This is a genomic window from Lysobacter sp. Root916, from assembly GCF_001429785.1.
Taxonomy (GTDB): Bacteria; Pseudomonadota; Gammaproteobacteria; order Xanthomonadales; family Xanthomonadaceae; genus Lysobacter.
The window spans coordinates 1,257,426-1,488,111 of the sequence record NZ_LMJF01000001.1 but is presented as its reverse complement, the minus strand read 5'-3'; the positions used below and the strand labels follow the sequence as shown (position 1 = coordinate 1,488,111).

The 230,686-nt window shown below is 68.2% G+C and carries 186 protein-coding genes, 3 tRNA genes, 1 other RNA gene and 2 pseudogenes; 131 read left to right on the top strand and 61 right to left on the bottom strand.

Annotated features, from left to right (window positions below):
* Window positions 1–3 precede the first annotated feature (3 nt).
* The 11 genes from nuoL (at window position 4) to pnp (ending at window position 15,250) form a co-directional block, all read left to right on the top strand.
* On the top strand, window positions 4–2,151 hold the full coding sequence (gene nuoL / locus ASE35_RS06700; RefSeq protein ID WP_057163281.1) for an NADH-quinone oxidoreductase subunit L: 2,148 nt from the start codon (window positions 4–6) through the stop codon (window positions 2,149–2,151).
* Window positions 2,152–2,217: 66 nt separating this feature from the next.
* Window positions 2,218–3,741, top strand: a complete 1,524-nt coding sequence (locus tag ASE35_RS06695; protein WP_056175399.1) for an NADH-quinone oxidoreductase subunit M — start codon at window positions 2,218–2,220, stop codon at window positions 3,739–3,741.
* Between the two features lie 3 nt (window positions 3,742–3,744).
* Window positions 3,745–5,190 (top strand): NADH-quinone oxidoreductase subunit NuoN, encoded by a 1,446-nt coding sequence (nuoN, locus tag ASE35_RS06690; RefSeq protein WP_056175397.1) that lies wholly within the window; start codon window positions 3,745–3,747, stop codon window positions 5,188–5,190.
* Window positions 5,191–5,335: 145 nt separating this feature from the next.
* Window positions 5,336–5,412 (top strand) — tRNA-Met (locus tag ASE35_RS06685).
* 247 nt (window positions 5,413–5,659) lie between these two features.
* Window positions 5,660–6,232, top strand: a complete 573-nt coding sequence (locus ASE35_RS06680) for a ribosome maturation factor RimP (protein WP_057159862.1) — start codon at window positions 5,660–5,662, stop codon at window positions 6,230–6,232.
* A gap of 73 nt (window positions 6,233–6,305) precedes the next feature.
* Complete coding sequence (gene nusA / locus ASE35_RS06675) at window positions 6,306–7,793, top strand: transcription termination factor NusA (protein WP_056175393.1); 1,488 nt, start codon at window positions 6,306–6,308, stop codon at window positions 7,791–7,793.
* A 220-nt stretch (window positions 7,794–8,013) separates the two neighbouring features.
* Window positions 8,014–10,632, top strand: coding sequence for a translation initiation factor IF-2 (infB, locus tag ASE35_RS06670; protein ID WP_056175389.1), 2,619 nt, complete (start codon window positions 8,014–8,016; stop codon window positions 10,630–10,632).
* Between the two features lie 5 nt (window positions 10,633–10,637).
* Window positions 10,638–11,009: a 30S ribosome-binding factor RbfA gene (gene rbfA / locus ASE35_RS06665; RefSeq protein ID WP_056175386.1), complete on the top strand. Its 372-nt coding sequence runs from the start codon at window positions 10,638–10,640 to the stop codon at window positions 11,007–11,009.
* A 222-nt stretch (window positions 11,010–11,231) separates the two neighbouring features.
* Complete coding sequence (gene truB / locus ASE35_RS06660) at window positions 11,232–12,209, top strand: tRNA pseudouridine(55) synthase TruB (RefSeq protein WP_082611143.1); 978 nt, start codon at window positions 11,232–11,234, stop codon at window positions 12,207–12,209.
* Between the two features lie 393 nt (window positions 12,210–12,602).
* Entirely contained in the window at window positions 12,603–12,863 is a 261-nt protein-coding gene (gene rpsO / locus ASE35_RS06655; protein ID WP_055899718.1) for a 30S ribosomal protein S15, read from the top strand.
* 278 nt (window positions 12,864–13,141) lie between these two features.
* The gene (pnp, locus tag ASE35_RS06650; RefSeq protein ID WP_056175384.1) at window positions 13,142–15,250 is read left to right on the top strand and encodes a polyribonucleotide nucleotidyltransferase; all 2,109 of its coding nucleotides are present in this window, start codon (window positions 13,142–13,144) and stop codon (window positions 15,248–15,250) included.
* A 79-nt stretch (window positions 15,251–15,329) separates the two neighbouring features.
* On the opposite strand, the gene ASE35_RS06645 is transcribed toward pnp, so the two are convergent.
* Window positions 15,330–15,986, bottom strand: coding sequence for an SH3 domain-containing protein (locus tag ASE35_RS06645; protein WP_057163280.1), 657 nt, complete (start codon window positions 15,984–15,986; stop codon window positions 15,330–15,332).
* A 308-nt stretch (window positions 15,987–16,294) separates the two neighbouring features.
* On the opposite strand from ASE35_RS06645, the gene ASE35_RS21605 reads away from it, so the two are divergent.
* Both ASE35_RS21605 and ASE35_RS06635 read left to right on the top strand, forming a co-directional pair.
* Window positions 16,295–17,365 (top strand): DUF5671 domain-containing protein, encoded by a 1,071-nt coding sequence (locus ASE35_RS21605; RefSeq protein ID WP_200956993.1) that lies wholly within the window; start codon window positions 16,295–16,297, stop codon window positions 17,363–17,365.
* 180 nt (window positions 17,366–17,545) lie between these two features.
* Entirely contained in the window at window positions 17,546–19,615 is a 2,070-nt protein-coding gene (locus ASE35_RS06635; RefSeq protein WP_162259025.1) for a TonB-dependent receptor, read from the top strand.
* A 9-nt stretch (window positions 19,616–19,624) separates the two neighbouring features.
* Here ASE35_RS06635 and ASE35_RS06630 read toward each other — a convergent pair whose 3' ends face one another.
* Entirely contained in the window at window positions 19,625–20,851 is a 1,227-nt protein-coding gene (locus ASE35_RS06630) for a hypothetical protein (protein WP_057163278.1), read from the bottom strand.
* Between the two features lie 52 nt (window positions 20,852–20,903).
* The gene (locus tag ASE35_RS06625) at window positions 20,904–22,301 is read right to left on the bottom strand and encodes a GntP family permease (RefSeq protein ID WP_056175372.1); all 1,398 of its coding nucleotides are present in this window, start codon (window positions 22,299–22,301) and stop codon (window positions 20,904–20,906) included.
* Window positions 22,302–22,521: 220 nt separating this feature from the next.
* On the opposite strand from ASE35_RS06625, the gene ASE35_RS06620 reads away from it, so the two are divergent.
* From ASE35_RS06620 to ASE35_RS06610, 3 genes are all read left to right on the top strand, one after another.
* Window positions 22,522–24,723 (top strand): TonB-dependent receptor, encoded by a 2,202-nt coding sequence (locus ASE35_RS06620; RefSeq protein ID WP_056175369.1) that lies wholly within the window; start codon window positions 22,522–22,524, stop codon window positions 24,721–24,723.
* A 366-nt stretch (window positions 24,724–25,089) separates the two neighbouring features.
* Window positions 25,090–28,449: a PAS-domain containing protein gene (locus tag ASE35_RS06615; protein ID WP_057163277.1), complete on the top strand. Its 3,360-nt coding sequence runs from the start codon at window positions 25,090–25,092 to the stop codon at window positions 28,447–28,449.
* Between the two features lie 167 nt (window positions 28,450–28,616).
* Window positions 28,617–28,916: a hypothetical protein gene (locus ASE35_RS06610; RefSeq protein ID WP_057163276.1), complete on the top strand. Its 300-nt coding sequence runs from the start codon at window positions 28,617–28,619 to the stop codon at window positions 28,914–28,916.
* Window positions 28,917–29,177: 261 nt separating this feature from the next.
* Here the strand turns inward: ASE35_RS06610 and ASE35_RS06605 are convergent, their stop codons facing one another.
* A complete protein-coding gene (locus ASE35_RS06605) occupies window positions 29,178–29,843 on the bottom strand; it encodes a response regulator transcription factor (RefSeq protein ID WP_056175361.1) in 666 nt (221 codons plus the stop codon).
* A gap of 91 nt (window positions 29,844–29,934) precedes the next feature.
* Here ASE35_RS06605 and ASE35_RS06600 point away from each other — a divergent pair, with 91 nt between their 5' ends.
* The 8 genes from ASE35_RS06600 to ASE35_RS06565 all read left to right on the top strand — a co-directional run bounded on the left by ASE35_RS06600 (window position 29,935) and on the right by ASE35_RS06565 (window position 37,134).
* The gene (locus ASE35_RS06600; protein WP_082611141.1) at window positions 29,935–31,776 is read left to right on the top strand and encodes a 3-hydroxybutyrate oligomer hydrolase family protein; all 1,842 of its coding nucleotides are present in this window, start codon (window positions 29,935–29,937) and stop codon (window positions 31,774–31,776) included.
* 284 nt (window positions 31,777–32,060) lie between these two features.
* Window positions 32,061–32,675, top strand: coding sequence for a CDP-alcohol phosphatidyltransferase family protein (locus tag ASE35_RS06595; protein WP_056175358.1), 615 nt, complete (start codon window positions 32,061–32,063; stop codon window positions 32,673–32,675).
* A gap of 127 nt (window positions 32,676–32,802) precedes the next feature.
* On the top strand, window positions 32,803–33,972 hold the full coding sequence (gene phaE, locus ASE35_RS06590) for a class III poly(R)-hydroxyalkanoic acid synthase subunit PhaE (protein WP_082611140.1): 1,170 nt from the start codon (window positions 32,803–32,805) through the stop codon (window positions 33,970–33,972).
* A gap of 1 nt (window position 33,973) precedes the next feature.
* Window positions 33,974–35,044 carry a class III poly(R)-hydroxyalkanoic acid synthase subunit PhaC gene (locus ASE35_RS06585; protein WP_057163275.1) on the top strand — a complete coding sequence of 357 codons (1,071 nt, stop codon included), beginning with the start codon at window positions 33,974–33,976 and terminating at the stop codon, window positions 35,042–35,044.
* A 288-nt stretch (window positions 35,045–35,332) separates the two neighbouring features.
* Window positions 35,333–36,052, top strand: coding sequence for an SGNH/GDSL hydrolase family protein (locus tag ASE35_RS06580; protein ID WP_057159494.1), 720 nt, complete (start codon window positions 35,333–35,335; stop codon window positions 36,050–36,052).
* A gap of 7 nt (window positions 36,053–36,059) precedes the next feature.
* Window positions 36,060–36,449 (top strand): DUF5329 domain-containing protein, encoded by a 390-nt coding sequence (locus ASE35_RS06575; RefSeq protein WP_057163274.1) that lies wholly within the window; start codon window positions 36,060–36,062, stop codon window positions 36,447–36,449.
* A 38-nt stretch (window positions 36,450–36,487) separates the two neighbouring features.
* Complete coding sequence (locus ASE35_RS06570) at window positions 36,488–36,694, top strand: PspC domain-containing protein (RefSeq protein ID WP_057163273.1); 207 nt, start codon at window positions 36,488–36,490, stop codon at window positions 36,692–36,694.
* On the top strand, window positions 36,661–37,134 hold the full coding sequence (locus ASE35_RS06565; protein ID WP_056175342.1) for a hypothetical protein: 474 nt from the start codon (window positions 36,661–36,663) through the stop codon (window positions 37,132–37,134). Before ASE35_RS06570 ends, ASE35_RS06565 begins: the two co-directional genes overlap by 34 nt.
* 309 nt (window positions 37,135–37,443) lie before the next feature.
* On the opposite strand, the gene ASE35_RS06560 is transcribed toward ASE35_RS06565, so the two are convergent.
* The 5 genes from ASE35_RS06560 to ASE35_RS06540 all read right to left on the bottom strand — a co-directional run bounded on the left by ASE35_RS06560 (window position 37,444) and on the right by ASE35_RS06540 (window position 43,534).
* Window positions 37,444–38,235: an NRDE family protein gene (locus ASE35_RS06560; protein WP_057163272.1), complete on the bottom strand. Its 792-nt coding sequence runs from the start codon at window positions 38,233–38,235 to the stop codon at window positions 37,444–37,446.
* A 45-nt stretch (window positions 38,236–38,280) separates the two neighbouring features.
* Entirely contained in the window at window positions 38,281–39,744 is a 1,464-nt protein-coding gene (locus ASE35_RS06555; protein WP_056175333.1) for a DUF1501 domain-containing protein, read from the bottom strand.
* Window positions 39,745–39,754: 10 nt separating this feature from the next.
* Window positions 39,755–41,572, bottom strand: a complete 1,818-nt coding sequence (locus ASE35_RS06550; RefSeq protein WP_057163271.1) for a DUF1800 domain-containing protein — start codon at window positions 41,570–41,572, stop codon at window positions 39,755–39,757.
* 105 nt (window positions 41,573–41,677) lie between these two features.
* Window positions 41,678–42,442: a class I SAM-dependent methyltransferase gene (locus ASE35_RS06545; protein ID WP_057163270.1), complete on the bottom strand. Its 765-nt coding sequence runs from the start codon at window positions 42,440–42,442 to the stop codon at window positions 41,678–41,680.
* A 252-nt stretch (window positions 42,443–42,694) separates the two neighbouring features.
* Entirely contained in the window at window positions 42,695–43,534 is an 840-nt protein-coding gene (locus ASE35_RS06540; RefSeq protein WP_056175323.1) for a LysR family transcriptional regulator, read from the bottom strand.
* A gap of 106 nt (window positions 43,535–43,640) precedes the next feature.
* On the opposite strand from ASE35_RS06540, the gene ASE35_RS06535 reads away from it, so the two are divergent.
* The 3 genes from ASE35_RS06535 (at window position 43,641) to ASE35_RS21890 (ending at window position 44,748) form a co-directional block, all read left to right on the top strand.
* A complete protein-coding gene (locus ASE35_RS06535) occupies window positions 43,641–44,135 on the top strand; it encodes a lipocalin-like domain-containing protein (protein ID WP_057163269.1) in 495 nt (164 codons plus the stop codon).
* A 66-nt stretch (window positions 44,136–44,201) separates the two neighbouring features.
* Entirely contained in the window at window positions 44,202–44,552 is a 351-nt protein-coding gene (locus ASE35_RS06530; protein ID WP_057163268.1) for a 5-carboxymethyl-2-hydroxymuconate Delta-isomerase, read from the top strand.
* Between the two features lie 37 nt (window positions 44,553–44,589).
* Window positions 44,590–44,748: a hypothetical protein gene (locus ASE35_RS21890; protein WP_235570004.1), complete on the top strand. Its 159-nt coding sequence runs from the start codon at window positions 44,590–44,592 to the stop codon at window positions 44,746–44,748.
* A 65-nt stretch (window positions 44,749–44,813) separates the two neighbouring features.
* Here the strand turns inward: ASE35_RS21890 and ASE35_RS06525 are convergent.
* From ASE35_RS06525 to ASE35_RS06460, 14 genes are all read right to left on the bottom strand, one after another.
* Window positions 44,814–44,900, bottom strand: a tRNA-Leu gene (locus tag ASE35_RS06525).
* Window positions 44,901–44,962: 62 nt separating this feature from the next.
* On the bottom strand, window positions 44,963–45,415 hold the full coding sequence (locus tag ASE35_RS06520; RefSeq protein ID WP_056175310.1) for a DUF2214 family protein: 453 nt from the start codon (window positions 45,413–45,415) through the stop codon (window positions 44,963–44,965).
* Between the two features lie 232 nt (window positions 45,416–45,647).
* Window positions 45,648–46,259 carry a cysteine dioxygenase family protein gene (locus ASE35_RS06515; protein WP_056175306.1) on the bottom strand — a complete coding sequence of 204 codons (612 nt, stop codon included), beginning with the start codon at window positions 46,257–46,259 and terminating at the stop codon, window positions 45,648–45,650.
* Between the two features lie 64 nt (window positions 46,260–46,323).
* Window positions 46,324–47,457 (bottom strand): homoserine O-acetyltransferase, encoded by a 1,134-nt coding sequence (locus ASE35_RS06510; protein WP_057163267.1) that lies wholly within the window; start codon window positions 47,455–47,457, stop codon window positions 46,324–46,326.
* Window positions 47,458–47,748: 291 nt separating this feature from the next.
* On the bottom strand, window positions 47,749–48,750 hold the full coding sequence (locus tag ASE35_RS06505; RefSeq protein ID WP_235570003.1) for a tetratricopeptide repeat protein: 1,002 nt from the start codon (window positions 48,748–48,750) through the stop codon (window positions 47,749–47,751).
* Window positions 48,750–49,235: a cytochrome c-type biogenesis protein gene (locus ASE35_RS06500; protein ID WP_057163265.1), complete on the bottom strand. Its 486-nt coding sequence runs from the start codon at window positions 49,233–49,235 to the stop codon at window positions 48,750–48,752. Before ASE35_RS06500 ends, ASE35_RS06505 begins: the two co-directional genes overlap by 1 nt.
* Window positions 49,236–49,405: 170 nt before the next feature.
* A complete protein-coding gene (locus tag ASE35_RS06495) occupies window positions 49,406–49,951 on the bottom strand; it encodes a DsbE family thiol:disulfide interchange protein (RefSeq protein ID WP_056175291.1) in 546 nt (181 codons plus the stop codon).
* Window positions 49,948–51,993, bottom strand: a complete 2,046-nt coding sequence (locus ASE35_RS06490; RefSeq protein ID WP_082576303.1) for a heme lyase CcmF/NrfE family subunit — start codon at window positions 51,991–51,993, stop codon at window positions 49,948–49,950. The genes ASE35_RS06495 and ASE35_RS06490 overlap by 4 nt, the downstream gene beginning before the upstream one ends.
* Window positions 51,994–52,128: 135 nt before the next feature.
* Entirely contained in the window at window positions 52,129–52,596 is a 468-nt protein-coding gene (gene ccmE, locus ASE35_RS06485) for a cytochrome c maturation protein CcmE (RefSeq protein WP_056175289.1), read from the bottom strand.
* The gene (gene ccmD, locus ASE35_RS06480) at window positions 52,593–52,766 is read right to left on the bottom strand and encodes a heme exporter protein CcmD (RefSeq protein ID WP_056175286.1); all 174 of its coding nucleotides are present in this window, start codon (window positions 52,764–52,766) and stop codon (window positions 52,593–52,595) included. The genes ccmE and ccmD overlap by 4 nt, the downstream gene beginning before the upstream one ends.
* A complete protein-coding gene (ccmC, locus tag ASE35_RS06475; RefSeq protein WP_057163264.1) occupies window positions 52,763–53,530 on the bottom strand; it encodes a heme ABC transporter permease CcmC in 768 nt (255 codons plus the stop codon). Before ccmC ends, ccmD begins: the two co-directional genes overlap by 4 nt.
* 118 nt (window positions 53,531–53,648) lie before the next feature.
* On the bottom strand, window positions 53,649–54,374 hold the full coding sequence (gene ccmB, locus ASE35_RS06470) for a heme exporter protein CcmB (protein ID WP_056175280.1): 726 nt from the start codon (window positions 54,372–54,374) through the stop codon (window positions 53,649–53,651).
* A complete protein-coding gene (gene ccmA / locus ASE35_RS06465) occupies window positions 54,371–55,015 on the bottom strand; it encodes a heme ABC exporter ATP-binding protein CcmA (protein ID WP_056175277.1) in 645 nt (214 codons plus the stop codon). Before ccmA ends, ccmB begins: the two co-directional genes overlap by 4 nt.
* A gap of 82 nt (window positions 55,016–55,097) precedes the next feature.
* The gene (locus tag ASE35_RS06460) at window positions 55,098–55,571 is read right to left on the bottom strand and encodes a DUF3293 domain-containing protein (protein ID WP_057163263.1); all 474 of its coding nucleotides are present in this window, start codon (window positions 55,569–55,571) and stop codon (window positions 55,098–55,100) included.
* Window positions 55,572–55,777: 206 nt separating this feature from the next.
* Between ASE35_RS06460 and ASE35_RS06455 the strand changes: the two genes are divergently transcribed.
* From ASE35_RS06455 to ASE35_RS06340, 24 genes are all read left to right on the top strand, one after another.
* The gene (locus ASE35_RS06455; RefSeq protein ID WP_057159478.1) at window positions 55,778–56,926 is read left to right on the top strand and encodes a pyridoxal phosphate-dependent aminotransferase; all 1,149 of its coding nucleotides are present in this window, start codon (window positions 55,778–55,780) and stop codon (window positions 56,924–56,926) included.
* Window positions 56,927–57,313: 387 nt separating this feature from the next.
* Window positions 57,314–57,805 carry a hypothetical protein gene (locus ASE35_RS06450; RefSeq protein ID WP_056176666.1) on the top strand — a complete coding sequence of 164 codons (492 nt, stop codon included), beginning with the start codon at window positions 57,314–57,316 and terminating at the stop codon, window positions 57,803–57,805.
* A 95-nt stretch (window positions 57,806–57,900) separates the two neighbouring features.
* Window positions 57,901–58,875, top strand: a complete 975-nt coding sequence (locus ASE35_RS06445; RefSeq protein WP_056175266.1) for a type IV secretion system protein — start codon at window positions 57,901–57,903, stop codon at window positions 58,873–58,875.
* The gene (locus ASE35_RS06440; RefSeq protein ID WP_056175263.1) at window positions 58,872–59,651 is read left to right on the top strand and encodes a TrbG/VirB9 family P-type conjugative transfer protein; all 780 of its coding nucleotides are present in this window, start codon (window positions 58,872–58,874) and stop codon (window positions 59,649–59,651) included. Before ASE35_RS06445 ends, ASE35_RS06440 begins: the two co-directional genes overlap by 4 nt.
* Window positions 59,648–60,910, top strand: coding sequence for a TrbI/VirB10 family protein (locus ASE35_RS06435; protein WP_056175260.1), 1,263 nt, complete (start codon window positions 59,648–59,650; stop codon window positions 60,908–60,910). The genes ASE35_RS06440 and ASE35_RS06435 overlap by 4 nt, the downstream gene beginning before the upstream one ends.
* 23 nt (window positions 60,911–60,933) lie before the next feature.
* On the top strand, window positions 60,934–61,971 hold the full coding sequence (gene virB11, locus ASE35_RS06430) for a P-type DNA transfer ATPase VirB11 (RefSeq protein ID WP_056175255.1): 1,038 nt from the start codon (window positions 60,934–60,936) through the stop codon (window positions 61,969–61,971).
* A 176-nt stretch (window positions 61,972–62,147) separates the two neighbouring features.
* Entirely contained in the window at window positions 62,148–62,984 is an 837-nt protein-coding gene (locus ASE35_RS22260; RefSeq protein ID WP_082576302.1) for a lytic transglycosylase domain-containing protein, read from the top strand.
* Between the two features lie 73 nt (window positions 62,985–63,057).
* Entirely contained in the window at window positions 63,058–63,429 is a 372-nt protein-coding gene (locus ASE35_RS06420) for a TrbC/VirB2 family protein (protein ID WP_056175246.1), read from the top strand.
* Entirely contained in the window at window positions 63,422–63,730 is a 309-nt protein-coding gene (locus ASE35_RS06415) for a VirB3 family type IV secretion system protein (RefSeq protein WP_082576301.1), read from the top strand. The genes ASE35_RS06420 and ASE35_RS06415 overlap by 8 nt, the downstream gene beginning before the upstream one ends.
* 141 nt (window positions 63,731–63,871) lie before the next feature.
* On the top strand, window positions 63,872–66,331 hold the full coding sequence (locus tag ASE35_RS06410; protein ID WP_056175239.1) for a VirB4 family type IV secretion/conjugal transfer ATPase: 2,460 nt from the start codon (window positions 63,872–63,874) through the stop codon (window positions 66,329–66,331).
* Window positions 66,332–66,406: 75 nt separating this feature from the next.
* On the top strand, window positions 66,407–67,204 hold the full coding sequence (locus ASE35_RS06405; protein ID WP_056175236.1) for a hypothetical protein: 798 nt from the start codon (window positions 66,407–66,409) through the stop codon (window positions 67,202–67,204).
* 143 nt (window positions 67,205–67,347) lie between these two features.
* Window positions 67,348–68,571 (top strand): type IV secretion system protein, encoded by a 1,224-nt coding sequence (locus ASE35_RS06400; protein ID WP_082576300.1) that lies wholly within the window; start codon window positions 67,348–67,350, stop codon window positions 68,569–68,571.
* A 39-nt stretch (window positions 68,572–68,610) separates the two neighbouring features.
* Complete coding sequence (locus tag ASE35_RS06395) at window positions 68,611–69,102, top strand: DUF4189 domain-containing protein (protein WP_162250617.1); 492 nt, start codon at window positions 68,611–68,613, stop codon at window positions 69,100–69,102.
* 307 nt (window positions 69,103–69,409) lie between these two features.
* Window positions 69,410–70,024 (top strand): hypothetical protein, encoded by a 615-nt coding sequence (locus ASE35_RS06390; RefSeq protein WP_157489296.1) that lies wholly within the window; start codon window positions 69,410–69,412, stop codon window positions 70,022–70,024.
* Between the two features lie 99 nt (window positions 70,025–70,123).
* Window positions 70,124–71,350: a peptidoglycan-binding protein gene (locus ASE35_RS06385; protein WP_057163262.1), complete on the top strand. Its 1,227-nt coding sequence runs from the start codon at window positions 70,124–70,126 to the stop codon at window positions 71,348–71,350.
* 245 nt (window positions 71,351–71,595) lie between these two features.
* Window positions 71,596–72,132 (top strand): hypothetical protein, encoded by a 537-nt coding sequence (locus ASE35_RS06380; protein WP_235567152.1) that lies wholly within the window; start codon window positions 71,596–71,598, stop codon window positions 72,130–72,132.
* Between the two features lie 88 nt (window positions 72,133–72,220).
* Window positions 72,221–73,504, top strand: coding sequence for an XVIPCD domain-containing protein (locus tag ASE35_RS06375; protein WP_082611139.1), 1,284 nt, complete (start codon window positions 72,221–72,223; stop codon window positions 73,502–73,504).
* Between the two features lie 154 nt (window positions 73,505–73,658).
* On the top strand, window positions 73,659–74,327 hold the full coding sequence (locus tag ASE35_RS06370) for a hypothetical protein (protein ID WP_157489295.1): 669 nt from the start codon (window positions 73,659–73,661) through the stop codon (window positions 74,325–74,327).
* Between the two features lie 55 nt (window positions 74,328–74,382).
* Complete coding sequence (locus ASE35_RS06365) at window positions 74,383–75,711, top strand: XVIPCD domain-containing protein (RefSeq protein WP_057163260.1); 1,329 nt, start codon at window positions 74,383–74,385, stop codon at window positions 75,709–75,711.
* Between the two features lie 224 nt (window positions 75,712–75,935).
* The gene (locus ASE35_RS06360; RefSeq protein ID WP_057163259.1) at window positions 75,936–76,433 is read left to right on the top strand and encodes an XVIPCD domain-containing protein; all 498 of its coding nucleotides are present in this window, start codon (window positions 75,936–75,938) and stop codon (window positions 76,431–76,433) included.
* A 55-nt stretch (window positions 76,434–76,488) separates the two neighbouring features.
* Window positions 76,489–76,785 carry a hypothetical protein gene (locus tag ASE35_RS06355; protein ID WP_056175208.1) on the top strand — a complete coding sequence of 99 codons (297 nt, stop codon included), beginning with the start codon at window positions 76,489–76,491 and terminating at the stop codon, window positions 76,783–76,785.
* Between the two features lie 53 nt (window positions 76,786–76,838).
* Window positions 76,839–78,503 (top strand): type IV secretory system conjugative DNA transfer family protein, encoded by a 1,665-nt coding sequence (locus tag ASE35_RS06350; protein WP_157489333.1) that lies wholly within the window; start codon window positions 76,839–76,841, stop codon window positions 78,501–78,503.
* Between the two features lie 117 nt (window positions 78,504–78,620).
* A complete protein-coding gene (locus ASE35_RS06345; protein WP_056175204.1) occupies window positions 78,621–79,418 on the top strand; it encodes an amidohydrolase in 798 nt (265 codons plus the stop codon).
* 600 nt (window positions 79,419–80,018) lie between these two features.
* Window positions 80,019–81,239: a lipase family protein gene (locus ASE35_RS06340; RefSeq protein ID WP_057163257.1), complete on the top strand. Its 1,221-nt coding sequence runs from the start codon at window positions 80,019–80,021 to the stop codon at window positions 81,237–81,239.
* A gap of 478 nt (window positions 81,240–81,717) precedes the next feature.
* Here ASE35_RS06340 and ASE35_RS06335 read toward each other — a convergent pair whose 3' ends face one another.
* The 6 genes from ASE35_RS06335 to ASE35_RS06310 form a co-directional block, all read right to left on the bottom strand.
* Complete coding sequence (locus ASE35_RS06335) at window positions 81,718–82,869, bottom strand: NAD(P)/FAD-dependent oxidoreductase (protein ID WP_057163256.1); 1,152 nt, start codon at window positions 82,867–82,869, stop codon at window positions 81,718–81,720.
* A 101-nt stretch (window positions 82,870–82,970) separates the two neighbouring features.
* Window positions 82,971–83,642 (bottom strand): SMI1/KNR4 family protein, encoded by a 672-nt coding sequence (locus ASE35_RS06330; RefSeq protein WP_057163255.1) that lies wholly within the window; start codon window positions 83,640–83,642, stop codon window positions 82,971–82,973.
* Between the two features lie 130 nt (window positions 83,643–83,772).
* A complete protein-coding gene (locus tag ASE35_RS06325; protein ID WP_057163254.1) occupies window positions 83,773–85,473 on the bottom strand; it encodes a pseudouridine synthase in 1,701 nt (566 codons plus the stop codon).
* Complete coding sequence (gene scpB / locus ASE35_RS06320; protein ID WP_056175191.1) at window positions 85,470–86,441, bottom strand: SMC-Scp complex subunit ScpB; 972 nt, start codon at window positions 86,439–86,441, stop codon at window positions 85,470–85,472. Before scpB ends, ASE35_RS06325 begins: the two co-directional genes overlap by 4 nt.
* A gap of 92 nt (window positions 86,442–86,533) precedes the next feature.
* Window positions 86,534–87,547 carry a ScpA family protein gene (locus ASE35_RS06315; RefSeq protein WP_082576297.1) on the bottom strand — a complete coding sequence of 338 codons (1,014 nt, stop codon included), beginning with the start codon at window positions 87,545–87,547 and terminating at the stop codon, window positions 86,534–86,536.
* 569 nt (window positions 87,548–88,116) lie between these two features.
* Entirely contained in the window at window positions 88,117–89,367 is a 1,251-nt protein-coding gene (locus ASE35_RS06310) for a zinc-dependent metalloprotease (protein ID WP_057163253.1), read from the bottom strand.
* Between the two features lie 180 nt (window positions 89,368–89,547).
* Here ASE35_RS06310 and ASE35_RS06305 point away from each other — a divergent pair, with 180 nt between their 5' ends.
* From ASE35_RS06305 to ASE35_RS06265, 9 genes are all read left to right on the top strand, one after another.
* Entirely contained in the window at window positions 89,548–89,847 is a 300-nt protein-coding gene (locus ASE35_RS06305) for a YciI family protein (protein WP_056175184.1), read from the top strand.
* Window positions 89,848–89,858: 11 nt separating this feature from the next.
* A complete protein-coding gene (locus ASE35_RS06300; RefSeq protein WP_057159858.1) occupies window positions 89,859–90,134 on the top strand; it encodes a BolA family protein in 276 nt (91 codons plus the stop codon).
* A gap of 163 nt (window positions 90,135–90,297) precedes the next feature.
* Window positions 90,298–91,326, top strand: coding sequence for a LacI family DNA-binding transcriptional regulator (locus ASE35_RS06295; RefSeq protein WP_057163252.1), 1,029 nt, complete (start codon window positions 90,298–90,300; stop codon window positions 91,324–91,326).
* A gap of 71 nt (window positions 91,327–91,397) precedes the next feature.
* The gene (locus ASE35_RS06290) at window positions 91,398–94,421 is read left to right on the top strand and encodes a TonB-dependent receptor (RefSeq protein WP_057163251.1); all 3,024 of its coding nucleotides are present in this window, start codon (window positions 91,398–91,400) and stop codon (window positions 94,419–94,421) included.
* Window positions 94,422–94,532: 111 nt separating this feature from the next.
* Window positions 94,533–96,173, top strand: a complete 1,641-nt coding sequence (locus tag ASE35_RS06285; RefSeq protein ID WP_057163250.1) for a glucoamylase family protein — start codon at window positions 94,533–94,535, stop codon at window positions 96,171–96,173.
* A gap of 10 nt (window positions 96,174–96,183) precedes the next feature.
* Window positions 96,184–97,530, top strand: coding sequence for a sugar ABC transporter substrate-binding protein (locus ASE35_RS06280; RefSeq protein WP_082611137.1), 1,347 nt, complete (start codon window positions 96,184–96,186; stop codon window positions 97,528–97,530).
* Window positions 97,527–98,405 carry a sugar ABC transporter permease gene (locus tag ASE35_RS06275; RefSeq protein ID WP_056175162.1) on the top strand — a complete coding sequence of 293 codons (879 nt, stop codon included), beginning with the start codon at window positions 97,527–97,529 and terminating at the stop codon, window positions 98,403–98,405. Before ASE35_RS06280 ends, ASE35_RS06275 begins: the two co-directional genes overlap by 4 nt.
* Window positions 98,405–99,226, top strand: a complete 822-nt coding sequence (locus tag ASE35_RS06270) for a carbohydrate ABC transporter permease (protein WP_057163248.1) — start codon at window positions 98,405–98,407, stop codon at window positions 99,224–99,226. The genes ASE35_RS06275 and ASE35_RS06270 overlap by 1 nt, the downstream gene beginning before the upstream one ends.
* A 154-nt stretch (window positions 99,227–99,380) precedes the next feature.
* Window positions 99,381–102,563 carry a discoidin domain-containing protein gene (locus ASE35_RS06265; RefSeq protein ID WP_157489332.1) on the top strand — a complete coding sequence of 1,061 codons (3,183 nt, stop codon included), beginning with the start codon at window positions 99,381–99,383 and terminating at the stop codon, window positions 102,561–102,563.
* A 280-nt stretch (window positions 102,564–102,843) separates the two neighbouring features.
* Here the strand turns inward: ASE35_RS06265 and ASE35_RS06260 are convergent, their stop codons facing one another.
* Complete coding sequence (locus ASE35_RS06260; RefSeq protein WP_057159463.1) at window positions 102,844–103,422, bottom strand: NAD(P)H-dependent oxidoreductase; 579 nt, start codon at window positions 103,420–103,422, stop codon at window positions 102,844–102,846.
* 117 nt (window positions 103,423–103,539) lie between these two features.
* Between ASE35_RS06260 and ASE35_RS06255 the strand changes: the two are divergent.
* Together ASE35_RS06255 and ASE35_RS06250 are read left to right on the top strand one after the other, a co-directional pair.
* Window positions 103,540–104,418: pseudogene (locus tag ASE35_RS06255) on the top strand (LysR family transcriptional regulator); the annotation flags it as partial.
* Window positions 104,419–104,584: 166 nt separating this feature from the next.
* Window positions 104,585–104,674, top strand: a tRNA-Ser gene (locus ASE35_RS06250).
* Between the two features lie 48 nt (window positions 104,675–104,722).
* On the opposite strand, the gene ASE35_RS06245 is transcribed toward ASE35_RS06250, so the two are convergent.
* From ASE35_RS06245 to ASE35_RS06225, 5 genes are all read right to left on the bottom strand, one after another.
* Window positions 104,723–105,538, bottom strand: a complete 816-nt coding sequence (locus ASE35_RS06245; protein ID WP_057163247.1) for an aminotransferase class IV family protein — start codon at window positions 105,536–105,538, stop codon at window positions 104,723–104,725.
* A gap of 225 nt (window positions 105,539–105,763) precedes the next feature.
* Window positions 105,764–106,006 (bottom strand): hypothetical protein, encoded by a 243-nt coding sequence (locus ASE35_RS06240; protein WP_056175144.1) that lies wholly within the window; start codon window positions 106,004–106,006, stop codon window positions 105,764–105,766.
* Window positions 106,007–106,197: 191 nt separating this feature from the next.
* Window positions 106,198–107,565, bottom strand: coding sequence for a phospholipase D-like domain-containing protein (locus ASE35_RS06235; protein WP_057163246.1), 1,368 nt, complete (start codon window positions 107,563–107,565; stop codon window positions 106,198–106,200).
* Window positions 107,566–107,651: 86 nt separating this feature from the next.
* The gene (locus ASE35_RS06230; RefSeq protein WP_057163245.1) at window positions 107,652–108,455 is read right to left on the bottom strand and encodes an isocitrate lyase/phosphoenolpyruvate mutase family protein; all 804 of its coding nucleotides are present in this window, start codon (window positions 108,453–108,455) and stop codon (window positions 107,652–107,654) included.
* 220 nt (window positions 108,456–108,675) lie between these two features.
* Window positions 108,676–109,584: a M20/M25/M40 family metallo-hydrolase gene (locus ASE35_RS06225; RefSeq protein ID WP_057163244.1), complete on the bottom strand. Its 909-nt coding sequence runs from the start codon at window positions 109,582–109,584 to the stop codon at window positions 108,676–108,678.
* A gap of 142 nt (window positions 109,585–109,726) precedes the next feature.
* Here ASE35_RS06225 and ASE35_RS06220 point away from each other — a divergent pair, with 142 nt between their 5' ends.
* On the top strand, window positions 109,727–110,374 hold the full coding sequence (locus tag ASE35_RS06220) for a response regulator (protein ID WP_056175131.1): 648 nt from the start codon (window positions 109,727–109,729) through the stop codon (window positions 110,372–110,374).
* A gap of 508 nt (window positions 110,375–110,882) precedes the next feature.
* Here the strand turns inward: ASE35_RS06220 and ASE35_RS06215 are convergent.
* Complete coding sequence (locus tag ASE35_RS06215) at window positions 110,883–114,194, bottom strand: Rne/Rng family ribonuclease (RefSeq protein ID WP_057163243.1); 3,312 nt, start codon at window positions 114,192–114,194, stop codon at window positions 110,883–110,885.
* A gap of 518 nt (window positions 114,195–114,712) precedes the next feature.
* Here ASE35_RS06215 and ASE35_RS06210 point away from each other — a divergent pair.
* A complete protein-coding gene (locus tag ASE35_RS06210; RefSeq protein ID WP_056175124.1) occupies window positions 114,713–115,672 on the top strand; it encodes an RluA family pseudouridine synthase in 960 nt (319 codons plus the stop codon).
* A 9-nt stretch (window positions 115,673–115,681) separates the two neighbouring features.
* On the opposite strand, the gene ASE35_RS06205 is transcribed toward ASE35_RS06210, so the two are convergent.
* The 5 genes from ASE35_RS06205 to ASE35_RS06185 form a co-directional block, all read right to left on the bottom strand.
* Window positions 115,682–115,993, bottom strand: a complete 312-nt coding sequence (locus tag ASE35_RS06205) for a hypothetical protein (RefSeq protein ID WP_235570001.1) — start codon at window positions 115,991–115,993, stop codon at window positions 115,682–115,684.
* On the bottom strand, window positions 115,990–116,769 hold the full coding sequence (locus tag ASE35_RS06200; RefSeq protein WP_057163241.1) for an energy transducer TonB: 780 nt from the start codon (window positions 116,767–116,769) through the stop codon (window positions 115,990–115,992). Before ASE35_RS06200 ends, ASE35_RS06205 begins: the two co-directional genes overlap by 4 nt.
* Before the next feature lie 166 nt (window positions 116,770–116,935).
* The gene (locus ASE35_RS06195; protein WP_082611134.1) at window positions 116,936–117,670 is read right to left on the bottom strand and encodes an energy transducer TonB; all 735 of its coding nucleotides are present in this window, start codon (window positions 117,668–117,670) and stop codon (window positions 116,936–116,938) included.
* 106 nt (window positions 117,671–117,776) lie between these two features.
* Window positions 117,777–118,208: an energy transducer TonB gene (locus ASE35_RS06190; protein WP_057163443.1), complete on the bottom strand. Its 432-nt coding sequence runs from the start codon at window positions 118,206–118,208 to the stop codon at window positions 117,777–117,779.
* Window positions 118,209–118,216: 8 nt separating this feature from the next.
* Window positions 118,217–118,558 (bottom strand): 4a-hydroxytetrahydrobiopterin dehydratase, encoded by a 342-nt coding sequence (locus tag ASE35_RS06185; protein ID WP_056175111.1) that lies wholly within the window; start codon window positions 118,556–118,558, stop codon window positions 118,217–118,219.
* Window positions 118,559–118,687: 129 nt separating this feature from the next.
* Here ASE35_RS06185 and ASE35_RS06180 point away from each other — a divergent pair, with 129 nt between their 5' ends.
* A complete protein-coding gene (locus ASE35_RS06180) occupies window positions 118,688–119,284 on the top strand; it encodes an NfuA family Fe-S biogenesis protein (RefSeq protein ID WP_056175108.1) in 597 nt (198 codons plus the stop codon).
* Between the two features lie 19 nt (window positions 119,285–119,303).
* The gene (locus ASE35_RS06175; RefSeq protein ID WP_057163239.1) at window positions 119,304–120,998 is read left to right on the top strand and encodes a hypothetical protein; all 1,695 of its coding nucleotides are present in this window, start codon (window positions 119,304–119,306) and stop codon (window positions 120,996–120,998) included.
* A 127-nt stretch (window positions 120,999–121,125) separates the two neighbouring features.
* Here the strand turns inward: ASE35_RS06175 and ASE35_RS06170 are convergent, their stop codons facing one another.
* The gene (locus tag ASE35_RS06170; RefSeq protein WP_056175104.1) at window positions 121,126–121,560 is read right to left on the bottom strand and encodes a c-type cytochrome; all 435 of its coding nucleotides are present in this window, start codon (window positions 121,558–121,560) and stop codon (window positions 121,126–121,128) included.
* Between the two features lie 11 nt (window positions 121,561–121,571).
* Complete coding sequence (locus ASE35_RS06165; protein ID WP_056176647.1) at window positions 121,572–121,976, bottom strand: cytochrome c; 405 nt, start codon at window positions 121,974–121,976, stop codon at window positions 121,572–121,574.
* A gap of 320 nt (window positions 121,977–122,296) precedes the next feature.
* On the opposite strand from ASE35_RS06165, the gene ASE35_RS06160 reads away from it, so the two are divergent.
* The 14 genes and pseudogenes from ASE35_RS06160 (at window position 122,297) to ASE35_RS06080 (ending at window position 147,138) form a co-directional block, all read left to right on the top strand.
* Complete coding sequence (locus ASE35_RS06160; protein WP_057163238.1) at window positions 122,297–123,424, top strand: efflux RND transporter periplasmic adaptor subunit; 1,128 nt, start codon at window positions 122,297–122,299, stop codon at window positions 123,422–123,424.
* 15 nt (window positions 123,425–123,439) lie between these two features.
* Entirely contained in the window at window positions 123,440–126,943 is a 3,504-nt protein-coding gene (locus tag ASE35_RS06155) for an efflux RND transporter permease subunit (RefSeq protein WP_057163237.1), read from the top strand.
* Between the two features lie 10 nt (window positions 126,944–126,953).
* Window positions 126,954–130,064 carry an efflux RND transporter permease subunit gene (locus tag ASE35_RS06150; protein WP_056175095.1) on the top strand — a complete coding sequence of 1,037 codons (3,111 nt, stop codon included), beginning with the start codon at window positions 126,954–126,956 and terminating at the stop codon, window positions 130,062–130,064.
* Window positions 130,065–130,411: 347 nt separating this feature from the next.
* Window positions 130,412–130,840 carry a 30S ribosomal protein S6 gene (gene rpsF / locus ASE35_RS06145; protein WP_056175092.1) on the top strand — a complete coding sequence of 143 codons (429 nt, stop codon included), beginning with the start codon at window positions 130,412–130,414 and terminating at the stop codon, window positions 130,838–130,840.
* Window positions 130,841–130,852: 12 nt separating this feature from the next.
* Window positions 130,853–131,083, top strand: coding sequence for a 30S ribosomal protein S18 (gene rpsR / locus ASE35_RS06140; protein WP_055899483.1), 231 nt, complete (start codon window positions 130,853–130,855; stop codon window positions 131,081–131,083).
* Window positions 131,084–131,249: 166 nt separating this feature from the next.
* Entirely contained in the window at window positions 131,250–131,702 is a 453-nt protein-coding gene (gene rplI / locus ASE35_RS06135) for a 50S ribosomal protein L9 (RefSeq protein WP_056175089.1), read from the top strand.
* 331 nt (window positions 131,703–132,033) lie between these two features.
* Complete coding sequence (gene dnaB / locus ASE35_RS06130) at window positions 132,034–134,934, top strand: replicative DNA helicase (protein WP_082611133.1); 2,901 nt, start codon at window positions 132,034–132,036, stop codon at window positions 134,932–134,934.
* Window positions 134,935–135,306: 372 nt separating this feature from the next.
* Window positions 135,307–135,597: a glycine zipper 2TM domain-containing protein gene (locus ASE35_RS06125; protein WP_235567180.1), complete on the top strand. Its 291-nt coding sequence runs from the start codon at window positions 135,307–135,309 to the stop codon at window positions 135,595–135,597.
* Between the two features lie 143 nt (window positions 135,598–135,740).
* On the top strand, window positions 135,741–136,076 hold the full coding sequence (locus ASE35_RS06120; RefSeq protein WP_056175083.1) for an antibiotic biosynthesis monooxygenase: 336 nt from the start codon (window positions 135,741–135,743) through the stop codon (window positions 136,074–136,076).
* Window positions 136,077–136,139: 63 nt separating this feature from the next.
* Window positions 136,140–137,105: pseudogene (locus tag ASE35_RS22175) on the top strand (M23 family metallopeptidase); the annotation flags it as partial.
* An 818-nt stretch (window positions 137,106–137,923) separates the two neighbouring features.
* Window positions 137,924–139,000, top strand: a complete 1,077-nt coding sequence (gene alr / locus ASE35_RS06110; RefSeq protein ID WP_056175079.1) for an alanine racemase — start codon at window positions 137,924–137,926, stop codon at window positions 138,998–139,000.
* A gap of 4,079 nt (window positions 139,001–143,079) precedes the next feature.
* On the top strand, window positions 143,080–144,513 hold the full coding sequence (locus tag ASE35_RS06090; protein ID WP_057163233.1) for a deoxyribodipyrimidine photo-lyase: 1,434 nt from the start codon (window positions 143,080–143,082) through the stop codon (window positions 144,511–144,513).
* A 130-nt stretch (window positions 144,514–144,643) separates the two neighbouring features.
* Complete coding sequence (locus ASE35_RS06085) at window positions 144,644–146,101, top strand: wax ester/triacylglycerol synthase family O-acyltransferase (protein WP_056175067.1); 1,458 nt, start codon at window positions 144,644–144,646, stop codon at window positions 146,099–146,101.
* A 317-nt stretch (window positions 146,102–146,418) separates the two neighbouring features.
* The gene (locus ASE35_RS06080; protein WP_057163232.1) at window positions 146,419–147,138 is read left to right on the top strand and encodes an OmpA family protein; all 720 of its coding nucleotides are present in this window, start codon (window positions 146,419–146,421) and stop codon (window positions 147,136–147,138) included.
* 310 nt (window positions 147,139–147,448) lie between these two features.
* Here ASE35_RS06080 and ASE35_RS06075 read toward each other — a convergent pair whose 3' ends face one another.
* Window positions 147,449–148,660 carry an FAD-binding oxidoreductase gene (locus tag ASE35_RS06075; protein ID WP_057163231.1) on the bottom strand — a complete coding sequence of 404 codons (1,212 nt, stop codon included), beginning with the start codon at window positions 148,658–148,660 and terminating at the stop codon, window positions 147,449–147,451.
* Between the two features lie 246 nt (window positions 148,661–148,906).
* On the opposite strand from ASE35_RS06075, the gene ASE35_RS06070 reads away from it, so the two are divergent.
* Window positions 148,907–149,089: a hypothetical protein gene (locus ASE35_RS06070; RefSeq protein WP_056175058.1), complete on the top strand. Its 183-nt coding sequence runs from the start codon at window positions 148,907–148,909 to the stop codon at window positions 149,087–149,089.
* A gap of 139 nt (window positions 149,090–149,228) precedes the next feature.
* Window positions 149,229–149,579, top strand: coding sequence for a BON domain-containing protein (locus tag ASE35_RS06065; protein WP_057159444.1), 351 nt, complete (start codon window positions 149,229–149,231; stop codon window positions 149,577–149,579).
* Window positions 149,580–149,656: 77 nt separating this feature from the next.
* Here the strand turns inward: ASE35_RS06065 and ASE35_RS06060 are convergent, their stop codons facing one another.
* A complete protein-coding gene (locus ASE35_RS06060) occupies window positions 149,657–149,836 on the bottom strand; it encodes a hypothetical protein (protein WP_056175049.1) in 180 nt (59 codons plus the stop codon).
* 207 nt (window positions 149,837–150,043) lie between these two features.
* Between ASE35_RS06060 and ASE35_RS06055 the strand changes: the two genes are divergently transcribed.
* Window positions 150,044–150,466 (top strand): CBS domain-containing protein, encoded by a 423-nt coding sequence (locus ASE35_RS06055; RefSeq protein ID WP_082611131.1) that lies wholly within the window; start codon window positions 150,044–150,046, stop codon window positions 150,464–150,466.
* A gap of 204 nt (window positions 150,467–150,670) precedes the next feature.
* The gene (locus tag ASE35_RS06050; RefSeq protein ID WP_057163230.1) at window positions 150,671–155,083 is read left to right on the top strand and encodes a DEAD/DEAH box helicase; all 4,413 of its coding nucleotides are present in this window, start codon (window positions 150,671–150,673) and stop codon (window positions 155,081–155,083) included.
* 128 nt (window positions 155,084–155,211) lie between these two features.
* Here ASE35_RS06050 and ASE35_RS06045 read toward each other — a convergent pair whose 3' ends face one another.
* Window positions 155,212–156,261 (bottom strand): nitronate monooxygenase, encoded by a 1,050-nt coding sequence (locus ASE35_RS06045; protein ID WP_057163229.1) that lies wholly within the window; start codon window positions 156,259–156,261, stop codon window positions 155,212–155,214.
* An 84-nt stretch (window positions 156,262–156,345) separates the two neighbouring features.
* On the bottom strand, window positions 156,346–156,819 hold the full coding sequence (locus ASE35_RS06040) for a hypothetical protein (protein ID WP_057163228.1): 474 nt from the start codon (window positions 156,817–156,819) through the stop codon (window positions 156,346–156,348).
* 283 nt (window positions 156,820–157,102) lie between these two features.
* Between ASE35_RS06040 and ssrA the strand changes: the two genes are divergently transcribed.
* Window positions 157,103–157,456, top strand: a transfer-messenger RNA (tmRNA) gene (ssrA, locus tag ASE35_RS20635).
* A gap of 106 nt (window positions 157,457–157,562) precedes the next feature.
* On the opposite strand, the gene ASE35_RS06035 is transcribed toward ssrA, so the two are convergent.
* Complete coding sequence (locus ASE35_RS06035) at window positions 157,563–159,653, bottom strand: catalase (protein ID WP_057163227.1); 2,091 nt, start codon at window positions 159,651–159,653, stop codon at window positions 157,563–157,565.
* Between the two features lie 306 nt (window positions 159,654–159,959).
* On the opposite strand from ASE35_RS06035, the gene ASE35_RS06030 reads away from it, so the two are divergent.
* Both ASE35_RS06030 and ASE35_RS06025 read left to right on the top strand, forming a co-directional pair.
* Entirely contained in the window at window positions 159,960–160,445 is a 486-nt protein-coding gene (locus tag ASE35_RS06030) for a pyridoxamine 5'-phosphate oxidase family protein (protein ID WP_057163226.1), read from the top strand.
* Window positions 160,446–160,579: 134 nt separating this feature from the next.
* The gene (locus ASE35_RS06025) at window positions 160,580–161,488 is read left to right on the top strand and encodes an NAD(P)/FAD-dependent oxidoreductase (RefSeq protein WP_057163225.1); all 909 of its coding nucleotides are present in this window, start codon (window positions 160,580–160,582) and stop codon (window positions 161,486–161,488) included.
* Between the two features lie 63 nt (window positions 161,489–161,551).
* Here ASE35_RS06025 and ASE35_RS06020 read toward each other — a convergent pair whose 3' ends face one another.
* Window positions 161,552–161,920, bottom strand: coding sequence for a hypothetical protein (locus ASE35_RS06020; RefSeq protein WP_157499646.1), 369 nt, complete (start codon window positions 161,918–161,920; stop codon window positions 161,552–161,554).
* Window positions 161,921–162,135: 215 nt separating this feature from the next.
* Here ASE35_RS06020 and ASE35_RS06015 point away from each other — a divergent pair, with 215 nt between their 5' ends.
* The 5 genes from ASE35_RS06015 to ASE35_RS05995 all read left to right on the top strand — a co-directional run bounded on the left by ASE35_RS06015 (window position 162,136) and on the right by ASE35_RS05995 (window position 165,477).
* Window positions 162,136–162,753, top strand: coding sequence for a ferritin-like domain-containing protein (locus tag ASE35_RS06015; RefSeq protein ID WP_057159435.1), 618 nt, complete (start codon window positions 162,136–162,138; stop codon window positions 162,751–162,753).
* Between the two features lie 150 nt (window positions 162,754–162,903).
* Window positions 162,904–164,046 carry an ATP-binding protein gene (locus ASE35_RS06010; protein WP_057163223.1) on the top strand — a complete coding sequence of 381 codons (1,143 nt, stop codon included), beginning with the start codon at window positions 162,904–162,906 and terminating at the stop codon, window positions 164,044–164,046.
* Window positions 164,047–164,049: 3 nt separating this feature from the next.
* The gene (locus ASE35_RS06005; protein WP_057163222.1) at window positions 164,050–164,412 is read left to right on the top strand and encodes a response regulator; all 363 of its coding nucleotides are present in this window, start codon (window positions 164,050–164,052) and stop codon (window positions 164,410–164,412) included.
* A gap of 89 nt (window positions 164,413–164,501) precedes the next feature.
* Window positions 164,502–164,819, top strand: a complete 318-nt coding sequence (locus tag ASE35_RS06000) for a hypothetical protein (RefSeq protein ID WP_057163221.1) — start codon at window positions 164,502–164,504, stop codon at window positions 164,817–164,819.
* A gap of 196 nt (window positions 164,820–165,015) precedes the next feature.
* The gene (locus ASE35_RS05995; RefSeq protein WP_057159432.1) at window positions 165,016–165,477 is read left to right on the top strand and encodes a hypothetical protein; all 462 of its coding nucleotides are present in this window, start codon (window positions 165,016–165,018) and stop codon (window positions 165,475–165,477) included.
* Between the two features lie 131 nt (window positions 165,478–165,608).
* Here the strand turns inward: ASE35_RS05995 and ASE35_RS05990 are convergent, their stop codons facing one another.
* Both ASE35_RS05990 and ASE35_RS05985 read right to left on the bottom strand, forming a co-directional pair.
* The gene (locus ASE35_RS05990) at window positions 165,609–165,872 is read right to left on the bottom strand and encodes a hypothetical protein (RefSeq protein ID WP_235570000.1); all 264 of its coding nucleotides are present in this window, start codon (window positions 165,870–165,872) and stop codon (window positions 165,609–165,611) included.
* The gene (locus tag ASE35_RS05985) at window positions 165,851–174,409 is read right to left on the bottom strand and encodes a glycoside hydrolase family 94 protein (protein ID WP_057163439.1); all 8,559 of its coding nucleotides are present in this window, start codon (window positions 174,407–174,409) and stop codon (window positions 165,851–165,853) included. Before ASE35_RS05985 ends, ASE35_RS05990 begins: the two co-directional genes overlap by 22 nt.
* A 367-nt stretch (window positions 174,410–174,776) precedes the next feature.
* On the opposite strand from ASE35_RS05985, the gene ASE35_RS05980 reads away from it, so the two are divergent.
* From ASE35_RS05980 to ASE35_RS05965, 4 genes are all read left to right on the top strand, one after another.
* Window positions 174,777–175,913, top strand: coding sequence for a HAMP domain-containing sensor histidine kinase (locus ASE35_RS05980; RefSeq protein ID WP_200956992.1), 1,137 nt, complete (start codon window positions 174,777–174,779; stop codon window positions 175,911–175,913).
* A 146-nt stretch (window positions 175,914–176,059) separates the two neighbouring features.
* Window positions 176,060–176,371 (top strand): hypothetical protein, encoded by a 312-nt coding sequence (locus ASE35_RS05975; protein ID WP_056175006.1) that lies wholly within the window; start codon window positions 176,060–176,062, stop codon window positions 176,369–176,371.
* A gap of 429 nt (window positions 176,372–176,800) precedes the next feature.
* Window positions 176,801–177,559, top strand: coding sequence for a CPBP family glutamic-type intramembrane protease (locus ASE35_RS05970; RefSeq protein WP_056175003.1), 759 nt, complete (start codon window positions 176,801–176,803; stop codon window positions 177,557–177,559).
* Window positions 177,560–177,759: 200 nt separating this feature from the next.
* The gene (locus tag ASE35_RS05965) at window positions 177,760–178,323 is read left to right on the top strand and encodes a hypothetical protein (protein WP_057163220.1); all 564 of its coding nucleotides are present in this window, start codon (window positions 177,760–177,762) and stop codon (window positions 178,321–178,323) included.
* Between the two features lie 55 nt (window positions 178,324–178,378).
* Here ASE35_RS05965 and ASE35_RS05960 read toward each other — a convergent pair whose 3' ends face one another.
* Both ASE35_RS05960 and ASE35_RS05955 read right to left on the bottom strand, forming a co-directional pair.
* The gene (locus ASE35_RS05960) at window positions 178,379–179,071 is read right to left on the bottom strand and encodes an alpha/beta hydrolase (protein ID WP_057163219.1); all 693 of its coding nucleotides are present in this window, start codon (window positions 179,069–179,071) and stop codon (window positions 178,379–178,381) included.
* A 454-nt stretch (window positions 179,072–179,525) separates the two neighbouring features.
* Window positions 179,526–179,897 carry a helix-turn-helix domain-containing protein gene (locus ASE35_RS05955; protein ID WP_056174996.1) on the bottom strand — a complete coding sequence of 124 codons (372 nt, stop codon included), beginning with the start codon at window positions 179,895–179,897 and terminating at the stop codon, window positions 179,526–179,528.
* Window positions 179,898–179,986: 89 nt separating this feature from the next.
* Between ASE35_RS05955 and ASE35_RS21075 the strand changes: the two genes are divergently transcribed.
* From ASE35_RS21075 to ASE35_RS05940, 4 genes are all read left to right on the top strand, one after another.
* Window positions 179,987–180,349, top strand: a complete 363-nt coding sequence (locus tag ASE35_RS21075; protein ID WP_157489293.1) for a hypothetical protein — start codon at window positions 179,987–179,989, stop codon at window positions 180,347–180,349.
* A complete protein-coding gene (locus ASE35_RS05950; protein ID WP_057159427.1) occupies window positions 180,349–180,807 on the top strand; it encodes a hypothetical protein in 459 nt (152 codons plus the stop codon). Before ASE35_RS21075 ends, ASE35_RS05950 begins: the two co-directional genes overlap by 1 nt.
* Window positions 180,808–180,863: 56 nt before the next feature.
* Window positions 180,864–183,053, top strand: coding sequence for a CHASE domain-containing protein (locus tag ASE35_RS05945; protein ID WP_057163218.1), 2,190 nt, complete (start codon window positions 180,864–180,866; stop codon window positions 183,051–183,053).
* 182 nt (window positions 183,054–183,235) lie between these two features.
* On the top strand, window positions 183,236–183,604 hold the full coding sequence (locus ASE35_RS05940; RefSeq protein ID WP_057163217.1) for a hypothetical protein: 369 nt from the start codon (window positions 183,236–183,238) through the stop codon (window positions 183,602–183,604).
* Between the two features lie 180 nt (window positions 183,605–183,784).
* Here the strand turns inward: ASE35_RS05940 and smpB are convergent, their stop codons facing one another.
* Entirely contained in the window at window positions 183,785–184,297 is a 513-nt protein-coding gene (gene smpB, locus ASE35_RS05935; protein WP_056174987.1) for an SsrA-binding protein SmpB, read from the bottom strand.
* A gap of 42 nt (window positions 184,298–184,339) precedes the next feature.
* On the opposite strand from smpB, the gene ASE35_RS05930 reads away from it, so the two are divergent.
* Both ASE35_RS05930 and ASE35_RS05925 read left to right on the top strand, forming a co-directional pair.
* A complete protein-coding gene (locus ASE35_RS05930) occupies window positions 184,340–184,774 on the top strand; it encodes a type II toxin-antitoxin system RatA family toxin (protein ID WP_056174984.1) in 435 nt (144 codons plus the stop codon).
* Window positions 184,771–185,052, top strand: coding sequence for an RnfH family protein (locus ASE35_RS05925; RefSeq protein ID WP_057159425.1), 282 nt, complete (start codon window positions 184,771–184,773; stop codon window positions 185,050–185,052). The genes ASE35_RS05930 and ASE35_RS05925 overlap by 4 nt, the downstream gene beginning before the upstream one ends.
* Window positions 185,053–185,107: 55 nt before the next feature.
* Here ASE35_RS05925 and ASE35_RS05920 read toward each other — a convergent pair whose 3' ends face one another.
* Window positions 185,108–185,503 (bottom strand): outer membrane protein assembly factor BamE, encoded by a 396-nt coding sequence (locus ASE35_RS05920; RefSeq protein WP_056174978.1) that lies wholly within the window; start codon window positions 185,501–185,503, stop codon window positions 185,108–185,110.
* Window positions 185,504–185,693: 190 nt separating this feature from the next.
* Here ASE35_RS05920 and fur point away from each other — a divergent pair, with 190 nt between their 5' ends.
* Window positions 185,694–186,095 (top strand): ferric iron uptake transcriptional regulator, encoded by a 402-nt coding sequence (gene fur, locus ASE35_RS05915; RefSeq protein ID WP_056174976.1) that lies wholly within the window; start codon window positions 185,694–185,696, stop codon window positions 186,093–186,095.
* 441 nt (window positions 186,096–186,536) lie between these two features.
* On the opposite strand, the gene recN is transcribed toward fur, so the two are convergent.
* Entirely contained in the window at window positions 186,537–188,204 is a 1,668-nt protein-coding gene (gene recN, locus ASE35_RS05910) for a DNA repair protein RecN (protein ID WP_057163216.1), read from the bottom strand.
* Window positions 188,205–188,770: 566 nt separating this feature from the next.
* Between recN and hrcA the strand changes: the two genes are divergently transcribed.
* From hrcA to ASE35_RS05800, 22 genes are all read left to right on the top strand, one after another.
* Window positions 188,771–189,820 (top strand): heat-inducible transcriptional repressor HrcA, encoded by a 1,050-nt coding sequence (gene hrcA / locus ASE35_RS05905; RefSeq protein ID WP_056174969.1) that lies wholly within the window; start codon window positions 188,771–188,773, stop codon window positions 189,818–189,820.
* A gap of 664 nt (window positions 189,821–190,484) precedes the next feature.
* Complete coding sequence (grpE, locus tag ASE35_RS05900) at window positions 190,485–191,000, top strand: nucleotide exchange factor GrpE (protein WP_056174966.1); 516 nt, start codon at window positions 190,485–190,487, stop codon at window positions 190,998–191,000.
* A gap of 140 nt (window positions 191,001–191,140) precedes the next feature.
* Entirely contained in the window at window positions 191,141–193,054 is a 1,914-nt protein-coding gene (gene dnaK / locus ASE35_RS05895) for a molecular chaperone DnaK (RefSeq protein ID WP_056174962.1), read from the top strand.
* A 127-nt stretch (window positions 193,055–193,181) separates the two neighbouring features.
* Window positions 193,182–194,315, top strand: coding sequence for a molecular chaperone DnaJ (gene dnaJ, locus ASE35_RS05890; protein WP_057159423.1), 1,134 nt, complete (start codon window positions 193,182–193,184; stop codon window positions 194,313–194,315).
* A 205-nt stretch (window positions 194,316–194,520) separates the two neighbouring features.
* Window positions 194,521–196,416 carry a DUF3857 and transglutaminase domain-containing protein gene (locus ASE35_RS05885; RefSeq protein WP_057163215.1) on the top strand — a complete coding sequence of 632 codons (1,896 nt, stop codon included), beginning with the start codon at window positions 194,521–194,523 and terminating at the stop codon, window positions 196,414–196,416.
* Between the two features lie 48 nt (window positions 196,417–196,464).
* A complete protein-coding gene (locus ASE35_RS05880; RefSeq protein WP_057163214.1) occupies window positions 196,465–196,797 on the top strand; it encodes a hypothetical protein in 333 nt (110 codons plus the stop codon).
* A gap of 51 nt (window positions 196,798–196,848) precedes the next feature.
* On the top strand, window positions 196,849–197,451 hold the full coding sequence (locus ASE35_RS05875) for a hypothetical protein (RefSeq protein WP_057163213.1): 603 nt from the start codon (window positions 196,849–196,851) through the stop codon (window positions 197,449–197,451).
* A gap of 88 nt (window positions 197,452–197,539) precedes the next feature.
* The gene (locus ASE35_RS05870) at window positions 197,540–198,001 is read left to right on the top strand and encodes a hypothetical protein (protein WP_057163212.1); all 462 of its coding nucleotides are present in this window, start codon (window positions 197,540–197,542) and stop codon (window positions 197,999–198,001) included.
* Between the two features lie 58 nt (window positions 198,002–198,059).
* Window positions 198,060–198,785: a 4-hydroxy-tetrahydrodipicolinate reductase gene (gene dapB / locus ASE35_RS05865; RefSeq protein WP_082576291.1), complete on the top strand. Its 726-nt coding sequence runs from the start codon at window positions 198,060–198,062 to the stop codon at window positions 198,783–198,785.
* 356 nt (window positions 198,786–199,141) lie between these two features.
* Window positions 199,142–200,269, top strand: coding sequence for a glutamine-hydrolyzing carbamoyl-phosphate synthase small subunit (carA, locus tag ASE35_RS05860; RefSeq protein ID WP_057163211.1), 1,128 nt, complete (start codon window positions 199,142–199,144; stop codon window positions 200,267–200,269).
* A complete protein-coding gene (locus ASE35_RS05855) occupies window positions 200,266–200,844 on the top strand; it encodes a hypothetical protein (protein WP_057163210.1) in 579 nt (192 codons plus the stop codon). The genes carA and ASE35_RS05855 overlap by 4 nt, the downstream gene beginning before the upstream one ends.
* Window positions 200,845–200,858: 14 nt before the next feature.
* Window positions 200,859–201,302: a hypothetical protein gene (locus ASE35_RS05850; protein WP_057163437.1), complete on the top strand. Its 444-nt coding sequence runs from the start codon at window positions 200,859–200,861 to the stop codon at window positions 201,300–201,302.
* A gap of 49 nt (window positions 201,303–201,351) precedes the next feature.
* Window positions 201,352–202,002 (top strand): hypothetical protein, encoded by a 651-nt coding sequence (locus tag ASE35_RS05845; RefSeq protein WP_057163209.1) that lies wholly within the window; start codon window positions 201,352–201,354, stop codon window positions 202,000–202,002.
* A gap of 4 nt (window positions 202,003–202,006) precedes the next feature.
* Window positions 202,007–205,255: a carbamoyl-phosphate synthase large subunit gene (carB, locus tag ASE35_RS05840; RefSeq protein ID WP_057159418.1), complete on the top strand. Its 3,249-nt coding sequence runs from the start codon at window positions 202,007–202,009 to the stop codon at window positions 205,253–205,255.
* Between the two features lie 184 nt (window positions 205,256–205,439).
* On the top strand, window positions 205,440–205,916 hold the full coding sequence (greA, locus tag ASE35_RS05835; RefSeq protein ID WP_056174930.1) for a transcription elongation factor GreA: 477 nt from the start codon (window positions 205,440–205,442) through the stop codon (window positions 205,914–205,916).
* A 25-nt stretch (window positions 205,917–205,941) separates the two neighbouring features.
* Window positions 205,942–206,889: a hypothetical protein gene (locus ASE35_RS05830; protein ID WP_056174927.1), complete on the top strand. Its 948-nt coding sequence runs from the start codon at window positions 205,942–205,944 to the stop codon at window positions 206,887–206,889.
* 10 nt (window positions 206,890–206,899) lie between these two features.
* The gene (gene recJ, locus ASE35_RS05825; protein WP_057163208.1) at window positions 206,900–208,615 is read left to right on the top strand and encodes a single-stranded-DNA-specific exonuclease RecJ; all 1,716 of its coding nucleotides are present in this window, start codon (window positions 206,900–206,902) and stop codon (window positions 208,613–208,615) included.
* Between the two features lie 82 nt (window positions 208,616–208,697).
* Window positions 208,698–209,501, top strand: a complete 804-nt coding sequence (locus ASE35_RS05820; protein ID WP_056174921.1) for a TSUP family transporter — start codon at window positions 208,698–208,700, stop codon at window positions 209,499–209,501.
* Between the two features lie 169 nt (window positions 209,502–209,670).
* Window positions 209,671–210,048 (top strand): CopL family metal-binding regulatory protein, encoded by a 378-nt coding sequence (locus tag ASE35_RS05815; RefSeq protein ID WP_056174918.1) that lies wholly within the window; start codon window positions 209,671–209,673, stop codon window positions 210,046–210,048.
* Window positions 210,049–210,163: 115 nt separating this feature from the next.
* Window positions 210,164–212,899 carry a TonB-dependent receptor gene (locus ASE35_RS05810; protein WP_057163207.1) on the top strand — a complete coding sequence of 912 codons (2,736 nt, stop codon included), beginning with the start codon at window positions 210,164–210,166 and terminating at the stop codon, window positions 212,897–212,899.
* A gap of 77 nt (window positions 212,900–212,976) precedes the next feature.
* A complete protein-coding gene (locus ASE35_RS05805) occupies window positions 212,977–213,669 on the top strand; it encodes a PepSY domain-containing protein (protein WP_057163206.1) in 693 nt (230 codons plus the stop codon).
* On the top strand, window positions 213,666–215,501 hold the full coding sequence (locus ASE35_RS05800; RefSeq protein WP_057163205.1) for a 2Fe-2S iron-sulfur cluster-binding protein: 1,836 nt from the start codon (window positions 213,666–213,668) through the stop codon (window positions 215,499–215,501). The genes ASE35_RS05805 and ASE35_RS05800 overlap by 4 nt, the downstream gene beginning before the upstream one ends.
* 70 nt (window positions 215,502–215,571) lie before the next feature.
* On the opposite strand, the gene ASE35_RS05795 is transcribed toward ASE35_RS05800, so the two are convergent.
* Window positions 215,572–216,957, bottom strand: coding sequence for a trypsin-like peptidase domain-containing protein (locus tag ASE35_RS05795; protein ID WP_057163204.1), 1,386 nt, complete (start codon window positions 216,955–216,957; stop codon window positions 215,572–215,574).
* Between the two features lie 355 nt (window positions 216,958–217,312).
* On the opposite strand from ASE35_RS05795, the gene ASE35_RS05790 reads away from it, so the two are divergent.
* Window positions 217,313–220,240, top strand: a complete 2,928-nt coding sequence (locus ASE35_RS05790; protein WP_235569999.1) for a VIT domain-containing protein — start codon at window positions 217,313–217,315, stop codon at window positions 220,238–220,240.
* Between the two features lie 136 nt (window positions 220,241–220,376).
* Window positions 220,377–221,505 (top strand): peptide chain release factor 2 gene (gene prfB, locus ASE35_RS05785; protein WP_157489291.1). Its coding sequence is split into 2 segments (ribosomal slippage): window positions 220,377–220,451 and window positions 220,453–221,505, totalling 1,128 coding nucleotides; the frame shifts between segments, so codons are not numbered across the junction.
* 65 nt (window positions 221,506–221,570) lie between these two features.
* Here prfB and ASE35_RS22170 read toward each other — a convergent pair.
* On the bottom strand, window positions 221,571–221,705 hold the full coding sequence (locus ASE35_RS22170; RefSeq protein WP_255356342.1) for a hypothetical protein: 135 nt from the start codon (window positions 221,703–221,705) through the stop codon (window positions 221,571–221,573).
* A 211-nt stretch (window positions 221,706–221,916) separates the two neighbouring features.
* Between ASE35_RS22170 and lysS the strand changes: the two genes are divergently transcribed.
* Both lysS and ASE35_RS05775 read left to right on the top strand, forming a co-directional pair.
* Entirely contained in the window at window positions 221,917–223,431 is a 1,515-nt protein-coding gene (lysS, locus tag ASE35_RS05780; protein WP_057163203.1) for a lysine--tRNA ligase, read from the top strand.
* 219 nt (window positions 223,432–223,650) lie between these two features.
* Window positions 223,651–224,709, top strand: coding sequence for a two-component system response regulator (locus ASE35_RS05775; RefSeq protein WP_055901601.1), 1,059 nt, complete (start codon window positions 223,651–223,653; stop codon window positions 224,707–224,709).
* Window positions 224,710–225,212: 503 nt separating this feature from the next.
* Here ASE35_RS05775 and ASE35_RS21875 read toward each other — a convergent pair.
* Window positions 225,213–226,061, bottom strand: a complete 849-nt coding sequence (locus ASE35_RS21875; RefSeq protein WP_057163202.1) for a hypothetical protein — start codon at window positions 226,059–226,061, stop codon at window positions 225,213–225,215.
* 17 nt (window positions 226,062–226,078) lie between these two features.
* Here ASE35_RS21875 and ASE35_RS21470 point away from each other — a divergent pair, with 17 nt between their 5' ends.
* Window positions 226,079–226,879, top strand: coding sequence for a response regulator (locus ASE35_RS21470; RefSeq protein ID WP_057163201.1), 801 nt, complete (start codon window positions 226,079–226,081; stop codon window positions 226,877–226,879).
* Window positions 226,880–226,930: 51 nt separating this feature from the next.
* Here the strand turns inward: ASE35_RS21470 and ASE35_RS05760 are convergent, their stop codons facing one another.
* A complete protein-coding gene (locus ASE35_RS05760) occupies window positions 226,931–227,824 on the bottom strand; it encodes a crotonase/enoyl-CoA hydratase family protein (protein WP_082576287.1) in 894 nt (297 codons plus the stop codon).
* Between the two features lie 287 nt (window positions 227,825–228,111).
* Window positions 228,112–229,785: a long-chain fatty acid--CoA ligase gene (locus ASE35_RS05755; RefSeq protein ID WP_056174901.1), complete on the bottom strand. Its 1,674-nt coding sequence runs from the start codon at window positions 229,783–229,785 to the stop codon at window positions 228,112–228,114.
* Window positions 229,786–229,971: 186 nt separating this feature from the next.
* On the opposite strand from ASE35_RS05755, the gene ASE35_RS05750 reads away from it, so the two are divergent.
* On the top strand, window positions 229,972–230,442 hold the full coding sequence (locus ASE35_RS05750) for a nuclear transport factor 2 family protein (RefSeq protein WP_162259024.1): 471 nt from the start codon (window positions 229,972–229,974) through the stop codon (window positions 230,440–230,442).
* Window positions 230,443–230,686 lie beyond the last annotated feature (244 nt).

Here is a 230,686-nt window from a genome sequence, read left to right as displayed (position 1 = left end):
GGCATGCAACCCGTCGTACTCTCCAAGTCCGTCCTGCTCGCCATCGTGCTCGCGCCGCTGCTGGGCGCGATCGTCGCCGGCCTGTTCCGGCGCCAGGTCGGCCGCGCCGGTGCGCACACCGTCACCATCCTCGGCGTCGCGGTCAGCTGCGCGCTGTCGTGCTACGTGCTGTGGCAGCTGGTCGCGCAGGCCGCGCTGCCGTTCAACGAAAACCTCTACACCTGGTTCCAGGTCGGCGGGATCGAGGCCAACGTCGGCTTCATGATCGACAAGCTGACCGCGATGATGATGGTGGTGGTCACCTTCGTCTCGCTGCTGGTGCACATCTACACCATCGGCTACATGGCCGAGGACCCGGGTTACCAGCGCTTCTTCAGCTACATCTCGCTGTTCACCTTCTCGATGCTCATGCTGGTCATGAGCAACAACTTCCTGCAGCTGTTCTTCGGCTGGGAAGCGGTGGGCCTGGTGTCGTACCTGCTGATCGGCTTCTGGTTCAAGCGCCCGACCGCTGTGTTCGCCAACCTCAAGGCCTTCCTGGTCAACCGCGTCGGCGACTTCGGCTTCCTGCTGGGCATCGCCGGCGTGCTGTGGGCGACCGGTTCGCTGGACTACGGCGTGGTGTTCGCCAAGGCCGGCGAGATCGCCAACCGCACCATCGGCATCTGGGGCGGCAGCCTTGGCCTGTTCGGCCACAGCTGGCAGGTCACCGCCGCGCCGGTGGTCTGGTCGGCCGCGACCGCGATCTGCATCTGCCTGTTCATCGGCGCCATGGGCAAGTCGGCGCAGGTGCCGCTGCACGTGTGGCTGCCGGACTCGATGGAAGGCCCGACCCCGATCTCGGCCCTGATCCACGCCGCGACGATGGTGACCGCGGGCATCTTCATGGTCGCGCGCATGTCGCCGCTGTTCGAGCTGTCGCACACCGCGCTCAACTTCGTGCTGTTCATCGGCGCCACCACCGCGTTCTGGACCGGCCTGATGGGCATCGTCCAGAACGACATCAAGCGCGTGGTCGCGTACTCGACCCTGTCGCAGCTGGGCTACATGACCGTGGCCCTGGGCGTGTCGGCCTACTCGTCGGCGGTGTACCACCTGATGACCCACGCCTTCTTCAAGGCGCTGCTGTTCCTGGCCGCGGGCTCGGTGATCATCGGCATGCACCACGAGCAGGACATGCGCAAGATGGGCGGCCTGCGCAAGTACATGCCGATCACCTACTGGACCAGCCTGCTGGGCACGCTGGCCCTGGTCGGCACGCCGTTCTTCTCGGGCTTCTACTCGAAGGACACCATCATCGAGGCCGCGCACCACGCCGCCAACGGCGCGCATGCGACCTGGGTGTCTCAGTACGCTTACTACGCGGTGCTGGCGGGCGCCTTCGTGACCGCGTTCTACAGCTTCCGTCTGCTCTACATGACCTTCCACGGCAAGGAGCGTTTCCGCGACGCCCACGCCGACCACGGTCACGACGCGCACCACGATGCGCACGCCCATGACGAGCATGCGCACGACGACCACGGTCACCACGGCGCGCACGAGCCGCACGAGTCGCCGTGGGTGGTGACCCTGCCGCTGATCCTGCTGGCGATTCCGTCGGTGCTGATCGGCTACTTCACCGCCGGTCCGATGCTGTTCGGTACCGACTGGACGGGGCATGTGCCGCAGTTGCCGTACTTCCTGGGCGCGATCGACCTGGAGCCCATGCGCGACACCGTGGCGCTGGTGGGTAAGGAGGCCTGGGAGCATGGCCCTGCGGGATTCGCATGGCATGGCTTCTTCGCCCCTGCGTTCTGGTTCGCGTTTACCGGTTTCGCGCTCGCGACTGCGATGTACCTGATCTGGACCGATCTGCCCGCCAAGGCCCGCAAGCTGTTCGCCTGGCCGGTGCGCGTGCTCGAAGACAAGTTCTACTTCGACAAGCTCTGGATCGAAGGCTTCGCCGGCGGCGGTGTGCGCCTGGGCAAGGCCTCGCGCGAGGTCGACAGCCGCGTCATCGACGGCGGCATCGTCGAGGGCAGCGCGCGCGTGGTCGACTTCGTCGCCGGGATCGTGCGCCGCGCGCAATCCGGTTATCTCTATCACTATGCCTTCGCGATGATCCTCGGCCTGATTGCACTGCTGGCCGTGCTGATTCGTTACTGGCGCTAACAGGACAAGGACCGAGACGTGAGCCCCGAGCCCTTGCTGAGCGTGATTTCACTGAGCACGCCCCCCTTGCTGAGCACCTCTTTGCTCTCCGCGATCATCTGGCTGCCCATCCTCGGCGGCCTGGCCACCTTGGCCTTCGGCAACCAGCGCGCCGGTTCCGCGCGCTGGTTCGCGCTGGCCATCGGCCTGGTGACTCTGGTTCTGAGCGTGCTGTTGTTCACCGGCTTCGATCCGACCAACGCCGGCATGCAGTTCATCGAGGACCGGGCCTGGATCCCGGCCTACGACATCCGCTACCACCTCGGCGCGGACGGCATCTCGGTGGCCCTGATCGGCCTGACCACCCTGGTCACCGTGCTGGTGCTGATCAGCGCCTGGGGCTCGGTCGACAAGCGCGTGAGCCAGTACTACGCGGCCTTCCTGGTCCTGGAAGGCCTGATGGTGGGCGTGTTCTCGGCCATGGACGCGATGCTGTTCTACGTGTTCTTCGAGGGCATGCTGATCCCGATGTTCATCATCATCGGCGTCTGGGGCGGCCCGCGCCGCGTCTACGCCGCGGTGAAGTTCTTCCTGTACACGTTCCTCGGCTCGGTGTTCATGCTGATCGGGCTGATCTACCTGTACCTCAAGAGCGGTAGCTGGCAGCTGGCCGACTGGTACCCGCTGTCGCTGACCGCGACCGAGCAGATGTGGTTGTTCTTCGGGTTCCTGATCGCGTTCGCGGTGAAGGTGCCGATGTTCCCGGTCCACACCTGGTTGCCGGACGCGCACGTCGAGGCGCCGACCGCCGGTTCGGTGATCCTGGCCGCGATCATGCTGAAGATCGGCGGCTACGGCTTCCTGCGCTTCACCCTGCCGGTGGTGCCGGACGCGGGGCAGGAGTGGGCCTGGCTGGTGATCGCGCTGAGTCTGATCGCGGTGATCTACGTCGGCCTGGTCGCTCTGGTCCAGGAGGACATGAAGAAGCTGATCGCGTACTCGTCGGTTTCGCACATGGGCTTCGTCACCCTGGGCACCTTCATCTCCTTCGCCCTGGTGCGCGACTACGGCAACGTCGACGCCGCCCGCCTGGGTCTGCAGGGCGCGATGGTGCAGATGATCAGCCACGGCTTCGTGTCGGGCGCGATGTTCACCTGCGTCGGCGTGCTTTACGACCGCATGCACAGCCGCATGATCAAGGACTACGGTGGCGTCGCCAACGTGATGCCCTGGTTCGCGGCGTTCGTGGTGCTGTTCGCGATGGCCAATTCCGGCCTGCCGGGCACCTCCGGTTTCGTCGGCGAGTTCATGGTGATCCTGGCCGCGTTCCAGAAGCACCCGCTGATCGGCTTCGCCGCCGCCACCACCCTCATCATCGGCGCCGCCTACACCCTGTGGCTGGTCAAGCGCACGATCTGGGGCGAGGTCGGCAACGCCCACGTCGCCGAGCTCGAAGACATCAACCCGCGCGAGGCCCTGGTGCTGGGCGTGTTCGCCGCTGGCGTGCTGCTGCTGGGCATCTGGCCCAAGCCGCTCACCGACCTGATGGAACCGGCGATCGCCAACCTGGCGACGCAGATCGCCACCTCCAAGCTGCAGATGGGGCCGTAACACATGAACATGCCTGTACGAGGACTCGCCGACCTGATGCCCTTGCTGCCCGAGCTGGTGGTGATCGTCGGCGCGTTCGCGCTGCTGATGATCGACCTGTTCGTGTCCGAGCGGCATCGCATCGTCAGCCACGCCTTCGCGATCGCGGTGTTGATCGTCGCGACCGCGCTGGTGGCCTTCGGCGTGGGCGGGCAGGGCACGGTGCTCAGTGGCATGTTCGTGCGCGACACCACCGCCGACGTGCTCAAGCTCGCGATCGGCGTGGTCAGCGTGCTGTCGATGCTCTACACCTGGTCCTACCTGCGCGAGCGCGAGCTCTACAAGGGCGAGGTCGCGGTGCTGATGCTGTTCGCCACCGCCGGCATGATGCTGCTGGTCTCGGCCGGCAGCCTGGTGATGGTCTACCTGGGCCTGGAAATGCTGGCGCTGTGCTCGTACGCGCTGGTCGCGATCGACCGCGACAGCCCGTTGGCCTCGGAAGCGGCGATCAAGTACTTCGTGCTGGGCGCGCTGGCCTCGGGCCTGCTGCTGTACGGCCTGTCGCTGATCTACGGCGCCACTGGCTCGCTGGACCTGGGCCAGATCGGCGCCAGCGCCTACGGCAACCCGTCGTCGCTGATGCTGATCACCGGCGTGGTGTTCGTGGTCGCCGGCATCGCCTTCAAGTTCGGCGCCGCGCCGTTCCATATGTGGCTGCCGGACGTCTACCAGGGCGCCCCGACCCCGATCACGCTGTTCATCGGCTCCGCGCCCAAGCTGGCCGCGTTCGGCATGACCTACCGTCTGCTCGAGGTGGGCGCCGGCCCGCTCGACGACCACTGGCGCCTGGCCCTGGCCTGGCTGGCGGTGATGTCGCTGGCGATCGGCAACCTAAGCGCGCTGGTCCAGACCAACCTCAAGCGCCTGCTGGCTTATTCGACGGTGTCGCACGTGGGCTTCCTGTTCCTGGGCATCGCCGGTGGCGGCGAGCAGGGCATGGCGGCGGCGATGTTCTACGCGATCAGCTACTCGCTGATGTCGGCCGCGGCCTTCGGCGCGATCGTGGTGCTGTCCAGCCGCGGCTTCGAAGCCGACCGGATCGACGACTACAAGGGTCTCAACGCGCGCAGCCCGTGGATGGCCGGTCTGGTCCTGTGCGTGATGGCCTCGCTGGCCGGCCTGCCGCCGTTCCTGGGCTTCTGGGCCAAGCTGGCGGTGCTGCGCGCCGCGCTGCAGGGCGGGATGATGTGGCTGGCGATCGTCGGCATCGTGTTCGCGGTGGTCGGCGCTTTCTACTACCTGCGCGTGATCAAGGCGATGTACTTCGACGAGCCCGACGGCGAGCTGCCGCCGCTGCGCGAGGACCGTCCCTTGAACGTGGTCTTCGGCGTCAATGCGCTGGCGCTGTTGGCGTTGGGCCTGGCCTGGAACCCGATCATGGCCTGGTGTCAGAAGGCTTTCGCGGGCTGAAAAATTAATTCGTGTTCGGCGCTTGAAACCCGGCCGAATGCCTATATGTTGTGTGTCGCGGCAAACCCCAATCACTGGATGTTGAAAATAAAAGTGAATGCGGGCTTGCAGGAAGGTTAGCCGGCCGTTATGATGGTCGGCCTGATGCGGGGTGGAGCAGTCTGGCAGCTCGTCGGGCTCATAACCCGAAGGTCGCAGGTTCAAATCCTGCCCCCGCTACCAGCTTCGGTTCGAAGCCGCCGGTTCAACGGCGGTCGCAAGAAGCCTCTTCACCGGGGCTTTCTTTTCGAACCAGGTCGGGCTTTGTGATGGCGCTCTGCTCGCGCCAACACACCGAAATCCAGTTGTACGGACAAGGGGCCCACCGGGCCCCTTGTTGTTTTTCGCGTTCGGATTTCGCAAACAACGTTCAACCAGCGGTCGATCCCGCAAGCGCCGTCGATCGACCGAAGCCGCAGGAGTCATGCGCGTGTCGGATAAAGCAGTCCAAATCGCCGCGATGCTCGCCCCGACGATTCGTTCGCTGGGCGTGGAGCTGCTCGGCGCCGAATACCTGCCGTCGCCCGGCAGCGCGGTGCTGCGCCTGTACATCGACGTGCCCGCCGACGACGCCAGCGGCGCCGACGGCGAGCCGCGTCTGGTCACCATCGAAGACTGCGAAGCGGTCAGCCGCGAAGTGTCGGCGCAGCTCGATGTCGAAGACCCGATCAGCGGCAACTACACCCTCGAAGTGTCGTCGCCGGGCATCGACCGCCCGCTGTTCGCGCTGGACCATTACGCGCGCTTCGCCGGTCAGACCGCCAAGGTCGGCCTGAAGCTGCCGCACGAAGGCCGGCGCAGGCTGCAGGGCGAGATCGTCGGCGTGGAGGGCGCGCAGGTGGTGTTCGCGATCGATGGCGTGCGTTTCAGCGTGCCGTTCTCGAATATCGACAAGGCGCGGCTGGTGCCGGACTGGGCCGCGCTGGGCCTGGCGCCGACCAAGCCGGGCAAGCCCAAGCCGAAAGACGGCAAGAACAAACCGACGAAGCCCAAAGCTTCGTAACGACCGCTATCCAACGAGCATTAACCAACCCTAGAGCCGGCGGCCCGCGAGCCGACCCGTGCGGAGTGACGAGATGAGCAAGGAACTGTTGCTGGTAGTTGACGCAGTCGCCAACGAAAAGGGCGTGCCGCGCGAGGTCATCTTCGAAGCCATCGAGGCTGCGCTGGCGTCCGCCGCCAAGAAGCGCTATCACGACGAGGACGTGCTGGTGCGCGTCTCCATCGATCAGAAGGACGGCAGCTACGAAACGTTCCGCCGCATGGAGGTCGTGGCCGACGACGTGGTGATGGAGTCGCCCGACCGCCAGGTGCGCCTGATGGATGCGGTCGACGAGGTCGAGGGCGTCGAGGTCGGCGACTACATCGAAGAGCAGATCGAGAACCCGGACTTCGGCCGCATCGCCGCCCAGGCCGCCAAGCAGGTCATCGTGCAGCGCGTGCGCGAGGCCGAGCGCGCCCAGGTCGTGGACGCGTGGAAGGATCGCGTTGGCGAGCTGGTCACCGGCATCGTCAAGCGCGTTGAGCGCGGCAACATCTATGTCGACCTAGGCGGCAACGCCGAGGCGATCATTCCGAAGGACAAGGGCATCCCGCGCGACGTGCTGCGCGCCGGCGACCGCGTGCGCGGCTACCTGTTCGACGTGCGCACCGAGCCGCGCGGCCCGCAGCTGTTCATCAGCCGCGCCGCTCCGGAATTCATGATGGAGCTGTTCAAGCTGGAAGTGCCGGAAGTCGGCCAGGGCCTGGTCTCGATCAAGGCCTGCGCGCGCGATCCGGGCGACCGCGCCAAGATCGCCGTGCTCGCGCACGATAACCGCACCGATCCGATCGGCGCCTGCATCGGCATGCGCGGTTCGCGCGTGCAGGCGGTGTCCAACGAGCTCAACGGCGAGCGCGTCGACATCGTGCTGTGGTCGGACAACCCGGCCCAGTTCGTCATCAACGCGATGGCGCCGGCGGAAGTGCAGTCGATCATCGTCGACGAGGAAAAGCATTCGATGGACCTGGCCGTGGCCGAGGACCGTCTCGCCCAGGCGATCGGCAAGGGCGGCCAGAACGTGCGTCTGGCCAGCCGCCTGTCGGGCTGGCAGCTCAACGTCATGACCCAGGACCAGGTCACCGCCAAGTCGGAGGCCGAGCAGAATTCGGCCCGCCAGCTGTTCCAGGACAAGCTGGAGGTCGACGAGGAAATCGCCGGCATCCTGGTCTCGGAAGGCTTCAGCACGGTCGAGGAAATCGCCTACGTGCCGGTCGGCGAGCTGCTGGCGGTCGAAGGCTTCGACGAGGACATCGTCGAGGAACTGCGCGCCCGCGCCCGCGACGCCCTGCTGAACGAGGCCCTGGCCGCCGAGGAAGAGCTCGACGAGCACCAGCCGGCCGAGGATCTGCTGTCGCTGGAAGGCATGGACGACGAGCTCGCCTATGTCCTGGCCGGCCGCGGCGTGGTCACGCGCGACGATCTGGCGGACCTGGCGACCGACGAACTGACCGATATCGAAGGTATGGACGAAGCCCGCGCTGCGGCCCTGATCATGGAAGCGCGCAAGCACTGGTTCGAGTGAGGATTTAGCTTCAGGTCGGAAGAGGTCCCTGGCGGGCGTCTTCCGGCACCCCGGATCGCGGCTAGCGCCCTGATCCGGCTTCGCTGGACCGGGCATGGGCCCGGTCCGCGGGCAGGCCATCCGGGTCTGCGCGGCGCCGAGGTGTTGGGCGCTGGGCGGGGCTAGAATGGCGCCATCACGCGCGGGATGCGTCCCGCGCCACGAAGGAAACGGACACCGAATGTCGCAGCAAACCACCATCCGCAAGCTGGCCGAACTGGTGAACACGCCGGTCGAGAAGTTGCTGGAGCAGCTGGCCGAGGCCGGCATGAGCTTCAGCGGCCCCGACCAGGTCGTGACCAGCATCGAGAAAGTAAAGCTGCTCGGCTTCCTGAAGCGCTCGCACGGCAAGGTCGACAAGCCCGCCGAAGAGAGCGAAGCGGCGAAGAAGATCACGCTCAACCGCAGCCGCAAGCAGGAACTCACCGTCGGTGGCGGCAAGAACCGCACCACCGTCGACGTGGTCGTGCGCAAGAAGGTCACCCTGGTCAAGCCGAACGAGGCCCAGGGCGACCCGACCGACGAGCGCGCCGAGATCCTGCGCAAGCTCGAAGAGTCCAAGCAGCGCAACCTCGCCGAGCAGCAGAAGCTGGCCGAGGTCGACAAGCGTCGCGCCGAAGCCGCCGATGCCGCCCGCCGCGAAGCCGAAGAGGCTGCGCGCGCCAAGGCCGAGGAAGAGCAGAAGGCCAAGCTGGCCGACGTCAGCGCGGTCGTGCCGGCCGAGGACGACGAAGCGCCGGTGCGCAAGCCGCCGACCACCCACGGCCACGGTCATCCGAAGCCGGCGCCCGCGCGTCCGGAACCGGCCCGCGTGGACGACCGCAACAACCCGCGCCACAAGACCCGCGGCTCGCACGCGATGGTCGCCGGCGTCGAGGACGACGATGCCGCCAACCGCTTCGCCGGTCAGCTGCACCTGAGCGCCTCCGACCGCGCCCGCCGCACCAGCAGCACGCGTGGCAAGTCCAAGCCGCGTCGTCAGGCCGAGCAGAGCCGCTCCGGCGGCGGCGCCCACGGCTTCTCCCGTCCGACCGCGCCGATCGTGCGCGAAGTCGCGATCGGCGAGACCATCACGGTCGCCGACCTGGCCCAGAAGCTCGCCCTCAAGGGCGGCGACGTGGTCAAGGCGCTGTTCAAGATGGGCGTCATGGCGACCATCAATCAGGGCATCGATTACGACACCGCCGCACTGGTGACCGAAGAACTCGGCCACACCGTCGTCCGCACCAACGTCAATGCCGCCGAGGACGCGCTGATCGCGCACGCCGAGGAAGTGCAGGGCGACCGCGTCGCGCGTCCGCCGGTGGTCACGATCATGGGTCACGTCGACCATGGCAAGACCTCGCTGCTGGACTACATCCGCCGCACCAAGGTCGCCTCGGGCGAAGCCGGCGGCATCACCCAGCACATCGGCGCGTACCACGTCGAAACCGCTCGCGGCGTGATCAGCTTCCTCGACACGCCCGGCCACTCGGCCTTCACCTCGATGCGCGCGCGCGGCGCCAAGCTGACCGACATCGTGGTGTTGGTGGTGGCCGCCGACGACGGCGTCATGCCGCAGACCAAGGAAGCCGTGCAGCATGCGCGGGCGGCCGGCGTGCCGCTGATTGTGGCGATCAACAAGATCGACAAGTCCGGCGCGGATCCGCTGCGGGTCAAGAACGAACTGCTGACCGAGCAGGTGGTCGCCGAAGAGTTCGGCGGCGACACCCAGATGGTCGAGCTGTCGGCCAAGACCGGCGACGGCGTCGACGATCTGCTCGACGCGATCTCGCTGCAGGCCGAAGTGCTGGAACTGCTCGCGGTGCCGGTCGGTCGCGCCACCGGTACGGTCATCGAATCCTCGCTCGACAAGGGCCGTGGCCCGGTCGCCACCGTGCTGGTCCAACAGGGTCAGCTCAAGAAGGGCGACTACCTGGTCTGCGGCGTGCAGTACGGCCGCGTGCGCGCGCTGTTCGACGAGAACGGCAAGCAGGTCGAGTTCGCCGGTCCGTCGATTCCGGTGCAGGTGCTGGGCTTGTCGGGCGTGCCCGACGCCGGCGACGATTTCGTGGTGGTCGAGGACGAGCGCCTGGCCAAGGACGTCGCCCAGCAGCGCGACACCAAGCGCCGCGAATCGCGCCTGGTCGCCGCCGCCGGCAACCGCATGGAAGACATCATGGCCCAGATGGGCAAGGGCGAGGGCCAGCTGAGCCTCAACCTGGTCATCAAGGCCGACGTGCAGGGTTCGGTCGAGGCGCTGCGCCAGTCGCTGATGGCGCTGTCCAACGATCAGATCCGCATCAACGTGATCAGCTCCGGCGTGGGCGGCATCACCGAGTCCGACGCCAACGCCGCGGCCACCGCCAAGGCCACCGTGATCGGCTTCAACGTCCGTGCCGACGCCTCCGCGCGCCGCATCATCGAGGGCAACGGCGTCGACCTGCGTTACTTCTCGATCATCTACGACGTGATCGACCAGGTGAAGCAGGTGGCTTCGGGCATCCTCGGCGTCGAGATCCGCGAAGAGATCATCGGCATCGCCGAAGTGCGCGACGTGTTTCGCAGCTCCAAGTTCGGCGCGGTCGCCGGCTGCATGGTGGTCGAGGGCGTGGTCAAGCGCTCCAAGCCGATCCGTGTGCTGCGCGATAACGCCGTGGTCTTCGAGGGCGAGCTGGAATCTCTGCGCCGCTTCAAGGAGAACGTCGACGAAGTGCGTAACGGCACCGAGTGCGGCATCGGCGTGAAGGCGTACAACGACGTCAAGCCTGGCGACCAGATCGAGTGCTTCGAGCGTATCGAAGTGCAGCGCACGCTGTAATCGAAATGGCGCAGAAGACGTTCTATCGCAGCGATCGCGTTTCCGCCCAGCTCCGTCGCGAGCTGGGCCGGATCGTCCACGAGGCCGTGCGCGAGCACGCCCTGCCGTCGGTCAGCGTGTCCGATGTCGAGGTCACGCGCGACCTGGCTCACGCCAAGGTGTTCGTGACCGCTCTGCAGGCCGAGCGCTCCAAGGAAGCGGTCAAGGCGCTGAAGCTGCTTTCGCCGCAGCTGCGTTTCCAGCTCGGCAAGGCGATGAAGCTGCGGCATGTGCCGGAGCTGCATTTCCACTACGACGACTCGGTCGATCGCGGCGAACGCATCGACAACCTGCTGCGCGATCTGCCGCCGCAGGAGCCGGAGTCCGGACAGGACTGAGTTCCTCTCGAACGACCTCGCGCCGCGCCCGCTTCCCGTGGGAGCGGCGTGAGCCGCGATCGGTGCTCAATCGGTTACCCACTGGCTATGCGGTCGCGGATTCGCGATCGCGGCTCACGCCGCTCCCACAGCGGGGCGGTAGGCGATCCCTCCCCATTCCGTCGCGCCCCGGTACCCGCCAGCCGGGCTGGTGCCGGCCGCCATCGCTCCTACAATGCCCGCATGAGCAAGAAGCCTCGCACCGTGTTCCGGGCCCTAGACGGGCTGCTGCTGCTCGACAAGCCGCCGGGCCTGAGCTCGAACCAGGCCCTGCAGCAGGTGCGCCATCTGTTCCGCGCCGACAAGGGCGGCCACACCGGCAGCCTGGATCCGCTCGCGACCGGCTTGCTGCCGCTGTGCTTCGGCGAAGCCACCAAGATCGCCGGCCTGCTGCTGGGCGCGCGCAAGGCCTACGAAACCGAAGCCGTGTTGGGCGCGGTCACCGACACCGACGACGCCGACGGCGCGATTCTGCTCGAGCGGCCGGTGCCGGAACTGGACGAGGCCACGATCGAAGCGGCGCTGGCGCCCCTGCGCGGCGAGATCCGCCAGCGCGCGCCGATTTATTCCGCGCTCAAGCAGGGCGGCGAACCGCTGTACGCCAAGGCCCGCCGTGGCGAAGCCATCGAGGCCCCCGAACGCGACGTCAGCGTGCATGCGCTGCGCGTGATCGAGCGCGACGGCGCGCGCCTGCGCCTGCACGTCGAATGCGGTTCCGGCACCTACGTGCGCAGCCTGGTCCGCGACCTCGGCGAAACCCTGGGCTGCGGCGCGCACGTGGCCACGCTGCGCCGGCTCTGGGTCGAACCCTTCGCCCAGCCGCGCATGATCACCCTGGACGAGTTGCGCGCCCTGGCCGAACAGGGCGAGGCCGCGCTGGACGCCTGCCTGCTGCCGATCGAGGCCGGCCTGGCCGGGTTCGAGCGCGTGCAGCTGGACGCACAGGCCCAGCGCCGGATCGGCTATGGCCAGTCGGTGGACTGCGCCGAAGGCGAGCCGGGCTTGGTCGCGGTGTTCGGCGAGGACGGCCGCTGCCTGGGCCTGGGCCAGCGTGACGATCGGCAGCGTCTGCAGCCGCAGCGTTTGTTCCGCTGGGCGGTCTTGAGCGGCAGCCCGGGCGCGGCCGCCGCCACGGAGCCGCCGGCCGATACCGGCGGCTGAACCGGCGATTCGTTTCGTTGGACCGGGCAGGGCGACGCGTGACGGGCCCGCAATGCCTGGACGGAGCAGGTCGCTGGGCCCGGCACTCAGGCGCCAGAGCGCCTCGCTGAAGCTGAATGCGGCAGCGCGGCGCGAGCTGGATTGCCGCCAGGCGGCCGCTGCTGGCCCCGATCGGCGCGCACATGGGGCCCGCGCTCATCGCGGACTCGGTCCCAACTCATTCGCATTCGCCGCCGCGGGCTGGTACAATTCCGCCGCTTTTCAAGCACTTCGCTAGTACTCGCGCTTGAACGGCATCCCTATCCAATAGCAAACGGCGAGCCAGGCGGTGCGTCGGAGCGGCAAGTCCGCGACCGATTCGCTTCTGCAGGCCACGCATCGAAGAGAACATCAATGTCCATCGACACCAGCAAAGTCATCGAAGATAACAAGCGCGGCGCCAACGACACCGGCTCGCCGGAAGTCCAGGTCGCCCTGCTCACCGCTCGCATCGAGCAGCTCACCGGTCACTTCAAGCTGCACAAGCAAGACCACCACAGCCGGCGCGGCCTGCTGCAGATGGTCAACCGCCGCCGCAGCTTGCTCGACTACCTGAAGCGCAAAGACAACGAGCGTTACAAGGCCCTGATCGAAAAGCTCGGTCTGCGCCGCTAACCGATACCGACCGCGGCGCAGCGATGCGCCGCGGTTTCTTTTGCGGGACCGGAATCTTCGGAACCGCGCCCCGCGGCGATGCAGGATGCAGCGCCAGTCGATCGGCCCAGGACCGCTCCGGTCCAGTCCGCTTCGGCCCAGGTCCGGCAGTCCGGACCGCGTGACCGGCCAGGGCGGACGCTCCGGCCAGGGTGCACACCAAACCGCAGGCCGTTACGGCGGCCGACCGGGTGAGGCAAGGGCCTCGACCGGAACGTATCGAACCGAAGGAACCCAACGTGGCAAAAATTACCAAGACCTTCCAGTACGGCAACCATCAGGTGACCCTGGAGACCGGCGAAATCGCCCGTCAGGCCGGCGGCGCCGTCATCGTCAAGATGGAGGACACCGTGCTGCTGGTGACCGCCGTCGCCGCCAAGAGCGCGCGCGAGGGCCAGGACTTCTTCCCGCTCACCGTGGATTACCAGGAGAAGTTCTACGCCGGCGGTCGCATCCCGGGCGGCTTCTTCAAGCGCGAAGGCCGTGCGACCGAGAAGGAGACGCTGATCTCGCGTCTGATCGACCGTCCGATCCGTCCGCTGTTCCCGGAGGACTACCGTAACGAAGTCCAGATCATCGCCACGGTCATGTCGATGAATCCGGAAATCGACGGCGACATCCCGGCCCTGATCGGTGCCTCGGCCGCGCTCGCGCTGGCCGGTACCCCGTTCCAGGGCCCGATCGGCGCCGCCAAGGTCGGTTACAAGAACGGTCAGTACCTGCTCAACCCGACCGCTTCCGAGCTGGCCGAGTCCGAGCTCGAGCTCGTCGTCGCCGGCACCTCCAACGCGGTGCTGATGGTCGAATCCGAAGCCAAGATGCTGTCCGAGGACGTCATGCTGGGCGCGGTGATGTTCGGTCATCGCGAGATGCAGAAGGTCATCAACGTCATCAACGAGCTCGTCGTCGAAGCCGGCACCAAGCCGTCCTCGTGGGAAGCTCCGGTGAAGAACGACGCCCTGATCGGCGCGCTCAAGGAAGCCGTGGGCGACCAGCTCGCTTCCGCGTTCCAGGTCCGCGACAAGCTGCAGCGCCGCGACGCCATCGGCGCGATCAAGAAGGACGTGATGCAGCGTCTGGCCGGCCGCGCCGAAGCCGACGGCTGGAGCAGCTCGGAACTGTCGAAGGAATTCGGCGAGCTCGAGTACCAGACCATGCGCAACTCGGTGCTCAGCACCAAGGTCCGCATCGACGGCCGCGCCCTCGACACCGTGCGTCCGATCGCCTCGCGCGTCGGCGTGCTGCCGCGTACCCACGGCTCCTCGCTGTTCACCCGCGGCGAAACCCAGGCCATCGTGGTCGCCACCCTGGGCACCGCGCGCGACGGTCAGATCATCGACGCCGTCTCCGGTGAGTACAAGGAACACTTCCTGTTCCATTACAACTTCCCGCCTTACTCGGTCGGTGAAGCCGGCCGCATGATGGGCCCGAAGCGCCGCGAAATCGGCCACGGCCGCCTGGCCAAGCGCGGCGTGCTCGCCGTGATGCCGACCATGGAAGAGTTCCCGTACACGATTCGCATCGTGTCGGAAATCACCGAGTCGAACGGCTCGTCCTCGATGGCCTCGGTCTGCGGCAGCTCGCTGGCGCTGATGGATGCCGGCGTGCCGATCAAGGCGCCGGTCGCGGGCATCGCGATGGGCCTGGTCAAGGAAGGCGACAACTTCGTCGTCCTGTCCGACATCCTGGGCGACGAGGATCACCTCGGCGACATGGACTTCAAGGTGGCCGGTACCAGCGAAGGCATCTCGGCCCTGCAGATGGACATCAAGATCCAGGGCATCACCGAAGAGATCATGCAGGTCGCGCTGGGCCAGGCCAAGGCCGGTCGTCTGCACATCCTGGGCGAGATGGCCAACGCCATCACGACCTCGCGTTCGGAGCTGTCCGAGTACGCGCCGCGTCTGCTGACCATGAAGATCCACCCGGACAAGATCCGCGAAGTGATCGGCAAGGGCGGCTCGACCATCCAGGCGATCACCAAGGAAACCGGCACCCAGATCGACATCCAGGACGACGGCACCATCGTCATCGCTTCGGTCAACGCCGCCGCCGCGCAGGCCGCCAAGGCGCGCATCGACCAGATCGTGTCCGACGTCGAGCCGGGCCGCATCTACGAAGGCAAGGTCGCCAAGATCATGGACTTCGGCGCCTTCGTGACGATCCTGCCGGGCAAGGACGGTCTGGTCCACGTGTCGCAGATCTCCAACGAGCGCGTCGAGAAGGTCAGCGACAAGCTCAAGGAAGGCGACGTGGTCAAGGTCAAGGTGCTGGAAGTCGACAAGCAGGGCCGCATCCGCCTGTCGATGAAGGCCGTCGAGGAAGGCGAGGGCGTCGTGGCCGAGTAATCGCCGCGCACCATGCTGGACTAGAGAAAAGCGGGCTACGGCCCGCTTTTCTTTTGCGCGTTCGCTGTGTCGTGTTCGCTCAAGGCCTGGGAGCGTCGCCCGCTGCGTTCGCATCGGCCGCCGCATGATCCTCGCTGTCGTCGCCGAGGCGGCCATCGCAGGTGGTCTCGATCAGGCCGCACAGGCCGCGGAACCAGGCGCGCTGCGGCGACTTGCGGTCGCCGTAAGCGATCTGCGCCCACTCTCCCGAGCAGTCGCTGATGCCGATCGCGTCGTCGAGGCGGATCCAGTCGTCGCTGCGGATCGCCACCGGGCTGGTCGGATCGGGCCGTTCGAAGCCGACCTCGGTCTGTAGGGCGTAACCGACCTTCTTGCCGCTGACCCAGCCGCTGATCGGGGAGGCCCGATGGGCGCCGCTGCCGGGGTCCGGTATCGACACGTCCGCGATGCGCACCCAACCGTCGCGCGCCTCGACGATGGTGAATCCTACCGGGAGATGTCCTTCCAACTCGTCATCGGGCCCGGGTGGCTTCCAGCCCGGCAAGGTCGCGAGAATGGGGGCGTCGATCGAGGGGCCGGAGCGGACATTGAGACCCTTGGGATCGGTGTCCTTGGCATACGCATCGAGCTCGCAAGCCGGCTTGCGAGCCTCGCGCGCGCCGGCATCGGGCGCCGCCGTGGCGCCGCTCGCCAGCGCCAGCAAGACGGCCAGGGGGGCGATATGCGAGAGACTCATGCCGGTCTTCCTCCTCTACCAGGGAATTGCGCGCTAGCGAAACCTTAAACCGTCGAGTCGCTCCCGATTATGGGCCTGCGATTCGTACGGACTCAACGCGGACCGAGTTGGCGCGATTTCGCGCTGTCTTCGTCTCTGGGCAAGGGCGGTGGATGGCCTGCGCCCAGAATCGGGTGGAGGCCGGGGCCAGCGACGCAGCGTAGCGCCGTCCGTGCCCGCCGGTAGCGTAATGCTCGACCCCGACGATGGTCGCCGGGTGCCGCGGCGAAGCTGCTAGATTCGCCTCGTCCATATCGGGAGAGCGGGGCATGGCGGCGGGAACCCAGGAACTGGAGCTGTTCGTACGCGAAGCGCTGATGCGCGGCCAATCCAAGGAAGCGATCGCGCAAGCCCTGGGCCAGGCCGGTTGGACCGCCGAGCAGACGCGCGGCGTGCTCGACGCCTATGCCGACGTGGGCTTCGTGGTGCCGGTGCCGAAGCCGCGCGCCTCGCTGTCCGCGCGCGAGGCCTTCCTCTATCTGGTGCTGTTCGCGACCTTGTATTTCGTCGCCTTCAATCTGGGCAGCCTGCTGTTCGATCTGATCGATCATTGGCTGGCGGACCCCGTGGATCCGGCCCGCCAACTGATGCAGATGCGGGTGGGGCCGGAGCTTCACTGGTCGGTGGCGGCGGTCATCATCGCCTTCCCGGTGTTCGCCTTCGTGAGCGCTTATCTGGCGCGTGAAGTCGTGCGCTATCCGATCAAGCGGCTGTCGCCGGTGCGACGTTGGCTGACGTACCTGACCCTGTTCGTCGCCGCCTCCGTGCTGATCGGCGATATGACCGCGCTGGTCTACAACCTACTCGACGGCGAACTCAGCCTGCGCTTCGTGCTCAAGGTGCTGGTGGTCGCGGCGATCGCGGGCACGGTGTTCGGCTATTACCTGCGCGATCTGCGGCGTGAGGAGACCGAGGGCCCTGGCGGGCGCGCGGTGGGACGCGGGCTGCTGTTCCTGACCGCTACGGTGATGGTCGCGGCGGTGACGACGGCGCTGTGGATCACCGGCGGGCCGGGCACGCAGCGCCTGATCCGTCTGGATCAGCGTCGCGTGCAGGATTTGGACCGGATCAGCACCGCGGTCGCCGGCTACGTCGCCAAACACGAACGTTTGCCGGCGGATATCAAGACCCTGGCCGATCAGCCAGGCGTACGCCTGGATTACGCCGATCCTGTCAGTGGCGCGCCCTATCTCTATGAACCGGGCGCGGGCCATGCCTATCGCTTGTGCGCCAGCTTCGACACGGACACCGCGGTCGACGGCAACGGCAATTGGTACGGACGCGAGTGGCCGCATCCAGAGGGCAAGCACTGCTTCGATCTGAAAGGCGATAAGGAGTAAGGCCGTAGGGGCGCTGACGCGGCCGTGACTTTGTCGACAGGCGCGATCCGGGCGGGATGGCATCATGCCCGCACCCGTTCGGATCGCAATCGCATGCCGCTCCCTGTATCGGCCTTGGCCTCGTCCTTTCCAAATGCGCGACCGCAGCGGAGGCGCCTGGCCATCGCATGCGCCTTGGCCTTGAGCGCGACCTCCGCGGCGGCTCCCGCGCAGCAGGCCGACACCGACGCGCATACGCTGGACACGGTCGAGGTGGTCGCGCCACGGCGTCCTTTAGCGAGCTTCCCAGGTGCGATCACCGCCATCGACGGCGATACCCTGCGTGCGGGCCAGCGTCAGGTGAACCTGTCCGAGGCCTTGGCGCGCGTGCCCGGCATCAGCGTGCTGGATCGCCAGAACTACGCCCAGGACCTGCAGATACAAAGCCGCGGCTTCGGCGCGCGTTCGACCTTCGGCATCCGCGGCATCCGCCTGGTCGTCGACGGCATTCCGGCCTCGGCCGCGGACGGGCAGGGGCAGGCGGCGAACTTTCCGTTGGACGCTTTGGACCGGATCGAAGTGCTGCGCGGCCCCCTGGCCCTGCAGTACGGCAACGCTGCCGGCGGCGCGATCGTGGCCGCGACCGATTTGGAGCGCCTGCGCGGCGCCAGCCTGCAGGCCTGGGGCGGCGATCACGGCAGCGCGCGTGCGAGCGCCGTCGCCGACGCGGTCAGCGACGACAGGCGCTGGCGCGGCCGGGTCGGCGCCAGTTATTTCCAGACCGACGGCGAGCGCGCCCACGCGGCCGCGCAGCGCTCGCAGTTCGATGCCGTGGCCGAGTGGGCGCCGCGCGAGGGCGAACGCGTCCGTCTGGTGCTGAACTCGCTGTCGCAGCCCGACACCCAGGACCCGCTGGGCCTGGACCGCGCCGGCCTACGTGCCGACGCGCATGGCACCGATGCGGTCGCGTCGTTGTTCGATACCCGCAAGCGCATCGAGAACCGTCAGGTCGGGCTGCGTTGGCAGCGCGACTACGCGCCGGGGCGCGAGGTCTGGATCGGCGGCTACCGCATCGAGCGCGACGTGCTGCAGTACCTCGCCCTGCCGGTGGCGGCGCAGGCCGCGCCGGGCAGCGCCGGTGGCGTGATCGATCTAGGCCGCGGGTCGCTGGGCGTGGATGCCGGGCACCGCTGGCGCGGCGCACGCGGCGCGTTCGCGCTTGGGGTCGAGTGGGCGCGCCTGGACGAAGACCGGCGCGGCTACGAGAACTTCGTCGGCGACCGCCTGGGCGTGCGCGGCCGCCTGCGCCGCGACGAGCGCAACCGCATCTCCGACCGCGAGCTGTACGCGATCGGCGACTACGCACCGGCCCAGGACTGGACCGTGTTGGCGGCGCTGCGTCATGCGCGTCTGGCGTTCCGTTCCCGAGACCGCTACTTCGCGCCGGGCAACGGCGACGACAGCGGTGGCGCCGACTATCGGGAAACCTCGGCCGCGCTGGGCGTGGCGCGCGCGTTCGGCCGCGGCGAGGCCTTCGCCAGCGTCGGTCGCGGCTTCGAGACGCCGACCGCGACCGAACTGGCCTATCGCGCCGACGGCAGCGCGGGCTTCAATCGCGAATTGCGCCCGGCGCGCTACGCCAGCGCCGAACTCGGTCTGCGCTGGCGCTACGCCGGCGGCCGCGTCAGCGTGGCCGCGTATCGGGTCGAGGGCGAGCACGAGATCGTGCCCGCCGACAGCCGCGGCGGCCGCGCCAGTTTCGCCAACGCCGGGCGCACCCGTCGCGACGGCCTCGAGCTGGGGCTGGAAGGCGCGTGGGGCGCGCAGTGGCGTTACGCGCTGGCCGCGAACTGGATCGATGCGCGCTTCGAGCAGAGTTACAGCTATCGCGTGCAGGGCGCCACGCGCACGGTCGCCGCCGGCAATCGCGTGCCGGGCGTGCCGCGCGCGGATGGGTACGCAGAGATCGCCTGGCGTTCGCGCGACGGCGTCTTCGATGCCGCCGTGGAAGGCCGTTTCAGCGACTGCATCGCGGTCGACGACCGCAATACCGACAGGGTCGCCGGCAACGCGCGCTACGGACTGCGCCTGGACTGGCGTCCGCGCAACGCGCGCGGTTGGCGCGGCTTCGCGCGCGTGGACAATTTGTTCGATCGCGACTACGTGGGCTCGGTGATCGTCAACGAGGGCAACGCGCGCTACTTCGAGCCCGGTGCGGGCCGCGGATTCACCCTGGGCCTGGCCTGGGACGCGGTGCCGCGCGCCGACTGAGCGCGCCGCTCAGGCCAGCCAGCGCAGCAGCTGAGGGTAGACGCCGGCGTCGCCGAGCAGTTCCAGGTGATGCACGCCGTAGGCGATGCGCTGGCGCGTCTTCGGAATACGCAGATCGAAGGCGCGATCCTCGTGCCAGCCCAGCGCGCTTGCGACCGGCACCAGGCCGTCGCCCTTGGGCAGTTCGTCCCCGTCGCTGGGCTGGGCGGTGGTGCTAGCAGCGATCGCATAACAAAGCGGGCCCTTGGGCAGCGGCGACGGTAGCCGGCCGTCCGCGCGCCCGTCGCCATCGCGGTCGCGCCAATCCTCGTCGCGCACGTTGCCGTGGCGCAGGTCCTGGATGCCGGCGCTGCGCACCTTGCCCAGGCGCGCGAACGGCGCGGTGTAGGGGCTCAGCGCGATCAGCGCGTCGACCCAACTGCCCGCGCGCTCCAATGGCGCGCCCTGGTGCGGCGTGCCCAGGAAGACCAGCCGGTCCAGGCGCGCCAGCCAGGTTTGCCGCTGCTCCTGCGCGGCGACGCAGGCGCTGCGCGCGACCAGCCCGCCCATGCTGTGGCAGAGGATGCTCAGGCGTTCGACCGGCACCGGCCACTGCATCAGCAACTGCTCCATCAGCGCGGCGAACTCGCGCCCGTTGCTGGAGATGCGGCGGCCGCTGTTGTAGTGCAGGTACAGCGGCGTATAGCCCAGGTCATGCGCGAGTGCGGCGCCATGATCGTGGCCGTTGTAGCGCCACTGCAGATCGTTCATGCACAGGCCGTGGACCAGCACCAGCAGCTTGCCGCCGGCCTCCGGCACGGCGTCGGCGAGGGCGTCGCGACGCAGCGTCAGCGCATGGTCGTCGTGGCGCAGGCGCATCTCGATCGCGAGCGGGTTGCCGGTGGCGTCGAGATGATCGCCGAGCACACCGTTGAGCGCGGCGACCACGGCCTCGCGCTGCGGCGGCGGGCGTACCACGTCCAGCAACGGCGCGAGCTTGGCGAAGGCCAGATCGAGTCCGTCGCCGACGAAACGGGTCACTCCGCGCACGCTGCGGTAGACCAGGCCTGCGATGCCGGGCGCCGGGCCCGCCGCGGGCTTGCCGAGCACGCCCGGCAAGGCGCTGATGTTGGCGTGCATGGCCTCGACCAAGTCGGTGACGCCGGTGATCGCGTCGATGGTCAGGCGCTGCATGCCGCGCAGATCGTGGCCGTTACGCGCGCGCCGGCGATCGGGCGCGGAGGTGGTGGGCGGCATGGCGGCCTGCGGTCGGGACGGATGGGGCCAGCCTACAACAGACGCGAGCGCCTCAGACCAGCCCGGTCGAGTAGTACAGGGCGATCACCACGAACACCGCCAGGGTCTTGACCAGGGTGATCGCGAAGATGTCCTTGTAGGCCTGGCGATGGCTGAGTCCGGTCACCGCCAGCAGGGTGATCACCGCGCCGTTGTGGGGCAGGGTATCCATGCCGCCGGAGGCCATGGCCGCGACCCGGTGCAGCACTTCCATCGGGATGCCGGCCGCGTTGGCGTTGGCGATGAAGGTCTCCGACATCGCGGCCAGGGCGATGCTCATGCCGCCCGAGGCCGAGCCGGTGATGCCGGCCAGCGCGGTCACGGTTACGGCTTCGTTGACCAGCGGGTTCGGGATCGAACCCAGCGCATTGGCGACGATCAGGAAGCCCGGCAGCGCCGCGATCACCGCGCCGAAGCCGTACTCCGACGCGGTGTTCATGGCCGCGAGCAGGGCGCCGCCGATCGCCGACTTGGTGCCCTCGGCGAAGCTGGCCATCACCGGCTTCCAGGCGAAGGCGAGCACGCTGAGAATGCCGATCAGCAGGGCGCCTTCGACGGCCCAGATCGCCGCGACCTTGGCCACGTCCTGCACCACCGGTGCGGTGTTGCCGATCACCGCCGGGTCGAAGCTGTGGCTGGCGCCGTAGTAGGCCGGGATCCATGCGGTCAGCAGCTTGTTGGACACGCCCACCAGCAACAGCGGCAGGATCGCCAGCGCCGGATTGGCGAGCTTGCCGCCGACGAAGGGCGCGGGCTCGTTGAGCAGTTGCTCGCCGTAGCCTTCGCCGGCCTTGAGCGCGCTGCGCCGGCGCCAGTTCAAATAGCTCAGGCCCAGGATCAGGATGAACACGCCGCCCAAGGTGCCCAGCCAGGGCGCGGCCCAGGCGTTGGTGCCGAAGAACGAGGCCGGAATGATGTTCTGGATCTGCGGCGTGCCCGGCAGCGCATCCATGGTGAAGGTGAACGCGCCCAGGGCGATGGTGCCGGGGATCAGACGCTTGGGGATGTCGCTCTGGCGGAACAGCTCGGCCGCGAACGGATACACCGCGAACACCACCACGAACAGCGACACGCCGCCGTAGGTCAGCAGCGCGCACACCACCACGATCGACAACATCGCGCGCTCGCGCCCGAGCAGGCGGATGGTCGCGGCCACGATGGCCTTGGAGAAGCCGGACAGCTCGATCAATTTGCCGAAGATCGCGCCTAGCAGGAACACCGGGAAGTACAGCTTCAGGAAGCCGACCATCTTGTCCATGAACAGGCCGGTGAACATCGGCGCGACCAGGGCCGGATCGGTCAGCAGCACCGCGCCCAGCGCCGCCACCGGCGCGAACAGGATCACGCTGTAGCCGCGGTAGGCCACGAACATCAGGAAGCACAACGCGGCCAGCACGATCAGAAAATCCATTGAACAGCCCCAATCCCGTCCGCGGGCGGAGGCCCACGCGTAAGGGCGCAGTGTCCGCATCGCGGCGGCGCAGGGGCATTGTCCGAAGGTACAGCTGCCGCCCGCGGCGGCCGCCTCCTAGTCTGTGCCGCATGACGGGAATGCCCGTCCGCCGCCTGTCGGGTCGTACCGCCGCCGGCGTCACCTTGGGGAGGAGAACATCGTGATCGCACGCACCACCATGAGCCGTCGCAGTCTGAGTCTGGCCATCGCCTGCGCCCTGTTGGCGCCGACGGCCTGGGCCCAGGACGCCGCGCCCGCCGCCGAAGGCGACCAGGCCAAGACCCTGGGCTCGGTCACCGTCACCGCGCGCAAGCGCGAGGAGACGCTGCAGGAGGTGCCGGTCGCGGTCACCGCGTTCACCGCCGATTCGCTGGACCGCCTCAACGTCGAGGACCTCAGCGATCTCGACGCGCAGGTGCCGAACCTGACCATCTACGCCGCGCGCGGTTCCAGCAGCACCATCACCGCCTACATCCGCGGCGTCGGCCAGTCCGATCCGCTGTGGGGCGTGGATCCGGGCGTGGGCATCTACATGGACGACGTCTACATCGCCCGGCCGCAGGGCGCTCTGCTGGATGTGCTCGATGTCGACCGCATCGAAGTGCTGCGCGGTCCGCAGGGCACGCTGTACGGCAAGAACACCATCGGCGGCGCGATCAAGTACATCTCGCGCGGCCTGCCGACCTCGTTCGACGGCTTCGCCTCGGTGACGGTGGGCAACTACAACCAGCTCGACGTCAAGGCCGCGATCGGCGGCCCGATCGGCGGCGACGACGCCCTGCGCGGCCGCATCGCGGTGGCCAGCCTCAACCGCGACGGCTTCGGCAAGAACGTGGTGACCGGCGCCGAAGTCAGCGACAAGGAAATCCTGGCCCTGCGCGGCCAGCTCGGCGCCTACGTCAACGACGACCTCAACATCCAGTTCGCGTTCGACTGGATGGACGACCAGTCCGGCGTGCGCGGCGCCAAGATGCTGGCCGCGAACCGCTTCGCCCCGGGTACGCAGCCGCTGGACAGCCGCTACGACGTGCGCAACGGCATGCCCAACGTCAACGACACCACCATCAAGGGCGCCTCGGCGACGGTCAATTGGAACGCCAACGAGAATTGGGCGTTCAAGTACGTGCTGGCCAAGCGCGAGTCCGACACCGAGACCAACATCGACTTCGACACCCTGCAGAACAAGATCGCCGACGTGAAGGCGTTCTACAGCGATCAGCAGGTCAGCCACGAGCTGCAGGCCAACTACGACGGCGGCGGCCGCGCGCGCGGCGTGATGGGCATCTACGCCTTCGACGGCGAGGCCGGCGGCCAGGTCCTCAACAACTTCTTCAATCTGTCCTTCGGCGACACCCAGGGCGTGGTCTACACCAAGAGCATCGCCGCCTACGCCGACTGGACCTTCGACCTGACCGACCGCCTCAAGCTCGACGTGGGCGTGCGCTACACCGACGAGGACAAGCGTGCCAAGGTGCTCAACCGCGGCTACCGCGATGCGACCTTCACCACGCCCAACGGCCTGGTCGCGGCCAGTTTCGACAAGCGCATCGGCTTCAAGAACACCTCGCCCAAGGTCTCGCTGGACTACCAGCTCACGCCCGACATCCTGCTGTACGGCCTGGCCACGCGCGGCTTCAAGTCCGGCGGCTACAACATCCGCGCCCAGGCCACCGCGGTGCCGCGCTCGGCCGAGCCGTTCGACGACGAGGTCGTCGACAGCTACGAGATCGGCAGCAAGATGTCGTTCCTGGACCAGACCATGTTCCTGAACCTGGCCTACTTCCATAACAAGTACAAGGACATCCAGCTGTCGGTGTTCACCGCCTACGACAGCAATGGCGACGGCAGCAACGATGCCTTCTTCGGCGACTTCACCAACGCCGGTTCGGGCACGGTCGACGGCCTGGAAGTCGAGTACCAGTGGCTGCCGAACCAGAACTGGCTGATCTCCGGCAACCTGGCCTGGCTGGATGCTAAGTACGACGAGTTCCTGTACGCCGGCGTCAATATCGCCAAGGAACAGGAATTCACCAATGCGCCGGAGTTCTCCGGTGCGCTCAACGTCGAATACCGCACCGATCTGTCCAGCGGCGGCAACCTCGCCGCGCGCGTGGGCTACAGCTACCAGAGCGACGTGGTCGCGACCACCGAGATCGTGCGCACCGGTGCGGTGCCGATCACCCAGGACGGCTACGGCCTGATCAACGCCGGCGTGACCTGGAAGAGCGGCGGTCCGTGGACGGTGTCGCTGCAGGGCACCAACCTGGCCGACAAGGAATACCGCACCACCGGTTACAGCTTGAACTCGGCGCTGGGCGTGTTCACCGGCTTCTACGGCGCGCCGCGTCAGTACACGCTGTCGGTGCGCTACGACTTCTGATCGGCGGCGACGGCGGAGCGGATGCGTCCGCGCCGCCGTCGCAGGCCAAGGTGAGGGCTGTGGTTCGCGGTCGGGCGCCCGTCTGGGGAGACCGGGCGCCCGATCGCGGCTCACGCCGCTCCCACAGGAGGCGAGCCTCCGGCTTCGTCCGGCAGTCGCGCTCCGTGTAGCCTTCAGTGGGAACAGCGCACGCCGCGTTCGCCCGGCTTGCTGTGGGAGCGGCGCAAGCCGCGTTCATGCGGCTTTCTGTGGGAGCAGCCTAAGCCGCGATCGTCATCCCAAGCGGGGTGGCATCGCCGTCGTGCCGCGTTCCGGTCCCGGTCGCGGCCTACGTTATCCTCGCCCGATGCCGTCGCGCGCCCGCCCATGCTGAGCCTCACCGCCGTCGCCCTGGCCAGCGTGGCCTGGCTGGCGCTGATGTTCGGCACCGCGCTCTACGCCGAGCGCCGGCCGACGGTGCTGGCGCGACACTGGCGGCATATCTATTCGCTGTCGCTGGCGGTGCACTGCACCTCCTGGACCTTCTACGGCACCGTGACCCAGGCCGCGCGCTACGGCTGGCCGCTGCCGCCGACCTTCCTGGGATCGATCCTGCTGTACGCGCTCGCGGTCGGCTTCATGATGAAGCTGGTGCGGCTGGCGCGCGAAACCAACGCGACCTCGCTGGCCGACCTGATCGCCACGCGCCTGGGCAAGGACGCGTGGCTGGCCGCGACCGTAACCCTGATCGCCGCGCTCGGTCTGATCCCCTACATCGCGCTGCAGCTCAAGGCCGTGGCGATGAGCTTCGCCATGCTGACCACGCGTTCGCCCGACGCGGCGGCGTCGCCGGCCTGGCAGGACAGCGCGCTCTACGTCGCATTGGCGATGGCCTTGTTCGCGATGCTGTTCGGCACCCGCCGCGCCAGCGCCGCCGAACACAACCGCGGCCTGGTGCTGGCGATGGCGTTCGAATCGGTGTTCAAGCTCGCGGCGATGCTGTCGCTGGGCCTGTTCGTCTGGTTCGGCCTGGACGCGCCCACCGCCGCGGCCGCGCCGCCGCCGCCGGCGGATCCGGCCGGCGGGTTCGCGCCGCTGGTGCTGCTGGGCGCGTTGGCGATGTTCATCCTGCCGCACCAGTTCCACGTCGGCGTGGTCGAATGCCGCGACGAGCGCGACGTGCGCACCGCGCGCTGGCAGTTCCCGCTGTACCTGGTGCTGATCGCGCTGCCGGTGCTGCCGCTGGCCAAGGCGGGCCAGGCGCTGCTGGGCGGCAGCGGCGTGCCCTCGGATCTGTACGTGCTCGCGCTGCCCTTGTCGCAGGGGCACGAGGGCCTGGCCTTGTTCGCCTTCCTCGGCGGACTCAGCGCGGCCACCGGCATGGTCGTGGTCAGCACGCTGACCCTGAGCCTGATGATCGGCAACCACTGGTTCGCGCCGGGCCTGCTGCGCGGCCTGTGGTCGCGCAACGACGGCAGCGATCTGCGCGGCCATGTGCTGGCCCTGCGCCGCAGCGGCATCGTGGCGATCATGCTGCTGGCCTGGGCGTATAGCCGCCTGATCGCCGGCAGCGAGGCGCTGGCCGACGTCGGCGCGGTCTCGTTCTCGGCGTTGGCGACGCTGGCGCCGGCCTTGGGCTTCGCGGTCTGGCGCCCGCAGACGCCGCCGCGCGCGGCGGTGATCGGTGTGCTGCTGGGTTTCGCGGCCTGGGCCTGGGTGTTGTTGCTGCCGATGATGCTGGCGGCGCGCGGCGCGAACCCCGGTTGGCTGGACACCGGGCCGTTCGGAATCGCCTGGTTGTCGCCGGACGGCCTGTTCGGGCTCACCGGCTGGAGCCGGCTGGGACGCGCGGTCGGCGCCAGCCTGTTCGTGGGCACGCTGGCTACGGTGATCGCGGCGGCGTGGAGGCGCGAGGCGCCGCGACGCGCGCAGCGCGGCCTGGACGTGCAGACCCTGCGCGACACCGGCCTGCGTTTCCTGCCGCGCGAGCGCGTCGCGCAATTGCTGCAAGGCGTGCCCACGGGCGAGGCGGTGGCCGCGCAGATCGAGGACCGGGTCGAACGCGAACTGGCCGCGGTGCTGGGCTCGGCCTCGGCGCGCGTATTGCTGGACGCCGCGCGCCGCGACACCGGCCGCGACCTGGATACGGTCGCGGCCATCGTCGGCGAGGCCTCGGCCGACCTGCGCTTCAATCAGCGCGTGCTGGAAGCCGCGTTGCAGAACATGAGCCAGGGCATCAGCGTGGTCGATGCGCAACTGCGCCTGGTAGCCTGGAACCGGCGCTACGCCGAGCTGTTCGATTTCCCGCCCGAACTGCTGCAAGTCGGGCGCCCGATCGCCGAGCTGTCGCGCTGGGCCCTGCAGCGCATGCCACCATCGGGACGGCCCTTGCAGGGCCAGTTGGAGCGCGCCCTGGAGCGGCGGCTGGCGTTCATGCGCGCGGGCACGCCGCACCTGTCCGAGCGCGTGCTGCCCGACGGCAGCATCGTCGAGATCCGCGGCAATCCCATGCCGGGCGGCGGCTTCGTCGCCACCTTCACCGACGTCACCGCGTTCCGCCGCGCCGAGGCCGGGCTGATCCAGGCCAACGAAACCCTGGAGCAGCGCGTGATCGAACGCACCGCCGACCTGGAGATCGCCAAGGGCGAGGCCGAGCGCGCCAACGAGGCCAAGAGCCGCTTCCTGGCCGCGATCGGCCACGACCTGATGCAGCCGCTGCATGCCGCGCAACTGTTCGCCGACGCCCTGTCGCAGCAGGTGCAGGGTGCGCAACAGCGCGAGACCGTGGCCCAGATCAGCGGCGCGCTGGATTCCACCGGCGATCTGCTCACCGGCCTGCTCGACATGTCGCGCCTGCAAGCCGGTGGCCTGTTGCCGCAGCCGCGCGAATTTCCGCTGGCCGAGGTGCTGGAACCGCTGGCCTCCGAGTTCGGCGCGATCGCGGCCGCGCGCGGGCTGCGTTTCCGCTTCGTCGCCAGCGACGCCTGGATCCACAGCGACCCGCAGCTGCTGCGGCGCGTGCTGCAGAACTTCCTAGCCAACGCGGTGCGCTACGCCATCCAGGGCAGCGTGCTGCTGGGCGTGCGCCGCGACGGCGCGCACCTGCGCATCGAAGTCCACGACACCGGCCCGGGCATCGCGCTGGAGCATCAGACCGCGATTTTCGAGGAGTTCCGGCGCGGCGAAGACGCGCCCGGCCAGGGCCTAGGGTTGGGCCTGTCGATCGCCGACCGCATCGCCCAGCTGCTGGACGCGCCGCTCAGCTTGCGCAGCCACCTCGGTCGCGGCACGGCGTTCGCGGTACGGGTGGCGCGCGTGCCCGCGCGCGGCGCGCATGCGGGCGCGCACCGCGCACGCGGCGGCCGCACCAGCTTGCGGGTGTTGGCGGTCGACAACGACGCGCAGGCGCTGGCGGCCCTGGCCGATCTGCTGCGGCGCTGGGGCTTCGAGGTCGCGACCGCATCCGATGGCGCGCAGGCGCAGCGCGCGATGAACGACGATCCGGCCTCGCTGTGGCTGTTCGACTACCACCTCGACGACGGCGACACCGGCGTCGCCCTGGCCGAGCGCCTGGGCGCCGCGTTCGGGCCGCGGCCGACCCTGATCCTCAGCGCCGACAGCGGCGAGTCGGTGCGTCGCGCGGTGCACGAGGCCGGCCTGTCGCTGCTGACCAAGCCGCTCAAGCCGCTGGCGCTGAAATCGGTGCTGGATCGCATGCTGGCCGCGCGGGAGTTGGAAATCGGCTAGCCGCGCCAGGCGCGATGATGCGCTGCGCAACGGCGCCAGCGTGAATGCGCGGATTTCCTTGCGTTGCGTCGAGGAATCGCGTGCGGCGCGCGCAGCGGCTTTGCCTGCGGCGCGCCACGGGGTAGGGTGCGAGGGGCAGGGGGTTCGCGTTTCAAAGGAGAGGAACGATGAAGACCACGGCTTCCGTGTTTTCGCTTGCGCTGGCGTTGGGTGTCGGCTTGTTTTCGGCCTTGCCCGCGCAGGCGTCGTGTCAGAGCATCTGTGTGCGCCTGTACAACATCTGCCTGGCCAGCGGCGAATCGCCGGCCGCGTGCGAGGCCGAACGCGCGGCGTGTTTCGCCGACTGCGGATCCGGCGGCGGCGCCAAGGCGCTGAGCTTGCAGACGCATAAGCACAGCTGCGAGACGGCGAAACGGACTCAGTGCGAGTACCGCGCGCCGCAGCGCTTGCGGCTGAGCGCTAGCTGATCCAGGCGCGAGCACAGGCTGTGCACCGGGGGCGACGTCCATCGGCGTCGCTCCCATCGCGGGCACCGCTCCCCTTTATGTGGGAGCGGCGTAAGCCGCGATCGCGAAGCCTCGACGACGACGGAAGATCGCATTCGCCCGCATTGGCGTGGAGCGCGCAGATGCGACGTCGAGCGTGCGTGGTCGCGGCGTCAGGGGGTAGCGCTATCGCGGCTTACGCCGATCCCACAGGCATCGGCGGAAAACGTAGACGATTGACGCTCAATCCGCGATCTGTCGCGCCGGGTCGCTGAGTTCTAGCTCGCGCAGCACCACGCCGGCCTGGGTGCGGTTGCGCACGCCCAGGCGGTCGAATATCGCCGACAGGTGGGCCTTGACCGTGCGTTCCTGCACATCCAGGCGATCGGCGATCTGTTTGTTGAGCAGGCCATCGGCGACGAGAGTCAGCACGCGGAACTGCTGCGGCGACAGGCTGGCCAGGCGCGCGGCCAGGTCGGCGTCGGCGCTGGCGCTGTCGGTGCGCGCGACCGCCGCGCGTAGCGAGGCCGGCAGCCATTGCTCGCAGGCCAGCACGGCGCGGATCGCATCGCGCAATTCGTCCAGGCCCGCGCTCTTGGGCAGATAGCCGGCCGCGCCATGGTCGAGCGCGCGCCGCACCACGCGCGGATCGTCGTTGGCCGACACCACCACCACCGCCACGCCGGGGTATTGGGCGCGGATCGCGGCCAGCCCGGCCAGGCCGTGATTACCCGGCATGTGCAGGTCCAGCAGGACCAGGTCGATGCCGGGCTCGGCGTCCAGCGCGGCCAGCACGCCGTCCAGGGTGTCGGTTTCGCGCACCTGGGTGTCGGCCACCGCATCGGCGGCGGCCTGGCGCAGGGCGGCGCGGAACAGCGGGTGGTCGTCGGCGATCAGCAAAGTGGGCATCGTCGCTAGCCTAGCGCACCCAGGCGCGGACACGGGCGGGCCTGTACGAAAGTACGATGAGGGCAGGGCGGCGGCTTGCTACGCTCGCGGGATGAATCCGCCCACCCTGCGTATCGCCGCGGCCTGCGCCGCGCTCGTCATTCCCTTCGTGCTCGCCGCCTGCGCCAGCGGCGGTACGCGTGTCGCCAAGGAGTCCGCGCCGATGTTCACCGCGCAACGCGTCAGCGAGCACCGCGGCGACGACGACCTGCTCACCGCCGGCCTCGGCTTGGCCGGCCTGCGCGCGCTGACGCCGCCGGCCTTCGCCCGTCCGGAAGCCCCCAGCGTCGCCGAACTGCGCCGTCGCGCGATCTGGGCCAACTGGCGCGGTATCGCCGATCTCGCGCCCGGCGGCGGCTACGGCGAGCTCTACGGCAGCACCGCGACCGTGCCCGGCCGCGAGTTCAGCGCGTTGGCGACCGTGCCCGGCGCGAGCAAGCCGCATCGCGTGCTGGTGCAGGTGCCGGATGCGTTCGACGCCGGCAAGCGCTGCGTGGTGGTGGCGGCGTCCTCGGGCTCGCGCGGCATCTACGGCGCGATCTCGGTCGCCGCGGCCTGGGGCCTGCCCAAGGGCTGCGCGATCGCCTACACCGACAAGGGCACCGGCACCGACTACTTCGATCTGGACGCGGGCGAGGGCGTGCGCGCCGACGGTACGGTCGGCGCGCGCGACGCAGGTCTGGCGTTCCCGGCCGATGCGCCGGTCGGCGCCACCGGCATCGCCTTCAAGCATGCGCATTCCACCGACAATCCCGAGGCCGATTGGGGCCGTCACGTCAAACAAGCCGCGCAGTTCGCGCTGCAGGCGCTGGACGAGGCCCTGCCGCAATCGGCGCCGTTCACTTTCGCCAATACGCGGGTGATCGCGGTCGGCGTCTCCAACGGCGGCGGTGCGGTGCTGCGCGCGGCCGAGCTGGAAGGCGACTGGTTGGATGCGGTGGTCGCCGGCGAACCCAGCGTGCTCGCCGAAGGCGGCCGCGCGCTTTACGACTACACCACCGAGGCCGCGCTGCTGATGCCCTGCGCGCTGCTGGATCCCGCGCTGGGCCCGCTGCCGCAGCCGCCGCTGGCCGCGCAGGTCGCGCCGCTGTGGACCCAGCGCTGCGCCTCGCTCAAGGCCGCCGGTCTGGTCGAGGGCAACGATACCGCCGCGCAGGCGCGCTCGGCGCACGCGCAGCTCAAGGCCCAGGGTTGGACCGACGAGGCCTTGCGCGCGGGCGCGCTGTCGGTGGGCTTCGACCTGTGGCGCGCGGTCGCGGTCGCCTACGCTTCGGCCTACGGGCGCTATCGGGTCGGCGAGCATCCCTGCGGTTATTCCTACGCTGTGCTGAATCCGGATTTCAGCGCGCGTGCCGCCACCGCGGTCGAACGCGCGGCCTGGTGGTCCGACGCCAGCGGCATTCCGCCGGGCGCGGGCGTGGCCATCGTCGACAGCCGCATGCAGTTGCCCGATCCGAGTTTCGCCGGCCTGCAGTGCCTGCGCGGCTTGTGGCAGGGGCAGGGCGCCGACGCCGAGCGCGTGCGCAAGGGCGTGGCCGAAACCCGCGCCGGTCTGCCGCGCGCCGGCCTGCCGGTGCTGGTGATCCACGGCCGCGACGACGGCCTGATCCCGCCGGCGTTCACCAGCGCGCCTTATGTGCGCCAGGCCCAGGCGGCCGGGCGCGAGGTGCGTTACTGGCAGGTGCGCAACGCGCAGCACTTCGACGCCTTCCTTGGCTTGCCCGACTACGGCGCGCGTTATCTGCCGCTGCTGCCTTACGTGTACGAGGCGCTGGACCGTGTGTCCGCGCGCCTGGACGCGGGCACGCCGCTGCCGGCCGACGCGATCATCGACACCACGCCGCGTGGCGCCGGCAAGCCGGTATCGGCAGCTCATCTGGCGATACCGCGCTGACGGACGAGGTCGGGGCGAGGCCGTGCAGGCAGAGGCGATCCGGATCGCGATCGCCCGCGCGCGCCATCACCTCGTCGCTGCAAGCGCCGCTGCAAGCTAGGGCGTTGGATCGTCGCGACGATCGGCGTCCGCGACACGCGCCGGCGGGGACGCGCGCGCGGTAGCGGTGCGCCTTGAACCGATGGCGGCCATCCGTCAAGCGCTTGCCTGCGCAGCTCCGGCTTGGCAGGCTGTGACTTTCCATCACCGATCGCCGCACGCGGCGCCCGGCTCAGGAGCGCCGCATGAAGCGCCATTTTTCGATGCTCCGCGATTTTCATCTCGCGGACTGGTTCACCCTCGCCAACGCCTTCTGCGGCACCGGCGCGATCTTCGCCGCGATGCGCTTCCTGCAGGAGGGCGGCGTGCGCGACCTGATGATCGGCATGGCCTTGATCCCGCTGGCCTTCATCTTCGACGCCCTGGACGGCCGGGTCGCGCGTTGGCGCAAATCCTCGTCCACGCTGGGCCGCGAACTGGATTCGCTGGCCGACGTGATTTCCTTCGGCGTCGCGCCGGCCGCGCTGGCCTACGCCTGCGGCCTGCAGGGCGGCTGGGACTGGGCGGTGCTGAGCTACTTCGTCGGCTGCGGCGTGAGCCGCCTGGCGCGCTACAACGTCACCGCCGAGGCGCTCGCGGGCGACGACGATAAGGTCAAGTATTTCGAAGGCACGCCGATCCCGACCAGCCTGCTGCTGGTGGTGGTGCTGGCGGTTGCGGCCTGGCAGGGCGCGATCGGCCACGACTTGTGGTTCGGCGTGGTCCAGCTGGGGCCGTGGCAGTTCCATCCGCTGGTGCTGATGTTCGCGCTGTCGGGTTCGCTGATGATCAGCAAGACCCTGCGCATCCCCAAGCCCTGAGCGCGCGATTCCGTCGCCCGAGCTCCCACACGCACGGGTACGGAACGGCCCGATCCTGTGCCGCCCGGCACAGGCTGACGCGACGCAACATCGCGTTGTTATGATCGGACCAAACTTGGAGGATGCGATGGCCAATCACGGATTCGGCTCCGGCGGCGGTTTCAAGCCGGGCGGCTTTGGACAGGACGGTTTCGGGCAAGGCGACTTCGACGCCGTCGCGCGCCAGTACTGGAACGCCTGGGGCGAAATGATGCGCGGCGCGCAGGCGCCGGCGGCGACCACCGCGCCGGGCTGGAACGAGGCCGTGCAGTGGTGGTCGCAGTTGGCCCAGGGCGGCCGCAGCGAGGCCAACGAGGCGCTGGAGCGCTTCAATTCGCAGGCGCGCGGCTGGTTCGGGCAGATGCAGCAACTGGCCGCGCAGTTCGCCGGCCGCGACGCCTCGGCCGGCGACGTCGCCCAGGCCTGGAAGCAGGCGCTGGGCGGCAGCGGCGCCAATCCCTTCGCCGACGTGTTCGGCAGCATGCGCGGCCCCGGCCAGAACGATCTCTCGCAGTGGCTCGAACAGGCCGCGCCCTATCTGCAGCAGTGGCAGCGCGACGGCCAGTCCTGGCTGGGGATGCCTGCGTTCGGTTTCGCGCGCGAGCATCAGGAGCGCTTGCAGGCGCTGGCGCTGGCGCATTCGAATTACCAGCAGCAAAGCCAGGCTTACAACGCGCTGATGGCCGAAGCCGGGCAGAACGCGTTCGCGCGTTTCGAGGACAAGCTGGCCGAGCGCAGCGAGCCGGGCCGGCAGTTGCAGTCGGCGCGTGCCTTGTTCGATCTGTGGATCGACGCGGCCGAAGATGCCTACGCCGAGATCGCGCTGTCGCCGCGTTTCCGCGATGCCTACGCGGCCTTGGTCAATTCGCAGATGAAGCTGCGCGGCGCGATCCAGACCGAAGTCGAGCACGCGACCGGCAGCTTCGGTATTCCCACCCGCACCGAGATCGACGCTGCGCACCGCAAGATCGTGCAGTTGGAACGCGAAGTGCGCCGACTGCGCGACGCCATCCAGGCCGCGCCCGCGCGCGCGGTGCCGCGCACGAGCGAGCCGGCGGCCAACGACGCCACGCCGGCTAAGCCCGCGCCTGCGCGGAAGCCGGCCGCCGCGAAACCGGCCAGTGCCAAGAAGGCGGCCGCCAAGAAATCCGCGATCGCGCGCCCGCAACCGCCGACGCGCCCGGTCGCGACCAAGGCCGCCGCCAAGCAGGCCAGCAAGCCGACCAAATTGAGCAAGCCAGGCAAGGGAGCGCGCTGACATGACCGGCCCCATCCAGTTCACTCCCGAATCGCTGGCGCAGGAAGCGATGCGCACCCAGGCCAAGCTACGCGCGGGCCTGGACACGCTGCGCGAACTCGACGACGTCGAATACGGCGCGACCCGCAAGGAAGAAGTCTGGCGCGACGGCAAGGTCGCGCTGTACCGCTACCGCGGCGAGACCGCGCCCACCGCCATGGTGCCGCTGCTGATCGCCTACGCTCTGGTCAATCGGCCTTACATGGTCGATCTGCAGTCGGACAAATCGATCGTGCGCGGCCTGCTGGAACGCGGCGAGGACGTGTACATCCTCGACTGGGGCTATCCGGACCGTTCCGACCGCTACCTCGAGCTCGAGGACTACATCCAGCGCTTCCTCGGCGGCGCGGTGGACTACCTGCGCGGCGCCTACCGCATGGATTCGATCAACCTGCTCGGCATCTGCCAGGGCGGCGCATTCTCGCTGTGTTACGCGGCGCTGAATCCGAATAAGGTCCGCAACTTCATCGCCATGGTCACGCCGGTGGATTTCCACACCAGCGACAACATGCTGTCGAACTGGACCCGCAATCTCGACGTCGATCAGTTCGTCGACACCCTGGGCAATGTGCCGGCCGACTTGATGAACTGGTGCTACCTCACGCTCAAGCCCTGGCGGCTGTTCGTGCAGAAGTACGTGGGGCTGGTCGATATCCTCGACGACAAGAGGGCGCTGGAGGATTTCCTGCGCATGGAGAAGTGGATCTTCGACTCGCCGGACCAGGCCGGCGAAGCCTTCCGCCAATTCATCAAGCAGTTCTACCAGGGCAACGGCTTCGTCAAGGGCGGCATCGACATCGGCGGACGCGCGGTCGACCTGGGCTATCTGGACATGCCGGTGCTGAACATCTACGCCGAGCAGGACCACCTGGTCCCGCCGGACGCCTCGCGGGCGCTGCGCGGGTTGGTCGGCACCACCGACTACACCGAGCTCTCGTTCAAGGGCGGCCACATCGGCATCTACGTCTCCAGCCGCGCCCAGCGCGAAGTGCCCAGCGCGATCCACGATTGGCTGGAGCAGCGCTCGCGCTGACCCACCTTGCCTCCCCCTTTGAAAAAGGGGGATTGAGGGGAATTTGCTTTAGCCCCGCCGCAGCCGCGCCACCGATAGCTCGCCAACCCCACCAGCAACGTTGACGAAGCGGCGCACCGCTTAGGAGCGCCGCACCATCCCAACAGCCGCTGCTCCTCCCCCTTTGAAAAAGGGGGATTGAGGGGGATTTGCTTTTAACCCCCGCCGCAGCCGCGCCCCGCCTACGCGCGCCACATCATCGCCGCGGCACGCTAGGCTAGGCCCTGGTCCGTCGAGAGCCGCCCGCGTATGCGCCGTCTGCTAGTCCCGCTGCTGCTGATCCTGCTCGCCGCCTGCCGCGCTACCGCTCCGGCCGCCGCCGCGAGCGCACCCGCGCCGGCAACGCCCGCACCCGCGACACCTGCCGCGCCCAACGATTGGGCCCGTTTCGAACCCGACATCGCCGCTTTCGAAGCCGAGGACAGCCGCGTGCGCCGCATGCCGGGCGCGGTGGTGTTCGTCGGCAGTTCCTCGTTCCGCCTGTGGACCACGCTGCACGAGGACCTGCCCGGCATCGTCGCGATCAACCGCGGTTACGGCGGTTCGCGCGTGTACGACTCGGTCCACTACGCCGACCGCATCGTGACCCCGTACCAGCCTCGCGCGGTGGTGTTCTACGCCGGCGACAACGACCTGCAGGAAGGGCGCACGCCGCAAGAGGTCGCCCAGGATTTCGCGGCCTTCGTCCAGCGCGTGCGCGCGGCCCAGCCTGGCCTGCCGATCGCCTTCGTCTCGATCAAACCCAGTCCGGTGCGCGCGCATCTGCTGCCGCAGGTGCGCACCGCCAACCTGCTGATCCGCGACTACGCCGCCCGCGACCAAGTCGCCTATCTGGACGTCTACACCCCCATGCTCGATGCCAAGGCCCAGCCGCGCGAGGACTTGTTCGTGGCCGACCGCCTGCACATGAACGAAAAGGGCTATGCGATCTGGGCGAACGTGATCGGTCCCTGGGTGCGTGGGTTGTAATACCCGCATGAACTCACGCCTCGCCGCCTTATTGTTGCCGTTGCTGGCCGTCGCCTCGACCGCTCACGCCGCACCGCCGCCCCAGGCCGAACGCGAGATCGAACAGCTGATCGCGACCCTGGCGCGTTCGGGCTGCCAGTTCCAGCGCAACGGCAGCTGGTACGACGCCGCTCAGGCCCAAGCCCACCTGCGCAAGAAGTACGCCTACCTGCGCAAGCGCGACCTGGTCGCCAGCGCCGAGCAGTTCATCGAGCGCGCCGCCAGCGAAAGCAGCATGAGCGGCCGCGCCTACCAGATCCGCTGCGGCACCGCCGCGGCGACGCTGTCGGCGACCTGGCTGCGCGCGCGCCTGAACGAAATTCGCGCCAAACCGGCCGCCACGCCGCCTTCGCGCTGAGGCGCTAAACTGCGGGCGTCGCCGCCAGGAGCAGCCGCATGAGCCAAGCATCGCGACCCTTCGTCCGTTCGCGTCACGACCGCATGATCGCCGGCGTCGTCGGCGGCATCGCCCGGCGCTTCGGCTGGAACCCGACCCTGCTGCGCGCGATCTACGTGATCGTGTCGATCGCGTCGGTCGCGTTCCCCGGCATCCTGGTCTACCTGATCCTATGGCTGCTGATGCCGGAAGAGGGCAGCGCCTGAGCCCGTTGCTGCGCAGCGCCGGGCGCGCGCTCGGCATCGTCTGGGCGTCGCCGGTGAGCCTGCTCGGCCTGATCGCCGGCGCGGTCGGCATGGCGCGCGGCGCGCACGTGCATCTGCGCCGGCGCGATTTGGCGCTGGTGTTCCACCGCTGGCCCTGGGGGCCGGGCGGCGCGATCACCCTGGGCAATGTGATCCTGCATACCGGCGACAGTCTGGATTCGCCCTGCGCGACCTACGCCCATCGCGCCGGCCATGGCGACGAAGCCGAGATCCAGCTCGCCGACCACGAGCGCGCGCATGTCTACCAGTACATGGTGCTGGGCGCGCTGTTTCTGCCGCTGTACCTGCTGTGCGGCGGAGTCAGCGTGCGCAACCCCTTCGAACGCGCGGCCGACCGCTACGCCCAGACCGGGCGCGGCTGGTGGCCCTGGGGCGCGTAGCACGCGCGCATCACGGAAATTTGACCGCGGCCTAACGGCGCCGCGTTTAGGATCGCGGCGTCGGAGAAAAATCTACGGACGCGAGTCCGATGCAACCGCTCCGACACGGAAGGCCCAGCCACCCGAGGGAAACCTCGAAGCCTGGGCCTTCTCATTTGCGGCTCGACGGCTACGGCGCAGCCTGCTTCTGTGGGATCGGCATCGGCCGCGATAGTGGGATGACGTATCGCGACGAAAGCGTATGCGGTGAAGTACTCGCGGCTCACGCCGCTCCCATAGGAAGCGGGTAGCGAGTGGGGAGGCGATCGTTCAACGGCGCAGCGGCAATACCGTCGCGGTCTCGCCGCCGGGTGCGGCGTCGGGGCCGTAGCGACGTTCGACGAATACGATCGAATCCGCGCCCACCAGGACGATGGTGCTGCAGCGCGTGCCGTAGCGTTCGCCGCGTACGAACGGTGGCGACAGCACGCGTTCCAGTTCCAGGCCGACGCCGGTATCCGGCAGTTCGGCGTCCGGTGCGGGCGTGGTGTCGGCGAGGGCGGCGAACAAGGGCCGCAAGGCCTCCGTGTCGGGGCTGTCGCGTTCGGAGGCGGGCGAGGCCAACCAATTCGACAAGGCGCGCGTGGCGTGGCCGCTCTTGGGCCATTGCGCGTCGAAGGCGCCGTTCGACATGGCGTGCATGCCGGGCGCGATCGGGTGCTCGGCGTACTGCGGATAATTGCTGGCGAAGGCCAGCGATTCGCCGTCCCATAGCACCAGATTGAAACGGCCGTAGTCGGGCGCCTGTTCGCGCACCGTCGCCAGCGTGGCTTGCGCCGATACGCTGCCGCGCACGAAGCCGCGCACCAGGGCGCCGCGCGAACGCGGCGCGGCATCGGCGGCGAGACCGGCGCGCACGTTGGTGACCGCGGCCAGGCGGCCGCGCGTGGACACCATCAGCCAACCGCCGCCCTGGACCAGGTCGCGGCCGCCGTAAACGTCGGGCGCTTCGGGATCGGGGCCGGCCGCGGCGGCGGCGCGCGCGTGCGATTCGTCGCGGTTGGCGATCAGGGCGAGCGGGTAGCGCGGATGGCTACGCCAGGACAGGGCGATCAGGCACATGCGACATGCTACCCCGGACGCGGCAGGGCCGCGCCCGGGTCGCGCTCAGCGATGGCGCACGATGCGCGGATCGTTCAACAGACGCGCGAGATAATCGCGACGGCGGTTCGATTGCGGCAGCGCGTCGGGCGCCTCCTGCCGCGCCAGCGCGGGTTGCGCGGCCATGCTCATGCCGGCGCCCTGCACGGCCAGGTCGCTGCCCTGGACGATGCCCAGGGGCGTGTAGCCGCTGTAACCCGGGAACACCGTGCTGAGCTGATTGTTGCCCATGCGCCGGACCAGGATTTCCGACAGCACGCGTCGGTGGTCGGTGGTCACCGGCACGTCGCCGTAATAGGCCGACAGGGTTTCCGGGTTCAGGCTCGGCCACTGGCCGTAGAAGCGACGGCCGTTGACCGCGCCGCCCAACACCATCACGGGGTTGCCGTAGCCGTGATCGGTGCCGCGGTTAGCGTTCTCGCGCACGCGTCGGCCGAACTCGGATTGCACCACCGTGGTCACGCGCGACAGGTGGCCGCTGGCGGCCAGTTCGTTGTGGAACGCGGCCAGCGCCGCCGACAGTTCGGCGATCTTGTTCTGGTAGTAGTGATAGCCGGTGCCGGCGCTGCCTTGGCCGTCGTGCGTATCCCAGCCGCCGAGGTCGAGGGTGGCGTAGCGCAGGCCGAGGTTGAAGCGGATCGACTGTGCGATCGTCCACAGCTGCTCGGCGAAATTGCCGGTCGGCCAATTCGCCGGCAACGCGGCGTAGCTTTGCTGGGCGATCACGCGCAGCGAACCGTCGGCGCGCTGGCCGCCGTATTCCAAGCCGGTGTTGCCGTTCCACAACGAAGCCAGGGTTTCGTTGACGCCGCGCAGGCCCACGGGCGAATCCGAGCGCGTCTTCTGCCACTGCCAGGCCCCGGCATCGAGCGCGAAATCCGACGGCCGCCCCATGGTCAGCGCGCGCGTGGTGCCGTTGAGATTGGCCGGCTGGCGGTTGTTCACCGCCAGCGCGGGCATGGCCTCGGCGCCGCTGACGCCGGGTTGGCTGTTCATCGCGCGCGCCAGCCAGCCCACGCCGCCGCCTTGGCCGGGCGTGCCCAGGTCGATCGACAACTGGGCGTCGAAATGGCTGCGCGTGACCGAGGTCAGCAAGCCGCAGGCGTGCACGATCGCGAGCTGACCGCTGTTCCAGATATCGCGCAGCCCGGTCGCCGACGGATGCAGGCCGAAGCCGGTGCCCGCGCCGCCGGCCAGGGTCAGGGGCAGGGCGCCGTAGGTGCCGCTGGTGGCGATCTGCAGCGCAGGGCGCGCCTGCTCGTAGAAACCGCGATCGCTGCCGTCGACCGGCACGACCAGGTTGAGACCGTCCATGCCGCCGCGCAGGAACAGGAACACCACGGTGTCGTGCGCGTTCGCGGCGGCTTCGGCGGGGCTGGAGAACAGCAGGGTGGGACCGACCGCGCCGACCGCGGCGGTGGCGGCGCAGGCCTTGAGGAAACCGCGACGGCTGAGGGTGATCGAAGACATGGCGTGCTCCTCAGCGGCTCAGGAATTCGGGCGTCATCAACACCAGCGACACCATGCTGCGCAGGCGTTGCTGGTTGTAGTGGCGCTTGAGGTCGGTGCCGGACCAGGTGTCCGTATCGGTGATGACGTAGCTGGCGGGGTCGCCGTTCTGGGCCATGAACGCGATCAGGGTCTGGCGCCGCGCGGCGTCGGGCAGATAGCCGAGCAGACGCCGGCACCAGTAGTCGACCAGGTTGGGTGCGGTCCAGCTGGCGACCTCGCTGCGGCTGAGCTGCAGCACCGGCAGCAACGGCACACTGGCCTCGCTGGTTTCGGTCAGCCAGTTGAGCATCTTCCAGGTGGTGGCGTAGCTGCCCGCTCCCGACCAGGCCAGGCCGGTGTCGGGATAACCGTTGGGCGCCGGCCAGTCGTAGGGCGCGTGGCCGGTGAAGCCGAAGCGGTACAGGAAGTCCTCGGACTTGCTGTGCGCGGGCCGCAGGGTCCAATCGCTGCCGGCCGCGCGCATCGCCGCGACGATGGCCTCGAACGGGCGCCGGTTCTTCTGGCCCCAGGCACTGCTGAATGCGCTGGAGTTGAGGATGTGGCGCAGCACGTGTTCGATCTGGTTCGGGCTCTGCCAGTGCTGACGAAACACCGCCGCGGCCGATGCGACCAGCGCCGGCGGCGGCGTATCGTTGACGAAGCGGCGCACCAGCTTGGCGCAGACGAAGCGTGCGACGCCGGGATGGCTGGCCAGACGATCCAGCACGTCGCGCCCGTCCTTCATCGCTGGTTGTTCGGGATTGAGCAGCCGGCCGAGCACGAACTTCGGACCCGCATCGTGCCAGGCCTGGCGATAGACGAAGCTGCCGTCGTTTTCGGTCGGGTACTGCCAGTGCGCGTTCTTCAGGCTCCAGCCGGTGAACGCCGAGGCGGTCTCGTAGACGTCGATGTCGGTGTAGCCCGACGGATAGGCGGCGTCCTCCGGATCCGGCGGCACCATGAAGGGATCGGTGAAGCCCAGGTAGCGGCCGGCGCCCAGGGTGTGCAGCTCCAGCAATTCGCGCGCCCAGTTCTCGTTCGGGCCGGAGCGGCTGTTGGACACGTTGTCGAGGTAGAACAACATCGACGGACTGCAGGCCACGTCTTCGAGCATGACCCGGAAATTGCCGAACGCCGACTTGCGCAGCACGTCGCGGTCGTAGTGCACGTACACCGGACCGGACGCGAAATCGTTGGCGGTGACGTTGAAATGGTCGTGCCAGAAGTTGACCATCACCTCGCGCAGCTGCCGCTTCGAATAAGTGGCGCGCACGAAGGCCGCGCGCTGGATTTCCCAGGCCGGGCGCATGCGCACGTCGTAGGCGGGGTCGGGCACGACGTGATCGGCCCACAGCTGGGTCAGCGACTTGCCCAGCGTGGTGTAGCCGGCCGCGTTCAGGCGCGTATCGATCGCGCTGTCGTCGATCGCGGTCCAGTCCAACTGCCAGTCGATGTAGTTCTGCAGGCGCTGGGCGTCGTTGGAGCCCAAGCCGTTGAATTCCGCCAGCGAGCTCGGCGTGACGCCATAGCTCAGGTTGTTGAGCGCGCGGATCGCCAGACTGGGGCGGGCGAGGGTGAGCAACTGCGCCTGCGAATCGCGCGATGTGGTCGGCCCGCCGGCCATCTGCGGCGTGTCCGTATTCCAGTTCGCCTCGACCGGTTGCGCCGCAGCGGTCGCCGCCTCCTGCAGCTCCTGCGCGCGCGCCGAGTTCTCGAAGCGCTGCGGTCGGATCCAACGCCCCTTTCCGTAGCGACGGAACAGGTGCGACTGCGCCAACGCCCGTTCGCGCCTGGCTTTGCGATTCATGACGGATTCCCTGGGACGTCCCCTTTGTCCAGCAGTATCCGGTTTGGAAGTGACGGGGGAACGCGAATGGGGTCACATAAATGATGCCAATCGCGTGCGATCGGCTCAGGCGTCCGGCAGGCTCGGGTAGCGGAACACCAGATGCGGATAGGCCTGTTCCGCGGTCAGGTTCAGCTCGCGGATCAACAGCTCCTGGACGGCGTCGAACGCGCCCAGGCAGGAGCCGTGCAGCGGATCGTCGAACACGATGTGACTGCCCGGGCCCAAGTGAGGTAGGCAGGCGCGGATCACGTATTTGATCGGCTCGTAGATGTCGCAATCGACATGCAACAGGCCAGGCGCCTGGCTTTGCTCGGCGAGCACGCCCGGCAGGGTTTCGTCGAAGCGGCCCTTGACCAGCGACAGATGCGTTTGCAGCTCGTTGTCGCGGATGTAGCTCAGCAGGCCGTCGAACTTGGTGTCGGCGAAATCGCCCTGGCGATGCAAGTCGCGGACCGGATCGGTTTCCGGCATGCCTTCGAAGGTATCGAACGCGAACACCCGCGAGCCGCGTTTCAGCAGTTTCAGCGCGGTGGCCATGAACACCGCCGAGCCGCCCATGTAGCTGCCGAACTCGAAGACATGCGCCTGCGGATCGGGCATGGCGTAGCGCAGGATCAAGTACAGATTGGCCAGCTTGTTAGTGGACACCAAGGTCCCGCGCGCGGTGGCGGCGCGCAAGGCGCGCTGGAAGATCGGGTCGCTACCCAGGTCCTTGTTCGCCAGATCGGAGAACTCCAGCCAGCAGCCACGGGTGTGCCCCGCGCCGATGTCCCGGCCGTTCGACACTTGGATCGGATAGGAGGACGCGTCGTAGATGCTCTTTTCCATGCTATGGGACGCTGCCTGCGAGTCGCGGATCGGGACGGCATCCTATGTGGAAACAACACATCTTTTTTGTGCACAATTTGTGCTACTTGATATTTGCTGACGGAATCGGAAGTTTTTTCGGGCCATGGTCATGGCCGCCCGCCTGCGATGGCGAGGGGTGGGGCCGATCACGCCGATTCAGCAGGGGCCATCCTCCGATCGAGAGCGGCGAATGCTTGCGCTATGGGCGGCTCCTCGATGGATCGAGGCCTTTCACTGGAATGCCAGCGCGAGGATGCGCAAAGCGTCTCGCGTTCGGCGGTCGCTGAGGTTGCTGTAGAGCATCACGTCTTGCGGGCGAATCGGCGGCAGCGACAGCAGCGCGCCGACGTCGATCGTGCCTGGCGGGGCCGCGCGCCGTGCCAGTACCGCCACCGCGAGGCCGGCGACGGCTGCGGCTCCCAGGATCGCGGCGCCCCTGCCTACGAAGACTTCGCGCCATTCGATACCGGCCCGGTCCAGCGCGCGCACCGCCTCGATGCGGACCCGGCAGGATTCGCCTTGCGTCGCCAGCGGCAACGGCTGTCCAGCATGCGGCTCCCAGCCGGCCGCCGCGAACCACGAGAAGGATTCCGCGAACGCCGCCTTGCCCCGCTTGCCGCGATCTTCGGGGCGCAGTACCAGCACGGCGTCGAGTTCCCCCTGGTCCAGGCCCTGCATGAGTTCGTTTGTGCCGGCGATGCGCATTTCCACCAGCAGATGCGGATCGTGATTGCGCATCTGTCGCAGCAGAGACGGGAGTTGGCTGCCGACCAGTTGCTGGTTGATGCCGATCGCCAAGCGCCGCGGCTCGGTCTCGAAGGCGGTGGCCGCGCGGTCGTGCGACGACACCAGTTCGCGCGCCACGCCCAGAAACGCCAGCCCCTCGGCCGACAGGCGTACCTGCCGCGGCGTGCGTTCCAGCAAGCGGCGGCCGAGCTGCTCTTCCAGACGCCGCAGCTTGATGCTGACGGCGGACTGGGTGGTGCCCAGCACCTCGGCGGCGCGGGTGAAACTCTGCAGGTCGGCCGCCAGCAGGAAAGCCCTAACCGCGTCCACGTCCATCGCCTTCATCGGGATAGATTCGTTTTTGAAATGATAGATATATTTTTAGATGTATTTTTCATATCTATCAAGCGGCCTAGGATGGGCCTTCGATCCCGCCTAAGGACTCACCGCGATGAAAACACTGACCGGCGCACTGGTCGCAATGCTGACGGGGCTGGCCGCGCGCGACGCGCAAATGCCAACCGGCGCGTTCCCATTGCAGGGCACCTGGACCCTGGTTGCCGCGGACAAGGTCCTGCCCGATGGCGAGACCGTACGGGACTACGGCGAGAACCCGAAGGGCCGACTCGTCGTCGATGGCAAGGGGCGGTACTCGCTGCAGATCTTCAAGTCCGAACGCCTGCGTTTCGCAAGCGACAGCAAGACCGATGGCGGCGTCGATGAATTCCGGTCCGCGGTCATGGGTAGCAGTACCCACTACGGGACGATGACGATCGAGCCCGGGGCAGGGGTGCTGGTGTTCTCGATCGAGGGTTCGTCCTTTCCCAACTGGGAAGGCACGATCCAGAAGCGCCAGTACCGGTTCGACGGCGCCGAGCTGCGTTACCAAGTGCCGCGCCGCGCGGACGGCAGCATCCCGATTTCCGTGTGGCGCAGGCTCGATTGAAGCCTCCCGCACTTGCGTTCCGGGGCGCTCGCATCTCCGATCCCCGCATCAACCGATGGAGCCAGCATGCCGCACTTCGTAGTCGACTGTTCTCAGGAGCTACTTCGGATTCACGATGAGGAGTCGATCATCGCCCGCCTGCACCGGGCGGTGACTTCATCGGGGCTGTTCGAGGAATCGGACATCAAGATCCGCGTCCATCCCTTCGCGACTTACGCCGTCGGCGGGGGACGTGAGGATTTCATCCACACCTTCGCCTGGATCATGCAGGGGCGCAGCGTCGAGCAGCGCGCTGCCCTGTCGCAGGCCATCGTCAGCGAGCTGGCCCAGCTGTTTCCGCTACTTCCCCGCATCGCCGTGAACGTCGCCGAGTTCGAGCAGGCGACGTATTTCAATCGAGCGATGTTGCGACCTTGACGAGCCGCTCTTTGCGAGTTCGCTCATCGAAGCCGTATTGATCTTCGGCCTGGCTGGCGGATCGCCATGGCATGCGACGGAGTCGCCTCCCCGCGCAGCGGTGATCGGGAGCAGTCACATCGCGGTGGTCGCCAACCGTTGGGGCAACCTGGGCCTGTTCGAAGCGATGACGCGCGAGATTGCGGCGCTGCTGTGATCGAGGGCCTCGCGGCGCCAAGTCAGGCCGCAGACGCGAAAAAGCCCGCTTCGGCGGGCTTTTTCTGGTGCCGGAGGTGGGACTCGAACCCACACGCTTTTAAGGGCGGCGGATTTTGAGTCCGCTGCGTCTACCGATTCCGCCACTCCGGCAGCGGGCGCGCAGTATAGCCGAGGTCGGCGCCCGTGGTCTGCCTGTTCTGGGGCGGTGGCGCTCAGAAGCCGCCGTAGCGGGCCATCGCGGCGGCCAGGACCAGGATCGCGGCGATCAGGATCAGCTCGAAGCGGATCACGCCGCGCTGGCGGGCGACGTCGGCGGGGTCGGGCAGGAAGGCCGGGTTGGCGCTCAGGGCCTTGCGCCAGCGCAGGAAGCGCAGGGTCGGCAGCAGCGAGAGCAGGCCGATCAGGACGTAGGCGCCGAGCTTGGCGTGAAACCAGGGGTTGTGCAGGTAGAACTCGCTGCCCTTGACCCCGTAGAACACGCGCAGCAGGCCCGCGACCAGCAGCAGGCCGGCGGCGGCGCCGTAGCCGGCGTCGATGCGGGCCACGCGATTGAGGGCGGTGGCGTCGAGCGGGCCGCGCAGCAGGGTCGATTCGGCGACCAGCATGGCGATCAGGGCGAACACCAGCAGGTGGTGCAGGGCGGCTAGCAACAGGTCGGTCAGCATGGGGCGCTCGGCTGTTGTGGCGGGAGAGGGGATTGTAGGTGTGGGCCCGCCCTGCGGCACGGGTAGCCGCGCGCGAATCCGCAGGTCGGCCTCGGAACGATCAATGCGTGCGATGAGCTAGCGACGTGGTCCGTGTGGGAACGACGTCGCTGCGATGGGGCCAGCGCGTGGTGTGGGGTTCAATCGCGACTCACGTCGCTCCCACAGGAGGCATGCGCTACGGTGCGGCCGATCAGGCCGCTTCGTCGGTCTTGAGGGTCTTGTCGACGCGTGTAAACCATTCGCCTTCGTGCGGCACGAACATCGAGCAGGCTTCCATCGGCGCCTTGTAGATGTGCAGCGAGACGGCGACGTTGTCGCCGCTGGCGTTGCGGATTGTGTGGTACTCGTGCGGCGGGATCAGGCTGCCGGCGCTGCCGGGGCCGGCGTGCATACCGCCGGCGGCGCGGAAGCGGAAGTTGTCGCCGTTGCGCTCCAGCAGTTCGAACTGGGTGATTTCCAGTTCGCCGTCCCAGACGCCTTCCACGCACCACAGGCCGCAGTGGTCGTGCACCGGCGTGCCCTGGCCCGGGCCCCAGGTCATGGCGACCACGCTGTAACCCAGGCGCGGGCTGCGGTAGATCTCGCGGCGCGCGTAGTGGTCGTCGATGGCGTCGAACACGCAATCGGGCAGTTGCACGTCGCGGTCGCGGATCATCCGGCACAGCGTATTGCGCAGCGCCGAGGTGACCGCATGTTCGTCGCCGGCGTTGACGGCGTCGTCGATGGCCGCGACCAGCTTGTCGTGGCCGGGGAAGTCGAGATCCGGAAGGACCTCGGCCTGATGACATCGGGTTATGTCCATATAACCATTCTAGCGGGTCGCGGGCACGCCGGCACGTGACGGCGCGGCCCCGGACCGGTGGGCGTCACAACTGGGCGAGAAAGCCCGCCACCGCCGGTCCGAAGCGGCCGATATCGACCAGGAAGGCATCGTGGCCCTGCGGCGATTCCAGCGGCAGGAAGCGCGCGTCGGCGCCGCCGGCGCGCAGGCCGTCGGCGATCTCCTCCTGCTGCTGCAGCGGGAACAGGATGTCGGTGCGCACGCCGATCGCCAGGGCCTGCTCGATGCGGATCTTGGCCAGGCCGGCGCGGGTGTCGGCCGGGCCGGCGTCGTCGGCGCCGCGCGCGTAGTCGCCCAGGTCGAACCAGTCCATGGAGCGGCTGAGGTAGAGATAGCAGTTGGGGTCGAAGCGACGCACGAAACGGCGGGCGTGGCCTTCGAGATAGCTTTCGACCTCGAACTCCAGGCCGAAGGGCTCTTCGTCGGCGCGGTCGGAGTCCAGGCGCACGCGGCCGAAGCGGCCGTCCCATTCCAGCGCCGAGCGGTAGGTGATCACGCCCAGCTTGCGCGCCATGCGCATGCCGGCTTCGGGGTAGCTGCGTTCGTCGTAGCGGCCCTGGTACCAGTGCGGATCCAGGCGGATCGCCTCGCGCTGCAGCGAGCGGATCGCGATCGAGAACGGCAGCGCGCGCGCGGCGCCGGAGATGTTGATGTGGCTGCGGGCGATGCCGGGGTGGCGGATCAGCAGCGCCAGCGCGGTCATGCCGCCCATGGAGTTGCCGATCACGCAGGCCAGGCGCTCGATGCCCAAGCCGCGTACCACCACGGCGGCGGCGTCGGCGCCGTCCTCGACCGACAGCTCGGGGAAGTCCAGGCGGTAGGGTTCGCGGGTGGCCGGGTTGATCGAGGCCGGGCCGGTCGAGCCCTTGCAACTGCCCAGCGAGTTCACGCAGATCACGAACCAGCGCTCGCTGTCGATCGGCTTGCCGGGGCCTAGCATGGCCTCCCACCAGCCCGGTTCGGGGTTGTCGGCGTTGGCCGCGGCGTGGGCGTCGGGCGAGAGGCCGGTGACGATCAGCACCGCGTTGTCGCGCGCGGCGTTGGGTTCGCCCCAGGTTTCGTAGGCGACGCGGGCGCCGTCGAGGCGGCCGCCGCGCTTCATCGGGAAGCCGTCGGGCAGGGCGAAATAGCGGGTGCCGGGCGGAATGAATTCGGTCATGCCGGGTTGCTGCCTTCCTGGTTGCGGGCGCGGCGCGCTGCGTGCGGCGCCGGCGCTAGGGGGACCATTTTGCCTGGGTGGGGCGGCGGGGGTAAGGCGCGGGTGGGAATGGGGGCATGCCGTAGCGCGTACCACGCGCTGCGAGGGCGCGAGTCGCTTGGGATGGCGGCGCGATGTTCGCGCCTTTCGCTTGCGCCGGCCCTCACCCCAATCCCTGTCCCGGCCCAAACGGCCCGCGCCGGGCGTTCGCAGGCGCGCCCGCCCGCGCGGGAGAGGGGCTGGCGGCAGGCTTTATGGAACGACCTGGTCGATGGTGATCTCGAGCGTGCTCTTGCTGTCGGTGCGCACGGTCTGCGGCTTGGAGGCGAGGTCGCCGCTCTGGGCGATCGCCTGGCCGGAAGCGGATACGCGCGCGAGTACGGCCACTTGCTGCAACTGCGACAGCTTCAACGTCGGCATCGGGCTGTCGCCGTCGTCCAGCACCACCTCGACCGGGAAATCCTTGGCCCGCAGCTTTTCGACCGCGACGGGCATCGGCGGGCCGTCGGGCTGGCGCGCGAGCACGAACAGGCTGGCGTCGGCGGGCAGCTTCGCGGCCAGCGCGGGCGCCAAAGCGACGCGGATTTTAAGTCCGCCGGCGGAAGCCGCGGCGGGCGGCGCGGGCAGCGGCGGCTGACCGGCGTCCTTGCGGGCGGCGTCGATCTGCTCGCGCAGGCTGGCGGCGGTGCGCGGATCGACCACGGCCAGCAGCGGCTCCCAGGTGCGTGCGGCCTCGGCCGGCTGGTCGGATTGGCGCAGCGAGATGCCGAGGAACCAGCGCGCGCGCTGGTGCATGGGCTGGATATCCAGCGCGCGCCGCAGCGAGGCGACCGCGGCCGGATCGAACTTGCGGCCGTCGGTGGCCAGCGCGCTGATCTCCGCGCTTTCCACCAGCAGATCGGGATCCTCGGGCGCCAGCTTGAGCGCGCGCGCGATCGCCGCGCGCGCCTTGTCCAGGCGCCCGGCCTCGGCGTAGGCGCGCGCGAGCAGGCGCCAGCCGTCGATGCGATTGGGTTCGCGTTCCAACTGCGCTTCGAGCTGGGCGATCGCATCCTGCGCGGTCGCGGGCGGATCGCGGCGGGCCGGGTTGAGCGCGTCGGGGGTGCCGATCAGGGCGTAGGTCAGACCGGTGATCGCGGCCAATCCGACGAACACGCCGGCCGCGGCGACCGGTTTGGCCCGCCACAGCGGTCGCAGCACATAGGCGAGCACCAGCAGGACCAGCGCGGCGCTGGCCAGTACGAACGCGGTCATCACCATTCCTCGTTGTCGTCTTGGTCGTCGGCGCCCGGGCGCTCGGCCGACGCGGCGCGCGCGCGGCCGCGCACGATGACCGCCAGCGCGGCGCCGCCGGCCAGCAGCACCAGGGCCGGGCCGAACCACAGCAGCCAGGTCTTGGATTCGACCTGCGGGCGGTACAGCACGAACTCGCCGTAGCGCGCGACCAGGAACTGCTTGATCGCGCGGTCGTCCTTGCCCTGGCGCATCAGCGCCAGCACTTCGCGGCGCAGGTCGTGGGCGATCTGGGCGTTGGATTCGGCCAGCGACTGGTTCTGGCACATCACGCAACGCAGCTCGGCGGCCAGGGCATGGAAGCGGGCTTCCTCGGCGGCATCGTTGAATTGCAGCGGGACCGGATCGTTGGCGGGCTGGGCGGCGAGCGGGGTGGCGATGGCCAGCGTCAGCGCGGCGCCGACCAGCAGGCTGCGCAAGGCAACAGCAAATCCCCCTCGGCCCATCCGGCCAGCGGGCACCGCCCGCTGGCGTTCAGTCGCGCACGAACCTGCGGTTCGTAAACGCGCGCCTTCGCCCTTTTTCAAAAGGGGAAGACCAGCGGCGGCTGCGAGCCGGGGAGCAGGGCGTCGGCTGTTCCCCCTTTTGAAAAAGGGGGGCAGGGGGGATTTGCTCCTCATCGCGTCTTCTCGACTTCCGTCAGCGCCGGCAGCAGCTCGTCGCGGATGGTGGCTTCGCTCATCGGACCGACGTGCTTCCAACGCACCACGCCCTTGGCGTCGACCAGGAAGGTCTCCGGCGCGCCGTAGATGCCCCAGTCGATCGCGACCTTGCCGTCGTAGTCGGCCAGCACCATCCAATAGGGATTGCCGTACTGCTCCAGCCAACGCATCGCGTCGGCGTGCTCGTCCTTCCAGTTGAAACCGATCACGCGCACGCGCTTGGTTTCGGCGAAGCGGGTCAGCACCGGATGCTCGTCGCGGCAGGCCGGGCACCAGCTGCCCCAGACGTTAAGCAGATAGGGCGAACCGCGCAGCTGCTCGGAACTCATCAATCGCCCGGCCTCGTGCAGCACCGGCAGCGAGAACGCGGGCGCGGGCTTGCCGATCAGCGGCGATGGCAGGGCTTCGCGATTGGGATTGCGGCTCAGCCACACGCCGGCGGCGAGCAGCACGGCGAGCGCGGCGAACACGGCCAGGGGCAACCAGCGACTCTTGTTCATGCTCGGTCGCCTCCCAGGGCGGCATCGTCGCGCGCGCCGTCGGCGAGCGCGCTGCGGTTATGGGCGAGGATCGGGTCTCGCGGCGGCGTCGCGTCGCGCGCGGGTTCGGACTCGACGGCGAGCTTGGGGCGGAAGCGGCGGTCGGCCGCGGCCACGAAGCCGCCCAACATCATCAGCAGCGCGCCGGCCCAGATCCAGCGCACGAAGGGCTTGATATGCACGCGCATGGCCCAGGCGCCGTCGCCCAGCGGTTCGCCGAGAGCGACGTAGAGATCGCGACTCAGGCCGGGATCGATCGCGGCCTCGGTCATGACCTGGCCGCCGCTGGCGTAGGCGCGCTTTTCCGGATGCATCACCTGCAGCAGGCGGTCGTTCTCGAACACGGTCACGGTGCCGCGGTCGGCTTCGAAGTTCGGGCCCTGGCGATGGGCGACGCCGTCGAAACGGAAGGCGTAGCGGCCGACCTCGACGGTCTGGCCTGGCGACAGCGCGAGCTCGCGTTGTTGGCTCAAACCTTCGGTCAGCAGGGCGCCGATCAGGAACACCGCGACGCCGGCGTGGGCCAGGGTCATGCCCAGCATCTCGGCGGTGTAACGGGTGCCGTCGCCGCGCAGGCGCGTCCACACGAAACGCAGCGTACCGGCCGCCACCCAGACCGCGCCGCCGATGCCGGCGGCGACTTTCCACGCGCCCTGCGGGGCCATGAAGTAGGCGCCGATCGCCGCACCGATGGCCAGACCGGCCCAGGGCAGCAGCATCGCGGCCGGGCGCGAGAGCTGCTCGCGCTGCCAGCGGAACAGCGGGCCGAACGGCAGCAGCAACACCAGCGGCGTCATCAGCAGCACGAACATCAGCGCGAAGTAGGGCGGGCCCACCGACAGCTTGCCCAGCTCCAGCGCGTCGGCCAGCAGCGGGTACAGGGTGCCCAGCAGGACCATCGCGCAGGCGGTGGTCAGCAGCAGGTTGTTGGCCAGCAGCAGGGTCTCGCGCGAGCTGGCCTGGAAGGGTTTTCCGGAATCGGGCTGGCCCGGCTCGTCGGAGGGCGCGCGCAGCGCGTAGAGCAGCAGCGAACCGCCGATCACGATGCCGAGAAAGATCAGTACGAACAGGCCGCGCGAAGGATCGGCGGCGAAGGCGTGCACGCTGGTGAGCACGCCGGAGCGGACCAGGAAGGTGCCCAGCAGCGACAGCGAGAAGGTGGCGATCGCCAGCAGCAGGGTCCAGCCGCGGAAGCTGCCGCGCTTCTCGGTCACCGCCTGCGAATGCAGCAGCGCGGCGCCGGCCAGCCAGGGCATGAAGCTGGCGTTCTCGACCGGATCCCAGAACCACCAGCCGCCCCAGCCCAGTTCGTAATACGCCCACCACGAGCCCAGGGCGATGCCGAGGGTGAGGAAGGCCCAGGCGATGTTGGTCCAGGGGCGCGTCCAACGCAGCCAGCGCGCATCGATCTTGCCATCCAGCAATGCCGCGATCGCGAACGCGAACGGCACCGCGAAGCCGACATAACCGATGTAGAGCATCGGCGGATGGATGATCAGGCCCGGGTCCTGCAGCAGCGGATTGAGATCGCGGCCTTCGACCACCGCCGGCAGCAGGCGCGCGAACGGATTGCTGGTGAAGATCAGGAACGACAGGAAGCCGACGCTGACGATGCCCATCACTCCGAGCACGCGCGCGATCACCGGCTGCGGCAGCGCGCGCGAGTAGCGCGCGACCGCGCCGGTCCACAGCGCCAGCACCAGCGCCCATAGCAGCAGCGAACCCTCGTGGGCGCCCCATACCGCCGAGTAGCGATAACCCATCGGCAGCAGCGAATTGCTGTTCTCGGCCACGTAGCGTAGCGAGAAGTCCTGGACCACGAAGGCGTGGGTGAGGATCGCGAACGCGCCGGCGACCAGCGCCAGTTGCGCATACGCGGCCGGGCGCGCGAGCGCCATCCAAGGGCCGATGCCGCGGTGCGCGCCCAGCAACGGCAGCAGCGCCTGCAGAATGGCGATCAGCAGCGCCAGGATCAGGGCGATCTGGCCGAGTTCAGGCAGCATGTCTGGGTTCCGAAAAGCGTGGGCTGGCGTTCAAGCGAGCCAGGCGCTGGAGTGCATGCGCGGCAGCGCCTGCGACGGACTTGCGCGCGGACGACGTGCTGGCGATAGCGCGGCGCGCAGCGATGCCGGTCCGCATCAACGCATCGGCTCCGTGCCGCCCGGCGCGGCGACGTCGTGCTTCTTGTGCGCCATGCCCATCTTGTCGGCGACTTCCTTGGGCATATAGGTTTCGTCGTGCTTGGCCAGGATTTCCTCGGCCACGAAGCGGCCGTCCTGCATGCGTCCGGTCGCGACCACGGCCTGCTTCTCGCGGAACAGGTCGGGCAGGATGCCGGTATAGACCACGGGCATTTCGGCGTCGCCGTCGGTGACGCGGAAATGCGCCTCCAGCGAGCCGGTCGCGCGCTTGAAGGAGTTGGCCGCGACCATGCCGCCGAGGCGGAAGCGGGCATGATCGCCGGCCTCGCCGCGCAGCACTTCGCTGGGCGTGTACAGATAGGCGACGTTGCGCTGCAGCGCCATCGCCACCAGGGTCACGGCGATGGCGGACGCGGCGACCAGCGCCAGTACCCACAACAGACGACGGCGACGGGTCGGATTCATCGGCTCAATTCACTCGTTTGGCTGCGTGCGGTCTGGCTGGCCTGGCGCGCCGCGCGTGCGCGCGCATTGCGCAGCTCGCGGCGGATCTGCAGGCGGGTGGCGACGAAGTCCCAGATCAGCACGAGGGCGAACACCGCGTAGGCGGCGATGACGTAGTTGAGGTAATTCATGCCAGCGGGCCCTCGCCGCGCGATACGCCGGCCAGTTGCGCGACCCAGGCCTTGCCCGATTCGCGGCGCAGGTTGTCGGCGCGCGCGCGCGCCAGCAGGGCGCCGACGAACCACAGCTTGGTGCCCACGATCATCCAGATCAGCGGCGCGATCATGCTCGCGTCCATGCTCGACTCGCCCAGCAGGCGGATGGTCTGGCCCTGGTGCAGCGAGTTCCACCATTCCACCGAATAGCGGATCACCGGCAGCAGGACCACGCCCACGATCGCCAGCAGGCCGGCCGCGCGCGCGGCGGCGCGGCGGTCGTCGATGGCGTTGTACAGGCCGATCACGCCCAGGTAGAGGAACAGCAGGATCAGCTCGCTGGTCAGGCGCGGGTCCCAGTCCCACCAGGTGCCCCACATCGGCTTGCCCCAGATCGAACCGGTGGCCAGGGTGATCAGGGTGAAGCCGGCGCCGATCGGCGCGCAGGCCATGGCCAGGATCTCGCACAGCTTGATCCGCCAGATCAGCGCGATCGCGGCGTAGATGGCCATCAGCGCGAACACCGCCATGCTCATCCAGGCGCTGGGCACGTGGATATAGAGGATGCGGAAGCTGTCGCCCTGTTGGTAATCGGCCGGCACCACGAACAAGGCGCCGTACAGGCCCCAGGCCATGACCAGCAGGCCGGACAGGTAAGCCCACGGCGCCCAACGCGCGGCGAAGCGGTCGAAGGTGGGCGGCGAACCGAGTTGGTGGAACCAGCGGACGAGTGGATTCATGCAGCGTTTCGGTCCGTCCCGGCGACGGGCGTGTTGGGGGCGCGGCGGTTGGACCGCGCGGGCGGTGATCGGTTCGTCGCGGCCGGGTTCGGGGTCCGGACCGGCCGCGGGCGAGCGGTCAGTTCAGGGCGATCCGGATCGCGGCAGCGGCGGCCAGCGGTGCCAGCACCAGCGCCACCACCAAGCCGGCGCCGAGCATCAGCAGCCCGCCGGTGGCGTCCAGCCCCTGGGCCGAGGCGGCCACGCTGCCGGCGCCGAACACCAGCACGGGCACGTACAGCGGCAGCGCCAACAAGGCCACCAGGATACCAGAGCGCCGCATGCCGACCGTCAGCGCGGCGACCACGGCGCCGAGCAGACTCAGCAACGGCGTGCCCAGCGCCAGCGAGGCCAGCAGCACCGGCAGCTGCGCGCGCGGCAGGTGCAGCAGCTCGGCCAGGAACGGCGTGGCGATCAGCAGCGGCAGGGCGGTGGTGGCCCAGTGCATGAAGGTGCGCACCGCGACCAGCCAGCCCAGCGGCACCGGCGCCAGCATCCACTGCTCCAGCGAGCCGTCCTCGGCATCGCCGCGGAACAGGGTGTCCAGGGCGAGCAGGCCGGCCAGCAGCACCGACAACCACAGCACCGCGCCGGCGACCTTGGATAAGGACTGGGCCTCGCCGCCCAGGGCGAGCGCGAACAGCACCACCACCAGCAAGGCGAACAGGGCCGGCTGCAGGGCATCGCCGCGGCGGCGCCAAAGCAGGCGCAGATCGCGCGCGAGCAGGGCGCGCGCGGCGCCGATCAGGCCGGGCAGGGCGGCGCTGCCGGGGCGCTGCGCGCGGACGGTCGGGTTCGGGGTCATGCGGGTTTCTCGAGCATCAGCATGCGCGTGCGCACCGGCGGCGCCGCGTAGGCGCCGTGGGTGGTGACCAGGGCCGCGCCGCCGTCGCGCAGGTGCGCCTGGACCATGCGGTTGACCAGTTCGATACCGTCCAGGTCGAGGTTGGCGTAGGGCTCGTCCAGCAGCCACAGCGGCGCCGGCGACATCCACAGCCGCGCCAGCGACAGGCGCTTCTTCTGTCCGGCCGAGAGCTGGCGCGCCAGCGCGTCCTCGTAGCCGGCCAGGCCGACGATCGCCAAGGCGTTCTCGGGCAGCTGGGCGCGGCGGCGGCCCTGCAGACCGCACAGGAAATTGAGGTTCTCCAGCGCGCTCAGATCGGCCTTCAGCCCGGGCAGATGGCCCAGGTAGGCGATCGCGCGCGCCCGCCGCGCGGCGCGCGCGCGTTCGCCGTCGATGTCGATCTCGCCGCCGTCGGCGCGCAGCAGGCCGGCCAGCACCCGCAACAGCGTGGTCTTGCCGGCGCCGTTGCCGCCCTGCACCAGCAGCGCTTCGCCGGCATCGACGGAGAAATCCAAGGGCCCGAACACGGGTTCGTCGTTGCGCGCGAAACGCAGGCCGCGGGCTTCCAGCAACGCAGGGGCGGGGCGGTCGAGTGGTGTCATCGGTCGGGCGCGGGCGGCGGTGGGCCGCGTAGCCGGCTAGTTTAGCGCCAGTCGCGCGCCGCACCCTTGCCCGGGACGGCGCTTAGGGCACGACCCAGTCGGTATGGGCCTGCGTCGCGACCGCGGCCGGCGTCGCCAGCAGCATGCGCAGGCGCACCGGCTGGCCGCGCCGCCAGGCCAGCACCGCGGCTTGGCCGAAGTCGGCGGCCAGGCGGTCGGCGGCCGACTGTTCGATCCCGCTCAGCAGCCAGCCCGGTTCGCGCCATTGGCCGTCGGGCGCGCTGGCCCAGGCCGCCTGGCGGGCGATGCCGGCCGCGTCCAGGCGCGCGACCAGAGCCGCGTCGGCGGCCTCGTTGGCTGCGTCCGAGCGCGGCTCCGAGGCCGGGTTCCAGGCGCTGACCAGTACGTAGGCCGCGGCCGGCAGGTAGGCCTCCAGGTCCGGCGCGGGCTCGCCGACCCGCAGTGCGATCGCATCGCCGTCGACGACCACGGCATAGCTCGCCGCGGCGTACAGGGCGGCCAGCTCGGCGGCGTCGACGATCTGGATTTCGCGCATGCGGTCAGTCTGGTGCCGCTCGCACCGGCGCGCAAACGCAGGCCGACGGACGGCGGCGCCGTCGCGCTGACGCTGAGAGAAAACCCCTATGCGAGGCGGGCATGGCGCAGCCGCATGAGCCGGTTCCGCATCGTCATGCCGCCTTCCTTATATGTTGCAACGACGATTCCGTACACTCGGCATCCCCCTCGCCACGTTCCGGATCCATGAGCCCCGAGACCAAGCTGCCGAAGGTCGGCACCACCATCTTCACCGTGATGTCGCAGCTCGCAGCCGAGCACGGCGCGGTCAACCTGGGCCAGGGCTTCCCCGACTTCGAGGTGCCCGCGCGCCTGGTCGACGCGCTGACGCGGGCGATGCGCGAGGGCAAGAACCAGTACGCGCCGATGACCGGCATCCCGGCCCTGCGCCAGGCGATCGCGGCCAAGACCGAGCGCTGCTACGGCCACCGCCCCGACGCCGACAGCGAGGTCACCGTGGTCTCCGGCGCCAGCGAGGCGATCTTCGACGCCATCCACGCCGTGGTCCGGCCGGGCGAGGAAGTGATCGTGCTCGACCCTTGCTACGACAGCTACGAGCCTTCGATCGATCTGGCCGGCGGCCGCGCGGTGCACGTGCCGCTGGACCCGCGTACCTTCGCGGTGGATTGGGATCGGGTGCGCGCGGCGGTGACGCCCAAGACCCGCATGCTGATGATCAATTCGCCGCACAACCCGTCCGGCGCCATGTTCACGCCCGACGATATCGCCCACTTGAGCGCGCTGCTGCGCCAGACCGGTATCTATCTGCTGTCGGACGAAGTCTACGAACACATCGTCTTCGACGGCGTGCGCCACGAGTCGGTGCTGCGCTACCCGGAGCTGCGCGAGCGCGCGTTCGTGGTCTCCAGCTTCGGCAAGACCTACCACTGCACGGGTTGGAAGATCGGCTACTGCATCGCCCCGCCGGCGCTGTCGGCCGAATTCCGCAAGGTCCACCAGTACAACAGCTTCTGCAGTTTCGCCCCGGCCCAGTGGGCGTTCGCCGAGATGATCGAGGCCGAGCCGGAGCACTACGAGCAGCTCGGCGCCTTCTACGAGGCCAAGCGCGATCGGTTTCGCGCGCAACTATCCGCGACGCGTCTGCAGGCGCTGCCGGTGGCCGGCGGCTACTTCCAACTGGTCGATTATTCGGCGATCAGCGATCTCGACGACGTCGCGTTCTGTCGTTGGCTGACGATAGAAAAAGGTGTGACCGCGATCCCATTGTCGCCGTTTTACGAGTCCGCACCGGCCAATCAACGCCTGGCTCGGCTCTGTTTCGCCAAGAACGAAACGACCTTGGATGCGGCGATCGAGCGTCTAATTGGCTTGTAACAGACGCCGTGCGGCACAAATGCACACTTAAGTTGCGCCAACCTATTGCTCATCGGTTTAAGTTCGGGCTAACCTTCAGTGACGAGCGTCGCATAGCTCGTTAACAATGTGGCCGTGGTGTAAGGGGGGAGTTCATGGACAGAACGATTTTCTCTAGTCGTTCATCGGATGCGACGTCGTCGCCGTCCGGTGCGACGAGAGCACGCGCGGCCCGCGCCGTCGGGGAGACGGCGCCCGGAACCGCATACCGACCGAGCTGCGTCCGGTCATCTCAATTTCACTGATCTAGACGATGGTGGCGCGAGCGCACCGGCGATGCCGGCCGCGTCCGCCACCTTCAACGATCGGTGCGCGCGTCAATTCAAGACTATTGGGGAAAGCGTGAGTATCTCTACTGCAACCAGTCATCGTGTTTGGGTCGCGGCGTTGTTGGCCGTCGCTTTGGTCGGCTGCGCGTCGCGCCCGGCTCCGGATTTCGGCGGTCGCTGGAAGCCGGTCAACCATTTCGCCGCGGTTCCTGACGAAATCCCCCTGCAAAAGACCTACGTCTACTACCCGTCGCCGATGGACGGCACGCTGAAGACGATGCTCGAGCGCTGGTCGCAGGATTCGCAGATGCCGCTGTCCTACCTGCATCCGTCCGATTTCACCCTGCATCAGGCCGTGGCCCAGATCCACACCACCAGCGTCCAGGACGCGGTCGCCCAGCTGAGCTCGGCGTATTCCGCCCAGGGCGTGTCGGTGACGGTCGAGAACGGCCAGATCGTGGTCCGCGCGGCGACGCCGGCGGCGAGCTCCGCGTCGATGTCGGGCGAAACCGCACCGTCGTCCGAGGCCGCCCAGGCCGAGGCGGCGCACGTGGCCGGGGTCGCGCCGTAAACGCGCGCACGTCGTCGTCGCGCGCGGTCGTGGCCTGTCGGCCCGCGCGCGCGACAGGCGACGCACTTTCCATGCTCGTACTGGATGCAGCCTAGATGTTCGGAAAGAAAGCAGTCACTCCTCAAGTGGAGAACGCGGTCGCCAAGGCCGTGAACTACGAAGTCACCGTCGCCGATATCGCACGCCGCAGCGAAAAGCGCGCGTGGATCGTGGCGTGGGCGGCGATCCTGATGGCCCTGATCCTGGCCGGCGGCTATTTCTACTTCCTGCCGCTGAAGGAAAAGGTGCCTTACCTGGTGATGGCCGACGCCTACACCGGCACGGTCACCATCGCGCGTCTGCGCGACGACTTCGCCAACCCGACCATCGCCGCCAGCGAGGCGCTCAACAAGAGCAACATCTCGCACTTCATCATGGCGCGCGAGTCCTACGACTTCTCGCAGATCGGCGAGCGCGACTGGTCCACGGTGTTCGCGATGGGCACCCCGCAGGTCACCAGCGGCTACAAGCAGCTGTACGACAGCACCAATCGCAACAACCCGATCACGTTGTTCGGCAAGACCAAGACCGTGCGCGTGAAGATCCTCAGCATGCAGCTGCACGGCGCGTCCAATACCGACGACAAGACCAAGACGGCGACCGCGCGCTTCCAGCGCACGCTGTACAACAAGGAAAGCGGCGCTTCGGAGCCGCTGGACAGCAAGATCGCGACGATCGAGTTCCTGTACAAGTCGAACCTGAAGATGGACGAGAACAACCGCGTCCTCAATCCGCTCGGCTTCCAGGTCACCGGCTATCGCGTCGACAACGACTACGCCGCGTCGCCGCCGGTCAATACCGGCAGCGAATTCCCGGTGCCGACCCAGGCAGCTCCGGCCGCGGCGCCCGCCGCCGTGCCCGGCCAGCCGGTCGATCCCAACCTGGTTCCGGCCGCGCCGCAGCCTGGCATGCCGGCACCCGCCGGCGCCGTGCCGCAACCCGGCGCGCCCGCCCCCAACACCGTCAACCCGGCGACGCCGCCGGCCGCACCCGCACCGACCGGTAATGCGAATGGAGTCAGCACCCGATGAATTGCCTGCGTAAACATCGCCTCGCCGCCGCCCTGTTGCTTCTGGCGCTCGCCGGCTCGGCGCTACCCGCCGCGGCCCAAGTGGTCCAGGAATACGAATACGAACCCAGCCGCATCTACCAGGTGCGCACCGGTCTGGGCATCACCACGCAGGTCGAGCTGGACCCGAACGAGGTCATCCTCGATTACAGCACCGGCTTCAGCGCGGGTTGGGACCTGAGCCGTCGCGACAACGTCTTCTATTTGAAGCCGAAGAACGTCGACGTCGACACCAACATGATGATCCGCACCGCGACCCACTCCTACATACTGGAGCTCAAGGTCGTCGCCACCGACTGGCGCGTGCTGGAGCAGGCCAAGCAGGCCGGCGTGCAGTACAAGATCAAGTTCGTGTATCCGAAGGACACCGAGTTCGCCGCCGCCAAGGCCAAGGAAGCCGAGGCCCCGGTGCCGGAGATCAGCACCGCGCTGGACAAGAACCGGCTGTACCACTTCGACTACCAGTATTCGACGCGCAGCGCCAAGAAGAAGGCCTGGCTGATTCCGGTCAACGTCTACGACGACGGCCAGTTCACCTACGTCAAGATGAGTGGCCTGAAGGACCTGCCGACCGGCAACTTCCCGGCGGTGTTCGCGCGCGAACGTGAGAGCGGCGAGGACTTCGTGGTCAACACCACGGTCGAGGACAACACCATCGTCATCCACGGCACCTATCCCTACTTGATCATCCGCCACGGCAAGAACGTCGTCGGTCTGCGCAGGAACAAGCAGAAATGAGCCAACACATGCCGCCCAACCAGGGCCAGCCCGACGAAAACACCGGCGCTCCGCAGGATCAGCAGAGCTACGGCTACACCGGCGCCAATCCGTACTACGGCCAGCAGTCGAACGCCCAGCAGGCGCCCGACCTGGACGCGGGCGCGCCGCTGCTCAAATCCAGCGACGTCCAGAAGCTCAACCGCAAGGCCCTGCTGTTCCTGGCCGGCATCGTGGTGCTGCTGGTGTTCGCGGCGGTGTGGATGTTCACCCGCGCGACCTCCAGCGAAGACGACAAGGCCAAGGTCGAGGAAGAGGTGGTCAACATTCCCGAGCTGCCCAAGGCCGCTTCGGATGTGGCGCCGCCGCTGCCGCCGGAGCAGGTCTCGGATCTGCCGCCGGTGCCGCTGGCCCCGGAAATGCCGCCGCCGCAGCAGAACGACGCGCCGCAGATGGTGGTCGAGGACACCGGTCCGCGCGGTCCGACGCTGATGGAGCGCCGGATGATGAACAGCGCCGACGGTTCCGGCGCGGGCGGCATGACCCCGGGTCAGGCCGCGACCGCCGGCATGACCCCGCCGGACGAGTACGCCAAGCAGATGATGGCGATGGTGCCCAACGCCAACGGCCAGATGCCGCAGCAGGGCCCGCAGCGCGAGGCGGCGGCCGTGGCCAGCGCCAAGCCGATCTACAACCCGGACACCCTGCTGGTGCGCGGTACCTACATCCGCTGCGTGATGGAGACCCGCATCGTCACCGACGTGTCGGGCTTCACCTCCTGCATCGTCACCGAGCCGACCTACTCGATCAACGGCCGCCGCCTCTTGCTGCCCAAGGGCTCCAAGATCTCCGGCCGCTACCAGAACGAGAACATCAACGGCCCGCGCGTGTCGGTGATCTGGGACCGCATCACCACCCCGACCGGCATCGACGTGAACATGGCCAGCCCGGGCGTGGACAACCTCGGCGGCGCCGGCCATCCGGGCGACTACAACGCGCATTGGGGCAGCCGCATCGCCTCGGCGCTGATGATCAGCCTGATCGCCGACGCGTTTAAGTACGCCGCGGCCGAGAACGGTCCGGAAACCAACACGATCGCCCCGGGCGGCGTGGTGGTGCAGAGCCCCTACGAGAGCGTGACCGCGCGTTCGGTCGAGCGTCTGGCCAACCAGGCCCTGGACAAGAGCGTGAACCGTCCGCCGACGGTGACGATCAACCAGGGCACCGTGGTCAACGTTTACGTGGCCAAGGACGTCGACTTCTCGTCCATCATCCGCTGATGATGGACGGGGAGACGGTCTGAATGGGTATGGACGATTCGCCGATCGCGAAGGTGTCGAGCGGGTTCCTGGAGTACCAGTACGAAGTGCTGGGCATCCACGAATACATGAGCTCGCCCGACGTCACCGAAATCTGCATCAACAAGCCGGGCGAGTTGTACCTGGAAACCCGTGAGGGCTGGAAGTTCATCGAGGTGCCGACGCTGACCTTCGAGCGGGCGCGGCAGTTCTGTACGGCGGTGGTCAACGAGAGCAACACGGGGCAGCGCATCACCGATGCCGACCCGGTGGTCTCGTTGACCTTCCCGACCGGGCAGCGCGCGCAGTTCGTGATCCCGCCGGCCTGCGACGCCGGCAAGGTCTCGATCACCATCCGCCTGCCGTCCAAGCACAACAAGACCCTGCAGCAGTACCAGGACGACGGCTTCTTCGCCCAAATCCTGGAAAGCACGCATGTCCTGAGCGAGCACGACCGCGAACTGCTGGAGCTGCGCGCCTCGCGCAACTACTCGGAGTTCTTCAAAAAGGCCGTCCAGTACAAGAAGAACATCGTCGTCGCCGGCGCCACCGGCAGCGGCAAGACCACGTTCATGAAGTCGCTGGTGGGGCATATCCCCGACGTCGAGCGCCTGGTCACCATCGAGGACGCGCGCGAGCTTTTCATCCAGCAGCCGAACGTAGTGCACTTGCTCTATTCGAAAGGTGGACAAAGCACTAGCAACGTCACTGCAAAGAGTTGCATGGAAGCTTGTCTGCGCATGAAGCCGGACCGGATCATCCTGGCGGAGTTGCGCGGCGACGAATCGTTCTACTTCATCCGAAATTGCGCCTCCGGCCACCCCGGGTCGATCACCAGCTGCCACGCCGGCAGCACGACCCAGACCTGGGACCAGTTGGCGCTGATGGTGAAGGCTTCGGCGGAGGGCTCGGGCCTCGAGTTCGCGGTCATCAAGCGGTTGTTGATGATGACCATCGATATCGTGGTCCATATCAAGGCCCACGCCGGGCAGCGTCACATTACGGGCATCGATTTCAACCCGGAACGTGCGCACAGCGAATAAACGCGAGGTCTGTCTCATTATTGGGGGCGCGACCTTGCCGGGGCAGGGTAGGGGAGCGCTTATTGACATCATTCGTCTGTAGATGAATGATAAGTGTGTCGATCAGGCGCATAACAGGCTGTTTATAAGACGGTTTTGTTAGGTCGACGCCAAGGTCGGCACAGGGGGAAATACGGATGTTGCCCGGTATCGAATTGATGAGCTGCCCCAGTCTGGCGGTTCCGCACGAAGTGATGCATCACGTCGTGCGCGTTGAGTCGTCCTACAATCCGTACGCCATCGGCGTCGTCGGCGGCCGCCTCGTGCGCCAGCCGCGCAGCCTGCCCGAAGCGCTGGCCACCGTGCGCATGCTCGAAGGCAAGGGCTACAACTTCTCCTTGGGCCTGGCCCAGGTCAATCGTTACAACCTGGCCAAGTACGGTCTGGATTCTTACGAAAAGGCCTTCGAGGCCTGCCCGAACCTGCAGGCCGGCTCGAAGATCCTGGCCGAGTGCTACGGTCGCTCCAGCGGCGATTGGGGCAAGTCCTTCAGCTGTTACTACTCCGGCAACTTCGTCACCGGCTACCGCCACGGCTACGTGCAGAAGGTCTACGCCTCGATGGGCGCCAAGACCACCGCGTCCGACGGCCAGGCCATCGCCGTGATCAGCAAGCCCTCGCGCCGCTCGGTGCCGGTCAGCCGTATGCCGCTGTTCGCCAACACCCGCCAGAGCGGCGCCACGCGCCTGCCGGCCGCCGGTGCGGCGCCGGCCCAGGTCATCAGCCGCGTCAGCATGGCGGTAGCCGCGCCGCCGGCCATGCCGATGGCGCCCAATCCCGTTCAGATTCCGGTCGCGTCCGCGAATCCGGCCCCGGCCGCGTTCGCTCCGCAGCCCGTCGCTCCCATGCCGGTCGCGGCGATGGGCGCGGTGGTCGCCGCGCAGGCGCCGCAGCCGGTGAAAGTGCAACCCATGGCGGGCGCCCCCGCGGCCGCCACGGAGCAATCCCAGGGGGATCAGGCATTCGTTTTTTAGCGTGCCGCTTGTAGTTTGAACCGAAGCTAGTTTCACCATTCAAATCGTTGTCAATCGAAAGAGGGATCTATCCATGAACTCCAACGCGCACCTCAAGACCATCTTCACGTCCTTCGTCATGGCGGCCCTGTTCGTCGGCATGCTGCTCGTGCCGGACATCGCGTTCGCTCAGAGCGGCGGCGGCGCCGACGCTACGGGCCGCGTGAAGGGCTTCATCAACAACATCAACGGTCTCCTGAACATCGCTTCCGTCGCCGTCGTCACCATGGCTCTGATCTACACCGGCTATCAGATCGCGTTCGCCAACAAGCGCATCATGGACATGCTGCCGATCCTGGTCGGCGCGTTCGTGATCGGTGCGGCCGCTCAGATCGCCAAGATGATCATCCCGGAAGACGTCGGTTCGGGCGTGATGCTGACCATCCTCAGCGCGTCCTATGCATAAGAACGTGTTATTCCGCGGCTGCACGCGGCCGGCGATGTTCCTGGGGGTGCCCTACATCCCCTTCGCCATCGGTGCGGGCGCGGTCATCGTGTTGACGATGTACGTCAACATGTTTTGCATCGCGTTGTTGCCGTTCGTCATCTTCGTGATGCGGCAAATGACACGACGCGACGAAATGATCTTCCGCTTGCTCAGCCTGCGTTGGAAGTTCCGCTTCCGCATGCGCAATCTGCAGCACCACTCGGGCATGTGGGTGTTCACTCAGAACACCTACCGCGGCTCGGGCGACAAGCGGAAGTGAAACGCCCCCGGCGCCATCGCGGTCCGACCGCGATGGCGCACGGGTTTGCAGGTCCCGACGGTCGCGTAGCCGCAAGGCATCGCGCCGGCGGCAGGTGATCGATCCATAGCCCGTCCGACTTCAGAGCAGACCCAGTACGCCATGCTGACTCCCGATACGCCCATCAGCGATTTCATTCCGCTGTCCACGCATGTGTCCCCGACCGTCATCAAGACCACGGGCGGCGATTACATGCTCGTGTGGAGCCTGGGCGGACTGCCCTTCGTCGGTCGCGAGGAATGGGAGATCGAGCACCGCCACAACACGTTCAACCGCATGCTGCAGACGCTGCGCGCGCCCGATTTCACCAACGTCGCGTTCTGGGTCCACGACGTGCGCCGCAAGCGCCGCGTCCAGGGCGGCGCCAAGTTCGACCAGCAGTTCAATCAGGATATGTCCGACGCGTACTTCACCACGCTGTCGGGCGCCAAGCTGATGCAGAACGAGCTGTACATGACGATGATGTACCGGCCGATCGTGTCGGGTAAGCGCTTCGTCGAGAAGTCCACCAGCGCCGCCCAGTTGCAGGACCAGCAGGATCAGGCCGTGGCCAAGATCCTCGAGCTGGCCAGCAACGTCGAGGCCGTGCTGAAGGACTACGCCCCGTACCGCCTGGGCATGTACGAGGCCAAGAACGGCATCGTGTTCTCCGAGGCGCTGGAATTCTTCGGTTATCTGCTCAACCGCATCGACGAGCCGGTGCCGGTGCTGCCGGCGCCGATCCCGAGCTATCTGCCGGTCAGCCGGCTGATGTTCTCGGCCAAGACCGGCGATTTCGTCGTCAACACTCCGACCGGCGTCAACCACTTCGGTGCGATGCTCAACGTCAAGGAGTACACCGACGGCACCTATCCCGGCATCCTCAACGGCATGAAGTATCTGGACTTCGAGTACGTGATCACGCACTCGTTCAGTCCGATGGGCCGCCAGGACGCGCTCAAGGTGCTCGACCGCACCAAGGGCATGATGATTTCGTCCGGCGACAAGGCGGTCAGCCAGATCGTCGAACTCGACATGGCGATGGACCAGCTGGCCTCGGGCAACTTCGTGCTCGGCGAGTACCACTTCACCATCTGCCTGTTCGCCGAAAGCCAGGAGAAGCTGGCCAACAACATCGCGATGGCGCGCGCCGAGCTGTCCAACGCCGGCTTCGTCTCGGCCAAGGAAGACCTGGCCGTGACCGCGTCGTTCTACGCGCAGTTCCCCGGCAACTGGCAGTACCGCACGCGTCTGGCCAACGTCAGCTCGCTGAACTTCCTCGGCCTGTCGCCGCTGCACAACTTCGCGACCGGCAAGAAGGAGAACAACCCCTGGGGCGAGTGCGTCACCACGCTGCAGACCACCAACGGCCAGCCGTACTACTTCAATTTCCACGCCACTCACCCGGCCGAGAATTCGCTGGGCGAGAAGGCGATCGCCAACACCATGGTGATCGGCAAGTCCGGTACCGGTAAGACCGCGCTGATCAACTTCCTGTTGAGCCAGGTGCAGAAGCTCAAGCCGACGCCGACGATCTTCTTCTTCGACAAGGACCGCGGCGCCGAGATCTTCGTGCGCGCCTGCGGCGGCAACTACCTGGCGCTGGAAAACGGCCAGCCGACCGGCTTCAACCCGTTGCAGTGCGAGCGCAACGAGGCCAACACCCAGTTCCTGGCCGACCTGATCAAGGTGCTGTGCGGCAAGACCCAGTACTCGGCGCGCGAGGACGAGGACATCTTCCGCGCGGTCGAGAACATGCTTGACACGCCCAAGCACCTGCGCAGCATGACCAACCTGCAGAAGAGCTTGCCCAACATGGGCGACGACGGTCTGTTCGCGCGCATGCGCAAGTGGACCGCGGGCAATTCGCTGGGCTGGGTGTTCGACAACCCGGTCGACACCATCAATCTCGAGAAGGCCAACATCATCGGTTTCGACTACACCGATGTGATCGACAACCCCGAAGTGCGCGTGCCGGTGATCAATTACCTGCTGCACCGCCTCGAGGAGCTGATCGACGGCCGCCCGCTGATCTACGTGATGGACGAGTTCTGGAAGATCCTGGATGGCTCCGGCGGCCTCAAGGAATTCGCCAAGAACAAGCAGAAGACCATCCGTAAGCAGAACGGCCTGGGCATCTTCGCCACCCAGAGCCCGGAAGACGCGCTGGCCAGCGACATCTCGGCCTCGCTGATCGAGCAGACCGCGACCCTGATCCTGCTGCCGAACCCGAACGCCAGCCGCGAGGACTACATGGAAGGCCTCAAGCTGACCGACTCGGAGTACCAGGTGGTCAAGAGCCTGGACGAGCGTTCGCGCTGCTTCCTGGTCAAGCAAGGCCACGCGGCCACGGTCTGCCAGCTCAACCTGCGCGGCCTGGACGACTCGCTGGCGGTGATCTCTGCCTCCACCGACAACATCGAAATCATGCACAACGTGCTTCAGACCGAAGCCGGTCGCGCCGGAATCACGGTCGACGAACTGCGTCCGGAGCAATGGCTCGCCTCGTTCTACGCCAATCGCAAGGGCTCGGGCAAAGGCAAGGCGACCAGTACCGACCGACCGCAACAGGCCACGGCCTGATCCCCCCACACGGATTCACGCAGCACGCGAACGACAACGACGCACCGCTACCTGCCATCGAAGAGGAACTTCACCATGATCATCAAGCGCAATAACCAGGCCAACGGCCGCAAGTCCAAGAAGCTGGCGCTCGCCAGCATCCTCCTGACCTGCTCGCTGGCCGCCGGCAACGGCAGCGCCATGGGGCCGGTGGTCGAGGTCGGTCCGAACCTGATCCAGAGCATCCTGAATCAGATCAACACCTACTCGCAGCGCTTCGCCGATACCGCGGCTTACGCGAACGACGCCAAGAGCTGGCTCGATCAGCTCAACCACATGAAGCAGCAGCTGATCAACATGCAGAGCCTGCTCAGCTCCGTCTCCATGCCCAACGGCACCACCTGGACCAAGGTCAACGCCAACACCTACCTGGTCGAGGAATCCTGCAACCGCGGCGGCGGCGGCCTCAGCGTCAGCGGCCTGCTGAGCATGATCGGCCTGGATCCGGCCGGCGACTGGGTGGCCAAGCAGAAGGAAATCTGCGTCAACATCCGTCGCGCTCGCAACGAGAAGTACAACTACACGGTCGAGTTCGTCATGAACGTCGCGCCGCAGATGCAGAACATGCTGAAGACGGTCAACACCCGTCGCAACTCCAGCAACACCCAGGGCAACGTGGCGGCGGTGGACAGCTCGTCCAACGAAATCTCCAACGACCTGGCGCTGAAGTTCCAGATCTGGCAGGGCCAGATGCAGACCTACGACGTCTACATCGCCACCATGGAAGAGAACCAGCGCACGCTGGCCTACAAGGCGATGAAGGGTCAGCAGACCATCCTGGGTTCGCTGGTCAAGACCGGCGCGCTGGCGACGGCGCTGAAGGTCGGCAACTGAGTTAGGGGAACGGCTGGAGCGGCCGGGCCCTTAGCGGCCCGCTGCTTCGTCGGCCGGTAGTGAGTCTGCGCCGATGGGTTCGGTGCGGTGGGTGAACAGGGGCAGGCCAGCGGCAATGACCCGACAGGCAGATAGGCGCGCAGATGAGCAGGGGAATCGAAATCGTGGGTGATTGGCTGAAGGGCAGCATCGGCAACTGGCTGGATTGGCTCAATCCGCAGGTACAGTCGGTGGGGGATTTCGTCTTCTTCCGCCTGATCCTGGCCTATCTGCGCGAGGAGATCCAAAAGTTCGGCGTCGGCATGATGACCAACGCCATGACGTGGGTGGGCGCTATCGCCCTCACCGCGATGACGCTGTGGATCCTGGTGCAGGGCTATCGCATCGTGACCGGCATCTCGCGCGAACCGATGATGGCCTTGGTGAGCAATTCGTTGCGCGCCGCCTTCATCATCGGCGTGGCCACCTCGATGGCCGCGTTCGGCACCAACATGCATACGTTCTTCACGGAGGACCTGAACAAGGAAATCCATTGGATCGTCACCGGCAAGGACACCAAGATCGAGGACCAGATCGACAAGAGCCTGGCCTGGATGCAGGTGGCCTTGACCAGTATCGACATGATCGACGTGGTCCGGGACCCGACCCTGGACGACGACAAGAACCGCGCCATGTGGTTCGTCGGCATGGGTACGGGCGGGCCCGCGATCGTCAGCGGCACCATGCTGCTGCTCTACGAGATCGCGATGGCGATGTTCGTCGGCTTCGGGCCGATATTCATATTGTGTTTGCTGTTCGACCAGACAAAACAGCTATTCACTAAATGGCTTTACTACGGCATAGGAACGCTATTCTCGATGGCGGTCCTAAGCGCGATGGTGTCGATAGCCCTGGAGATGGTTACGCGCGTATCGGCAGCCTTCTGGACAACCGCCTTGGCGGGCAGGTTGATGGGCAGCGACTTCAGCGACGGTATGACCAGCCAGGCCATGCAGCAAGGCGGCATGGGCCTGATCCTCACCATCCTGATCGTCAGCGCACCGCCGATGGCCGCGATGTTCTTCCAGGGCCTGCTCGGTACGCCCAGCGCCTACAACAGCATGGGCGGCGCCGGTTCGGCCGCGCCAGGCGCCGGCATGCCCCCGGGCTACGCCGGCAGCGCGGGCTATCGTCCGACCACGCCGACCTACGGCGGCGGTGGCGGCGGCGGTCAGCCGGGTTACGTGCCGGGCGCCCAAGGTGGGCAGGGCGGTGGCGCGCCGAACCCATCGCTGCAACAGGGCGCGGCGACCGGGCGGCCAGGTTCATCTCCCACTCATACCGACACCATTAAACCTACTCCGAACGTCACCCCAGGCACGCGCTAATTCATAGGGAGGTGGTTAAGGATGAAAGCTTGGTGTTGTGTGCTCCTGCTTGGACTCGCGAGTTCCGGCTGGGCGCGCGCGGAGCAGGGTTGTCCCGCCGGCCTGGCCCCCATCGGCCAGGCGCCGGGACCGATCTGCGTACCGCAGCCCGGTTACGGTTTGGGCGCGCCCAGCGCGGGCCAGCCGTCGCAACCGCGCGGCCCGCAATGGCAGTCGCGTTTCGGCGCGATGTCGATCGACTACACCCGTGGCAAGCTCGGCACGGCGTCGAACATGGCCAACACCCGCAAGGCGGAGAAGGCCGCGATCGCGCAATGCCGCGCCAACGGCGGCGACGACAGCAGTTGTAAGAAAAATCTGCTTTCCTGGGGCAACGGCTGTGGCGTGGTCGCCTGGGGCGCCAGCTTCGCGGCCATGCGCAGCGGCGCTTCGGTGGACGCGGCGGCCGGCGAGGCGCTGCAGGTCTGCGGTCAGAACACCGGCGACTGCCAGATCTACTATTCGGGCTGCAGCTACCCGGTGCAGTACTGAGCGGCGCTTGCGATTTGGCGGTATTGAGGCGAGCATAGGCTCAAACCGGTGGCGACGGATTCGCCGCCGGATGCGGTAAAGTAGTCGTAGGCGGCGCGTTGGCGGACTTCGGTCCACACCGCCCGCAGCGCTAGATCAAGGGGCGCGATCGCACAGTCGTGACTAGGATGTCGCGGCGATCCTGCAATCGATGCTCCGAGGAGTTACACCGCCGGCATCCGCCGACGGACAACGTGCCCTCAGGCCGCGCGGCCGAAGGCACCAGGAGACGCCGCGTCGGAGTTTTCGACGTGGCGTAGAGGTTTGCATGAAGCTACAACTCGTTCCCTTTGCGCTGTTGCTATGCATGCTCAGCGCCTGCGATTCGGCGTCACATGCGCCGGCCGCACCCAAGGACGACCCCGTCACCGCAGCCACCGCCGCTGCGCCTGGCGCCTCCGACACGGTCGCTCCGCCTGCTCAAACCCCGCCCGTCACCGACAGCGCCGCACCGGCCGCTACGGTCCTGCCCGATCCTTCGTTGCCCGAATCGGCCTGTACGCCCGATGGGTTCCGCGAGTTCTTCGAGGCTTACGTCGACTCCGCTTCCGTACGCAACGCCTATACCTGGGCGGACGTGCGGATCGGCCGTTACGCCGCGCCCAAGCAAGACGCCCGCAGCGTCGCCAAGGCCGGCTATCGCGACTTCAGGATCGGCGCCGTCGATTACCGGTGGGTGTACCTGGACCCGGCCATCAAGGAGCCGGGCGACTATCCGCGACTCGATATCGATATCAAGCCCAAGGACAAGACCGCTCAGGTCGAGTACGTGAAGGCCGAATTCGATGCCGAAGACAACCTGGTGCGAACGGTCGGCGACCGTGGCGCCTACGTCTTCGAGTTGCGCGACAAGTGCTGGTACCTGACGCAGGACCTGCGCTGATCCAGCGCGGGTTTTCTTCTTTGTTCCGAGAAAATACGGAGGTGTCTCGTGGGCGGTAAGTACACGATCGTTGAGAGCGGCCCGAAGGGTCGTGAAGCTGTGCATTCGTACGAAGATCTCGAAATCCATCATCCCAGCAAGAAGGGCAAGGAGCCGGGGCGCCACTACCAGGTGGTGGGCGGCCACAATCAGGAAGTGCTGTCCTCGAACGGCAAGGTCGCGCATTCCAAAGAAGGGCACGTGTTCGTGTCCAAGGACTTCATCCTGCTCGACGACAAGGGCAGCAAGGAAGGCCTGCGCACGCCGGCTCCGGCCGAGGGTTACATCAAGATCGAGAAGAACAGCGGTCTGGTGAAGATCTACGACAAGCTGCCCGACGGCGAGATGATCGCCCAGGTCCGCCACATGGATCTGCGCGGATCTGGCCTCAAGGACGGCGACCACATCAAGTACGGTCAGCCGATGGGCATCCAGTCCGGCATGGGCGGCGGCAAGCTCGACGCCTATCCGACCCACACCCATATCGACTTCAACGCCAATCATCTCGACAAGCTCAAGCAGTACATCCGCGATATCGACACCGGCGTGATCACCGCCGATCGTTATCCGACCAAGGGCCAGGCCACGCCGACGCCGGTCGCGGCGCCGGTGACCTCGCACGAGCGTCCCGCCGCCGAGCCGGTCAAGCACGCGCCGCCGCGCGCGTCGGCCGACGGCGTGCTGCGTTCGGGCGAGCAGGGCGCCGAGATCCGCGCGTTGCAGGAATCGCTGAACAAGCTGGGCTACCACGACGGCAAGGGCCATGCGCTGAAGCCCGACGCCGACTTCGGCGCCAGCACCAAGCAAGCGCTGCAGGCGTTCCAGCGCGCGCACGGTCTGACCGACGACGGCATCGCCGGTCCCAAGACCCTGGGCGCGTTGAAGAAGGCCGAGCAGACGCCGTTGCTGTCCAATCCCGCGCACCCGGACCACGCCATGTTCAAGCAGGCGGTGGGCGGGCTGGAGAAGCTGGGCCCGCAGGCCGGCTTCAAGAGCCATGCCGAACTCGAGCGCGCCGCGGCCACGCTGACCTTCGAAGCCAAGGTCGGCGGCCTCAACCGCATCGACCACGTCGCGCTGAGCACCAACGGCACCGGCTTGTTCGCAGTGCAGGGCGGGCTGACCGATCCGGGCCATCACCGTGCGCATGTGGACAAGGCTCAGGCCGGCGCGCAACCGCTGGAGCAGTCGACGTTCCAGATGCAGCAGGACGCACAGCAGCGCCAGAAGCTGGAACAGGCGCCCGCGGTCGCGCAGCAGCAGCGCGAAGCGCGGGTCATGGCCTGAGGATGCGAACGCCGATCGACGCGGGGCGTCGGTCGGCGCTCAGCCGGTCGCGGGTCGGGTTACCGCCGCAACCGGCAAAGCCGAATGGAGTGCCGAGCGAGAACATGCGCAAGTCGTTGACCTTGTTAGTGCTGATGACGTCGCTGGCGGCATGCCAGGCGGCGGCGCCCGGCGACGCGGAACCGCAGGCAGCTGCGTCCGCGCCGGCCGCGCAGACGCAGCCAAACCCGCAACAGGAAGTGCCCGTGAACAATCTGTCCGTGACGCCGCAGCAAGACGACCTGAGCCGATTCATTCCCGCCGGCAGCAAGCAGTTGGCGGTGCAACGCGCCGATCTGGACGGCGACGGCCGCGAGGACGCGGTGCTGGTGATCGATCCGCCAGCCCAGCCCGGCGCCAAGTTGGGCGAGGGCGCGCCGCGCACCGTGGTGGTGCTGATCCGCGACGCCGCCGGCAAGCTGCAGGCGGTCAAGCGCAGCGAGCGGCTGGTGCCATGCGCGAAGTGCGGTGGCATCGCCGGCGACCCGTTCGGCTACGTGCGCGCCTACGCGGGTGGGTTCACGGTGCTGATCGAGGGCGGTTCGCGCGAGCGCTGGTCGGACGAGTTCGGCTTCGCCTATTCGGCCGAGCAGCAGGATTGGTTGTTGGAGAAGGCGGTGCGCAGCGTGGTCGACACCGACACCGGCGAAGACAAGCGTTTGGATCTGCAGCGCAAGGATTTCGGCGCGATCCGGCTCGAGGAATTCGACCGGGACAAGCTGCCGTCCGTGGAAGGGACCTGAGTACGCAGCATCGGCGCCAGCACGGACCAGGACGGTTCGCGCAGGGCTTGGGTTTAGGCGATATGGCTAAGTCAACCAGGAGCTACACATGACGACGGATAGGGAAACGCAACTGTTGCAGGCCGCGACGGCATCGGGGATCTCCTCGCGTCGCGAGCTGGCGAATTTCATGGCCCAGGTCGGCCACGAATCGCACGGCCTGACCAAGCTCGAAGAGGGCTTCCGCTACACCAAGGGCATCTCGCAGATCCCGGTGAAATCGGCGATGCGCGAAGGCGCGCAGGCGCTGGAATCGGCGCGCCTGGAGGCCCTGCGCGGGCGTCCGGAAGCGTTGGCCGACCTGATGTACGGCGGCCGCATGGGCAACGACGAGCCCGGCGACGGCTACAAATACCGCGGTCGCGGCTACATGCAGCTGACCGGCAAGGACAACTACCGCTCCGCCGGCGAAGCGCTGGGCCTGGATCTGGTCCACCACCCGGATCTGGCCGCCAAGCCCGAGAACGCGGCCCGCATCGCGACCTGGTACTGGCAGCACAACGTGCCGCAGAACGCGCGCGAAGACGTGACCAAGGCCACCCGCGCGGTCAACGGCGGCACCAACGGCCTGGCCGATCGCGAGTCGCGCAACGAGCGCTGGCTGCAGACCCTGACCCCGGAGCTGATGGAACAGCTCGCCGCCGGCCGCATCGGCCGCGCGGTGGAACCCCCTGCGCCGGCCATGCCCGCGCGCACCGCGCCGAACGCGGCCGCCGACGGCGTGCTGAAGGCGGGCGAGAAGGGGCCGGCGATCGAAACCTTGCAGAAATCCCTGCACGCGCTGGGCTATACCGACGGCAAGGATCGCGCGCTGAATCCCGACGGCCACTTCGGCGCCAGCACCAAGGAAGCGCTGCAGGCGTTCCAGCGCGCCCACGGTCTCAAGGACGACGGCGTCGCCGGTCCCAAGACCCTGGACGCGCTCAAGAAGGCCGAGCAGACCCCGCTGCTGTCCAATCCCGCGCACCCGGACCACGCCATGTTCAAGCAGGCGGTGGGCGGACTGGAGAAGCTGGGCCCGCAGGCCGGCTTCAAAAACCACGCCGAGCTCGAACGCGCGGCGGCCACGCTGACCTTCGAAGCCAAGGTCGGCGGCCTCGAGCGCATCGACCACGTCGCGTTGAGCACCAACGGCACCGGCCTGTTCGCGGTGCAGGGCAACCTCAACGATCCTGGCCATCACCGTGCGCACGTGAACAAGCAGCAGGCCGGCGAGCAGCCCCTGGAACAGTCGACGTTCCAACTGCAGCAGGACACGCAGCAGCGCCAGAAGCTCGAAGCTCAGGCCAATCCGAACCAGACCCAGCCGCCGCCGACGCGCGCGATGGGTTGAGTCGACCCGCCGCCGCGCGTAGGCGCGGCGCAGGTACGGCCGCGTCCGCTAGGGGGCGACGCGGCCGTCGGCCCGATCCGGTGCGTCCCGTAGCAGGGCGCACCGGATCGAGTCGGTCGATTTCGTCACTCCCGAATTCGCTTCAGGAATCCTCATGAAATCTGCAAATCTGTTGTGCGTCGCGCTGCTGACCGTGTTGGCGGGCTGCAACGCGGCGACCGCGCCGGCCGATGCCGGCGCGAGCGCCAGCGAAACCGAAGCTGCGCCGCCGGCGCCGATGGCCGCCGCCGTGCCTGCGGTGCCCGCCGAAGTCGCGCCCGCCACTGCGCCCGGCGCCGCGCCCGCCACCGGCGACGCGCGCTCGCTGTGCGCGGCCGGCGAAGACATCGTGCTGTCGTGCAAGCTGGCCGGCGGTCAATTGGCCTCGCTGTGCGCGTCCAAGGGCGTGAGCGATCAGGCCGGCTACGTCTACTTCGCCCAGGGCGCGGCGGGCCAGCCCGACTACGTCTTTCCGGCCGACAAGGGCGTGCACGCCAAGCGCTTCAAGCGCACCCAGCTGGGTTTCGCCGGCAACACCGGCGGTTACGCCTATTCGTTCGAGGACGGCGGCCGCAAGCGCATCTTCTACGCGATCTCCGGCGAGAACGGCCTGGAAGAGCGTGGCCTGCTGATCGCCAACGGCGATGCGGCCAAGGCCGACAGCGTGGCCGCGTGCGAGCCCGGCAGCGTCGTCGACGATATCGACGACACCTTGTTCAAGTTCACCCGCGGTTGGGACCGCGACGCTGCGATCGATCGTGGCGGACTTCCGGCCAAGCCCTGATCCGCACGGCCGCAGCCACCACCACGAATAGCGATCGCATCAAAGAGGAAATCTTATGTCTACACCGAGCAACCGCGACTACCTGCTGCAACGCGCCTACGAGGCGGGCATCCACGACCCGCGCGAACTGGCCGCCTTCATGGGCCAGATGCAGGTCGAATCCCGATCCTTCGCCAGCATGCACGAGAACCTGGGCTACAGCGCCGAGCGCCTGCATGAGGTGTTCCCCGACCGCAACGGCATGAACACCCTGGCCGAAGCGCGTGAGGTCGTGCGCGGCGGCCGCGAGCAGATCGCCGAGACCATCTACGGCGGCCGCTGGGGCCGCGACAACCTGGGCAACACCGAGCCGGGCGACGGCTGGCGTTTCCACGGCCGCGGCTACGTGCAGCTGACCGGCCGCGACAACTACGAACGCGCCGGGCGCGAACTCGGCCTGGACCTGACCGGCAATCCCGATCTGGGCGCGGACCGCAGCAACGCGGCCAGCATCGCCGTGCATTACTGGCAGAGCCGAGTGGTGCCGCACGGCCATCAGTTCGATGTGCGCGAAGCCACCCACGACATCAACGGCGGCTACAAGCACCTGCCGGAGCGCCGCGCGGCGGTGGCCGAGTGGGAGCGCATGCTGACCCCGGAAGTGATGCAGGGCCTGGCGCGCGGCGAAGTGGTGCTGCCCGCGCAGGGCCGCGGCGGTCGCGATCCCATGGCCGACGGCGTGCTCAAGCTCAACGAGCGCGGCCAGGCCGTCGAGGACATGCAGGAAGCGCTCAAGCGCCTGGGCTATCGCGACGCCCAGGGCAACGAACTCAACCCCGACGGCCATTTCGGCCGCCGCAGCCAGGAAGCGCTGAAAGCGTTCCAGCGCGATCAGGGCCTGACCGACGACGGCATCGCCGGCCGCGATACCTTGAACGCGCTGCGCAACGCGCAAAGCCAGTTGCCGGCGAACGAGCGCGGCCGCGATCAGCCGGCTCAGCCGGTCACCGCCGACCCGGCCCGCAGCAGCGCGCTGTCGGATCCGGGCAATCGCGACAACGCGGTCTACCGCCAGGCGGTCGCCGGGCTGGAGCGCCTGGGCCCGAACGGCGGCTTCAACAGCCGCGAGGACATGGAGCGCGCCGCCGCCACCCTGACCTACGAAGCGCGGGTCAGCGGCCTGAACCGCATCGACCACGTGGTGCCCAACACCACCGGCACCGGCCTGTTCGCGGTCCAGGGCGGCCTCAACGACCCGGCCCACCACCGCGCCTTCGCCGATCGCGGTCAGGCGGTGGGGCAGAGCGTGGAGCAGACCAGCCAGCGCCTGCAGCAGGACGTGCCGCAGCAGCCGGTCCAGGCGTTGCCGCAGCCCCAGCAGGAGCGCCAGCAGGCGCGCGCGTGATCGCAGCGGCCATGCGCCGCCGTCGGCGGCGCGCGGCCATGCACCTACCTGCGGGCGCGCGTTTGGCGCGTCCGCGATCGGACCTCAGCCGTGCAGCCCCCCCGGGACGCGGTTGTGGCGGCCAGTCGGATGCGGGACCGTTCTGCGGTTCCGCATCCGCCTAGCCTTGAAGCACCCTCGCGATTGCGCGAGCATACGGGCCAGGCTGCAGCAGCGGAGGCGCCATGAACGGACTCCCCCAGGGACAGGAACGCAAGGTCGACAGCGACGCGTTGGTGAAGACCTTGGACGACCTGCGACAGGCCGAACAACGCGCGCTGTTGAGCAGTCCCAGCCATCCCAACCACGACCTGTTCAAGCAGGTGCGGGTGTGCCTGGATCGCCAGGACACCGTGACCTCGCGTTCCCCCGAACAGAACGACAACCTCGCGGCCGCACTCGCGGTCGAGGCCCGGCGCAACGAAATGCGCGTCAACCACGTCGTCCTGAGCAAGGACGGCGAGCGCGCATTCGCGGTCGAGGGCGACCTCAACTCGCCGGGGCGCCGGGTCACTTACGTCGAAACCGCACAGGCCGCCGCGCAACCGATCGAGCGCAGCGGCGAGCAGTTGGCGCAGTTGTCGCGCGAGCAGGAACAGCGCGACCGCCGTCAGCAGCAGGAGAAGCAGGCCGAGCCGCAGCGCGAAGCACCGCTGCTGGGGCTGGGGCCGCGTTCCCTGTGAGGGCGGTGCAGACGCGGCCGGTCAGCGGGGTCGCACAGGCATTGGAGGCTAGATTGTGAGCGAATACCAACATCACGTACTGACGCGCGGCCACTATCACATCGTCGCCTTGACCCGCGACCAGGAGTTCGAGAACGACGACATCTACGCTTACGCGGTGATGTCGTCTTCCGGCGTCAAACTGCGTCAGGAGCTCTCGCTCAGCGACGCCAGGAACTGGATAGACGATAGGATAGAGCAGGACCGGGGCAGCCCCAGCAGCCCCGAACCAGCACGCGCACGCGAACGCGATCCGGTAGAAGCGACCCGCACGCGATCCACGTTGACCCGGCCCGGCCGGAAGCGGCGATGATGGCGGGGCGGGTCTTGGGGAACTTCATTAGGGAATAACACGTGAAAGGGAAGCTGATCTTCGCCCTCGGCCTGGGCCTCGTCGCCCTGGTCGCCGGCCTGTACCTGTCGGGCTACTTGACGCTGCTGCTGCTGAAACTGGACACCGGTCTGCTCAAGTGGAACACCTACACGGACTACGTGAGGGTGCTCGACCTGCCGCAATACAAGCCGTATGCGGGCAAGATCAAGGCCTCGGGCTACATCGGCTTCGGCCTGCCGGTGGTGGCTTACCTGGCCATGGCGGTGCTGATCCTCAAGCCCAAGGCGCGCTCCATGCACGGCGACGCGCGCTTCGCCAACGGCATGGACCTGCAGGCCAAGGGCATGTTCAAGGCCTCGCCCAACGGCATCGTGGTCGGCAAGTACAACGGCAAGCTGGTGCGCCTGGGCGGCCAGCAGTTCGTGATCCTGGCCGCGCCGACGCGCTCGGGCAAGGGCGTGGGCATCGTCATCCCGAACCTGCTCGAGTACCAGGAATCGATGGTGGTGCTGGACATCAAGCAGGAGAACTTCGACCTGACCAGCGGCTGGCGCGCCCAGCAGGGGCAGGAGATCTTCCTGTTCAACCCCTTCGCCGAAGACCGCCGCACCCACCGCTGGAATCCGCTGACCTACGTGTCCAGCGACCCGGCGTTCCGGGTCTCGGACCTGATGAGCATCGCGGCGATGCTGTACCCGGACGGCTCCGACGACCAGAAATTCTGGGTCAGCCAGGCCCGCAACGCCTTCATGGCGTTCTCGCTGTATCTGTTCGAGGCCTTCGAGGAAGAGAACAAGATCGGTTTCCCGTTCGCCAGCGCGCCCACCATCGGCGCGATCTATCGGCTGTCCTCGGGCGATGGCAAGAGCGAGCTCAAGCCCTACCTGCAGGGACTGTCGCAGCGTCCGTTCCTGAGCGACAACGCACGCTCGGCGTTCGCCAACATGCTGTCGCAGGCCGACGAGACCTTCGCCTCGATCCTGGGCACGTTCAAGGAACCCTTGAACCCCTGGATCAATCCGGTGCTGGATGCGGCCACCAGCGCCGATGACTTCCTGCTCACCGATCTGCGCAAGAAGCGGATGACCATCTACGTCGGCATCCAGCCCAACAAGCTGGCCGAAAGCCGCCTGATCGTGAACCTGTTCTTCAGCCAGATCATCAACCTCAATACCCGCGAACTGCCGCAGAACAACAAGGCGCTCAAGCACCAGTGCCTGCTGCTGATGGACGAATTCACCTCGATCGGCAAGGTCGACATCATCGCCTCGGCGGTGTCGTACATGGCCGGCTACAACATCCGCCTGCTGCCGATCATCCAGAGCATGTCGCAGCTGGACGCGACCTACGGCAAGGACATCTCGCGCACCATCATCACCAACCACGCGCTGCAGATCATCTACGCGCCGCGCGAGCAGCAGGACGCCAACGACTACTCCGACATGCTGGGCTACACCACGGTGCGCAAGCAAAACGTGACCCGCGGCCGCGAGTTCTCGCGCAGCGAATCCGAGGAGCGCCGCGCGCTGATGCTGCCGCAGGAGCTCAAGGCGATGGGCTTCGACACCGAAGTGTTCCTGTACGAAGGCATCCCGCACCCGGTGAAGTGCGACAAGATCAAGTACTACCAGGACAAGTACTTCACCTCGCGCCTGCTGCCCAAGGTGGAAGTGCCGACCCTGACCATCCGGGTCTGAGCCCCGGCTGAGCCGCCGTCGCCGCGCACCGGCGCGGCGGCTGCACGATCGCAGCCGCGGCGATACGATGTGCCTCATCGGCCGCCCCCGCGGCCCCATGCGACCGAACCTCATCCCATGCAGAACCTGCGCATCTCCCTGGTCCAAGGCGCCACCCGTTGGCACGACCCGGCCGGCAATCGCGACTACTACGGCCACCTGATCTCCGGGTTGCGAGGCAACACCGATCTGGTGCTGCTGCCGGAAACCTTCACCAGCGGTTTCAGCAACGAAGCCATCGGCAACGCCGAGACCATGGACGGCCCGACCGTGGCCTGGGTCCGCGAGCAGGCGGCCAAGCTGGGCGCGGCCGTCACCGGCAGCGTCCAACTGCGCACCGACGAGGGCGTGTTCAACCGCCTGCTGTTCGCCACGCCCGACGGTGAGCTGCAGACCTACGACAAGCGCCACCTGTTCCGCTACGCCAACGAGCACGAGCGCTACGCCGCCGGCCGCGATCGCCTCACGGTGGAGTGGAAGGGCTGGCGGATCTGCCCGCAGGTTTGCTACGACCTGCGTTTCCCGGTGTTCTCGCGCAACCGCTACGACGTCGAACGCCCCGGCGCGCTGGACTACGACCTGCTGCTGTACGTGGCCAACTGGCCCTCGGCGCGCGCCTACCCGTGGAAGACCTTGCTGCGCGCGCGCGCGATCGAAAACTTGTGTTACGTCGCCGGCCTCAACCGCGTCGGCGACGACGGCAACGGCCTGCATTACTCCGGCGACAGCGCGGTGATCGATTTCCTCGGTCACCCGCTCAGCGAGTGCACCGACGAGGAAGTGGTGTCGACCACGACCCTGCTGGCCGACGAACTGGCCGCGCATCGCGCCCGCTTCCCGGCGATGCTGGACGGGGATGCCTTCGCCCTGAAGTGAGGGCAGGGTAGCCGCCTACATCCGCCCCAGAGCAGCCGCGCCGGTCCCCTGTAGGAGCGGCACAAGCCGCGACCCGCAACTCCGAGCACCCGCGCAGGTTCCACTGCCGCCGTAACAGCGTCGGCCACGATTTACGCCGAGATTGGACGGATCACGGTCGCGGCTTACGCCGCTCCTATCCCAAAGCGGCCCGCACGACTCCCTGTGGGAGCGGCGCAAGCCGCGACCCGCAACCTCACGCACCCGCGCAGTTTCCACTGCCGCGGTAACAACATCGGCCACGATTTGCGCCGAGATCGGACGGATCGCGGTCGCGGCTTACGCCGCTCCTGCCCCGAAGCAGCCCGCACGGCTTCCTGTAGGAGCGGCGTAAGCCGCGACCCGCAACCTCACGCACCCGCGCCGGTTTCGCTGCTGCCGCTGCTGAGGCCGCCCGGATTTGGGCCCGGATCGGATAGATCGCGGTCGCGGCTCACGCCGCTCCTACCCCGAAGCGGATGCGCCCGGCCCCGCGTGACCGATGGCACTGTGCGTGCCGGTGGGCTATGCCCAAACGTAGCCCGCCATCCCGCGGCGTTCGTCGGGAGCGGGAATCGCGCCATGCCGCTCAGCAAAATCCTCCTGGGCTTTCTTGCCGCCGCCGCGATCGCGCTGACCGGCTGCGGCGCCGTACGCCCCCCGGACGTGCGTCAGGCCGACGGCCTAGCGCGTGCGCATGCCCGCGGCGAGCTGATCCAATTGGAGGCGTTGGGGCCGTTAGAGCGCGCCCGCCTGCAGCAGATCGCGTCCGAATTCCCGGGCAAGATCGCGGTCGCCGGCGGCGCCTCGCTTTATCGCGTCGTCTATTGGACGCCGTACCGCGGCCGGCTGGTCGCGGCCTCCGGCCTGTACGCCGTGCCCACTGGCGCGGCGGCCGCGAAGGGCACGGTGGTCTATCTGCACGGCACTCAGATCACGCGCGCCGCGTCGCCTTCGCAGCCGCAGCGCGTGGACGGCAACGAAGAAACCGCGGTGTTCGCCGGCAACGGCTACGAGGTAGTCTTGCCGGACTACATCGGCTTGGGCGTATCCACCGAACCGCAGGCCTATCTGATCGCCGCGGCCCAGGTCGACGCCACCCTCGATCTGCTGCGGGCGGTGCGCTCGGCCTCGATAGGTCTGGGCCGCGACGCTGCGCCATCGCTGTACCTGATGGGGTTCTCGCAAGGCGGGCAGAGTGCGGCCGCCGTGCATCGCGCTCTGGAGCGCGAGCCGCTGGCCGGCTATCGCTTGCGCGGTTCGATCGGCATCGCCGGTCCCTACGACCTGCGCGCGCTGGTGGTGAACAAGCTGGCGCCCGCGCACGCCGCGGCGCCCAACAACGCGGGCTATTTCGCCTTCATCGCCAACGCTTATTCGGGCCACTACGGGCATGCCCTGGACGAAACGCTGACGGCCGAGTACGCAGCCGCCGTGCCCGCGCTGTTCGACGGCAGCAAGACCCCGCAGCAGCTCGCGCCGGTGCTGCCCGAGGACGCCCGCCGCTTGTTCCGGCCCGAGTTCCTGCATGCGCTGCAGGCCGATCAGGACAACTGGCTCACGCGCGCGCTGGACGACAACCGCACCGACCACTGGGCGCCGGTCGCGCCGTTCCGGATCTACTACGGCGACGACGACAGCGATGTGTTGCCGCAGTCGGCAAAAACCTTCTATGCGTACGCGAAAGCGCACGGCGGCAACGTGTCGCTACACGCTTTGGGCGCGGTGGATCACTGGAACAGCGCCGCGCTGACCTATGCGCCGGCGCTTGCCTGGTTCGATGCATTGAGCGTTGCGGAGTAGCGCACCGCAGGGGGCGGTGATAGCCGCATCGTCGCGGGCGCTGGAGGGTGCGATGGCGCGGTTCGCATACGCTCACCGCACCCTACGAACATACGCCTTCGCCTTTTCCGAAGGGGGACGGCGAGCTCGTAGGCTGCGGCGATGACCGCACCGTCATGCGAAACGGAGCTCGCGATAAGGATTAATCACTCCGCCCGCCGCAGCTCGTAGGGTGCGGTGATAACCGCACCGTCGCGGGCGCTGGACGGTGCGATGGTGCGGTTCGCATACGCTCACCACACCCTACGTCTATGGTGAGTGTGTCGGATCGCATGCGCACATCACACGGAAAATCTCCCTCATTCCCCTTTTTTCAATGGGGCATGCGAGCTCGTAGGGTGCGGCGATAACCGCACCGTCGCGGGCGCTGGAGGGTGCGATGATGCGGTTCGCATACGCTCACCGCACCCTACGAACGTACGCTCGCGATAAGGATGGATCACTCGGCCCGCCGCAGCACCCGCGCCTGGCTGTCGCCGCGCTTGTGGAAGTAGACCTGCTCGGCGGCCCAGCGCAGCGGCGCGGAGTGCAGCAGCAGATCGAAGGGCCAGTCGAACTGGAAGCGGTCGAAGGCCCAGCGCAGGGCGCGCTTGGTGCGGAAGCGCGGCGCGCTGTCGATCGCGACCTGCTCCGGCGCGGGGCCGCCGCTGCGCACGTGCGCGGCCAAAGCCTGGCCCAGGGTCCAGCCGTGCGCCCAGGCCGAGTGGATGCCGCCGGCGGTCACCGGCGAGACGATGCCGGCGGCGTCGCCGGTCAGCAGCGCGCCGTCGCGCGCCAGCGGGAACACCGGGCCGCTGCAGGGAATCAGCCCGGCCCGGGTTGCGTCGGGCGCGGCGGTGGGCAGGCCGACCAAGGCGCCCACGCGGGCCAGGAATCCGTCGATATCGGGCACGCGCGCGCGCTCGGGATCGTGGCGCAGGGCCAGGCCGGCCTGCACGCCGGTGGGGTTCTGCGCGACCCAGCCGATGTAGCCCGGCGCGTAGCGCTTGCTGACGAAGCAGTGCAGGGCGTCGGGCTCGGGCAGTTGCGCGCCGGCGAATTCGTACTCGATGCCGTACAGGAATTCGTTGACCCGGCCCAAACCGGTGCGCTCGGCCACGCGCGACTTGGCGCCGTCGGCGCCGACCAGGCAGCGTGCGCGGCATCGGATCGGCAGCAACCCCTGCGACATGCCCTCGATGCGCCAGCCGTCGCCGTCGCGCTGGGCCTGGGTGAACGAAGCGCCCAGGCGCAGATCGACGCCGTTGCGGCGCAGTTCGTCGGCCAGCCAGCGCATCAGCCGCGGCGTGTCGGTGGTGAGGAAGTAGTAGCCGGGCGCGTTCAGAGCCAGGCTTTGCAGGCGCGGCGAGTACAGACGCACGCGCTCGACGCGATGCAGGCAGTCGCTGGGCGCGCGGCTCAGCCAGGTTTGTTCCGCGGCTTCCTTGACCACGATGCCGGTGGTATGCAGGCGCTCGCCAGGATCGGTCTTGCGCTCCAGCACGGTCACGCGCAGACCCGCGCGCGCCGCCGCGAGCGCGCAGGCGGCGCCGGCGAAGCTGGCGCCGACCACCAGCACGTCGCAATCGTAGGAAGTGTCGTGTAGGGGCATGGCGGGCGTCCTGATCGAAGGGCGCGGCCACTGTCGCGCCTGGCGATGAAGCCTGGATGGGGCGAATGTGAAGTCCGGGCGCCGGGGCGGCGCCTGCCGCGTCAGCCCTCGCCGCAGCGCCAGCGCGGCAGCACGGGGAAGCGCGTCGGTTCGAACGCCGGCAACACGCTCAAGGTCGCATCGCCCAGCGCCCGCGAGATCATGCCGGTCGCGCCTTCGTCGCCCGGCGGGTCCTGCGGAATCGATTCCGCCAGCGCCAGATTCAGTTCCATGGGCAGATAAGCGGCGGCCATGCGTATGTTGGACAGCACGCACTCGCGCGCCTGAGCGGGCGAGAAATCCTCTAGCAGGTGTTCGAAATCGGCAGCGCTTTCGACCAGCGCGGCGAACAGGAAGTGCTCGAAGATCGCCGACTCGATCGCGCTGTCGTCCCGGTCGTGCCAGATCATTCCGACGCCGACCCCACCGTCGGCGCTGGGCATCAGGCAGTAGGCGTCGCCGGCGCCGGAGATGGCGAAAGGCAGAAACCTGCGACCGTCCTGAAAGCGGGGGTTGAGCCAGCCCTCTACGATCTCATCGGCCTGCGCTGGATCTATCCATTCCAGGTCGTAGGCGCACGACAGCAGTGGCTGCGCCTTCAGGCTGTACTCGAGCCAGTTGGATTTCCAATCTTCCAGGTTGTCGCCGTAGCGCGTTCTGCCATCCGCCTGCAGCCTGATGAAGGACGAGGGCAGGGCGATGCCGGTGCGCGCGGCGAGCATTTCGAAGTGCATGGGTCGAATTGTCGCACCGAGTGCGCTGTTGCCGCGTAGGGGCGGGGCAGGCTGATCTCACCGGAAGGGAAGGCTACACGCAAAAGAAAAGGCGCCGCAGCGCCTTTTCTTCGTTACCGCTCGCCAGCGCTTAACCGCGCGGGCCGCGACCGCCGCCGGGACGGCCGCCGCCGCGCGGGCCGCCGGGACGCGGGCCGTTGGCGTTCGGGCGCGCGCCGCCGGGGCGCGGAGCGCCACCGGGACGACCGCCGGGCTTGCCGCCCGGGCCACCCGGGCCGCCGGCCGGACGCGGGCTGCGCGGACGATCGCCGTAGGGGTTGAAGCCGCCGGGATTGGCGTGGTCGGACGGGAAGCTGGGCGCGTTGCCCGGGTGGCCGTAGGGACGCGAGCGCTGGCCCTGACCCTGGCTTTGTCCCTGACCGCCGCCACCGCCGCCACGACGTTCGCCGTAGGGGCTGTTGCCGCCGCCGCTGCGTTCGCCGCCGTAGCCGCCACCGCCGCCGGGGCCGCGCTCGGAGCGGCCCTGGCCGCCACCGCCGTAACCGCCGCCGCTGCGCGCGCCGCCGCCAGCACCCGCGCCGGCACGACCGCCGCCGCCGCCCGGCTTGCCGCCGTAAGGCTTCTTCGGGCCGCGAGCGTCGGGATTGCGATGACCGCTGGGGCCGGTGTCGACACCGTCGGGCACGTACCAGGTGCGGAATGCGGCCGGATTGCCGTCCGGCAGCGGCTTGGGACCCTTGTCCTTGCGCTGCTTGAACGGCTTCTGCGATTGATTGGCCGCGGCTTCGCCGCTGACCGTGAGACCGCCGTGCTTGCGCGGGCCGCCGCGGCCGCGGCCGCCGCGATCTTCGCGCACGTGATCGAAGCGGCGCAGTTCGCGACCTTCGTCGGCGGTGTTGTGGCCGCCCACGTAGCCCTGCGAACGCTCGCCGCCGGACAGGTGCACGGTGGACTTGGCCGCCTTGCGCTGGCCGATCACCGGCTGCAGGGTCAGTGCCGACGGCGTGCCGTCTTCCAGGCCCAGTTCGCCGCGCAGCGACTCGACCTTGTCGGAAGCGAGCTCCTGCGATTGGCCGCGCAGCAGTTCGCGCGGCAGCGAGACGCTGCCGTAGCGGATGCGCTTGAGGCGGCTGACCTGGCAGCCCTGGGATTCCCAGAGGCGGCGCACTTCGCGGTTGCGGCCTTCCTTCACCACCACCCGGAACCAGTCGTGCGAATCGCTGCCGCCGACGCGCTCGATCTCGTCGAACTTGGCCGGGCCGTCCTCGAGCGAGACGCCGCGGGCGAGGCGGTCGACGATATTGTCGGCGACCTTGTCCTGGCCTTCCGGCGCGCGCACGCGGCACACGTACTCGCGTTCGACCTCGAACGACGGGTGCATCAGCGCGTTGGCGAGCTCACCGTCGGTGGTCAGCAGGAGCAGACCGGTGGTGTTGATGTCGAGGCGGCCGATCGCGATCCAGCGCGCGCCCTTGAGCGCCGGCAGGGATTCGAAGATGGTCGGGCGGCCTTCGGGGTCTTCACGGGTGGTGACTTCGCCTTCGGGCTTGTTGTACATCAGCACGCGGGCCGGCTCGGTCAGCGCGCTGGCGACGAAGCTGCGGCCGTCGAGCTCGATCTTGTCGCCGCCCTTGATGCTCATGCCGATTTGCGCGGTCTCGCCGTTGACCTTGACCAGACCATCGGCGATGCGCTGTTCCAGCGCACGGCGCGAGCCCAGTCCGGCCTGCGCCAGCACTTTGTGCAGACGCTCTTCCAGACGCGGCGCCTCGGTGGAGGCGGCGTCACCGCTGCGCTTCAGGGAAAGCTTGCGGGGTTTTTGTTCGCTCATTTCTGTTGCTCCGGCCGGTCGTCTTCGGACTCGGCCTCTGTGTTCGGAACGGTCGTCGTCTCGACGGCGTGAGGGTCTTGCTCGTGATCGTTCGCGTCTGCCGCGCGCTCGCCCGGCGCGGCATCGGGGTCGTCCATGGGGACGGATTCGGAGTCTTGCTGATCGTCGTCGGCGGGTTCGCCGGCGGCGTCTTCGTTGTCTTGGGTTTCGTCGCCGGCTTCGGGTTCGGCGTCGCCATCGTCGAGATCCACGGCCTCGTTGTCGCTGGCATTCGTTGCGGTGTCGCTGTCGTCGCCGGCGGTCTCGTCATTGCCGGCGTCTTCGCCATCGGCTTCATCGTTGCCGGCCGCGCCGTCCTCATCGCCCGCGTTGCCGATGCCGCCGGCCTCGATCTGGCTGGGCGCGGGCGGACCGTCGAACTGCAGCTGCGGCTCCAGCTCGCCGATGTCCTTGAGCTCCGACAGCGGCGGCAGCTCGTCCAGGCGCTTGAGGCCGAAGTAGTCCAGGAAGGTCTTGGTGGTGCCGAACAGGGCCGGCTTGCCGGGCACGTCGCGGTGGCCGACCACACGGATCCACTCGCGCTCTTCCAGGGCCTTGATGATGTTGCTGTTGACCGCGACGCCGCGGACCTGCTCGATCTCGCCGCGCGTGATCGGCTGGCGGTAGGCGATCAGGGCCAGGGTTTCCAGGGTGGCGCGGGTGTAGCGGGTCTGGCGCTCGGTCCACAGGCGCGCGACCCAGGGGTGCACGTCGGACTGGACCTGGTAGCGGAAGCCAGAGGCCAGCTCCACCAGTTCCACGCCGCGTTCCGCGCAGCCTTCGCGCAGGGTTTCCAGCGCCTGCTCGACGCTGTCGGCGGGGGCCGGCTGGTCTTCCGGGAACAGCGAGTGCAGCTGCGCCAGGGTCAGCGGCTGGTTGGCCGCGAGCAGGGCGGCCTCGACGATGCGGGTGATGAAATGTTGATCCATGGGGCGTGCGTGTTCTTACCGTTAGGTGCCTTGCGGCGGCGCTGCGGCGTTCGATGCGCGGCCAAGGCCGGCGGAAGCGCGCAGGGTCAGGCTCATGCGTTGGGATCGTCGTTGGCGGCGTGGTCGAACTCGCTGCTGAGTTCGATCTCGTCGGGGTCCTTCATCAGCGCCAGCGACTTGACGTAGATCGGCTCCAGCGGGCCTTCCTGGACGATCTCGATCAGTTGCTCCTTGGCCAGCGTCAGCAGGCCCAGGAAGGTCACCACCACGCCGAGCCGGCCTTCCTCGACCGTGAACAGCGACTCGAAGCGGTGGAACACGCCGTCTGCCATGCGCGTGAGCAGCTCGCCCATGCGCTGGCGCACGCTCAGCGCGTCGCGCTTGATCGCGTGCTGGGTGTACAGCTCGGCGCGCTTGAACACGTCGTGCAGGGCCAGCAGCATTTCCTTCAGGTCCACCGGCGGCGGCAGGCGGATCGAGGCGCGGTCGGGCACGAAGGCCTGCACCGGCACCGTGTCACGGTCCTGGCGGGGCAGGGCGTCGATGTCCTCGGCCGCCTTCTTGAAGCGCTCGTACTCCTGCAGGCGGCGCACCAGGTCGGCGCGCGGGTCTTCCTCGATGCCTTCCTCGTTGGGCGCGCGCGGCAGCAGCATGCGCGATTTGATCTCGGCCAGCATCGCGGCCATGACCAGGTAGTCGGCGGCTAGCTCGAAGCGCATCTCGTGCATGGCCTGGATGTACTGCACGTACTGGCGGGTGATGTCCGCCACCGGGATGTCCAGGATGTCCAGGTTCTGGCGCCGGATCAGGTACAGCAACAGGTCCAGCGGGCCTTCGAACGCTTCGAGGATCACTTCCAGCGCGTCCGGCGGGATGTACAGGTCCTGCGGGATCTGCAGCACCGGCTGGCCGTGGATCATCGCCAGCGGCATTTCCTGCTGCTGCGGACGGTGGGCGGCGGTCGTCGCCGCGCCATCGGCCGCCGGGGTGGTGTCGTCGGGCGCGGGCGACGCGGGCTCGGCGCCGGCGGCGGAGGGCTCCGCTGCGGAGGCGTCGGGCGCGCTCTCGTCGGGCTGCGCTTCGTCGGACACGTTTTCGTTGGTCATGCTGGGCCGGCCCCTCCGGGCCGTGGGTACTGCTGATGGCGACGCAACGAGCGCGGTGTTCGCGACTCGGCGGCGCCGGGTGAAGACAGACCTCGGCAACCACATCCGCGCACGACGATCCGGCACCGCGGGCGGTGCCTGTAGCCAACCGGCAACGGGCGCGGTCCGGCCTGGACGAAGGCGAGGCGTAACTCAATAAAGTCGGAGCTGGGCCCGAACGGCTCGGCCCGTGCCGCGCATACCGCGTGGCGACGACGTTCGAGAGGGTTGCGGGCGCGGGCCGGTGGTCTGCAGCGGTGCTGAGTCGTGGCGACGGTGTGGGGAACCTGTCGCGACGGGCCGCTGCGTCCGGCCTCGGGCGTTGAGACTTAGGGTAAGCGCTGACGCGCGCAGTGTCCAGCGCCGGCCGGGGGGCCGGCGCTGGAGGTGCACGCCGGAGTATCCCGGCGTTCAGCGGGGCGTGCTGGAGGGGCCGGACGACTCGCGGGGCCCGGCCCGGGTTTGGATCGCGCGCCTGCGCCGATGAACGGCCACGCCGGCAGGGGCATGGCCGTTCGAGGCGAGGCCGTTCAGGGCCGGAAGGCGGCGACCGTGGCCTTGGTGTTGACCAGCACGCGCTGGTTGTCGCTCTGGGTCGCGGTGCCCATCGGCACACCGCCATAGCTGATGCTGGGGTTGGACCAGTAGTTCAGGCGCGTGCAGCTGGGGCTGCAGTTGTAGGCCATGATCGTGCGCCAGCGGGTCCCCGTGGCCGGCTGATAGCGATAGCCGTGGCCGTAGGCGTAGGGGCTGGTGGACGGATCGGTGGCCGGGTCGTGGCGCGCGCTCTGCAGGTGGCCGATCTCGTGGGCGAAGCTGTAGTAGCCGGTCGCGCAATCCCAGTACACCGACGCGAACGCGGTGGCCGCGGTCGAACCGATGCCCGAGGCCAGCCCGCAGTACGAGCTGTTATTGAGGACGATCACGCCGACGTCGGCCGCGCTGCTGTTGCGGGTGGTGTGGATGTTGTCCATGTAGCCGTCGCTGGTGCCGCGGAAGCGGGCCAGGTCGGTGCTGAAGTTGCCCGACTCGGTGTAGCTGGTGGTGGTGTAGCTGGCCAGCACCAGATTGATGCCGACGTTGCTGTTGACGTAGCCCTGGTTGGACTCGGCCACCGCCAGCTGGATCAGCGACTGCATGTTGCCGCCGTAGGCCGCCACCGCCTGGTTGGTCGCCACCACCATCACCCGGATGGTCGCCGTCGGTCCCGGCGGAATGCCGAGCGCGCCGACGCGGCCGTCGTCCGCGGGCGCGGCCATGCGGATGGTCGGCAGGCGGTTGTAATCGTGCGGATGCTCGGCCGGCAGGCGGCTCTCGTCGACCTCGACGATCGCGTGTTCGCCGCCGGGCAGCGGACGCACCCGATAGAGCTTGCCGTTGCTGCGCAGGGTGCCGGTGACGGTGTCGCCGCTGCGCACCAGGATCGCCGAGTTCAGCGGATCCACGCCCGACAGGGTTTTGGCGCTCACGCGCGGGCCGAAGTTGCCGTACCACACGGTGTCGCCGGTCTCGGTGCGTTCGACCTTGTTGCGGTTGGCGGTGAGCACGCGCCCGTCGAGCTCGATTTCGATCTGCGACCCGTCCACCGCGCTCGCGTCGACCTGGACCAAGCGCACGTTGGCGGTCGAGGCGCTGGACAGCAGACTTTCCAGTGCGACGTCGTTGCCGGCCTTGGCCAGCGTGGCGGTGCTGCTGACCAGCGGCTTGCCGGCGGCAACCGCGGAACCTGCGAGTATCATGCTCACGATCGCGGCCGTGGCCTTCACGGAATTCGACTTCATGTCACTCCTCCTGAGTAGATGGCGGCGCTGCCGCCTGAATGAAGATGTCCCGGTTGTCACGTTCCCCTGTGCGGGACGCAGCGATTAGGACGCGCTCGCCCTGTGTTCATGCAATCGGGATTTCCCCCAATTTGCTGAACCCAGAACCCCGCATCACGCTTGGAGGTTGATCGGAATCACATGTGGTATCTCATCGAAGGGTATGACGGCAGCGACGTGCTGCCGCAACGTCTGGCCGCGCGTCCGGACCACCTCGCGCGCCTGCTCGCGCTGCGCGACGAAGGCCGTCTGATGCTGGCCGGCCCGTGTCCGGCGATCGACGCCGAAGATCCCGGCCCGGCCGGTTTCAGCGGCAGCCTGATCGTGGCCGAGTTCGATTCATTGGAAGACGCGCGCGCCTGGGCCGACGCCGACCCCTACGTCGCCGCCGGCGTCTACACCCGCGTCGACGTGCGCCCGTTCAAGCGGGTGTTGCCGTGAGCGCCGGCCCGCTGCCGCGCGAGCAACGCGTGGACGCGATCCGGGCCGCCCTCGAAGCCGCGCTGTCGCCCGAATCGCTCAGCGTGGTCGACGACAGCCACCGCCACGCCGGTCATGCCGGGGCGCAGGACGGGCGAGGGCACTACAACGTCGAGATCGTCAGCGCGGCCTTCGCTGGCCTCAACCCGATCGCGCGTCACCGGGCGGTGTACGCTGCGTTGGGGGAGATGATGACCACCGATATCCATGCGCTGGCGATCAAGGCGAGGGCGCCTGGGGAGGGCTAGGGCGCCGCATGATGCCGCAGTGCAGCATGTACGGCAGGCCAAGCCTGTTGTTCCTGCAAGGATTTATCGCCGAGGCCGGCTTGGATAACACGAACTTTACACTCGTGTTTGAAAACGTTTACAGTCGGCCCCGCATCCCAACCGCGGAGGGGCGGTTCAGGGCGTGACCAGCGTAACCATCAAAGATGTAGCGAGAGTGGCCCAGGTTTCCGTGGCCACCGTATCGCGTGCGCTCAACGGACACGGCAACGTGGCCGAGGAAGTGCGTCGCCGCGTGCTGGCCGCCGCCAATGAACTGCGTTACACCCCGCACGCCGCCGCGCGCAGCCTCAGCAGCCGCCGCACCCAGACCCTGGGCGTGGTGCTGCCGGACCTGCACGGCGAGTTCTTCTCCGAACTGGTGCGCGGCATCGACCAGGTCGCCCGCGAGCACCGTCTGCACCTGCTGGTCTCCAGCTACCACGGTCACCCGGAGGAGCAGGGCGCCGCGTTGCGCGCCATGCGCGGTCGCGTCGACGGCCTGCTGGTGATGTCGCCGTTCGTGGCCGCGCCCGGCCCGCTGGCCGAGGAACTCGCGCCGACCCTGCCGACGGTGCTGATCAATACCCAACATGCGACCGCGGGCGTGATCTCGCTGGGCGTGGACAACTACGGCGGCGCCGTGGCGATGGTCGAACACCTGGTCGCCTCCGGGCATCGCCGCATCGCCTTCATCGCCGGCCCCAGCGACAACTTCGACGCCCACGAGCGCCTGCGCGGTTACCGCGACGCGCTCAATCGCCTGCTGCCCGATGCCGAGGAATGGGTGCTGCCGGGCGACTTCGATGAGGCCTCGGGCCATCAGGCCGGGCTGGAGATCCTCGGTGCCAAACAGCGCCCGGATGCGGTGTTCGCGGCCAACGACATGATGGCCCTGGGCTGTCTGTTCGTGTTCGCGCAGGGCGGGGTGGACGTGCCGGGCGAGATCGCGCTGGCCGGCTTCGACGACATCCCGCTGGCGCGTTACGTGCACCCGACCTTGACCACCATGCGGGTCAATATCGCCGAACTCGGCGCCCGCGCCGCGCGGCTGCTGCTGACGCAGATCGCCGGCGAAGCCCATGCGGACGAGGGGCGCGAGGCCCTGCGTCCGGAACTGATCGTGCGCGCCTCCAGCGCGTCCGCGGAAAACAAGCGCAGCGGAAGCGCATGACGACCTTTTTTTACGTGTTGATGTAACCGTTTTCAACCAGCTCGAATGCTTCTTGGAGAGAGGGAAAGCATATGAAGCCGTATCACCGCTCGACCCGTCGGCCCACGCCGAGATTGTTAGCCTGCGCCCTGGCCAGCTGCCTGGCGATGGCCGCCCCCGCCGCCTTCGCCCAGTCCACCGCCGCCACCATCCGAGGTCAGGTGACCGTGGATTCGGCGCCGGCGACCGACGCGAAGGTCACCGCCACCAATGTCGCTACCGGTTTGACCCGTAGCGTGCAGTCCACTGCCAACGGCGGTTACGCCGTGGCCGGCCTACCGCCGGGTACCTACCGAATCGATGTAAGCGCGGGCGGGCAGACCAATTCCAAGACCATCACCGTCCAGGTCGGTCAGACAGCCACCGTGAACCTGTCGACCGGAGGCGTGGCCGAGACCGCGCCCGCAGGCGAGGCGACCAACATCGACGCGGTGACCGTGACCGCCGCGCCGGTGTTCGAGACCAAGACCTCGGAAGTGGCGACCTACATCACCCAGCGCCAGATCGAGGCGCTGCCGCAGACGTCGCGTAACTTCCTGGCGTTCGCGGATATCGTGCCGGGCGTGATCTTCGATACGAAGGGCGACGGTTCGACCCAGTTGCGCAGCGGTGCGCAGAGCGCGAACGGCATCAACGTCTTCATCGACGGCGTTGGGCAGAAGGGCTATGTGCTGAAGGGCGGCATCAGCGGACAGGACGCGAGCCGCGGCAACCCGTTCCCGCAGCTGGCGATCGGCGAGTACAAGGTCATCACCTCGAACTACAAGGCCGAGTACGACCAGATCAGCAGCGCCGCAATCACCGCGGTGACCAAGTCGGGTACTAACGAGTTCCATGGCGATTTTTTCTGGGATCGCTATAACACCCCCAGTTGGCGATCGCCCACCCCAGCGGAAGAACGGGCAGGGCGTAAGGCGCCGTCAGGAGAGACTCAGTACGGCGCAGCGTTCGGCGGCCCGATCATCCAAGACCGTTTGTTCTTCTTCGGTACGTACGAGAAGAAGGAGTTCGAGATTCCGCAGACCATCAGCGGCGGCTCCCTGGAAAACGGCTATGGCCTGACTCCCGACTTGGCAGCTCTAACTGGTCCCACCTCGGCCCCGTTCGATGAGGATCTCTGGTTCGGAAAGCTGACCTGGCAGCCGGGCGACGATCACTTGTTCGAGTTTTCGGTCAAGAAGCGCGACGAGAGCGAGATCAAGGGCATCGGTGGCCGCGATACCGAGACCTACGGCAAGACCAACGACAACGAAAGCACCCGTTACGATTTGCGCTACCAGTGGAGCGGCATCAACTGGCTCAACGACGCTCACATCACCTACGAGGATGAAACCTTCAATCCGCGTGCGATCACGCTGTCCCCGGGCTTCCTGGTCCAGAATCGCAACCGCGGTGCGGTTCTCAATGTCGGCGGCGGCCAGGACTACCAGGACAAAGGCCAGAAGGGCTGGGGCTTCCAGGACGATCTGACCTTCAGCGGCATCGAAGGCCACACGATGAAGATGGGCTTCAAATACAAGTCCGTCGAAATCAACTCGTTCGAACAGCAGCCGTATAACCCGCAGTTCTCGATCAATCTGCCGGCCAATATCGATGCCGGCCGCAACTCGCTGGCGACGTTCCAGCCCTATCAGGTGCGCTTCGGCGCGCCGTTGCCCGGCGTCGGCGACCGGAACATCTCCTCGGACAACAAGCAGTACGGCATCTACTTCCAGGACGACTGGGAGGTCAACGAGAAGCTGACGCTGAACTTGGGTCTGCGCTACGACTACGAGACTACGCCGAGCTACGAGAACTACGTGACGCCGGCCAATCTTGTCACCGCGCTGCGCTCCTGGTCGAACATTCACAACGCCAACGTCGATTACAACATCGAGGACTACATCAGCACGGGCAACAATCGCAAGGCGTTCAAGGACGCATGGCAGCCGAGGCTGGGCTTCTCATACGACCTGTTCGCCGACCAGCGGCACGTGATTTTCGGCGGTGCTGGCCGAGCCTACGACCGCAACTTGTTCGATTACATCGCCTTGGAACAGTCCAAGAGCACGTTCCCGTCGTACACGCTTTTGTTCAATACGCCCGGCAACGCCTGCACGGTCAACAACACTACGTGCTTCGCCTGGGATCCCAAGTACTTGAACCCACAGGAGCTCTACGCGTTGGTGGCGGCTAATCCGAACCGCGGTTCGGAAGTGAATCTGATCAACAACGACATCAAGGTGCCTTACTCGGATCAGTTCAGCCTGGGTATGCGCAACACGATCGCCGTGTTCAATCAGGACTGGAATACCTCGGTGTCGGTGGTGCATATCCGCAGTCACGACGGCATCATCTTCTCGCTCGGCAACCGCTACCCCGACGGCACGTTCTACGGACCGGGTCGTACCTTCGGCGGCGCGCCGTTCGGGCAGCCGATTCCGGGCTTCGGCTCGTTGATCAAGGCCGACAACGGCGTCGAAACGCGAATGAACCAGCTGCTGCTGTCGGCAGAGAAGCCGTTCACGGCGGAGTCCCCGTGGGGTGTGACGCTGGCCTACACCTACACCGATTCGGAAGAGAATCGCATCAATGCGGCCAATTCCGACGAACATTACGTGTTCGACTACCCCAATCTGGACGATCATCCCTGGGTCCCGTCGATCGGCATCGCCAAGCATCGCTTCGTCGGCACCGGCATCTATTCGAACTGGGGTCTCACGTTCTCCACCAAGGTGGTCGTGACGAGCGCGGTCGCGAAGGATTCGCTGAACTGCATGGCGGCGACCTTGCCGGGTCAGGATGGATGCGCGAACGGCACGTTCAAGGCCGAGTATTTCGATGATGCCAAGTTCTTCCAGTGGGACATTGCCGTACAGAAGGAATGGGATACGGGAACGGATGTGAAGCTGCGCGTTCGCGGCGACATCCTCAACGTCACCAATCACCGCAACTGGACCGGATTCGAGACCTTCCGCGGCGTCAATGGCGTGGAGAACCCCAACTTCGGCAACCACAACGACGACATCACCATGCCAACCCGTACCTTCAAGCTCTCGCTCGGCTTCAGCTGGTAACCCCCGCCCGCCTGCCGCCCCTTACCGGGCGGCAGGCGGAGCGACGCTACACCCCACACCCCCATTCGCGGCCGCGCTTCGGTCGCCCCCGTCATCACAGGCCCCCGTTTCATGCCGTCAGCCGCTTCCGCCCCGCGCTCCCTGATCACGATGCTGCTGGTGGCATCGCTGACCTTCTTTGCGGGTTGCCAGCGTCAGGAAACCCAGACGTATCCGATCGCGCCCGCGGGCCCCGTCGAGGTCGAGCCGCTCAAGGCGACCAAGATGGAGCTGCCGCCGCTGTTCCGCGACATCGAAAAGCGCACCTTCCAGTTCTTCTGGGACACCACCAACGAGCAGAACGGGCTGACGCCCGACCGGTTTCCCTCGCGGCCGTTCGCCAGCATCGCCTCGGTGGGCTATGCGCTGACCGCGTACCCGATCGGGGTCGAGAACGGCTGGGTCAGCCGCAGCCAGGCGGTGGACCGCACCTTGCTGACGCTGAAGTTCTTCCGCGACTTGCCCTCGGGCCCGCAGAAGACCGGCAAGGGCAGTTACAACGGCTTCTACTACCACTTCCTCGACATGCAGAAGGGCCAGCGTTACGACAGCTGGGTCGAGCTGTCGAGCGTGGACACCGCCCTGCTGATGATGGGCGTGCTGTTCGCGCAGTCCTACTACGACCGCGACGACGCGCGCGAAAAGGAGATCCGCGAGATCGCCGACACGCTGTACCGTCGCGTCGACTGGACCTGGCTGCAGAAGAACAAGCCGCTGGTGTCGATGGGCTGGTTCCCCGAGAGCGGCTTCATCAAGCACGACTGGACCGGCTACAACGAGGCCATGCTGTTGTACGTACTGGCCTTGGGTTCGCCCAGCCACCCGGTCAGTCCGGATGCGTGGACGGTGTGGACGCGCACCTACAACGACGTCTGGGGCGTGTACCAGGGCGAGGAGTTCCTCGCGTTCGGCCCCTTGTTCGGCCACCAGTACAGCCACGTCTGGATCGATTTCCGCGGGATCCAGGACGACTACATGCGCGAGCGCGGCATCGATTACTTCGAGAACAGCCGCCGCGCCGCCTACGCCCAGCGCGCCTACGCCATCGCCAACCCGATGAAGTGGGAGGACTACGGCCCGGAAGTCTGGGGCCTGACCGCCAGCGACGGCCCGCAGCAGACCCTGCAGGAATACCGCGGCGAGCAGCGCCAGTTCCGCCACTACTCGGCGCGCGGCGCCGGCCTGCGCGAGAACTTCGACGACGGCACCATCGCCCCGACCGCGGCGATCGCCTCGCTGCCGTTCGCGCCGGAGATCGTGATCCCCAGCACCGTGGCCATGCACGAGCGCTACGGCGAGTTCCTGTATTCCAGCTACGGCTTCCTGGATTCGTTCAATCCCAGCTTCAAGTACGACATTCCGCTCAAGACCGGGCGGGTGGTGCCCAACCAGGGCTGGGTGGCCAGCGATTACATCGGCATCGATCAGGGTCCGATCCTGGCGATGATCGCCAACTACCGCAACGACTTCGTCTGGAACGTGATGAAGCGCAATCCCTACATCCGCTCCGGCCTGGAACGCGCGGGCTTCAAGGGCGGCTGGCTGGAACCGCCGAAGGTCCAGGCCGACGGCAAGGAAGCGCTGCCCGAGACCACGCCCAAGCCGCAGACCAAGGCCGAGAAGGAGGCCGCAACCGCGCGTGCGCTGGGCGAGGCGGAGTCGCGCGCGGGCCGCGCCAACGAGGCCCAGGCGCCCAAGCAGCAGCCGGACTAAGCTGCGGCGTATGCCTATTTCATTCGCATTCCCCGATCGCCGGCGCGCCTCGCGCGCGCCGCGCGTGCGCAGCGCCTTCGCGGCGCTGTTGGTGCTGCTCGTCTGCGTACTCGCGGCGGCCTGCAGCCGCCAGGACGACCGCCGCAAGGTGGTGCGGTTCTGGGCCATGGGTTACGAAGGCGAGGTCGTGGCCCAGCTGATCCCGGAGTTCGAGCGCCTCAACCCGGGCATCCGGGTCGAGATCCAGCAACTGCCGATCACCTCCGCGCACGAGAAGCTGCTGACCGCGTTCGCCGGCGATTCGCTGCCCGACGTGTGCGCGATCGGCAACACCTGGATCCCGGAGTTCGCGTTGTTGAACGCCTTGCAGCCGCTGGATGCGCGCATTGCGGCGACGCCGTCGCTGGCGGTGCAAGACTATTTCAGCGGTGCCTGGGACAGCGGCGTGATCGGCGGCCAGGCCTATGCGGTGCCGTGGTATGTGGAGACGCGGTTGCCGTTCTACCGTCGCGACATCGCCGAGCGCGCCGGCATCAAGACCCCGCCGCAGACCTGGGACGAGTGGCGCCAGGCGATGGCGGCGATCAAGCGCGACGTCGGGCCGGACCGCTACGCGATCCTGCTGCCGCTCAACGAGCCCGAACCGCTGCTCAACCTGGGCATCCAGTCGCCCGATCCGCTGCTGCGCGAAGACGGGCGCTACGGCAATTTTCGTAGCCCGGGCTTCAAGCGTGCGTTGACGTTCTATCGCGAGATGTTCGACCAACGCTGGGCGCCGCTGCTCAGCAATACCCAGGTCGCCAACGTCTGGAACGAATTCGGCCGCGGCTACTTCAGCTACTACATCAACGGCCCCTGGAACATCGCCGAGTTCCGCAAGCGCCTGCCGGCGGACGTGCAGGGCGATTGGATGACCATGCCGCTGCCGGGCGAGCACGGCCCCGGCGCCTCGATCGCCGGCGGCGCCAGCTTCGTGGTGTTCCGCGGTTCCAAACGCCAGGACGCGGCCTGGAAACTGGTCGAGTACCTGTCGCGCACCGAAACCCAGATCCGCTTCCACGGCCTGACCGGCAACCTGCCGCCGCGTCGCAGCGCCTGGAACGCGCCGGCGCTGACGGCTGACCCGTATGCGCGCGCCTATCGCGACCAGCTCGAACGCGCACGGCCCACGCCGAAGGTGCCGGAGTGGGAGCGCATCGCCATGGAGATCAAGCTGGTCGGCGAGCAACTGGCCAACCGTCGTCTCAGCGTGGACGAGGCCGCGGCCGAGCTCGACCGCCGCACCGACAAGATTCTGGAGAAGCGGCGTTGGATGCTGGATCACCAGGCCGCGGCGCAGGCGGGGGCAGGGCGATGAAGGCCTCCACCGCCGGCTGGGTGTTCGCCGGGCCCGCGCTGACGGTGATCGGCGTGTTCTTCGGCTTGCCGGTGCTGGCCGCGCTGGCGCTCAGCCTGACCGACTTCGACATCTACGCGCTGTCGGACATCGGCAACCTGCGCTTCGTCGGGCTCGACAACTACCTCAACCTGCTGCAGAACCCGTTGTTCTGGCGCGCGCTGGGCAACACGATGTACTTCGTGATCGTCGGCGTGCCGCTGTCGATCGCGGTCTCGCTGGGCGCGGCGCTGCTGCTGCATTCCAAGCTGGGTTACCTCAAGCCGTTCTTTCGCACCGCCTATTTCGCGCCGGTGGTAACCACGGTGGTGGCGGTGGCGGTGATCTGGCGCTATCTGTTCCACACCCGCTACGGCCTGGTGAACTGGGCGCTGTCGGGCCTGGGCATCGATCCGATCGACTGGCTGGGCGATCCGACCTGGGCCATGCCCACCATCATCCTGTTCGCGGTGTGGAAGAACTTCGGCTACAACATGATCATCTTCCTCGCAGGGCTGCAGGCGATCCCGGAAGACCTGTACGAAGCCGCGCGTATCGACGGCGCCTCGCCCTGGCGTCAGTTCCGCCACGTGACCCTGCCGATGCTGGGGCCGGTGCTGGTGCTGGTCGGCATCCTCACGCTTGCCGGCTACTTCCAACTGTTCGCCGAGCCCTACGTGATCACCCAGGGCGGTCCGCTGCAGAGCACGGTCAGCGTGCTGTACCTGATGTACGAAGAAGGCTTCAAGTGGTGGAACCTGGGCAACGCCTCGGCGGTCGCGTTCCTGTTGTTCGTGCTGATGACCGCGGTCACCAGCGGCCTGCTGTGGTTCGCGCGCCGCAAGGGGGTGGAGTGATGAGCCCGCGTCTGGCGCGCGCCATCGTCAACGGCCTGCTGCTGGGCCTGGCGATACTGAGCCTGGCGCCGCTGCTGTGGATGCTGTCGGTGTCGCTGATGCAGCCCGGCGAGGCGGCGAGCTTCCCGCCGCCACTGCTGCCCGCGCATCCGACCCTGGCCAACTACCACGAGCTGTTCGAGCGCATCGGCATGGGGCGCTACCTGTTCAACAGCTTTCTGATCGCGACGATGACCACCCTGGTCGCGCTGCTGCTCAACACCATGGCCGGCTACGCCTTCGCCAAGCTGCGCTTCGCCGGCCGCGATCGCGTGTTCCGCACCTTGCTGGCGGCGCTGGTGATCCCGGCCCAGGTCACGATGATGCCGCTGTTCCTGATGCTCAAGCAGATCGGGCTGATCAACACCTACGTCGGCGCGGTGGTGCCGGGCATGGCCGGCATCTTCGGTATCTTCCTGGTGCGGCAGTACGCGCGTTCGATCCCGGACGAACTGCTGGAAGCGGCGCGCATCGACGGCGCCGGCGAGTTCCGCATCTTCTTCCAGATCGTGCTGCCCGCGCTGAAGCCGATCCTGGTGACCCTGGCGATCTTCAGTTTCCTCGGCGCCTGGAACGATTTCATGTGGCCGCTGATCGTGCTCAGCGACAGCGGCCTGCAGACCCTGCCGGTGGCGCTGGCCTCGCTGTCGCGCGAGCACGTGCAGGACAACGAACTGATGATGGCCGGCTCGGTGGTCACCGTGCTGCCGGTGCTGCTGCTGTTCCTGGTACTGCAGCGCTATTACCTGCAGGGCCTATTAGTGGGCAGCGTCAAGGGCTGAGCGGACGATGGTGATGAGGAGTGGAATGTTGGCGAGTGTGGCGCGGTGGTCTAAGAGCAAATCCCCCTCGGTCCCCCTTTTTCAAAGGAGGAGGACAAGCGCGTCGCCTGCTCCGACACCGGTCCCCCCCTTCGCAAAAGGGGGGCTAGGGGGGATTTGCTTTGCGCTCCTGCTCCTGACCAGTCTCCCAGCCAGCGCCAAACCCCGTACCCTCGATACCTTCGAATCCACCGCCCCCTGGACCGTCGTCACCTCCAACCAGGTCAGCGGCCAGTTGCGCCTCGCCGACGGCGCGCAAGGCAAGGCGATCTGCCTGGACTACGACTTCAACGACGTCTCCGGCTATGTCGGCCTGCAGCGCGCCTTGCCGATGCAGTACCCGGACAACTACGCCTTCTCGTTCCAACTGCGCGGCGACTCGCCGGTCAACGACCTGCAGTTCAAGTTGGTCGACGACAGCGGCGACAACGTGTGGTGGGTCAACCGGCCCAAGTACGCGTTCCCGAAGCAGTGGACGCCGGTGGTCTATAAACAGCGCCACATCAGCCGCGCCTGGGGCCCGGCGCCGGACCCGACCCTGCGACGCAGCGCCAAGCTGGAATTCACTATCTACAACAGCAGCGGCGGCAAGGGCTCGGTGTGCTTCGACCAGCTGACCTTCGAGCCGCTGCCGAAGGACGACGGCGCGCCGTTGACCGGCCGTGTCGTCGCGACTACCGCGGCCCAGGGCAGCCGCGCCGAGTTCGCCGTCGACGGCGATCCCAAGACCGCTTGGCACGCCGGCTTCGCGACCGATCCCGACCCGGCCCTGACCCTCGACCTGGGCCGCAAGCGCGAGTTCGGCGGCGTGGTGCTGCGCTGGGCGGATGACGAATACGCCTCCGATTACCGCCTGCAGCTGTCCGATGACGGCAAGCAATGGCAGCCAGCGATCGGCGTGCAGGGTGGCAACGGCGGCACCGACCATCTTCCGCTGCCCGAAGCCGAAGCGCGCTATCTGCGGCTGCTACCGGAGAACGGCGCGGGGCTCGGTTTTGGATTGGCCGAATTCAGTGTGCAGCCCTTGGCTTTCGCCGCCACACCCAACGACTTCGTCGCTGTGATCGCCAAGGAGGCGCCGCGCGGCCGTTATCCGCGCGGTTTCAGCGGCGAGCAGCCGTACTGGACCATCGTCGGCGTCGATGGCGGTGAAGATCAGGGCCTGATCGGCGAGGATGGCGCGATCGAGGTGGGCAAGGGCGGTTTCAGCATCGAGCCGTTCGTGGTCAGTGGCGATCGGCTAATCACCTGGGCCGATGCGCAAACCTCTCAATCCTTGCAGGACGGCTATCTACCGATTCCGTCGGTGAAATGGGCGCACCCTGAGTTCGCGCTGGATATCACGGCGTTCGCGCAGGGCGTGCGCGAAGACTCGACGCTGTACGCGCGCTACCGGCTCACAAACACCGGCGCTTCACCGCGTCGTTATGTGTTCGTGTTGGCCGCGCGCCCCTTGCAGGTCAATCCGCCCAGCCAGTTCCTCAATACTGTCGGCGGCGTCAGCCCGATTTACAAGATCTCCGCCAGCGAAGGGATTTTCACGGTGGCCGGCCGCGAGCGTGTTCGCGCCAGCAAGTCCGCGGCGGCTTTCGCCAGCGCCTACGATCAGGGCGATGTGGTCGAACGCCTCGCGAACGCGGACTGGTCGAGTTTCTGCAAGCAAGCTTGCGCCGACAACGAGCGGCCGTTCACCCTGGTCGGCAGCAGCGCCGCTGAAGTCAGCGACGCCAGCGGCCTGGCTTCCGGTGCTTTGCTCTACGCCGTCGAGCTGGCTCCGGGCGCCAGCCAGGACTTCAGTTGGGACTCGCGTTTGAGCGGTGCCAATCCCGCCGGGCCGCCGCCACCGCCGCGGTCGCCGCAGCAGGTGCAGGATGATGTGGCCCGGCAATGGCGCGACAAACTCGACCGCGTGCGCATTGCGGTGCCGAAGCAAGGCCAGCCTATCGTCGATACCTTGCGCACGGGCCTGGCCCACATGCTGATCAGCCGCGTCGGCCCGCGTTTGCAGCCGGGCACGCGCTCGTATTCGCGCGCCTGGATCCGCGACGGCGCGATGATAGGCGAGGGCCTGCTGCGCATGGGGCGCGAGGACGTGGCAGAGGAGTTCCTGCGCTGGTACGCGCCGTATCAGTTCGACAACGGCAAGGTGCCGTGCTGCGTGGACGACCGCGGCAGCGACCCGGTGCCGGAGAACGACAGCCACGGCGAGCTGATCTTCACCGTCGCCGAGGTCTACCGTTACCGCCGCGACCGCGCGTTGCTCGACGCGATGTGGCCGCACGTGGTGGGCGCGGTGATGTACATGGACGAGCTGCGCCTGAGCGAGCGCACCGAGGCCAACCGCGCGAAGAATCCGGCCTTCTACGGCATGATGCCGGCCTCGATCAGCCACGAGGGCTATTCGGCCAAGCCGATGCACTCGTACTGGGACAATTTCTGGGCGCTGCGCGGCTATAAGGACGCGGTCGAGATCGCGCAATGGCTGGGTAAGGACGACGAGGCCCGGCGCATCAAAGCCTCGCGCGACCAGTTCCGCGACGATCTCTACGCCTCCATCGCCGCCGCCACCCGCGACCGCGGCATCGATTTCATTCCGGGCGCCGCCGAGCTCGGCGATTTCGACGCCACCTCGACCACGATCGCGCTGGCGCCCGGCGGCGAGCAGGGGCGCCTGCCCGAGGCGCTGCTGCGCAATACCTTCGAGCGCTACTGGAAGGAATTCGTGGATCGCCGCGACGGCCGCCGCGAGTGGAAGGACTACACGCCCTACGAACTGCGCACCATCGGCAGCTTCGTGCGCCTGGGCTGGCGCGAGCGCGCGCACCAGGCTCTGGATTTCTTCTTCAAGGACCAGCAGCCGCGTGGCTGGAACCAATGGGCCGAGGTGGTCTCACGTACGCCGCGCAAGCCGTTCTTCGTCGGCGACTTGCCGCATGCCTGGGTCGAGTCCGACTACGTGCGCTCGGCGCTGGACTTGTTCGCCTATACCCGCGACCTGGACGAGGCGCTGGTGATCGGCGCCGGTCTTCCGGCGGACTGGCTGGACGAGGGCGTGTCGGTGACCGAGCTGCGCACGCCTTATGGCCCGCTGTCCTATCGTTTGCGCAGCCAGCGCAAGCAACTGCAGCTGAGCCTGGAGGCCGGCCTGACGCCGCCCGCCGGCGGCGTGGTGCTGAGCTGGCCTTACCCGCAGGCGCCGGGCGCCACCCGCATCGACGGCCAGCCCGCGCAATGGCGCAACGGCGAGCTGCGGATCGAGCGGGTGCCGGCGAAGGTGACGGTCGAGTTGGCGCAGTAGTCGTAGGCGAGATTGCCGGCGAACTTGCGCCACCGTCCTGTAGGAGCGACGCAAGTCGCGACCCGCGCAGGTCGCCGAAGCTGCGCAATCGCGACTCACGTCGCTCCCACAGAAGGCGGGTCGCGCAGGTGGCCGAAGTTTCGTGGTCGCGACTCACGTCGCTCCTACCCCAAAGCCGCGGCCGCTCCTGGTGCAGCGCCGCCACCAAACAAGAACGCCGGGCCTGCGTGCAGGCCCGGCGCGGTGCCGGCGAGGGGAGGGCGCCGGCTCGGGGAGGGAATCAGGCGGCCAGACGCAGCGGGGTCGGGATCGACGCGTGCGCCTGGGCCAGCGCGTCGCTGCGGTGCTGCGGCGAATAGGCCACGCCCTCGGCGCGTACGAACTCGACCTGGTCGATGCCCAGGAAGGCGAACACCTGGCGCAGGTAGGGCTCCTGGAAGTCGGTGGGCGCGCCGGCGTGGAAGCCGCCGCGACCCGTGGCGACGATCACGCGCTTGCCCTTGGCCAGGCCTTCCGGCCCGTTCTCGGTATAGCGGAAGGTGCGGCCGGCGACGGCGACACGGTCGATCCAGGCCTTCAGGGTCGAGCTCACGCCGAAGTTGTACATGGGCGAGCCGATCACGATCACGTCGGCGTCCAGGAACTGCTGGATCACGCGCTCGCCCTCGTCGGCCTCGGCCGGATCGGCCTTGGCCAGGGTGCGACCGGTAAGATGCGGGATCGGCTCGGCGTCCAGGTCGCGGTACTCGACCTTGAGCGCCGGCAGAGCGTCCTGCCAGCGTGCCACCACGGCCGCGCTAAGCTCGCGGGTCACGGAATTGGCGCCCAGGGCGCTGGAATCGATGTGCAGGAGTTTCATGGCTGGCCTCGGTGGGCGGTTGCGGCGGCGCCGCGTTGAGGCAAACTGTAGTTCGTTGCAAAAATAGGATAAAGCTGGTTTAATATCACTTACTGTTCTGAATTCGGAACTATAGCCATGCACGATCTCAACGACCTCTACTACTTCGCGATGGTCGTAGACCACGCCGGTTTCGCCGCCGCCGAGCGCGCGCTGGGCATACCGAAGTCGCGTCTGAGCCGGCGCATCAGCCAGCTCGAGACCGATCTGGGCGTGCGCCTGCTGCAGCGTTCCACGCGGCGCTTCGCCGTCACCGACGTCGGCAACAGCGTCTATCGCCACGCCCAGTCGATGCTGGCCGAGGCCCAGGCCGCGCGCGAAGTGGTGGACCGCCTCAGCGCCGAGCCGCGCGGCGTGATCCGCGTCAGCGTGCCGGTCGGCCTGGCCCAGCAGCAGTTGCCCAAGCTGTTGCCCGAATTCCTGGCCAAGTACCCGCAGGTGCGCGTGCAACTGCACGTCAGCAACCGCCGCGTCGACATCATCAACGAAGGCATCGACGTCGCCTTGCGCGTGCGTTCCAAGCTCGACGACGACGGCAGCCTGGTGATGCGCAGCTTCGGCCAGATCCAGGAACTGCTGGTCGCCAGCCCGAAGTACCTCACCCGCATGGGCCGCCCCAAGAACCCCGACGAACTGTCCGACCATGTCACCCTCAGCATCAGCGAGGACGACGCTCGCCAGCGCTGGGAGCTGCACGGCCCTGACGGCGAAGTGCGCCGGGTCGAACTCAAGCCGCGTGTGATGGGCTTCGATTTCCCGATGCTGATGGCGCTGGCCGAACAGGGCGTGGGCATCACCCTGCTGCCGGAAACCGTCTGCGCCGAAGCCGTGCGCCGCGGCGAACTGGAAGTGGTGCTGCCGAACTGGCGCCTGCCGCAAGGCATCTTCCACGCCGTGTTCGCCTCCCGCCGCGGCCTGCTTCCGGCGGTGCGCGTGTTCATCGACTTCCTGGCCGAAAAGGCCCCGTCCCTGGTCGAATCCGCGCGTCTGCAGTGCAGCGACATCAAGGGCGCCCCGTGCCCCGACGGCGTCGCCAAGAACGACGCCAAGGCGCGCAGCAAGACCGCGGCGTGAGAGAATCCCGCGGCGTCGCCGGCCACGCCCGGCGCCGCGACCCCGCTACGGAGAGATGGCCGAGTGGTTTAAGGCAGCGGTCTTGAAAACCGCCGAAGGGTTAAACCTTCCGTGGGTTCGAATCCCACTCTCTCCGCCAACATTTGCGGAACATCGCAAACAGCATCGTCTTGTTCGCTGTTCGTCGTTATGGCGTGTGCTGCAGCTCGGCCTTGTGAGCACTCTGTAGCGCCTGCATAAAAATCGGCGCCTGCGGCAACGCGATCGGTCCGATATCGCTCACCGCGACTCCGGGTGTCCACGAGTTCATGACCGCAGCGCCCGCCAGGCCGGACAAATCGGCCAGTCGCATTTCTTGATCGCGCTGCGCCACACCTAGCCGATCCAACTGCCGCCGCACGATCCCCATCGTCGTGCCGATCAGCATGTCCGCGATCGGCCACACCACGGCTTCGCCATCCCAGAACACCAGATTCCAGATCGAGGCTTCGCTGAGGCGGCCGTGGCGGTCCACGAAGGCGGCGTCGTCGAAACCTTGCGCGACGGCTGCGCGCAGGTAGTGGGTTTTGGCGACTTCGCCTACGTGCTTCACGTTGGGGAGCGGGCGTTCGTAGTCGAAGGTGGCCAGGGATAGCGGGCCTGCGGGGCCGGTGGCGGCGGGGCTGGTGCGGATCAGGACTTCGGGTTCGATGTCGGGGCCGGCGACGACGAATTCGCCAGACGGCGAGTAGACCGTGGCGGTCAGCGAGAGGTCGGCCGGGCCGGCTGCGATGGCGCTGCGCAGGTAGGCGCGGATGCGTTCGTCGGGCAGGGCGCGGCCGTACATCTGCATCGAAGCGGTGCGCAGGCGGTCCAGGTGCAGGTCGAGGCCGCGGATTTTGCGGTCGCGGACTTGCATGGCGGTGAAGTGGGCGTGGCCGGCGAAGGCGAGTGGGGCGAGGGTTTCGGCGTTGGCGTCTTGGCCGTTGCGTTGGGTGACGTAGGTGGGCGAGGCAGTGAGCATGGCGGGGCACTCCAAGGATTAGGCGCTGCATTGCCCGTAGAAGAGCAGTGCAGCGGTTCGATGGGTGCGACTATCCGCCGCGGTTTCGATGTGGAGAAACGAATGTTTCTTGTTGGGGCTTCAAGTTTGGTTTGAAGTCTGGGACGCGTCGTAGGTGGGGTTACGTGGTCGCGGCTTATGCCGCACCTACCCCAAAGCGGGGTTGGCGTTGGGACGCGGGTGCGGCTATTTGCGGATATCGAAGCCGGGGTTGTCGTTGATCGAGCCGTCCGGTTCCAGCACGGCGTAGCGGCCGTCGGCGTGGAAGACCACCGGTATCGGTTCTTTGAACAGCGGGCGGCGCACGAAGCGCAGGGTCCAGCGGAAGTGTTCCAGCGTCTCCAAGGCGGACAGCTGTTCGGGCGTCAGGCCGGCGCGCAATTGCGCATCGGTCGGTTCGGCGGTGCGTCGGCGTTCCTTGTCCGGCATGTGGTGCGGCCCCGTGTAATGCCTGGCGTGGCTGACAGTCTGGTGTCTCGGCAGAGAATAAGGCGTGAGCGTGCCGGCGGCGCGGTCTTTCGCGGCATGGAAGCACGGAATCGGCCGCCAGACTTTGAGCGCGCGTAAAAGTTGTGATCTGAATCCCCAATCGGCGTGGCCGATGGTGTCAGCGGACGTGCTTAGAGCTGGAAGGCGATCGCGCGCACCGCGCCTTCCAGCAGGTCGGCGCCCATGCCGGCCGGGCGGGGCTGGTAGGCCTGGGATTCGCCGCGTCGGGCGTCGATCCATTGGGCGAGCCAGTCGATTTCGTGGCGGCCGTAGAACAGCACCGAGGCCTCGTGGTTGAGGAACAGGCTGCGCAGGTCGAGGTTGATCGAGCCGCACATCGCCAGGTCGTCGTCGAACACCACCGCCTTGGCGTGCAGCATGCGCGGGTGCAGCCAGAAGCGCGCGCCGGCCGCGGCCAGGTCGCGCATGGAGCGGCGGCGGGCGAGGTCGGCGAGGCGGTGGTTGGATTGCGCGGGCAGGACCAGGTCGACTTGGATGCCGCGCAGCGCGGCCAGTTTCAATGTCTGTTGCAGGCTGTCGTCGGGCACGAAATAAGGCGTGACCGCGAGCAGGCGGCGGCGCACGCGGTAGCCGCCGGCGACCAGCAGGGCCTGGGCGCTGTCCTCGGGCAACTCGGGGCCGCTGGGCAGGAATTGGGCGGCCGCGACCAGCGGTTGCGCGGGCTGGGGCACGGATGCGGCCAATGCGGGCAGCGGCCGGTGCACGGCCTTGCACCAGTCGCGCTCGAAGCGGTCGGCGGCGTCGGCGGCGACGGCGCCGTCGATGGTGAACGACAGGTCCAGCCAGGCCGGGCGCTCGGGCCGATCGAGGAAGTACTCGATGGCGAGATTGCGGCCGCCGCTCCACAGGCGCTGGCCGTCGGCGATCGCGAGCTTGCGGTGATTGCGCAGATTGCGCGGCGCTCCATCGGGGCGGCCGAGCAGACCACGGAAGAACGCGACCTCGGCGCCGCTGCGGCGCAAAACGCGCAGGGCGGCGCGATCGGTGCGCAGCGAGCCGACGCCGTCCAGCAACAGCCGCACGCGCACGCCGCGTTGCTGGGCCGCGGCCAGCGCCTGCAGTACGCGCGCGCCGACCTGGTCGCTGCCGAGGATGAAGCTGCACACGTCCAAGCGCTGGCGGGCGCCGTCGATCAGCGCCAGCATCGATGCGAGCGCGGCCGTGCCGTCGGCGTCGAACTGCGTGTTCGCGCTGGCCGGCGTGGGCAGGCCCAGCGAGACCAGCAGTTCGGCGGCCCAATGCGTCTGCGCTTGCGTGTGCGCACGCAGGTGCACGCGCTCGCGCGTGAGTTTGCGCCGGCCGAAGGCGAGATACAGCGGCAGCGCGAGGTAGGGCAGCAGGGCCAGCGCGATCACCCAGGCGATCGCGGCCGCGGGCGCGCGGCGTTCCTGCGCGCCGCGCGTGGTCAGGACATAGATCAGCACCGCCAGCGCGGCGGCGGCCAGGTGCGCGAAGGTGCCCGTCAGCCAATGGAACATGCGTCTGCCTCGGCGCTAGCGCCGCGCCGGTGGAGCCGGCGCGTGCGCGTTGCAGGCAATGTACACCGGCGCCGCGCGCCGCCGCGTCAGCGTGCGGCGAACAGCGCGTTGATGTCGGCGTAGGGCATGGCGCCGGCGGACAGCGGCGCGGAGTCGCCGTCGCGGAAGAAGCCGCTGGCGAGCTCGGCGGCGCGCGCGAACAGGGTCTGCGACAGGCCGGAGCCCGCGCTGAGGCGGCGCACGCCCAACTGCGCCAGCTCCGCCGCGGCCGGCAGGCCCGGGCGTGCGAGCACGTTCACCGGCAGGGGCGTGCCAGCGACGACGTCGGCGATATCGCTGCGCTCGACGATGCCGGGCACGAACAGGCCGTCGGCGCCGGCGTCGCGGTACAGCCGCGCGCGCGCCAGGGTGGCGCCGACGCGCTCGCCTTCGGGGGCGAGGCCGCGCAGGTAGATGTCGGTGCGCACGTTGACGAAGAGGTCGACGCCGGCCTGGGCGCAGGCGCGCTTGATCGCGTCGAGCTTGGCGCACAGCGCCTCGGGCGTGCCGTCGCCGTCTTCGAGATTGATGCCGACCGCGCCCAGCGCGCCCAGTCGAGCGATCGTCGCGCCGACTGTGGCCGGATCGTCGGAATAGCCGCCTTCGGCGTCGACCGTCAGCGGCACGCGGATCGCGCGCGCGATGCTTTCCACCGCGGCGTACAGGCGTTCGACCGGCAGCGCGTCGCCGTCGGCGTAACCGTTCGACCAGGCCAGGCCTGCGCTGGTGGTGGCGACGGCTTTCGCGCCCAGGCTTTCGATCAAGCGCGCGCTGCCCGCGTCCCAGGCGTTGGCGAGCAGGAGCAGGCCGTCCTGATGCAGACGGCAGAAGGCGGTGGCGTGGTCGGTCATTCGGTGCTCCGGGGGAGAGGGCTGGATGCGGTGATGCTGACAGCTGGGCGCGATGCCGACTCGCCGGATTCGGACAGCGCCGTGGCGCTGTGCTTGGGGTCGCGTCGGCGGGTATCGATCACGATAGCCTGCGTGTCGCTGGCAACCTGTGCGGCGCTTGCGAATTCGCCGCAAGACGGGCGCGCGCTCGCGGCGGCAGCCGCCGCGAGCGCCGATCGCGTTACGGCGCGGACTGCGCGTCCCAACGGCGCAGCGCGCGTTCCACCGCATCCACGCCGCGCGCGGCCGCGACCGCGTCGACCTGGCTGACGGTGTCGGCGTCGCTGTGGATCACCTGCATCACCTTCGGCACCGGCTTGGGCTTCTTGCCGGCGAACGCTTCCAACGTCAGCGGAATCTCCGCCGCGCCGAGCAGCGAGTACGACACCGCCGGCCAGCCGGCCTTGAGGAAGGCCAGATGATCGGACGGCGGGTATTTGTCGCCAGCGGACAGGCTGATACCGGTTTCGTCGGTGGCGGCGCGCGATGCGGCGACCAGCGGCTGATTGGCATCGGGCGTCATCATCCACAGCGTGTCGCCCCAGCCGAACACGTCGAAATTGACGTACAGCGCGGGCTTGACCTTGCCGTCGGCGACGTAGGCCTTGGCGCCGAGCAGGCCGCGTTCCTCCAGGTCCCAGAACGCGACCGCGACGCGATGGTGCCGCAGCGGTTCGCGCTTGAAGCGTTCGGCCAGGGCCAGCACCGCCGCGCTGCCTGAGGCGTTGTCGGTGGCGCCGCGGCCGACGTCTACCTTGTCCGAATGCGCGCCCAGCAACAGCAGCGGCGCATCGGCCGAGCCGGAGACGTCGGCCAGCAGGTTTTCGCCGCTGTGTTCGCCGGCGCTGAACGGTACGGCGCGCCACTGGATGCCCAGGCCCTGCAGGCGGCGCTGGATCACCGCGCGGCGGTCGCCAGCGGCCTGGCTGTCGGACATCGCGACCACGTCGGCCAGCCAGCCGGCGGCGGCGGGTTGGCTGGTGGCGTCCACGCTCGGCGGCGGTGCGGCCGGTGCAACCGGCGCGGTTTGCGCGCAGGCGGCGATCGCGAGGCTGAGCGCGAGGACGACAAGACGGCTTTTGTGCGGCATTTGGGTTCCTTCGCCTAACGAATTAGCTGGAGTTTGCACAGCGCGGCAATGGATCGAATGTGCCAAAGGTTCGCGACTGCTTGCGTGCCCCGCGGGCGCCGCGTAGCCTCGTTTGCGGCAGGCCGCAGCGGCCGGGGACAGCATGACGATACGCGTTTACCTTGTCGACGATCACGCGCTGGTGCGAACCGGCATGCGCATGATCTTGTCGGCGGAAACCGACATCGAAGTGGTGGGCGACGCCGAAAGCGGCGAGCTCGCCTTGCCGGAAATCCGCAAGCTGCGTCCCGACGTGGTGCTGTGCGATCTGCATCTGCCCGGCTACAGCGGGCTGGAAGTGACCGAGCGCGTGATCAAGGGCGACCACGGCACGCGGGTGATCATCGTGTCGGTGCTGGAGGACGGGCCGATGCCGCAGCGCCTGCTCGCGGCCGGCGCCTCGGGCTACGTCAACAAGGGCGGCGACGCCGCCGAGCTGTTGCGCGCGGTGCGCGACGTCGCGCGCGGCAAGCGTTATCTGGCCGTCGCGATCGCCCAGAACATGGCTTTGGCCAAGGTCGACGGCGGCGCGTCGCCGTTCGACGAATTGTCGCCGCGCGAAATCGAAATCGCGCTGTTGCTGGTGCAGGGGCTGCGTCAGGAAGAGATCGCCAAGCGTCTGAGCCTTAGCGCCAAAACCGTCAACACCCACAAGACGCGCTTGTTCGCGAAGCTGGGCGTGGTCGACACCATCGCGCTGGCGCGCTTGGCCGGGCAGTACGGTTTGGCGGATCCGGCGCACGCGTTGTAAGCGGCGCCGCAGGTTACGCGGCATGCTTCGCCGCTTATGGTTCGACACGCGCGCCGCGTACGCCTCCTGGGGTTTCTTCACCTTGCTTGTCTTCCCCCTTTGCAAAAGGGGGATTGAGGGGGATTTGCTTTTGCCTTGTCACGGGCCCGCCGCTCATGGTTCGACAAGCTCACCACGAACAGCTCGTGGAGCTTCTTCGCCTTGCTTGTCTTCCCCCTTTGCAAAAGGGGGATTGAGGGGATTTGCTTTTGCCTTGGCGCGGGCCCACCGCCCATGGTTCGACGGGCTCACCACGAACGGCTCGTGGGGTTTCTTCGCCTTGCTTGTCTTCCCCCTTTGCAAAAGGGGGATTGAGGGGGATTTGCTTTTGCCTTGTCACGGGCCCACCGCTCATGGCTCGACAAGCTCACCAAGAACGGCTCGTCACGAACGCCTCCGTTCCTAGCCCCCAAATAGAAACGGGCCGCAGCTAGCGGCCCGTTTCCTGTCGCACTACGACCTCACCCGATCAGGCGTGACGGTCGCCTTCCTTGGGCTCGTCGTCCGCATCGGCCTGGCCTTCGACCGCGGCATCGGCAGGTGCCGGCGTCGCCGGACGCGGCGGCTGCGGGACCGGATCGAACAGGCTGGCGGTGTGCGGCATCGACGGCGCGACGGCTTCCGCCTTCGCTTCGACCGCCGGCACCACGGCCGGCGTTTCGACCACGGTCTCTTCGATCGCGACCGGTGCCGGCACGACTTCGGCTTCGACCACCAGCGGGGCGACGACTTCAGGCTCGACCACGACCGCGGTGGGCGTCACGACGGCCGCTTCGTCGGCCTTGGGCGCGACGGGCTGGGCGTACTGCGGCGCGATCACGACCGGCGCTTCGACGGGCTTCGGTGCCTCGTAAGCCTGCGGTGCTTCGTAGGCCTTGGGCGCTTCGGCCTTCGGAGCCTCATAGGCCTTCGGAGCTTCGTACGCCTTCGGTGCCACGTAGGCGCTAGTGGGCGCTTCCGTCTTGGCGGCGGCGACCGGCGCTGCTTCCACCGGAGCGGTGGCGACCGGCGCGATCGCGGCCGCCGCGGCGGCGGCCGGCGTCGGCTCCACGGCCGGGGCGGTCTCGACCGCCTGGACGGGGGCCGCGGCCGCGGGCACGACCTGTTCGGCGGCGTTGTAGCTGCGCGTGGGCTCGTGCGGTTCGAACACCGGCTGGGTGTCGAAGGACGGCGCGGCGGCCACGGCGGCGGCGACCGGTGCCGCGGTCGCGACCGCGCTGGGCGCGGCCGGAGCGGGCGCCGAAGCCGGAGCCGGCTTGGCCGGTGCCGAGGCATCGTCGTCGAAATCGAACTCGGGCTGCGAGCGGTTCGCGGCCGCGACCGGCGTCGCGCCCGGCTCGTCGCCGGCTTCGTCGTCGTCGTCGTTCAAGACATCGTCGTGCAGCTGCGATTCGCCGGCGGCGCCGGCTTCGCCCGCACCGCGACGACGGCGGCGACCGCCGCGACGGCCACGGCGGCGACGGCCGCCGCTTTCGCCGGCGGCGTCATCGGCTGCGGCGCCGTTCTCGTTGCTGGCATTGACGGCGTCTTCGCGCTTGATCGCTTCCTCGGCGGCCACGGCTTCGCCGGTCGCGGCGGCGACGGCGGGCAGGGCAGCGGCGGCGGCGATCGCGGGTGCGTTCAGCGCGTCGGTGTCGGGCTTGGGCTGCGCTGCGGCCGGCTTGGGCTCGCGCGGCGGACGCGGGGCGTTGTTGGCCTGCGCCTGCTGCGGGGCGTTGCCCGTGCGCTGCTCTTCGCCCTGCGGTTGCTGCTGGGGCTTGGGCTGCTTGGGCTGCTGCGCCTGCTGCTTGGGCGGGTTCTGCGGCTGCGCTTGCTTGGCCGGCTGCTCCTGCTTGACGCGCGGCTGCTGCTGGCCGCCCGGGGCCTGCTGCTGGGCCTGCGGCTTGTCGCGGCGCTGCTCGTCGCGGCGACCGCCATCGCGGCCGCCCTTGCCGTTGCGGCCTTCGTTGCGGCCGTCGCGGCGCTGACCGCCGTTGCGGTCGCCGCGTTCGTTACGGCCGCGGCCGTCCTGCGCGCGCGCGGCCGGAGCCGGCGCGGCGGGGGCAGCGGCGGCGCCGCCGCGGAACAGGTTAATGAGGCGTCCGAACAAACCGACCTGCGGCGCCGCGACCACCACCGGCGCCGGCACCGCGAAGGCGGCCACGGCGGCCGGCTCTTCGCGCGGCTCGCGCATCGGCGCGGGCTGGGCGGGCTTGACGTTGGTCACCATCGGCGCATCCGGAATGTTCAGATGGGCCTTGGTCAGGGCGTGGGTCGGCAGCTTGCGCGGGGTGCCGCGCTGGTAGCTGGGCTTGCTGGATTCTTCGCCCAGCTCGTTCTCGCGGATGCGGGTGACCTCGTAGTGCGGGGTCTCCAACTGCTCGTCGGCGACGATCACGATCGGCGAGTCGTGGCGCTGTTCGATCTCGCTGAGCGCGCGGCGCTTTTCGTTGAGCAGGTAGTTGGCGATCTCGGTCGGGGCCTGCACCAGCACCTGGCCGGTGTTCTCCTTCATCGCGTGCTCTTCGGCCACGCGCAGGATCGACAGCGACAGCGACTCGACGCTGCGCATGCGGCCGTGGCCGTCGCAACGCGGGCAGACCAGCTGGCTGGACTCGCCCAGCGACGGGCGCAGGCGCTGGCGGCTCAGCTCGAGCAGGCCGAAGCGCGAGATGCGGCCGATCTGGACGCGCGCGCGGTCCTGCTTGAGGGCATTTTGCAGCTTGTTCTCGACCTCGCGCTGGTGGCGGTTGGACGACATGTCGATGAAGTCGATCACCACCAGGCCGCCGAGGTCGCGCAGGCGCATCTGGCGGGCGACTTCCTCGGCCGCTTCCAGGTTGGTGTTGAACGCGGTTTCCTCGATGTCGCCGCCCTTGGTGGCGCGCGCCGAGTTCACGTCGACCGCGGTCAGGGCCTCGGTCTGGTCGATCACCAGGGCGCCGCCGGAGGGCAGGCGTACGGTGCGCTCGTAGGCGTTCTCGATCTGCGACTCGATCTGGAAGCGGTTGAACAGCGGGGTATCGTCGCTGTACTTCTTCAGCTTGCGCAGGTTGTGCGGCATGACTTGTTCGACGAAGTCGCGCGCCTCGGCGTACATCTCGTCGGTGTCGACCAGGATCTCGCCGATGTCCGGGCGCATGTAGTCGCGCAGGGCGCGGATGATCAGGCGCGATTCCTGGTAGATCAGGAACGGCGAGGGCTTGCTCAGGGCGCCCTCGGCGATCGACTTCCAGACCTGGAGCAGGTAGTCCAGGTCCCATTGCAGCTCTTCGGCATCGCGGCCGACGCCGGCGGTGCGGATGATCACGCCCATGTCGTCGGGGATGGCCAGCTTGTCCATCGCCTCCTTGAGGGCGGCGCGGTCGTCGCCCTCGATGCGGCGCGAGACGCCGCCGGCGGTGGGCGAGTTCGGCATCAGCACCATGTAGCGGCCGGCCAGGGAGATGAACGTGGTCAGGGCGGCGCCCTTGTTGCCGCGCTCTTCCTTATCGACCTGAACCACCACTTCCTGGCCTTCGCGCAGGAGCTCGCGCAGGCCGGCCTTGTTGTGGTCGACGCCGGCCTGGAAATAGTCGCGGGAGATTTCCTTCAGCGGCAGGAAGCCGTGGCGCTCGGCGCCGTATTCCACGAACGCCGCTTCGAGCGAGGGCTCGAGGCGGGTGATGCGACCCTTGTAGATGTTGGACTTCTTCTGTTCCTTGGCCGGTTGTTCGATGTCGATGTCGTACAGGTTCTGGCCGTCGACGATCGCGACGCGCAGTTCTTCCGCCTGCGTCGCATTGATCAGCATGCGCTTCATTGTTGCGTTCCTCGCGCGCTCTACCGCGCGGAACGCCATGGCGTTTCGCTATCTGGGAACCGAAGCCCCGCCGTCGCGGCCTGTACGCTGCAGGGCGGTAAACCGCTCTGCGCCCGGCGCGCGCCGGCGAAACTTCCACTACCAGCGCTTCTACACCACGGCACGCCGCGGGAGCGCTTGTTTCTTTATTGCCTGACTTTCGGACCGGCGACGCGAACGTCGCTCGGGGCGGGGGCCCGGCGGCAGCCTTCGGTTCGAACCGGGGCGCCGCGCGGGTCGTGTTCATCGCGATGGTGTCGCCCCTGCGGGAGAGCCACCGGGCGAGGGCGGGTTCCGCCGGACCGTCGCTGCTAACATGGCTACCCCGTGGGCAGTGGTTAGACGCGGACCGGAATCGCGAGGAGGGGCTTTCGGCCCACATCCTGCGGTCATGCCCATCTGGCGCGACCTGCAGGACAACTCCCAGCGAAATCAAAACCTTATCTCGCGTCGCGAGTGTAACAGATAACGCTTTCCGGATGACCTCTCCAGCCAACACCGCCACGGGCCCCGGGGCCCGCACTATTCGTGTGCCGGACGACCGTGAAGGTCAGCGGCTCGATAACTTCCTGCTCGGCCAGCTCAAAGGCGCGCCGCGTTCATTGATTTATAAGCTGGTCCGTTCGGGCCAGGTCCGGGTCAACGGCGGCCGCGCCAAGGCCGAGCGCAAGCTCGAGGCCGGCGACGAGGTGCGCATTCCGCCGGTCCGTCTCAGCGAGGTCGGAGAAAAAGCGGCCCCGCCCAAGGGCTTCATGGACGCCCTGGACGCCGCGATCGTGTTCGAGGACGCGCGCCTGCTGGCCCTGAACAAGCCCTCCGGGGTGGCCAGCCACGGCGGCAGCGGCATCAGTTTCGGCGCCATCGAGACCCTGCGCGCGCTGCGCCCCGGCCAGACCCTGGAGCTGGTCCACCGCCTGGACCGCGACACCTCGGGGCTGCTGATCGTGGCCAAGAAGCGCTCGGCCCTGACCGAGATGCAGGCCCTGATGCGCGAGGACGGCGGTATCGCAAAACGCTACCTGGCCCTGCTGACCGGGCGCGTGCCCGACGGGGTGATGAGCGTGGATGCACCGCTGCACATCGGCCTGCGCCAGGGCGGCGAGCGCCACGTTCAGGTCCACCGCGACGGCAAGGCCTCGCTCAGCCATTTCAAGGTGCTGGAGCGGCGCGGGGGGCAGTCCTATTGCGAGGTCCGGATCGAGACCGGGCGCACCCACCAGATCCGCGTGCACGCCCAGCACATCGGCCACGCGGTGGCCGGCGACGACAAGTACGGCGACCCGGAGGCCAACAAGCGCCTGCGCGACCAGGCCGGCCTGCGCCGGCTGTTCCTGCACGCCTCGACCCTGGAGTTCGCGCTGGACGGCGGCCGCGAACCTTATCTATTGAACGCGCCGCTGGCGCCGGAGTTGATCGAGGTGCTGGATCGGTTGGCTTGATCCAGCGAGTCATTGGCCCACCAGGGAGTGGTGCGCCTTGGCGGCCAGATAGCAGTCCACGCACACCACCGCGAAGTCGTTGAACGCCCGGAAGGCCTCGGTCATGTCGCCTTCGGCTTCGAACTTGGCTTCGCAGGCATGGCACCAGGCCTGAAGGTCGTTCGGGTCGTCGCTGTTCTCGATGAACCCCGCCCTGGGGAGGTCGCTGCCGCCGAGCAAGTGGCGGCAGATGACGGTGGCGATGCGCTGGCCGTGTTCGCCGCAGTTGAGCATCAAGGGTTCGAGATCGCTGCCCATCGTCGTCTGTCGGTGCTTGCTCAACGCACCTCGATCGCCGTGCTGCTGCGCAGTTCGCCGTCGACGCGGACTTCGAACAGGTAGGCGCCCGCGCTCAGCGGCTGTGGCGTGGCGTAGTCGAGGCTGCTGAATTCGGCGTGCGCCGGGGGTTCCAGGCTGCGGCTTTCTTCGTGCACCACCGGATACAGGTCGGGGTTGTCGCTGGCCTTGGGGTCGGCGCGGCGCAGCGCCAGCCTGAGCTCGAGCTTGGCGGGTACGTACAGGCCGATCTTCGCGCGCAGCGGTTGGCCGACCGGGGGTGGGGTGAGCTGCGCGGCGCCTTGCGCGTCGACCAGGGCCACGCTCACGCGCCGGCAGCTTTCGGACGAGACCTCGGGCAGCACGAAATCGACCGGAATGCGCGCCCGCGACGGCGTGGCCTGGCCGTTGAAGATCTCCGGGGTCCAGCGCGTCTCGCGGGCGGCCGCAAACGCGGCGCGGTCGAGGTTGCGGTTGCGCGAGCTGTGTTCGATCCCGACGTCGAGCACGTCGCCTTCGGCCCCGATCGTCACGACCAAAGTGGTAGTGCCGGAGATGCGCATGCAGGCTTCGGCGTCGGGGTAGCGCACCCGCATCGGGGTCTTCATCTTGGCGTCGCGCTGGCGCAGGCGCGGATCGACCACGCGTGGCGGTGTGTCCCAGCCGCCCTGCGGCGGCGAGGGAGGCGGCGGAAGCGGCGTTTGCGCGTGAACCGCGGCATACGACGACAACAGGATCAGCGCGAACAGGGGTGCGGCGCGGCGTGCAAGGGTACGGATCATGTAAAACGAGGCCTCCCCAGGTCTCGGTGGGATGCGCTGCCGCCGCCATGACGGACGCGGACGCCATCATCGCCGATTCGCGCTCGCTCGCCGTGCAGTCGCCCGATACCTTGCGGCAGGCCGTGCGCGGCTTGCGGCAGCGCCACCGGCGCGCGCACGGAACGCCTCAGCGCACTTCGAATTCGTGGTGCGCGCGCGGCTCGCCGTCGACCAACACGTCCAGCGCGTAGCGCCCCGGGCTGGGCGGCCGCGGCACGCTTGCGTCGAACGAGCTGCGACGCTCGTTGTCCGGTCGCTCCAGCTTGCGGCGCTGTTCGTGGATCGGGGATTCGCTCTGCGACGGCGCGCCGATGCGGCGCAATTGCAACCGTGCTTCCAGTACGGTCGGCACGAACAATTCCACCCGCATCTCGATCGGCTCCGCGGATGCGGGAATAACGTCCTCGCCGTCGTCCCCGAACAGGGTGATCTCGACGCGCCGACAGTACTCGCGCGGCTCATCGTCCGACACGAACTTCACCGCCAGGGGCAGGCTGGCGGCGACCGCTTCGCCGTTCACGATTTCGGCCTGCCAGCGCGTGCGACGCGCGCCCTCGGCCGCCGCGCGGTCTAGTTCGGCGCTGCCCGAGCTGCGTTCGATCTCGACCGCCGACACACTGTCGTCGGCGCCGACGGTGACGACCAGGCCGACGGTGCCCTCTATGCGCAAACAGGCCTGATCGCGCGGATAGCGCGGTTGCACTGCCGAGCGCGCGGCGAGCGGGCGCTGCGGCTTGCTCGGATCGATCGCGACCGATGCCGGCGGGCCAGGTGGCGCGGGCGGGGTTTGCGCGATCGCACTGCCGGCCAACAGGATCAGCGCGAGTGGCCACAGCCTGCGGCGATTCGGACGAACGGACATGGTGGCGCGGCTCCCCGGAGCTCGTGATGCTGCAAATGCGAATAGACGATCCAAGGCAAAGGCCGCGCGCGAACCGCACGGCCTCAGACCCCAGCGCAATCCTCGCTCAGAGCTTGTTCTTCTTTTCCTCGTCGTACACGAAGCACGACTCCGGACGCACCGCCGGCGGGGCGAAGGTCACCGGCACCTGGATCGAGACCGGCGTGGGCTTGCCGGCGCGGGTGGCGGCGCGGAAGGTCCAACCGCGCACCGCCGTGACCGCGGCGTCGTCGAGCTGCTTGGTCTTGCTGGTCTGGACGATGCGGATATCGGTGGGCTTGCCCTCGACCCCGATGACGACCTTGAGCACGGCCGTGCCGCCGATGTCCTCGCAGCCCAGTTCCATCGGGTAGGTGGGGGGCGGCGTGCTCACCGCGAGCGGCTCGGTGGAGCGGATGATGGGTTCCTCGGCCGGCTTCTTGCAGGCCGCGAGCGACGCGCACAGGGCCACGGTCGCGGCCACGATGCGCAGGGAAGGGAGCGAAACGGGGCTGGTCATGGCGGCGGTCAACCGGTGAGGGCGTCGGCTTTGGCGGCGCAGATGAAATCGTTCTCGCTGAGCCCGCCGACGTCGTGAGTGGAATAACGCACCACGCAACGGTCGTAATGCACGCCCAGGTCGGGGTGGTGGTCCTCGCGATGAGCCATGAAGGCCAGCGCGTTCACGAAGGCCATGGTGCGGTAGTAGTCGTCGAAGCGGAAGGTGCGCACCAGCGCGTGACCGTCTTCGGCCAGTTCCCAGCCCGGCACTTCCGGCAGCAGTTCGCGCACGCGCGCCTCGCTGAGGCGGTGTTCGCTGCCGCGGCGGGCCAGGCAATGCGCCTGGGCGAGGGGGATCAGATCGTTCATCGGACTTGCGCTCCTTGCGGGGCTGGGCTGCGGGTCCGTTCGGGCTTGCCTGAATGGAACTCGCAACAGCGGCCGCCGCGGCCGTCGGGGTGTGTCTTCACGTGACACGGACCCCGCTAGAATAGCCCCATGATCAACATTTCCGAATCCGCACAGACCCATTTCCGCAAGCTGATCGAGCGCGAGGCGCTGCCCGGCCTGGGCGTGAAGCTGTCGGCGGTGCACGCCGGCACGCCGCGCGCGGACGTGCGCCTGGAGTTCGCCGAGCCCGGCGACCTGGCCGGCGACGAATGGGCGATCGACTGCGACGGCTTCACCCTGTGGCTGGAAGCGGTCAGCGTGAAGTACCTGGACGGCGCCGAGATCGACTACGAAACCATGGCCACCGGCGGCCAACTGCAGATCCGCGCGCCCAAGATCAAGGGCGAGGCGCCGACCGACTCGGCCTCGCTGGTCGAGCGCGTGCATTGGCTGGTCGAGCACGAGATCAATCCGCAGCTGGCCGAACATCGCGGCCACGTGTCGGTGCAGGAAGTGACCGCCGAGGGCGTGGTGCTGCTGCGCTTCGGCGGCGGTTGCCACGGCTGCGGCATGGCCGACGTCACCCTCAAGCAGGGCATCGAGAAGACCCTGATGAGCAAGGTGCCCGGCGTGACCGCGGTGCGCGACGCCACCGACCACGAGACCGGCGAGGCTCCGTATATCCGCCGCGAATCCGCGGCCTGAGCCCGGCGCGGCGCCGTAGATGTATTCCGCCGCCGCACTCATCGAAGCCCTGCAGCGCAGGCTGCGTCTGAATGTGCGTCGCGATTCGCTCAAGCCCGGCGAGTTTCCGCCCGGCTGGGCGACCTGGTTCGCCGCCATGGGCGAACGCGTCGGCCGGGTGACCGGCGCGCCCGCCGCCGCCATCGTCGATCAACTGCTGGAACGGCCGCTGACCCAGCCGCCGCGCCGGGTCGGCGATCTCAACCGTTGGCAGGCCTTCGCGACGCTGTGGCGCCAGCAATGGCAGCCGCCGGAGCGCGAGACCCGCGGCGTGCACTGGTTCGCGGTCGTGGTCACGCTGTTGTGGCATTTGTTCTTCGGCGGCCTGCTGCTGTGGCTGATGTACCTGCAGTTCCTGGGCACGCCGGCGCCGCCGCCCGAGGGCGAGACCGTGGTCCAGGTCGAGTACATCGGCGTGGGCACGCCGGAGGAACCCGGCGGCGGCCCCGACCAGCCCAGCCAGCAACCGCAGGAATCCGCGGCCCAGGCCGCGCCGGCGCCGGCCGATGCGGCCGCGTCGGCGACCGCCAGCATCGCCTCGCCGGCGCTGCCCACGCCGACCCTGGAAGCGGCCGCGCCCGATATCCCGCAGCGCGACGTGCCCGAGCCGCAGTTGCCGCCGCCGACGGTGGAGCAGCCGGTGGCGGTGAGCGAGCCGGTGCCCAGCCCGCCGGAAACCACCGTATTCACCCTGCCGCCGACCAAGCGCCGCACCGAGACCGCGATCGTCGTGCCGGAGCTGTCGGCGCCGACCCAGCAAGTGCGCCAGGCCGACGTCTCCGAGCCGGTGCAGCCGATCCGGCGCGACCTGCCGCAGCGCGAACTCGCCGCGCCGTCTCTGAGCGCGCGCCTGCCCGAGGTCGCCGCGCGCGAAGTGCCGGCGCCGCTGCAGCGCGCGCCGATACGCGAACTGCCGACTCCGACCGCGGCCGCGCCGCAGCTGCGCGCGGCCACTCCGAACGTACGCACCCGCGATGTTCCGGCGCCGGCCGCTGCCGCCGCGAGCGCGGCCGCGACGGCGCCTGCGTCGTCGTCGGCGTCGTCCAACGCGCCCGCTTCGACGGCGGCGACGCGTTCGGCGCCGACCGCCGCGCCCAGCACCGCCGGCACGCCGAGCCCCAGCGGCACGCGTCCGGCCGCGAGTGCCGGCGGCGCCGGTCCCAAGCCGACGCCGGCGCCGGGCGGCATCGCCACGCCGCGGCGCGGCGACGACTGGGGCCAGTCCACGCGCAACGTCCCCGGCGGCCAGCGCGGCGAGAAGCCGGGCCTGTTCAACAGCGACGGCAGCGTGCGCCTGGGCGAGCAGCCGGGCTCGGCCTCGCCGGGCTTCCCGCCGGGCACGATCACTCAGGAAATCAAGAACATCGACCGCGCCGGCACCTGGCTGCGGCGCAAGCCCAACGATTACGAGCCGACCGCGTTCGACAAGTACTGGCGGCCCAACGAGACCCTGTTGCAGGAATGGGTGCGCAAGGGCTTCAAGGAAGTCGCGATCCCGATCCCGGGCACCACCAAGAGCATCGTCTGCGGCGTCTCGCTGCTGGCCCTGGGCGGCGCCTGCAGCATCAACGACCCCAACCTCAACGAGCAACCCGCGATCGCGCGCCCGCCGCCGGACATTCCGTTCAAGCCCGGCCTGCAGGAGGACAATGGCAGCGTGAAGCCTGGGGGCTAGGGGCTTAGGAGCGAGAAGTGAGTAGTGAGAAGTGAGTAACGAGGAGCGCTGGTCGCTCACTGCGCACTTCTCATTCCCAAAAAAAAGGCCCGCCGAAGCGGGCCTTTTGCTATCGCGTGCGCCTGGATCAATGCACGTTATGCAGATCGTGCAGCTTGCTTTCGCGCGAACCGAAGTAGGCGGCGAGGTCGGCGATCTGCTGGTCGGTCAGGGGCTTGGCCTGGCTCGCCATCGTCGAATTCTCGCGGTCGCCGTCGCGGTACATCTGCAGCGAGTGCGCGATGTAGTCGTGGTACTGGCCGCCGAGCATGGGGTAGGTGGCGTCGATCGGGGCATTGCCTTCGGCGCCGTGGCAGTCCACGCAGGACTGGCCGGTGGCCGCGCTCTTGGTGCTGGCCAACTTCTCGCCGGCGGCGATGTGGCCGGCCGGCAGGCCGGACGAGGAGGAGGTGTGGCCTTCGGCGCGGTCGGCGGAGGAATGCTCGGCCGGGGTGTCGCCCTGCGAGCAGGCGGACACGGCGAGGGCGGCGAACAGGGCGATGGCGAGGTGCTTGGTCGTCATGGGGCGGCTGCTCACTGCTTCGCGGTCGAAAGGAAGGCGGCGATATCGGCGATGTCCTGATCCGAGAAGCTCTGCGCCTGCGCCTGCATCGTCGGATGCTTGCGGGTGCCCTTCTTGTATTCGGTCAACGCGGTGGTCAGGTACACCTCCGACTGGCCGACGATCTTCGGCACGTGATAGTTCGGATAGGCGTTCTTGTAGCCGGTGACGCCGTGGCAGCCCTGGCAGGTGTAGGTGAGCTGGCGACCCGTGTCGGCGTTGCCCTTGATGGCCGGCGCCTTGGCGGCGGGAGCCGGAGCGGCGGTGGCCGCGGCCGGAGCGGCGGGAGTGGCGGCCGGAGCCTTGTCCTCGGCGTTCGCGGCCAATGCGGCGGCGATGGTCAGGGCAAAGCAGGCGGCGATCGTCAGCGGTCGCATCATGTCGTAATCCGCAATCTCGAATGGCTAGCGAAAGAGTTGTAGCTGGCTGTGCACGGTCACGACCGCGCATAAGTCCGCAAGTATAGCCCGCGATGCGGATGCAACGAAGTCGTCCCTCGATGCATCGCATAGACAGGGTGTGCCGATGAGGCGCGCGTCGCCCGTTGTCCTGTTTGCCGGTCGCCGCGCCCTGGGCATGGCGGCAGTCACCATGACCTTCGGCGGATGCGGTTTCGGAGGTGGGTGATATACCTATATACAACACCGGCACAAGCGCCGGTTCCAGCTAGCAAGTTCAGCCATCGGGGTCGTCTGAAATGCGTCAAAACACCACATTCCGTAAGGCCGGGGCCGCCCGTGTCGCTCTCCTGGCGCTGTCCTGCGCCCTGGCCCTGACGGCCTGCAAGGGCGGCGGCGGGGCCGGCGAGGCCCAGGCCAAGGAACAGAAGGCGCCCGACGCCGTCCCGGTCGAAGTCGCCCTGGCCTCGCGCCGGGCGATCGCGGCCAGCTACACCGGCACCGCCCCCCTGGAGGCGCGCGCCGAATCCCAGGTGGTCGCCAAGACCTCGGGCGTGGCCTTGAACGTGATGGCCGAGGAAGGCCAGATCGTGCACGCCGGCCAGACCTTGGTGCGCCTGGACTCGGCGCGTTCGGAACTGCAGGCCGCCCAGACCTCGGCGCAGATGCGCAAGCTGGAGGCCAACTTCGCCCGTTCCAAGCAATTGGCCGAGCAGCGCCTGCTCAGCGCCAACGACAACGACCAGCTGCGCTACGACCTGGAAAACGCGCGCGCCGCCAACCGTCTGGCCAATCTCGAACTGTCCTACGCCAACGTGCAGGCGCCTATCTCGGGCGTGATCGCCTCGCGTTCGATCAAGACCGGCAACTTCGTCCAGATCAACACTCCGATCTTCCGCATCGTCGACACCTCGCGCCTGGAAGCCACGCTCAATGTCCCCGAGCGCGAGCTGGCCACCCTCAAGGCCGGCCTGCCGGTACAACTGGCGGTCGACGCGCTGCCGGGCAAGATCTTCCAGGGCACGGTCGATCGCGTCGCCCCGGTGGTGGACTCGGGCAGCGGCACCTTCCGCGTGGTCTGCACCTTCGCCGGCGGCGACACCCTGCAGCCGGGCATGTTCGGCCGCGTCCGCATCGACTACGACAACCGCGCCGACGCCCTGGTGGTGCCGCGCATCGCATTGCTCGAAGACGAGGGCGATCCGGCGGTGTTCGTGATCCGCAACGCCAAGGCCACGCGCGTACCGATCAAGCTGGGCTACCTGGACGGCGAATGGGCCGAGGTGCGCGCTGGCATCAAGCAGGGCGATCAGGTCGTGGTGGCGGGCAAGACCGCGCTGCGCGACGGCACCCTGGTGCAGTTGATCGGCAAGAACGCGCCCAAGCAGGTCGCGTCCGCCGAGAAATCCGATAAGCCGAAGCAGTAAGGGCGGAGACGCACCGTGACCCCGGCTTCCAAGAACCACGCCCACGAGGGCGGCTCCTTCAATTTGGTCGAATTTTCCACACGCCGCCGGGTCACCGTGGCGATGGTGACCATCACCTTCCTGCTGTTCGGCGTGATCGCGCTGCGCGCCCTCAAGGTCAACCTGCTGCCCGACCTGAGCTATCCGACCCTGACCGTGCGCACCGAGTACACCGGTGCGGCGCCATCGGAAATCGAAACCCTGATCTCCGAGCCGGTCGAAGAGGCCGTGGGCGTGGTCAAGGGCCTGCGCAAGCTCAAGTCGGTCTCGCGTACCGGCCAGAGCGACGTCGTGCTCGAGTTCGCCTGGGGCACCGACATGGACCAGGCCAGCCTGGAGGTGCGCGACAAGATGGAAGTGCTGCAGCTGCCGCTGGAGGCCAAGGCCCCGGTGCTGCTGCGCTTCAATCCCTCGACCGAGCCGATATTGCGCCTCGCCCTGTCGGCCAAGACCGACGGCGATTCGACCCGCCAGCTCACCGCGCTGCGCCGCTACGCCGACGACGACCTCAAGAAGAAGTTGGAACCGGTCGACGGCGTCGCCGCGGTCAAGGTCGGCGGCGGTCTGGAGGACGAGATCCAGGTCGATATCGACCAGCAGAAGCTGGCCCAGCTGAACCTGCCGATCGACACCGTGATCCAGCGCCTGCAGCAGGAGAACATCAATATCTCCGGCGGCCGTCTGGAAGAGGGTTCGCAGCGTTATCTGGTGCGTACCGTCAACCAGTTCGCCAGCGTGCCTGAAATGCGCGAGATGCTGGTCACCACCCAGAGCGGCGGCGGCAACGCGGCCGCCGACGCGGCCGCGCAGATGGCGGCGATCGCGGCCTCCAGCGGCGATGCGGCGGCGATGGCCGCGGCGGCTTCGGTGCAGAGCGCCAACTCCGGTTCCGGCTCCTCCGTGGCCGGCGGCATGCCGGTGCGCCTGAAGGACATCGCCGAGGTCCGTCAGGGCTACAAGGAGCGCGAAGCGATCATCCGCATGGGCGGCAAGGAAGCGGTCGAGCTGGCCATCTATAAGGAAGGCGACGCCAACACCGTCGCCACCGCCGACGCGATCCAGGCCCGCCTGGAGCAGCTCAAGGCGCAGATCCCGCCCGACGTCGAACTGACCACCATCGACGACCAGTCGAAGTTCATTCGCGAGTCGATCTACGAGGTGAAGAAGGACGGCATCATCGGCGCGGCGCTGGCGATCCTGATCATCTTCCTGTTCCTGCGCGACGGCTGGAGCACCTTCGTGGTCGGCCTGTCGCTGCCGGTCTCGATCGTCACCACCTTCTTCTTCATGGACCGCCTGGGGCTGAGCCTCAACGTGATGTCGCTGGGCGGCCTGGCGCTGGCCACCGGCCTGGTGGTGGACGACTCGATCGTGGTGCTGGAAAGCATCGCCAAGGCGCGAGAACGCGGGCTGGGCATCCTCGACGCCGCCGTCACCGGCACCCGCGAAGTCAGCATGGCCGTGGTCGCCTCGACCCTGACCACCATCGCGGTGTTCCTGCCGCTGGTGTTCGTCGAAGGCATCGCCGGCCAGCTGTTCCGCGATCAGGCCCTGACCGTGGCTCTGGCGATCGGCATCTCGCTGATCGTGTCGATGACCCTGATCCCGATGCTGAGCGCGCTCAAGGGCCGCTCGCCGATGGCGTTCCCGGAGGAGGCGCCGCATCCGCGCTGGACGCCCGATTCCAAGTTCCAGAAGCCGCTGGCCGCCACCAGCCACGGCCTGGGCGTGGCCGGCCGCGGCGTGTTCTTCGGCATCGCCTGGTTCTTCGTGCGGCTCTGGCGCGGCATCGTCTCCGTGGTCGGTCCGATCATGCGCAAGGCCAGCGACCTCGCGATGTGGCCGTACAGTCGCGCCGAGGCTGGCTATATGCGCCTGCTGCCCAGCGCGATGCGCCGGCCCTGGCTGGTGCTGGGCGCGGCCGCCGCCGCGTTCGCGCTGACCCTGCTGGCGGTGCCGATGCTGGGCGCCGACCTGATCCCGCAGCTGGCCCAGGACCGTTTCGAAATGACGGTCAAGCTGCCGCCAGGCACGCCGCTGCGCGAGACCGACGCCTTGGTGCGCGAGCTGCAGGGCAAGCATGCCAAGGACCCGGGCATCGCCACCGTGTTCGGCGTCAGCGGCGCCGGTACGCGTCTGGACGCCAACCCGACCGAGAGCGGCGAGAACATCGGCAAGCTCAGCATCGTGATGACCGACGGTGGCAGCAAGCAGATCGAAGCCGCCGAGACCGAACGCCTGCGCCAGACCATGCGTGCCCATCCCAGCGCCCAGGTCAATTTCAGCCGTCCGGCGCTGTTCTCGTTCTCCACGCCCTTGGAAATCGAGTTGCGCGGGCAGGACATGGCGACCATCCAGCGCGCGGGTCAGCGCGTGGCCGCGATGCTGCGCGAGAACCCGCACTACGCCGACGTCAAATCGACGGTGGAGCAGGGCTTCCCCGAGATCCAGATCCGCTTCGATCAGGAACGCGCCGGTGCGCTCGGCCTGACCACGCGCCAGATCGCCGACGTGGTGGTCAAGAAGGTGCGCGGCGACGTCGCCACCCGCTACAGCTTCCGCGATCGCAAGATCGACGTGCTGGTGCGGGCGCGCGAAGCCGACCGCGCCTCGGTCGAAAGCATCCGCCGTCTGATCGTCAATCCGGGCAGCAACCGCCCCGTGACCCTGGACTCGGTCGCCGACGTGATCTCCACCACCGGCCCCAGCGAAATCCATCGCGCCGATCAGGTGCGCGTGGCGATCGTTTCGGCCAACCTGCGCGATATCGACCTCGGCGGCGCCGTGGCCGAGGTGCAGAAGATGGTCGCCGACAATCCGCTGCCGGACGTGCGCATGCACATCGGCGGTCAGGGCGAGGAACTGCAGCAATCGATCAACTCGCTGCTGTTCGCGTTCGGCCTGGCGATCTTCCTGGTCTACCTGGTGATGGCCTCGCAGTTCGAGTCGCTGCTGCATCCGTTCGTGATCCTGTTCACCATTCCGCTGGCCCTGGTCGGCGCGGTGCTGGCGCTGCTGATCAGCAACTCGGCGGTGTCGGTGGTGGTGTTCATCGGCCTGATCCTGCTGGTCGGCCTGGTGGTGAAGAACGCCATCATCCTGATCGACAAGGTCAACCAGCTGCGCGAGCAGGGCGTGGCCAAGCGCGATGCCCTGGTCGAAGGCGCGCGTTCGCGTCTGCGCCCGATCATCATGACCACGCTGTGCACCTTGTTCGGCTTTCTGCCGCTGGCGCTCGCCACGGGGCAGGGCGCCGAAGTGCGTTCGCCGATGGCGATCACGGTGATCGGCGGCCTGCTGGTGTCGACCCTTCTGACCCTGATAGTGATCCCGGTGGTGTACGACCTGCTCGACCGCCGCTCCGACGAGCACTACCGCGAACGCGCGCGCCGCGCCCGTCGCGAGGAGCGCGCCGCGGCCGAGCTGATCGAGGACGATCAAACGCCGCTGGTCGATCCGACCGGTCCGGGCCAGGCTTGAGGAGCGCACGATGAGCATCGCCGAGCTCAGCATCAAGCGTCCCGTCACCACGGTCATGCTGTTCGTGTCGCTGTTCGTGATCGGCCTGATCGCCGCGATCAGGCTGCCCCTGGAAGCGTTCCCGGAGGTCTCGCCGCCCTTCATCTTCGTGCAGATGCCGTACACCGGCTCGACCCCGGAAGAGGTCGAGCGCACGGTGTTGCGTCCGGTCGAGGAATCGCTGTCGACCATGACCGGCATCAAGCGCATGGATGCCAGCGCGCGTTCGGACGGCGCCAACATCTTCATCCAGTTCTCCAACTGGGACCGCGATGTCGCGATCGCCGCGTCGGAGGCGCGCGAGCGCATCGACGCGATCCGCTCCGATCTGCCGGACGACTTGCAGCGCTACTTCGTGCTCAAGTTCTCGACCACCGACCAGCCGGTGCTGCGCGTGCGTCTGGCCGGCGACATCGACCTGACCGGCGCCTACGACCTCATCGATCGCGAGTTCAAACGCCGCATCGAGCGTCTGCCCGGCGTGGCCCGGGTCGAGGTCTCCGGCGCGCCGCCGAACGAGGTCGAGATCGCGATCCAGCCCGATCGCCTGAACGCGCACAACCTCAGCCTCAACGACCTGACCACGCGCCTGCAGGCGGTGAACTTCTCGGTCTCGGCCGGGCAGATCGACGACGGCGGCCAGCGCCTGCGCGTGCAGCCGGTGGGCGAGGTCACCGACCTGCAGCAACTGCGCGACCTGGTGATCGGCGGCAACGGCACGCGCCTGGGCGATATCGCCGACGTGCGCATGAAGCCGGCGCGCATGGACTATGGCCGTCGCCTCGACGGCCGCCCGGCGGTCGGCTTGGACGTCTTCAAGGAGCGCAACGCCAACCTGGTCGAGGTCTCGCGGCTGGCGCTGCAGGAGGTCGAGGACATCCGCAAGGAGCCCTCGCTGCGCGGCGTGCAGATCAAGATCATCGAGAACCAGGGCGAAAACGTCACCACCTCGCTGCTGGACCTGGCCGAGGCCGGCGGCATCGGCCTGGTGCTGTCGATCGCGGTGCTGTTCTTCTTCCTGCGCCACTGGCCGTCGACGCTGATGGTGACCCTGGCCATCCCGATCTGCTTCGTGATGACCCTGGGTTTCATGTACTTCGCCGGCGTCACCCTCAACATTTTGTCGATGATGGGCCTGCTGCTGGCGGTCGGCATGCTGGTGGACAACGCCGTGGTGGTGGTGGAGAGCATCTACCAGGAACGCGAGAAGATGCCCGGGCAGCCGCGCCTGGCCTCGATCCTGGGCACCCGCCACGTCGCCATCGCGCTGACGGCGGGCACCCTGTGCCATTGCATCGTGTTCCTGCCCAACCTGTTCGGCGAGCGCAACTTCCTCAGCATTTACATGGCCCAGATCGCGATCACGATCTCGGTGTCCCTGCTGGCCTCGTGGCTGGTCGCGGTCAGCCTGATCCCGATGATCTCGGCGCGTCTGAAGACCCCGCCCACGGTCAACAACACCACCGGCCTGATTCCGCGTCTGCAGACCCGCTACGCGCGTTTCCTGCGTTGGACCCTGGCCCACCGCGGCTGGAGCGTGCTGGGCATCGTGCTGATCGTCGCGGTCAGCGTGATCCCGATGAAGATGACCAAGTTCGACATGTTCGGCGGCGACGAAGGTGGCGAAGTCAACGTCTTCTACCAATGGAAGGGCAGCTACACCAAGGAACAGATGTCGGAGGAAGTGCTGCGGGTCGAGAAGTTCCTCGACGCCAACCGCAAGCGTTACCACATCACCCAGGTCTACTCCTACTACAGCGAAGTCGGCGGCGCGGGCACCCGCATCACCTTCGACACCAAGGAGGCCAGCGCGACCAAGCCGCTGGTGGACGCGATCAGCAAGGCGCTGCCGAAGTCGGCGCGCGCCGACATCGGTATCGGCGACCAGGGCGGTCCCGGTGGCGGTGGCGGCCAGCCCGGTAAGAACGTGCAGGTGCAACTGGTCGGCGATTCGACCCAGACCCTGGCCGAGGTGGCCAAGGACATCGTGCCGATCCTGGCCAAGCGCAAGGAACTGCGCGACGTGCGTGTCGATGCCGGCGATCAGAACAGCGAGCTGGCGGTGCGGGTGGACCGCGAGCGCGCGGCCTCGTTCGGCTTCAGCGCCCAGGAAGTCTCGCGCTTCGTCGGCCTGGCCCTGCGCGGCGCGCCGCTGCGCGAGTTCCGTCGCGGCGAGACCGAAGTGCCGGTGTGGGTGCGTTTCGCCGGCGCCGAGAACTACGGCGTCGAGGACATCGCCTCGTTCACCGTGCGCGCGCCTGACGGCCGCACCGTGCCGCTGCTGAGCATGGTCGACGTCAGCGTGCGTCCGGCCGCGACCGAGATCCGCCGCGCCAACCGCCAGACCACCCTGACCATCCAGGCCAACCTGGCCGACAAGGCCACCATGCCGGATGCGCGCAAGGCGATGGAGGACACCCTAAAGTCGGTGTCGTTCCCCGCCGGCTACAGCTACTCCTTCGAGGGCGGCGCGTTCGAGGACGAGGACGACGCGATGGGGCAGATGGTGTTCAACCTGGTCCTGGCCCTGATCATGATCTACGTGGTGATGGCGGCGGTGTTCGAATCGCTGCTGTTCCCGGCGGCGATCATGAGCGGCGTGCTGTTCTCGGTGTTCGGCGTGTTCTGGCTGTTCTGGCTCACCGGCACCACCTTCGGCATCATGTCCTTCATCGGCATCCTGGTGCTGATGGGCGTGGTGGTGAACAACGGCATCGTCATGATCGAGCACATCAACAACCTGCGCCGGCGCGGCCTGTCGCGCACCGAGGCCCTGGTCGAGGGCAGCCGCGAACGCCTGCGGCCGATCCTGATGACCATGGGCACGGCGATCCTGGCGATGGTGCCGATCGCGCTGTCGACCAGCGGCAGCAACGACATGCCGGCCTACTACCCGATGGCGCGCGCGATCGCCGGCGGCCTCGCGTTCTCGACCCTGGTCAGCCTGCTGTTCCTGCCGACCATCTACGCCATCCTCGACGACCTGCGTAACGGCAGCGCCCGCGCTGTCCGCCGCGCGCGCGGCAAATCGGGCGACCCGGCGCTGCCGGCCGCGTCAGTCGCGGCCCTGCACGCCGAGTGAGCCCCGCTCCCGGGTCCGCCCCAACGGCGGACCCGGGGCAGGGCGGCGCCTGCCGCCCCCGGGGTAGGAGCGGCGCAAGCCGCGACCGCGCCCCCGCGAGGGCCCGTGCAGGCTGCCCCCAGCCGGATCCGGCCCCAAACCGACGCCCCCGCCCGAATTCGGCCCCAACCGGCGCCTCCCCAACCCCCGATTTGCACCTAAGCCCTTGACCCTGCCATAATTTCCGGCTCCCGCGAGGCCCCGTGCCATCGCAGGACCCTTGCCCTACCGCGCCCGGCGATCCCTCGCCCGGTGGCGGGGGGCTACACCGGCCCGGTTTTCGGGCCGACACCCACAAGGAAACAACGATGCGTCATTACGAAGTCGTGTTCCTGGTCCACCCGGACCAGAGCGAGCAGGTCCCGGCCATGATCGAGCGCTACAAGTCGCTGATCGAAGCCGGCGAAGGCAAGATCCACCGTCTCGAGGATTGGGGCCGCCGTCAGCTGGCCTACCCGATCGAGAACCTGGTCAAGGCCCACTACGTCCTGCTCAACATCGAAGTCACCCAGACCGTGCTCAACGAGCTGGTCGACGGCTTCCGTTTCAACGACGCGGTGCTGCGTCACCTGGTCATGAAGCGCGACGAGGCCGACACCGAACAGTCCCTGATCATGAAGTTCAAGGACGAGAAGGGCGACAAGCCCGAGCGCGGCGAGCGCCGTCGTCGTGACGACGACAGCGACAACGCAGTCGGCACCGCCGACAGCGCCGAAGACAACGCCGAAGCCGCCTAAGGGATCGCACTCATGTCCAAGTTCTTCCGCCGCCGCAAGTTCTGCAAGTTCACCGCCGAAGGCGTGAAAGAGATCGACTACAAGGATCTCAACACCCTGCGTCAGTACCTCACCGAGACCGGCAAGATCGTGCCGAGCCGCGTGACCGGTACCAAGTCGAAGTACCAGCGCCAGCTGTCGACGGCCGTCAAGCGCGCCCGTTTCCTCGCGCTGATCCCGTACACCGACAATCACAACGCGTAAGTAAGGACGTTCGCCCGCTTGCGGGCGAACCCTTTGTCTCCCTCTCCCGCTGGCGGGAGAGGGCAGGGGTGAGGGCCGCGACCGCGCCCGAACCCGCACAAAGCCTTTTCGGACAGCGTCCTCTGCTGCGGACCTACAGGCCCGCTAACGAATACGGAGCACCACCATGCAACTGATCCTTCTGCAGAAAGTCACCAACCTGGGCAACCTCGGCGACAAGGTCAACGTGAAGCCGGGCTACGGCCGCAACTTCCTGGTCCCGCAGGGCAAGGCTGTGCCGGCCACCGCCGCCAACCTGGCCGAGTTCGAAGCCAAGCGCGCCGACTACGAGGCCAAGGCCAAGTCGCTGCTCGACGGCGCCGAAGGCCGCAAGGCCAAGCTCGAGGACGTCTCGGTGACGATCCACGCCAACGCCTCCACCGAAGGCAAGCTGTACGGTTCGGTCACCCCGCGCGATATCGCCGAGGCCCTGACCAAGCACGGCCACCCGGTCGAGAAGTCGGAAGTGATCATGGGCGAAGGCCCGCTGCGTCGCACCGGCGAATACGACATCCTGCTGCACCTGCACGCGGACGTCGAAGTCACCGTCAAGGTCGTGATCGAAGGCGAAGCCGCCTGATCCGATCGTCGCGTAGGCGATGACGACGAAAGGCGCCGCGAGGCGCCTTTCGTTTTTGCGCCGCCGTCGCCGCCCGCCGATGGAAGGTAGGCCGCAGTCTCAGCCCGTGAGACCGCGCCCCGGATGCTGAAGCCTGTGCGCTATCCACGTGATATCCACAGACTTATCCGTGGCCCCGACCTACGGCGGCGACTACGATGCCTCAGCAGCCCGGCCAGCTTCCGTCCGACCGTACCGACCCACGCCTCGCGCCAGTCGGGCGTGACGGCGAGACCCAGGTCGCGGCCACCTCCCTCAGCAAGACCGCACGTCCCAGGGGACCAGCACATCCATGAGCCTACGTCCGGGGTCCCGCGGCGAGAAACGTTACGAAACGCGCGCCGAGCAGCGCATCGATCAGTTGCGCGTGCCGCCGCAGTCGGTCGAGGCCGAACAGGCCGTGCTGGGCGGCCTGATGCTGGCGCCCGACGCCTACGACCGCGTCGCCGACCAACTGGTCGAGGAAGACTTCTACCGCCGCGACCACCAGCTGATCTACCGCGCGATCCGCGAGCTGGCCGAGAAGAACCGTCCCTTCGACGCCGTGACCCTGGGCGAATGGTTCGACTCGATGGGCCTGTCCGAGCAGGTCGCCGGCGGCGCCTATCTGATCGAGCTGGCCAGCACCACGCCCTCGGCGGCCAACATCGCCGCCTACGCCGAGATCGTGCGCGACAAGGCGGTGCTGCGCCAGCTGATCGAGGTCGGTACCGGCATCGTCAACGACGGCTTCCAGCCCGACGGCCGCGACAGCGGCGAGATCCTGGCCAAGGCCGAGCAAGAGGTGTTCGCGATCGCCGAAGCCGGCGCGCGCGGCCGCACCGATTTCACCCCGGTCAACAAGGCGCTGTCGGAAGCCTTCGACGTGCTGCAGACGCGCTACGCCAACGGCGGCAGCGTGACCGGCCTGCCGACCGGCTACACCGAATTCGACGAGATGACCGCGGGCCTGCAGAACACCGACCTGCTGATCATCGCCGCGCGTCCGGCCATGGGTAAGTGCGTCGCCCACGATTCCGAAATCGTGCTCGACGACGGCAGTGTGGTCAGCATCGAGCGCTTGTTCGACGGCCACCGCGGCGCAGCGGTCGCTACCTTGGGCGACGATTTTCGCTTGTCGCGGCAGGTGCCCAGCGACTACGTCGACGATGGCCTCAAACCGGTGTTCGAGGTCACGACTGCGCTGGGTCGACGCATCGAAACCACCTTGAGCCACCCCTATCTGACGGTGGAAGGCTGGAAGCCGCTGCACGAGCTGGCCGAGGGCGACAGCATCGCGGTGCCTCGCAGCCTGCCGGTGTTCGGCAGCGAGCGCTGGCGCGATTGCGAACTCAGGCTGCTTGGGTATCTGATCGGCGACGGTGGGCTCACCGGCGCCACGCCGCGTTTCACCAACTCGAACCCCCGCATCGTCGAGGACTTCACCGCGGCCTCGCGGGAGTTCGGCGGGGTCGTGGTCAGGCAGACCGAAAAACGCGCCGGCTTCGCCCCGAGCATGGCGGTGATCGCCGACGCGGGCGAGGTCGCGGCGCAGCGCCGCGGTTTCTCGGCCGCACTGCAGCACGCGCTCGCCGGTCGTGGTTTGAGCCAGAACGCGGTCGCCAGACAGCTCGGCGTCTCGCCCGCGTCGCTGAGCCATTGGCGGCATGGGCGTACCGTACCTGCCGCGGCGGTTTTCGAGCGGCTGTGCCAAGTGCTCGAGCTGCGTCCCGAGACGCTCGCGCCCGAAGGGATCGCCTCGGCCAGGCGCAACCAGCGTAATCCGCTCGGGCAGTGGCTGTCCGGGTTGGGGCTGCTCGGCCAGGGCTCCGCCGGGAAGTTCATTCCCGAGGCGGTATTCAGACTGGACGCCGAATCCTTGGCGACTTTCGTGAATCGCCTGTTCGCTACCGACGGCTGGGCCACGGTTACCCGCGCGGGGCAGGCCCAAATCGGCTATGCGAGCGTCAGCGAACGCCTGGTTCGGCAGTTGCAGCATGTGTTGCTGCGCTTCGGCGTGATCGCGGCGATTCGTCATCGCTGGGTGCGCTACCGCGACACCCGGCGCTCGAGCTGGCAACTGGATATCACGCATAACGCATCGTTGCGCCTGTTCTGCGAGCGTATCGGCATGTTCGGCAAGGAGCCGGCCATGGCGCGCGTGCTGGCGGCGCTGGACGCGCATCCGCCCAAGGTCAATCGCGATCTGGTGCCGGCGGCGGTGTGGCAGCGGATCGAAGACTGCAAGGGCGAGCTGAGTTGGGCCGAACTGGCGCGGCGTGCCGGCGTGGCGGATTCGAATCCGCATCCAGGCAAGCGCGCGATGAGCCGCGCCCACCTGGCGAAGTTCGCCATGGCGTTGGGCGACCCGACATTGCGCGCGCTGGCGTCGAGCGACGTCTACTGGGACCGGATCGTGTCCATCGTCCCTCTGGGCGAGAAGCAGGTGTACGACCTCACCATTCCCGATACGCATAACTTCATCGCCAACGATGTGTGCGTGCACAACACCACCCTGGCCCTGAACATGGCCGAGTACGCTGCCTTCCGCAGCAAGAAGGCGGTGGCGGTGTTCTCGATGGAAATGTCGGCCAGCCAGCTCGCTTTGCGCCTGATCTCCTCGGTGGGTCGCGTCAACGCCCAGCGCCTGCGCTCGGGCCAGCTCGAGGACGAGGACTGGAGCCGCGTGACCAGCGCGATCCGTCAGCTGCGCGAGGCCAAGATCTTCATCGACGACACCCCGGGCCTGTCGCCGGACGTGCTGCGCGCCAAGTCGCGCCGCCTCAAGCGCGAGCACGACCTGGGCCTGATCGTGATCGACTACCTGCAGCTGATGTCGGTGCCCGGCAACAGCGAGAACCGCGCCACCGAAATCTCCGAGATCTCGCGCTCGCTCAAGCACCTGGCCAAGGAACTCAACCTGCCGGTGATCGCGCTGTCGCAGCTCAACCGCTCGCTGGAACAGCGCGCCGACAAGCGCCCAGTGATGGCCGACCTGCGCGAGTCCGGCGCCATCGAGCAGGACGCCGACGTGATCGTCTTCATCTACCGCGACGATTACTACAACAAGGAAACCTCGCCGGACAAAGGCCTGGCCGAGGTCATCATCGGCAAGCAGCGTTCCGGCCCGACCGGCTCGCTCAAGCTCAAGTTCTTCGGCGAGTACACCCGTTTCGACAACCTCGCGCACGACTCGGTGGGGTCGTTCGAGTAAGCGACCTGGCCGGGGCGCGCAAGGCGGCCCGGTCTTGGACCCAGCGCGGCCGCGTCGGTCGCGGTCCATGAGGGCAGGGCAGGGCGCGGCAAGGTCGTCCGCCCGAGCCCGCCCCGGAGCGAGGCGCTCGGCGCGGACGGCCATGCGCGCCGCCGTTCGTCGTGCTAGCGGCGGATGTGATCGACGTGGCAGCGCGCGCGCCGGCGACGGTTCAGACTGAAAGGACCAGACTGTCGCGCAGGCACGATGCCGCGCTTGACGCGGCCGTGACGACGCGCGGCGCATGTTGGCCGTGGCCCCCACTCCTACCGGTGAATCCGCATGAACGCCAAACTCAAATCCACGATCGCCGTCGCCCTGATGTCCTGCGTCATGGTCACTGGCGCCGCCGGCGCCCAGACCAAGTCCAAGACCAAGGCCAAGCAGCCGCATTGCTACGACGTCGAGGTGCAGCGTCCGAAGGAAGTGAAGGACAAGCACAAGATCACCGGCACCGCCCTGGGCGCGGTCGCGGGCGGCCTGCTCGGCAATCAGGTCGGCGGCGGCAACGGCAAGAAGGTCGCGACCGCGGCCGGCGCCGTCGGCGGTGCCCTGGTCGGACGCAAGATCCAGGAAAATCAGCAGAACAAGACCGAGACCGTGATCGAGCGTCGCTGCGACTGATCGCGCGATCGCTGTCTCGAAGGACGGGCCGGCCTAGCCGGCCCGTTTTTTTTTGCGCCGCCGCGCGCCAGGCATGACAAACGTAACTTGCGCCAGCCGACCCGCTCGAACAGCATCCGCTAGCGGTCCCCTCGAGCGCGTACATGCAGCGACTGATCGAAGTGCGTACCTACCGGCTCAAGCCCGAATCGGGCACCCGGTTCGAACAGGTCATGACCCGGCGCGCGCTGCCGCTGTTGCGCGAACGCGGCATGGACGTGGTCGCGTTCGGGCGCAGCCGGCACGAGCACGAAAGCTGGTACCTGATCCGCGCCTACCGCGACCAGGCCGACCTGGTCGCGCAGCAGGACGCCTTCTACTCCTCCGCGATCTGGCGCGAAGGCCCGCGCGCCGACGTCGTCGGCTGCATCGAGGATTACCTCAATACCTTGCTGTGGTTGTCGGACGCGGCCATCGACGAGTTGCGCACGGCGATTTGAATTCATCGGCCCCGGCGCCTCGCGTCGGGCGACTTCCCCTCGTTGCCAGGACGACCCCTCCGCATGCGCGCCATCGCGTTCGCCGCCTTGCTTTCCTTCGCCGGTTTCCTCCACGCGGCCGATCGCGCCGCGCCCCTGCGCCAGTCCTTCGATCTGCAGGTGCCGGCTGCGCCCGCGCCGGTGCATATGGACGGCGCGTCGGTGCTGGTCTACGAGCTGCATGCGACCAACTTCAGCAACGAGCCGCTGCGCTTGCTGGGCATGGAAGCGCGCGACGCCGGGCGCGGGCAGGCGTTGGCGAGCTACGAAGGCGAAGCGCTGAAGCGCCGCTTCGATCGCATCGCGGCGGTCAAGGACAGCGACGCGCTGACCCTGGCGCCTGGTCAGCGCGGCGTGCTGTACCTGGAACTGACGCTGCCAGCGAACGTGCCGGCGCCGCAGCGGCTCGACCACCGCCTGCGCTACTCGGTGGCCGGCAACGACACGCCGCAGTCGGTCGACGGCGGCGAAGTCGCGGTAGCCGCGGCACCGCGCCTGATCCTGGGCGCGCCGGTGCGCGGCGGCCCCTGGATCGCGATCCATCATCCGGACTGGGCGCGCGGTCACCGCCGCGTGCTGTATACCGTCGACGGCAAGGCGCGTATCCCAGGGCGCCACGCGATCGACTGGGTCAAGCTCGATGCCCAGGGCCGCACCAGCCAGGGCGACAAGGACCTGGTCGCCAACACCTACGGCTACGGCGCCGAGGTGGTGGCGGTGGCCGACGCCACCGTGGTGGCGATGCGCGACGACGTCGCCGAAACCGTGCGCATCTCCGAGCACGGCAAGCAGACCCTGGGCGAGGCCACCGGCAACTACGTCGCCCTGGATCTGGGCGACGGCCGCTACGCGTTCTACGAGCACCTCAAGACCGGCAGCGCGCGCGTGCGAACCGGCCAACGCGTGCGCCGTGGCGAGGTCCTGGCCGCGCTGGGCTTCACCGGCGACTCCACCGGCCCCCATCTGCACTTCCACGTCTCCGACCGCAATTCGCCGCTGGGCGCGGAGGGCGTCGCCTTCGAACTGCGGGGTTTCCGCGTGCTGGGCCGCTATCCGGATCTGTCTCAGCTCGGCAAGACGCCGTGGACGCCGCCGCAGGCGTCCGAACGGCTGACGCGCGAACGCGAGCGGCCAGCGCCGAATACGGTGCTGGAGTTCGAGGACTGAGCACGCGCCTTTAGCTGCTCTCAGTGCGCTTAGGCCCTCTCCCGCTTGCGGAGTGAGGGGCGTCGCTTGCGAGCCACTGGCTCACGCCGCACCGAACGCCCGAGCGCTGTGCGGTCGGGCCGGGATGCGGGTTGGGGTGCGGGCAGACGCAGGCGTGCAACTCCAGCCTCAGTCGCAGCCCTCATCCGCCCTCCGCGCACCTTCCCAACTTTGCACTCTTTCGGTCGCCGCAAGCGCGAGCAGGAACAGCAGGCACTCGCTCATTCCATCGCAACCTTGCTTAGCCCCTCTCCCGCTTGCGGGAGAGGGATTGGGGTGAGGGCCGCCGCAGCCGTGCAACTCCAGTCTCAGTCGCAGCCCTCATCCGCCCTCCGCGCACCTTCCCAACTTTGCACTCTTTCGGTCGTCGCAAGCGCGAGCAGGAACAGCAGGCACTCGCTCATTCCATCGCAACCTTGCTTAGCCCCTCTCCCGCTTGCGGGAGAGGGGTTGGGGTGAGGGCCGCCGCAGCCGTGCAACGCCAACTTCAGCGCCCTCCAAGCACCTTCCCAGCTTTGCACTTCCTTCGGCTGCGGTAAGCGGGAGCAGGGATACCCCAACCCGACAGCCTGCGCACGCCCGCCAGCCGATAAACTAGCGCGATGGCACGTCCGACTTCCGCAAGCATCCACACCGACGCCCTGCGTCACAACCTCGCCCAGGCGCGCGCGCGCGCGCCGCACAGCCGCGTCATGGCGGTGGTCAAGGCCGACGGCTACGGCCACGGCCTGGAGCGCGTCGCCCGTGCCCTGGAAGGCGCCGACGCCTTCGGCGTGGCGGCCTTGTCCGACGCCGACCGCCTGCGCGCGGCCGGCCTGTCGCAACCCATCGTGCTGCTGTCGGGCTTCGACGAAGCCGACGATCTGCCGCAACTGCGCCGTCTCGGCGTGGAAACCGTGGTCCACCACCTCAGCCAGATCGAAATGCTGGAGCAGGCCGCCGACGGCGAGCCGATCCGCTGCTGGCTCAAGGTCGACACCGGCATGCACCGGCTCGGCTTCGCGCCCGAGCAGGTGCGCGAGGCCTACGCGCGCCTGTCCGCCTTGGCGGGCGTGGCCGACGGCATCGTGCTGATGAACCATTTCGCCAGCTCCGACGAATTCGCCAATCCGCAAACGCCCGCGCAGCTGCGCGCGTTCGGCGACGCCACCGCCGGGCTCGGCGGCGCGCGCTCGCTGGCCAATTCCGCCGCCGTGCTGGGCTGGCCCGACGCGCACGCCGACTGGATCCGCCCCGGCGGCGCCCTGTACGGCATCTCGGTGGTGGAGGGCACCACGGGTGCCGACTTCGGCCTGCGCCCGGCCATGACCCTGTCCACGCGCCTGATCGCGGTCAACCGCGTGCGCCGCGGCGAGCGCATCGGCTATGCCGCGACTTGGGAATGCCCGGAAGACATGAACGTCGGCGTGGCCGCGATCGGCTACGGCGACGGCTATCCGCGCGCCGCGCCCTCGGGCACGCCGGTGCTGGTGGGCGGCCAGGCGACCCAGGTGATCGGCCGCGTCTCGATGGACCTGATGACCATCGACCTGCGCGGCATCCCCGACGCCCGCGTCGGCGATCCGGTGACGCTGTGGGGCCCGGAGCTGCCGGTGGAACGCATCGCCGAGGTCTCGGGCACGATCGGTTACGAGCTGACCTGCTCGATCACGCGTCGGGTGCGTTTCGTCGAGACCTGAGCGGTCGCGGTCGCTGGCATGCTGGCCGTGGAATGCCGGTGCGCGCGGCGACGTGAGCCTCTCTGAATCGTGACCCGTGTCACGATTCGTGGGGCGAAACCCCCGTGTCCCGGCGTGCGCTTTATTTTCCTATTTGGATAAGTTTGGCTGATCGGGCGCGTTTCGCGCCCAAGCCAACGGCCGCTCCGTCCGGAAGCGGCCGACTTTCCACTAGGGGGATCGATGAAGCAGAGCAAGTTGATGTACGCGCTGGGTCTGGGCCTGGCCACGATGGTGGCCACCACCGCCGTCGCAGCGCAGGACCAGCCCAACCCGAATCGCGTGTGGGTCAAGTTCAAGGCCGGTACCGCCAGCGCCGCCGCCGGCAAGAGCGCCGGTGCTTCGACCCTGAGCCTGGGCCAGCGTGTCCAGGCCCTGCGCGGCAAGCTGACCGCCGCGCGCGCCGGCGACGCGGTCGTCAACCACCAGTTCGACCGCCTCAACAGCGCGGTGATGACCCTGTCCTCGCCTGAGGCCGTCAAGGCCCTGCGCAGCAATCCCGATGTGGAATCGGTCGAGATCGACCAGCCGCGTTACCTGCAGGCGCAGAGCGTCCCCTACGGCATCGACAAGGTGCAGGCGCGCAATGTGTGGGACGTCAACCAGGACGGCGTGCTCGACGTCGGCGCGCCCACCGGCGCGGGCATCAAGGTCTGCGTGATCGACTCGGGCATCAACAAGACCCATGAGGATTTCGCGGGCGTCGCCATGACCGGTTACCCGACCGGCTGGGACACCGACACTTGCGGCCACGGCACCCACGTTGCCGGCACCATCGCCGCGACCAACAACGGCACCGGCGTGGTCGGCGTGAGCCCGGGCAAGGTCTCGCTGCACATCATCAAGATCTTCGGCACCAACGGCACCAACGGCAGCGGCCATGGCCAGTGCACCTGGACCTATTCGTCGACCCTGGTCGACGCGGCCAACCGCTGCAGCACCGCCGGCGCCAAGATCATCAGCATGAGCATCGGCGGCCCGACCTTCTCGACCTCCGAGCAGACCGCGTTCCAGGCCCTGGCCAACAACGGCGTGCTCAGCATCGCCGCGGCCGGCAACGAAGGCGATTCCAGCCTCAGCTACCCGGCGTCCTACAGCTCGGTGGTGTCGGTGGCGGCGGTGGACTCGGCCAACGTCAAGGCCGATTTCTCGCAGTTCAACAGCGCCGTCGACATCGCCGCGCCGGGCGTGGACGNGCTCGGTGGTGTCGGTGGCGGCGGTGGACTCGGCCAACGTCAAGGCCGATTTCTCGCAGTTCAACAGCGCCGTCGACATCGCCGCGCCGGGCGTGGACGTACTCAGTACCTATCCGCAGAAGAACGACCCGCTGCTGGTTGGCAGCTCCAGCTTCGCCGCGATACCGATCGGCGGTTCCAAGCAGACCAATGCCAGCGCGGGCTGGGTCAACGGCGGCCTGTGCCAGACCACGTCCACCACCTGGCGCAACAAGATCGTGCTGTGCCAGCGCGGCACCAGCACCTTCGTCGACAAGATCACCAAGGTCCAGTCCAGCCGCGCTCTGGGCGTGGTGATCTACAACAACGTCGACGGCGAGCTGCGCATCGGCATGTACGACGCCAACAGCAACGCGCTCACCACCACGCTGCCGGGCGTCGGCATCAGCAAGGCCGACGGCGAAGCCATCCTGGCCGGTCTGGCCGGTCAGACCATGACGGTCGACGCTACGCCGTCGTTGTCCAATACCGCCTACCAGAACATGAACGGTACCTCGATGGCGGCCCCGCACGTGTCGGGCGCGGCCGCGGTGGTGTGGAGCGCCAAGCCGACCGCGACCGCGGCGCAGGTGCGCGATGCGCTGCTGACCACGGCGCAGGACATCGACGCCGCCGGTTACGACAACAACACCGGTTGGGGCCTGGTCCAGACCAAGTCCGCGATCGACGAGTTGCTGTCGCCCTGAGCCCGCCCAGCCCCGGACGGGGCCCGATGCCTCGGGCCCCGTCCCCGGCGCCTGGTTTTATGGCGCAATAAATACGGATTATTGGTGCCAGTTGATGCAGCGGGTATCTCTACAGGCTGTCCAGAACTGAGAAGTCCAGCATAAAACGGCACGCTTTTTCCCTGATGGGTAGGGGGGCAGGCGACTGCCCCCGTTTGGATTAGTCGGTCGATTGAGCGCTTACGGCACGCTCAAGCCACAAGGCCGCTCCGCCCGGAGCGCGACCGACCTTCCATTGGGGGATCGATGAAGCAGAGCAAGTTGATGTACGCGCTGGGCCTGGGCCTGGCCACGATGGTCGCTGCCAGCACCGCTGCGGCGCAGGAACAGCCCAACCCGAACCGCGTCTGGGTCAAGTTCAAGGCCGGCACCGCCAGCGCCGCCGCCGGCAAGAGCGCCGGTGCCTCGACCCTGAGCCTGGGTCAGCGCATCCAGACGCTGCGCGGCAAGCTGACCGCCGCGCGCGGCGGCGATGCCGTGGTCAACTATCAGTTCGACCGCCTCAACAGCGCGGTGATGACCCTGTCCTCGCCGGAGGCCATCAAGGCCCTGCGCAGCAACCCCGACGTGGAGTCGGTCGAGATCGACCAGCCGCGCTACCTGCAGGCGCAGAGCGTGCCCTACGGCATCGATCAGGTGCAGGCCCGCAACGTGTGGGACGCCAACCACGACGGCGTGCTCGACACCGGTGCGGCCACCGGCGCCGGCATCAAGGTCTGCGTGATCGATTCGGGCATCAACAAGACCCACGAAGATTTCGCCGGCATGACCATCACCGGTTATCCGACCGGTTGGGATACCGACACCTGCGGCCACGGCACCCACGTTGCCGGCACCATCGCCGCGGCCAACAACAGCACCGGCGTGGTCGGCGTGAGCCCGGGCAAGGTCTCGCTGCACATCATCAAGATCTTCGGCACCAACGGCACCAACGGCGGCGGCCACGGCCAGTGCAACTGGACCTATTCGTCGACCCTGGTCGACGCGGCCAACCGCTGCAACACCGCCGGCGCCAAGATCATCAGCATGAGCCTGGGCGGCCCGACCAGCTCGACCACCGAGCAGAACGCCTTCCAGACCCTGGCCAACAACGGCGTGCTCAGCATCGCCGCGGCCGGCAACGACGGCGATTCCAGCCTCAGCTACCCGGCGTCCTACAGCTCGGTGGTGTCGGTGGCGGCGGTGGACTCGGCCAACGTCAAGGCCGATTTCTCGCAGTTCAANCGGCGATTCCAGCCTCAGCTACCCGGCGTCCTACAGCTCGGTGGTGTCGGTGGCGGCGGTGGACTCGGCCAACGTCAAGGCCGATTTCTCGCAGTTCAACAGCGCCGTCGACATCGCCGCGCCGGGCGTGGACACGCTCAGCACCTATCCGCTGAAGAACGACCCGCTGCTGGTCGGCAGCTCCAGCTTCGCCGCGATTCCGGTCGCCGGTTCCAAGCAGACCACCGCCAGCGCGGGCTGGGTCAACGGCGGCCTGTGCCAGACCTCGTCCAGCACCTGGCGCAACAAGATCGTGATCTGCCAGCGCGGCACCAACACCTTCGTCGACAAGATCACCAAGGCCAAGTCCGGCCGCGCCCTGGGCGTGGTGATCTACAACAACGTCGCCGGCGAGCTGCGCATCGGCATGTACGACGCCAACGGCAATCCGGTCACCACCACGCTGCCGGCGGTGGGCATCAGCCAGGCCGACGGCCAGACCATCGTGGCCAATCTGGCCGGGCAGACCGCGACCGTCGACGCTACCCCGTCGGTGTCCAACACCGCCTACCAGACCATGAGCGGCACCTCGATGGCCACCCCGCACGTGTCCGGCGCGGCCGCGGTGGTGTGGAGCGCCAAGCCGACCGCGACCGCGGCGCAGGTGCGCGACGCCCTGCTGACCACGGCGCAGGACATCGACGCCGCCGGTTACGACAACAACACCGGTTGGGGCCTGGTCCAGACCCAGTCGGCGATCACCGAACTGCAGTCGCCGTAAGTCTGGCAAGACCCGGACGGGGCCCCACGCGGGCCCCGTCTCTTTGAGGCCGGCGGGGCGGCATACTGGCACTCCCTGGACTGCCCCGGTTCCGCGATGTCCGACGTTGCCGCCGCCACCGCGCTGGTCTGGTTCCGCAACGACCTGCGCCTGGCCGACAACCCGGCCCTGCGGGCGGCGCTGGACGACGGCTACACGCCGATCCCGATCTACATCCATGCGCCCGACGAGCAGGGCGACTGGCGGCCCGGTGCCGCCTCCGACGCCTGGCGTCATCATTCCCTGGCCGCGCTGGACCGCGAACTGCGCGCGCGCGGCTCGCACCTGCGCCGCTTCGTCGGCCCCAGCCTGCCGACCCTGCAATCGCTGCTGCTGGCCACCGACGCCGAGGCGGTGTACTGGAACCGCCGCTACGAACCGGCGATCGAGAAGCGCGATACCCGCATCAAGCAGACCCTGCGCCGTCAGGGCGTGCGCGCGGAGAGCCACAACGGCGCGCTGCTGTTCGAGCCCTGGCAACTGGCGACCAAGCAGGGCGATCCCTATCGCGTGTTCACGCCGTTCTGGCGCACGGCCCTGGCCGCATGGCGCCTGCAGCCGACCTGGGAGCCGCCGGCCCGCCTGCCCAGCAGCGTGCACGGGCCGGAGGGCGTGGCCCTGGAGGCGCTCAAGCTGTTGCCGTCGCGGGACTGGGACAGCGGCTTCTGGGAGCACTGGACGCCCGGCGAAGCCGGCGCGCGCGAGACCCTGGAGACCTTCTTGGAAGGCGCGCTGGAGGGCTATGCCCAACAGCGCGACCGGCCCGATCGCGTCGGCACCTCGCGGTTGTCGCCGCACCTGCATTTCGGCGAGATCGCGCCCTGGCGCGTGGTCGCCGCGCTGGAGACGCAGCGCAACGCCGCGCGCGCCGGCGACATCGACGCGGCGATCCGCGAGTTGGGCTGGCGCGAATTCGCCCATCATCTGCTGCACCACTTCCCGCACACCCCGGAGCGCAATTTCAATCCGCGCTTCGACGACTTCGACTGGGCGCGTCTGGTCCAGCCGCGCCTGCAGGACTGGCAGCACGGCCGCACCGGCGTGCCCATCGTCGATGCCGGCATGCGCGAGCTGTGGCACACCGGCTGGATGCACAACCGCGTACGCATGATCGTAGCCAGCTATCTGACCAAGCACCTGCGTTACCACTGGCGCCACGGCGCGCGCTGGTTCTGGGACACCCTGGTCGACGCCGACCTGGCCAACAACACCCTGGGCTGGCAGTGGGTCGCCGGCACCGGCGCCGACGCCGCGCCGTACTTCCGCGTGTTCAATCCGGTCACCCAGTCCGAAAAGTTCGATCCCGACGGTCGCTACATCGCGCGGTGGGTGCCGGAGCTGGCGGCGCTGCCGTTGCCGCTGCGCCATGCGCCCTGGCGCGAGCCGGCGACCTTGCGCCGCTTCGCGCCGGACTATCCGCCGCAGCCGTTGGTCGATCTGGCGGCAGGCCGCGACGCCGCCTTGGCCGCCTACCGGAAACAGCGCGGGTAGGGGCCTGGGCGCATGCGTCCGGAGTTCATGGCCAGCGGCGGTCTCGCGATCCGATCTCGAATCCGGCCTCAGCCGCGTTGACGCCGCTCGCGGCTGCGTGATTCACTCGGCGCAGACGCTTGGAGGGCGCATGGCCACAGCAGAACCGCGCAAGCGAGCGCGTCGCGAACCGATGTCGCGAGTGGATACGGCCTGGTTGCGCATGGAGCGACCGACCAATCCGATGATGATTACCGGCGTGCTGATGTTCGCCGAACCGATGTCGATCGACGCCCTGCGGCGCGTGGTCAAACAACGCTTCCTGGCCTATACGCGCTTCCGCCAGAAGGCGGTGGACACGCCGGCTGGCGCGTCCTGGCAGACCGACGAGGATTTCGATCTCGACTGGCATGTGCAGCTGACCGCGCTGCCCGGGCGCGGCGGCAAGCGCGGCCTGGAGCGCTTCGTGAGCCAGCTCGCGTCCAGCCCGCTCGATCACAGCCGGCCGCTGTGGCAGTTCCATCTGGTCGAACGCTACGACGGCGGCTCGGCCCTGATCGCGCGCATCCACCACAGCTACGCCGACGGCATCGCCCTGGTCCAGGTGCTGCTGTCGCTGACCGACACCACTCGCGAGCCGGCCAAGGGCAGCGATCTGCCGCACGCCTGGCTCAAGACCGACGGCGTCGAGGTCGCGCGCCGGGTCGGTGCGGTCGACCGCTACATGAAGCTGGGCTCGCGCGCGCTGGAAAAGGGCATGGAGATGTACCGCGACCCGACCCTGGCCGGCATGCTGGCCAAAGAGGGCGGCGAGATCGCGCGCGAACTGCTCAATGCCTTGGCCTTGTCCGACGATCCGCCCTCGCTGCTGCGCGGCAAGCTCGGCGTAAGCAAACGCGTGGCCTGGGCCGAGCCCTTGGATCTGGAAGAGGTGAAGGCGGTCGGTCGCGCCTGCGACTGCACCGTCAACGACGTGCTGATGGCCACCGCCGCCGGCGCCTTGCGCAACTACATGATCGAACGCGGCGACAACGTCGACGGCGTGACCCTGCGCGCGACCGTGCCGGTCAACCTGCGTCCGCTCGAACACGCCAAGAAGCTCGGCAACCATTTCGGCCTGGTGTTCCTGGAGCTGCCGGTTGGCGAGCACAACCCGATCCGCCGGGTCGAGCGCGTGGCCGAATGCATGAATAATCTTAAGAATTCACGGCAAGCTATTGTTGCATTTGGGCTTTTGGCTGCGTTAGGCATGGCGCCGTCGCAGGTGCAAGGGCTGGCACTGGAGCTCTTCAGCCGCAAGGCCACCGCCGTCGCGACCAATGTGCCCGGACCGCAGCAGCCCCTGTATCTGGCGGGCTGCACCCTGCGCGAAATGATGTTCTGGGTACCGCAGACCGGTTCGATCGGCGTCGGCATTTCCATTCTCAGCTACAACGGCCGCGTCCACTTCGGCCTGATCGCCGACGCCAAACTGATCCCCGATCCCGACGCGGTGATCAGCCGCTTCGGCGCCGAGTTCGACAAGCTGCTGTACCTGGCGCTGATGGGTAACTGGGACCACACCCTCGACGCCGCCGGCGCCGACGCGCTGGTCGCCGTCGGCGACTGAGCGCCGCCCGCAGGCGCGGTGCGATCCGAATCGCACCGCGCCGTGCCATCGCCCACGCTCCGGGTAGGAGCGGCGCAAGCCGCGACCACACCACCTCATTCGCCGCCGCCGCTCGCGGTTCCACGCATTCTGTGGGAGCGGCGTGAGCCGCGATCGAACCCCAACCATCGCGCAACAACGCCAAGCGAGCGTTGCCTAGAGCGCACGACGCCCTCACGCACCCCTGCCGACAGCTGAACTGCGGCAAGCCCTCGTCACCCACCCGTGACGCTTGCGTGATTAGCTTTGGCTCCGCCGAATTCAGCCGAGGACGCCCCATGAAAACCCAGATCAAGATTGCGATGGCCGCCGCCGCGATGACCGCTTTGCTCGCCGGCTGCGCCACGGGCGGCGGCGGATACTACGGCGGTCAGCCGCAGGGCCAGTACCCGCAAGGCCAATACCCGCAAGAACGCCAAGGCATGAGCCGCACCCAGAAGGGCGCCCTGATCGGCGCGCTGGCCGGCGTCGCCGCGGGCCTGCTCAGCGGCGACGACGCCACCGAGCGCCGCCAGCGCGCCCTGATCGGCGCTGGCGTCGGCGGCCTGGCCGGCGGCGCGATCGGCAACTACCAGGACCGTCAGGAGCGCGCGCTGCGTGAGCGCATGGCCGGTACCGGCGTCGACGTGGTGCGCCAGGGCGACAACATCACCCTCAACATGCCCAGCAACATCACCTTCGCCTTCAACAGCGCTTCGCTCGAATCGCAGTTCTATCCGGTGCTGGACAACGTCGCCTCGACCCTGCAGGAGTACAACCAGACCATCGTCGAGGTCGCCGGCCACACCGACAGCATCGGCACCGACGCGGTCAATCAGCGCCTGTCCGAGCAGCGTGCGGCTTCGGTCGGCAACTACCTGATGTCGCGCGGCCTGGTCCGCGACCGCTTCATCCTCACCGGCGCCGGCAAGACCCGTCCGATCGCCAGCAACGACACAGAGGAAGGCCGCGCCCAGAACCGCCGCGTCGAGATCACCCTGGTGCCGCTGCGCTCCTGAGGCGTATCGATTCGGAGTTCGGCGTCGCGCGCGTCGAGTCCGGATCCCCAACGTTCCGCCGAACGGGCCGCGCGAGCGGACCGTTCGCATTGCGCCGAGCCCACCGCAGCGGCATGCCGGCGGTAGGAGCGGCGCAAGCCGCGACCGCGCCCCTGCACCCGCGACGAACCCTGCGACGCCCCGGCAAGGCAGTGCGGTCGTTTGGATCAAGCGACCGGGGCGCCCTTGCGCAGCGTGCCCGGTTTCGGCTCGCGGCTTGCGCCGCGGCCACCGCGAGACGCGTATCGCCGCTTTGCGATGCAAGCGCCGCTCATTGGCTGCGCTGAAACGAAAACAGCCGCGCCAGTGGATGCGCCTTGCGTTCGATCAGCGCCCGCAGCAGCCCCGCGCCGATCTGCGCATAGGTGATGCCGTTGCCGCCGTAGGCCATCGCGAAATGCACCCGTGGCCCGTACTGCTCGTGCGGGCCGAAGTAGGGCAGGCCGTCGTCGGTTTCGGCGAAGGTCCCGGCCCAGGCGAAGGCCGGCGTGAGTTCCAGGCCAGGGAAACGCTGCGCCACCGCCCGCACCAGGCGCCGGGCTTTTTTATCCAGGCGCGCGTCGCGCCGCGCCGGGATGTCGACCGCATCGTCCTCGCCGCCGACCATGACGCGGCCGTCGCCGGTGCCGCGCAGATAGAGGTAGGGGCGCGCGGACTCCCAGATCAGGGTGCGCTCCAGGCCGCGGGTCGCATCCGCCGCCATCGGGTCGGTGACGAAGGCGTAGCTGCTGCGGTTGCGCGCCACCCGCTGGCGCAGCCAGCGCTGTCCCGCGTAACCCAGCGCCAGCACCACCTGCGCCGCCCGGATCGTATGCCCTTGCGGGGTGCGCAGCAGCACCGAGCGCGCGCCGGGTTCGAGCGCCGCGATCTCGCTGCGGTCGTGCACGCGCACGCCCTGTCGCGCCAGGCGCATCAACAGCCGATAGGTCAGCCGATACGGATCCACGCGCGCGCCCAAGCGGCTCAGGATCGCGCCCGGCGCATGCAGACCGTAGCGCTCGTGCAGGTCGGCCGCATTGAGCCAGCGCACGTCGAAACCGTGCCGACGCCGCAGCGCCAGTTCGTGCTTGAGCGCATACACATGCCGTTGCTTGCTGGCGCAGTAGACGCTGTCGTTGCGCGCGAAGTCGACGCCGCCCAGGCCGCGCACGCGTTCGCGCAGAGTGTCCACGGCCTCGCCGCAGGCCAGGTAGGCGAGGGCGGCGGCGTCCTCGCCGTAGCGCTGGGCCAAGTCGATCATGTGAGTGTCGATCTCGTACTGCAGCAGCGCCGTGCTCGCCGCGGTGCTGCCCCAGCCGATGTCGCGTTGCTCGATCACGATCACGTCGTGGCCGTGACGGCTCAATTCGTCGGCGATCAGGGCGCCGCTGATGCCACCGCCGATCACCGCGACGTCGCAGCGCGCATCGGCGTCCAGGGCCGGGAACGCATGCATCAGGCCGTTGCGCACGGCCCAGTAGGGATAACCGCTCTTCAGATCCATGCGCGGCGCCTGGGCATGCGAGGGGCTCGTTGGGAAGCGACGGGCACAGCACACTCCATCGGCCGTCGTCGCGGAGTGAGCGCGACGGCACGGCCGTGGCGCTGCGGGGAACGCTCTCCACGCGATTCACTTACATGAGCGCAGGCCATACCTCGACCGCAGGCTAACGAAATACTGCCCTTGCGTTTACTCCCTGCGGCCTAGCCTCGGCCATGCGTCGGAACGGTTCCGACCGGAGATGCATCCATGCCTCGTGGAGACAAATCCACCTATACCGACAAACAAAAGCGCCAGGCCCGCCATATCGAACAGGGCTACCGGCAGGAGGGCTTGCCCGAGAAGACCGCCGAACAGCGCGCCTGGGCCACCGTCAACAAGCTCGACGGCGGCGGCAAAAAATCCGGCTCAGGGCGCGCGCGTCACCATTGAATGCCGCGCCCAGCCCTGCGTGCGCAACCGTTGCGCGCCGCCTCCCCATCGTCACTCGCGCGCAACCGCGCGCCCCAGGCTACGCCGCGCATCGCGACGGCGTGGCCGCTTCGCCGCTACACCCCTTAGGAGTACGCATATGAACCTCATCTCCCATCGCCTCGCTTCCGCGCTCGCCGTGGTCCTGCTGGCCGGCCTGCCTGTCGTCGCCTTCGCCCAGGAACCAACGCCGACGCCGCAGACCGGCGAATCGAATCAGCCGGTCAGCGACACCTGGATCACCACCAAGGTCAAGACCGAACTACTCGCCGCCAAGGATGTGTCCGGCCTAAAGATCGATGTCGACACCGTCAACGGCGTGGTCACGCTGTCGGGCAAGGTGGACAGTCAGGCCCAGGTCGACAAAGCGATGGCCGTAGCCAAGTCCGTGCAGGGCGTACGCAGCGTGGACACCAAGGGCTTGATGGCCGCCAAGCACGGCGGCCACTGACAGAGACGGTCTATGCCGGCACCGATGCCGCAGTAGATCGGGCCGCGACGGCGTCTCCGCCGTCGCGGCCGCAGCGGTCAGGCGCCGGGCGGCGTAGCCGCGTCGTCGCCGCCGACCACTTCGTTCCAGCTCAACTCGACACCCTTGCGATGTCCTTTCTCGGTGAGCTTCAAACCGTGGCCGTCGATCGTGAGGGTGTAGAGCTTGTCGCCGATTTCCAGTTCGCGTCGCAGCGGCTTGTCCAACTTGGTCGTCATGGCGTTCTCCGTTGATGTCGCATCGCGGGGCGTATCGCGTCAAGGACGCATACCGGGCCGAGGATACAACGGCCGGCGCGGCTGCGGCGTGGCGCCGCGCGCGCAATTGCGTGGCCGCTGTTCGCGCCGACTTGCGTTTCACGCCGCGATCACACGACGGTGCCGACGAACAATAGACCTTCCATCCGACACTCCAAGGAGACCGCTATGGCGAACGTGAGCGCTTTCATGACACCCAACCCGGCCGCCTGCGACGTCACCACACCGCTGCGCGAGGTCGCCCGCATGATGGCCGACCACGACTGCGGCGAGATTCCCGTGCTGGACGCACGCGGCGTGCCGCTGGGCGTGGTCACCGATCGCGATATCGCGGTACGCGTGGTCGCGGTCGGCCGCGACGGCAACGCGACCGCCGGCGATGCGATGACGATGCCGGCACTATGCGTCGGAGTGGATGCCGACCTGCGCGACTGCGTGGAGCTGATGGAACGCGCCCGCATCCGACGCGTGCCGGTGGTCGATGCCGACGGGCGCCTGGCCGGCATCGTGTCGCTGGCCGATATCGCCCTGGCCGGCCAGAGCCGGGCCATCGCCGAGGTCGTGCGCGAGGTCTCCGCGCCGCCGCGATGAGCGTCGCAGCGTCGCAGCGGTTGAGACGCGACCGCGGCAGGCTGGCCTTGCGATCGCGAGGTCGCGGGTAGGCTGAACGACGGCCAGCGGCCGGCCCGGCCCGGGGCCGTCGCGGCAGCGCTACCATTCCCTAAGCGCCCGACCGCCCCCATACCGGGTGCGGCCCCCACCGGAACTTCGCCGCAGCGATCGCGCCCGCGCGCCATGCCACTGTCCGCCTTCCATCCCGCCGTCGCCGCCTGGTTCGCGGCGACCTTCCCGGCGCCGACCCAGGCCCAGGTCCTGGCGTGGCCGTCGATCCGTGCCGGGCGGCATACCCTGGTGGCGGCGCCGACCGGCTCGGGCAAGACCCTGACCGCCTTCCTGGCCGCGATCGACGCCCTGGTCCGCCAGGCCGAGGCGCAGGGCGGCCTGCCCGACGAGACCACGGTGGTCTACGTCTCCCCGCTGAAAGCGCTGTCCAACGACATCCATCTGAACCTCGACGCGCCGCTGGCCGGCATCCGCGAACAGCTCGCACGCATGGGCCGTGCCGATCCCGGCATCCGCAGCGCGGTGCGCACCGGCGACACCACCGCCAGCGAGCGCACGCGCATGCGCAAGCAACCGCCGCATCTGCTGGTGACCACGCCCGAATCGCTGTACGTGCTGATGGGCTCGGAATCCGGACGCGCGATGCTCTCGACCGTGCGCACGGTGATCGTCGACGAAATCCACGCCGTCGCCGCGAGCAAGCGCGGCAGCCATCTGGCGCTGACGCTGGAGCGCCTGCAAGCGCTGTGCGAACACCCGATCGCGCGCATCGGCCTGTCGGCGACGCAGAAGCCGATCGAGGAGGTCGCGCGCTTCCTGGTCGGCAAAGCGGCGGTCGATGCCGACGGCCGCCCGGACTGCGAGATCGTCGATATCGGCTACGCAAAGCAGCGCGATCTGGCCCTGGAACTGCCGCCGTCGCCGCTGAGCGCGGTGATGTCGCACGAACAATGGGACCAGGTCTATCTGCGCCTGGCCGAGCTGGTCGCCGAGCATCGCACCACCCTGGTATTCGTCAACACCCGGCGCATGGCCGAACGCGCCGCGCGCCATCTCGGCGAACGCCTGGGCAAGGACGCGGTGGCCGCCCACCACGGCAGCCTGTCGCGCGAGTTGCGCCTGGACGCCGAGCAACGCCTCAAGCGCGGCGAGCTGCGCGTGTTGGTCGCGACCGCATCGCTGGAGCTGGGCATCGACATCGGCGATGTCGACCTGGTCTGCCAGCTCGGCTCGCCGCGCGCGATCGCGGCCTTCCTGCAGCGCGTCGGCCGCGCCGGCCACCACGTCGGCGGCGTACCCAAGGGGCGCTTGTTCCCGCAGTCGCGCGACGATCTGGTCGAGTGCGCGGCGCTGCTGGACTGCGTGCGCCGCGGCGAGCTGGACGCGCTGGAAATCCCGGTCGCGCCGCTGGACGTGCTCGCGCAGCAGATCGTCGCCGAAGTCGCTTCGCGCGAATGGGACGAGGACGCGCTGTACGCGCGCCTGACCCAGGCCTGGCCGTACGCGGGCCTGGCGCGCCCGGACTTCGACGCGGTGGTGCGCATGCTCGCCGAGGGCTTCACCACCCGTCGCGGCGCGCGCGCCGGCTACGTCCACCGCGATGCCGTGCACCGGCGTCTGCGCGCGCGTCGCGGCGGCGCCCTGACCGCGGTCACTTCCGGCGGCACCATCCCCGACACCGGCGATTACGCCGTGGTGCTGGAGCCGCAGGCGACCACGATCGGCAACGTCAATGAAGACTTCGCGATCGAAAGCCTGGCCGGCGACGTGTTCCAGCTCGGCAACGCCAGCTACCGCATCCTGCGCGTCGAGCCGGGGCGGGTGCGGGTGGAGGATGCACAGGGTGCGCCGCCGAACATTCCGTTCTGGCTGGGCGAAGCGCCGGGCCGCACCGACGAACTTTCGCTGGGCGTATCGCGCCTGCGCGGCCTGGTCGACGCCCAACTGGCCGCGTTCGGCGAGCCCGATCCGGCGACCCTGGCGCAGGTGCACGCGCAGGTCGCGGCCGCGATCGCGCGCGAACTCGGCCTGGGCGAGGACGCCGCCGCCCAGCTGGTCGACTATCTGGCGCGCACGCGCTACGCCCTGGGCGCGGTGCCGACCCAGGACACCGTGGTGCTGGAGCGCTTCTTCGACGAATCCGGCGGCACCCAGCTGGTGATCCACACGCCGTACGGCAGCCGCGTCAACCGCGCCTGGGGCCTGGCCCTGCGCAAACGTTTCTGCCGCAAGTTCAATTTCGAGCTGCAGGCGGCCGCGACCGAGGATGCGATCGTGCTGTCGCTGTCGACCAGCCACAGCTTTCCTTTGATCGAAGTCGCGCGCTATCTGCACAGCGCCAGCGCGCTGGACGTATTGATCCAGGCCTTGCTCGACGCGCCCTTGTTCGGCGTGCGCTGGCGTTGGAACGCGACCACCTCGCTGGCCCTGCCGCGCTACGTGGGCGGGCGCAAGGTCGCGCCGCAGCTGCAGCGCATGAAGAGCGAGGACCTGCTGGCCACGGTGTTCCCCGACCAGGTCGCCTGCGCCGAGAACCTGGTCGGCGAACGCGAGGTGCCGGACCATCCCCTGGTCGCGCAGACCCTGCACGACTGTCTGTACGAAGCCATGGACGCGCGGGGCTGGCTGCGCTTGCTGGGCCGGTTGGAGCGTGGCGAAGTGCAGGTGATCGCGCGCGACGTGACCGGCCCGTCGCCGATCGCGGCCGAGGCCATCAATGCGCGGCCCTATGCCTTCCTCGACGATGCGCCGCTGGAAGAGCGCCGCACCCAGGCGGTGATGAGCCGCCGCTACGCCGATCCGGACAGCGCCGACGATCTGGGGCGCCTGGATCCGGAGGCGATCTCCGCCGTGCGCGCCGAGGCCTGGCCGGAGGTACGCAACGCCGACGAGATGCACGAGGCGCTGATCGGACTGGCTTACGTCGAGTCTGAGGAGGCGCGCACGCACGGCTGGCTGGATGCCTTGCGCATTCTGGCCGAGGCCGGGCGCGCGACCCGGCTGCGGCCTGCCGTCGAACTCGGCGACGAGGCGGCGCTGTGGATCGCCACCGAAACCCTGCCGCAGGCGCGCGCGCTGTTTCCGGACGCGAGCTGGGCGCCTGAAGTCGTGGTCCCGCCCGAGTACGCCGCCACCGCCTGGGATGCCGACGGCGTGCTGGCCGAATGGCTGCGCTCGCGCCTGACCGGCTTGGGCCCAGCGACCGTGGCTGTCCTTGCGGGCTCGCTGCGGCAACCGGCGCTGGCGGTGGAGATCGCGCTGGCGCGCCTGGAGGGCGAGGGCTATGTGATGCGCGGCCGCTATACCCGCGAGAGCAGCGAAGGCGGCGCCGAGGAATGGTGCGAGCGCCACCTGCTCGCGCGCATCCACCGTTACACCGTGGGCCGCCTGCGGCGCGAGGTCGAACCGGTCTCGCCGCGCGATTTCGTGCGTTTCCTATTCGACTGGCAACGCGTGTCCGCGGCTACCCGCATGAGCGGCCGCGACGCGGTCGAAGCGGTGTTGAGCCAGTTGCAGGGCTACGAAGCGCCGGCGGCGGTGTGGGAGAGCGAGCTGTTGAACGCGCGCATCGCCGACTACAGCCCCGCCTGGCTGGACGACCTGTGCGGCGCCGGTCGCGTGACCTGGGCGCGCCTGCGCCCGACCCGCGTCGAGGCGGGCAGTGCGACCGCACCCTCGGTGCGACAGACGCCGATCGTGCTGCTGCCGCGGCGCGACCTGGCGGTGTGGTCCACGCTGACCGCCGGCCGCAGCGACGACGCGCCGCTGTCCTCGCGCGCGACCCGTGTGGTCGATTGCCTGCGCGTGCGCGGCGCGTCCTTCTTCGACGAACTCGAACGCGGCGCGCACCTGCTCAAGACCGAGTTGGAAGAGGCCCTGGGCGAACTGGTCGCGCGTGGGCGCGTGACCTGCGACAGCTACGCCGGCTTGCGCGCACTGCTGGTGCCGCCGTCCAAGCGCGACGGCGCGCGCGGCGGACGCAGCCGGCGCACGCCGCTGTTCGGCATCCAGGACGCCGGGCGCTGGTCGCTCACCCCGCGCCCGGCCGAGGACGCGCCCGTACCCGCGATCGATGCCGAGACCGTCGAGCACGCCGCGCGCAGCCTGCTCGATCGCTACGGCGTGGTGTTCTGGCGTTTGATCGAGCGCGAAGCCCACTGGCTGCCGCCCTGGCGCGAGCTGCTGCGCGTGTACCGGCGCTGGGAAGCGCGCGGCGAGATCCGCGGCGGGCGCTTCGTCAGCGGCATGTCCGGCGAGCAGTTCGCGCTGCCCGACGCGATCGGCGCGCTGCGCAAGTTGCGCCAGCGCCCCGACAGCGGCGAACTGGTCTGCGTCTCGGCGATGGACCCGCTCAACCTGGCCGGCACCGTGCTCGCCGGCGAACGCGTCGCGCGCCTGCCGGGCGCGCGCGTGCTGTTCCGCGACGGCGTGCCGATCGCCTGCCTCAGCGCGGGCAAGGTCGAGCTGATCGAAACCGACCTGGCGCCGGCCGACGCCGAACGCGCGCGCCAGGCGCTGGTGCGCCGGCGCGGTACAGCCGTGGAACCCGAAGCCGACCTCTACGCGCGCCTGGCGCCGGTATAGGCGCCAGCGTTCGCGGCGCGCGGTACACGCTGCCACGCAAGAACAGCATGCCGGTCTTCCCCCTTTGAAAAAGGGGGATTGAGGGGGATTTGCTTTTAGCGTCCCCAGCGCCCCCCCGCGCCCCCGTTTCAGTACCGCCCCTCAAACCCCTTCGCCAACTCCCGCGTCAATTCGCCCGCCGGCACCTCGCGACACCCACTGGGATTCTGTCCCGACCACAACGGCGAAAAATCGCCGCTGCCCAGCGCCTCGGCGCGCGCGCGGACAGGCGCCAACGCGCCACCCGCGAGCGGAAACGGCGGCGCCAGCTCGCTGATCGGTCCGCGCTCGCGCATGTAGCGATTGACGATGCCGCGCGCGGGACGTCCGCTGAACAGATTGGTGAGCGCGGTGTGCTCGGCACCCGCGCCCTTCAAGGCGGCGCGATGCACGGCGCTGGTGCTGGCTTCCGGGCAAAGCAGGTAGGCCGTGCCGATCTGTACGCCGGCCGCACCCAGGCGCATCGCCGCCGCCACGCCCTGCGCATCGGCGATGCCGCCGGCGGCGATCACCGGTATCCGCAGCGCGCGCACCAGCTGCGGCAACAGCGCGAACGTGCCCGACTGCCGGCTCAGATCGGCATCCAGAAAATGCCCGCGATGCCCGCCGGCCTCCAGGCCCTGCGCGATCACCGCGTCCACGCCTTGCGCCTGCAGCCAGCGTCCTTCCTCCAGCGTGGTCGCCGAGGACAGCACCTTCGCGCCCCAGACGCGCACCTGCGCGAGTAGCGCGGGCGAGGGCAGGCCGAAGTGGAAACTGACCACGCGCGGCCGGAACTGCGCCAGCAGCTCCGCCGCTTCCGCATCGAAGGGGCGCCGGCCCGCGCCGGGGCCCGCCGTGGCGGGGTCGATCCCGAACTCGCGGTAGTAAGGCGCCAGCGATTCGCGCCAGGCCGCTTCGACGCCGGCATCGGGCGCAGGCGAGGTGTGGCAGAAGAAGTTGACGTTGTAGGGGCGGTCGGTCTGTGCCGCGATCGCCGCGAGCTCCTCGCTCAGGCTTTGCGCGCTCAACATGGCCGCCGGCAACGAGCCCAGGCCGCCGGCCTCGCAGACCGCGACGGCCAGGGCGCTGCCCTGCGAGCCGGCCATGGGGGCCTGGATCAGCGGGAACTCAAGGTCCGAGAACAGGGCAGGGGGCATGGGACTGATCGCTGGCTGCGGCCCGATCGCGGGCACCCCGATTCTAGACGTCGCTGCCTGTGCCGCGCTCGATCGCGCGTCGATTCACCCCGTCGGGTCGCGCGGCTCGGCGGGCGCCTGCGTTTCGGTGTGCTTGTCGATCAGGGCCAGCGCGGCTTCCAGTTCCGCCAGGGTGCGCGCTTGTACTTCGGTGTCCTTGAATTTGATGCGGATGGATTTTCCGGCCGAAGCCTTCATCCATTCGATCAGCAACTCCCGAGCGAACTTGAGAAAGGCGATCGCGCCGCCGGAGGCCGAGAACGCGATGGCCAGCGTTTCGTAGACGTGGTTGCCCATTCCGCCGTCGTAGTGCTTTCGGCTGTCCTGGTGCCGGACCTCGCGACGGTCCACATTGGCGGCATGCTCCGTAGCCAAACCCTGCAGGCGCCCGGCGATTTCCCGACTGCGCGTCTGCTGCGGGAGCGGTGGCTCGTGGGAGACGGTTTCGCTGCCGCTACTGCGGTCGAATCCGTGGCGCTGATAGCGGCTGTCCGAGAGTTCGATGATCAGATCGTCCATGCTGCCTGCCGCGCTCCTGTGTATTGACGGTTCGTGCCCGTGTTCGCTCGCCGCGCGAGCAGGCCGCTCCCCAGGACGGCGTCCTGGCCTTCCTGGCGCCGTCCCTGGATGAAATCTAACCTGGATAAGGACGGCGCGCTCCAGCGACGCGGCCGGTCGGGCGGTCGCAGGCCGCGCCGGCAAGCCCGACCTCGCCCCGCCAGCGGCATGAACGGCGCCCATCGCCGCGCTTGTGAATGCGCCCGCCGCCCCTATACTGACCGGGTCAGCGTTAGCTGTCCCCGGGGGTGCACTGGCTTCGACGGGGGTTGCGAAATCGCCTGGTGCATGCCGAGGGGGTAGCTTTCCTCGTAAATCCAGCTGCAAACTTTTAGTTGCCAACGACGACAACTACGCTCTCGCCGCTTAAGGCGTAAGCCCCGAAACTGCTTGTGTCCGTGCTCGCAGCGTAGGGTCATCATCACGGAATCGCTGGGGTCGGTTGCCTGTCAAACCCCGGTTAACCCAAAACAGGCTGGTTCCCGGATGCGCTTTGCGCGCCGTGCTGTTCGGGGGCGAGATCTAACGGAGCGCTAAGCATGTAGTGCCGGGGATGGAGTGCCTTCGGACGGCGGTTCGATTCCGCCCACCTCCACCAATACCGCCGTCGCAAGACGGAACAAGAAAGGTCGGATCGCCAGCAGGCTTCCGGCCTTTTTTGTGTTTGAAGCCGGCGTCCGGCGCAAGCGTTCCTGATCCGCGAATCACGCCAGCGTACGCAGCTTGGCCTCGCGCGCCCACTGGCGCTTCATGGCCTGAGCGATGAACGAGCGCGTATCGCCCGCGTCGACCACGCCCGCGTCGCGCTCCGCGCCGCCTGCATTCAATAGCGCTTGCGCGCCGGCATCGGCCGCGATCGCCTTGAGGTGGCCGTAAGCGTCGCGCACGAAGTCGACCGCGGCGGCTTCCTTGGCCAGGCGCTTGCCGGCCTTGTCGCTCAACACCAGGGCGACCGCGTCGAATACCGGCGATGGCGTGCCGGCCAACTGGCCGTCGGCGGCTAGGGTCTTGCCGTCGCTCAGCTTGGCGCCGCCGATGCGCGGCGCGACGATCTTGACGCGCGCGCCGGCGGCTTCGACCGCCTTGCACAATGCGCGCACCGTGGCGGCATCGGAGCCGTCGTCGATCAACACGCCGACGCAGCGCCCCTGCAGGGTCGGTTTCATCTTGCCGATGATCTGCAGCGGCGGCGACGCGGGCAGGTCCTGGACCGCGACCGCGGCCGGCGGCGCCGGGGGCAGCGCAGCCAGGCCCAGGCCGTCGGCGACACGGCGCGCCAGCGCGGCGTCGATATGGCGCAAGTGGCCCACGACGGCTTCGCGTACGTGCGCGGTGCCGACCTTGGACAGCTCGAACACCAGCGCCGAAGCCATATGCGCCTGCTCGTAGTCGGTCTGGCTGCGGTAGAACTGGCGCGCCTGGCTATAGTGGTCGGCGAAGCTTTCCGGACGCACGCGGCCCTTGACGCCGTCGTCGCTGGGCACGCCGGCGCTGCGGAAACCGGCTGGCGTCTCGCGCGGCGATTGCGGATCCAGAGAACTGGGTTCGTAGTTCACCCGGCCGCGCGGCACCCGCATCTGCATATGGCCGTCGCGCTGCAGATTCGCAAAGGGACACTTGGGCGCATTGATCGGCAACTGGTGGAAGTTCGGCGAGCCCAGCCGCGACAGCTGCGTATCCAAATAGGAGAACAAACGTCCCTGCAGCAGCGGGTCGTTGGAGAAGTCGATGCCCGGCACCACATGCGAGGGGCAGAAGGCCACCTGCTCGGTCTCGGCGAAGAAGTTGTCCGGCCAGCGATCCAGGACCATGCGGCCGATCACCGTCAGCGGCACCAGTTCCTCGGGGATCAGCTTGGTCGCGTCGAGATGGTCGAACGGAAAGACATCCGCCTGTTCCTGGGTGAACAGCTGCACCGCGAGTTCCCATTCGGGGAAGTCGCCGTTCTGTATCGCCTCGAACAGGTCGCGACGATGGAAGTCCGGATCGGCGCCGGCCAGCTTGCAGGCTTCGTCCCACAGCGTCGATTGCAGGCCCAGCTTGGGCCGCCAATGGAACTTGACGAAGGTCGAGGCGCCCTTGGCGTTGACGAGGCGGAAGCTGTGCACGCCGAAACCTTCGATCATGCGCAACGAGCGCGGGATGGTGCGGTCCGACATCGCCCACATGATCATGTGCATGGCTTCGGGCGTAAGCGATATGAAATCCCAGAACGTGTCGTGGGCGCTTCCGGCCTGCGGAAAACCACGGTCGGGCTCCATCTTCACCGAATGCACCACATCCGGGAACTTCATCGCATCCTGGATGAAGAACACCGGAATGTTGTTGCCCACCAGGTCCCAATTGCCTTGCTGGGTGTAGAACTTGACCGCGAAGCCGCGCACATCGCGTGGGGTATCGATCGAACCGGCACCGCCGGCCACGGTGGAGAAGCGGCAGAACAGCGGCGTGCGTTCGCCCACCTTGGTCAGAATATCCGCCGTGGTGTAGCGGCTGAGCGATTTGCTCAGCTCGAAGTAACCGTGCGCGCCCGAGCCGCGCGCATGCACGATGCGCTCGGGAATGCGTTCATGATCGAAGTGGGTGATCTTCTCTCGCAGAATGAAGTCTTCGAGCAGGCCCGGACCGCGCTCGGTCGCACGCAGCGAGTTCTGGTTGTCCGATATGGGCAGGCCCTGATTGGTCGTCAGTGACGGATGCTTGTCGCCAGCGCTCTGGTGCAGTTCGTCGCCCACTCCACGACTGTCGCGCGTGGTTCCGCCGGTACGGGTCTTAGCGGCTTTCTTGGTGGCCATGGCGCAACTCCTGAGCGGATGAGCGGGCGGCGATCGCTGCCGATGGTTCGATCATGCGGCGCTTGCGGTGAACATCGCGTCGTGCGAGCGAGTGTGCGCATTCATATGCTCGCGCTGCAGCCCGCATCCGGTTTTCGCACAGGTGCTCGATCACCTGAACGGTTCATGCTTCGCCGCGTGCCGACAGTCGCGTGTTCTATTGCGAAAAGACGCTCGCATTAAAAGGGGTTGCATCACGCGCCGCCGACGTATCCGGAATTAGCTTGGCCTCGCCACGCGAAGCTGGCGCCTGAATACGAGTTGGATATGAGCGACACGGTAGATCTGAAAGAAAAGCTGTGGAAAGCCTTGTCTTCCGATCGCACGGTAATGCTGGGTCTGGATGGCGTGGAATCCGGTCATACCCGCCCTATGACCGCGATCGCCGAAGACCACCATGGCCCGATCTGGTTCTTCACCTCGACCGATAATGCGCTGGTGCAGAAATTGAATTCCAGCCATGCCGCCATCGCGGCGTTCTCCTCCAAGGGCCACGATCTGTTCGCCAGCATCAGCGGCAGCTTGCGCCGCGACCAGGATCGAGCCGTGATCGAGCGCCTGTGGAATCCCTTCATCGCGGCCTGGTTCGAGGGCGGCAAGGACGATCCGAAGCTGGCCCTGCTGCGCTTCGATGCCACCGAGGCGGAGGTGTGGCTCAACGAGAACAGCTTGCTCGCCGGGGTGAAGATGCTGCTGGGCATCGATCCCAAGAAGGACTACGAGGACAAGGTCGGTGAGGTGCGTCTGAGTTAGCCATGCTTCGGCAGCGCAGTGTCGAGGCATGCGCCGACCATTGCCCGCCACGTCCGAGCACTGCTGTCGGCGTAGGATCCGGTGCTTGTGGCCGTCGTCATCGGAACATGGCCTGACGCCTGGAGGACCGCCTCATGGACATCATCGACGTCGTAGTGGTGGGCGGCGGTCCGGCGGGCCTGACGGCCGCCACCTACCTGCGTCGTTTTCATCGCAGTTGCGTGGTGTTGGACGGCGGCGACAGTCGGGCCAGGCGCATTCCGGAGAGCCACAATTGTCCGGGCTTCCCCGACGGCGTGTCCGGCCCCGATCTGTTGCGGCGCATGCGCACGCAGGCGCTGGAGGCGGGCGTGCGCATCGAGCCGGTCGTGGTGGATGCGCTGCTGCGGGAGGGCGAGGGCTTTCGCGCCGTCGCCGGCGGGCGCAGTTGGCGCGCCCGCGCGGTGGTGCTGGCCACGGGCGTGCGCGACGTGCTGCCTGACGTGGACTGGGCGGAGCAGGCGATCTCCTGCGGCGCGATTCGACTGTGCGCGATCTGCGACGCGTTCGAAGCCACCGATCTGCGCATCGGCGTGTACGGCCCACGCGAGGCCGTCGCCTCCCATGCGCGCTTTCTGCGGGGCTACACGTCACGCCTGGTGCTGATGCCGATCGATCGGGCGTTCGACGATCGGTTTCCGCCGCCTTATCGGGAGGAGACGGTGCTGGTGCTTCCTCCCGGCGGCGAGCTTATGTTCGACGGAACGTGCTGCCGCTATCGGGCGAGCGACGGATCCGAGACGGTGTTGGACACCGTCTATCCCTTCCTCGGTACCCAGGAGGCGCATCCGTTGGTGGCGTCCGCCGGCGCCTGGCCCGACGAGCCGGGCGAGACCGTGGTCGATGCGAATCAGATGACGCGCGTCGCCGGCCTGTACGCCATAGGCGACATGGTCAGCGGCCTCAACCAGATCTCGGTGGCGGTGGGGCAGGCCGCGATCGCGGCCACCCACTTGCACCAGCAACTGCCGATCGTGCCGCGAACCGCAGAACAGGGCGGGTGAACCAGGACCCTCGCGTAAGCCTATGCCGGTGCTCGCAACGGCGTCCGACCGCCGCCGCGGAGCTCAGCGCCTGGCGAGCCGGGCCCTGTTGGCGGTCACGGTGCGTGCGACCGGTTTGAGTCCGGCGGCCAGAATGCGGTCGCCGGCTAGCGTAAGTCCGGACCAGCGTTGCCACGGACTCGACCACGGCGACCAGAACGACCACGCGCCCGTCGATAGCGGCGCCAGCCAGAGGGCATTGAACATGCCCCACCAGCCTTCCATCGTGGCCGCGCCCTTCTCGGCGATCATCCGGTTCCACTCGCGCAGGTCGCGGCCGGACAGCGGCTGCGTCGCCAGCGAAAGATCCATGAGGCGTTGCGCCGCCACGAAGGGCGATGCCTGGGCGATGGCGGACAGTTGTCGGGACGTGCGGTTGTGCGGGGGCGACATCGCGTGGGCCTTGTTCGCAAGCGGATGCTTATAGGCGAGCGAGTGTGTCACGCGTATGTGCAATCGCAGTGACGAGCGATGACGCGATGGCAGGCCGCGCATTCCAGGTCTGAACCGTTCACGAAACCAGCTTCGCAATTCACGGTGCGCGCATCGCGCCGCTCCTATGGTCGGGCCTGGGTCTGCGTCGTCCGACGCTCTTTAAGGAGACCCCGATGGCCAAGACAGCACAAGATTCCGTCCAAGTCGAAGAACTGCTGTATCAGGCACTCGAGACCGAACTGGGCGGAATTCAGATTTATGGGGCGGCCATTCGGTGCGCGGTGAACGAAGATCTGCGCGCGGAGTGGGGCGAGTACCTGCAACAGACGCGCACGCACCGCAAAGTGCTGATGCAGGTGTTCGAGTCCCTGGGCTTGGACCCGGATGCCGTGACGCCCGGTCGCGAGGTGGTCGCGCATATCGGCAGTTCCCTGGTCAGGGCCATGGAAATGGCGCTGGCCGCTGGCGATGCGACCGCGGCCGAGCGGGTCGCGTGCGAATGCGTGGTGCTGGCCGAAACCAAGGACCATCTGAACTGGGAACTCATCGGCCACGTCGCCAAGCACGGCAAGGGACCCGAAGTGGAGATCCTGCAGGCCGCCTTCGACGCCGTCGAGCAGGATGAGGATCACCACCTTTATCACACGCAGGGTTGGACCCGCGAGCTGTGGATTCAGTCGCTGGGCTTCCCGGCGGTGCTGCCGCCGCCAGAGGAGATCAAGCAAGTCGAGACGGCGATCGGCGCCGCGCGCGCCGAACAGGCGCGCGACCAGATGTTGAAAAAGAACTGATAGCCAGTGTCGCCGAGCCGGACTTTCGGTTCGGTGTCTTTGCCATGCCTTGTCGGCCGGCATCGGTGTCGGTCGGCTTTGCCCGGCGTAACGGGCCGTTAACCGGTGCGAGGTTAGCGTCGCCTGCTGCGCACCGACCGAGTAGGGGTTATGCACGACAAACGTACCCCGGCGATACGCGCATTCGAAGCCGAACAGCAGTTCCAACTGCTGGTTCAGAGCGTGGTCGATTACGCGATCTACATGCTCGATCCCGACGGCTACATCTGCAACTGGAACGAAGGCGGGCGCCGGATCAAGGGCTACGACGATGCCGAGATCATCGGTCAGCACTTCTCACGCTTCTACGAGTTGGTCGATCGCGACGCGGGCGAGCCCGAGTACGGCCTTCGTATGGCGCGCGAGAACGGTCGCTACGAGAAGGAAGGCTGGCGCTTGCGCAAGGACGGCTCGCGCTTCTGGGCCAGCGTGGTGATCGACCCGATCCGGGTGGGCGGCCAACTGATCGGTTACGCCAAGGTCGCCCGCGATATCACCGAACGCCATGAGTCCGCGCTGAGACTGGCTGAGGCGCAGCAAGCGCTGTTGCAGGCCAAGAAGATCGAGGCGATCGGCAAGCTCACCCTGGGCTTGTCCCACGATTTCAACAACCTGCTGGGGGTGATCGTCAACAGCCTGGACCTGATCAGCGCCCATCGCGACGATGAGAAGCGCGTGACCCGCTTGGTCGAGGGCGCATTGCGCGCCGCCGACCGCGGCATGCTGCTCACCCGCCAATTGCTGAGCTTCGCCCGCGGCCAGGCCTTGGCGCCTGAGGTGCGCGACGTCAACGAGTTGGTGCTGGGCATGAAGGACGTGCTGATGCGCTCCTGCGGCTTGGGCGTCGATATCGAACTGTCCTTGGCGCAGGACCTGCCGCCGATCCGGGTCGATCCGACCCAGCTGGAAGCCGCGCTGCTCAACCTGGTGATCAACAGCCGCGACTCGTTCGCCGAGGGCGGCACCATCACCGTCGCCACCGGTCTTGCCGATCGCCGCCCGCCGGAGATCGAATCGACGGCCCGCGACTTCGTCTGTGTGTGCGTGGTCGACGATGGCTCCGGCATGAGCGATGAGGTGGTGCAGCAGGCGGTGCAGCCGTTCTTCACCACCAAGGAAGTAGGGCGCGGCAGCGGCCTGGGGCTGAGCCAGGCGCATGGCTTCGCGGCGCAGTCGGGCGGTTATCTGCATATCACCAGCGAACCGGGGCAGGGTACGCGCGTGACCTTGTATTTCCCGGCCTTGGAGGACTGAGCCGTGTCCTCGTCCTGCATCCTGATAGTGGAAGACGACGATCTGTTGCGCGAGGTCGTGGTCGAGGCCTTACAGGAAACGCACTACACCGTATTGTCGGCGTGCAACGGCCCGCAGGCCCTGGCCATGATCGACGCCCATGCGGAGATCGATGTGATCTTCAGCGACGTCAGCATGCCGGAGGGCGTGTCGGGCATCGACCTGGCCCATACCTTGCGCGCTCTCAAGCCGAACCTGCGTTTCATCCTCGCCTCGGGCTACGCCAAATCGCAATTGCCGCCGATGCCGGAAGGCGTGCTGTTCTTGCCCAAGCCGTACCGGGTGATGCAGTTGCTCGCGCTGCTGGATGCGCAAGAGGCCGGTTGAGCGCCATGCGCCCGACTCGAGACGCACGGGCCGACCGCGGCCGCCAGTAACGCGCGGATACAGGCGGCGATTGCTACGATGTACACACGATGTGCAAGCACACTCCCAAATCCATCGCCAAGCGTCTGGACGAGCTGGCCGAGCGGATGCCGCAATTGGTCGCCGATCACCCGGATGAGGGCGATTTTTGGGCGGCGTACGTCCGTGTTTCCAGCCCCATCGTTCAAGACGCGGGCGTGGTCAGCGAGCAGGCGCTGCTACACGCGCAAAGACGGCTGGAGGAGCTGCTGGCCGAGCACGAAAAGATCGGATCGCTCGCGCCGCCGCCGGCCGTGGGAAGCGAGGTCGTGCCCGATTCGGATTGGTTGAGCCGAATCAGAAAGAGAAAGAAGAAGCGAATCTTCTAGCCGAGCCGAGCGCGCGGCCGCCAATTGCGCCGCCCGCGCATGTCCGCGCCATCCGCCTTGTGCTTAGCCGCCTTCGTTCGCCGGTCGAGTCTTAACCCTTCATATAACCGCGCGCGCAATTCACGCCCTCGTACCCGCGCGAGCCTACTGTGGATTACCGACGCCGATGGGCGTCGGCCCCACAGGAGTAAGCAAGATGAGCGATGTCAAAAAAGACCACAGCGTCGGCGCGGGCACGGGTGCGGTAGCGGGCGCCATCGCAGGTGCCGCGGTCGGTTCCGCCGCCGGTCCCATCGGCAGCGCGGTCGGCGCGGTCGTCGGCGGCGTGGTAGGCGCCAAGGCTGGCGATTCGATCGCCGAAGCGGTCAATCCCACCGAATACACCGCCCACTTCCAGAGCGAGTACCAAAAGTCGCCGTCCTATGTGGCGGGCCGCGAATGGAGCGATTACCAGCCGGCCTATCAGTACGGCTACGACACCTACGGCGAGTACCGCGGGCAAACCTACGATGCGGTCGAAAGCGACCTGCAGCGCAAATGGGACGAAACCCGTCACGCCTCGCGTCTGCCCTGGGACGAGGCCAGGCATGCGGTGCGCGATGGCTGGCATTACATCGAGCGCGCGATGCCGGGCGACGCCGACAAAGACGGCCGCTAAGCGCGCGGCAGCGGAAGCTCAGTGGAGTTGCGGGACCGCCATGCGGTCCCGTTTCTTTTTGCGAGGCCGACACCCTTGAGTCGTGCGCGCAGCGCGCTTGCGAATCGCAGCGGCGAAGGCGCTCGCGCGCGTCAAGGCAGGGGCGTGCTCCGGTCGCCGGCGTCGGCGTGCCTGGCCAAGCCGTGCGCGAGCAGCATCGCGTCCACGCGTCGCACTACGTGCGGCTGATCTTCCGCACCGGCGCGCGCCAGGATCTGCGAGGCCAGCGCGTCGAATTGAGGCCCGAACTGCGCCGGGTGGCGCAGTCTCTCCAGCCAGGGCGGAAGCATGTCGGCCAGATGATCCAGTTCGGCATCCAGCTCCGCGCGCACGCTCATGCCGGTGGGCGCGGCCATTGCAGCTCGACCTCATGCGCGGCGCCGTCGTCGATCAGCGGGAATGCGAGGTCGGCCTGCTCCACACCGTCCAATCGCAGCGACGTCGAGCCGCCGTCGCATTGGCGCACGCGGATCGAGTAGGCGCTGCTGCCGTGGCGGTACTGCAGGCGATACTCCGGCCATTCGGCGGGCAGGCAGGGACGCAGCGACAGCCGGTCGCCCTGGCGGTGCAGGCCCAGCAGGGATTCGGTGAGCAGGCGGTACATCCAGCCGGCCGAACCGGTGTACCAGGTCCAGCCGCCGCGGCCCACGTGCGGCGCCACGCCGTACACGTCCGCGGCCAGCACATACGGCTCCACCTTGTAGCGCTGCACGTCATCGGCGTCGCGTGCGTGGTGGATGGGGTTGATCATGCGCGCCAGTTCCCAGGCCCGCTCGGCATCGCCGCGGTGGGCGAAGGCCATCGCCGCCCATACCGCGGCATGCGTGTACTGACCGCCGTTCTCGCGCACGCCGGGCACGTAGCCGCGGATGTAGCCAGGGTCCTTGACGGTCTTGTCGAACGGAGGGTCCAGCAGCTGGATCAATCCGGCGTCGCGCCGGACCAAGTGGCGATCCAGCGAGGCCATGGCCTGGCGCGCGCGCTCGGGATCGGCCGCGTCCGACAACACCGACCAGCTTTGCGATATCGAGTCGATCGTGCATTCGTCGCTGGCGGTGGACCCCAGCGGCGTGCCGTCGTCGAACCAGGCGCGGCGATACCACTGCCCATCCCAGGCGTTGGCTTCGAGATTCTCGCGCAGGCGTTGCGCCTGTTCGCGGCAATAGCCGGCAAAGCTGTGGTCCGCGCGCGCGTGTGCGACCTCCGTGAAGGCTTCCAGGGTTTCGAACAGGAAGAAGCCCAGCCACACGCTTTCGCCGCGGCCGGCTTCGCCGACCCGGTTCATGCCGTCGTTCCAGTCGCCGGTGCCGATCAGGGGCAGTCCGCGCTCGCCCAGCAGGGCGCAGCCGCGCTGCAGGGCGAGCACGCAATGCTCGTAGAACGACTGCTGCAGGTAGGAGGGCACCGGCAGGTCGTAGTAGGACTCCTCGTCCGGGTTGACCGGACGCCCCTCGATGTAGCGCACCTTCTCGTCCAGCACGCCGGTGTCGCCGGTGACCGTCAGGTAACGGCAGGCCGCCAGCGGCAGCCACAGGTAATCGTCCGAACAGCGCGTGCGTACGCCGCGGCCCTGGGGCGGATGCCACCAGTGCAGCACGTCGCCGTGCGGGAACTGATGGGCCGCGCACAGCAGCAGATGTTCGCGGGTCAGGGCCGGCTTGGCGTGCACGCTGGCCATCACGTCCTGCAACTGATCGCGGAAACCGAAGGCGCCGCCGGACTGGTAGTAGCCGCTGCGCGCCACGTAGCGGCAGGCCAGGGTCTGGTACAGCAGCCAGCCGTTGGCCAGCGCGTCCACGCTGGGGTCGGGAGTCTGCACCTGCACGCTCGACAGCAGCGTGCGCCAGTAGATACGCACGCCGTCCAGCACATCGTGCGCCCAGCCGACGCCACGCACCTTGGCCGCCAGCCTCAAGGCTTCGCCGTGGTCCTTGCCCATGCCCAGGCGGAACACCGTCTCGCTTTGCTCGCCGGCGGCCAGCACGATCGGCACCTGGATCGCGGCGCAGGGGTCCAGGCCCACGCCCAAGCGGCCGGACAGACGCTCGCGCCGCAGTGCCGCCGGCTCGCCCAGGCTGCCGTTGCGGCCGAGGAACTCGGTGCGGTCGGCGGTATAGCTGCAGCCGTTGGCGTCGGTGTCGAAGAAGGCGACGCGGCCGTTGAATTCGGTGTTGTAGGGATTGCGCGCGGTCAGTACGCCGTTTTCGGCGTTGAGTTCGCTGACCACGTGCATCTGCGACTTGCCGCGCAGGTCGCCCAACACCCATTCCACATAGCCGGTGGCGGACAGCCGGCGCGCGCGGCCGGACAGGTTGCGCACCTTCAGCACCGAGTACTTCACTGCGTCCTCGACGCCCACGTACACCCACAGCTCGCTGGCGATGCCGTCCTCGAGGTGTTCGTAAACGCTGTAACCGAAGCCATGGCGGGTGCGGTAGTCGCCGCGCCCGCGGCAAGGCAGCGGCATCGGCGACCACAGCCGCCCGCTGTCTTCGTCGCGCAGGTAGAAGGCCTCGCCGGCGCTGTCGGCGACCGGGTCGTTATGCCATGGCGTCAGGCGGAATTCGTGCGCGTTCTCGAACCAGGTGTAGCCCGGGGCGCTCTCGCTGACCACGGTGCCGAAGTTCGCGTTGGCCATCACATTGCACCATGGCGCCGGCGTCGGCGCGCCTTCGCGCGAAACGATCACGTACTCGCGGCCGTCGGCGGAGAACGCGCCGGTGCCGTTGTCGAACAGGAACTCCTGAGCCACCGCGTCGAACGGCCAGACGTCCTCGGCTTGGTCGTCGTGCCTGGGCGGCAGACCGTTCGATGCGTCCGTATCGGCGACCGCGGCCAGCTCCGCCGCAGCTTCCGGCAGCAGGGCGGGGATCGCCCGTTCCGGAGGCACGTGGCGGCCGATCTGGGCCGCCAGGGTGCCCTTCTGATCGTCGACGATCACGCGCGCCACCGACTGCAGCAGGATGCGATCCTCCTGCGAGATCTGCTGGGCCGGGCGCACGAAGATGCCGCCCGGCCGATCGAGAATGTTGCCTTCGGGGTCGGCCGAGACCATGCCCAGGATCAGGTCCTGCAGCTGCTGGCGGTAGCCGGCCTGGCTTTCGTTCCAGATCACCAGATCGGCGCGCAGGCCTTTGAGGCGCCAGTACGCGTGCGCCTGCACCATCTGCCGCACCAGTTCGATGTTGTCGGCGTCGGCGATGCGCAACAGCACGATGGGCAGGTCGCCGGAGATCGCATGGCCCCACAGGCCGGATTGGCCGCGCTGGTTCTGCAGCAACACCGCCGGATCGGCGCGCAGCAGGGGATGGGCGTACACGATCAGGCCGGCCAGGCGTTCGTACAACTGCGCGTCGGCCTGCGAAGCGTTGATCTGGCGGCGCACCACCTGGCTGTGCGTCCAGGCCAGATCGAACACGCGGTCGGCCAGGCGACGGTCGCGGTACTTGTCGACCAGCCCCATGCAGGCGTCGCGATCCGCGCCCACGCCGGTGACCATGTCGATCATCGCGGTCTGCCCGGGCGCCAGTTCGATCCGGCAGCGGATCGCCACGATCGGGTCCAGCACCGAGCCTTCGGTATCCGACAGCGCCACGTCGATCGACAGCGCGCGCGGCGTGCGCGGGGTGTTGCCGCGGCCGAGGAAGCGCGCGCGGTCGGTCTCGTAGGAAATCGCTCCGATATCGGCGTCGTGCGCGGCGACCAGGTGGAACATCCACGGCGGCACTTCGTCATGCGAGCGCGGGCGTCGCGTGCACAGCAGCGCCTGCTTCTGCCTGAGGATCTCCGACTGCACGAACAGATTGCTGAAGGCCGGATGCAGTTCGTCGGCGATCGCCGGCGCCAGCACGACTTCGGCGTAGGTGGTGATCTCGATGGTGCGCGTTTGCCGGCTGCGATTGCTCAGGCGCAGCCGGCGCAGCTCGATGTCGTCCTCGGCCGAGATCGCGATTTCCAGGTGGCTCTCGTAGCCGCGCTTGCGCCCGCGGAACTCGGCCTTGGCGTCGGAGAAGATCGCCTCGTACTGGTCCACCTGCACCCCGGTCGGCTGCAGCGCGGCCGACCAGAACTCGCCGCTGTCGACGTCGCGCAAGTAACAGAAGCTGCCCCAATGGTCGCGGGTACCGTCCTCGCGCCAGCGCGTGACCGCCATGTCCTGCTGGCGGCTGTAACCGCCGCCGGCGCTGGTCAGCAGGCCGTGATAGCGCCCGTTGGACAGCAACTGCACGGCCGGACGGGTCGTGCCGGGATTACGGAAGATCCGCAGCTGGGTTTCGGTTTCGCCGGCCGCGCCGCGCGAACCCAGGGTTTCGGCCTCGTGCGGATGGAACACGCCGGTATGCGGGATGCGTTCCTGCAACAGCAGCAAGGTGGCCTGGAACTCGGCGTCGGCGACGAAGCGCCGCTGCATGGGCTGGTGGCGCAGCAGATGGTCCAACGAGAGCAGACCCATGCCCTGGTGGTGAGCCATGAACGAGCGCACCACCACGCAGTCCTGGCCGTGCGGCACGCGCGCCGGCGTGTAGTCGATCGCTTCGTACAGGCCGAAGTCGCCGCCGAAGCCTTGCGCGGTCAGCCGCTGCAGGTTCTGGCAGGCGGCTTCCGGCGCCACCATCAGCGCCATCATGCTGGCGTAGGGCGCGATCACCAGGTCCAGGCCCAGACCGCGCTTGAGGCCCAGGCCCGGCACCCCGAACGCGCGGTACTGGTAGTTCATGCGCGCATCGACGGTGTTGTAGCCGGACTCGGACACGCCCCAGGGCACGGCGCGCTGCGCGCCGTGCGCGATCTGCGCATCCACCGCGTGGCGCGAGGTCTGGTCGAGCAGGGTGTCCGGATAGCTGGGCATCACCAGTTGCGGCATCAGGTACTCGAACATCGAGCCGCTCCACGACAGCAGCGTGGCGTCGCCGTTGACCTCGGTCAGCAGGCGTCCCAGCGCGAACCAGCTGTCCTGCGGCAACTGGCCCTGGGCGATCGCCACGAAGCTGCACAGCCGCGCCTCGGAGGCCAACAGATCGTAGTAGCCGGCGTCCAAGCGATGCTCGTCCACGTTGTAGCCGATCGACAGCAGATGGCGCGCGCGGTCGTAGAGGAATTCGTATTCCATCAACGAGAACTGCCCGGCGACGTGCGCGAGGCGTTCGAGTTCGTGGACGCGTGCGCGCGCGCGCTCCTGCGCCGTGGCGTTGGAGGATCGGGCCTGCAATTCGCGCAGGCTGGGGATGGGCTGGCTTTCGTCGTCATCGGTCGGCAGCGGCAGCAGACCGAAATGCCGCAGCTCGGCCAGCGCGGAGCGACAGGCGGCGGCCAGGGCGTGGACCCAGTGATCGGCGATCGGGTCCTCGCTCGCGGGCCACACCGCCAGCACCTGGTCGGCGTGCGCGAGCAGTTCGGTCAGAGCGCGTTCGGCATCGCCCACGGTGACGGGCGCCTGTTCGAGCAATGGATCGAGGGTGGCGCGCAGATCGGCCAGGGCGCGCGTCAGGGCCTCGCCGTCGAGACCGGCCGCGCGTTGGGTTTCCTCCAGCACGCCCAGGGTGTCGGCCAAGCCGGCATAGGTGCTGGGCGCCAGCACCGGTGCCTCGATCAGCGCTAGCAGGCCCTGGCGCAAGGTCAGCAGATGGCCGGCGAGGTTGCCGCTGTCGACCGTGGAGATGTAGCGCGGCGGCAGCGGCTGCAGTGTTTCGGTGTCGTACCAGTTGTAGAAATGGCCGCGGTGGCGCGGCAGCGTCTCCAAGGTGGCGAAGACCCGGCGGGTGCGTTCCAGCACGCCGTCGGTCTGCAGATAGCCGAAGTCGTAGGCCGACAGATTGGCCAGCAGCGACAGGCCGATGTTGGTCGGCGAGGTGCGGCGCGCGACCACCAGGGCGGGGTGCTCCTGCACATTGTCCGGCGGCAACCAGTGGTCCTCGGCGCGCACGTAGGTTTCGAAGAAGCCCCAGGTGCGGCGCGCCAATCGGCCCAGGAACGCCAGCTGCGTGGACGACAGATCGGCATCGCGCTGGGGCGGCGGATGGCCCAGCCAGGCCATCAGCGCGGGCGACAGCAGCCACAAGCCCAACAGGGGCAGGGCCAGCCATAGCGAGGTGGGCCGCACGGCGACCAACAACGCCGCCGCGGCGACGGCGAACAGCGGCGCGGCGAGCATGCCGCGCAACTCCGCGCCCATGCCGCTGCCCAGGCTGCGTTCGACCTCGCTGGACGGATTCCACTGCAGCAGATGGCGACGGCTGATCGTCAGCCGCCACAGCGTGCGCGCGATCGCGCCCAGGCTCAGCAGGGCTTCGTAGGGCAGACAGGCCAGGCCGACCGCGGCGCGCTGCAATTGCAACAGCGTGGACTTGCCCACTCTGAGCAGATGGCTCTCCAGCGGCATATCCACCGGCACGACGAAGGCTTCGCGCACCGCCGGCAGCAGCACCGGCAGCAGCCACAGGCACAGCAGCCATCCGGTCCAGGCCAGCGGATGCGCCGAGTACAGCCAGCCCCACAGCAGCAGGGCGGTGGCGGCGGCCGGCACCAGGCTGCGGCGCAGGTTGTCGAGCAGCTTGCCGCGCGACAGCCACGACAGCGGATTGCGCTCGTAGCCGCCCTGCGCGCGCGGCACCCAGGGCAGCAGCCAGGGCAGCAGTTGCCAATCGCCGCGTATCCAGCGGTAGCGCCGCTTCGCATCGGCGGCGTAGCGCGAGGGGTAGTCCTCGAACAGGCGCACGTCGCTGACCAGTCCGGCGCGCGCGTAGCAGCCTTCCAGCAGATCGTGGCTGAGGATGCGGTTGTCGGGGAAGCGATCGGCCAGCGCCGCTTCGAAGGCGTCGACGTCGTAGATGCCCTTGCCGACGAAGGAGCCTTCGCCGAACAGGTCCTGGTACACGTCCGATACGGTGCGGGTGTAGGGATCGATACCCGGTTCGCTGCCGAACATGCGCGCGTAGCGGGTGCTGCGGCGTCCGCTCTGGCTGGTGCCCACGCTGGGCTGGAGGATGCCGTAGCCGCGCACCACGCGGCCGCGCTGGGCGTCGTAGCGGGCGCGGTTCAAGGGATGCGCGAGGGTGCCGACGAACTCGCGCGCGGCGTCGCGCGGCAGGCGGGTGTCGGTGTCCAGGGTGATCACGTAACGCACCTGGCTCAGCGCCTCGGTGTTGCCGGTCACTCGCAGGAACTCGTCCTGCGCGCCGCCGCGCAGCAGGCGGTTCAGCGCCGCCAGCTTGCCGCGCTTGCGTTCGTAGCCCATCCAGCGGCGTTCGCGCGGATTCCACTGGCGCGCGCGATGGAACAGGAAGAAGCGGTCGCCGTCTTCGGGCGCATAGCGCTCGTTGAGGGTCGCTATCCGCTGCGCGGCCCGCGCCAGCAGCGCATCGTCGGCCGGCAGGCTGGCCTGGTCGGCATCCAGAAAATCGCTGAGCAGGGCGAAATGCAGGTGGCGGTCGCGATTGGCCAAAAAGCGCACTTCCAGGCCCTCGGCCAGGCTGTCCACCGCGTCGGCGCTGCTGAGCATGCATGGCACCACCACCAAGCTGCGGGCCTGCGCCGGTATGCCCTCGGAATAGTCCATGCGCGGCAACGGCCGCGGCGCGACCAGCAGGGTCGCGATCCAGTTGACCAGGGCGATGCCCAGTTCGCTGTAGGCGATCGCCGCCAGCACGGCCAACAGCCACAGCGTCGCCGGGTGCTGCGGCAGTTCGGAGCGGTGCGAGAGCAGGCCCCATGCGAACAGGCCGGTGACGGCGGCGATCGGCGCCAGGTAGGCGCCAAGCGGAATGCGCGCGGGGCGCAGGCGCAAGGGCCGGCGCTCGGGCCCGGACGCGGCCACCGCCGCCCGGGTCAGGGGCACGCCGTCGTCGACCAGGTAGTAGCCGACATGCGCCTGGGTGTCGTCGGGTGCGGTCGCTGCGGCGCGCGAACGCGCCAGGCCCAGTACCAGCTCGGCGACCTCCGGTTCGCTGGCGCCGCTCAGGCGCGCCATCTTCTCGATCACGTGGCGGTAGCCGTCGCGCGTGCTGAAGTCCATCAGGGCGTAGGTGCCCGCGGGGTCTTCGCGCAAGCGATGTTCGACCACGCTCATGTCTTCGACGAACTCGCGCCAATCCATGGTGGCCAGGAAGCGCAGGCTGCCGATGCTGTTGCTGATCGAAACCTGGTCGGCGGCTTGCTGCTGGCTTTCCAAATGCACCAGTTCCTCGATGCTCTGGCCGCCGTCGACGACCCACTGTTCCAGCCAGGTGATCGGCATCGAGAACGCGCCGCCGCGGCCCTGTAACCCGCGCGTGAGCTCGGACACGAAGGCGCCGGTGAGCGGCGGCTGCGAGCGCGCCATGTCGGCGACCATCAGCACCACGTCCTTGGGGTTGTCGGCGGCGGTGCGATTGAGCAGATCGGCCCACTCGCGCGCCAGACGGTGGTCGGCGCCGTCGCGCATGACCCGCACGGCCATGCGGCGCAGGTTGTCGAGCAGCGCCAGGCGCAACATGATCGGGATGGCCCACAGCTCGCCCAGCTTCAGCGGGGCGACCGACTGATAGGCGGCGACGAAGCGGCCGATGGTTTCGGCGTCGATGCGGCCGTCGCCGTGGGCGATGGCTTCCAGCGACAGGTCGTAGACGCGCGGCAGGCCGCTGGAGGGCCCCTGGCTCAGCGAGGGCAATTGTCGGCTATAGCCCTTGGGCAGATGCCGGCGCGCGGTGTGGATCTGTTCTTCCACCAGGTAATAGTTGTCGAGCAACCATTCGCCTGCCGGTGTGATGCGCATTTCGTCCTGCACCATGCGGGTGAGCAGGGTGGAGGCGTCGTCGAGCAGGCCTTCGTTCTCTTCCAGGCGACGCAGCAGCAGTTCCGGACCGGCGCGCGCGTGCAGCCGGTGCGAAGTCGCCAGGGCGCGGCCGTGCAGTTCCATCTGCTCGGCGTTGAACAGTTGCGATCGCAGGGGTTCTTCGGACGTCAGCGTGCGCTGGGTCGCTTCGCGGCGCCAGCGCCATAGGCGCCTGCGCAGGCGCAACCAATGACTGAACATCCTCCATAACTGAGGCATCGGAGACCTAAACAAGGGCGATCAGTCGCCGAGGCCTCGATCCTGGCATCTATCGCGGTACAACAAGGTGAAAATCGATCGGTCGCTTGCCTGCGCGGGCTCGCAACGCACGCGGCATCGCCGCGCTAGCGATCGTGGGTCCATGCATCGTGGATGCAGGTTGCGCCGCCCGTAGGCGCGCTTACGCGATCAACGGTGCGGCGGATGGCCGCATATAGCGTATGGTCCAGGCATGATGCACGAATTCCTCACTGCGAACCGGATCGAGTTGATCGCACGGTGCCGTGAGAAGGTCGCTCAGCGCGGGACGCCGGGTGCGTCCGAGGAAGAGCTCGCATACGGCATCAGCACTTTCCTGGATCAGCTGATCAAGACGCTGGTGGTGGAAAAGACCGCCACGCCGATGCGCAGCCGGGAAGTCTCGGGGCCTTCCGGCGGCGGACAGCCGAACTTGTCGGAGATCGGCGAATCCGCCACCCAGCACGGCCGCGAGCTGCAGCGCCACGGCTTCACCGCCGAGCAGGTGGTGCACGATTACGGCGATCTTTGCCAATCGATTTCGGATTTGGCGATGGAACGCGGTCAGGCCATCGAAGTCGACGAATTCCGCACTCTCAATCGCTGCCTGGACAACGCCATCGCCAATGCGGTCACCGAGTTCGGCTACCAACGCGACTTCGTGATCGCCGACCGCCAGGCCATGCATCTGAACGAGCGCCTCGGATTCCTGGCGCACGAGCTACGCAACCAGCTTTGCACCGCGACGTTAGCCCTTTCCATCATCAAGCAAGGCAACGTGGGCTTGTCGGGCGCGACCGGCGGGGTGCTGGATCGCGCGCTGGTCGGCTTGGGCAATCTGATCGATCGTTCGCTGGCGGAGGTGCGGATGACGGCGGGGTTGCCGATTCAGCACCGTTTGTTCTCGCTGGCCGACTTCATCGCGGAGGTGAAGCAATCGGCCTCGCTGGAAGCGCAGGTCGTCGGCTGTTCCCTGACCGTATCGGATGTCGATCCGCTGCTGGCGGTGGACGTGGATCGCGACCTGTTGCTGTCCGCCGCCGGCAATCTGTTGCAGAATGCGTTCAAGTTCACGCATCCGGGCAGCGAGGTGGTGCTGAACGTCTACGCCTTGTCCGATCGCATCTTCATCGACGTGCAGGACCACTGCGGGGGGCTGGCACCCGGTGCCGCCGAAGATCTGTTTACGCCGTTCACGCAGGGCGCCGCGGATCGCAGCGGCTTGGGACTGGGCTTGTCCATCGCGCGCCGCGGCGTGGCAGCCAATCACGGCACGCTGGGCGTGCGCGACCTGCCGGGCGTCGGATGCGTATTCACGATCAATCTTCCGCGGCATGCCGTGGCGGCGTAGCGCGTGTTTCGAAGGTCGCCACGACCGCCTCAGGGCCAGGTCGTCGGGGAGCCGATGTTCGCGGGCGAAACTCCGGTCGTTGGCAAGCCCGGCAGCTTCGCTGAAGAACGCCAGGCCGCTGCGCGAGTAAGGCCTATAATGCGCGGATGGATTACCAGCTCATCATCAAGCTGTGGCGCAAGTCGCTGACAGACGAGACCTTTTTGACCACGCTGGAAAGCCAGCTGAAGGCGGCCTTGGGCGACACCGTGGAGCTGGAGGGCTACGACGTCAGCCCGAAAGAGATCAATGTGTTCATGACCACGGCCGATCCGCGCCATTCTTTCCGGCGCGCCCGCAGCGTGCTGGAGACACTGGGCGTGGCGCAGGGCGTGTCGGCCGCCTTCCGTCTCGTCGGCGGCGCCAGTTTCACCTCGATCTGGCCGCTGCGCGCGATGCGCAAGTTCACGCTGCCGTAGAACAGGCGCGAGGCCAGGGCGCCGGTGCGCGCTGCGCCAACGCCGAATCCTGACCCCAGTCACGGATCGCGCCCCGAATGAAGCGAGACGGCCTTGGACTTGCGTGGAACACCTCGCTAGGGTCGTAAGCGTTCGCTGTCCGTTTCCGGTTGCGGCTTGCGTTGGACGATGGTCGGGCGTGCGAAAGCCCTGCGGGCGGTTGTCGCTGGTGCAGGCGCGGCCCGGTGCGCCGATGTGCCACCCCAGACGGAGTCCGCCACGAGCTCAGGGAGACGTCCGCATGACCCGCAGTCGGTTCGACCTTAAGCGCGCGAAGGTGGGGGCAGGGCGGTGGTCGCCCGTGGAGCTCGTAGGCAGGCCTACGCGTATCGCCTGGCGCGCCGCGATTCGTTCGCTCGGTTCGGTTCACGCCCATTCGGAAATGCGCTCATGACCGAAGTCACGCCAGACCGCAGCGACTATCCGAACGACGATTTTCCTTACTACAACGCGAGGCCGGTCGCGATTTCGGGCGCGCAGTGGCTGTTCGTGCTGCTCATGGTCGCGATCGGCTTCGCAGTGCTTGCGGCGCCCATCCCGCTGTTCCGCGACGGCTGGGGCCAATTCATTCCCGCGGTCGCGTTCTTCGCGATTCCGCTGCTGGGCCTGGCGATCGTCGCCCCGCATCACTGGACCGCCGTCTTCCGTCGCGTCGGCTGGCGAGCGCTGCTGTGGATGCTCGCCTTCGCCGCGCTCAATCTGCTGGTCAGCCTGGCGGTCGGCCTGCTGGTCATGAAAGGGACCGGTGTCGCCAGTAATCCGGCCTTCGCCATCCTGGCCCAGCAAGGCACAGGCGAACGCGCGTTGTTCTTTCTCAAGACGCTGCCGCAACTGTTGGGCGAAGAAGTGCTGACCGTGCTGCCTTTGCTGGCGCTGACCTGGTACCTGCACAGCAAGCGGGGCTGGTCGCGTTCGCGCGCGCTGCTGGCGGCGTGGCTGGCGACCGCGGCCATGTTCGGCGCGCTGCATCTGCCCACCTACGGCTGGAACCTGCTGCAGTGCCTGGTCGTGATCGGCAGCGCGCGGTTGGTGCTTACGCTGGCCTATCTCAAAACCAAGAACCTGTGGGTGTCGTTCGGCGCGCATGTGATCAACGACTGGTCGCTGTTCGGTATCGGCCTGCTGGGCGCGAGCGCGAGCGCCGTGTGAGCTTGCCGGTGCGGTTCGTGGCGGGCGCCGAAGTATGCGTACCGAGTTTTCACCGGATCGAGGTGGGCAAGATGGCAAAAATACGCGCACCGCCATCGACGCCATCGACGTTCGGGTTTCATTGGCGGGTGCACGGGCATCATCAGCTCCGTGCGTCCGATTGCCGCAACGCGCTTCCCCCAACCCAAGGAGTTCCCAAGATGAAATGGATCCTCGTCTCCACCGCCGCCGCCGCGTCCCTGTTCGCCTGCAATGCCTACGCCGGCCTGCCGCAGCTCAACGGCACCTGCCCGGGCAAGCTGTCGGTGCACGCCGACGAAGGCGGCCCGGTGTACATCAACGGCAAGGAAACCAAGCTCAAGCGCTTCAACGACAACTACTACGAAGCCAAGGACGCCACCAGCGGCGTGACCTTGTCGATCAGCATCAATCCCGACGGCTCGCCCAGCCTGTCCTACACCGGCAAGAACCGCGCTAACGGCGTGTGCCAGCTCGGTGCCGCCGCCGCCGCGCAGCCCGCGGCCGCGCCCAAGACCGGCGCGCGCGAATCGCATCCGGCCGCCGAGAAGGCCTGCCTGGCCGCGGTCGCCAAGACCACCAACGTCCAGGCGAACACCCTGTCGGTGATCAGCGCCGAGTGGAGTCAGGCCGGCACCGGGGTCAAGGTCAAGGTGCCGGGCGCCGACGCGCCGTGGGCCTGCATGGTCGACGACAAGGGCAAGGTCTGGAACGTCAGCTACACCGGTTCGGAAGGCAAGCTCTAAGCCGAAGATCGGTTTGAGACGCCGCGCGATCGGCAAGATCGCGCGGCGTGCGGGCTCAGGCCGTGGCCTGGGCGGCCTCGTCGATCAGCGCGGCGACTTCGGCTGGCTGCGAGGCCAGCGAGGCGTGGCTGGCCGCCAGCTCTATCACCTTGCGCGCGCCCATTCGCGCCGACATGCGCTTTTGGTTCTCGGGCGCGATCATGCGGTCCTGGCTGGAGATCTGATACCAGGACGGCTTGTGTTTCCAGGCCGGCGCGCTCACCGCATCGCCAAAGGTGCTGGCCAGCGGCGCCTTCTGGGTGATGCCCATGACGTAGCCCTCGTCGGGCGTGAGGTCCTGGCAGAAGCTTTCATGGAACTTGTCGGCCTGCACCCACAGGTAGCCGTCGCTGTCGGGCGCCAGATTCGAGGCCGCGATCGGCACGTGCTCCTGGGTGATGCCGCCGGGACTTTCGCCGGCATCCGGCGCGAAGGCGGCGATGTAGACCAGGGCGACCACGTTGGGCAGGTTGCCCGCTTGGCTGATCACCGCGCCGCCGTAGGAATGCCCGACCAGCACCACCGGCCCGTCGACCTGGGCGACCATCTTGCGGGTGCGCTCGGCGTCGTCGGCCAGCGAGGTCAGCGGCAGCTCGACCGCGCCTATCGAGCCATAGCCCTGGCGCTTGAGCTCCAGGATGACCTTGTTCCAATGGGCGGCGCCGCCCCAGAAACCGTGTACCAGCACCACCGTGGGCTTGCCGCTCATGATCGCTCTCCTGACGTTGGGGGCGCCGACGGTGTGCCGGCAGGGCCGGTCGGCGCGGCCTTGGCGGGCGGACATCGGTCGAGCCGTAGGCGGCGGGGAGCGGATCCGTGCGGTGGCCGGTGCGATGGCGGTCGAGCGGTGCGGCCCGCACAGACTCGATCCGGGCGCGTTAAGTCCGGGCGAAATGTGGCGCAGGTGTGGATGCTGAGATAGGCGGGCGACGGACCCTGACGCAGGGGCGGACGCAGGCCACGAGCCGCGTCGCGATCGCGTCGTGTCCGGATACGACGCGCCCGCGATGCCGGTGCCTATCCGCGGCCGCGTGGTCGGTCCCGCGCGCGGAACTGCGCGCCTGATCTCGCCCCATGCGACGCGCACGGCGCAGCCTCGACGCAACGGCCGTCGTGCCGATGGGAGGGAGGTGCGATCCGCGCCGGTCAGGCCCCGCGCTGGCTCAATGGCCGTCCAGCAGCTCGATCAGGGCGCGCCGCTTCTTGCGCGACAGCTTGCGCATCAGGCCCATCAGGCGCAGTTCGTCGGGGTCGCTGTATTTGGTGGTCTGGTCGCGCACCGACAGCGACTTGCCTTCGATGGTGCCGCGGCCGGTGGCCAGCCATTCGAAGCTCACATGCTGCTGCACCGCGATCGAGAGCATGCGCTCCAACTCGGGCAGGGCCAGGCCGATCAGCCATTTGCGCGCGGTCTCGCGGCTGACGCCGTAGTAGGAGGCGAGCGCGCCGGTGCGGGCGCGGCCCTTGGCGAAGCCGGAGAAATCCAGCGCCTGATGCAGGCGGCGGGCGAATTCGTCGTGGGGTGTATTGCTCATGCGGTACCGCCTGTGCGTCCTGCCAGGCTCGATCGGTTGTCCGTCACCGGGTGTCCACTCGTTCTTGCGCGGGAGAGCGCAACTCATTCTTGCGCATCTTGTGGAAACGAATCACACTTTTTGGGTGTTGTATTTCGCTATTTCAAGTTGTATATTGCGGTGGCGTAGACGACGATAGGGATGTCGTGGCCGATACAGCTCGTGCAGTACCAGCCGCCAGCGCGGAAGGCGGAAATTCCCGCGAAAACCCGATCCAGCGTTATGTCGCCTGCTTCGCGACAGTCGGGTTGGCGGCCAAGGCCGCCGGTGTGTCCACAGAAATGCTGCGTCAAATGCGTATTCGTGGCTTCGTTTCTACGCGCAACCGAGCTTTGCGCATGGCCGAGGCTTGCGCCGGGCGGGTCAGCGCGGTCGAGTTGATGGCGCTGCCGCGTCGGGCCGGGCGGGGCTGATGCCGATGGGCCGGCCGGACCCGCGGGTCGAGGCGCCCGGACGCGAATCCGACACCACCGCCCTGGTGGCGGTCGCGGCGGCCGAACCGGCGTCGCCGCTGCGCGCGGACTGGGCCGATGCCTCGTCCGTGGCGGCCGGTCTGGCCGCGGCGCTGGCCTTGCTGATCGCGGCCGCGGCCTGCGCGCTGGCGGTGTCGATGCGGCGCCAACCCAGCTTGCCGGAGCTGGCCGAACGCGAGAGCGATAACGGCGACACGCTGTTGTGGCTGGCGCGCGAGATCGAGCGTCACGTCGCGCAGTCGGAGCAGGCCGGACGCAACGCCGGCGAGCAGCGGCGCTGGGCGCGCCTGTGCCGGCGCATCGCCGGCGAACATCTGGAGTGCGTGAACGCCTTGATGCTGGAGGGCCTGCGCCGCGAGGCGCCGTCGCCGTCCCGGCGCGAGGCGGCCGAACCCTAAGCGGCGGGCGTGCCGCAAACGTGCCTCGGCGCTGGCTCGGCTTGTATGCTCGCGCTATGAGCTCAACCCATTCGGACGATTCCGCCGCGGCACAGCTGTCTGGCCTGGTGCCGCGTCGCAGCTATCTGCTGGCCTTGCTGGTGCTGATCGGCGCGCTGGTGCTGGTGTTCACCACCTGGACCGTGGCGCGCGATCGCGAACTGCGCACCGCCGAATCGGAGTTTCAGGTCCAGACCGAGGTCATCACCGACCTGATGCGGCAGCGCCTGATCTATTACGAATTGGTCGCCGGCGGCGGCGTGTCGCTGTTCGCCTCGGTGGCGCGGCCGACCCCGCAACAGTGGCGCGCCTACGTCGAGGGCATGAACCTGAGCCAGCGCTTCTCGGCGATGCTGGGGCTGGGCTTCGGCGGCTACGTGCGCAGCTCGCGCCTGCCGGACCTGCAAACCGAATGGCGCGAATCCGGCTACGGCCTGCTCGAGGTGCGGCCGCGCGGCGTGCGCCGCGACTACGGCCCGATCCTGTACCTGGAACCCAAGACCGCGGCCAACGTGGCGGCGATCGGCTACGACATGTACTCCGAGCCGACCCGCGCGGCCGCGATGCTGGCGGCGCTGGAATCCGGCCAACCGCAGCTGACCGGGCCGTTGCAACTCATCCAGGACGGAGCCGAGAAGCAGACCGGGCTGGTGCTGTACCTGCCGGTGTACCGCGGCGGCGATCGGCCGCAGAGCCTGGACGCGCGTCGCAGCTCGATGCAGGGCTGGGTCTACGTGCCGTTCCGCATGCAACGTTTCGCCGAGAATTCGATGGGCGGCGCCTTCAAGGACGCGCGCTTCCGCGTCTACGACGTCGAAGGCGCCCGCAGCACCTTGCTGTACGCCAGCCCGCGCGGGCGCGACGAGGTGGAGTCGGCGTTCCGCCACTCGACCACACTGGACGTCTACGGGCGGCGCTGGCGGTTGGAGTTCGAATCCAGCCCGCAGGCGCAGTCGGCGCCGCGCCTGGCCAGTCTGCAGAACATGCTGGCGCTGGGCTTGTTCGCCTCCCTGCTGCTGTACGCGGTAGCGCTGACCCTGGCCCGCACCGAGGCGCGCGCCCGCAAGATCGCCTTGCGCATGACCGAGGACTATCGCCGCAGCGAAACCCGTTTCCGCAGCGCGATGCGCTATTCGGCGATCGGCAAGGCCCTGCTGGACAGCGAAGGCCGCATCGTCGAGGCCAATCCGGCCCTGGTCGCGATCGTCGGCAACAACGAAGCGGCCTTGCTGGGCACGCGTTTCGATGCCCTGTTCGATAACGAGGACCACGAACTGATCGGCAAGGCCACCGGCCGCACCGACACCGACGGCGTGCACCGGGCGACGCGGCGCCTGCATCGCGGGGACGGGCTGGTGCGTCAGGTCCAACTGACCTATTCGCCGGTGCCCGGCAACGTCGGCCAGGACATCACCGGCCTGGTCCAGATCGAGGACGTGACCGAGCGCTTGCGCGCGGAGGCACGCGTGCACGCGCTCAACCGTACCCTGGAGGCGCGCGTGGCCTTGCGCACGCGCGAGCTGAGCGTGGCCAACCAGGAGCTGGAGGCGTTCGCCTACAGCGTCTCGCACGATCTGCGCGCGCCCTTGCGCGCGATCGAGGGCTTCAGCCGCATCCTGATCGAGAAACACGCCGCGCAACTCGACGACTCCGGCCGCGACTACCTCAGCCGGGTGCGCAAGGCGGCCGGGCGCATGGGCGAGCTGATCGACGCCCTGCTGCAGATGTCGCGTCTGGCGCGCAGCGAGCTCAAGTTCGATCGCATCGACCTGAGCAGGATGGCCGGAGAAATCGTCGAGGAGCTGCGCACCGCCGACCCGCAGCGCAGCGTCGAAGTCGAGATCGAACCCGGCCTGACCGTGGTCGGCGATGCGCCGCTGCTGCGTAACCTGCTCGCGAACCTGCTGGGCAACGCCTGGAAGTTCACCCGCGGCCAGGCTCAGGCGCGCATCGCGTTCGGCGCCACCACCAATGCGCAGGGGCTGACGGAGTTCCACGTACGCGACAACGGCGCGGGCTTCGCCCAGGAATACGTGGGCAAGTTGTTCCGGCCGTTCCAGCGCCTGCACACCGACAGCGATTTCCCCGGCCACGGCATCGGCCTGGCCTCGGTCAAGCGCATCGTCGAACGCCACGGCGGCAGCATCCGCGCCGAGGGCGTGGAAGGGAAGGGCGCGACGTTTACGTTTACCTTGCCGGGGGAGTAGTTGTTCGTCGCGGTGCGGCTCGATGGAGTTCAATGCCGCGGCGACGACAGCCATGTGGGCTATCGATAGGGCGAGCTGTGTCCGGTGGCATGGGCAAATTTGTCTTACAGTGTGCTGACATTCATTCCCGTACCGCCGCAGCCGTGTCGACGATCGGCTGGTTCGTGCCTAGGTAACCCGCGATGTCCTATCCCCTGCATTCGATACACGGTTATGTTCATCTATCCCGGATCGGCGTGCTGGTGGAGTTCGGATTAGAAACGGACTTCGCCGAGCGCACGGAAGAGTTCAGGCAGCTTGCCCACGACATCGCGTTGCATATCGCCGCCATGGCGCCTGCGGATATCCCCAACTTGCTGTCGCAGCCGTTCGTCAAATACCCCGAGCGGACGGTGGGAGAATCGATGGAAGAGGTCGCAGGGCGGCTGCGCGAGCGGCTTGCGGTGGTTCGCTTCATCCGCTGGAATACGCAACTCGCCGAGCGCGACGGTGCCGAACCCGAGCCTCCGCGGCCTCCGGCGGTCGCAGCCGGGTTGCGACTGATTCGCTAGATTCCCGGGCGAACGGCGCTCGACTCGTAGGATGGGGTGAGTCGAAGGCGAACCGTAGCCGCGCGTGGGCCCGGCCCATGGCGGGACTTTCAGGCGTCGGTCCTCGCACGCGCGCCCATTCCCCTCTCCCGGCAAGAGGGGCTAGCGAATCCGATCTCCAGGCTGCAACCGGCTACGCCCTCAAGCGTCGCGGTTATGGCGCCGCATCGTGCGCTGCTTTTCGCGCGCCCAATCCTTTTCCTTGCTGGCTTCGCGCTTGTCGTGGCTCTGTTTGCCCTTGGCCAGGGCGATCTCGGCCTTGACCTTGTTGCCCTTCCAGTACAGCGCGGTGAGCACCACGGTGTAGCCGTCGCGTTGGATCCGGCCGATCAGGTTGTCGATCTCGCGCCGGTGCAGGAGCAGCTTGCGGGTGCGCCGTTCCTCGGCCACGACGTGGGTCGAGGCCGAGATCAGCGGATTGATCTGGGAGCCGTACAGGAACATCTCGCCCGCGCGGATGACCGCGTAGGCATCGGTGATGTTGGCGCGCCCGGCGCGGATCGACTTGAGCTCCCAGCCCTGCAGGGCCAGGCCCGCCTCGAAGCGTTCCTCGAGGTGGTAGTCGTGGCGCGAGCGCTTGTTCAGGGCAATGGTGCCGCCGGCGCCGCCCTTTCCTTTATCCTTGCCGGCCTTGTTGTTTGCATTTTTAGCCATCGCGCCATTGTCCTCGATTGCGCGGCCGCTAGCGAATATTCCATGCCGACCATCCGTCGTTCCGCCCTAGTCGAACATTCCGCCGCGCGCATGTACGCGCTGGTCAACGACGTCGCGGCCTATCCGCGGCGCTTCGACTGGTGCGAGAACGCGCAGGTGCTGGAGGCCAGCGACAGCCACATGGTGGCGCGGCTGGACCTGGGACTGGGGGCGCTGCGGACCTGGTTCACCACCCGCAATACCCTGTCGCCGCCCCACCATATCGAGCTCAAGCTGGTCGACGGCCCGTTCCGCCAGCTCGGCGGGCGCTGGGAGTTCCACGCCCTGGACGAGTCGGCCTGCAAGGTCACCCTGACCCTGGAGTTCGAGCCGGCGGTGAAGCTGCTGGGCCCGGCGATGGCGATCGGCTTCCAAAGCCTGGCCGACCGCATGGTCGACGACTTCGTGCGGGTCGCCGATCGCGGGGACGAGGCGTGAAGATCGAGCTGGTCCGCGCCTGGCCGCGGCGGTTCGAGACCTGCGCGCTGGACCTGCCCGAGGGCGCGCGCGTGCGCGACGCGCTGGCCGCGGCGGGCTGGGCGCGGGACGAGGAGGCGGTGGCTTATGCGGTGTACGGGGTGCGCGCGGAGCCCGACGCGGTCCTGCGCGATGGCGACCGGGTCGAGTTGCTGCGGCCCCTGCTGGCCGATCCCAAGGACGCGCGCAGGCGCCGCGCGCAGGCGCGCGGTCCGCTCAAGGGCGGCTCGTCCAAGTAAGGGGCAGGCACCGCTTGGCGGTGCCGGAAACGCTGGAAACCGGAGAAGCGCGGCCTCAGCGGCGGCGCTTCTTGTCCTTTTCCTTGGCCAGGTTGCGGCCGAACTGCTTCGGCGCGGCCTTGGCGATCTGCTCGTCCTGCTCCGGGAAGTAGTCGCCGTCCCAGCGGGCCAGGGCGTCGTTCTCGAAGTACAGGACCAGGTTCTTCTTCTCGGTCCGCGCCAGGCGGCCGGTGCGCTGGGTCGCGGTGTAGTCCCAGCGATCGTGGTGGAACGGGTCTTCGATCGAAGGGCTGCCCAGCAGCAACTGCACCTGCTGCTTGGTCATGCCGGTCTGCAGCTGGTCGACCGCGGTCTTCTCGAGCAGGTTGCCCTGGTAGATCGGCTGCTTATAGAGAATGCCGCAACCGGAGGTGATCAAGGCGATCGAAAGGACGAGCAGGAGCTTGCGCATCGTGTGCTGGGACCTATGTCTGCGACGGGCGGGTAACGCGCCGATGATACACTGAAGGCCGCATCCACAAGGGGTGGACCGGGGCGCGCCGAGACGCGTTCATCCGCCGTTCCGGCCGCGGCCGCCGCGCCGCCGGCGCGCGAACGCCGACCCGGGCCGCCCAGTCAGCACGATAAAGAAGGACGATCAGATGGAATCGCAGGACCTGCGCAACGCCGGACTCAAGGTCACCCATCCGCGCATGCGGATCCTGGAGCTGCTGGAGCAATCCAAGCCGCGCCACATGACCGCCGAAGACATTTACCGGCTGTTGCTGGAAAAGGGCGAGGACATCGGCCTGGCCACGGTCTACCGCGTACTGACCCAGTTCGAATCCGCGGGCCTGGTGCTCAAGCACAACTTCGAGGCCGGGCAGTCGGTGTACGAGCTCGACCGCGGCCATCATCACGACCACATGGTCGACATCGAGACCGGCAAGATCACCGAGTTCGAGAGCGCCGAGATCGAAGAGCTGCAGCGCAAGATCGCGGCCAAGCACGGCTACGAGATCGAAGAGCACTCGCTGGTGCTGTACGTGCGCAAGAAGCGCTGAGGGGCGCGGTGCGGGATCGGTGGAGCGCCGCGCTCGCCGGTGCCGCCAGACTAGAAGGGCCCGCTCATGGCGGGCCTTTGCTTTGGTGCGGGCCGTGTTGCCGCGGCAGGCTTAGGTCCAATACGGGACGCGTCCGCGGCGTCGTTCGCGCGCTGACTCCACTCGGCACGTGAGTGGTCACCCACTATGGAACCGAGAGGTTCTAGGGCGCTTGCGTCGTCGGCGATAGGCCGAGCAAGTCACTGGATCCCCGCCTTCGCGGGGATGACGAATCGAGAGTGGCCACGGCACGCAAAGCTCTTCCGATTCCCGATTCCCGATTCCCGATTCCCGATTCCCGATTCCCGATTCCCGATTCCCGAATCCCGAATCCCGAATCCCGAATCCCGAATCCCGAATCCCGAATCCCGAATCCCGAATCCCGAATCCCGAATCCCGGCCTTAAACCACATCCGCCAGCAGCCGCTTGGCCGCCGCGCGCACTTCCTTGGTCAGCTCGACGCCGCCGAGCATGCGCGCCAGTTCCTCTTCGCGCTGCTTGGCGTCCAGGCGCTGGACCGCGCTCTGGGTGACGCCTTCGCTGGCCGACTTGCTGACCCGGTAGTGGGCGTGGCCCTGGGCCGCGACCTGGGGCAGGTGGGTCACGCACAGAACCTGGCGGCTCGCGCCCAGGGCGCGCAGCTTCTGGCCGACGATCTCGGCCACGGCGCCGCCGATGCCGGAGTCGACCTCGTCGAAGACCATGCTGGGGACCGTGTCCAGGCCCAGCGCGGCGACTTCGATCGCCAGCGAGACGCGCGAGAGCTCGCCGCCGGAGGCGACCTTGCGCAGGGCGCGCGCGGGCTGGCCGGGGTTGGCCGCGACCAGGAACTCGACGCGCTCGCTGCCCTGCGGATCGGGGCGGTCTTCGTCGATGGGCTCCAGAGCGATCTCGAAACGGCCGCCGCCCATGCCGAGTTCGCCGATCAGGCCGGTGGTCGCGGCCGACAGGGCCTGGGCGGCGCTCTTGCGCGAGGCGGTCAGGGCGTCGGCGTTGCCGCGCCAGGCCTTGCGCGCGCCGGCGATCTCGCCGTCCAGGCGCGTCAGGCGTTCGCCGGCGCCGCGCAGGACGTCCAGTTCGGCGCCCATGCCGTCGCGGTGCGCGGCCAGTTGTTCGGGGGCGACGCGGTGCTTGCGCGCGAGCTCGTGCAGACGGCCCAGGCGTTGTTCCAGGGTGTCGAACGCGGACGGGTCCAGGTCGAGGTCGTCGCGCACGCGGCCGAGCAGGGCCAGGGCTTCGTCGACCTGGATCGCGGCGGCGTCGAGCATGGCGTCGACGTCGCTCAGGCGCGCCTCGTGCTCGACCACGCGCTGCAGTTCGGCGCGCACCTGCTGCAGATTGCGCGACAGCGAGGGGCCGTCCTCGCCGCCGAGGCGGGCGAAGGCGTCGTCGCAGGCGGCGATCAGGCCGGCGGCGTGGGCATGGCGCTTGTGATCGGCGTTCAGGCGCGCGATCGCCTCGGGTTCCAGGGTTTCGCGCTCGAGTTCGGCGTGCTGGTGCTCCAGCCAGCCGATGCGTTCGGAGACGTCGCCCTTGGCGATCAGGGCGTCGCGTTCGCGCAGCAGGGCGCTCCAGTCGCGCGCGGCGGTTTCGACCGCGGCGCGCGCGGCATCGTTGCGCGCGTAGGCGTCGAGCAGGGCGAGCTGGCTGGCCTTGGACAGCAGGGCCTGGTGCTCGTGCTGGCCGTGGATCTCGACCAGGCGCGAGGCCAGGTCGGCGAGCTGGCCCAGGGTGGCCGGGCGGCCGTTGATCCAGGCGCGCGAGCCGCCGTCGGCGCGGATCACCCGCCGGACCTGGCAGCTGTCGTCCTCGTCCAGTTCGTTCTCGCGCAGCCAGGCCGCGGCCGGCGCGGCGTCTGCCAGCGAGAAGTCGGCGACCAGTTCGGCGCGGTCGGCGCCGTGGCGGACCACGCCGCTGTCGGCGCGCAGGCCGCTGATCAGGCCCAGGGCATCGACCAGCAGCGACTTGCCGGCGCCGGTTTCGCCGGAGATCACGGTCAAGCCCGGGCCGAACGAGAGTTCGGCCGCGCTGACCACGACGAAATGCTTGAGAGAAAGGTGGGTGAGCATGCGCTGGCGGCGTTGTGGAGCGGCGATTGTGCCGGGTCGGGGGTGACCGGGCTAGCAGGGAATGCCGCCAATCTGTGTCGGATTAGTCTCCAGGGTTGAGATTGGGCGGCGGTGGGCAAGTTTCGAGTGCGGGCGGCGCGATCGCGGGTTACGTCGCTCCGACGGGAGGGCGGAACTCGTTAGGTATCGAGCTTGGGGAGGAGGGCGAGGAACGGGAGTTACGTCGCGGCTCGATGGCGCGGTCGCGAACTTGCGTCGCTCCTACAGGGGGACGTTGTGGGGAGCCCGCTGGCATCGATTTCAGGGTTTGAGCAAGGAGCGGGGGCGCATCATGGCTCGATGACGCGGTCGCGACTTGCGTCACTCCTACCGCAAACCCGACCGACCGACTGGCGGTGCGTGCAGGCACGCTTCCTGTGGGAGCGGCGTGAGCCGCGATTGCGTGGCTGCCAGGCCCCGCAGGCCAGCCAGCCGGGGGCGCTCTCACACGCGCCTCCGGCCGCATGAACGGCGCGCGCGCATCGCCGCGCTTGCGCCCACCGCCCGGCGCGCTTATATCGAAAGCGATGAATCGCCGTTCTTCCGACCTCAGCCTGGACCCGCGCGCGCGCCAGTTGTTGCGCACGCTGATCGGGCGCTACATCCACAGTGGCGAACCGGTGGGCTCGCAGACGCTGGCGCGCCATGCCGGCCTGGACGTGAGCGCGGCGACCATCCGCAACATCCTGTCCGACCTGGAGGACGCCGGCCTGCTCAGCGCGCCGCATACCTCGGCCGGACGCATCCCGACCGCGCAGGGCTATCGTTTGTTCGTGGATTCGCTGCTGCAGGTGCGGCCGCTGCCCGAGGGCGACCTGGCGCGCCTGCGCAACGAGCTGCCGACCGGTTCGGGCACCCAGGCCTTGCTCGGCAGCGCTTCGGAGCTGCTGTCGGCGATGACCCATTTCGTCGGCGTGGTCAGCGTGCCCAAGCGCGAGCAGTTCGCGTTCCGGCGCATCGATTTCGTCCCGCTGGACGCGCAGCGCGTGCTCGCGATCCTGGTGTTCGCCGATCACGACGTGCAGAACCGCATCATCCAGACCAAGCGGCCCTACGACGCCGGCGAGCTGGAACGGGTCGCCAACTACCTCAACAGCCATTTCGCCGGGCGCCCGGTCGCCGACATCCGCGCGACCCTGCTGCACGAGCTGCGCAGCGCGCAGTCGGAAATGGCCGCGTTGCTGGCGCAGTCGGTCGAGCTGGCCGAGCAGGCGCTGGCGCCGGACCGCGACGACGACATGGTGCTGGCCGGGCAGACCCGGCTGATGGGCGTGCAGGAGCTGTCCGACGTGGATCGCCTGCGCGAGCTGTTCGAGGCCTTCGCGCGCAAGCGCGAGATCCTGCAGCTGCTGGAGCGCACCATCCACGCCCCGGGCGTGCGCATCTTCATCGGCGAGGAAACCGGCCTGGCGCCGCTGGAAGGCGTGTCGCTGGTGACCGCGCCGTACACCGCCGGCGGCCAGGTACTGGGTGTATTGGGCGTGATCGGGCCGACCCGGATGGCCTACGACCGGGTGATCCCGGTGGTGCAGGCCGCGGCGGATGCCCTGGGGGATGCGTTCAAGCCCGAGGCTTGAGCGGGGGCGTGCGTCTGGGGATTTGGCCTTCTATCCGCGGGCGCGGGCCTTGGCTTTCTGTGGGAGCGGCGTGAGCCGCGATCGCGAAAGCCGTCGTGCTGCGGGTATTGGCTTCGGGTTTTTCTACCAGCCTCGGCGCGCCACCGCTTCGGCATCGCGGCTCACGCCGCTCCCACAGGAAGCAGGTGAGGCGAGGCGGGGTGGGCGTCGCCATTGGTGGCAATGGCCGCGACTCGCATCGCTGCTGCCCAAGGCCATCGCCGTCGCCGATCAGCCGCTTTGGGGTAGGAGCGGCGTGAGCCGCGATCCCCGAAGCCGAAGTCCGCCGATCACCGAGGTTCCAGCCGAAGCCGGGCCCGCGTCGGTCGCCGACTCCCGCGGTCGCGGCTTGCGCTGCTCCTATAGGGGATGGGCGGGGCGGCATCGTTGCCGGGGAGGCGTGGTCGCGGCTTGCGCCGCTCGCGCTCAATGATGCCGATGGCGGCGCGATAGCCCCTGCGGCTATGCCCATCGTCCCAAAAACGGTATCGAACCGCCCCGGTCGCCGCCGTTGCCGCACGATCGCCGCAGATGCCGGCACTTCTGTGCGGCGCGCACTTGAACGGTCCGGGCTTGGCCCCAATAGCTGCCCCTGTCGCGGATATACCGCCAGGACCAGCCCAGCATGAGCCACCACGATCCGAATACCGAACTCCACCCCGACGCGCAGGACCCGGCTTCCGCCGCCGCGCCGAACGAGGTCGAGACCCTGCGCGCCGAACTGGCCCAGGTCCGCGAGGACGCGCTGCGCGAGCGCGCCGAACTCGACAACCAACGCAAGCGCCTGGCGCGCGACATAGACACGGCGCGCAAGTTCGCCAACGAGCGCCTGCTCGGCGACCTGCTGCCGGTGATCGACAGCCTGGAAGCCGGCCTGGCCGCGGCCGGCGGCGACGCCAGCGCGCTGCGCGAGGGCATGGAACTGACCCTGCGCCAGCTGCTCAAGGTCGCCGGCGACAACGGCCTGATCGCGGTGGACCCCACCGGCCAGCCGTTCAACCCCGAACAGCACCAGGCCATGAGCATGGTTCCGGCCCCGGGCGTCGCCCCCAACCACGTGGTCCAGGTCTACCAGAAGGGCTGGCTGCTGAACGAGCGGCTGCTGCGCCCGGCCCTGGTCGTGGTCGCCCAGGACGCCTGAACCGTCGCCGGCGCGAGCGCGCCGGAGCGCGCGGGCGAGGGCGGGGGCGCTTGAACCGCCCGCGACCGGACCCCAAATAACGCACATCGGCGCCGCAACGGCAGCCGCAACATCTAAAGCATTCGAGAGGGAGCAACACCATGGGCAAGATCATCGGCATCGACCTGGGCACGACCAATTCCTGCGTCGCGATCATGGAAGGCGGCAACGTCAAGGTCATCGAGAACGCGGAAGGCGATCGCACCACGCCGTCCATCGTGGCCTTCACCAAGGACGGCGAAGTCCTGGTCGGCGCTTCGGCCAAGCGCCAGGCCGTCACCAATCCCAAGAACACCTTCTACGCGGTGAAGCGCCTGATCGGCCGCAAGTTCACCGACGCCGAAGTGCAGAAGGACCTGGACCTGGTGCCCTACGGCATCGCCCAGCACGACAACGGCGACGCCTGGGTGGCGACCGCCGACGGCAAGAAGATGGCGCCGCAGCAGATCTCGGCCGAAGTGCTGGCCAAGATGAAGAAGACCGCCGAGGCCTACCTGGGCGAGACCGTCACCGAGGCGGTCATCACCGTGCCGGCCTACTTCAACGACAGCCAGCGTCAGGCCACCAAGGACGCGGGCAAGATCGCCGGCCTGGAGGTCAAGCGCATCATCAACGAGCCGACCGCGGCGGCGTTGGCCTACGGCATGGACAAGAAGGGCGGCGATCGCAAGGTCGCGGTCTACGACCTGGGCGGCGGCACCTTCGACGTGTCGATCATCGAGATCGCCTCGGTCGACGGCGAAATGCAGGTCGAGGTGCTGGCCACCAACGGCGACACCTTCCTGGGCGGCGAAGACTTCGACAAGCGCGTCATCGACTACTTGGTCGAAGAGTTCCAGAAGGATCAGGGCATCGACCTGCGCAAGGATCCGCTGGCCCTGCAGCGTCTGAAGGACGCCGCCGAGCGCGCCAAGATCGAGCTGTCCAGCGCCCAGCAGACCGAAGTCAATCTGCCCTACGTGACCGCCGATGCCTCGGGCCCGAAGCACCTCAACATCAAGCTGACCCGCACCAAGCTGGAGTCGCTGGTCGAGGACCTGGTCAAGAAGACCATCGAACCCTGCCGCATCGCGCTCAACGACGCCGGCCTGCGCGCGGGCGACATCAGCGAAGTGATCCTGGTCGGCGGTCAGACCCGCATGCCCAAGGTCGCGCAGGCCGTGGCCGAGTTCTTCGGCAAGGAACCGCGCAAGGACGTCAACCCGGACGAAGCCGTGGCCGTCGGCGCGGCGATCCAGGGCGGCGTGCTGGCCGGCGAGGTCAAGGACGTGCTGCTGCTGGACGTGACCCCGCTGAGCCTGGGCATCGAAACCCTGGGCGGCGTGTTCACCAAGATCATCGAGAAGAACACCACGGTACCGACCAAGGCCTCGCAGACCTTCTCCACCGCCGAGGACAACCAGTCGGCCGTGACCGTGCACGTGCTGCAGGGCGAGCGCGAGCAGGCCCGCTACAACAAGTCGCTGGCGCGCTTCGACCTGTCCGGCATCGAGCCCTCGCCGCGCGGCATGCCGCAGGTCGAGGTGTCCTTCGACATCGACGCCAACGGCATCCTGCACGTGTCGGCCAAGGACAAGAAGACCGGCAAGGAACAGAAGGTCGAGATCAAGGCCGGTTCGGGCCTGTCCGAGGACGAGATCGCCAAGATGGTCGCGGACGCGGAAGCCAACCGCGAGGAAGACCAGAAGTTCCACGACCTGGTCCAGGCCCGCAACCAGGCCGACGGCCTGATCCACATGGCGCGCAGCACGATCAAGGAGCACGGTGAGAAGCTGCCGGGCGACGCGATCGGCCGCACCGAGGGCGCGATCGCCGAGCTCGAGACCGCGATGAAGGGCGACGACAAGGGCCAGATCGAGGCCAAGTCCAAGGCCCTGGAAGAGGCCGCGCAGGCCCTGTTCGCGGCGGTCCAGGCCCAGCAGCCGGGCGCGGACGCGGGCGGCAACGCCGGCGCCAAGTCCGACGACGTGGTCGACGCCGAGTTCACCGAGGTCAAGGACGATCAGAAGCCGTGATTCGGGATTAGGGATTAGAGATTGGAAGGAGCGGGTTTTCCCGCTCCTTTCGCTATTCTCCCACCGGTTCCGTCCCTGAGTTTTGCGCCGTAACGAATCACGAATCCCGAATCACGAATCCCGGCCCATGAGCAAACGCGACTATTACGAAGTGCTGGGCGTGGCCCGCAACGCCAGCGACGACGACCTGAAGAAGGCCTATCGGCGCTGCGCGATGAAGCACCATCCCGACCGCAACCCCGGCGACAACGCCGCCGAGGCGGCGTTCAAGGAGTGCAAGGAGGCCTACGAGGTGCTGTCCGACGCCAATCGTCGGCGCGCCTACGACCAGCACGGCCACGCCGCCTTCGAGCACGGCATGGGCGGCGGTGGCGGCGGCGGTGGGCCCGGCTACGCCGACATGGGCGATATTTTCGGCGACATCTTCGGCAACATCTTCGGCGGCGGTGGCGGCCAGCGCGGTCCGCGCCGCGGCGCCGATATCGGCTATGTGATGGAGCTGTCGCTGGAAGAGGCGGTCGGCGGCCTGGACAAGCAGATCGAAATCCCGACCCTGGACGAATGCGACACCTGCAACGGCTCGGGTTCGGCCGACGGCAAGCTGGAAACCTGCACCACCTGCAGCGGCCGCGGCCAGGTCCGGTTCCAGCGCGGCATCTTCTCGATGCAGCAAGCCTGCCCGCATTGCGGCGGCCGTGGCCAGACCATCGCCGATCCCTGCAAGGACTGCCACGGCCAGGGCCGGGTGGAACGCACCAAGACCCTGCAGGTCAAGATTCCGGCCGGCGTCGACAACGGCGACCGCATCCGCCTGACCGGCGAGGGCGAGGCCGGCCCGGCCGGTTCGCCGCCGGGCGATCTGTACGTGGAAGTGCGCGTGCGCGAGCACGATATCTTCCAGCGCGACGGCGACGACCTGCACTGCGAGGTGCCGATCCGCATTTCCCAGGCCGCGCTGGGCGATACGATCCGCGTGCCCACGCTGGGCGGCGAGGTCGAGCTGCGGATTCCGTTCGAGACCCAGAGCGGCAAGCTGTTCCGCCTGCGCGACAAGGGCGTGAAGTCGGTGCGCAGCCGCAAGCCGGGCGATCTGTATTGTCGGGTGGTGGTGGAAACCCCGGTCAATCTGACCGTCGAACAGCGCGAGTTGCTGGAAAAGTTCGAAGCGACCTTCATCGGCGAGGGGGCGCGCAAGCATTCGCCGCGTTCCTCGACCTTCCTCGACGGGGTCAAGGGTTTCTGGGACCGGATGACGTCCTGAGCCCGAGGCATAGCCAAATCCGAAGGGGGCTGCGGCCCCCTTTTTCGTGCCCGTTGTGTGCCGCCGCCGGCTTGCGCTGGAACGGTCTTAGCGGCGCTCGCGCGATGTGATAGAACGTCTCGCATCCGGTGTACGGCCGGTTCAGGACGGCGCCCCGCGAGCCTATGCGCGGCGCTCGTCGCCCACGTAGCGACAGGGGGAAGGGATGCGTATCGCAACACTGCGGCTGTGCGCCGCGATCGGCATTGCGCTGGCGGCTACGGCCGCGGCGGCGCAGAACGCCACGCCGGCGACGGCGCCCGCCGCCTCCGAGGATCCGGTGCGCAGCGAACGCGCGCACGTGACCTACACCGTGCAGCCCGACGGCAGCTACGTCGAACAGCACGAGACCGAACTCAAGGTGCTGGACGAACGCGCGGTCGAATACGCCAAGCGCGAGTCGATCAGCTACAGCGCCAGCATTCAGCGGTTCGAGGTGATCGAGGCCTATACGCGCAAGGCCGACGGCCGCCGCATCGAGGTGCCCAAGTCCAACTATCAGGTCGAGACCAACGACGGCCGCGAAGGCGGCGGTGCGGCGTTCTCCGACATCGCCACCACCAGCCTGATCTTCCCCGATGTCGCCGCCGGCGACACCGTGGTGCTGTCCTATCGCCTGATCGGCAAGCAGCCGATGTTCGACCGCCAGTTCTCCGAACTCGACAGCTTCAGCAATCACCGCTACGCGGGCGACGTGCGCATCAAGATCGACGCGCCGGCGGCGATGTGGGCCCAGCACAAGGCCTGGGGCGCGTTGAAGCAGGTACGCGACGAGACCGTCGGCGACCGTCGTATCGTCGAGTGGAGCTATCAGAACCGTGCCCCGGCCAAGAGCAAGCGCACGGACTACTCGGTCTACCAGGTCGAGGATTTCCCGGGCTTCGCCTATTCGACCTTTCGCAGCTACGGCGACATCGCCCGCGTCTACGGCGAGCGCGCGCTGCCCAAGGCGGTGCCCACGGCGCGCGCGCGCAAGCTGGCCGACGAGATCGCGGCCGGCAAGACCGCGCCGCGCGAGGTCGCGCGCGCCCTGTACGAATGGGTGTCGACCAACATCCACTATGGCGGCAACTGCATCGGTCTGGGCGCGGTGGTGCCGCGCGACCAGGACTTCGTGCTCGACAACCGCCTGGGCGACTGCAAGGACCACGCCACCCTGCTGCAGGCGCTGCTGGCGGCCAAGGGCATCGAGGCCAGCCAGGCCCTGGTCAACGCCGGCAACGTCTACCGCCTGCCGGAGATTCCGGTCGCCTCCAGCGTCAACCACGTGATCAATTACCTGCCCGGGCTGGATCTGTACCTGGACGCCACCGCCAAGGGCATCCCGTTCGGCGACCTGCCGCCGAACGTGGCCGGCAAGCCGGTGCTGCGCGTCGACCAGCCCGAATTGAAGGCGCACACGCCGGCCTATCGTTCCGAGCGCAACCGCCAGCGCATGACCACCCATCTGACCGTGAGCGAGGACGGCTCGGTCAAGGGCAAGGTCGCGGTGGAGGTGTCGGGTTTCCCGGCGGTCTCCTTGCGCGGCGCGCTGCGCGAGATGACCCAGGAGCAGGCCCGGGACCTGGTCAAGAACTACTTCCAGTCCAGCGGCCTGGTCGCGCAGGGCAGCTTCCGCCAGGACGATCCCAAGCCCCTGATCGACAGCCAGAACTACGACGCCCAATTCGAGGTCGCGCAGATGCTGCCGGTGCCGGGCGCGATCCCGCTGCGGCCGATGTTCATGAACCCGCAGCCGGTCGCGAGCTTCGTCTCAAGCGCCAACGAAGACCTCAGCGCGGAGGGCGAAACCGCCTGCACCGGCGGGCGCTCCGAGGAGATCTACCGCATCGAGTTTCCGGCCAGCATGAAGGTGATCGCGGTGCCCACCAATCTGTCGATCGAATCCGGCGGCCTGCGCTACCACGCCACCTACAGCCTCAAGGGCAATGTGCTCGAGGCCAGCCGGGTGTTCGAGGACGGCACGCCCGGCCCGCTGTGCACGCCCGAGTACAACCGCGCTTTCCAGGCCTTCGCCAAGAAGGTGCTGCCGAACCTGAAGTCGCAGGTGGTGTACCAGTAGGCGGGCAGGGCATGCGCTGCGCGACACAGCCGATGGCGGAACGGACGCATGCCGACGCCTGTGCATGAGCTGGTGCTGACGCCGGGCCGCCACGCTTGCGGCCTGCAGGCGGGCGCCAGCCGCCTGTTCAACGTGCTGGGCATCGCCCGCCAGCGTCTGATCGAGCGTCATGGGCCGAACCAGTCCTACGATTTCTACTGGGAAGGCCAGCGCGACGGCGTGGTCTGCCGGGTGCGCGGCAGCGAATGGGATCCGCAACTGCCGCAGGCCCGCTTCCACGTCGAACTCAGCCGCGCCGCCGCGGCCGCGGCGATGCTGCAACGTCTGCACGAGTACGCCGCGCAGCAGGGTTGGGGTTCGGCCGAGGTCGCCGACGCATGAGGCGGACCGGCCTGTCCACGCTGCGCGCCGCTCCCGCCGCCGGGAGGCCGCATGCCGCCTAGCTATGCCGCGATCCGGCCCTTGCTGGCGCCCTGGGGCGAGTTGCGCGCGCAGCCGGCATCGGACTGGCAGGGCGAGTTCGCGCTGCCGCCGGCCTTGCTGGACTTCTATCGCGAGGTCGGCCCCTGGGGCGGCGTCCGCCACGCGTCGGTCGGCCCGCTCGGTCTGGATCTGGCCTGCGGCGGCAATCCGGTGTCGATCCCGCCGCTGCAGAACCTATGGGCGCGCCAGGCCGGCTATCGCTGGCATGGGCTCAGCGGCGAGCGCCTGCGCGGCTGGAAGGACGAATGGCTGGTGGTGGCGATGGAGGGCAGCCATCCCTTCATCTACGACCTGATCAGCGGTGCGGTGTCGTTCGACCTGGCCGGCGGCGACTGGAACCCGCGCCCGATCGCCGACGATCTGGCCACCGCGTTCGGCGCGCTGGCGACCGTGGCCAACACCTACGCCGCGCTGGGCGAGTCGGCACTGGACGAGGATTACGAGTTGCGGCCGCAGGCGCGCACGAGCGTGCGCGACGCGCTGGCCGAGTTCCTGGGGCAGGGGCCCGCTCAAGCCGATGCGCTGCTGCATGCGTGGCGCTGGTATGAATGAGCGTGCGCGGTCGTTCGCGCCGTGGGCGTCCAGGCCAGACCCGCGTGTGCGCGTCGCGTGGCGATCGTTACCCCAATCAGGACGCTTTATGAAACGGACACTGGCGCTCATCGCCGCCTACGCGCTCGCTGCGCCCGCGCACGCGGCCTGCCTGGGCGAGACGCCGTTGGCCGCCGCGCAGGCCTGGTTTCGGCATCACTACACGTTCTGGAACGAGCCGCCGGCGGCCCTGGGCGACGCCTTCGCGCCGCCCTTGCTGCGGCTGCTGGAACGCGAGCAGGCCTGCAAAGTCGAGGGCGTGTGCGCGATCGACGCCGATCCCTGGCTGGACGCGCAAGACGGCGAGGCCCGCGACCCGGAGTACTTCGTCGAAGCCGAGGACGTGGTGCGGTTGCGTTACCGCTTCGTGCTCGACGAGCGCATGCCGACGCAGTCGCGCGAGCTGCGCTTGCGCTTCAGCGGCGCGGACCGCTGCTGGCGCGCGGCCGATCTGGTCGGTCCCGACGGCCGTTCCTTGCTGCGCACGCTGACGTCCTATTACGACGAGTAGGGCGGCGCGCCGTCGTCGCCGCTTGTCGAAACTCCGGCCCAGCCGGTAGCCTGCCGGCATGAACGATATCCCCCGACTCCTGATCCACGGCGCCTCCGGGCGCATGGGGCTGGCGCTGCTGCGTCTGGCCGCGGCCCGCGACGATCTCAGCGTGGTGGCCGCGGTCTCGCGCAAATCGCCGGCGCAGCGCGTGGTCGACGGCGTGCCGCAGTTCGCCGCCAGCGAATTGAGCGGCGTGCCCGAGTTCGACGTCGCCATCGATTTCAGCCTGCCGGAGGGTTTCGACCCGGTGCTGGCGCTGTGCGCCGAACGCGGCCGCGCCCTGGTTTCGGGCACCACCGGCCTGTCCTCGGAGCAGAACCGCGCGATCGAGGCCGCCTCGGCGCGCATCGCGATCGTGTGGGCGGCCAATTACAGCCTGGGCGTGGCGGTGCTGACCGAACTGGTGCGGCGCGCCTCGGCCGCCTTGCCGAGTTGGGACTGCGACATCGTCGAGGCCCACCACACCCGCAAGCTGGACGCGCCTTCGGGCACGGCCCTGCACCTGGGCCAGGCGGTCGCGATCGGCAGCGGCCGCGACCCGCACTACGCCAGCCTGCGCGCGGGCGACATCGTCGGCGAGCACACGGTGCAGTTCGCCAGCGCCGGCGAGCGCCTGGAGCTGATCCACCGCGCGACCAACCGCGACATCTTCGCGCGCGGTGCGCTGGAGGCGGCGTTGAAGGTGGCGCGCCAAGGCCCGGGCCGCTACGGCCTGGCCGAGCTGATGTTCCCGAATCTGTGAGCCGCTGAGCGCGCAGCTCAGGCCCCGGCGGGCGCCGCCCGTATCCAGCCTGCGGCCCGATGGGGCGAAGTAGGCTCCGCGTAGCGCCACGGACCGGGCGCCGCGCCGGTTTGCCGATCCGGGCCGCAGCGGCCGCGCCGCCACGGCGAAGGTGAACAGCCGGTTTGCGGGCGCGTGGGCGCCGCTTCGAAGGGGCCTGCGCGGCTGGCGTTCGGCAGCCCGCGTCGGTACAATTCTCGCTCGCCTGAACCCCGCCCGCCGGACCGGTCCCGCACCGCGTCCGTGTTTTGCTGCAAGCCGGTTTTGCCGGTGCGCGCTGGACGGGGTCAGTATCCTCGGCAGCCAAGGCGACCCCCGTGACCCAACCCGCAATCCTCGCTCTCGAAGACGGCACCGTATTCGAGGGCGTTTCCGTAGGCGCGCCCGGCCTCAGCGTCGGCGAAGTCGTCTTCAATACCGCCATTACCGGTTACCAGGAAATCCTCACCGACCCGTCCTACGCGCGCCAACTGGTCACGCTGACCTATCCGCACGTGGGCAACACCGGCTGCACCGACCAGGACGACGAAGCCGGCCAGGTCTGGGCCTCGGGCCTGATCGTGCGCGACGTGCCGCGCCGCCCCAGCAACTGGCGCAGCCAGATCGCGTTGCCGCAGTGGCTGGCCGAGCGCGGCGTGGTCGCGATCGCCGACATCGACACCCGCCAGCTGACCCGCTTGCTGCGCGATCGCGGCGCCCAGAACGGCGCGCTGATGGCGGGCGAGGGCATCGACGCGGCCAAGGCCATCGAGGCCGCGCGCAAGTTCCCGGGCCTGAAGGGCATGGACCTGGCCAAGGAAGTCAGCACGCGCGAGCGTTACGAGTGGCGCGACGGCCAGCTCGATCTGGACGCCAACGCCTTCGTCCAGGCGGAACCGCGTTTCCACGTGGTCGCCTACGACTTCGGCGTCAAGCGCAACATCCTGCGCATGCTGGCCGAGCGCGGCTGCCGGGTGACGGTGGTGCCGGCGCAGACCTCGGCCGCCGAGGTGCTGGCGCTGAATCCGGACGGCGTGTTCCTGTCCAACGGCCCCGGCGATCCGGAGCCCTGCGACTACGCGATCGCCGCGATCCGCGAATTCCTGGCGCGCAAGCTGCCGACCTTCGGCATCTGCCTGGGCCACCAGCTGCTGGGCCTGGCCGCGGGCGCCAAGACGCTGAAGATGAAGTTCGGCCACCACGGCGCCAACCATCCGGTCCAGGACCTGGACAGCGGCCGCGTCATGATCACCTCGCAGAACCACGGCTTCGCTGTCGACGAGGCCACGCTGCCCGCCAACGTGCGAGTGATCCACCGCTCACTGTTCGATGGCAGCAACCAGGGCATCGAGCTCAGCGACGCGCCGGCTTTCAGCTTCCAGGGCCACCCGGAAGCCAGCCCCGGCCCGCACGATGTCGCGCCCTTGTTCGACCGTTTCGTCGCCAGCATGGAGTCGGCACGATGAAGTTCCACGCGTTCGCCGCCGTCCTGGCCGCGGGTCTGGCCTGGTCGGCCCCGGCCGCCGCGGCCGCGCCCACCGATGCCGAAGTCGCCCAGATCCAGCAGTTGCTGGGCTTCGATGTCGCGATCGAGCGCGTGATCGCCGGCAAGATCGACAACGCCGAAGAGTTCAAGGTCTTCAACGACAGCCAACGCGGCTGCATCAAGGGCGAGCTGCTGCCGGAATTCCGCAGCAGCATGGTCGACGCCTTCCGCCAGCTGTTCGGCGACGGCGAGACCATCGCCGCCTGGACCCGTTTCGGCCAGACCAAGGGCGGCGCCAAGTTCGTCGCCGGCATGCGCGAGCAGGTCAAGGGCAACATCGACAACGCCGTCGACGGCGCGCCCAAGGCCGAGGCGGTCGAATTCTTCAAGGGCATGCAGGCCGACGAGCTGATGGAGGTCATGGAGTTCATGCAGAGCCCGGCCGCCAAGGTGCTGGAACGCGAATTCCCCGACACCGACGTCAGCCCGGAACAGCTGCAGAAGCTCAGCGAGCGCGTGTCCAAGCGCTGCGGCATCGAGATGCCCAAGGCCTGATGAGCGCCGCCACGATCCAGGCCGCGACCGCAGCGCGCAAGCCCGCGCGCCGCTGGCGTCGTTGGCTGATCGCCGGCGCCGTGGTCGCGGCCTATCCGGCCTTCGTCCTGATCGTGGTGTATTCGCAGTTCTTCGCCGCCGGCCTGCCGGGCGGCCGTAACGGCCCCGCCGACGCCTACCGGCACACGTTGGCCAGCGCCGTGGTCGCCTACACCACCTCGCCGCGCATCGTGGACTGGGTCACCCGTGTCATGGAGCGCGACGGGCAGGGCAACCGCAGCCGCGCCATGGACGCGCACAACAACCGCATCGGCGCGCGCATCGGCCGCGACGCCGACAGCTGGCAGGCGATGAACCTGAGCGTGCGCGACGCCGTGCGCGCCGGCGCGATCGACGCCACCGGCAACCAGCAGATCACCTGGTTGCCCCCGGGCGACTGGCAGGACCGCTTGTACTGACATGCAACACACCACACCACCCGCGACGCGCACTCAACGGAGACAAGGAATGACCCTGCAAGCTCGCTGCAATGCCGTCGTCGCCGCCACTTTGCTGGCGCTGCTTCCTATCGTCGCCAGCGCCCAGAACGCGCAGGCCCAGGCCGACAAGCTGGCCGACGTGATGATGCAGATGCTGCCGTTCGGCAAGATCCTCGACGATGCCGCCGCCGGCGACCCCGAGTGGCCGCTGCAAGGCAAGGCCGACAAGGTCGAGCCGGCCAAGCTGAGCTGCCTGCGTAACGAGCTGTCCACCGACGGCTATCGCCGCAGTAAGCGCGCCCAGGCCCTGGAGTACGTCAAGGCCAATCCCGGCCGCGCCGACGCCGACCTGGCCCTGCTCAACGGCGGCGCCGCCAGCGTGTTCTCCGATTTCATCAATGCCGGGGTCAATGAAGCCCAGACCGGCAAGAAGGTCGAAACGACCGAAGTGATGAAGAAGATGAAGGCCGATCAGATGCTGTCCTTCATCGATTTCATCACCGAGCCCAAGCACGCGCCGCTGCGCGAGCTGGTCGGCATCGGCGAAGCCTTCGATCCCTCCAAGACGGCGCAGGAGAACAGCGACGCCGGCAAGAGCATCGGCACCCGTCTGGTGCTGAAGCTGATGCTCGGCGCGATGACCACTTGCGACGTACCGCCTTCCACGATCCTCGAGTGACACAATGCCCAAGCGCACCGACATCAAAACCGTCCTGATCATCGGCGCCGGGCCGATCGTGATCGGTCAGGCCTGCGAATTCGACTACTCGGGCGCGCAAGCCTGCAAGGCGCTGCGCGACGAGGGTTATCGCGTGGTGCTGGTGAACAGCAATCCGGCCACCATCATGACCGACCCGAACATGGCCGACGCCGTGTACATCGAGCCGATCAACTGGCAGACGGTCGAGAAGATCATCGCCAAGGAAAAGCCCGACGCGCTGCTGCCGACCATGGGCGGCCAGACCGCGCTGAACTGCGCGCTGGACCTGGCCGACAACGGCGTGCTGGAGAAGTACAACGTCGAGCTGATCGGCGCCAAGCGCGAAGCCATCCGCATGGCCGAGGACCGCGAGCTGTTCCGCGTGGCGATGGCCGAGATCGGCCTGGAATGCCCCAAGGCCGAAGTCGCGCGCAGCTTCGAGCAGGCGGTCGATATCCAGACCCGGGTCGGCTACCCGACCATCATCCGTCCCAGCTTCACCCTGGGCGGCAGCGGCGGCGGCATCGCCTACAACAAGGAAGAGTTCGAGGATATCGCCAAGCGCGGCCTCGAGCTGTCGCCGGTGCACGAGATCCTGGTCGAGGAGTCGGTGCTGGGCTGGAAGGAGTTCGAGATGGAAGTGGTCCGCGACACCGCGGACAACTGCATCATCGTGTGCTCGATCGAGAACTTCGACGCCATGGGCGTGCACACCGGCGACTCGATCACGGTCGCGCCGGCGCAGACCCTGACCGACAAGGAATACCAGCGCCTGCGCGATGCCTCGATCGCGGTGCTGCGCAAGATCGGCGTCGACACCGGCGGCTCCAACGTGCAGTTCGGCATCAACGCCCAGAACGGTCGCGTGGTCGTGATCGAGATGAACCCGCGCGTGTCGCGTTCCTCTGCGCTGGCCTCCAAGGCCACCGGCTTCCCGATCGCCAAGATCGCCGCCAAGCTGGCGATCGGTTACACCCTGGACGAACTGCGCAACGAGATCACCGGCGGCGCCACCCCGGCCTCGTTCGAGCCGACCATCGATTACGTGGTCACCAAGATTCCGCGCTTCGCCTTCGAGAAGTTCCCGCAGGCCGACGCGCGCCTGACCACGCAGATGAAGTCGGTCGGTGAAGTCATGGCGATGGGCCGGACCTTCCAGGAATCGCTGCACAAGGCCCTGCGCGGTCTGGAGACCGGCAAGGTCGGCCTCGACCCGACCGGCCTGGACCTGTCCAGCGACACCGACATGGCCAAGCTGCGCCGCGAGCTGAAGGAGCCGGGCCCGGAGCGCATGTTCCATATCGGCGACGCCTTCCGCGCCGGCATGAGCGTGGAGGACGTGCACGCGCTGTCCTTCGTCGATCCCTGGTTCCTGGACCAGATCGAGGAACTGATCGCCGCCGAACGCAAGCTCGCCGAGGCCGGCCTGGCTTCGCTGGACAAGGCCCGCATGCGCGCGCTCAAGCGCATGGGCTTCTCCGATGCGCGCATCGCTCAGCTCACCGGCACCGACGAGACCGCCGTGCGCACCCTGCGCCGCGCCTTCGGCGTGCGCCCGGTGTACAAGCGCGTGGACTCCTGCGCGGCCGAGTTCGCCACCACCACCGCCTACATGTACTCGACCTACGAGGACGAGTGCGAGGCCCAGCCGACCAACCGTGACAAGATCATCGTGCTCGGCGGCGGCCCCAACCGCATCGGCCAGGGCATCGAGTTCGACTACTGCTGCGTGCATGCCGCGCTCGCCCTGCGCGAGGACGGCTATGAAACCATCATGGTCAACTGCAACCCGGAAACGGTCTCGACCGACTACGACACCTCCGACCGCCTGTACTTCGAGCCGCTGACGCTGGAAGACGTGCTGGAGATCGCCGACCTCGAGAAGCCCAAGGGCGTGATCGTGCAGTACGGCGGCCAGACCCCGCTGAAGCTGGCGCGCGCGCTGGAAGCCAACGGCGTGCCGATCATCGGCACCAGCCCGGACAGCATCGATCTTGCCGAGGACCGCGAGCGCTTCCAGCAGCTGGTCCAGGAGCTGGGCCTGGCGCAGCCGATCAACCGTACCGCGCGCAATCCCGAGGAAGCGCTGTTGCTGGCCGGCCAGATCGGCTATCCGATGGTGGTGCGCCCGAGCTACGTGCTGGGCGGCCGCGCCATGGAAATCGTCTATTCCGACGCCGACCTCACCCGCTACATCCGCGACGCGGTCAAGGTTTCCAACGACTCGCCGGTGCTGCTGGACCGCTTCCTCGACAACGCCGTCGAGGTCGACGTCGACATCATCGCCGACCGCGAAGGCCACGTGCTGATCGGCGGCGTGATGGAGCACATCGAAGAGGCCGGCGTGCACTCCGGCGACTCCTCCTGCTCGTTGCCGCCGTATTCGCTGTCGCCGGCGACCCAGGACGAGCTGCGCAAGCAGGTCGTGGCGCTGGCCAAGTCGCTCAAGGTCGTGGGCCTGATGAACACCCAGTTCGCGATCCAGACCGACGCCGAAGGCCGCGACACCATCTTCCTGATCGAAGTGAACCCGCGCGCCTCGCGCACGGTGCCGTTCGTGTCCAAGGCCACCGGCATGCCGCTGGCCAAGATCGCCGCGCGCTGCATGGTCGGCCAGACCCTGGCTTCGCAGGGCGCGCTGGAAGAGATCGTGCCGGACTACTACTCGGTCAAGGAAGCGATCTTCCCGTTCGCCAAGTTCCAGGGCGTGGACCCGATCCTCGGGCCGGAGATGCGCTCCACCGGCGAGGTCATGGGCGTGGGCAAGAACTTCGGCGCGGCCATGGCGCGCGCCCAGGAAGCCGGCGGCATCAAGGCGCCGCCGGTGGGCAAGGTGTTCGTCTCGGTGCGCGATCCGGACAAGCAGCGCGTGCTGACGGTGGCGCAGGAACTGGTGCGCCGCGGCTATACCCTGGTCGCCACCAGCGGCACCCAGGCCTTCCTCAGCGGCCACGGCGTGGCCTGCGAAGTGGTCAACAAGGTCACCGAGGGCCGCCCGCACGTGGTCGACCTGATCAAGAACGGCGAGATCGTCTACATCATCAACACCACCGAAGGCCGCCAGGCCATCTCGGACTCGTTCTCGATCCGCCGCGAGGCGCTGCAGGCGCGCATCACGTATTCGACCACGGTGTCCGGCGCGCGCGCGCTGGTGAACTCGCTGGACTACCGCGGCCAGGGCCCGGTGTGGTCGCTGCAGGAGCTGCACGCGCAGATCCAGGGCGCGGCCTGAGCCGGCACGGGACGCGGAACCGCTCCGCGTCCCGGCGGCCCGTGCGCCGAGCGCGGGTTTCGCGCCCGATTTCGAGGGATTTTCCCGCCGGCGCCCGATGGGGTGCCAAGCGGCCGCGTTCGCGGCACAATCGAACTTTGCAAACGGAAGCGACCGGCCCCCGGCCGGCACGAGGAACGATGAGATGAGAGCACCGATCACGGTGAAGGGCGCCCAGCGCCTGCGCGCGGAACTGGAAGAGTTGAAGTCGGTCAAGCGACCGGCCGTGATCAACGCGATCGCGGAAGCGCGCGCGCACGGCGACCTCAAGGAGAACGCCGAGTATCACGCCGCGCGCGAGCAGCAGAGCTTCATCGAGGGCCGCATCAAGCAGCTCGAGTCCGAGCTCTCGCATGCTCAGCTGATCGACGTGTCCACCCTCAACGCCGGTTCCAAGATCGTGTTCGGCGCCACCGTCGAGCTGGCCGATGTCGAGACCGACGAAGAACGCACCTACCAGATCGTGGGCGACCTGGAAGCCGACATCAAGCAAGGACTGATCGCGATCTCCTCGCCGGTCGCGCGCGCCCTGATCGGCAAGCACGAGGGCGACAGCGTCGTCATCGAGGCGCCGGGCGGCACCCACGAGTACGAAATCGTCGGCGTCAGCTACGCCGGCTGAGCAGGCCGCGACCGCGAGGCCGCGCATGACTCCGACCACCGCGACCCTGCTGCTGCCCGAGCGCGAGCGCTTCGGCGGCCAGCGCCTGTCCGAGGACCTGGGCCGCCGGCTCGCGCGCGCCGACCGGATCGCGCGCAGCGGCGATCCGCTCGCGCGCGTGCTCGACGTGCTGCCGCGCGGTTGGCCGGTGGCCGCGGCCACCCGCCAGCGCGACGCCCGCGATGCCGCCCACGCGGCCTGGATGCGCGCCGATCCGGCTTATGTGCGACCCGACCTCAACGGCGCGCGCCTGCTCGCCTACGGCCAGGCCCTGGGCCTGGACGAGGCGGAGGCCGCCGACTTCCTGCGCACGCTCAAGCCCTTGTTCGGCGATGCCGGTTTTCCGATCGACGCGCCGCGGCCCTCGCGCTGGTACCTGCGCCTGCCGCAAGGCGCCAAGCTGCCGAGCTTCGCCAGCCCGGAAACCGTGCTCGGCGCCGACTTGTTCGAACACCTGCCGGACGCGGCCGACCAGAGTCCCGAAGGCCGGCGCTGGCGCTCGCTGCTGAGCGAAGCGCAGGTGACGCTGCACAACCACCCACGCAACGCCCAGCGCATCGCCGCCGGCCAGGCGCCGGTGAACTCGCTGTGGTTCTGGGGCGCGGGGCTGCTGCCCGATCACGTGCGCAGCGCCTACGCGCGCATCTGCAGCGACGACGAGGCCCTGACCGCGCTGGGCGCGCTGGCCGGCGTCCAGGCCACGGCGCTGCCGCCGCGTTGGAGCGCGGGCGAGGGCGACCTGGCGGTCGATCTGCGCCGCGCACGCGACCTGCAAGCCTTGGAGCGCGACTGGCTGACGCCGTTGAGCGCCGAACTCGATGCCGGCCGAGTGAGCCGGATCGCGCTGGAATTCGGCGGCAGCGAAGCCTACGAACTCGCGCGCGCGCAGCGCTGGCGCTTCTGGCGCAAGCCGCTGCGTTCGCTGCAAGCATGACCGCGCGCGCATGACCGAACCCGCCCGCCTGCGCCGCCGCCAGATCGCCGACCCCGGCGCCTGGCCCGACAGCGTGTCGCCGCTGCTGCGGCGCGTGTATGCCGCGCGCGGCGCGTTCGCGATCGAACAGGCGCAGCCGCGCCTGGCCCAATTGCTGCCGCCCGACGGACTCGGCGGCCTGGACGCCGCCACCGCCTTGCTCGCCGATGCGATCGCCCAGGATCGCCACATCGTCGTGGTCGGCGACTTCGACTGCGACGGCGCCACCGCCTGCGCGGTCGGCGTGCGCGGACTGCGCATGCTCGGCGCGCGCCGGGTCTCGCATGCGGTGCCCAACCGCATGGTGCACGGCTACGGCCTGTCGCCGGCGCTGGTGGACGAACTGGCCGCGCTGCAACCCGATCTGCTGGTCACCGTCGATCACGGCATCGCCTGCCACGCCGGCATCGCCGCGGCCAAGGCGCGCGGCTGGCAGGTGCTGGTCACCGACCACCATCTGCCCGGCGAACGCCTGCCGCCCGCGGACGCGATCGTCGATCCGAACCTGCCCGGCGATGCATTTCCCAGCAAAGCCCTGGCCGGCGTCGGCGTGATGTTCTACGTGCTGCTGGCGCTACGCCGCGCGCTGCGCGCGCAGGGGCGCTGCGAAGGCAATGGGCCGGACTTGCAGGTATTGCTGGATCTGGTCGCGGTCGGCACCGTCGCCGACCTGGTGCCGCTGGACGCGAACAACCGCGCCCTGGTGGCCGCTGGCTTGCGCCGGCTGCGCGCGGGGCAGGGCGGCGCCGGCCTGCGCGCCCTGATCGAGGTCTCGCAACGCGATGCGCGCCGTCTGACCGCGGCCGACATCGGCTATGCGCTGGCGCCGCGCCTCAACGCCGCCGGTCGTCTGGAAGACATGGCCTTGGGCATCGAATGCCTGCTGACCGAGAACGAGGCGCAGGCGCGCGAGATCGCCCACAGTCTTAACGAGATCAACGCCGAACGACGCGCGGTGCAGCAGCAGATGACCGACGAGGCCGCGGCCGCGTTCGCCAAAGTCGCGCTGGATGCCAAGGCCGTACCGTTCGCGGTCTGTTTGTTCGACGAAGATTGGCATCCGGGCGTGGTCGGCCTGGTCGCGTCCAAGATGAAGGAGCGCCTGCACCGCCCGGTGATCGCGTTCGCGCCGGCCGAACCCGGCAGCGACGCGCTGCGCGGTTCGGCGCGCTCCATCCCCGGCTTCCACATCCGCGACGCGCTGGCTGACGTGGCCGCGCAGCATCCCGAGCTGATCGAACGCTTCGGCGGTCATGCCATGGCCGCGGGGCTGTCGCTGCGCCGCGACGCTCTCGACGCGTTCCGCGCCGCATTCGAACGCTGCGCGGGTGCGTCGCTCACACCGGAACTGCTGCAGGCCGACGTGCTCAGCGACGGCGAGCTCGGCGCGGGCGAGTTCGACCGCGCCAGCGCCGAATCGCTGCGCGACGGCGGGCCGTGGGGGCAGGGCTTTCCGGAACCGCAGTTCGACGGCGAGTTCCCCGTGCTGGGTTGGCGCGTGGTCGGCGAGCGTCATCTCAAGCTGGAACTGGGCCATCAAGGCCGGCGCTTGAACGCGATCGAGTTCGGCGGCTGGCACGGCGATCCGCCGCCGGCGCGCGTGCGCATCGCTTATCGGCTGGAACCGGACGACTACCGTGGCGGCGATGTGATCCAGTTGGTGATAGTGCACCGCGAGCCGGCTTAGCCGACGACGGCCGCGCAACGGCCTTCTTTCCAGTGCGGTCCGTAGCGGAGACAATGCGCTCCCCGATCCAGGTGCGCCGTCGATGGAGTTCTCGCCCGAGGTCATCGCCTTTCTCATGGCCGTGGCCTTCGTCGCGGGCGCCATCGACGCGCTGGCCGGCGGCGGCGGGTTGCTGACGATTCCGGCGCTGATGGCGGTGGGCATCCCGCCGGTGGCGGCCATCGCCACCAACAAACTGCAAAGCGCGATCGGCACCTCTAGCGCGGTGTTCGCGTTCGCGCGCAAGGGCCATATCGATTTCCGGCGTTACGCCTTGCCCGCGCTGGGCGCGTTCGTGGGATCGGCCGGCGGCGCCTGGCTGCTGCAGCGCATGGACCCGTCATTCCTCAGCGGCGTGATTCCCTTGTTGCTGATCGCAATGGCGGCCTACTTCCTGCTCGCGCCGCGCATGAGCGATCAGGACAGCCATCAGCGCATCGGCCCGTACGCGCTGGCGGCGCTGATCGCGCTGATCGGCGTCTACGACGGCTTCTTCGGGCCCGGCACCGGTTCGTTCATGGCGACCGCCCTGGTCGCGCTGGGCGGCCTGGGCGTGGTGCGCGCGACCGCGCAGACCAAGTTCTTCAACCTGGCCAGCAATCTGGCCGCGTTGGCGGTGATGATCGCCGGCGGGCATGTGCTGTGGACGGTCGGACTGGCGATGGCCCTGGCCAGCGTTGCGGGCGGGCAGGTCGGTGCGCACGCGGCGATGCGTTTCGGCGCGCGCGCGGTGCGGCCGGTGTTGGTGGTGATCTGTCTGGCGCTCACGGTGAAACTGTTGTCGGACCCGGGCAATCCCTTGCGTTTGGCGTTGGCGGCGCATTTTTCCGACGCCGGCGGCGGCTGAGCGCCCGCGTCCTTGCCGGTGCGACTGGGCCTCATCGCCTCGCGCCGCATGCGCGCCGGCGAGTCGCCTGTTGCGGCAAATAGTGAATGCGTGCGGTCCGCGTCACGCGGTTGACACACGCTTTTTCCACATGTTATTTGATTGCGGGGTCCTCGTACGCTGCGAACCTATGTTCTCCTACGGCACATTGCTGCGTTGCCTGCTGATCGTGGCGTTCTGCCTCGAAGGCACGCTGTCGCTGTGGAGTTCCAGCGTCATGGCCACCGAGGGCGTCGCCGCCGCGGTGTCCGCCGAAGCCGCCGCGGCAGTGGTGGCGGACGAAGACTGCGAAGAGCAGACTCCGCATCGCGAAGGCGGTTCGCCGCATCGCGATTGCGATTGCGGCACCGGTTCGGGTTGCTGCGCCTGCGCCTTCCCGGTGTTGGCGGTAATCCACAGCGTGCCGTTCGCGGCCCAGCACCGTCTCGCCGACCAACCCGTGGCGTTGGCGCCGGTGTCCGCCGCCCCCGCAGCCGCTACCGGCGTATTCCGACCTCCGATCGCCTGATCCGGTCCGACCACCTGCGTGGTGGTCTCCGTCGCTTCCAGCTTCGCGTGCGCGCATCCGCGCGGGCGTCGCCGTGGGCGTTCGACACCAGATCCAGAACCGTTCGGGGAATTCCATGTACTGCAAGCGCAACCACCTCGCCGCCGCGATAGGCCTGATGCTGTCCGCGGGCCTATGCCAGGCCGTCAACGCTCAAACCGCCGCACCGATCGACCCCACGGACGACAGCCCCGCGCAGGAAGCGACCACCATCGATACGGTCACCGTGACCGGCAGCCATATCAAGCGCGCCCAGATTTCCGGCGTCGGTCCGGTCACGGTGATCGACCGCGAAGCGATCCAGCGCTCCGGCGCGATCTCGGTCGACACCTTGCTGCAACGTTTGCCCGCGGCCGCGGGCTTCGCCGGCAATCAGACCAATGCCTATTGGGCCGATAACGGCTACGGCACCACCCAGGTCAATCTGCGCGGCCTCGGCATCAACCGCACCCTGGTGCTGTTGAACGGCCGCCGTATCGTCAACGGCGGCACCGGCGCCAACAGCTCGGTCGATCTCAACGTGATCCCGATCGCCCTGATCGAGCGCGTCGAGGTGCTCAAGGACGGCGCTTCGGCCATCTACGGCGCCGACGCGGTGGCCGGCGTGGTCAACATCATCACCAAGAAGAAGTTCGACGGCGTCGAAGCCTCGCTGCGCTACGGCCAGACCTTCCAGGGCGATGGCGATGAGACCGCGGTCGATCTGACCTGGGGCATGAGCGGCGAGCGCGGCTCGATCATGGCCGCGGTCAATTACACCGAGGGTGGCTCGGTCAACATGGCCGATCGCGCGCCCTGCGGCCTGGGCGAGTCCAACGGCCAACTGGTCTGCGTGGGCAGCTCGACCACCATCGGCGGCCGCGCCGTGCTAGCCGACGGGCGCCGGGTGAACTTCAACCAGGATCCCAACGGCGACGGAGATTTCTACGAGACCTATTCGCCGGCCAAGCACAACTACAACAGCAACCCGTATCTCAACGCGGTCAACCCGATCAAGCGCCTGAGCTTCAGCAGCTTCGGCAATCTGAACCTCAACGACGACCTGCGCCTGTTCACCGAGCTGATGTACACCAACCGGCGTTCCAACCAGCTCGCCACGCCGGGCGCGATCGGCCAGTACCGGCCGATCAACATCGCCGCCAACCATCCGACCAACCCGACCGGACAGAACCTGCTGCTGCAGCGCCGTCGTTTGCAGGAGGCCGGCGTGCGCGAGTTCTACCAGGAGACCGACACCTTCCGCGTGGTGCTGGGCCTGGACGGCAAGCTCGGCGTGGGCTGGGACTGGTCGGCGGCGCTGAACTGGGGGCGCAACACCGGCATCGACGGCTCCAACAACGTCGCCAACCTGGACCGCGTCGATCAGACCTTGAACACCGCCTTGTGCAGCAACGCGCCGGGCGCGGCGATTCCCTGCGCCGATTATCTGGGCTACGGCGACGTCACCCAGCAGGTGCTGGACTACATCATGTTCACCACCCGCGACAGCGGCGGCAACGAGCAGAAAAGCTTCACCGCCAACATCAGCGGCCAGCTGTTCGAGCTGCCGGCCGGCTGGGTCGGCTTGGCGACCGGCGTGGAAGTGCGCAAGGAGCGCGGCTGGCGCGACCCCGATCCGCTGACCGTGCTGGGCATCGCCAACACCAACCAGCAGCAGCGCATCGCCGGCGAGTACACCGCCAAGGAAGTGTTCGCCGAAGTCGCGGTGCCCTTGCTGCAGGGCAGGGCCCTGGCCGAATCGCTGACTCTCAACGCGGCGGTGCGTTATTCCGACTACGACCTGTTCGGCGCCGACACCAACTACAAGGTCGGCCTGGATTGGCAGGTGGTGCCTTCGCTGAAGTTGCGCGCGACCTATGCCACCGCGTTCCGCATCCCCAACGTGCCCGAGCTGTTCGGCGGCGTGTCCGAAGGCAACCTCACCACCACCGATCCCTGCAGCGGCTGGAGCAGCCAGCCGGCGTCGTCGACGATCCACCAGAACTGCCAGGCCTCGGGCGTGCCGGTGGGCTATACCCAATTGGGCAACACTGTGCTGACCACCGTGGGCGGCAACGCGGACCTCAAACCGGAGGACGCCAAGACGCTGACCGTCGGCGCGGTCTGGACGCCGAGCTTCTTGCCCGACCTGACCCTGACCCTGGACTACTACAACATCAAGATCGATCACGCGATCCAGCGCATCGACGGTTCGACCAAGCTTTCGGTCTGCTACAACACGCCGGGTTTGAGCCACCCGTTCTGCAGCAACGCCAATTTCACCCGCAATCCGCTCACCGGCGAGATCGACTTCCTGTCGGCGCAGCCGGTCAACGCGGCCAGCGAGCGAGTCTCGGGCATCGACCTGGGCCTGCTGTACCAATTCGCGCTGGGCGGCTGGGACGCGACCGTGAATTGGGACCTGTCGTATCTGAAGAACTACGACGTGCGGCCGTTCCTGGGCGCCGACGAGATCCGCTACGCCGGCAAGATCACCGGCGGCCGCGGCAGCTACACGCAGTGGCGTTCGTTCGGCTCGCTGACCCTGGCGCGCGGTCCGTGGTCTGGCTCCTACAGCGTGCAGTACATCGGCTCGGCCGACGACATCAACGCCGAACGCGGCGACATCGGCGATCGCGCGCCCAGCCTGAGTTACCACAACGCCCAGGTGAAGTACGCCTTCAGCGAGTCGCTGGATCTCTCGGTCGGCGTAGACAATCTGTTCGACAAATCGCCGCCGTTCATTCAGAGCTGGACCGACGCCAACACCGACACCATGACCTACGACCTGCTGGGCCGGCGCTGGAACCTCAAAGCCACCTACCGCTGGTGAGACCCGAACGTTCCTGCCGGCCGCGCGCCGGCAGGAACGCGGACTCGCCGACTACATGAACTCCGATAGGTGACGCTATGAAACCTGCATTCTGGGCGCGTCGCGCCCACAAATGGATCGCCCTGGTGGTGGGCGTCCAGGCCCTGCTGTGGATGATCAGCGGCCTCTACATGACCTCGATCTCGATCGACATCATCCATGGCGATCATCTGGCGCATACCCGGGCCCAGCCGCTGTCGGCGGCCAGCGCGTTTTTGAGCCCCGACCAACTGCGCGCGCGCTACCCGCAGCTGAGCGAATTCCGGCTCAAGCGCTTCATGCAGCGCGAGGTCTACGAACTGCGCCAGGGCGAGCGCCTGAGCCTGGTCGATGCGATCAGCGGCGATCCTATCAGCCCCTTGGACGAGGCCACCGCCAGCGCCCTGGCGGTGTCGCTGTATCAGGGTAAGGCGCCGATCGCCTCGGTCGAGCTGTTGCATGAGGCGCCCAGCGAAGTCAAAACCCGACCGGTGCCGATGTGGCGGGTCGCGTTCGCCGACGGCAACGAAACCGCGCTGTATCTCTCGCCGCAAACCGGCGAGTTGCTGGCCAAGCGCCACGACCTGTGGCGCTGGTTCGACTTCCTGTGGATGTTCCACATCATGGATTACCAGGAACGCAGCGACGTCAACAACAACCTGCTGCGGATCGCGTCCGGGCTGGGTCTGGTCTTCGCGCTCAGCGGCGTGTGGCTGCTGCTGTACAGCTTCAGCCGGAGGCGGCCCGCATGACGCCCTGGATGCGCAAGCTGCATAAGTGGGTAGGCCTGATCGTCGCGCTGCAGTTCGTGCTGTGGACCGCGAGCGGGCTGGTGATGAGCGTGCTCGATCACGACACCGTCCAAGGCCATCAGCATCGCGCCCACGCCGAGGCGCAGGCGCGCGCCTGGCCCGCGCGCACGCTGGCGCCGACGCAACTGCTGGCCCAGGCCGGCAAGCCGGTGCAAAGCGTCGATGCGGCCTGGTTGCTGGAACGGCCGGTCTATCGCCTCAGCCATAAGTCCGCAGCCTGGCTGGTGGATGCGCGCGACGGTATGCCGCTGAAGATCGATGCCGCGTTGGCCGCGCGACTGGCCGCGGCGGATTACGTGGGCGAGGGGCGTCCCGGCGCGCCGCAGTGGATGCCGCGCGCGACGCTGGAGGTGCGCGGCCATGCCGGGCCGATCTGGCGGGTGGATTTCGGCGACGCCGACGGCACCAGTGTGTACCTGTCGGCGCAGGACGGCCGCATCCTGGAACGGCGCAACGACAGCTGGCGCCTGTTCGATCTGTTCTGGATGCTGCACATCATGGACTACACCGGTCGCCAGGATTTCAACAATCCACTGGTGATCATGGCCGCGGCCGGCGGTTTGTGGATCGCGTTGTCGGGCGCGTGGCTGCTGGTCGCCAGCTTCCGCCTGGGCGAGTTCGTGCCCGCGCGCTGGCGGCTGCGGCGCGCGCTGACGGTGTTCGATCAAGCCGGCGACAAGCTGCGCTCGCTGGAATCGCACCGCGGCGACACGGTCTATCTGGCGATGGGCCGCAGCGGCCTGCAACTGCCCTCGAACTGCGGCGGCGGCCAAAGCTGCGGTCTGTGCGAGGTGCGCGTGCGCGGCGCCGCGCCGCCGCCCAGCAGCGCCGACCGCGCCCACCTGGCCGAAAGCAAATTGCGCCTGGGGCATCGCCTGGCCTGCAACCTGGCCCTGGATGGCGATTTGCAGATCGAAGTGGCGGGCGGGGCGGCGCTGTGGACGCAGCGCAAGGCCACGGTCGAGTCGGTGCACGCGGTCACGCCGTTCCTGCGCGAGATCGTGCTGCGGCCGCAGTCGCCACCGGGGGCGGAATTCCAGCCCGGCGCCTACCTGCAGCTGCACGTGCCCGACTACACGCTGCGACGCGACGACATCGACTATCCCGAGCACCACCGCGAGGACTGGGCCGCGCTGGATCTGCCGGCCAGTCTGCACAACAAGGAGCCGGTGCGCCGTTCGTACTCGCTGGCCTTGCCGGTGGAGCAGGCCGATGGGTGCCTGACCCTGCTGGCGCGATTCAGCCCCGGCGGCCAGCACAAGAAGCGCACCTTGTTCGGCAAGGGATCGACCTATCTGTATTCGCTCAAGCCCGGCGACGACGTCGACTTCAGCGGCGCCTTCGGCGACTTCGCGTTGCGGCCCGGGGAGCGCGAGAAGATCTTCATCGGCGGCGGCGCGGGCATGGCGCCGCTGCGGGCGATGATTCGCGCACGATTGGATCGGGGCGGGCCCGAGCGCATCCACTACTGGTACGGCGCGCGGCGTTTGCGCGAAGCGCCGTACGTGCAGGAGATGGCCGAGCTCGCGCGGCGCCACGCCAATTTCAGCTGGCACCTGGTGCTGTCGGAGGAAGCCGAGCGGGGCGACGGCCTGGTGCGCGGCCTGGTCCACGAGGCCACCCATACGCACCTGCTGAGCGCGCATCCGGACCTGGACGCGTGCGAGTTCTACCTGTGCGGACCGCCAGCGATGCTGGCTGCGACGCGGCAGCTGTTGCGCAAGTTGGGTGTGGCGGAGGAACGCATCGCGTTCGACGATTTCAAGATCTGAGCGCCGCGACGCGGCGGCGCCGCCTCTCCCGCGCAGTGCGGGAGAGGCGGGCCGTCGGTGCTGGTCGCGATCAGGGGCCGAAGTAGGTCGAGATGCTGGACCACACGCCGCTGAGCTGGGAGTAGCCGTCCGGATCGTTGGGCGCCGAGCAGAACGAGGTGCCGCCGTACAGGCCGCCGCGCAGCTGGTAGTCGCCGGAGGCGGCGATGGTGAACAGCGCCGAGCCCGAGGAGCCGCCCTCGGTGACGCCGGTGTTCCAGGCCACGCGGGTCAGCGGCGACTTGCCGTCCAGCGTGTACGACAGGCTGGTCACCGAACCCAGCGAGTACTTCTTCAGATCGCCGGCCGGATGGTGGATGCCTTCGATCGCGGTGCCGTTGACGGTGATGGCGCTGCTGTTCCAGGCGGCGTAGTAGGCGCCGGTGGGCGGCGCGGTCTTCAGCTCGAGCAGCGACGTGTCGCGGGTGGTGTTGGCGTGACGCAGGTAGGCGCCGCCGGTCAGCGTCACCGCACCCGGGTTGGCGGTGTCGTTATTGCAGGCGGTGGCATCGAAGAACCAATAGGTCTGCAGCGTGTCGGCGACCCTCTGGGTGCTGATGCAGTGGGCCGCGGTCCAGAACAGCTGGCGCTTGGGCGAGTTGTTGTTGTTGAGCAGGGTGCCGGTGCACAGGTAGGACTTGCCTTTGGCGGTGTAGACCATGCGCGCCACCGACTTGCTGGCCGCCAGGAAGCCCGGAGTCGGGTTGACGCGGCAGACGATGTCTTTTTCGCAGGCGCCGCTGGCGCCGACGCCGCTGGCCTTGGACAGATCGCGCGTGTTCGACGCCGGGTCCACGTCCAGGTGCGACAACTGCGGCACGTTCAGGTCGAAGCCGTCCGGGCGCTGGCCCGGCGCGAGCACGATTTCGACGGTCAGCGTGTCGCCGGCCACGGTCGGCGACCAGCCGGCTTCGTCGCCGCTGTAGTTGCGGCCGTTGTCGGTGAAGACGCGGCCGTCGCTGCCGGCGAAGCGCAGGGTCACCGCGGCGGGATCGCCGCCGTTCTTGCGCGTGGGGCGCAGCAGCAGGCCAGCGCGCAGGGCGACGGCTTGGGTCGAGGTCAGGGTGAAGCGGGCGCCGTGGGACCCGTCGGGCAGGGCTTCCCAGTCCAGGCTGGTCAGATCGACGCGGCTGCGGCCGACGTTGCGGGCGTAGCCGATTTCCATCGGCTGGCCGTGCTTGTACTGATCGGCGCGGCGGGTACGCAAGGCCTTCAGGCTGGCCGCATCGGGCAGGCCCAGGTCGACTGCGCGCTGCGATCGGACCTTCAGGCCGGTGGCGAAATCGGCGCCGCCCAAGGCGCTGGCCATGGGCTTGGCGGTGACCGGCGCGGCGCTCATTTCCGCCGCCGAGGCGGTGGCGGTCGTGGCGGAAATAGCGGCCAACAGCGCGTAGCGAAGCATGCCTTTACGTGTCATTGCGTCTGGCTCCCAGTGTGCTGATGAAGTAGTCCGTTGTGCCCTCGCATCGGCGGGGCTGCTGGGATCATGGCGGAGCGCCGGCGGGCGGCAGCGCGCTTGGAGTCTGGGTAAACACTCATTAAATGAGACGTAAGTAACATTTTTAGAAAGGGCCTCCCTGCGCCCGGGGATCCGGCCTCGCCGGGTCGGACGCGCGTCCGGCCCGCGACCGGGCGGCAGGCCTTAAGGTAGGCGAGGGGCTGACAAGAGTGCCGTGCCTGGAGGGATTGAGTGGCGACTCAACCCCGTTCAGCGTGCGCGCGCGTTGGCTACCAGCAGGCGTGATCGACGACCAATCCAGGAGAGACCACCGGTGCGTTCCTATGTCTTGCATGTGTGCCTGCTATTGGGGCTGAGCGGAGCGGTCGCCGCCCAGGTCATCGGTCCGCCGGACCGGGGTTCGGTCACCGCGCCGCCGCTGATGCGCGCGCCCGGCGCCGAGCGGCCGATCGTGCTGGAGACGGCCGCGGTCGAGGTCGAGCTCAACGGCGGGCTGGCCCAGACCACGGTCGAGCTGACGTTCCGCAATCCCAACGCGCGGCCGCTGGAAGGCGAGCTGCAGTTTCCGCTGCACGAAGGCCAGCAGATCAGCGCGTTCGCGCTGGATATCGACGGCCGCATGCGCGCGGCCGTGCCGGTGCCCAAGGCGCAGGGGCAGGCGGTGTTCGAGTCGATCGAACGGCGCGGGGTCGATCCGGCCCTGCTGGAGAAGACCGAGGGCAATCACTTCCGCCTGCGCGTGTATCCGATCCCGGCCCAGGGCACCCGCCGGGTGCGCCTGAGCTATGTCGAGGCCTTGCGCCCGGACCGCGACGGCCGGCGTTTGCGGCTGCCGCTGGATTACGCGCGCGGCGCCGATGCGGTGGACCTGCGGGTGATCGCGCGCGGCGCCTCGGCGCCGCGGGTCGACAGCGGTTTCGGCCGGGTCGATTTCAAGCGCGACGGCCAGGGCGGTTACCGCGCCCGGATCGAACGCGCGCAGCTGGTCGGCGGCGGCTTGGGCCTGCGTTTCGCCCGCGCCGAATCGGCGCAGGTCTACACCCAGAGCGTCGACGGCCAGCACTACTTTCTCGCCGAGGTGCCGGTGGCCGCGAGCGTCGCCCAGCGCCCGTTGCCCCAGCGCGTGGGCCTGGTGTGGGACAGCTCGGCCTCCGGCCGCAAGCGCGATCTGGCCGGCGAGTTGGCGCTGCTGGATCGCTACTTCGCCGCCCTCGGCGACGCCCAGGTGCGCCTGATCCGCCTGCGCGACCGCGCCGAGGACGCGGGCGATTTCCGCGTCCAGGGCGGCGACTGGCGCGCGCTGCGCGACGCGCTCAAGGCCACGGTCTACGACGGCGCCACCGACCCCGGCGGCTGGACGCCGCAGGCCGAGGTCGAGGAATACCTGCTGGTCAGCGACGGCCTGTTCAATTACGGCCAGCGCCGTTTCCCCGAACTGGGCCGCGGCCAGCGTCTGTACGCGATCAATTCCGCCGGCAACGCCGCCGACAGCGCGCGCCTGAGCGCGCTGGCCGAGGGCCACGGCGGCCGTCTGATCGCCTGGCAGACCCCGGGCGCGATCGAGAGCGGCGCGCGCGAACTGTTGGCGGCCGACGCGCGCCTTGCCGACCTGGAAGCGCTGGGCGCGACCGACCTGGTCGCCGAATCCGCCTATCCCCAGGATGGCGTGCTGCGCGTGGCCGGGCGCCTGACCGCGCCGAGCGCGACACTGACATTGGGTTTCGCCGGCCAGTCGCCGCAGCCGTTGACCATCGGCGCCGACGCGCCGGACAGCGCCTACGCGGCGCGCCTGTGGGCGGGTTACCGGGTGCGTGCGCTGGGCGCCGAACCGGAGCTCAATCGCGCCGCCATCGCGCGCCTGAGCCAGCAGTTCGGCCTGGTCACGCCCGAGAGTTCGCTGCTGGTGCTGGAAGCGGTCGCCGACTATCTGCAGTACGACATCCTGCCGCCGGCCGAGCTGCGCGCCGAGTTCGACCGGCTCAAGTCCGCGCAGTTCGCGCAACGCGATGCGGCGCGTCGCTCGCATCTGGACCAGATCGCGGCGCAGTTCGAGGGCACCGTGCAGTGGTGGCAGAAGACCTGGCCCAAGGGTCGGCCGCCGCAGCCCGAACGTACGGTCGCCGCTCCCTCGGCCGAGGCCGACGGCTACGCCTACGCGCCGCCGATGCCGATGGCCGCACCCGCGCCCAGCGCGGTGCGCGAAGTGGCGGCGGCGGACGCGGCGTCGCAGAGCCTGGAGCGGATCGAAGTCACCGGCGCGCGCATCAGCGCCGAGGATCTGGAGCCCGAGGCCGCGCCCAAGGGCGAGGCCGGCGACGGCGGCGAAGGCCGCGGCGCGACCATCGCCCTGCAGGCCTGGAAGCCCGATTCGCCGTACGCCGCGCGCCTGCGCAAGGCCGGGCCGGAGCAGGCCTACGCGATCTACCTGGACGAGCGCGACGGCTATGCCGCCAGCACCGCGTTCTACCTGGACGTGGCCGACGTGCTGCTGGAGAAGAAGCAGCGCGCACTGGCGCTGCGGGTGCTGTCCAACCTGGCCGAACTGGACCTGGAGAACCGCCACATCCTGCGCGTGCTCGGCTATCGCCTGCTGCAGGCCGACGAGCCGACGCTGGCGGTGCCGCTGTTCGAGCGCGTGGTGCGGCTGGCCGAAGAGGAGCCGCAAAGCTTCCGCGACCTCGGCCTGGCCCATGCGGCCGCGCGCGACTATCAGCCGGCCATCGACAGTCTCTACCAGGTGGTGAGCCGAACCTGGGACAGCCGTTTCGACGGCGTGGCCTTGATCGCGCTCAACGAACTCAACGCGATCGTGGCGACCTCGGGCCGACCGTTGGACACCTCGGCGATGGATAAGCGCCTGCTGCGCAATCTGCCGCTGGACCTGCGTGCGGTGCTGAGCTGGGACAGCGACAACTCCGACATGGACCTGTGGGTGACCGACCCCAACGGCGAGCGTTGCTACTACCAGCACACCTTGACCTACCAGGGCGGGCGCATCTCCAACGACTTCACCGGCGGCTACGGCCCCGAGGAATTCATGCTGCGCGACGCTAAGCCCGGCAAGTACAAGGTCGAAGCCAACTTCTATGGCGACCGCCAGCAACTGGTCACCGGCGCCACCACGCTGCAGCTGTGGCTGAGCACTGGCTTCGGCACCGCCCGCCAGCAGGATCAGCGCGTGACCCTGCGCCTGAAGCAGCAGTCGGAAACGGTGTTGGTCGGCGAGTTCGAGGTGAAGTGAGCGCCACGCCCGGCGCCGCCCAGGGCGGCGTCGGGACGGTCCTGGGCCGCTCCCGGCCCTGCGCACCGCAGCCGCAGCCGGCCACGCCGCCGAGCCTGCTAGAATCGCCGGTTCATCCGCATCAAAACCACCGGACATGATCGAACTCAATCCCGTCCGCCAGCGCATCGCCGACCTCACCGGACGGCTGGATTCGCTCAGGGGGTATCTTTGACTACGACAGCAAGGTCGAACGTCTAGAAGAAGTAAACCGCGAACTCGAAAACCCCGACATCTGGAACGACGCCGAGCGCGCCCAGGGCCTGGGCCGCGAGCGCGCCTCGCTGGAAAAGGTCGTGGACGGCATCCGCAACCTCACCGACGGCCTGGTCGGCGCCGGCGAACTGCTGGAACTGGCCGAGATGGAGGACGACGAGTCCACCGCGCAGGCTGTGGTGGCGGACGTCGAGGGCTACGCCAAGGAAGTCGAGAAGCTCGAGTTCCGGCGCATGTTCTCCGGCAAGATGGACGCGTGCAACGCCTTCGTCGACATTCAGGCCGGCGCTGGCGGCACCGAGGCCCAGGACTGGGCCGAAATACTGCTGCGCATGTACCTGCGCTGGTGCGAGTCGCGCGGCTGGAAGACCGAACTGATGGAAGCCAGCGGCGGCGACGTCGCCGGCATCAAGTCGGCCACGCTGCGGGTCGAGGGCGATTTCGCCTACGGCTGGCTCAAGACCGAAACCGGCGTGCACCGGCTGGTGCGCAAGTCGCCGTTCGACTCCGACAACCGCCGCCACACCAGCTTCACCTCGGTGTTCGTGTCGCCGGAAGTCGACGACAACATCGACATCGAGATCAACCCGGCCGACCTGCGCACCGACGTCTACCGCTCCTCGGGTGCCGGCGGCCAGCACGTCAACAAGACCGAGTCGGCGGTGCGCATCACCCACATCCCCAGCGGGATCGTGGTGGCCTGCCAGACCGGCCGCAGCCAGCACCAGAACCGCGACAACGCGATGAAGATGCTCGCCGCCAAGCTGTACGAGCTGGAAATCCAGAAGCGCAACGCCGAACGCGACGCGGTCGAGGCGACCAAGTCCGACATCGGCTGGGGCAGCCAGATCCGCAACTACGTGCTCGACCAGAGCCGGATCAAGGACCTGCGCACCGGCATCGAGCGCAGCGACACCCAGAAGGTGCTCGACGGCGACCTCGACGAGTTCGTCGAGGCCAGTCTGAAATCGGGCCTGGAAGTGGGCTCCAAACGCAGCGACGCGGTCTGAACCCCGCCGGCGACGGGCGCGACCACGGTCGTCGCCCGCCGCCTGGGGACCGCGTTGCCGCCCCTCTAGGGTTGGGCGGCCGTCGCGGCGACCTTGGCCTGATCGCGCTGCGCCAGGTGCTGACCGAACTCGTGGCCGGCGCGGGCGAGGGCGCAGACCACCGCCACCATCGCCAGGCCGATCAGAAATTTCTTGAACATGCTGCATCCACCTCGTGGGCGCGCCGCCGGATAGGGCGCACGACCGAATCTAGACCCGGCCGACCGCGCGCGTATGTGCGCAAGGTCACCCGGTCTTTCGGGAGCCGGCTACCGCCCGGTGGCGAGCAAACCGCCGCCGCTGCCAGTACTCTGCGCTCCTGAGCACCGCCTTACCGACCCCGTCCCACCGCAACCCTCAAACGCGAAGACCATGACCGACCAGACGCCCGAGACCACGCCGCACGACGAGAACCACCTGATCGCCGAGCGTCGCGCCAAACTCACGGCGCTGCGCGGGCAGGGCATCGCCTTCCCGAACGACTTCCGCCGCAGCGACTACGTCGGCGACCTGCAGGCGCAGTACGTCGACGCCGAGCAGTGGGGCGCCGAGGCGCTGGAAGGCCAGCACCACCGCGTCGCCGTGGCCGGCCGCGTGCTGCTCAAGCGCGACATGGGCAAGGCCGGCTTCTGCCAGATCCAGGACGAGTCCGGGCGCCTGCAGCTGTGGCTGAAGAAGGACGTGCTGGGCGAGGCCTACGAGGTGTTCAAGGACCTCGACCTGGGCGACATCGTCTCGGCCGAGGGCGAGCTCACCCGCACCCGCACCGGCGAACTGTCGCTGAAGGCCGAGAGCCTGCGCCTGCTGACCAAGGCGCTGCGTCCGCTGCCGGACAAGTTCCACGGCATGGCCGACGTCGAGCAGCGCTACCGCCAGCGCTACGTCGACCTGATCGTCTCGCCCGACGCGCGCGACGTGTTCGTCAAGCGCTCGCTGATCATCCGCGCGATCCGCGCCTGGCTGGACGCGCGGCGTTTCCTGGAAGTGGAAACGCCGATGATGCATTACATCCCCGGCGGCGCCGCGGCCAAGCCCTTCACCACCCACCACAACGCCCTCGATCTGGAGCTGTACCTGCGCGTGGCGCCGGAGCTCTACCTCAAGCGCCTGGTGGTCGGCGGCCTGGAACGCGTCTACGAGATCAACCGCAATTTCCGCAACGAGGGCGTGTCGACCCGGCACAACCCCGAATTCACCATGCTCGAGCTGTACGAGGCCTACGCCACCTACACCGAGATCATGGACCTGACCGAGGCGGTGATCCGCCACTGCGCGCAGCAGGTGGACGCGGTGGTGTCCGAATGGGACGGCAACTCCATCGACCTGGGCCCGGCGTTCCGGCGCTGGTCGATGATCGACGCGGTGCTGGAGCACAACCCCGAGATCAAGCGCGAGGAACTGCGCGACCTGGCCGTCATGCGCGCCCACTGTGCGCGCCTGAAGCTGCCGGTCAAGGCTTCCTACGGCTGGGGCAAGCTGCTGCTGGAGATTTTCGAGGCCACCGTCGAGCACACCCTGATCCAGCCGACCTTCATCACCGACCACCCGGTCGAGGTCAGCCCGCTGGCGCGCGCCAACGACCTCGACCCGGAGCTCACCGACCGCTTCGAATTGTTCATCGGCGGCAAGGAGCTGGCCAACGGCTTTTCCGAGCTCAACGACCCCGAGGACCAGGCCGCTCGCTTCCGCGCCCAGGTCGACCAGAAGGCCGGTGGCGACGACGAGGCCATGCATTACGACGCCGACTACATCCGCGCGCTGGAGGTCGGCCTGCCACCCACCGGCGGCCTGGGCGTGGGCATCGACCGCCTGGTGATGCTGCTGACCGGTTCGTCGTCGATCCGCGACGTCCTGCTGTTCCCCTACATGCGGCCCGAAGCCGGCTGATCGTCAAGCTGGGCGGGGCGCGGGGGGACGAAGCAGGGCGACGATCGTGAACCCCGCCGCACCGACTCGGCGCAAACTCGGAAGGCCGCCGCGGCGGCCTTCCTGCGTTATCGATGTACGCCGGCAAGCAAAATGAACGGGGCGGCTGCCAACAGCCGCTGGGCGGGGTATCCTCGCCTTGTCGGCCACCACAGGGGGTGGCCCCTCACGGATGCCGGTGTGAACGTCGTTATCGTCGATGACCAAACGTCCGCGCGCACGATGCTGCGCCACATCATCGAGGACATTGCGTCCGAGCTGGCCGTGCACGACTTCGGCGAACCGGAAGCCGCGCTGGCCTGGTGCGAGTCGAGCCAGCCGGATCTGTTGTTGCTGGACTACCGCATGCCTGGCATCGACGGCCTGGAATTCGCGCGCCGCTTCCGCCGCCTGCCGCTGCATCGCGACATCCCGATCATCCTGGTCACCGTGGTCGGCGACGAGCCCGTGCGCCAGGCCGCACTCGAGGCCGGGGTGATCGACTTCCTGGTCAAGCCGGTGCGTCCGCGCGAACTGCGCGCGCGTTGCCGCAACCTGCTGCAGCTGCGCCAGCAGTCCGAGAACGTGAAGCAACGCGCGCTGTCGCTGGAACAGCGCCTGCTGTCGAGCATGCACGAGGTCGAGGAACGCGAACGCGAAACGCTGTCGCGGCTGGCGCGCGCGATCGAGTACCGCGACGCCGGCACCAGCGCCTACCTGGAGCGCATGGCCCACATCGCCGGGCTGATCGCCGAGGCGCTGGGCATGTTCGAAGACGAAGTGCGGGTGATCGAGATGGCCGCGCCGCTGCACGACGTGGGCAAGATCGCGATCCCCGACGCGGTGCTGATGAAGCCGGGCCCGTTGACCGAGGAGGAGACGGCGGTGATGCGCCGCCATCCCAAGATCGGCTACGAACTGCTCAGCGGCAGCCAGAACCGCTTCATCCAGGCCGGCGCGATGATCGCGCTGCGTCACCACGAACGTTACGACGGCAGCGGCTATCCGGACGGTCTGGTCGGCGAGGAGATTCCGCTGGAAGCGCGGATCGTCGCGGTCGCCGACGTGTTCGACGCCCTGATCTCGCCGCGCCCCTACAAGAAGGCCTGGGACGTGGACGCGGCCCTGGGCTATCTGTACGCGCAGCGCGGTCGCCTGTTCGACCCGCGCTGCGTGGACGCCCTGATCCGCAGCCGCGCCCGCCTCGAAGAGATTTGCAGCCGATATTCGACGAGTGTCCCCCGTCCCGGCATGGAGTAGCCGATGGCTTCCGCCCTGCGCTTGTTGAAGGAGCGCCTTTCGAATCGCCCGGACAGCGAGCACGGGCAGGCGTTGGTGCGATTGGTGATCGCCTGCCTGATCGTGGCCTACCTGCTGGGCCTGCAGGCCTTCGAGCACGACAGTCAGGCCACCATGGTCATGCTGTGGGTCATGCTGGGCGAGTCGGTGATCGGCCTGGCCCTGCTGGCCGGGATCGTGGCCTCGCCGGGCGTGTCGCATACCCGGCGCTGGATCGGCATGATCGCCGACTATTCGACCCTGGCGATGCTGATGTCGCTGGACGCGCCCTCGCTGGCGCCGCTGTACGTGATCGTGCTGTGGGTGACCATCGGCAACGGTCTGCGTTACGGCACCACCTATCTGTACACCGCCGCGGGCCTGGCGGCGGTGTCGTTCATGGCGGTGATCCTGGGTAATCCCTATTGGCGCGTGCAGCCTTATCTGGCCGCGGGCCTGTGGCTGGGCCTGGTCGCGATCCCCGCCTACCTGTCCTCGCTGCTGCGCAGCCTGCAGAAGGCCACCGAAGACGCGCGCCGCGCCAACGAGGCCAAGAGCCGTTTCCTGGCCAATATGAGCCACGAGCTGCGCACGCCCTTGAACGGCATCATCGGCATGGCCGAACTCATGCACGGCACCCGTCTGGCGCCGGAGCAGCGCGAGTACGCCGAGGTCATCCACACCTCGGCGCAGTCGCTGCTGTTGCTGGTCAACGACGTGCTCGACATCTCGGCGATCGAGGCCGGCAAGCTGCAGCGTCGCGACGTCGACTTCAACCTGCAGGAAGTGCTCAAGCGTCTGCAGAAGATGCTGCAGCCGCTGGCCTCGGCCAAGGGCCTGACCTTCAAGGTCGACATCGAGGACGACGTGCCGGTGCGCCTCAACGGCGACAGCGCGTTGCTGACCCAGGTGCTGTTGAACCTGATGCACAACGCGGTCAAGTTCACCGAGAAGGGCGGAGTGTCGCTGGTCGCGCGCCTGGCCGGCGACCGCGCCGAGAGCGGCGATTCCGAACGCCGCGTATGGCTGCGTTTCTCGGTCCGCGACACCGGCATCGGCGTGCCCAGCCAGGACGCCGAGCGCATCTTCCAGGCCTTCGAGCAGGTCGACACCGGCCCGACCCGGCGCTTCGGCGGCACCGGTTTGGGCACCACCATCGCGCGCACCCTGACCCAGCTGCTGGGCGGCGAAATCGGGCTGGAAGAGAACCCCGGTGGCGGCAGCCATTTCTGGATCGAGCTGCCGATGCTGCTGGAGGAGACCCAGCCGACCCAGCAGCACGACACCGTCAGCAGCGACGGCGGCAAGGTGATCTCGTTCGAGGATCCCTTCATCTCGTCACAAGACCCGGGTGCGCAATCTGCGCGTGCTGATCGCCGACGATCAGCAGGCCAACCGCACCGTGCTTACGCGCATCCTCGAGCGCGCCGGCCACCGCGTGACCGCGGTCAACGACGGCGAGCAGGCCTTGGACCAGCTCGAGGTCGCGCAGTTCGAACTGGCTGTGCTGGACATGCACATGCCCGGCCTCAGCGGCCTGGACGTGATCCGCCAGCTGCGTTTCATGCAGGCCGGCACCGGCCGCAACACGCCCACCATCATCCTCAGCGCCGACGCCACCCTGCAGGCCTCGGAAGCGGCCAACGAAGCCGGCGCGATGGCCTTTTTGACCAAGCCCATCGTGGTCGGGCGCCTGCTCGAGACCATCGCCGACGTGGTCGATTCGCAGAAGCTGCCGGCGGTGCGCGCGATCAGCGACGTCAGCCGTCCGCTGACCAATCCGGCGGTGCTGGCGGAACTGGCGGAAATGGGCCTGGGCGAGCAGTTCCTGCGCGATTTCGTCGAGCAGTGCCTGAAGGACGCCGGCGGCTGCCAGCAGGAGCTGGCCAAGGTCGGTGCGGCGCGCAACTGGGAGGAGTTTCGCGAGGTCGCGCACGCCTACAAGGGCGTGGCCGAGAACCTGGGCGCGCACTCGATCGCCGAGCGCTGCTCGCAGATCATGCGCGCGAGCGACGAAGCCCTGGCGCGCGAGCAATCCAAGCTGGTTTCGGACCTGGCCTCGCAGCTAACGGCGGTGACCGACGCCAGCCGTCATGAGGTCGCCCGCCTCAGCCGCAACGGGCGCGGCAAGGACGTCCCCGACGTCTCCTAGGCCCTTCGTCCTGCCACGCAAGACGCGTGGCAGGCTCCCCCTGCGAAGTCCTCATGCGAATGCAAGCGCCGGAGCGTTCGATTCCGCGCGGCGCTGCTGAGCGCGCACCAGGCGTTCCATGGTCTTCAGCCCGCGGTCGTTCAGGCGCATCGCCGCATCGACCCATTCGGTGGTGACCGACAGCAGTTCGTCCAGAGTGACCGGGTTGCAGGCCTGGCGGACCGTGTTCATCGCGCGCAGCGCGTTGCCGATGCGCTGGTTGCGCTTGACCATGTCGGCCGCCGCACGCAGGCCTTCGCCGCGCGGCACGACCAGGTCGACCACGCCCATGCGCTGCAGTTCCTCGACCGGGTACACGCGCGCGTCCAGCATCATGCGCTCGGCCTGGACCGGGGTGACGCGGCGGGTGAGGAAGGTGTAGGCGCCCATGCCCGGGAACAGGTCGAACAGCACCTCCGGGAAACCCATGCCAGTGCCTTCCTCGGCGATGATGGTGTGGCAGCACAGCGCGGCCTCGAAGCCGCCGCCGAGCGCGTCGCCCTGGATCACGGCGATGCTGTGCACGCGGTCTTCGTAGAGCTGATAGAGGTTGAACGCGACCTCGATGCAGAGCTTGGCGTACTCGAGCAGGCGGCCGCGGTTGCCGTTGCGGATCAGCTGCGAGAACAGGGCCAGATCGCCGCCGAGGTTGAAGGCCTGGGCGTCGTCGGAGGCGAGCACGAGATGATGGATGCCGGCGCGCGCATCGTCGGACGCGGCAAGCTCGCGACGGATGCATTCCTGGGTGCGCTTCATATCCCACAGCAGGCGCTCGGAGAAGCAGGGGTGGTAGACCTGGGAGGGATTGGCGTGCATGTAGCACCAATCGGCGGTGCCGGCGGCATCGGTGACGCGGCGGAACAGCGAGGAATCTTCGAGGTGCAAACGTGCGGGGACAGCAGACATGGCGAGGCTCCTAGTCGTAGTAGGGAATGGCGGGCGTTAGCCCGGCAAATTCATGCTACACCTGCCGTTCAGACTCGAAGCTCCAGAAATTGGCCGACCCCGCATCCGGAACGGGCGTGTGGCCGATTCAGCATGCCTCAGCGGGCGTGACCCGCTTGGCAAACCGATGCCCGGCACGGGCGATTCTAAGCGCCCAAAACGAAGCGCCCGCAAGGCTCGGGGCCTTACGGGCGCGTTTAAGCGGCTTATCGGACGGACGGTGCCGTTAGCTGCCGGATCGGCGGCGTTCAGGCCGCCGGCGCGTCTCGCAGCTCGCGGCGCAGGATCTTGCCGACGTTGGTCTTGGGCAGCTCGGTACGGAACTCGACGTACTTGGGATGCTTGTAGCCGGTGAGATTTTCGCGCGCGTGCGCCTTGACCTGCTCGGCGGTCAGCGACGGGTCCTTCTTGACGATCACGACCTTGACCGCCTCGCCGGACTTCTCGTCGGGCACGCCGACCGCGGCCACTTCCAGCACGCCGGGCATCATCGCGATCACGTCCTCGACCTCGTTCGGATACACGTTGAAGCCCGACACCAGGATCATGTCCTTCTTGCGGTCGACGATATAGAAATAGCCCTGTTCGTCCATGCGCGCCATGTCGCCGGTGTGCAGCCAACCTTCGTTGTCGATGACGTTGGCGGTTTCCTCCGGACGCTTCCAATAGCCCTTCATGACCTGCGGGCCCTTGATGCACAGCTCGCCGACTTCGCCCATCGGCAGCATGTTGCCGTTCTCGTCCTTGACGCAGGCGTCGGTGGAGGAGATCGGCAGGCCGATGGCGCCGTTGTAGTCGGCCAGGTTCATCGGGTTGATGCAGGCGGCGGGCGAGGTTTCGGTGAGGCCGTAGGCTTCCAGCAGGGTCACGCCGGTGACCTGCTTCCAACGCTCGGCCACGGCGCGCTGCACCGCCATGCCGCCGCCCAGGGTCAGGTGCAGACGCGAGAAATCGACCTCGTCGAAGCCGGGCGTGTTGAGCAGGCCGTTGAACAAGGTGTTGACGCCGGTGATGGCGGTGAACGGCGTTTTCTTCAGTTCTTTGACGAACCCAGGCATGTCGCGCGGGTTGGTGATCATGTGGTTGAGGCCGCCGAACTTCATGAAGACCAGACCGTTCGCCGTCAAAGCGAAGATGTGGTACAGCGGCAGCGCGGTGATGATGATTTCTTCGCCCAGCTTGACGTTGGTGCCGACCCAGGCCGCGGCCTGCTGCATGTTGGCGACCAGGTTGCGGTGGGTGAGCATCGCGCCCTTGGCCACGCCGGTGGTGCCGCCGGTGTATTGCAGGAAGGCGATGTCGTCGGGCGTGATCTCGATGTCGGGCAGCTTGTGCATCTGGCCCAGGGTCAGCGCGTCGCGGAAGCGGGTGGCGCCCGGGATGTTGTAGTCCGGGACCATCTTCTTCACGTGCTTGAGCATGAAGTTGACGATTGCGCCCTTGGGGAAGCCGAGCATGTCGCCCAGGCCGGTGGTGATGACCTTGATCGAGCTGCCGGCCACCACGTTCTGCACGGTGTCGCCGAAGTTGTCGAGCACGAAGATGACGCTGGCGCCGGAGTCGTCGAGCTGGTGCTTGAGCTCGCGCGGCGTGTACATCGGGTTGGTGTTGACCACGGTCAGGCCGGCGCGCAGCACGCCGAAGGTCGCGATCGGGTACTGCAGGCAGTTGGGCATCATGATCGCGACGCGATCGCCCTTCTTGAGCTTGAGCTCGCCCAGCAGGTAAGCCGCGAACTGGGCGCTGAGGCGGTCGATCTCGGCGTAGGTCAGGACCTTGCCGAGGTTGGAGAAGGCCGGGCGGTCGCGATACTTCTCAATCGCGGTTTCCAGCACCGAAACGATGGACGGGAACTCGTCCACGTCGATTTGCGGCGGCACTTCCGCCGGGTACTGGGCAAGCCACGGACGTTCAAAACTCATCGCGATCCCCTCTCTATCGCCGCTGTTTCCGTTCGCTGGCGGCGCAAGCGAATGCGCTGCCGTACGGTCCTCACTGGATTGGAGCATAGGCTCTATTGGCTGGCAAGGAGAGCCAGTGCGGGGGCGCGAAACACCGCCGCGACGTGTCACGATGGCGACCGAAAAAACGAACGGACGGTCAGGTCTATGAGCCCCCCAACGACGAGTTTCGGGACGCCGCGTTGGCGTCGCATCGCCCTCGGCCTGTGCGCATTGGCGCTGCTGGCCTTGCTGGTCGCCTGCGCGCGCACGCCGCCCGAGCAGCGTCTGCGCGAAACCCTGGGCGAGTTGCAGACGGCTTTGGAGCAGCGCGATCTGGAGGCCCTGCACGCCAGCCTGGCCGATGATTTCGTCGGCCCGGACGGCATGGACCGCAACGGCGCCCGCGCATTGGCGATGCTCAGCTTCCGGCGTTACCGCGACGTGGGCGTGGCGCTGGGGCCGGCGCAGATCGAGATCCAGGGCGACCGCGCCACGGTGCGCTTCAGCGCGGCGCTGACGGGCGGCGCGGGGCAGGTGCTGCCGGAGGCCGCGCAGGTCTACGAGGTGCAGACCGGCTGGCGCGAAAGCGACGGCGAATGGCGGATGAGCAGCGCGGAGTGGAAGCCGAAGTTGTAGGGCTGGGAGAGGAGGGCGGATGACCGCTTTCCCCTACTAGGGCCCTACCGCTTTCCCTTCTCCCGCTTGCGGGAGAAGGTGCCCGAAGGGCGGATGAGGGCAACGGATGAGGTTGGAGTTTCGCRCCTRCGGCGGCCCTCACCCCAACCCGCACCCCGGCCCGACCGCACAGCGGCCGGGCGTTCGGTGCAGCGCGAGCCATGGCTCGCAAACGCCGCCCCTCACCCCGCAGGCGGGAGAGGGG

Excerpts from the sequence above, each read along its gene's own strand:
- rpsF (WP_056175092.1), top strand. The coding sequence starts at position 130,412 with ATGCGTCATTACGAAGTCGTGTTCCTGGTCCACCCGGACCAGAGCGAG.
- grpE (WP_056174966.1), top strand. The coding sequence starts at position 190,485 with ATGAGCCACCACGATCCGAATACCGAACTCCACCCCGACGCGCAGGAC.
- ASE35_RS05955 (WP_056174996.1), bottom strand. The coding sequence starts at position 179,897 with ATGAGCAATACACCCCACGACGAATTCGCCCGCCGCCTGCATCAGGCG.
- ASE35_RS06025 (WP_057163225.1), top strand. The coding sequence starts at position 160,580 with ATGGACATCATCGACGTCGTAGTGGTGGGCGGCGGTCCGGCGGGCCTG.
- ASE35_RS06120 (WP_056175083.1), top strand. The coding sequence starts at position 135,741 with ATGCAGCGACTGATCGAAGTGCGTACCTACCGGCTCAAGCCCGAATCG.
- ASE35_RS06375 (WP_082611139.1), top strand. The coding sequence starts at position 72,221 with ATGACGACGGATAGGGAAACGCAACTGTTGCAGGCCGCGACGGCATCG.
- ASE35_RS06015 (WP_057159435.1), top strand. The coding sequence starts at position 162,136 with ATGGCCAAGACAGCACAAGATTCCGTCCAAGTCGAAGAACTGCTGTAT.
- ASE35_RS05845 (WP_057163209.1), top strand. The coding sequence starts at position 201,352 with ATGACCCTGCAAGCTCGCTGCAATGCCGTCGTCGCCGCCACTTTGCTG.
- ASE35_RS06150 (WP_056175095.1), top strand. The coding sequence starts at position 126,954 with ATGAGCATCGCCGAGCTCAGCATCAAGCGTCCCGTCACCACGGTCATG.
- nuoL (WP_057163281.1), top strand. The coding sequence starts at position 4 with ATGCAACCCGTCGTACTCTCCAAGTCCGTCCTGCTCGCCATCGTGCTC.
- virB11 (WP_056175255.1), top strand. The coding sequence starts at position 60,934 with ATGGGTATGGACGATTCGCCGATCGCGAAGGTGTCGAGCGGGTTCCTG.
- ASE35_RS06305 (WP_056175184.1), top strand. The coding sequence starts at position 89,548 with ATGTGGTATCTCATCGAAGGGTATGACGGCAGCGACGTGCTGCCGCAA.
- ASE35_RS05810 (WP_057163207.1), top strand. The coding sequence starts at position 210,164 with ATGTACTGCAAGCGCAACCACCTCGCCGCCGCGATAGGCCTGATGCTG.
- ASE35_RS06490 (WP_082576303.1), bottom strand. The coding sequence starts at position 51,993 with ATGCTGCCTGAACTCGGCCAGATCGCCCTGATCCTGGCGCTGCTGATC.
- ASE35_RS06325 (WP_057163254.1), bottom strand. The coding sequence starts at position 85,473 with ATGAGCGAACAAAAACCCCGCAAGCTTTCCCTGAAGCGCAGCGGTGAC.
- ASE35_RS06210 (WP_056175124.1), top strand. The coding sequence starts at position 114,713 with ATGACCTCTCCAGCCAACACCGCCACGGGCCCCGGGGCCCGCACTATT.
- ASE35_RS06645 (WP_057163280.1), bottom strand. The coding sequence starts at position 15,986 with ATGAGTCTCTCGCATATCGCCCCCCTGGCCGTCTTGCTGGCGCTGGCG.
- ASE35_RS06280 (WP_082611137.1), top strand. The coding sequence starts at position 96,184 with ATGCCTATTTCATTCGCATTCCCCGATCGCCGGCGCGCCTCGCGCGCG.
- ASE35_RS06630 (WP_057163278.1), bottom strand. The coding sequence starts at position 20,851 with ATGCCGCCCACCACCTCCGCGCCCGATCGCCGGCGCGCGCGTAACGGC.
- ASE35_RS06540 (WP_056175323.1), bottom strand. The coding sequence starts at position 43,534 with ATGAAGGCGATGGACGTGGACGCGGTTAGGGCTTTCCTGCTGGCGGCC.
- ASE35_RS06245 (WP_057163247.1), bottom strand. The coding sequence starts at position 105,538 with ATGCTCACTGCCTCGCCCACCTACGTCACCCAACGCAACGGCCAAGAC.
- ASE35_RS05960 (WP_057163219.1), bottom strand. The coding sequence starts at position 179,071 with ATGAGCGGCAAGCCCACGGTGGTGCTGGTACACGGTTTCTGGGGCGGC.
- dnaJ (WP_057159423.1), top strand. The coding sequence starts at position 193,182 with ATGAGCAAACGCGACTATTACGAAGTGCTGGGCGTGGCCCGCAACGCC.
- ASE35_RS05855 (WP_057163210.1), top strand. The coding sequence starts at position 200,266 with ATGAAGTTCCACGCGTTCGCCGCCGTCCTGGCCGCGGGTCTGGCCTGG.
- ASE35_RS06060 (WP_056175049.1), bottom strand. The coding sequence starts at position 149,836 with ATGACGACCAAGTTGGACAAGCCGCTGCGACGCGAACTGGAAATCGGC.
- ASE35_RS06190 (WP_057163443.1), bottom strand. The coding sequence starts at position 118,208 with ATGACCAGCCCCGTTTCGCTCCCTTCCCTGCGCATCGTGGCCGCGACC.
- ASE35_RS05800 (WP_057163205.1), top strand. The coding sequence starts at position 213,666 with ATGACGCCCTGGATGCGCAAGCTGCATAAGTGGGTAGGCCTGATCGTC.
- ASE35_RS06620 (WP_056175369.1), top strand. The coding sequence starts at position 22,522 with ATGAGCCGTCGCAGTCTGAGTCTGGCCATCGCCTGCGCCCTGTTGGCG.
- ASE35_RS06420 (WP_056175246.1), top strand. The coding sequence starts at position 63,058 with ATGAACTCCAACGCGCACCTCAAGACCATCTTCACGTCCTTCGTCATG.
- ASE35_RS06180 (WP_056175108.1), top strand. The coding sequence starts at position 118,688 with ATGATCAACATTTCCGAATCCGCACAGACCCATTTCCGCAAGCTGATC.
- ASE35_RS06435 (WP_056175260.1), top strand. The coding sequence starts at position 59,648 with ATGAGCCAACACATGCCGCCCAACCAGGGCCAGCCCGACGAAAACACC.
- ASE35_RS06365 (WP_057163260.1), top strand. The coding sequence starts at position 74,383 with ATGTCTACACCGAGCAACCGCGACTACCTGCTGCAACGCGCCTACGAG.
- ASE35_RS05805 (WP_057163206.1), top strand. The coding sequence starts at position 212,977 with ATGAAACCTGCATTCTGGGCGCGTCGCGCCCACAAATGGATCGCCCTG.
- infB (WP_056175389.1), top strand. The coding sequence starts at position 8,014 with ATGTCGCAGCAAACCACCATCCGCAAGCTGGCCGAACTGGTGAACACG.
- ccmB (WP_056175280.1), bottom strand. The coding sequence starts at position 54,374 with ATGACCCCGAACCCGACCGTCCGCGCGCAGCGCCCCGGCAGCGCCGCC.
- greA (WP_056174930.1), top strand. The coding sequence starts at position 205,440 with ATGAGAGCACCGATCACGGTGAAGGGCGCCCAGCGCCTGCGCGCGGAA.
- ASE35_RS06530 (WP_057163268.1), top strand. The coding sequence starts at position 44,202 with ATGCCGCACTTCGTAGTCGACTGTTCTCAGGAGCTACTTCGGATTCAC.
- ASE35_RS06370 (WP_157489295.1), top strand. The coding sequence starts at position 73,659 with ATGAAATCTGCAAATCTGTTGTGCGTCGCGCTGCTGACCGTGTTGGCG.
- ASE35_RS06455 (WP_057159478.1), top strand. The coding sequence starts at position 55,778 with ATGAGCCCCGAGACCAAGCTGCCGAAGGTCGGCACCACCATCTTCACC.
- recN (WP_057163216.1), bottom strand. The coding sequence starts at position 188,204 with ATGCTCACCCACCTTTCTCTCAAGCATTTCGTCGTGGTCAGCGCGGCC.
- ASE35_RS06045 (WP_057163229.1), bottom strand. The coding sequence starts at position 156,261 with ATGCCCCCTGCCCTGTTCTCGGACCTTGAGTTCCCGCTGATCCAGGCC.
- ASE35_RS06605 (WP_056175361.1), bottom strand. The coding sequence starts at position 29,843 with ATGCCCACTTTGCTGATCGCCGACGACCACCCGCTGTTCCGCGCCGCC.
- ASE35_RS22170 (WP_255356342.1), bottom strand. The coding sequence starts at position 221,705 with ATGTTCAAGAAATTTCTGATCGGCCTGGCGATGGTGGCGGTGGTCTGC.
- ASE35_RS06235 (WP_057163246.1), bottom strand. The coding sequence starts at position 107,565 with ATGTTCCATTGGCTGACGGGCACCTTCGCGCACCTGGCCGCCGCCGCG.
- ASE35_RS05970 (WP_056175003.1), top strand. The coding sequence starts at position 176,801 with ATGACCGAAGTCACGCCAGACCGCAGCGACTATCCGAACGACGATTTT.
- nusA (WP_056175393.1), top strand. The coding sequence starts at position 6,306 with ATGAGCAAGGAACTGTTGCTGGTAGTTGACGCAGTCGCCAACGAAAAG.
- ASE35_RS06500 (WP_057163265.1), bottom strand. The coding sequence starts at position 49,235 with ATGGGCCGAGGGGGATTTGCTGTTGCCTTGCGCAGCCTGCTGGTCGGC.
- ASE35_RS06215 (WP_057163243.1), bottom strand. The coding sequence starts at position 114,194 with ATGAAGCGCATGCTGATCAATGCGACGCAGGCGGAAGAACTGCGCGTC.
- ASE35_RS06510 (WP_057163267.1), bottom strand. The coding sequence starts at position 47,457 with ATGACCGAATTCATTCCGCCCGGCACCCGCTATTTCGCCCTGCCCGAC.
- smpB (WP_056174987.1), bottom strand. The coding sequence starts at position 184,297 with ATGGCTAAAAATGCAAACAACAAGGCCGGCAAGGATAAAGGAAAGGGC.
- ASE35_RS21875 (WP_057163202.1), bottom strand. The coding sequence starts at position 226,061 with ATGAAGGGATCCTCGAACGAGATCACCTTGCCGCCGTCGCTGCTGACG.
- recJ (WP_057163208.1), top strand. The coding sequence starts at position 206,900 with ATGACCGAACCCGCCCGCCTGCGCCGCCGCCAGATCGCCGACCCCGGC.
- ASE35_RS06340 (WP_057163257.1), top strand. The coding sequence starts at position 80,019 with ATGCCGCTCAGCAAAATCCTCCTGGGCTTTCTTGCCGCCGCCGCGATC.
- ASE35_RS06170 (WP_056175104.1), bottom strand. The coding sequence starts at position 121,560 with ATGACGACCAAGCACCTCGCCATCGCCCTGTTCGCCGCCCTCGCCGTG.
- ASE35_RS06390 (WP_157489296.1), top strand. The coding sequence starts at position 69,410 with ATGAAGCTACAACTCGTTCCCTTTGCGCTGTTGCTATGCATGCTCAGC.
- ASE35_RS06185 (WP_056175111.1), bottom strand. The coding sequence starts at position 118,558 with ATGAACGATCTGATCCCCCTCGCCCAGGCGCATTGCCTGGCCCGCCGC.
- ASE35_RS05920 (WP_056174978.1), bottom strand. The coding sequence starts at position 185,503 with ATGCGCAAGCTCCTGCTCGTCCTTTCGATCGCCTTGATCACCTCCGGT.
- rpsR (WP_055899483.1), top strand. The coding sequence starts at position 130,853 with ATGTCCAAGTTCTTCCGCCGCCGCAAGTTCTGCAAGTTCACCGCCGAA.
- ASE35_RS05950 (WP_057159427.1), top strand. The coding sequence starts at position 180,349 with ATGCCGATGGGCCGGCCGGACCCGCGGGTCGAGGCGCCCGGACGCGAA.
- phaE (WP_082611140.1), top strand. The coding sequence starts at position 32,803 with ATGGCCAATCACGGATTCGGCTCCGGCGGCGGTTTCAAGCCGGGCGGC.
- ccmE (WP_056175289.1), bottom strand. The coding sequence starts at position 52,596 with ATGAATCCGACCCGTCGCCGTCGTCTGTTGTGGGTACTGGCGCTGGTC.
- dnaB (WP_082611133.1), top strand. The coding sequence starts at position 132,034 with ATGAGCCTACGTCCGGGGTCCCGCGGCGAGAAACGTTACGAAACGCGC.
- ASE35_RS06075 (WP_057163231.1), bottom strand. The coding sequence starts at position 148,660 with ATGGATCTGAAGAGCGGTTATCCCTACTGGGCCGTGCGCAACGGCCTG.
- ASE35_RS06565 (WP_056175342.1), top strand. The coding sequence starts at position 36,661 with ATGGCTGCTGATGCCGGAAGAGGGCAGCGCCTGAGCCCGTTGCTGCGC.
- ASE35_RS06240 (WP_056175144.1), bottom strand. The coding sequence starts at position 106,006 with ATGCCGGACAAGGAACGCCGACGCACCGCCGAACCGACCGATGCGCAA.
- ASE35_RS06175 (WP_057163239.1), top strand. The coding sequence starts at position 119,304 with ATGTATTCCGCCGCCGCACTCATCGAAGCCCTGCAGCGCAGGCTGCGT.
- rpsO (WP_055899718.1), top strand. The coding sequence starts at position 12,603 with ATGTCCATCGACACCAGCAAAGTCATCGAAGATAACAAGCGCGGCGCC.
- ASE35_RS05820 (WP_056174921.1), top strand. The coding sequence starts at position 208,698 with ATGGAGTTCTCGCCCGAGGTCATCGCCTTTCTCATGGCCGTGGCCTTC.
- lysS (WP_057163203.1), top strand. The coding sequence starts at position 221,917 with ATGACCGACCAGACGCCCGAGACCACGCCGCACGACGAGAACCACCTG.
- ASE35_RS05930 (WP_056174984.1), top strand. The coding sequence starts at position 184,340 with ATGCCGACCATCCGTCGTTCCGCCCTAGTCGAACATTCCGCCGCGCGC.
- ASE35_RS06260 (WP_057159463.1), bottom strand. The coding sequence starts at position 103,422 with ATGAAACTCCTGCACATCGATTCCAGCGCCCTGGGCGCCAATTCCGTG.
- ASE35_RS06330 (WP_057163255.1), bottom strand. The coding sequence starts at position 83,642 with ATGCACTTCGAAATGCTCGCCGCGCGCACCGGCATCGCCCTGCCCTCG.
- nuoN (WP_056175397.1), top strand. The coding sequence starts at position 3,745 with ATGAACATGCCTGTACGAGGACTCGCCGACCTGATGCCCTTGCTGCCC.
- ASE35_RS06535 (WP_057163269.1), top strand. The coding sequence starts at position 43,641 with ATGAAAACACTGACCGGCGCACTGGTCGCAATGCTGACGGGGCTGGCC.
- ASE35_RS06275 (WP_056175162.1), top strand. The coding sequence starts at position 97,527 with ATGAAGGCCTCCACCGCCGGCTGGGTGTTCGCCGGGCCCGCGCTGACG.
- hrcA (WP_056174969.1), top strand. The coding sequence starts at position 188,771 with ATGAATCGCCGTTCTTCCGACCTCAGCCTGGACCCGCGCGCGCGCCAG.
- ASE35_RS06410 (WP_056175239.1), top strand. The coding sequence starts at position 63,872 with ATGCTGACTCCCGATACGCCCATCAGCGATTTCATTCCGCTGTCCACG.
- ASE35_RS06505 (WP_235570003.1), bottom strand. The coding sequence starts at position 48,750 with ATGACCGCGTTCGTACTGGCCAGCGCCGCGCTGGTCCTGCTGGTGCTC.
- ASE35_RS05975 (WP_056175006.1), top strand. The coding sequence starts at position 176,060 with ATGGATTACCAGCTCATCATCAAGCTGTGGCGCAAGTCGCTGACAGAC.
- ASE35_RS05755 (WP_056174901.1), bottom strand. The coding sequence starts at position 229,785 with ATGAGTTTTGAACGTCCGTGGCTTGCCCAGTACCCGGCGGAAGTGCCG.
- ASE35_RS05815 (WP_056174918.1), top strand. The coding sequence starts at position 209,671 with ATGTTCTCCTACGGCACATTGCTGCGTTGCCTGCTGATCGTGGCGTTC.
- dnaK (WP_056174962.1), top strand. The coding sequence starts at position 191,141 with ATGGGCAAGATCATCGGCATCGACCTGGGCACGACCAATTCCTGCGTC.
- ASE35_RS06440 (WP_056175263.1), top strand. The coding sequence starts at position 58,872 with ATGAATTGCCTGCGTAAACATCGCCTCGCCGCCGCCCTGTTGCTTCTG.
- ASE35_RS06585 (WP_057163275.1), top strand. The coding sequence starts at position 33,974 with ATGACCGGCCCCATCCAGTTCACTCCCGAATCGCTGGCGCAGGAAGCG.
- ASE35_RS05940 (WP_057163217.1), top strand. The coding sequence starts at position 183,236 with ATGTCCTATCCCCTGCATTCGATACACGGTTATGTTCATCTATCCCGG.
- ASE35_RS06220 (WP_056175131.1), top strand. The coding sequence starts at position 109,727 with ATGACGATACGCGTTTACCTTGTCGACGATCACGCGCTGGTGCGAACC.
- ASE35_RS06415 (WP_082576301.1), top strand. The coding sequence starts at position 63,422 with ATGCATAAGAACGTGTTATTCCGCGGCTGCACGCGGCCGGCGATGTTC.
- alr (WP_056175079.1), top strand. The coding sequence starts at position 137,924 with ATGGCACGTCCGACTTCCGCAAGCATCCACACCGACGCCCTGCGTCAC.
- ccmC (WP_057163264.1), bottom strand. The coding sequence starts at position 53,530 with ATGAATCCACTCGTCCGCTGGTTCCACCAACTCGGTTCGCCGCCCACC.
- ASE35_RS06615 (WP_057163277.1), top strand. The coding sequence starts at position 25,090 with ATGCTGAGCCTCACCGCCGTCGCCCTGGCCAGCGTGGCCTGGCTGGCG.
- ASE35_RS06545 (WP_057163270.1), bottom strand. The coding sequence starts at position 42,442 with ATGGAAAAGAGCATCTACGACGCGTCCTCCTATCCGATCCAAGTGTCG.
- dapB (WP_082576291.1), top strand. The coding sequence starts at position 198,060 with ATGAACGATATCCCCCGACTCCTGATCCACGGCGCCTCCGGGCGCATG.
- ASE35_RS06090 (WP_057163233.1), top strand. The coding sequence starts at position 143,080 with ATGTCCGACGTTGCCGCCGCCACCGCGCTGGTCTGGTTCCGCAACGAC.
- ASE35_RS06460 (WP_057163263.1), bottom strand. The coding sequence starts at position 55,571 with ATGCGCGAAATCCAGATCGTCGACGCCGCCGAGCTGGCCGCCCTGTAC.
- rbfA (WP_056175386.1), top strand. The coding sequence starts at position 10,638 with ATGGCGCAGAAGACGTTCTATCGCAGCGATCGCGTTTCCGCCCAGCTC.
- ASE35_RS05750 (WP_162259024.1), top strand. The coding sequence starts at position 229,972 with ATGAGCCCCCCAACGACGAGTTTCGGGACGCCGCGTTGGCGTCGCATC.
- ASE35_RS05945 (WP_057163218.1), top strand. The coding sequence starts at position 180,864 with ATGAGCTCAACCCATTCGGACGATTCCGCCGCGGCACAGCTGTCTGGC.
- ASE35_RS06445 (WP_056175266.1), top strand. The coding sequence starts at position 57,901 with ATGTTCGGAAAGAAAGCAGTCACTCCTCAAGTGGAGAACGCGGTCGCC.
- ASE35_RS06405 (WP_056175236.1), top strand. The coding sequence starts at position 66,407 with ATGATCATCAAGCGCAATAACCAGGCCAACGGCCGCAAGTCCAAGAAG.
- ASE35_RS06595 (WP_056175358.1), top strand. The coding sequence starts at position 32,061 with ATGAAGCGCCATTTTTCGATGCTCCGCGATTTTCATCTCGCGGACTGG.
- ASE35_RS05965 (WP_057163220.1), top strand. The coding sequence starts at position 177,760 with ATGAAATGGATCCTCGTCTCCACCGCCGCCGCCGCGTCCCTGTTCGCC.
- ASE35_RS06020 (WP_157499646.1), bottom strand. The coding sequence starts at position 161,920 with ATGTCGCCCCCGCACAACCGCACGTCCCGACAACTGTCCGCCATCGCC.
- ASE35_RS06010 (WP_057163223.1), top strand. The coding sequence starts at position 162,904 with ATGCACGACAAACGTACCCCGGCGATACGCGCATTCGAAGCCGAACAG.
- ASE35_RS06560 (WP_057163272.1), bottom strand. The coding sequence starts at position 38,235 with ATGTGCCTGATCGCCCTGTCCTGGCGTAGCCATCCGCGCTACCCGCTC.
- ASE35_RS06055 (WP_082611131.1), top strand. The coding sequence starts at position 150,044 with ATGGCGAACGTGAGCGCTTTCATGACACCCAACCCGGCCGCCTGCGAC.
- ASE35_RS06345 (WP_056175204.1), top strand. The coding sequence starts at position 78,621 with ATGCAGAACCTGCGCATCTCCCTGGTCCAAGGCGCCACCCGTTGGCAC.
- ASE35_RS06080 (WP_057163232.1), top strand. The coding sequence starts at position 146,419 with ATGAAAACCCAGATCAAGATTGCGATGGCCGCCGCCGCGATGACCGCT.
- ASE35_RS06360 (WP_057163259.1), top strand. The coding sequence starts at position 75,936 with ATGAACGGACTCCCCCAGGGACAGGAACGCAAGGTCGACAGCGACGCG.
- fur (WP_056174976.1), top strand. The coding sequence starts at position 185,694 with ATGGAATCGCAGGACCTGCGCAACGCCGGACTCAAGGTCACCCATCCG.
- scpB (WP_056175191.1), bottom strand. The coding sequence starts at position 86,441 with ATGGATCAACATTTCATCACCCGCATCGTCGAGGCCGCCCTGCTCGCG.
- ASE35_RS06335 (WP_057163256.1), bottom strand. The coding sequence starts at position 82,869 with ATGCCCCTACACGACACTTCCTACGATTGCGACGTGCTGGTGGTCGGC.
- ASE35_RS06285 (WP_057163250.1), top strand. The coding sequence starts at position 94,533 with ATGCCGTCAGCCGCTTCCGCCCCGCGCTCCCTGATCACGATGCTGCTG.
- ASE35_RS06290 (WP_057163251.1), top strand. The coding sequence starts at position 91,398 with ATGAAGCCGTATCACCGCTCGACCCGTCGGCCCACGCCGAGATTGTTA.
- ASE35_RS06570 (WP_057163273.1), top strand. The coding sequence starts at position 36,488 with ATGAGCCAAGCATCGCGACCCTTCGTCCGTTCGCGTCACGACCGCATG.
- ASE35_RS06070 (WP_056175058.1), top strand. The coding sequence starts at position 148,907 with ATGCCTCGTGGAGACAAATCCACCTATACCGACAAACAAAAGCGCCAG.
- ccmA (WP_056175277.1), bottom strand. The coding sequence starts at position 55,015 with ATGACACCACTCGACCGCCCCGCCCCTGCGTTGCTGGAAGCCCGCGGC.
- ASE35_RS06625 (WP_056175372.1), bottom strand. The coding sequence starts at position 22,301 with ATGGATTTTCTGATCGTGCTGGCCGCGTTGTGCTTCCTGATGTTCGTG.
- ASE35_RS06575 (WP_057163274.1), top strand. The coding sequence starts at position 36,060 with ATGAACTCACGCCTCGCCGCCTTATTGTTGCCGTTGCTGGCCGTCGCC.
- ASE35_RS06030 (WP_057163226.1), top strand. The coding sequence starts at position 159,960 with ATGAGCGACACGGTAGATCTGAAAGAAAAGCTGTGGAAAGCCTTGTCT.
- ASE35_RS06550 (WP_057163271.1), bottom strand. The coding sequence starts at position 41,572 with ATGAATCGCAAAGCCAGGCGCGAACGGGCGTTGGCGCAGTCGCACCTG.
- ASE35_RS06270 (WP_057163248.1), top strand. The coding sequence starts at position 98,405 with ATGAGCCCGCGTCTGGCGCGCGCCATCGTCAACGGCCTGCTGCTGGGC.
- ASE35_RS06230 (WP_057163245.1), bottom strand. The coding sequence starts at position 108,455 with ATGACCGACCACGCCACCGCCTTCTGCCGTCTGCATCAGGACGGCCTG.
- ASE35_RS06065 (WP_057159444.1), top strand. The coding sequence starts at position 149,229 with ATGAACCTCATCTCCCATCGCCTCGCTTCCGCGCTCGCCGTGGTCCTG.
- rplI (WP_056175089.1), top strand. The coding sequence starts at position 131,250 with ATGCAACTGATCCTTCTGCAGAAAGTCACCAACCTGGGCAACCTCGGC.
- ASE35_RS06310 (WP_057163253.1), bottom strand. The coding sequence starts at position 89,367 with ATGAAGTCGAATTCCGTGAAGGCCACGGCCGCGATCGTGAGCATGATA.
- ASE35_RS06580 (WP_057159494.1), top strand. The coding sequence starts at position 35,333 with ATGCGCCGTCTGCTAGTCCCGCTGCTGCTGATCCTGCTCGCCGCCTGC.
- ASE35_RS05985 (WP_057163439.1), bottom strand. The coding sequence starts at position 174,409 with ATGGAACTGCACGGCCGCGCCCTGGCGACTTCGCACCGGCTGCACGCG.
- ASE35_RS05870 (WP_057163212.1), top strand. The coding sequence starts at position 197,540 with ATGAAACGGACACTGGCGCTCATCGCCGCCTACGCGCTCGCTGCGCCC.
- ASE35_RS06555 (WP_056175333.1), bottom strand. The coding sequence starts at position 39,744 with ATGTCTTCGATCACCCTCAGCCGTCGCGGTTTCCTCAAGGCCTGCGCC.
- ASE35_RS06000 (WP_057163221.1), top strand. The coding sequence starts at position 164,502 with ATGTGCAAGCACACTCCCAAATCCATCGCCAAGCGTCTGGACGAGCTG.
- ASE35_RS06225 (WP_057163244.1), bottom strand. The coding sequence starts at position 109,584 with ATGCCGCACAAAAGCCGTCTTGTCGTCCTCGCGCTCAGCCTCGCGATC.
- ASE35_RS06495 (WP_056175291.1), bottom strand. The coding sequence starts at position 49,951 with ATGAACAAGAGTCGCTGGTTGCCCCTGGCCGTGTTCGCCGCGCTCGCC.
- ASE35_RS06515 (WP_056175306.1), bottom strand. The coding sequence starts at position 46,259 with ATGGACATAACCCGATGTCATCAGGCCGAGGTCCTTCCGGATCTCGAC.
- ASE35_RS06160 (WP_057163238.1), top strand. The coding sequence starts at position 122,297 with ATGCGTCAAAACACCACATTCCGTAAGGCCGGGGCCGCCCGTGTCGCT.
- ASE35_RS06195 (WP_082611134.1), bottom strand. The coding sequence starts at position 117,670 with ATGTCCGTTCGTCCGAATCGCCGCAGGCTGTGGCCACTCGCGCTGATC.
- carB (WP_057159418.1), top strand. The coding sequence starts at position 202,007 with ATGCCCAAGCGCACCGACATCAAAACCGTCCTGATCATCGGCGCCGGG.
- ASE35_RS06050 (WP_057163230.1), top strand. The coding sequence starts at position 150,671 with ATGCCACTGTCCGCCTTCCATCCCGCCGTCGCCGCCTGGTTCGCGGCG.
- ASE35_RS06165 (WP_056176647.1), bottom strand. The coding sequence starts at position 121,976 with ATGCGACCGCTGACGATCGCCGCCTGCTTTGCCCTGACCATCGCCGCC.
- ASE35_RS06315 (WP_082576297.1), bottom strand. The coding sequence starts at position 87,547 with ATGACCAACGAAAACGTGTCCGACGAAGCGCAGCCCGACGAGAGCGCG.
- ASE35_RS05795 (WP_057163204.1), bottom strand. The coding sequence starts at position 216,957 with ATGACACGTAAAGGCATGCTTCGCTACGCGCTGTTGGCCGCTATTTCC.
- ASE35_RS06600 (WP_082611141.1), top strand. The coding sequence starts at position 29,935 with ATGAATCCGCCCACCCTGCGTATCGCCGCGGCCTGCGCCGCGCTCGTC.
- ASE35_RS06610 (WP_057163276.1), top strand. The coding sequence starts at position 28,617 with ATGAAGACCACGGCTTCCGTGTTTTCGCTTGCGCTGGCGTTGGGTGTC.
- ASE35_RS05990 (WP_235570000.1), bottom strand. The coding sequence starts at position 165,872 with ATGGCCGCGCCCACCGGCATGAGCGTGCGCGCGGAGCTGGATGCCGAA.
- ASE35_RS06035 (WP_057163227.1), bottom strand. The coding sequence starts at position 159,653 with ATGGCCACCAAGAAAGCCGCTAAGACCCGTACCGGCGGAACCACGCGC.
- ASE35_RS22260 (WP_082576302.1), top strand. The coding sequence starts at position 62,148 with ATGTTGCCCGGTATCGAATTGATGAGCTGCCCCAGTCTGGCGGTTCCG.
- ASE35_RS21605 (WP_200956993.1), top strand. The coding sequence starts at position 16,295 with ATGGCGGCGGGAACCCAGGAACTGGAGCTGTTCGTACGCGAAGCGCTG.
- ASE35_RS05830 (WP_056174927.1), top strand. The coding sequence starts at position 205,942 with ATGACTCCGACCACCGCGACCCTGCTGCTGCCCGAGCGCGAGCGCTTC.
- ASE35_RS05995 (WP_057159432.1), top strand. The coding sequence starts at position 165,016 with ATGAGCGATGTCAAAAAAGACCACAGCGTCGGCGCGGGCACGGGTGCG.
- ASE35_RS06040 (WP_057163228.1), bottom strand. The coding sequence starts at position 156,819 with ATGGACGATCTGATCATCGAACTCTCGGACAGCCGCTATCAGCGCCAC.
- ASE35_RS06520 (WP_056175310.1), bottom strand. The coding sequence starts at position 45,415 with ATGCTGACCGACCTGTTGCTAGCCGCCCTGCACCACCTGCTGGTGTTC.
- truB (WP_082611143.1), top strand. The coding sequence starts at position 11,232 with ATGAGCAAGAAGCCTCGCACCGTGTTCCGGGCCCTAGACGGGCTGCTG.
- ASE35_RS06125 (WP_235567180.1), top strand. The coding sequence starts at position 135,307 with ATGGTCACTGGCGCCGCCGGCGCCCAGACCAAGTCCAAGACCAAGGCC.
- ASE35_RS05880 (WP_057163214.1), top strand. The coding sequence starts at position 196,465 with ATGCCGACGCCTGTGCATGAGCTGGTGCTGACGCCGGGCCGCCACGCT.
- ASE35_RS05980 (WP_200956992.1), top strand. The coding sequence starts at position 174,777 with ATGATGCACGAATTCCTCACTGCGAACCGGATCGAGTTGATCGCACGG.
- ASE35_RS06400 (WP_082576300.1), top strand. The coding sequence starts at position 67,348 with ATGAGCAGGGGAATCGAAATCGTGGGTGATTGGCTGAAGGGCAGCATC.
- ASE35_RS06200 (WP_057163241.1), bottom strand. The coding sequence starts at position 116,769 with ATGATCCGTACCCTTGCACGCCGCGCCGCACCCCTGTTCGCGCTGATC.
- ASE35_RS05885 (WP_057163215.1), top strand. The coding sequence starts at position 194,521 with ATGCGTATCGCAACACTGCGGCTGTGCGCCGCGATCGGCATTGCGCTG.
- ASE35_RS05760 (WP_082576287.1), bottom strand. The coding sequence starts at position 227,824 with ATGTCTGCTGTCCCCGCACGTTTGCACCTCGAAGATTCCTCGCTGTTC.
- ccmD (WP_056175286.1), bottom strand. The coding sequence starts at position 52,766 with ATGAATTACCTCAACTACGTCATCGCCGCCTACGCGGTGTTCGCCCTC.
- ASE35_RS06085 (WP_056175067.1), top strand. The coding sequence starts at position 144,644 with ATGGCCACAGCAGAACCGCGCAAGCGAGCGCGTCGCGAACCGATGTCG.
- ASE35_RS05875 (WP_057163213.1), top strand. The coding sequence starts at position 196,849 with ATGCCGCCTAGCTATGCCGCGATCCGGCCCTTGCTGGCGCCCTGGGGC.